Origin of the sequence: Nocardia sp. CC213A (assembly GCF_030766805.1) — a bacterium.
GTDB classification, from domain to species: Bacteria; Actinomycetota; Actinomycetes; order Mycobacteriales; family Mycobacteriaceae; genus Nocardia; species Nocardia otitidiscaviarum.
Genome location: NZ_JASFXA010000003.1, coordinates 346,029 through 558,565, shown reverse-complemented (window position 1 = coordinate 558,565; position 212,537 = coordinate 346,029). Strand labels below are relative to the sequence as shown.

At 69.7% G+C, this 212,537-nt stretch carries 189 protein-coding genes, 1 tRNA gene and 4 pseudogenes (1 of these 194 only partly in view); 90 read left to right on the top strand and 104 right to left on the bottom strand.

Annotated features, from left to right (window positions below; genetic code table 11):
• The 4 genes from QJS31_RS08445 to QJS31_RS08430 form a co-directional block, all read left to right on the top strand.
• The coding region (locus tag QJS31_RS08445) for an NAD(P)/FAD-dependent oxidoreductase (protein WP_306356358.1) at nt 1-1,012 on the top strand (1,012 nt) is incomplete at its 5' end.
• A gap of 172 nt (nt 1,013-1,184) precedes the next feature.
• Nucleotides 1,185-2,363: a carotenoid biosynthesis protein gene (locus QJS31_RS08440; protein ID WP_372341687.1), complete on the top strand. Its 1,179-nt coding sequence runs from the start codon at nt 1,185-1,187 to the stop codon at nt 2,361-2,363.
• Nucleotides 2,364-2,450: 87 nt separating this feature from the next.
• The gene (locus tag QJS31_RS08435; protein WP_052373302.1) at nt 2,451-3,146 is read left to right on the top strand and encodes a DUF3153 domain-containing protein; all 696 of its coding nucleotides are present in this window, start codon (nt 2,451-2,453) and stop codon (nt 3,144-3,146) included.
• Nucleotides 3,147-3,478: 332 nt separating this feature from the next.
• Nucleotides 3,479-4,564 (top strand): glycosyltransferase family 2 protein, encoded by a 1,086-nt coding sequence (locus QJS31_RS08430; protein WP_306356372.1) that lies wholly within the window; start codon nt 3,479-3,481, stop codon nt 4,562-4,564.
• 306 nt (nt 4,565-4,870) lie between these two features.
• On the opposite strand, the gene QJS31_RS08425 is transcribed toward QJS31_RS08430, so the two are convergent.
• Together QJS31_RS08425 and QJS31_RS08420 are read right to left on the bottom strand one after the other, a co-directional pair.
• Nucleotides 4,871-5,581, bottom strand: coding sequence for a hypothetical protein (locus QJS31_RS08425; protein ID WP_282785195.1), 711 nt, complete (start codon nt 5,579-5,581; stop codon nt 4,871-4,873).
• Between the two features lie 79 nt (nt 5,582-5,660).
• On the bottom strand, nt 5,661-6,659 hold the full coding sequence (locus tag QJS31_RS08420; protein ID WP_282785194.1) for a methylenetetrahydrofolate reductase: 999 nt from the start codon (nt 6,657-6,659) through the stop codon (nt 5,661-5,663).
• Between the two features lie 851 nt (nt 6,660-7,510).
• Between QJS31_RS08420 and QJS31_RS08415 the strand changes: the two genes are divergently transcribed.
• From QJS31_RS08415 to QJS31_RS08395, 5 genes are all read left to right on the top strand, one after another.
• Nucleotides 7,511-8,632 (top strand): polyprenyl synthetase family protein, encoded by a 1,122-nt coding sequence (locus tag QJS31_RS08415; RefSeq protein WP_306356356.1) that lies wholly within the window; start codon nt 7,511-7,513, stop codon nt 8,630-8,632.
• Between the two features lie 55 nt (nt 8,633-8,687).
• Nucleotides 8,688-10,265 (top strand): phytoene desaturase family protein, encoded by a 1,578-nt coding sequence (gene crtI / locus QJS31_RS08410; protein WP_282785192.1) that lies wholly within the window; start codon nt 8,688-8,690, stop codon nt 10,263-10,265.
• Between the two features lie 178 nt (nt 10,266-10,443).
• Nucleotides 10,444-12,189, top strand: coding sequence for an alpha-(1->6)-mannopyranosyltransferase A (locus tag QJS31_RS08405; RefSeq protein ID WP_372341693.1), 1,746 nt, complete (start codon nt 10,444-10,446; stop codon nt 12,187-12,189).
• Nucleotides 12,186-13,319, top strand: coding sequence for a phytoene/squalene synthase family protein (locus QJS31_RS08400; RefSeq protein WP_306356354.1), 1,134 nt, complete (start codon nt 12,186-12,188; stop codon nt 13,317-13,319). Before QJS31_RS08405 ends, QJS31_RS08400 begins: the two co-directional genes overlap by 4 nt.
• A 220-nt stretch (nt 13,320-13,539) precedes the next feature.
• Nucleotides 13,540-14,928, top strand: coding sequence for a class II 3-deoxy-7-phosphoheptulonate synthase (locus QJS31_RS08395; RefSeq protein WP_039812276.1), 1,389 nt, complete (start codon nt 13,540-13,542; stop codon nt 14,926-14,928).
• Nucleotides 14,929-14,998: 70 nt separating this feature from the next.
• Here the strand turns inward: QJS31_RS08395 and pknB are convergent, their stop codons facing one another.
• Complete coding sequence (pknB, locus tag QJS31_RS08390; protein ID WP_306356353.1) at nt 14,999-17,035, bottom strand: Stk1 family PASTA domain-containing Ser/Thr kinase; 2,037 nt, start codon at nt 17,033-17,035, stop codon at nt 14,999-15,001.
• Between the two features lie 109 nt (nt 17,036-17,144).
• Here pknB and QJS31_RS08385 point away from each other — a divergent pair, with 109 nt between their 5' ends.
• From QJS31_RS08385 to QJS31_RS08375, 3 genes are all read left to right on the top strand, one after another.
• Nucleotides 17,145-17,513, top strand: coding sequence for an Rv2175c family DNA-binding protein (locus tag QJS31_RS08385; RefSeq protein WP_282786358.1), 369 nt, complete (start codon nt 17,145-17,147; stop codon nt 17,511-17,513).
• Between the two features lie 437 nt (nt 17,514-17,950).
• Entirely contained in the window at nt 17,951-18,448 is a 498-nt protein-coding gene (locus tag QJS31_RS08380) for a polyadenylate-specific 3'-exoribonuclease AS (RefSeq protein ID WP_282786360.1), read from the top strand.
• Nucleotides 18,449-18,475: 27 nt separating this feature from the next.
• A complete protein-coding gene (locus QJS31_RS08375) occupies nt 18,476-18,850 on the top strand; it encodes a DUF5655 domain-containing protein (RefSeq protein WP_306356352.1) in 375 nt (124 codons plus the stop codon).
• A gap of 64 nt (nt 18,851-18,914) precedes the next feature.
• Here the strand turns inward: QJS31_RS08375 and QJS31_RS08370 are convergent, their stop codons facing one another.
• The 3 genes from QJS31_RS08370 to QJS31_RS08360 form a co-directional block, all read right to left on the bottom strand.
• A complete protein-coding gene (locus QJS31_RS08370; protein ID WP_029929345.1) occupies nt 18,915-19,640 on the bottom strand; it encodes a 1-acyl-sn-glycerol-3-phosphate acyltransferase in 726 nt (241 codons plus the stop codon).
• 602 nt (nt 19,641-20,242) lie between these two features.
• Nucleotides 20,243-21,247, bottom strand: a complete 1,005-nt coding sequence (locus QJS31_RS08365) for an ROK family glucokinase (RefSeq protein ID WP_039812271.1) — start codon at nt 21,245-21,247, stop codon at nt 20,243-20,245.
• Between the two features lie 19 nt (nt 21,248-21,266).
• Nucleotides 21,267-21,677 (bottom strand): hypothetical protein, encoded by a 411-nt coding sequence (locus QJS31_RS08360; RefSeq protein ID WP_306356351.1) that lies wholly within the window; start codon nt 21,675-21,677, stop codon nt 21,267-21,269.
• A 1,279-nt stretch (nt 21,678-22,956) separates the two neighbouring features.
• Between QJS31_RS08360 and QJS31_RS08355 the strand changes: the two genes are divergently transcribed.
• The gene (locus QJS31_RS08355) at nt 22,957-23,208 is read left to right on the top strand and encodes a hypothetical protein (RefSeq protein WP_306356350.1); all 252 of its coding nucleotides are present in this window, start codon (nt 22,957-22,959) and stop codon (nt 23,206-23,208) included.
• Here QJS31_RS08355 and QJS31_RS08350 read toward each other — a convergent pair.
• The 4 genes from QJS31_RS08350 to QJS31_RS08335 form a co-directional block, all read right to left on the bottom strand.
• A complete protein-coding gene (locus QJS31_RS08350; protein WP_282784705.1) occupies nt 23,190-24,473 on the bottom strand; it encodes an ArsA family ATPase in 1,284 nt (427 codons plus the stop codon). The genes QJS31_RS08355 and QJS31_RS08350 overlap by 19 nt on opposite strands.
• A gap of 44 nt (nt 24,474-24,517) precedes the next feature.
• Nucleotides 24,518-24,955 carry an SRPBCC family protein gene (locus QJS31_RS08345; protein WP_282784698.1) on the bottom strand — a complete coding sequence of 146 codons (438 nt, stop codon included), beginning with the start codon at nt 24,953-24,955 and terminating at the stop codon, nt 24,518-24,520.
• A gap of 47 nt (nt 24,956-25,002) precedes the next feature.
• Nucleotides 25,003-25,389: a hypothetical protein gene (locus QJS31_RS08340; protein ID WP_029929354.1), complete on the bottom strand. Its 387-nt coding sequence runs from the start codon at nt 25,387-25,389 to the stop codon at nt 25,003-25,005.
• A 285-nt stretch (nt 25,390-25,674) separates the two neighbouring features.
• Nucleotides 25,675-26,841: a glycosyltransferase family 4 protein gene (locus tag QJS31_RS08335; protein ID WP_282784701.1), complete on the bottom strand. Its 1,167-nt coding sequence runs from the start codon at nt 26,839-26,841 to the stop codon at nt 25,675-25,677.
• Nucleotides 26,842-27,063: 222 nt separating this feature from the next.
• On the opposite strand from QJS31_RS08335, the gene QJS31_RS08330 reads away from it, so the two are divergent.
• Entirely contained in the window at nt 27,064-27,705 is a 642-nt protein-coding gene (locus QJS31_RS08330) for a methyltransferase domain-containing protein (RefSeq protein WP_282784703.1), read from the top strand.
• A 368-nt stretch (nt 27,706-28,073) separates the two neighbouring features.
• Here QJS31_RS08330 and QJS31_RS08325 read toward each other — a convergent pair whose 3' ends face one another.
• The 3 genes from QJS31_RS08325 to QJS31_RS08315 all read right to left on the bottom strand — a co-directional run bounded on the left by QJS31_RS08325 (nt 28,074) and on the right by QJS31_RS08315 (nt 31,250).
• A complete protein-coding gene (locus tag QJS31_RS08325; protein ID WP_306356348.1) occupies nt 28,074-29,087 on the bottom strand; it encodes a hypothetical protein in 1,014 nt (337 codons plus the stop codon).
• Between the two features lie 343 nt (nt 29,088-29,430).
• Nucleotides 29,431-30,456: an NlpC/P60 family protein gene (locus QJS31_RS08320; protein ID WP_306356347.1), complete on the bottom strand. Its 1,026-nt coding sequence runs from the start codon at nt 30,454-30,456 to the stop codon at nt 29,431-29,433.
• A 161-nt stretch (nt 30,457-30,617) separates the two neighbouring features.
• Nucleotides 30,618-31,250: a C40 family peptidase gene (locus tag QJS31_RS08315; RefSeq protein ID WP_282786144.1), complete on the bottom strand. Its 633-nt coding sequence runs from the start codon at nt 31,248-31,250 to the stop codon at nt 30,618-30,620.
• A gap of 546 nt (nt 31,251-31,796) precedes the next feature.
• On the opposite strand from QJS31_RS08315, the gene QJS31_RS08310 reads away from it, so the two are divergent.
• Nucleotides 31,797-33,911 carry a DEDD exonuclease domain-containing protein gene (locus QJS31_RS08310; RefSeq protein WP_372341692.1) on the top strand — a complete coding sequence of 705 codons (2,115 nt, stop codon included), beginning with the start codon at nt 31,797-31,799 and terminating at the stop codon, nt 33,909-33,911.
• A 643-nt stretch (nt 33,912-34,554) separates the two neighbouring features.
• On the opposite strand, the gene QJS31_RS08305 is transcribed toward QJS31_RS08310, so the two are convergent.
• Nucleotides 34,555-35,076, bottom strand: a complete 522-nt coding sequence (locus tag QJS31_RS08305) for a DUF3558 domain-containing protein (protein ID WP_282785044.1) — start codon at nt 35,074-35,076, stop codon at nt 34,555-34,557.
• A gap of 294 nt (nt 35,077-35,370) precedes the next feature.
• On the opposite strand from QJS31_RS08305, the gene QJS31_RS08300 reads away from it, so the two are divergent.
• Nucleotides 35,371-35,646: an Lrp/AsnC family transcriptional regulator gene (locus tag QJS31_RS08300; protein WP_029929370.1), complete on the top strand. Its 276-nt coding sequence runs from the start codon at nt 35,371-35,373 to the stop codon at nt 35,644-35,646.
• A 342-nt stretch (nt 35,647-35,988) separates the two neighbouring features.
• Here QJS31_RS08300 and trpD read toward each other — a convergent pair whose 3' ends face one another.
• Both trpD and QJS31_RS08290 read right to left on the bottom strand, forming a co-directional pair.
• Nucleotides 35,989-37,038: an anthranilate phosphoribosyltransferase gene (gene trpD, locus QJS31_RS08295; RefSeq protein ID WP_280356747.1), complete on the bottom strand. Its 1,050-nt coding sequence runs from the start codon at nt 37,036-37,038 to the stop codon at nt 35,989-35,991.
• Nucleotides 37,039-37,136: 98 nt separating this feature from the next.
• On the bottom strand, nt 37,137-37,532 hold the full coding sequence (locus tag QJS31_RS08290) for a hypothetical protein (protein ID WP_282785043.1): 396 nt from the start codon (nt 37,530-37,532) through the stop codon (nt 37,137-37,139).
• 236 nt (nt 37,533-37,768) lie between these two features.
• On the opposite strand from QJS31_RS08290, the gene QJS31_RS08285 reads away from it, so the two are divergent.
• The 5 genes from QJS31_RS08285 (at nt 37,769) to QJS31_RS08265 (ending at nt 43,148) form a co-directional block, all read left to right on the top strand.
• Nucleotides 37,769-38,386, top strand: a complete 618-nt coding sequence (locus QJS31_RS08285) for a heme-copper oxidase subunit III (protein ID WP_029929373.1) — start codon at nt 37,769-37,771, stop codon at nt 38,384-38,386.
• Between the two features lie 53 nt (nt 38,387-38,439).
• Complete coding sequence (locus QJS31_RS08280) at nt 38,440-39,321, top strand: cytochrome c (RefSeq protein WP_282785042.1); 882 nt, start codon at nt 38,440-38,442, stop codon at nt 39,319-39,321.
• A gap of 58 nt (nt 39,322-39,379) precedes the next feature.
• On the top strand, nt 39,380-40,537 hold the full coding sequence (locus tag QJS31_RS08275; RefSeq protein ID WP_282785041.1) for a ubiquinol-cytochrome c reductase iron-sulfur subunit: 1,158 nt from the start codon (nt 39,380-39,382) through the stop codon (nt 40,535-40,537).
• The gene (locus tag QJS31_RS08270) at nt 40,534-42,159 is read left to right on the top strand and encodes a cytochrome bc complex cytochrome b subunit (protein ID WP_282785040.1); all 1,626 of its coding nucleotides are present in this window, start codon (nt 40,534-40,536) and stop codon (nt 42,157-42,159) included. The genes QJS31_RS08275 and QJS31_RS08270 overlap by 4 nt, the downstream gene beginning before the upstream one ends.
• Nucleotides 42,160-42,476: 317 nt before the next feature.
• Nucleotides 42,477-43,148 carry a YdcF family protein gene (locus tag QJS31_RS08265; protein ID WP_282782761.1) on the top strand — a complete coding sequence of 224 codons (672 nt, stop codon included), beginning with the start codon at nt 42,477-42,479 and terminating at the stop codon, nt 43,146-43,148.
• Nucleotides 43,149-43,226: 78 nt separating this feature from the next.
• Here QJS31_RS08265 and QJS31_RS08260 read toward each other — a convergent pair whose 3' ends face one another.
• The 4 genes from QJS31_RS08260 to QJS31_RS08245 form a co-directional block, all read right to left on the bottom strand.
• Nucleotides 43,227-43,679, bottom strand: a complete 453-nt coding sequence (locus tag QJS31_RS08260; RefSeq protein ID WP_306356345.1) for a MaoC family dehydratase — start codon at nt 43,677-43,679, stop codon at nt 43,227-43,229.
• 12 nt (nt 43,680-43,691) lie between these two features.
• A complete protein-coding gene (locus QJS31_RS08255; RefSeq protein WP_306356344.1) occupies nt 43,692-44,849 on the bottom strand; it encodes an acyl-CoA dehydrogenase family protein in 1,158 nt (385 codons plus the stop codon).
• 15 nt (nt 44,850-44,864) lie between these two features.
• A complete protein-coding gene (fabG, locus tag QJS31_RS08250) occupies nt 44,865-45,638 on the bottom strand; it encodes a 3-oxoacyl-ACP reductase FabG (protein WP_306356343.1) in 774 nt (257 codons plus the stop codon).
• A 353-nt stretch (nt 45,639-45,991) separates the two neighbouring features.
• Entirely contained in the window at nt 45,992-47,143 is a 1,152-nt protein-coding gene (locus QJS31_RS08245) for an acyl-CoA dehydrogenase family protein (protein WP_306356342.1), read from the bottom strand.
• 113 nt (nt 47,144-47,256) lie between these two features.
• Here QJS31_RS08245 and QJS31_RS08240 point away from each other — a divergent pair, with 113 nt between their 5' ends.
• Complete coding sequence (locus tag QJS31_RS08240) at nt 47,257-47,889, top strand: TetR/AcrR family transcriptional regulator (RefSeq protein ID WP_282782751.1); 633 nt, start codon at nt 47,257-47,259, stop codon at nt 47,887-47,889.
• Nucleotides 47,890-47,899: 10 nt separating this feature from the next.
• Here QJS31_RS08240 and QJS31_RS08235 read toward each other — a convergent pair whose 3' ends face one another.
• Genes QJS31_RS08235 through cysD form a run of 5 tightly spaced genes read right to left on the bottom strand, consistent with a single transcriptional unit; the run spans nt 47,900 to nt 53,865 of the window.
• Nucleotides 47,900-49,030: a sulfotransferase gene (locus tag QJS31_RS08235; protein WP_282782749.1), complete on the bottom strand. Its 1,131-nt coding sequence runs from the start codon at nt 49,028-49,030 to the stop codon at nt 47,900-47,902.
• Between the two features lie 20 nt (nt 49,031-49,050).
• Nucleotides 49,051-49,836: an SDR family oxidoreductase gene (locus QJS31_RS08230; RefSeq protein ID WP_282782747.1), complete on the bottom strand. Its 786-nt coding sequence runs from the start codon at nt 49,834-49,836 to the stop codon at nt 49,051-49,053.
• A gap of 38 nt (nt 49,837-49,874) precedes the next feature.
• Nucleotides 49,875-51,110 carry a hypothetical protein gene (locus QJS31_RS08225; protein ID WP_282782745.1) on the bottom strand — a complete coding sequence of 412 codons (1,236 nt, stop codon included), beginning with the start codon at nt 51,108-51,110 and terminating at the stop codon, nt 49,875-49,877.
• Nucleotides 51,107-52,960 carry an adenylyl-sulfate kinase gene (cysC, locus tag QJS31_RS08220; RefSeq protein WP_282782743.1) on the bottom strand — a complete coding sequence of 618 codons (1,854 nt, stop codon included), beginning with the start codon at nt 52,958-52,960 and terminating at the stop codon, nt 51,107-51,109. The genes QJS31_RS08225 and cysC overlap by 4 nt, the downstream gene beginning before the upstream one ends.
• Nucleotides 52,960-53,865, bottom strand: coding sequence for a sulfate adenylyltransferase subunit CysD (cysD, locus tag QJS31_RS08215; protein ID WP_282782741.1), 906 nt, complete (start codon nt 53,863-53,865; stop codon nt 52,960-52,962). The genes cysC and cysD overlap by 1 nt, the downstream gene beginning before the upstream one ends.
• 238 nt (nt 53,866-54,103) lie before the next feature.
• Here cysD and QJS31_RS08210 point away from each other — a divergent pair, with 238 nt between their 5' ends.
• Together QJS31_RS08210 and QJS31_RS08205 are read left to right on the top strand one after the other, a co-directional pair.
• Nucleotides 54,104-55,027, top strand: a complete 924-nt coding sequence (locus tag QJS31_RS08210; protein ID WP_306356341.1) for a helix-turn-helix domain-containing protein — start codon at nt 54,104-54,106, stop codon at nt 55,025-55,027.
• Between the two features lie 789 nt (nt 55,028-55,816).
• A complete protein-coding gene (locus QJS31_RS08205; protein ID WP_029929401.1) occupies nt 55,817-56,353 on the top strand; it encodes an NUDIX hydrolase in 537 nt (178 codons plus the stop codon).
• Between the two features lie 4 nt (nt 56,354-56,357).
• Here the strand turns inward: QJS31_RS08205 and QJS31_RS08200 are convergent, their stop codons facing one another.
• A complete protein-coding gene (locus tag QJS31_RS08200; protein ID WP_282786102.1) occupies nt 56,358-56,900 on the bottom strand; it encodes a YceI family protein in 543 nt (180 codons plus the stop codon).
• Between the two features lie 93 nt (nt 56,901-56,993).
• Here QJS31_RS08200 and QJS31_RS08195 point away from each other — a divergent pair, with 93 nt between their 5' ends.
• The gene (locus QJS31_RS08195; protein ID WP_282786101.1) at nt 56,994-57,821 is read left to right on the top strand and encodes a helix-turn-helix domain-containing protein; all 828 of its coding nucleotides are present in this window, start codon (nt 56,994-56,996) and stop codon (nt 57,819-57,821) included.
• A 3-nt stretch (nt 57,822-57,824) separates the two neighbouring features.
• Here the strand turns inward: QJS31_RS08195 and QJS31_RS08190 are convergent, their stop codons facing one another.
• Complete coding sequence (locus QJS31_RS08190) at nt 57,825-58,364, bottom strand: NADAR family protein (protein ID WP_306356340.1); 540 nt, start codon at nt 58,362-58,364, stop codon at nt 57,825-57,827.
• Nucleotides 58,365-58,476: 112 nt separating this feature from the next.
• Between QJS31_RS08190 and QJS31_RS08185 the strand changes: the two genes are divergently transcribed.
• Entirely contained in the window at nt 58,477-59,802 is a 1,326-nt protein-coding gene (locus QJS31_RS08185) for a hypothetical protein (RefSeq protein ID WP_306356339.1), read from the top strand.
• Between the two features lie 99 nt (nt 59,803-59,901).
• On the opposite strand, the gene QJS31_RS08180 is transcribed toward QJS31_RS08185, so the two are convergent.
• Nucleotides 59,902-60,078, bottom strand: coding sequence for a hypothetical protein (locus QJS31_RS08180; RefSeq protein ID WP_282786587.1), 177 nt, complete (start codon nt 60,076-60,078; stop codon nt 59,902-59,904).
• A gap of 666 nt (nt 60,079-60,744) precedes the next feature.
• Entirely contained in the window at nt 60,745-62,211 is a 1,467-nt protein-coding gene (locus QJS31_RS08175; protein WP_306356338.1) for an HNH endonuclease signature motif containing protein, read from the bottom strand.
• A gap of 138 nt (nt 62,212-62,349) precedes the next feature.
• Between QJS31_RS08175 and QJS31_RS08170 the strand changes: the two genes are divergently transcribed.
• The 3 genes from QJS31_RS08170 to QJS31_RS08160 all read left to right on the top strand — a co-directional run bounded on the left by QJS31_RS08170 (nt 62,350) and on the right by QJS31_RS08160 (nt 66,148).
• A complete protein-coding gene (locus QJS31_RS08170; protein ID WP_282781916.1) occupies nt 62,350-63,909 on the top strand; it encodes an alkaline phosphatase in 1,560 nt (519 codons plus the stop codon).
• A 55-nt stretch (nt 63,910-63,964) separates the two neighbouring features.
• A complete protein-coding gene (locus tag QJS31_RS08165; protein WP_282781914.1) occupies nt 63,965-65,224 on the top strand; it encodes an FAD-binding oxidoreductase in 1,260 nt (419 codons plus the stop codon).
• A gap of 120 nt (nt 65,225-65,344) precedes the next feature.
• Nucleotides 65,345-66,148 carry an SDR family NAD(P)-dependent oxidoreductase gene (locus QJS31_RS08160; RefSeq protein WP_282781913.1) on the top strand — a complete coding sequence of 268 codons (804 nt, stop codon included), beginning with the start codon at nt 65,345-65,347 and terminating at the stop codon, nt 66,146-66,148.
• Nucleotides 66,149-66,246: 98 nt separating this feature from the next.
• On the opposite strand, the gene QJS31_RS08155 is transcribed toward QJS31_RS08160, so the two are convergent.
• The gene (locus tag QJS31_RS08155; RefSeq protein WP_282781911.1) at nt 66,247-66,771 is read right to left on the bottom strand and encodes a hypothetical protein; all 525 of its coding nucleotides are present in this window, start codon (nt 66,769-66,771) and stop codon (nt 66,247-66,249) included.
• Between the two features lie 178 nt (nt 66,772-66,949).
• Here QJS31_RS08155 and QJS31_RS08150 point away from each other — a divergent pair, with 178 nt between their 5' ends.
• The 3 genes from QJS31_RS08150 (at nt 66,950) to QJS31_RS08140 (ending at nt 69,648) form a co-directional block, all read left to right on the top strand.
• On the top strand, nt 66,950-67,552 hold the full coding sequence (locus QJS31_RS08150) for a TetR/AcrR family transcriptional regulator (RefSeq protein WP_282781909.1): 603 nt from the start codon (nt 66,950-66,952) through the stop codon (nt 67,550-67,552).
• On the top strand, nt 67,540-68,700 hold the full coding sequence (locus QJS31_RS08145; protein ID WP_282781907.1) for an FAD-dependent monooxygenase: 1,161 nt from the start codon (nt 67,540-67,542) through the stop codon (nt 68,698-68,700). The genes QJS31_RS08150 and QJS31_RS08145 overlap by 13 nt, the downstream gene beginning before the upstream one ends.
• Before the next feature lie 78 nt (nt 68,701-68,778).
• Complete coding sequence (locus tag QJS31_RS08140; RefSeq protein WP_306356337.1) at nt 68,779-69,648, top strand: SDR family oxidoreductase; 870 nt, start codon at nt 68,779-68,781, stop codon at nt 69,646-69,648.
• A 74-nt stretch (nt 69,649-69,722) separates the two neighbouring features.
• Here QJS31_RS08140 and QJS31_RS08135 read toward each other — a convergent pair whose 3' ends face one another.
• Complete coding sequence (locus QJS31_RS08135; RefSeq protein ID WP_029929418.1) at nt 69,723-70,139, bottom strand: cytochrome c oxidase subunit 4; 417 nt, start codon at nt 70,137-70,139, stop codon at nt 69,723-69,725.
• A 13-nt stretch (nt 70,140-70,152) separates the two neighbouring features.
• The gene (locus QJS31_RS08130; protein WP_228807852.1) at nt 70,153-71,154 is read right to left on the bottom strand and encodes a cytochrome c oxidase subunit II; all 1,002 of its coding nucleotides are present in this window, start codon (nt 71,152-71,154) and stop codon (nt 70,153-70,155) included.
• A 732-nt stretch (nt 71,155-71,886) separates the two neighbouring features.
• On the opposite strand from QJS31_RS08130, the gene asnB reads away from it, so the two are divergent.
• The 6 genes from asnB (at nt 71,887) to QJS31_RS08100 (ending at nt 80,247) form a co-directional block, all read left to right on the top strand.
• Nucleotides 71,887-73,914, top strand: a complete 2,028-nt coding sequence (gene asnB, locus QJS31_RS08125) for an asparagine synthase (glutamine-hydrolyzing) (protein WP_282779541.1) — start codon at nt 71,887-71,889, stop codon at nt 73,912-73,914.
• A gap of 118 nt (nt 73,915-74,032) precedes the next feature.
• Nucleotides 74,033-75,589: an alpha/beta hydrolase gene (locus QJS31_RS08120; RefSeq protein WP_306356336.1), complete on the top strand. Its 1,557-nt coding sequence runs from the start codon at nt 74,033-74,035 to the stop codon at nt 75,587-75,589.
• A 52-nt stretch (nt 75,590-75,641) separates the two neighbouring features.
• Nucleotides 75,642-76,328: a response regulator transcription factor gene (locus QJS31_RS08115; protein WP_282779569.1), complete on the top strand. Its 687-nt coding sequence runs from the start codon at nt 75,642-75,644 to the stop codon at nt 76,326-76,328.
• On the top strand, nt 76,328-77,683 hold the full coding sequence (locus QJS31_RS08110; RefSeq protein ID WP_282779544.1) for a HAMP domain-containing sensor histidine kinase: 1,356 nt from the start codon (nt 76,328-76,330) through the stop codon (nt 77,681-77,683). Before QJS31_RS08115 ends, QJS31_RS08110 begins: the two co-directional genes overlap by 1 nt.
• Nucleotides 77,684-77,836: 153 nt before the next feature.
• Complete coding sequence (locus QJS31_RS08105; protein WP_228812624.1) at nt 77,837-79,012, top strand: cytochrome P450; 1,176 nt, start codon at nt 77,837-77,839, stop codon at nt 79,010-79,012.
• A gap of 11 nt (nt 79,013-79,023) precedes the next feature.
• The gene (locus QJS31_RS08100; RefSeq protein WP_282779545.1) at nt 79,024-80,247 is read left to right on the top strand and encodes a cytochrome P450; all 1,224 of its coding nucleotides are present in this window, start codon (nt 79,024-79,026) and stop codon (nt 80,245-80,247) included.
• A gap of 139 nt (nt 80,248-80,386) precedes the next feature.
• Here QJS31_RS08100 and QJS31_RS08095 read toward each other — a convergent pair.
• A pseudogene (locus tag QJS31_RS08095) lies at nt 80,387-81,037 on the bottom strand (dienelactone hydrolase family protein); the annotation flags it as partial.
• Between the two features lie 118 nt (nt 81,038-81,155).
• Here QJS31_RS08095 and QJS31_RS08090 point away from each other — a divergent pair.
• Nucleotides 81,156-81,299 carry a hypothetical protein gene (locus QJS31_RS08090; RefSeq protein ID WP_282779547.1) on the top strand — a complete coding sequence of 48 codons (144 nt, stop codon included), beginning with the start codon at nt 81,156-81,158 and terminating at the stop codon, nt 81,297-81,299.
• Nucleotides 81,300-81,348: 49 nt separating this feature from the next.
• Here QJS31_RS08090 and QJS31_RS08085 read toward each other — a convergent pair whose 3' ends face one another.
• The 4 genes from QJS31_RS08085 to QJS31_RS08070 form a co-directional block, all read right to left on the bottom strand.
• Nucleotides 81,349-81,963 (bottom strand): hypothetical protein, encoded by a 615-nt coding sequence (locus QJS31_RS08085; RefSeq protein ID WP_306356335.1) that lies wholly within the window; start codon nt 81,961-81,963, stop codon nt 81,349-81,351.
• A gap of 640 nt (nt 81,964-82,603) precedes the next feature.
• On the bottom strand, nt 82,604-83,377 hold the full coding sequence (locus QJS31_RS08080) for a DUF4239 domain-containing protein (protein WP_282779551.1): 774 nt from the start codon (nt 83,375-83,377) through the stop codon (nt 82,604-82,606).
• Between the two features lie 41 nt (nt 83,378-83,418).
• Nucleotides 83,419-84,051, bottom strand: coding sequence for a hypothetical protein (locus tag QJS31_RS08075; RefSeq protein ID WP_282779553.1), 633 nt, complete (start codon nt 84,049-84,051; stop codon nt 83,419-83,421).
• Nucleotides 84,052-84,121: 70 nt separating this feature from the next.
• Nucleotides 84,122-84,925 carry a transglutaminase family protein gene (locus tag QJS31_RS08070; protein ID WP_282779555.1) on the bottom strand — a complete coding sequence of 268 codons (804 nt, stop codon included), beginning with the start codon at nt 84,923-84,925 and terminating at the stop codon, nt 84,122-84,124.
• A 140-nt stretch (nt 84,926-85,065) separates the two neighbouring features.
• On the opposite strand from QJS31_RS08070, the gene QJS31_RS08065 reads away from it, so the two are divergent.
• The gene (locus tag QJS31_RS08065) at nt 85,066-86,199 is read left to right on the top strand and encodes a glycosyltransferase (protein WP_282779557.1); all 1,134 of its coding nucleotides are present in this window, start codon (nt 85,066-85,068) and stop codon (nt 86,197-86,199) included.
• Here the strand turns inward: QJS31_RS08065 and QJS31_RS08060 are convergent.
• Nucleotides 86,196-87,740 (bottom strand): amidohydrolase, encoded by a 1,545-nt coding sequence (locus QJS31_RS08060; RefSeq protein WP_282779558.1) that lies wholly within the window; start codon nt 87,738-87,740, stop codon nt 86,196-86,198. The genes QJS31_RS08065 and QJS31_RS08060 overlap by 4 nt on opposite strands.
• Before the next feature lie 348 nt (nt 87,741-88,088).
• On the opposite strand from QJS31_RS08060, the gene QJS31_RS08055 reads away from it, so the two are divergent.
• Complete coding sequence (locus QJS31_RS08055; RefSeq protein WP_282779560.1) at nt 88,089-89,069, top strand: hypothetical protein; 981 nt, start codon at nt 88,089-88,091, stop codon at nt 89,067-89,069.
• Between the two features lie 152 nt (nt 89,070-89,221).
• Nucleotides 89,222-90,388, top strand: coding sequence for a polyprenyl synthetase family protein (locus QJS31_RS08050; protein ID WP_282779561.1), 1,167 nt, complete (start codon nt 89,222-89,224; stop codon nt 90,386-90,388).
• A gap of 200 nt (nt 90,389-90,588) precedes the next feature.
• On the opposite strand, the gene QJS31_RS08045 is transcribed toward QJS31_RS08050, so the two are convergent.
• On the bottom strand, nt 90,589-91,026 hold the full coding sequence (locus QJS31_RS08045) for a MarR family winged helix-turn-helix transcriptional regulator (RefSeq protein ID WP_282779562.1): 438 nt from the start codon (nt 91,024-91,026) through the stop codon (nt 90,589-90,591).
• A 45-nt stretch (nt 91,027-91,071) separates the two neighbouring features.
• Here QJS31_RS08045 and QJS31_RS08040 point away from each other — a divergent pair, with 45 nt between their 5' ends.
• The 3 genes from QJS31_RS08040 to QJS31_RS08030 all read left to right on the top strand — a co-directional run bounded on the left by QJS31_RS08040 (nt 91,072) and on the right by QJS31_RS08030 (nt 93,305).
• The gene (locus tag QJS31_RS08040; RefSeq protein WP_372341686.1) at nt 91,072-91,713 is read left to right on the top strand and encodes a TIGR03086 family metal-binding protein; all 642 of its coding nucleotides are present in this window, start codon (nt 91,072-91,074) and stop codon (nt 91,711-91,713) included.
• 10 nt (nt 91,714-91,723) lie between these two features.
• A complete protein-coding gene (locus QJS31_RS08035; protein WP_282779565.1) occupies nt 91,724-92,155 on the top strand; it encodes a nitroreductase family deazaflavin-dependent oxidoreductase in 432 nt (143 codons plus the stop codon).
• A gap of 202 nt (nt 92,156-92,357) precedes the next feature.
• Nucleotides 92,358-93,305, top strand: coding sequence for a DMT family transporter (locus tag QJS31_RS08030; RefSeq protein WP_306356334.1), 948 nt, complete (start codon nt 92,358-92,360; stop codon nt 93,303-93,305).
• 4 nt (nt 93,306-93,309) lie between these two features.
• Here the strand turns inward: QJS31_RS08030 and QJS31_RS08025 are convergent, their stop codons facing one another.
• From QJS31_RS08025 to QJS31_RS08015, 3 genes are read right to left on the bottom strand one after another with little or no spacing between them, the layout of a single operon-like run.
• Nucleotides 93,310-94,299 (bottom strand): TAXI family TRAP transporter solute-binding subunit, encoded by a 990-nt coding sequence (locus tag QJS31_RS08025; protein WP_306356333.1) that lies wholly within the window; start codon nt 94,297-94,299, stop codon nt 93,310-93,312.
• Complete coding sequence (locus QJS31_RS08020) at nt 94,296-96,416, bottom strand: TRAP transporter fused permease subunit (protein ID WP_306356332.1); 2,121 nt, start codon at nt 96,414-96,416, stop codon at nt 94,296-94,298. Before QJS31_RS08020 ends, QJS31_RS08025 begins: the two co-directional genes overlap by 4 nt.
• A gap of 56 nt (nt 96,417-96,472) precedes the next feature.
• Nucleotides 96,473-97,204 (bottom strand): phosphatase PAP2 family protein, encoded by a 732-nt coding sequence (locus QJS31_RS08015; protein ID WP_282786047.1) that lies wholly within the window; start codon nt 97,202-97,204, stop codon nt 96,473-96,475.
• Nucleotides 97,205-97,311: 107 nt separating this feature from the next.
• On the opposite strand from QJS31_RS08015, the gene QJS31_RS08010 reads away from it, so the two are divergent.
• Nucleotides 97,312-98,658 carry a DUF2254 domain-containing protein gene (locus QJS31_RS08010; RefSeq protein ID WP_282786048.1) on the top strand — a complete coding sequence of 449 codons (1,347 nt, stop codon included), beginning with the start codon at nt 97,312-97,314 and terminating at the stop codon, nt 98,656-98,658.
• Nucleotides 98,659-98,795: 137 nt separating this feature from the next.
• On the opposite strand, the gene QJS31_RS08005 is transcribed toward QJS31_RS08010, so the two are convergent.
• From QJS31_RS08005 to QJS31_RS07990, 4 genes are all read right to left on the bottom strand, one after another.
• Nucleotides 98,796-98,981, bottom strand: a complete 186-nt coding sequence (locus QJS31_RS08005; RefSeq protein WP_306356331.1) for a hypothetical protein — start codon at nt 98,979-98,981, stop codon at nt 98,796-98,798.
• 91 nt (nt 98,982-99,072) lie between these two features.
• A complete protein-coding gene (locus QJS31_RS08000; protein ID WP_306356330.1) occupies nt 99,073-100,473 on the bottom strand; it encodes a S1 family peptidase in 1,401 nt (466 codons plus the stop codon).
• A gap of 370 nt (nt 100,474-100,843) precedes the next feature.
• Nucleotides 100,844-101,005 carry a hypothetical protein gene (locus QJS31_RS07995; RefSeq protein ID WP_306356329.1) on the bottom strand — a complete coding sequence of 54 codons (162 nt, stop codon included), beginning with the start codon at nt 101,003-101,005 and terminating at the stop codon, nt 100,844-100,846.
• 131 nt (nt 101,006-101,136) lie between these two features.
• The gene (locus QJS31_RS07990; protein ID WP_306356328.1) at nt 101,137-101,937 is read right to left on the bottom strand and encodes a DUF1460 domain-containing protein; all 801 of its coding nucleotides are present in this window, start codon (nt 101,935-101,937) and stop codon (nt 101,137-101,139) included.
• 86 nt (nt 101,938-102,023) lie between these two features.
• Between QJS31_RS07990 and QJS31_RS07985 the strand changes: the two genes are divergently transcribed.
• The 3 genes and pseudogenes from QJS31_RS07985 to QJS31_RS07975 form a co-directional block, all read left to right on the top strand.
• Nucleotides 102,024-102,779, top strand: a complete 756-nt coding sequence (locus QJS31_RS07985; RefSeq protein WP_306356327.1) for a glutamine amidotransferase — start codon at nt 102,024-102,026, stop codon at nt 102,777-102,779.
• Between the two features lie 57 nt (nt 102,780-102,836).
• Complete coding sequence (locus QJS31_RS07980; RefSeq protein ID WP_306356326.1) at nt 102,837-103,727, top strand: ketopantoate reductase family protein; 891 nt, start codon at nt 102,837-102,839, stop codon at nt 103,725-103,727.
• A 130-nt stretch (nt 103,728-103,857) separates the two neighbouring features.
• Nucleotides 103,858-104,058, top strand: a pseudogene (locus QJS31_RS07975) (hypothetical protein); the annotation flags it as partial.
• Here QJS31_RS07975 and QJS31_RS07970 read toward each other — a convergent pair.
• The 4 genes and pseudogenes from QJS31_RS07970 to QJS31_RS07955 form a co-directional block, all read right to left on the bottom strand.
• Nucleotides 104,029-104,475, bottom strand: a pseudogene (locus QJS31_RS07970) (response regulator transcription factor); the annotation flags it as partial. The pseudogenes QJS31_RS07975 and QJS31_RS07970 sit on opposite strands and share 30 nt — an antisense overlap.
• A gap of 174 nt (nt 104,476-104,649) precedes the next feature.
• The gene (locus QJS31_RS07965; RefSeq protein ID WP_282785231.1) at nt 104,650-105,309 is read right to left on the bottom strand and encodes a UdgX family uracil-DNA binding protein; all 660 of its coding nucleotides are present in this window, start codon (nt 105,307-105,309) and stop codon (nt 104,650-104,652) included.
• The gene (locus QJS31_RS07960) at nt 105,284-105,802 is read right to left on the bottom strand and encodes an NUDIX domain-containing protein (protein ID WP_282785228.1); all 519 of its coding nucleotides are present in this window, start codon (nt 105,800-105,802) and stop codon (nt 105,284-105,286) included. Before QJS31_RS07960 ends, QJS31_RS07965 begins: the two co-directional genes overlap by 26 nt.
• A 126-nt stretch (nt 105,803-105,928) precedes the next feature.
• Entirely contained in the window at nt 105,929-106,303 is a 375-nt protein-coding gene (locus QJS31_RS07955) for a hypothetical protein (RefSeq protein WP_306356325.1), read from the bottom strand.
• 152 nt (nt 106,304-106,455) lie between these two features.
• Between QJS31_RS07955 and QJS31_RS07950 the strand changes: the two genes are divergently transcribed.
• The 4 genes from QJS31_RS07950 to QJS31_RS07935 all read left to right on the top strand — a co-directional run bounded on the left by QJS31_RS07950 (nt 106,456) and on the right by QJS31_RS07935 (nt 110,932).
• Entirely contained in the window at nt 106,456-107,832 is a 1,377-nt protein-coding gene (locus QJS31_RS07950; protein WP_306356324.1) for a glutamine synthetase family protein, read from the top strand.
• 199 nt (nt 107,833-108,031) lie between these two features.
• Nucleotides 108,032-108,781, top strand: coding sequence for a gamma-glutamyl-gamma-aminobutyrate hydrolase family protein (locus tag QJS31_RS07945; protein WP_306356323.1), 750 nt, complete (start codon nt 108,032-108,034; stop codon nt 108,779-108,781).
• Nucleotides 108,778-110,136, top strand: coding sequence for an aldehyde dehydrogenase (locus tag QJS31_RS07940; protein WP_306356322.1), 1,359 nt, complete (start codon nt 108,778-108,780; stop codon nt 110,134-110,136). Before QJS31_RS07945 ends, QJS31_RS07940 begins: the two co-directional genes overlap by 4 nt.
• Before the next feature lies 1 nt (nt 110,137).
• Nucleotides 110,138-110,932 (top strand): 3-oxoacyl-ACP reductase, encoded by a 795-nt coding sequence (locus QJS31_RS07935; protein ID WP_372341785.1) that lies wholly within the window; start codon nt 110,138-110,140, stop codon nt 110,930-110,932.
• Here QJS31_RS07935 and QJS31_RS07930 read toward each other — a convergent pair whose 3' ends face one another.
• Nucleotides 110,933-111,781: a phytanoyl-CoA dioxygenase family protein gene (locus tag QJS31_RS07930; RefSeq protein ID WP_306356321.1), complete on the bottom strand. Its 849-nt coding sequence runs from the start codon at nt 111,779-111,781 to the stop codon at nt 110,933-110,935.
• 49 nt (nt 111,782-111,830) lie between these two features.
• Between QJS31_RS07930 and QJS31_RS07925 the strand changes: the two genes are divergently transcribed.
• The 6 genes from QJS31_RS07925 to QJS31_RS07900 all read left to right on the top strand — a co-directional run bounded on the left by QJS31_RS07925 (nt 111,831) and on the right by QJS31_RS07900 (nt 117,828).
• Complete coding sequence (locus tag QJS31_RS07925) at nt 111,831-112,409, top strand: TetR/AcrR family transcriptional regulator (protein ID WP_280356595.1); 579 nt, start codon at nt 111,831-111,833, stop codon at nt 112,407-112,409.
• A 20-nt stretch (nt 112,410-112,429) separates the two neighbouring features.
• Entirely contained in the window at nt 112,430-113,173 is a 744-nt protein-coding gene (locus QJS31_RS07920) for a class I SAM-dependent methyltransferase (protein ID WP_306356320.1), read from the top strand.
• Between the two features lie 55 nt (nt 113,174-113,228).
• Nucleotides 113,229-114,608: an FAD-dependent oxidoreductase gene (locus QJS31_RS07915; protein ID WP_306356319.1), complete on the top strand. Its 1,380-nt coding sequence runs from the start codon at nt 113,229-113,231 to the stop codon at nt 114,606-114,608.
• Between the two features lie 102 nt (nt 114,609-114,710).
• Nucleotides 114,711-114,950, top strand: a complete 240-nt coding sequence (locus tag QJS31_RS07910; protein WP_143980227.1) for a hypothetical protein — start codon at nt 114,711-114,713, stop codon at nt 114,948-114,950.
• 224 nt (nt 114,951-115,174) lie between these two features.
• Nucleotides 115,175-116,713 (top strand): substrate-binding domain-containing protein, encoded by a 1,539-nt coding sequence (locus QJS31_RS07905; RefSeq protein WP_306356318.1) that lies wholly within the window; start codon nt 115,175-115,177, stop codon nt 116,711-116,713.
• Nucleotides 116,714-117,087: 374 nt separating this feature from the next.
• Nucleotides 117,088-117,828 carry a helix-turn-helix domain-containing protein gene (locus tag QJS31_RS07900; protein ID WP_282778876.1) on the top strand — a complete coding sequence of 247 codons (741 nt, stop codon included), beginning with the start codon at nt 117,088-117,090 and terminating at the stop codon, nt 117,826-117,828.
• 27 nt (nt 117,829-117,855) lie between these two features.
• On the opposite strand, the gene soxR is transcribed toward QJS31_RS07900, so the two are convergent.
• Nucleotides 117,856-118,338, bottom strand: a complete 483-nt coding sequence (gene soxR / locus QJS31_RS07895; protein WP_282778874.1) for a redox-sensitive transcriptional activator SoxR — start codon at nt 118,336-118,338, stop codon at nt 117,856-117,858.
• Between the two features lie 76 nt (nt 118,339-118,414).
• On the opposite strand from soxR, the gene QJS31_RS07890 reads away from it, so the two are divergent.
• Entirely contained in the window at nt 118,415-119,818 is a 1,404-nt protein-coding gene (locus QJS31_RS07890) for an MFS transporter (RefSeq protein ID WP_282778872.1), read from the top strand.
• 1 nt (nt 119,819) lies between these two features.
• On the opposite strand, the gene QJS31_RS07885 is transcribed toward QJS31_RS07890, so the two are convergent.
• On the bottom strand, nt 119,820-120,320 hold the full coding sequence (locus tag QJS31_RS07885; protein ID WP_282778871.1) for a CGNR zinc finger domain-containing protein: 501 nt from the start codon (nt 120,318-120,320) through the stop codon (nt 119,820-119,822).
• A 25-nt stretch (nt 120,321-120,345) separates the two neighbouring features.
• On the opposite strand from QJS31_RS07885, the gene QJS31_RS07880 reads away from it, so the two are divergent.
• On the top strand, nt 120,346-120,507 hold the full coding sequence (locus QJS31_RS07880; RefSeq protein WP_162836489.1) for a hypothetical protein: 162 nt from the start codon (nt 120,346-120,348) through the stop codon (nt 120,505-120,507).
• Nucleotides 120,508-120,548: 41 nt separating this feature from the next.
• Here the strand turns inward: QJS31_RS07880 and QJS31_RS07875 are convergent, their stop codons facing one another.
• Nucleotides 120,549-121,010, bottom strand: a complete 462-nt coding sequence (locus tag QJS31_RS07875; RefSeq protein WP_282778869.1) for a L,D-transpeptidase — start codon at nt 121,008-121,010, stop codon at nt 120,549-120,551.
• Between the two features lie 213 nt (nt 121,011-121,223).
• The gene (locus tag QJS31_RS07870) at nt 121,224-121,907 is read right to left on the bottom strand and encodes a TetR/AcrR family transcriptional regulator (RefSeq protein WP_282778868.1); all 684 of its coding nucleotides are present in this window, start codon (nt 121,905-121,907) and stop codon (nt 121,224-121,226) included.
• A 103-nt stretch (nt 121,908-122,010) separates the two neighbouring features.
• Between QJS31_RS07870 and QJS31_RS07865 the strand changes: the two genes are divergently transcribed.
• Together QJS31_RS07865 and QJS31_RS07860 are read left to right on the top strand one after the other, a co-directional pair.
• Entirely contained in the window at nt 122,011-123,798 is a 1,788-nt protein-coding gene (locus QJS31_RS07865; protein WP_282778866.1) for an ABC transporter ATP-binding protein, read from the top strand.
• Nucleotides 123,795-125,531 carry an ABC transporter ATP-binding protein gene (locus QJS31_RS07860; RefSeq protein WP_282778865.1) on the top strand — a complete coding sequence of 579 codons (1,737 nt, stop codon included), beginning with the start codon at nt 123,795-123,797 and terminating at the stop codon, nt 125,529-125,531. Before QJS31_RS07865 ends, QJS31_RS07860 begins: the two co-directional genes overlap by 4 nt.
• A 10-nt stretch (nt 125,532-125,541) precedes the next feature.
• Here the strand turns inward: QJS31_RS07860 and QJS31_RS07855 are convergent, their stop codons facing one another.
• A complete protein-coding gene (locus tag QJS31_RS07855; protein ID WP_282778864.1) occupies nt 125,542-126,030 on the bottom strand; it encodes a GbsR/MarR family transcriptional regulator in 489 nt (162 codons plus the stop codon).
• A gap of 16 nt (nt 126,031-126,046) precedes the next feature.
• Nucleotides 126,047-126,568: a GbsR/MarR family transcriptional regulator gene (locus QJS31_RS07850; RefSeq protein ID WP_282778863.1), complete on the bottom strand. Its 522-nt coding sequence runs from the start codon at nt 126,566-126,568 to the stop codon at nt 126,047-126,049.
• Between the two features lie 93 nt (nt 126,569-126,661).
• Here QJS31_RS07850 and QJS31_RS07845 point away from each other — a divergent pair, with 93 nt between their 5' ends.
• The 6 genes from QJS31_RS07845 (at nt 126,662) to QJS31_RS07820 (ending at nt 134,087) form a co-directional block, all read left to right on the top strand.
• The gene (locus QJS31_RS07845) at nt 126,662-127,585 is read left to right on the top strand and encodes an ABC transporter ATP-binding protein (RefSeq protein ID WP_282778862.1); all 924 of its coding nucleotides are present in this window, start codon (nt 126,662-126,664) and stop codon (nt 127,583-127,585) included.
• On the top strand, nt 127,582-129,234 hold the full coding sequence (locus QJS31_RS07840) for an ABC transporter permease (protein ID WP_282778861.1): 1,653 nt from the start codon (nt 127,582-127,584) through the stop codon (nt 129,232-129,234). The genes QJS31_RS07845 and QJS31_RS07840 overlap by 4 nt, the downstream gene beginning before the upstream one ends.
• Before the next feature lie 62 nt (nt 129,235-129,296).
• Nucleotides 129,297-130,628 (top strand): nodulation protein NfeD, encoded by a 1,332-nt coding sequence (locus QJS31_RS07835; protein WP_282778860.1) that lies wholly within the window; start codon nt 129,297-129,299, stop codon nt 130,626-130,628.
• The gene (locus QJS31_RS07830) at nt 130,625-131,425 is read left to right on the top strand and encodes a slipin family protein (RefSeq protein WP_282778858.1); all 801 of its coding nucleotides are present in this window, start codon (nt 130,625-130,627) and stop codon (nt 131,423-131,425) included. Before QJS31_RS07835 ends, QJS31_RS07830 begins: the two co-directional genes overlap by 4 nt.
• A 28-nt stretch (nt 131,426-131,453) precedes the next feature.
• Nucleotides 131,454-132,428 (top strand): hypothetical protein, encoded by a 975-nt coding sequence (locus QJS31_RS07825; protein WP_282778856.1) that lies wholly within the window; start codon nt 131,454-131,456, stop codon nt 132,426-132,428.
• 114 nt (nt 132,429-132,542) lie between these two features.
• Nucleotides 132,543-134,087: a sodium:alanine symporter family protein gene (locus QJS31_RS07820; protein ID WP_282778854.1), complete on the top strand. Its 1,545-nt coding sequence runs from the start codon at nt 132,543-132,545 to the stop codon at nt 134,085-134,087.
• Nucleotides 134,088-134,352: 265 nt separating this feature from the next.
• Here QJS31_RS07820 and nhaA read toward each other — a convergent pair whose 3' ends face one another.
• Nucleotides 134,353-135,639 carry a Na+/H+ antiporter NhaA gene (nhaA, locus tag QJS31_RS07815; protein WP_282780974.1) on the bottom strand — a complete coding sequence of 429 codons (1,287 nt, stop codon included), beginning with the start codon at nt 135,637-135,639 and terminating at the stop codon, nt 134,353-134,355.
• A gap of 403 nt (nt 135,640-136,042) precedes the next feature.
• Between nhaA and QJS31_RS07810 the strand changes: the two genes are divergently transcribed.
• The 5 genes from QJS31_RS07810 (at nt 136,043) to QJS31_RS07790 (ending at nt 146,957) form a co-directional block, all read left to right on the top strand.
• Nucleotides 136,043-136,663 carry a hypothetical protein gene (locus tag QJS31_RS07810; protein WP_282780972.1) on the top strand — a complete coding sequence of 207 codons (621 nt, stop codon included), beginning with the start codon at nt 136,043-136,045 and terminating at the stop codon, nt 136,661-136,663.
• On the top strand, nt 136,663-138,516 hold the full coding sequence (locus QJS31_RS07805) for an SPFH domain-containing protein (protein WP_282780970.1): 1,854 nt from the start codon (nt 136,663-136,665) through the stop codon (nt 138,514-138,516). Before QJS31_RS07810 ends, QJS31_RS07805 begins: the two co-directional genes overlap by 1 nt.
• The gene (locus QJS31_RS07800) at nt 138,513-144,053 is read left to right on the top strand and encodes a DNA repair ATPase (RefSeq protein WP_282780968.1); all 5,541 of its coding nucleotides are present in this window, start codon (nt 138,513-138,515) and stop codon (nt 144,051-144,053) included. Before QJS31_RS07805 ends, QJS31_RS07800 begins: the two co-directional genes overlap by 4 nt.
• On the top strand, nt 144,050-144,583 hold the full coding sequence (locus tag QJS31_RS07795) for a hypothetical protein (RefSeq protein WP_282780966.1): 534 nt from the start codon (nt 144,050-144,052) through the stop codon (nt 144,581-144,583). Before QJS31_RS07800 ends, QJS31_RS07795 begins: the two co-directional genes overlap by 4 nt.
• Before the next feature lie 271 nt (nt 144,584-144,854).
• Complete coding sequence (locus QJS31_RS07790; protein ID WP_282780964.1) at nt 144,855-146,957, top strand: acyltransferase family protein; 2,103 nt, start codon at nt 144,855-144,857, stop codon at nt 146,955-146,957.
• Nucleotides 146,958-147,172: 215 nt separating this feature from the next.
• Here QJS31_RS07790 and QJS31_RS07785 read toward each other — a convergent pair whose 3' ends face one another.
• Both QJS31_RS07785 and QJS31_RS07780 read right to left on the bottom strand, forming a co-directional pair.
• Nucleotides 147,173-148,585, bottom strand: coding sequence for a HAMP domain-containing sensor histidine kinase (locus tag QJS31_RS07785; protein WP_282780963.1), 1,413 nt, complete (start codon nt 148,583-148,585; stop codon nt 147,173-147,175).
• Nucleotides 148,582-149,310: a response regulator transcription factor gene (locus tag QJS31_RS07780; RefSeq protein WP_029929566.1), complete on the bottom strand. Its 729-nt coding sequence runs from the start codon at nt 149,308-149,310 to the stop codon at nt 148,582-148,584. The genes QJS31_RS07785 and QJS31_RS07780 overlap by 4 nt, the downstream gene beginning before the upstream one ends.
• Before the next feature lie 468 nt (nt 149,311-149,778).
• Here QJS31_RS07780 and QJS31_RS07775 point away from each other — a divergent pair, with 468 nt between their 5' ends.
• Nucleotides 149,779-149,976 (top strand): hypothetical protein, encoded by a 198-nt coding sequence (locus QJS31_RS07775; RefSeq protein ID WP_282780958.1) that lies wholly within the window; start codon nt 149,779-149,781, stop codon nt 149,974-149,976.
• Between the two features lie 6 nt (nt 149,977-149,982).
• Here QJS31_RS07775 and QJS31_RS07770 read toward each other — a convergent pair whose 3' ends face one another.
• The 6 genes from QJS31_RS07770 to QJS31_RS07745 all read right to left on the bottom strand — a co-directional run bounded on the left by QJS31_RS07770 (nt 149,983) and on the right by QJS31_RS07745 (nt 154,774).
• On the bottom strand, nt 149,983-150,636 hold the full coding sequence (locus QJS31_RS07770) for a response regulator transcription factor (protein WP_282780956.1): 654 nt from the start codon (nt 150,634-150,636) through the stop codon (nt 149,983-149,985).
• The gene (locus QJS31_RS07765) at nt 150,633-151,778 is read right to left on the bottom strand and encodes a sensor histidine kinase (protein WP_306356317.1); all 1,146 of its coding nucleotides are present in this window, start codon (nt 151,776-151,778) and stop codon (nt 150,633-150,635) included. The genes QJS31_RS07770 and QJS31_RS07765 overlap by 4 nt, the downstream gene beginning before the upstream one ends.
• 12 nt (nt 151,779-151,790) lie before the next feature.
• A complete protein-coding gene (locus QJS31_RS07760; protein WP_282785542.1) occupies nt 151,791-152,564 on the bottom strand; it encodes a hypothetical protein in 774 nt (257 codons plus the stop codon).
• Nucleotides 152,561-152,800, bottom strand: a complete 240-nt coding sequence (locus QJS31_RS07755; RefSeq protein ID WP_282785541.1) for a hypothetical protein — start codon at nt 152,798-152,800, stop codon at nt 152,561-152,563. The genes QJS31_RS07760 and QJS31_RS07755 overlap by 4 nt, the downstream gene beginning before the upstream one ends.
• Nucleotides 152,797-153,705, bottom strand: coding sequence for an ATP-binding cassette domain-containing protein (locus QJS31_RS07750; RefSeq protein ID WP_282785540.1), 909 nt, complete (start codon nt 153,703-153,705; stop codon nt 152,797-152,799). Before QJS31_RS07750 ends, QJS31_RS07755 begins: the two co-directional genes overlap by 4 nt.
• A gap of 88 nt (nt 153,706-153,793) precedes the next feature.
• Complete coding sequence (locus tag QJS31_RS07745; protein WP_372341717.1) at nt 153,794-154,774, bottom strand: phosphatase PAP2 family protein; 981 nt, start codon at nt 154,772-154,774, stop codon at nt 153,794-153,796.
• A 607-nt stretch (nt 154,775-155,381) separates the two neighbouring features.
• On the opposite strand from QJS31_RS07745, the gene QJS31_RS07740 reads away from it, so the two are divergent.
• Nucleotides 155,382-155,666 carry a hypothetical protein gene (locus QJS31_RS07740; RefSeq protein WP_282785539.1) on the top strand — a complete coding sequence of 95 codons (285 nt, stop codon included), beginning with the start codon at nt 155,382-155,384 and terminating at the stop codon, nt 155,664-155,666.
• 27 nt (nt 155,667-155,693) lie between these two features.
• Here QJS31_RS07740 and QJS31_RS07735 read toward each other — a convergent pair whose 3' ends face one another.
• From QJS31_RS07735 to QJS31_RS07680, 12 genes are all read right to left on the bottom strand, one after another.
• Nucleotides 155,694-156,065 (bottom strand): hypothetical protein, encoded by a 372-nt coding sequence (locus QJS31_RS07735; protein WP_282785538.1) that lies wholly within the window; start codon nt 156,063-156,065, stop codon nt 155,694-155,696.
• 102 nt (nt 156,066-156,167) lie between these two features.
• Complete coding sequence (locus QJS31_RS07730) at nt 156,168-156,938, bottom strand: GAF and ANTAR domain-containing protein (RefSeq protein ID WP_282785537.1); 771 nt, start codon at nt 156,936-156,938, stop codon at nt 156,168-156,170.
• A gap of 116 nt (nt 156,939-157,054) precedes the next feature.
• Nucleotides 157,055-157,234, bottom strand: a complete 180-nt coding sequence (locus QJS31_RS07725; RefSeq protein WP_282785536.1) for a hypothetical protein — start codon at nt 157,232-157,234, stop codon at nt 157,055-157,057.
• 98 nt (nt 157,235-157,332) lie between these two features.
• On the bottom strand, nt 157,333-158,163 hold the full coding sequence (gene xdhC, locus QJS31_RS07720) for a xanthine dehydrogenase accessory protein XdhC (RefSeq protein WP_306356316.1): 831 nt from the start codon (nt 158,161-158,163) through the stop codon (nt 157,333-157,335).
• A gap of 1 nt (nt 158,164) precedes the next feature.
• Nucleotides 158,165-160,849 (bottom strand): xanthine dehydrogenase molybdopterin binding subunit, encoded by a 2,685-nt coding sequence (gene xdhB, locus QJS31_RS07715; protein ID WP_282784140.1) that lies wholly within the window; start codon nt 160,847-160,849, stop codon nt 158,165-158,167.
• The gene (locus QJS31_RS07710; RefSeq protein WP_282784139.1) at nt 160,846-162,369 is read right to left on the bottom strand and encodes a xanthine dehydrogenase small subunit; all 1,524 of its coding nucleotides are present in this window, start codon (nt 162,367-162,369) and stop codon (nt 160,846-160,848) included. The genes xdhB and QJS31_RS07710 overlap by 4 nt, the downstream gene beginning before the upstream one ends.
• A gap of 467 nt (nt 162,370-162,836) precedes the next feature.
• Complete coding sequence (locus QJS31_RS07705) at nt 162,837-163,472, bottom strand: histidine phosphatase family protein (RefSeq protein ID WP_282784137.1); 636 nt, start codon at nt 163,470-163,472, stop codon at nt 162,837-162,839.
• Nucleotides 163,469-165,253, bottom strand: a complete 1,785-nt coding sequence (locus tag QJS31_RS07700) for a carbamoyltransferase C-terminal domain-containing protein (RefSeq protein WP_306356315.1) — start codon at nt 165,251-165,253, stop codon at nt 163,469-163,471. Before QJS31_RS07700 ends, QJS31_RS07705 begins: the two co-directional genes overlap by 4 nt.
• 84 nt (nt 165,254-165,337) lie before the next feature.
• Nucleotides 165,338-166,438 (bottom strand): FAD-binding oxidoreductase, encoded by a 1,101-nt coding sequence (locus QJS31_RS07695; protein WP_306356314.1) that lies wholly within the window; start codon nt 166,436-166,438, stop codon nt 165,338-165,340.
• Nucleotides 166,435-167,403: a hypothetical protein gene (locus tag QJS31_RS07690; protein ID WP_195143723.1), complete on the bottom strand. Its 969-nt coding sequence runs from the start codon at nt 167,401-167,403 to the stop codon at nt 166,435-166,437. The genes QJS31_RS07695 and QJS31_RS07690 overlap by 4 nt, the downstream gene beginning before the upstream one ends.
• Nucleotides 167,404-167,447: 44 nt before the next feature.
• The gene (locus QJS31_RS07685; RefSeq protein ID WP_306356313.1) at nt 167,448-167,912 is read right to left on the bottom strand and encodes an SRPBCC family protein; all 465 of its coding nucleotides are present in this window, start codon (nt 167,910-167,912) and stop codon (nt 167,448-167,450) included.
• Nucleotides 167,913-168,210: 298 nt separating this feature from the next.
• On the bottom strand, nt 168,211-168,714 hold the full coding sequence (locus tag QJS31_RS07680; RefSeq protein ID WP_244961755.1) for a nucleoside deaminase: 504 nt from the start codon (nt 168,712-168,714) through the stop codon (nt 168,211-168,213).
• A 472-nt stretch (nt 168,715-169,186) separates the two neighbouring features.
• Between QJS31_RS07680 and QJS31_RS07675 the strand changes: the two genes are divergently transcribed.
• The 3 genes from QJS31_RS07675 (at nt 169,187) to QJS31_RS07665 (ending at nt 172,528) form a co-directional block, all read left to right on the top strand.
• On the top strand, nt 169,187-170,347 hold the full coding sequence (locus QJS31_RS07675) for an AbrB family transcriptional regulator (RefSeq protein WP_306356312.1): 1,161 nt from the start codon (nt 169,187-169,189) through the stop codon (nt 170,345-170,347).
• Nucleotides 170,348-170,575: 228 nt separating this feature from the next.
• A complete protein-coding gene (locus QJS31_RS07670) occupies nt 170,576-171,979 on the top strand; it encodes a hypothetical protein (RefSeq protein WP_306356311.1) in 1,404 nt (467 codons plus the stop codon).
• A gap of 69 nt (nt 171,980-172,048) precedes the next feature.
• Nucleotides 172,049-172,528, top strand: coding sequence for a VOC family protein (locus tag QJS31_RS07665; protein ID WP_282780377.1), 480 nt, complete (start codon nt 172,049-172,051; stop codon nt 172,526-172,528).
• Nucleotides 172,529-172,695: 167 nt separating this feature from the next.
• Here QJS31_RS07665 and QJS31_RS07660 read toward each other — a convergent pair whose 3' ends face one another.
• Nucleotides 172,696-173,673, bottom strand: a complete 978-nt coding sequence (locus QJS31_RS07660; protein WP_029929622.1) for a LysR family transcriptional regulator — start codon at nt 173,671-173,673, stop codon at nt 172,696-172,698.
• 241 nt (nt 173,674-173,914) lie between these two features.
• Between QJS31_RS07660 and QJS31_RS07655 the strand changes: the two genes are divergently transcribed.
• Entirely contained in the window at nt 173,915-175,129 is a 1,215-nt protein-coding gene (locus QJS31_RS07655; protein WP_306356371.1) for a Glu/Leu/Phe/Val dehydrogenase dimerization domain-containing protein, read from the top strand.
• Between the two features lie 49 nt (nt 175,130-175,178).
• Here QJS31_RS07655 and QJS31_RS07650 read toward each other — a convergent pair whose 3' ends face one another.
• The 9 genes from QJS31_RS07650 to QJS31_RS07610 all read right to left on the bottom strand — a co-directional run bounded on the left by QJS31_RS07650 (nt 175,179) and on the right by QJS31_RS07610 (nt 184,919).
• A complete protein-coding gene (locus QJS31_RS07650) occupies nt 175,179-175,961 on the bottom strand; it encodes a carboxylesterase (RefSeq protein ID WP_306356310.1) in 783 nt (260 codons plus the stop codon).
• Between the two features lie 147 nt (nt 175,962-176,108).
• Nucleotides 176,109-177,203 carry an acyl-CoA dehydrogenase family protein gene (locus tag QJS31_RS07645; protein WP_306356309.1) on the bottom strand — a complete coding sequence of 365 codons (1,095 nt, stop codon included), beginning with the start codon at nt 177,201-177,203 and terminating at the stop codon, nt 176,109-176,111.
• Nucleotides 177,203-178,132, bottom strand: coding sequence for a VOC family protein (locus QJS31_RS07640; protein ID WP_306356308.1), 930 nt, complete (start codon nt 178,130-178,132; stop codon nt 177,203-177,205). The genes QJS31_RS07645 and QJS31_RS07640 overlap by 1 nt, the downstream gene beginning before the upstream one ends.
• A gap of 9 nt (nt 178,133-178,141) precedes the next feature.
• On the bottom strand, nt 178,142-178,888 hold the full coding sequence (locus QJS31_RS07635; RefSeq protein ID WP_306356307.1) for an enoyl-CoA hydratase/isomerase family protein: 747 nt from the start codon (nt 178,886-178,888) through the stop codon (nt 178,142-178,144).
• Nucleotides 178,889-178,908: 20 nt separating this feature from the next.
• Nucleotides 178,909-180,123 (bottom strand): acyl-CoA dehydrogenase family protein, encoded by a 1,215-nt coding sequence (locus QJS31_RS07630; RefSeq protein ID WP_282780391.1) that lies wholly within the window; start codon nt 180,121-180,123, stop codon nt 178,909-178,911.
• Nucleotides 180,110-181,756, bottom strand: coding sequence for an AMP-binding protein (locus QJS31_RS07625; RefSeq protein ID WP_306356306.1), 1,647 nt, complete (start codon nt 181,754-181,756; stop codon nt 180,110-180,112). Before QJS31_RS07625 ends, QJS31_RS07630 begins: the two co-directional genes overlap by 14 nt.
• Nucleotides 181,757-181,990: 234 nt before the next feature.
• On the bottom strand, nt 181,991-183,013 hold the full coding sequence (locus QJS31_RS07620; RefSeq protein WP_282780395.1) for a hypothetical protein: 1,023 nt from the start codon (nt 183,011-183,013) through the stop codon (nt 181,991-181,993).
• A gap of 311 nt (nt 183,014-183,324) precedes the next feature.
• Nucleotides 183,325-184,770 (bottom strand): carotenoid oxygenase family protein, encoded by a 1,446-nt coding sequence (locus QJS31_RS07615; protein WP_306356305.1) that lies wholly within the window; start codon nt 184,768-184,770, stop codon nt 183,325-183,327.
• Nucleotides 184,767-184,919 (bottom strand): hypothetical protein, encoded by a 153-nt coding sequence (locus QJS31_RS07610; RefSeq protein ID WP_282780399.1) that lies wholly within the window; start codon nt 184,917-184,919, stop codon nt 184,767-184,769. The genes QJS31_RS07615 and QJS31_RS07610 overlap by 4 nt, the downstream gene beginning before the upstream one ends.
• Before the next feature lie 17 nt (nt 184,920-184,936).
• On the opposite strand from QJS31_RS07610, the gene QJS31_RS07605 reads away from it, so the two are divergent.
• Entirely contained in the window at nt 184,937-185,896 is a 960-nt protein-coding gene (locus QJS31_RS07605) for an Lrp/AsnC family transcriptional regulator (RefSeq protein WP_282780401.1), read from the top strand.
• Between the two features lie 554 nt (nt 185,897-186,450).
• Here QJS31_RS07605 and QJS31_RS07600 read toward each other — a convergent pair.
• The 6 genes from QJS31_RS07600 to QJS31_RS07575 form a co-directional block, all read right to left on the bottom strand.
• A tRNA-Leu gene (locus QJS31_RS07600) sits at nt 186,451-186,535 on the bottom strand.
• Nucleotides 186,536-186,750: 215 nt separating this feature from the next.
• A complete protein-coding gene (erm, locus tag QJS31_RS07595; protein ID WP_306356304.1) occupies nt 186,751-187,575 on the bottom strand; it encodes an ErmE/ErmH/ErmO/ErmR family 23S rRNA (adenine(2058)-N(6))-methyltransferase in 825 nt (274 codons plus the stop codon).
• A gap of 254 nt (nt 187,576-187,829) precedes the next feature.
• Nucleotides 187,830-188,576, bottom strand: coding sequence for an adenosylcobinamide-GDP ribazoletransferase (locus tag QJS31_RS07590; RefSeq protein WP_282785479.1), 747 nt, complete (start codon nt 188,574-188,576; stop codon nt 187,830-187,832).
• Nucleotides 188,577-188,939: 363 nt separating this feature from the next.
• Nucleotides 188,940-191,051 (bottom strand): nicotinate-nucleotide--dimethylbenzimidazole phosphoribosyltransferase, encoded by a 2,112-nt coding sequence (gene cobT, locus QJS31_RS07585; protein WP_306356303.1) that lies wholly within the window; start codon nt 191,049-191,051, stop codon nt 188,940-188,942.
• 423 nt (nt 191,052-191,474) lie between these two features.
• Nucleotides 191,475-192,089: a LysE family translocator gene (locus QJS31_RS07580; protein ID WP_282785476.1), complete on the bottom strand. Its 615-nt coding sequence runs from the start codon at nt 192,087-192,089 to the stop codon at nt 191,475-191,477.
• 70 nt (nt 192,090-192,159) lie between these two features.
• Nucleotides 192,160-193,137 carry a helix-turn-helix domain-containing protein gene (locus QJS31_RS07575; RefSeq protein ID WP_282785477.1) on the bottom strand — a complete coding sequence of 326 codons (978 nt, stop codon included), beginning with the start codon at nt 193,135-193,137 and terminating at the stop codon, nt 192,160-192,162.
• Nucleotides 193,138-193,340: 203 nt separating this feature from the next.
• Between QJS31_RS07575 and QJS31_RS07570 the strand changes: the two genes are divergently transcribed.
• Nucleotides 193,341-193,577: a hypothetical protein gene (locus QJS31_RS07570; protein ID WP_306356302.1), complete on the top strand. Its 237-nt coding sequence runs from the start codon at nt 193,341-193,343 to the stop codon at nt 193,575-193,577.
• 65 nt (nt 193,578-193,642) lie between these two features.
• On the opposite strand, the gene QJS31_RS07565 is transcribed toward QJS31_RS07570, so the two are convergent.
• Nucleotides 193,643-194,299, bottom strand: coding sequence for a DUF3043 domain-containing protein (locus QJS31_RS07565; protein ID WP_306356301.1), 657 nt, complete (start codon nt 194,297-194,299; stop codon nt 193,643-193,645).
• A gap of 326 nt (nt 194,300-194,625) precedes the next feature.
• On the opposite strand from QJS31_RS07565, the gene erpA reads away from it, so the two are divergent.
• From erpA to QJS31_RS07540, 5 genes are all read left to right on the top strand, one after another.
• Nucleotides 194,626-194,976, top strand: coding sequence for an iron-sulfur cluster insertion protein ErpA (gene erpA, locus QJS31_RS07560; protein WP_029929660.1), 351 nt, complete (start codon nt 194,626-194,628; stop codon nt 194,974-194,976).
• Between the two features lie 261 nt (nt 194,977-195,237).
• A complete protein-coding gene (locus tag QJS31_RS07555) occupies nt 195,238-196,209 on the top strand; it encodes a carbohydrate kinase family protein (protein ID WP_282782572.1) in 972 nt (323 codons plus the stop codon).
• 571 nt (nt 196,210-196,780) lie between these two features.
• A complete protein-coding gene (locus QJS31_RS07550) occupies nt 196,781-197,635 on the top strand; it encodes a homoserine O-succinyltransferase (protein ID WP_306356300.1) in 855 nt (284 codons plus the stop codon).
• A gap of 72 nt (nt 197,636-197,707) precedes the next feature.
• On the top strand, nt 197,708-198,574 hold the full coding sequence (locus QJS31_RS07545) for an alpha/beta fold hydrolase (RefSeq protein ID WP_282782576.1): 867 nt from the start codon (nt 197,708-197,710) through the stop codon (nt 198,572-198,574).
• Between the two features lie 266 nt (nt 198,575-198,840).
• Nucleotides 198,841-199,554, top strand: a complete 714-nt coding sequence (locus QJS31_RS07540; RefSeq protein WP_039814172.1) for an MBL fold metallo-hydrolase — start codon at nt 198,841-198,843, stop codon at nt 199,552-199,554.
• A gap of 45 nt (nt 199,555-199,599) precedes the next feature.
• On the opposite strand, the gene QJS31_RS07535 is transcribed toward QJS31_RS07540, so the two are convergent.
• The 4 genes from QJS31_RS07535 to gcvT all read right to left on the bottom strand — a co-directional run bounded on the left by QJS31_RS07535 (nt 199,600) and on the right by gcvT (nt 202,811).
• Nucleotides 199,600-199,770 (bottom strand): hypothetical protein, encoded by a 171-nt coding sequence (locus tag QJS31_RS07535; RefSeq protein WP_282782580.1) that lies wholly within the window; start codon nt 199,768-199,770, stop codon nt 199,600-199,602.
• A 4-nt stretch (nt 199,771-199,774) separates the two neighbouring features.
• Nucleotides 199,775-200,875 (bottom strand): branched-chain amino acid aminotransferase, encoded by a 1,101-nt coding sequence (locus QJS31_RS07530; protein ID WP_282782582.1) that lies wholly within the window; start codon nt 200,873-200,875, stop codon nt 199,775-199,777.
• Between the two features lie 10 nt (nt 200,876-200,885).
• Nucleotides 200,886-201,473 carry a hypothetical protein gene (locus QJS31_RS07525; protein WP_306356299.1) on the bottom strand — a complete coding sequence of 196 codons (588 nt, stop codon included), beginning with the start codon at nt 201,471-201,473 and terminating at the stop codon, nt 200,886-200,888.
• 237 nt (nt 201,474-201,710) lie between these two features.
• Nucleotides 201,711-202,811: a glycine cleavage system aminomethyltransferase GcvT gene (gene gcvT, locus QJS31_RS07520; RefSeq protein WP_306356298.1), complete on the bottom strand. Its 1,101-nt coding sequence runs from the start codon at nt 202,809-202,811 to the stop codon at nt 201,711-201,713.
• 148 nt (nt 202,812-202,959) lie between these two features.
• Between gcvT and QJS31_RS07515 the strand changes: the two genes are divergently transcribed.
• The 3 genes from QJS31_RS07515 to QJS31_RS07505 are packed head-to-tail and all read left to right on the top strand — an operon-like array spanning nt 202,960 to nt 205,546.
• Nucleotides 202,960-203,247 (top strand): hypothetical protein, encoded by a 288-nt coding sequence (locus tag QJS31_RS07515; protein ID WP_306356297.1) that lies wholly within the window; start codon nt 202,960-202,962, stop codon nt 203,245-203,247.
• On the top strand, nt 203,244-204,887 hold the full coding sequence (locus QJS31_RS07510; RefSeq protein ID WP_306356296.1) for a WXG100 family type VII secretion target: 1,644 nt from the start codon (nt 203,244-203,246) through the stop codon (nt 204,885-204,887). Before QJS31_RS07515 ends, QJS31_RS07510 begins: the two co-directional genes overlap by 4 nt.
• Nucleotides 204,884-205,546: a hypothetical protein gene (locus tag QJS31_RS07505; protein WP_306356295.1), complete on the top strand. Its 663-nt coding sequence runs from the start codon at nt 204,884-204,886 to the stop codon at nt 205,544-205,546. Before QJS31_RS07510 ends, QJS31_RS07505 begins: the two co-directional genes overlap by 4 nt.
• 14 nt (nt 205,547-205,560) lie before the next feature.
• Here QJS31_RS07505 and QJS31_RS07500 read toward each other — a convergent pair whose 3' ends face one another.
• The 5 genes and pseudogenes from QJS31_RS07500 to QJS31_RS07480 form a co-directional block, all read right to left on the bottom strand.
• On the bottom strand, nt 205,561-206,313 hold the full coding sequence (locus QJS31_RS07500) for a nucleotidyltransferase domain-containing protein (RefSeq protein ID WP_306356294.1): 753 nt from the start codon (nt 206,311-206,313) through the stop codon (nt 205,561-205,563).
• 15 nt (nt 206,314-206,328) lie between these two features.
• Complete coding sequence (locus QJS31_RS07495; protein ID WP_372341797.1) at nt 206,329-207,162, bottom strand: exonuclease domain-containing protein; 834 nt, start codon at nt 207,160-207,162, stop codon at nt 206,329-206,331.
• A gap of 660 nt (nt 207,163-207,822) precedes the next feature.
• Nucleotides 207,823-208,986, bottom strand: coding sequence for a Wadjet anti-phage system protein JetD domain-containing protein (locus QJS31_RS07490; RefSeq protein ID WP_306356292.1), 1,164 nt, complete (start codon nt 208,984-208,986; stop codon nt 207,823-207,825).
• Nucleotides 208,983-212,342 (bottom strand): ATP-binding protein, encoded by a 3,360-nt coding sequence (locus tag QJS31_RS07485; protein WP_306356291.1) that lies wholly within the window; start codon nt 212,340-212,342, stop codon nt 208,983-208,985. The genes QJS31_RS07490 and QJS31_RS07485 overlap by 4 nt, the downstream gene beginning before the upstream one ends.
• A pseudogene (locus QJS31_RS07480) lies at nt 212,339-212,537 on the bottom strand (DUF4194 domain-containing protein); it runs 351 nt beyond the window's last position. Before QJS31_RS07480 ends, QJS31_RS07485 begins: the two are co-directional and overlap by 4 nt.

The following is a 212,537-nucleotide window of genomic DNA, read 5'->3' as shown; positions in this document are numbered from 1 at the left end:
ACGGCTGAAGGCCGCACTGGCCTGGTTCGGCGCACAGTCCGGGCCACCCATGTCCGAACCCGGCACCGCGCCCATGGTGGGCTTCGCGGCGCTCATGCACACCCTGCCGCCCGGGCGGGCCGTCGGCGGCAGCGGCGCGCTCACCCGGGCCCTGGCCGATCGGCTGCGTGCCGACGGCGGCGTGGTGCGCACCGGCGACGCGGTCACCGCCCTCACCCGCGACGGCAGCGGCTGGTCGGTGCGCACGGCGGGCGGACGCGAACTGCGCGCCGACACGGTGGTCGCGGGTGCGCACATCCTCACCACCCTGGACCTGTTGGAGCAGGGCGGTTTCGACGCCGCCCGGCTGGCCGACTGGCGGCGCCGCATTCGGGTCGGCCCCGGCATCGGCATGGTGGTGCGTGCCGCCACCAGCGACCTGCCCCGCTATCCGGGCGCGGACACCGCCGAATCCGCGACCGGCCTGCAACTGCTGACCACCGACCGCCGCCACCTGCGCCGCGCCCACGGGGCCGCGCTCGCGGGCGACCTACCGCCGCGCCCGGTGGTGCTGGCCATGAGTTTCAGCGCCCTCGATCCGAGCATCGCGGCCGCCGGGGAACACCAGCTCTCGCTGTGGGCGCAGTGGCATCCCTACGCGCTCGCCGACGGCAGCGACTGGAGCGCGCACGCCGACCGTGAGGCCGACCGCATCATCGCCGAGGTCGAGGCGCACGCACCGGGTTTCGCGGACACCGTGCTGCGTCGCCACGTACAGACCCCCGCCGACCTGGAACGGGAGCTGGGCCTGCGCGGCGGCAACGTCATGCACGTGGAGATGTCCCTGGACCAGATGTTCGCCTGGCGCCCGCTCCCCGAACTCGCCGCCCACCGCGTCCCCGGCGCCCCCGGCCTCTACCTCACCGGCGCGTCCACCCACCCCGGCGGCGGCGTCTCCGGAGCCAGCGGCCGCACCGTGGCCCACCTCATCCACCGCACCACCCGCCGCCGCTTCCACCGACCCCGCCCATGACCATCGCAACCCCACCCCTCGCCGCCGTACCCCACGCCGTCGACCGTGCGAGGGGGAACTCGTGGCGGGGCGCTCTCGGGCGATGCCGCCACCAGTTCCCCGTGATCGATCGTCCAGCCGCGTGCGGAGGCGGGACGGCGGCGGGGGCGCTATGCGAGCGGCGGGTAGGTCGGTGAGGGCAGCGCGGTGGCCGGTGGCGGTGGTTCCGGCGGTGTTGCTGGTGGCGGTGCAGATTCTGTATCCGCTGACGGCCGGGGTGGCGCGGGATCGGGTGACCGTGGCGGTGGTGTCGCTCTCCGCGGCAACGGCTTTGACGCATGCCGGGCGGACGCGGGGTGTCCGGTGGGCCGTCGGTGTGCTGGTGATCGTGTCCGGGGTCGGGTTGCTGGCCGAGATGGTGGGCACGGCAACGGGATTCCCGTTCGGCTGCTACGACTACGCGAGCGGGCGGATCGGGCCGTCGGTGGCGGGGGTGCCGCTGGTGGTGGCGCTGGCCTGGACCGGTGGCCTGTACCCGGTGTGGATCGTCGCGGGGCAGCTGTACTCGCGCACGGTGACGCGGGTGACGATGACGGCCGTGGGGGCGGTCGGCTGGGATCTGTTCCTGGATCCGCAGATGGTGGCGGACGGGCAGTGGATCTGGTGCTCGCCCTCGCCCGGCCTGCCCGGACTCCCGGAGATCCCGCTGACGAACTACCTCGGCTGGTTCGCCGTCGGCCTGGTGATGGCCGGACTGCTGGCGCTCTGGGATCGGACCGCACCGAACCTCGAGCGCACACCCACCACCGCACGGCCAGCCACCGCACCACCCACCAGCGCCGCCACTGCCACTGAACCGTCGGCCACCGAACCAGCTACCACCACCAAGCAACCGGCCACCGCAACCACGCAACCAGCCACCGCAGAATCGGCAGCCACCGACGCGGCCGCCACCGATCGGCCGGACGCCGCCCCCGTCTCACCCGGCGTCGCCGCCGGTCGAAACACCCCGGCCGCTTCGCCACCCGCAGGAGCGAGTACGACCGGGCCATCAGCCGTATCGGACGCGGCACCGGACCCGACGAACGCGCCAGCCGCCGGACACGACCCGGCCAAGCCACCGATCGCCCCTGCCCCTGTTCGCAGGGCGGACACTGCCGCGGTCGCGGTCCGTTCCGGCGATGTGGCGGTGCCGGTGGCCGTATTCCTGTGGACCTGGCTGGGTTCGGCGCTGGCGCATGCGGTGTTTCTCGGGTTGCCGGTGTCGGCGGGCTACGGGTTGGTGGGGCTGGGGGTGTTGGGGATTCCGCTGGTGCGGGCGTTGTCCGCCCGTCGAATCACGCTGCGGCCGGTGCGTCATGGCACGATGTGAGCCGTGCAGCCGAGTCCGAAGACCGCCATCGCAGCCGACCAGCTCGAACCCGCGCTCACCGCGCGGCGACCGCGCCGTGCGGTTCGAGTGACCGCCGCCTTACTGTTCGCGGCGTTGCTGCTGCCGCTGCTCTCCGGCTGCCTGCGGGTGCAGGCGTCCATGGGCGTGTCGTCCAACGACCGCGTCTCGGGGCGAATCGTCGCCGCCGCCGTCCCGCAGAGCGAGGACGACAAGGGCCCGCAGCTGAAGGCGCCGGACGCGCTCACCGGCAAGGTGCGCGTCGAGTCCTATTCGCAGGACGGCTATGTCGGCAGCCAGGTGTACTTCGAGGACCTGACATTCGGTGAGGTGCAGCAGCTCAGCGCGCTGTCCGATCAGACCCAGGGCATGTTCACCCTCGCCTTCAACCGCCTCGGTGACCTGGTCACCCTCACCGGCCGGGTCGATCTGGGGAGCCTGCCGCCGCATGGTTCGGATGTGCAGTTCACCGTGGCCTTCCCGGCCCGCGTCGGCACCACCAATGGCACCCGCGAGGGCGATTCGGTGGTCACCTGGAAGCTGCCCGCCGGTGATGTGTCCACCCTGCGCGCCGAGGTCGGCTACGCCGATCCCAATACCCGTTCCTTCGCGGGCTGGGCGGGCATCGTCGGCGGCATCACGCTGGCCGTGGCCGCCATCGTGGCGGTGCTGGCCTACATGAACCGCAACCCCGACGCCCCCGAATACGTCCGCGCCGCCCGCTGGATCCGCCCCGGCCGCGGGCCGCGAACACCAGCCGAGTAGAGGCGACCGGCCTTGCGCCGCAGCATGTTTCCCGCACGCGACCGGGCTGTGCCTCCCGCACGCGGTCTGGGCTTCCCACACGGGAGCGGGCTGTGCGCGGCATTCCCAAGAAGGAGCGGCTTGTACGCGGCACCCCCTCACGCGAGCCGTTCGTGGGCGGCTTCCCCACGCGCGAGCCGTTCATGAGCGGCTTCCCCACGCGCGAGACGTTCGTAGGCAGCTCTCCCACGCGGCAGCGGCTTGTGCGCGGCTTCCCCACACGACAGCGGGCTGTACGCGTCGGTGAGCGGTTCGTGCGGGCCGGGGCCGCCATCGCGGTGGCCGGGGCCGCCATGGCGCTGGTCAATCGGCTCACCGTGCCGAGGCTGCGGGTGGGGCAGAGTGTGATCGAACCGGTCACGGTGTGCGTTCCGGCCCGTGACGAGGTTGATCGGGTGCCCGCGCTCATCGCGGATCTGCGTGCGCAGCAAGGAGTTCCGCGGCTGCGGGTAATCGTCCTGGACGACGCCTCCGCCGACGGCACGTACGAGGCGGTCGCCGAGGCCATCGCCGATGACGAGCGATTCACGCTGGCGCGCAATCACTCCGAGCCGCGCGCGGGCTGGACCGGCAAGACGGCGGCGTGTGCCGCACTGGCCGAATTGGCCACGGCAACGGAGCCCACCGCGCTCGTCTTCCTGGATGCCGACGTCCGGCTGGCCCCCGGAGCGCTGGCCGCCGCGGTCACCGAATTGCGCCGCCGCCGTGCCGCACTGCTGTGCCCCTGGCCCGAGCAGCGCGCCGAATCCCCCGCCGAACTGCTGGTACAGCCGCTGCTGGCCTGGTCGTGGGCCGGTACGCTGCCCGTCGCGGTGGCCAACCGCACCCGCCGCCCGTCCGTGGCGGTGGCCTGCGGCCAGTTCCTGGTCTTCGACACCGCCGCGTATCGGGAGATCGGCGGACATGCGGCGGTTGCGGCCGAGATCACCGAGGATTTGGCCATCGCCCGCGCTCTGCGCCGGGCGGGCCGCCGCACCGTACTGGCGGCCGCCGGACGCCTCGCCAGCACCCGAATGTACCGCGACGCTGCCGAACTCGAATCCGGCTACACCCGCTGGCTGTGGTCGGCCTACGGCGGCCCCACCGGCAGCGCCGCCGTCGCGGGCCTCGCCGCCCTCGCCTACTGGGTGCCCCCGCTGGCCGCCGTCGTGGGCCGGGATCGACTGCGCCACACCGGACTGCTGGGCTATGCCGCCGCCGTCACCGCCCGGCTGCTGGCCCGCGGCACCGAGCGCCGCCGTGCCCTGTCGGTCGCCGATATCCTTGCGGCCCTGGCCCATCCGCTCTCCATCGCCGCCTACCTGCGCCTGTCCTACCGTTCCCACCGCGCCCACCGTGCGGGCACACTGACCTGGAAGAGCCGCGACATCCACGGTTGACCGGCCGGACCGCGAGCACTCCCCCGCACGCTGTGCACACCAGCACTCACGCGCCGTACGGCGCGTGGACCGCCGAGCGGATTCCGGAGACCGGGAGCGCCGGGCAGAGTGCGCGGCGGGCGAAGACCGCGCATTTCGCCGTGTCATGTGATGGCGCAGTGGAACTGTCGAGGCTCACGCTGGCCGTGGCATCGGCGTGGCGGGCATCGGCAGATCGCTGCGGCAGGGCTTCGGTGCCGCGAGGCCCCCGCGTCGACAACTGGCAGGCGCTCGCCCGTTGACCCGCCCGGCGACCCCGTGCGGAGGTCAGGGCACCTCGGTTATGCCCACCGTGGGCAGGAAGAAGCAGGAGGCCGCGCCGTTGCGGACCACGCCGAAGATGGCCGCGAGCACGGTGCCGGAACCGGTTTCGACCGGGACGGCGCGGACGCCGCCGCGTGGCAGGGTGGCGAGGAAGAAGTCGGCGACCGCCCGTTCGACCATCGGGCGGAGTTCGGCCGGGACCTGCGGCGGGATCATGGAGCGCACCATCTGGGACATCGAACCCATGGGCGCGAAACCGGATCGGCCGGTATCGGCATTGAGCCACACCACCTGCATGCCGGAGGTGTCCGCACCGTCGGCGGCCAGGCCGTAGGGCACGAAAGCGAACATGGTCTGGCCTGTCTTCACGGCCGAGAGGTCGAGCCCGGGAATATCTCTGGCGAATCTGGGCCACGGGCCGGGGATCGCTCCGGCCATCGCGGGAGCCAGGCCGAGGGTGGTGGAGTTCAGGCAGAACGGGGCGGCCGTCGGGTACAGGAACGGCTGCACGCCCAGCTCTTCCAGGCGCTCGACGGATTGGCCGTAGGCGCTGAGCCAGTCGCCGGGCGCCGCCGCGTCCATGGCGCGGGCGATGACCGCGCTCGCGTCCGACTCCGGCCCGCCCGTACTCGGGGCGGCGGTCGCGGGGCCCGCGAGGACCGCGCAGGCGCTCAGGGCGCCCACCACTCGGACGAGGTTGTGAAACATCAGCATGTCTGTCTCCTCGGAGTCGCGGTCGAGGAGGGACATTACTCCCGTGACCAGTGCATTCCGGGCATTTCGCCCGGCGCGGTCAGGCGCGAACCGGTGCGGGAGTGACCGTGTAGCCGAGGTTGGACAGCACCTCACCGGTGGCCTTGGCGAAGTTCAGCGTGATGAAGTGCAGGCAGGGCGCGCCCTCGTCGATGAGCCGCTGCGCCATCTCGGTGGCGATCTCGATCCCGGCGGCGCGCACGGCCTCGCGGTTCTCCTCGGGACCGTCCCCCGCGGCCTTGCGCAGGCGTTCCAGCACCGCGGTTGGCAGCGGGCGGCCGGACAGCTCCTCGGCCCGCTGCACGGTGCGCAGCGAGGTGATCGGCATGAGCTCCGGAATGATCGGCTTGGCCCCCTGCTCCGGATCGGCCGCCACCGCCCGATCACGCAGCCGCAGATAGTGCTCGACGTCGAAGAACATCTGAGTGATCGAATACTCCGCGCCCGCACGCAGTTTCGCCAACAGGAAGCGGGTGTCGGAGTCGAGGTCGACCGAACGCGGATGTCCCTGCGGGAAGGAAGCGACGCCCACGTGGAAGTCGCCGAGCTCGCGCACCATGCGCACCAGCTCCTCGGCGTACTCGACGCCGTCGGGATGCTTCACCCACTCCCCGAGCGGATCGCCCGGTGGATCGCCGCGCAGCACCAGCAGATTACGAATGCCGCAGTCCGCGTACGCGCCGACGATGGAGCGCAATTCGGCGACACTGTGGTCGACGGCGGTCAGATGCGCCACGGTGAGCAGCGTCGTCTCCCGCGCCAGCTGCCCCGTCACCCGAATGGTGCGATCGCGGGTGGACCCGCCCGCACCGTAGGTCATGGATACGAAGGCCGGATGCAGCCGCTCGAACTCCCGCGCCGCCCGCCACAGCCGTGCCTCCCCGGCGGCGTCACGTGGCGGATTGAACTCCACCGAGAACGGAATCGACCCGTCCGGCCGGGGGCCGAGGTGCTGCACAACCGATGGAGTTCCGGAAACCTGCGGCGTGCGGGAAACTCGGCCAGGGGTCGAAGCTCCCCGTACATCGTCGAAACTCACGGCCCCAGTGTAGGGGGCGCGACACCCGCGCCCGACCGCCACCCGCACCGCCTCGATCGTCGCGACCCGCACAGACACCCCGGCCTGCCCGAGAAACGAGACGGCTGTCTCACCTACCGGACACACCTGCCATACGAACCAGTCGGCATTCAGACCGGTACCGGGCACCGGGCAGACCGCACCCGCGACCCGTATGTGGCCCGGACACACAGGCGACAGCCCCTGCTGCGGTCCGACACATCCCGGTCACGCGGACAGCAGTCCGTCCCTCCGGCCCCGCACACCCCCGGCCACGCAGACAACAGCCCCCTACGGCCCGTGCACCCCGGGCACACGGACAACAGCCCATACGGCCCACGCATACCCGGCCACGCAGACGACTCGCCCGTGCCACGTCGGGGCGGCTGCGCCCACACGCGAGACGAAGCCGCCGTTCCCGGCCGTGCACACGAGATCACCTGACACTCGGTCGGATGCCCCAGCTATTCGACGCCGCGGTGTGACCCGCGCGAGCCTCCGGCGAGTCCCACCGACGACCCCCACGCATCCCCGGGCACGCGAACAACCCGCCCCGCGCCCCGTGGCCGCGCCGGGGCGGCTGCGCCCACACGCGAGACGAAGCCGCCGTTCCCGGCCGTGCACACGAGATCACCTGGCACTCGGTCGGATGCCCCAGGTATCCGACGGCGCGGTGTCACCCGCGCGGGTCGACGGCTGTCCCACCACGGACGGGCGCTCTTCCGCTGGGTACAGTCGAGCCCGAACTTCCCTCGCGGACGAACCGCGGTCGCGGCGGCGGCGAACCACTGTTGCCAGCGCGGCATCCGAGCACGAATCTCAGGAGGTCCCCCGTGTCCGCCGGACCCGGTACGCCGACCCGTCACCCGGCCCTTCCGGCAACGGGCTCGGGGTCGCTGGTCGCAGCCGTCGAGGAGCGACTCACCGACTTCTTCGCCAGCCGCGCGCCACTCGTGGAACCTCTCGGCCCGGTTTTCGTGGACGCGGCGCGTGCCCTGGCGGATTTCGTGCTGCGCGGCGGCAAGCGCACCCGGCCCGCGTTCGCCTGGACCGGCTGGCTCGGGGCGGGCGGACGCGCCGACGATCCGGCCGCGGCGGCGGTGCTCACCGCCTGCTCGGCGCTGGAACTGGTGCAGGCGTGCGCCCTCATCCACGACGACATCATCGACTCCTCCCGTACCCGGCGCGGCTTCCCGACCGTGCACGTCGACTACGAGCAGCGGCACCGCGACGCCGAGTGGGCCGGGGACGCCGACCACTACGGCACCAGCGTCGCCATCCTGATCGGTGACCTCGCGCTGGCCTGGGCCGACGATATGACCCACGAGGCCGGGCTGGACGCCGCCGCCCGCGCCCGATTCGCGCCGGTGTGGGCGGCCATGCGCACCGAGGTGCTCGGCGGGCAGCTGCTCGATATCCACGGCGAGTCCGCGGGAGACGAATCCGTGGCGGCGGCGCTGCGGATCAACCGCTACAAGACGGCCGCCTACACCATCGAACGGCCGCTGCACATGGGCGCCGCACTCGCCGACGCCGACCCGGCACTCATCGCGGCCTACCGCGAATTCGGCACCGATATCGGCATCGCCTTCCAGCTGCGCGACGACCTGCTGGGGGTTTTCGGCGATCCGGCGATCACCGGTAAACCCTCCGGCGACGACCTACGCGAGGGCAAACGCACCGTCCTGATCGCCGAGGCCCTCACCCGCGCCGACGCTACCGATCCGGCGGCGGCCCGGCTGCTGCGCGAGAGCCTGGGCGCGGATCTCGACGCCGACACGGTCGCGCGGCTGCGCACCGTCATCACCGACCTCGGCGCGGTGGACGCGGTGGAGCGGCGCATCACCGACCTCACCGAACGCGGCCTCGCCGCCCTCGACGGCAGCACCGCCACCGCCGAGGCCAAGGCGCACCTGCGGACAATGGCGCAGGCCGCGACCGCGCGCGCCTACTGACCCCGAACCAGCACCGACACCGAACCAGCACCCGAACGAGTACGAAAGCCGTCGAATGAGAACTGTTGCGGGACCGACCGATCGGGTCGTGGTGGTGGGCGCGGGACTGGCGGGACTGGCCGCCGCCCTGCACCTGACCGGGTCCGGACGACAGGTGACGCTGCTGGAGCGGGCCGATCACCCGGGCGGGCGGGTCGGCCGCTATCGCGGCCCGGACTACGAGGTCGATTCCGGGGCAACCATTCTCACCCTGCCCGAACTCGTCGACCAGGCGCTCGCGGCGGTCGGGCACACCCGGGAGTCGGTCGGGCTGCGCATTCTCGACGTGACCCCCGCCTACCGCGCGCGCTTCGCCGACGACGCCGTCATCGCCGTCCACGCCGATCCGGACGCCATGGCCGCCGAGATCACCCGTGTGCGCGGCACCGCCGCCGCCCGGCGCTACCGGCGACTACGCGACTGGCTGCACCGGGTCTACCGGGCCGAGTTCGGACCCTTCATGGACACCAATTTCGACTCCCCGCTCGATATGGTCCGCATCCCCGAGAAGCGCACGGCGCTGGCCGAACTGGTGCGCATCGGCGCGTTCGGCCGCCTCGGCCCCCGGGTGCGGCGCATGCTGGGCGATGAGCAGCTCAGTCGCCTGTTCAGCTTCCAGGCCCTGTTCGCGGGGATGGCCCCCGCCCGGGCCCTCGCCGTCTACGGCGCGATCCCGTACATGGACACCTGCCTGGGCGTGTACTACCCGGAGGGTGGGATGCGCGCCATCGCCGACGCCCTGGCCCGCGCCTTCACCGCGGCGGGCGGCACCCTCGCGGTGAACACCGAGGTCACCGGCATCGACTATCACGGCCGCCGGGCCCGGGCCGTCCGGCTCGCCGACGGCAGCACCCTGCCCTGTGACGCCGTGGTGCTCACCGCCGACCTCGGCGGTCTGGACCGTTTCGGCGTGCGCCGCCGCCGCTGGCTGCGCGCCTCCCCCTCGGCGGTCGTCGCGCACGGCACCATTCCGGCGCGGGAGACCGAATCCTGGCCGGTGCGGGCGCATCACACCATCGACTTCGGCCGGGCCTGGGACGACACCTTCACCGAGATCGCCGCCCGACCGGGCCGCGGCGCGCTCATGAGCGATCCGTCGCTGCTGCTCACCCGGCCCGCGCTCACCGACCCGACGCTGTACATCGACCGCGCGGGCACTCGGCACGAACCGCTGTCGCTGCTGGCACCCTGCCCCAATCTCGATGCGGCGGCGCTGGACTGGGACCGATTGGGCCCGGCCTATCTGCGCGAACTCCTGCTCACCCTGGAAGCACGCGGCTACCAAGGGATTTCCGAACACTTCCGCATCGACCACGTCGACACTCCGCGCACCTGGCTGGAGCGGGGCATGGTGGCGGGCACGCCGTTCTCCGCGGCGCACCTGTTCCGCCAGACCGGCCCCTTCCGCACCCGCAACCTGGTGCGCGGCCGCGACAATGTCGTTCTCGCAGGCTGCGGCACCACCCCGGGCGTCGGCGTGCCGACCGTTCTGCTCTCCGGACGACTCGCCGCGGCGCGCATCACGGGTGATGTGCGACATGCCCGGACCGGAACCGGCCGCACCGACGCGGTGGCCCCGTCGCCGACGCACTAGACTGGCCCGCGTCCAGAATCCGATGCGGTCACCAGACCGCCGACCTTTCCGGGGGGAACGACCGCCAATGCCGACCCCCGACACGGACGCCGCCACCGCACCGGACGCCTCCGGCGACAGTGTGGCGACCCCAGGGCCGACGACAGCGGCCACCGGCACAGCGATTTCGGGACAGAGCATGGTGAGCATCGGACACGATATCGGCACGGGGACCGACGGCGAGGCCGCCGCGCGCCGCCGCTGGGCCTACGTCGCGGAGTTCATCCGCAGCCCGGAGGGCCGGGCGGCGCTGCTCGGCTTCTTCGGCGCGGTCATGATCACCTTCGGCGGGTTCGGGGCGGGCAGTGTGCGCCGCCGCGACCCGCTGCTGGAGGCCGCGCACCTGTCCTGGCTGCGTTTCGGGCACGGCTACTACCTGTCCACGCTGTTCGTGTGGATCGGCGTGCTCGCCATGATCACCGCCTGGGTGCGGCTCGGGCGGATCACCATCGGCACCGTGCGCGGTCCGGCGGTGACCCTGAACGAACTGCGCGCCATCGTCGGCATCTGGATCTTCCCGCTGCTGTTCGCGGTGCCGATGTTCAGCCGCGACGCCTACTCGTATCTGGCGCAGGGCGCGCTGCTGCGCGACGGCTTCGACCCCTACCAGGTCGGTCCGGTGGTCAATCCCGGTGTGCTGCTGGACAACGTCTCCAATGTGTGGACGCTGACCACCGCGCCCTACGGCCCGATCTTCCTGCTGCTCGGTGACGGCATCACCTCCATCACCGGTGACAATGTGGTGGCCGGGACCATCGCGCTGCGGCTGGTCATGCTGCCCGGACTGGCGCTCATGCTGTGGGCGGTACCGCATCTGACCAAGCATCTGGGCGGCAAGCCCACCACGGCGCTGTGGCTGGCGGTGCTCAACCCGCTGGTGCTCATCCATCTCATCGGCGGTGTGCACAACGAGATGCTGATGGTCGGGCTGATGGCCGCGGCCATCGCGCTGGTGCTGGAGAAACACCATGTCGCCGGATTCGTGGTGCTGGCCATCGGTGTGGCCATCAAGGCCACCGCGGGGGTGGCGCTGCCGTTCCTGGTGTGGATCTGGATGATCCACGAGCGCGACCGGCGGGCCGAGTTGGCGCGTGCGCAGGGCTCGGACGACGAGGGGCAACTGCCGCATCCGGTGCTCATGTTCGCCAAGATCGCCGGACTCGGCGTCTCGGTGTTCGCGGCGGTCTTCGTGGCCGCCTCGGCGCTGGCCGGGGTCGGTATCGGCTGGCTGACGGCGCTGTCCGGTTCGAAGAAGATCATCAACTGGCTGTCCGCGCCGACCATCATGGCGCACATGGTCACCTGGGTGTCGCCGCTGCGGCTGGAATCGGTGCTGTCGGTGACGCGCATGCTGTGCGCGGTCGCGCTGGTGGTGGGGCTGGTGTGGACGTGGTGGCGGTTCCGGCACAGCGAGCGCGAGGCCGTCTTCGGCATCTGCATCGCGTTCGTGGCCATCGTGATCCTCTCGCCCGCGGCGCTGCCCTGGTACTACTCGTGGCCGCTCGCCCTGGCCGCCGGATTCGCGCTGTCCACCCGGACGCTGCAGTGGCTGGTGGGGCTGTGCACCTGGCTGATGCTGGTGTTCAACCCCGACGGGTCGATCGGACTCTACAACTGGCTGCACGTCGCGGCGGCCACCTTCGCCGCCGTGGTGGCCGCACTGGCGCTGCGCACCGTGGATCCGCTGCGGCTGAGCACCGAGCACACGCGCTCACGGACCGAGCCGCCCGGCGCGGCGACGGGCACGGGCGCGAGGACTGGGCAGGGCGCGACGGCGGGCACGGCCATGGCGGCCGCCGGCCCGGCGGCATCGCCGTCCGCGGCGGGATCGGCAGCGGGTTCGGCGGGATCGTCGGCCGCCGCTTCGTCGGCACGCACGCCATGACCCCATCCGCCGAACTGACGCGCGCCTACCGGGACTGCCGTCGGATCGCCGCCGCCCACGGGCGCACCTACTTCCTGGCCACGCGGCTGCTGTCGCCGGAGCAGCGACCGGCCGTACACGCCCTGTACGCCTTCGCCCGGGTGGTCGACGATATCGTCGACCACACCGCTACCGCCCCGTCGACCGGCGGCCCCGACCGCACGGAATCCGGTGCGGCACAACTGGATCGCATCGAGCACGATCTCCGCCGCCGACTGCACCGACTATCCGCCGACGGTACCGATACCACCGCACCCGACCGAAACGGAACCGTCACCGTCGCCAATGGCGAGCGCACGGTCGGCTGCGAAACCACGACCCGCGGCCGCGAAACCAACACCGCCGGGGGCGAAGCCGGTGCCGCCTCGGCGGTCCGGACCGTAGCGTTCCTCGGCGATACCGCATCGCGAGACGCGCAGAGCAGTGTCCTGGCCGCCGTGGCCGACACCATTCACCGTTACGCCATCGCCCCCGCACACTTCTGGGTCTTCCTCGATTCCATGCGCATGGACGTTCCCGACAGCCCGCTCTTCCGCGACCGGTACCCGTCCATGACCGCCCTGCGCGAGTACATGCGCGGTTCGGCCGCCGCCATCGGCCTGCAGATGCTCCCGGTCCTCGGCACCGTGGTGCCCACCGCCGACGCCGAACCGGCCGCCGCCGCCCTCGGCGAAGCCTTCCAGCTCACCAATTTCCTCCGCGATGTCGGCGAGGACCTCGACCGCGGCCGCGTCTACCTGCCCGCCGACGAACTCACCGCCTTCGGAGTGAACGACGACCTGCTGCGCCACTGCCGGACCACCGGCCGCACCGACCCCCGTGTGCGCCGCGCCCTGGCCCACCTCATCGCCACCAACCGCGCCGTCTACCGCACCGCCACCCCCGGCATAGATCTGCTGCGGCCCCGGGTGCGCCCCGCCATCCGCACCGCCGCCGCCCTCTACGCGGGCATCCTCGACGAGATCGAACGCCACGACTACGAGATCTTCACCCGCCGCGCCGCGGTCCCCCGCCACCGCCGCCTCCGGGTCGCCGCCCGCGAGTTCGCCCGCTGTTCCCGCTGCCCCGAACCCGAGTCTTCGACACCGTAGACCACCTGCCTCGGCCAAATACGCTGCGGCAGGGATTCTCCCGCATACTGGCCACTTCATCAGCGATGCCAGTACCCGTCATGAGGGAAGCCCGACCGGAGCAGTCGATCGTCAGGGTCCGCGCACATGGTCGTCTCCGTCGACGCTGGGTCCGGAGGGGGAAGGTTCTCACCCCTGGGTGTGGTCCCCAACGTCGATTGCGGGTCCGTATTCTGAACGGGTGAACTGGACCGTCGACGTACCGATCGATCGCTTGCCGGAGTTGCCTCCGTTGCCCGCCGAGCTGCGTCGGCGGCTCGATGACGCGCTCGCCCGGCCCGCGCTACAGCAGCCGTCCTGGGATCCGGAGCTGGCCGCCAAGATGCGCACCGTGTTGGAGAGCGTGCCGCCCATCTGCGTGCCCGCCGAGGTGGAGGAGCTGAAGCTACGCCTGGCCGAGGTGGCCCGGGGTGAGGCGTTCCTCATGCAGGGCGGCGATTGCGCGGAGACCTTCGCCGACAACACCGAACCGCATATCCGCGGCAATATCCGCACCCTGCTCCAGATGGCGGTGGTGCTCACCTACGGCGCCAGCCTGCCCGTGGTCAAGGTGGCCCGCATCGCCGGACAGTACGCCAAGCCGCGCTCGGCCGACCTGGACGCGCTGGGGCTGAAGTCCTACCGCGGCGATATGGTGAACTCCCTGGTCGCCGATCCCGCGGTGCGCGAGCACGATCCGTCGCGACTGGTCCGCGCCTACGCCAACGCCTCCGCCGCCATGAACCTGGTGCGCGCGCTCACCTCCGCCGGCATGGCCGATCTGCACAAGGTGCACGACTGGAACCGCGAATTCGTGGCCCAGTCCCCGGCCGGCGCCCGCTACGAGGCCATGGCCACCGAGATCGACCGCGCCCTGGCGTTCATGAACGCCTGCCGGGTCAACGACCCGAACCTGTCCAGCGCCCGGCTCTACGCCTCGCACGAGGCCCTGGTGCTGGACTACGAGCGGGCCATGCTGCGGCTCAGCGAGCACCCCACCACCGGTGAACCGGTGCTCTACGACCTGTCCGCGCACTTCCTGTGGATCGGGGAGCGCACCCGCCAGCTCGACGGCGCGCACATCGCCTTTGCGGAGCTGCTCGGCAACCCGATCGGCCTCAAGATCGGCCCGAGCACCACCCCCGAGATGGCGGTGGAGTACGTGGAGCGGCTGGACCCCAACAACGAGCCCGGTCGGCTCACCCTGGTCGCGCGCATGGGCAATGGCAAGGTGCGCGACGTGCTGCCCGCCATCATCGAGAAGGTGCAGGCCACCGGCCACCAGGTGATCTGGCAGTGCGACCCCATGCACGGCAACACCCACGAGGCGTCCAACGGCTACAAGACGCGCCACTTCGACCGCATCGTCGACGAAGTGCAGGGCTTCTTCGAGGTGCATCACGCGCTGGGCACCCATCCGGGCGGCCTGCACATCGAGCTCACCGGCGAACACGTCACCGAATGCCTCGGTGGCGCGCAGGACATCTCCGATCTGGATCTGGAGAACCGCTACGAGACCGCCTGTGATCCGCGCCTGAACACCCAGCAGTCCCTGGAGCTGGCCTTCCTGGTCGCGGAAATGCTGCGCTGAGAACCGGATTCACGCGTGTGGCCCGTGCCGATCGGCACGGGCCACACGCGTCCGCACCGCGATCGAATTATCAGGGCAAGGCGACAAGGGTGATGGTGGATCCCGGTTCGACCTTCGCGCCGGGCACGCTGCTCTGCGAGATGACGATCGAGGAATCGCTCGGGGCGAGCTGCCGCACCGACACGCCCAGGCCGAGGGCTTCGAGCTTCGCGCGGGCGTCGCCGACGCTGGAACCGAGCAGACCCGGCACCTCCACGGCATTGGAGATGAGCAGGACCACGCCCTGACTGGAGTCGATGGTGGTGCCGGCGGCCGGATCGGTCCCGGCTACTTCACCGGCCTTGACCTTGGAGTCGAATTCGACCCTGGTGCCGGTGACCTCGATGCCGGCCGCGTCCAGCGCGGCTCTCGCCTCCTCCTCGGTCTTACCCCGCACATTCGGGAGCTCGACCGGGGCGGAACCCTTGCTCGTGTACACCTTCACGTCCGCGCCCATCGGCAGAATCGTGCCGGGGTCCGGATCCACCTTGGCGACCGTGCCCTCCGCCGCCGTACTGGAGACCTCCCCGGCATCCACCGGGGTCAGTCCGGCATCTCTGATCGCCTGCTTGACGCTCTGCACGTCCTGGCCCGGTCGGATATCGGGCACCTTGGGTTTGCCGCTGGAGATGAGCACCGCGACCGTGGAACCCTTGACCACCTTGGTTCCGGCGGACGGATCGGTGCCGACCACATTGCCCATCGGAATCGTGTCGGACGCCTTGTCTCTCACCTCGGTGTCGAAACCGGCGGCCTGGAGGGTGGCGACGGCGCGTTCGCGGTCCATTCCCGCGATGGCCGGAACCGCTTCGTAGCGGCCCACGCCCAGCCACCAGCCGCCGATGCCGAGCAGCAGGGCCAGCGCCACCACCGCGCCGAGCCACAACACGGCGGTGCGGCGGGATCTGCCGCGATCGGCCAGGTAGCCATTGCGCGGCGGTCGATCGCCGTGTGGAGGCAGGGTGGGCGGTGGGGCGTGCGCGGCCGACTGCGCGTAGTCCGGAGGTAGCTCCCGGGCCGCCGTCATCACCCGGGTGTGCTGGTGGGCGGGCGGTGCGGCCGCCTGCGGAACCCGCGTGGTCGGCGGCTCGGCCGGGAGCCGCGTCGTCATATCGGCGGCGCCGACGGGGGCCGGGCGCGAACGGGATTCGGCCGGTGCGGCCGGCGCCGGGGTGGGGCCGACGCGATAGCGGGCGCTGAGGTGTTCCGCGGATTCCTGCGGTGCGGGCACCCGGTAGGCGGGCAGTTGCAGCACCTGGGCGATGCGGCGGATCTCGGCGGCCATCTCGTTGCCGTCGGCGAAGCGGTGCGCGGGTTCGCGGGCGGTGGCGTGCGCCACCAGCTCGTCGAATTCCGGTGGGACGCCGGAGATGTGGTGGCTCGGGCTCGGGACGTCGTTCTCCACCCGCTGCAGGGCGATGGACAGCGAATTGTCGCCGGTGAACGGAGTGCGCCCGGTGAGCATTTCGAAGATGAGCACGCCCGCGGCGTAGACGTCGCTGCGCGCGTCGGCGTGGCCGCTGGTGACCTGTTCCGGGGAGAGGTAGGCGGCGGTGCCGAGAATGACGCTGGCCGAGGTGATGTTGGCGGCGGCCACCGCCCGCACCAGACCGAAATCGGCGATCTTGACCTCGCCGGAGTCGGAGATGAGCACGTTCTCCGGTTTGATGTCGCGGTGCACCAGCCCGGAGGAGTGCGCCACACCGATGGCCTGCATGACCGGTTCGATCACGGCGCGCACCGCGTGCGGGGGCATGGGGCCGCGTTCGCGCAGCAGTTCGCGCAGGGTGCCGCCCTCGACCAATTCCATGATGAGGAACGGATGGTCGCCGTCCACGCCCTGGTCGTAGACGGCCACCAGGGCCGGATGCTTGAGCTTGGCGACCGCGCGCGCCTCGAGCTCGAAGCGGGTCAGGAACTGCGGGTCCGCGGCGAACTTGGGATCCATCACCTTGATGGCGACCGGGCGGTCCAGCCGGGTGTCCTCACCTCGGAACACCATTGACATACCGCCACGCGCGATCGGCGCATCGATGCGGTAGCGCCCTTCCAGGATCTGGCCGATCAAGTGTTGCCCTTCCCGATATTTCCCTACGGGGACCCGTACGACTCACCCGATCGTAGTCCGGACGGGGTGTGATGCGACGTTGCCGCCGCGACGGACTACCGTTGTGCGGGTGAGTGCCTTCCCTTGCAGCGACGACGTCCTCCCGGATTCGGTCACCCTGATCCCGCTGCCCGATGTGGCGGACCAGCTCGGCATGGTCGTCACCCGGGTGCATCAGATGCTGCGCGACCACCAGCTCATCGCGGTGCGCCGCGACGGGGTCGCCGGTATTCCGAAGGACTTCTTCGACTCCACCGGCGCCATCGCCAAACACCTGACCGGTCTGATCACCGTCATGCGTGACGCCAAATACACCGACGAGGAAATCCTCGAGTGGATCTACACCGAGGACGACTCCCTGCCCGGCCGTCCCATCGACGCCCTGCACGGCCCGCTGGCCCGCGAAGTGATCCGGCGCGCGGCCGCCGATCCGTTCTGAGCCGAGACGACCGGGCCGAGGTACAACCCCGCCTCCGGAACAACATGCCGGAGGCGGAGTGGATGTTTGCTACCCGGACACAATCAATACCTGCCGTCCGAATCGCATCGTGCGATGATTTCACGCGCCCAGTCCACGAGGTCCTCCACACTCTGGCCTATCGGCTGACGCGTCAGCGACGATTCCAGATTCTCGGGCCGGTTGTCGAGTTTGGCGCCATTGAGGTGGCGTACGTTCTCACCGCGCAGCAGCTTTCTGCCAAGTATCTACTCCATCCCTGGTCGCCCGCGACCTGGAGTCGCCTCGACGGATCCCCACCGGCTGATCTTCGTCTGATGCGGCCGACGTACACCGAGTTGCGGCGGCCCTTTTCTGTCACATCCCCAAGCATCACCGACCATCGAATTACTTCGTTGTAGCCGAAAGGAAACCACCAGTTGAGGTATTTTTACGATTGCGAGTTCATTGAGGATGGAATCGTGATCGATCTCGTTTCAATTGCGGTGGTATGCGAGGACGGTCGGGAGTACTACGCGGTATCAACCGAATTCGACGAATCCAAGGCCGGTCCGTTCGTGCGCCGCTACGTGCTCCCGCAGCTGCCGCCGCTTTCCTCCCCGCTGTGGCGCAGCCGCGAACGCATCCGCGACGACCTGTACAAGTTCCTGGTCCCCCGCCCCGGCGTCGAACCCGAGCTGTGGGCCTGGGTCGGCGCGTACGACCACGTCGCGCTCTGCCAGCTCTGGGGCTCCATGGTCGACCTGCCCAACGCCCTCCCCCGATACACCAATGAACTGCGCCAGCACTGGGATCAGCACGGCCGCCCCGCGCTGCCGCCGGTCCCCAAGGACGCGCACGACGCCCTCGCCGACGCCCGGCACAATCTCGCCAAGTTCGAGGCCATCGAGGCGCACCGGCGGCGACAGGCTTCCTGAGTGCTGCCCGCGGCTAGGCTGAGCCCCATGGGGAACGGCGAACAGCGGGTCCGGGAGTACTTCGCCGGCAAGCCGCATTCCCAGGAGATCTTCGCGGCACTCCGTGCGCTCATCGAGCAGCAGGGCGAGTGCGAGATGACGGTCGGCTCGCAGATCTCCTTCGGCGTGGCCCGCAAGTTCGCCTGGATCTGGCTGTACAACGTCACAGGCGCGAATCCCGAAGGGACCGTGCAGATCATGCTTGCGCTCCGGGAGGAGCACGACATCCCGCCGGTGTACCGGGTGACGCGGATCGGGAACGCACGATGGAATCACCTGATCGTGGTGCACTCCCTGGAGGAAGCGCACGACCCCGTCCTGGCCTCGCTGATCCGGGCGGCGTACGCGTACGCGACCGCATAGCCCCGCGACGTACGAAACGGGTCGGGGCGGCCGACGCCGCCCGGACCCGTTCGCACTACGGAAGTCAGCCCGCCATGGTCTGCGGGATGCGGTCGGCGTCCGGCCGCGAACCGGTGGGCACACCCTTCTTCAGGCTGGCCGCGTACACGTCCACGTATTCCTGCCCCGACATCCGCATGAGCTCGTACATGATCTCGTCGGTGACGGCGCGCTCCACGAAGCGGTTGCCGCCCATGCCCTCGTAGCGGGAGAAGTCGATGGGCGCACCGAACTTCACGATGACCTTCTTCTTGCGCCAGCGGAACGGACCGGGTGGGCACACCTCGTCGGTGCCGATCAGGGCCACCGGGATCACCGGGACACCGGTCTCCAGGGCGAGGCGTGCCACCCCGGTCTTGCCTTTGTAGAGGCGGCCGTCCGGGGAGCGGGTGCCCTCCGGGTACAGGCCGACCAGGCGGCCCTCCGCCAGCAGCTTGCGCGCGGTGTTGAGGGCCGATTCGGCGGCGTCGGCACCGCTGCGGTCGATGGGGTACTGGCCGGTGCCGGAGAAGAAGAACTTCTGCAAACGGCCCTTGATGCCGGGAGTGGTGAAGTACTCGGCCTTGGCCAGATAGGTGATGCGTCGGGGGCTCATGAGCGGGGTGAACAGCCAGTCGGTGAACGACAGGTGGTTACCGGCCAGAATCGCCGCGCCCTTGGTCGGGATGTGCTCCACTCCCTCGACCTCGGGTCGGTTGACGAGATGCATGAGCGGTCCCACCAACACGAACTTCAGCAGCCAGTAGAACATCGCGTCCTTTCCCCTGATTTTCCTGATCGGGACCGGCCTCATTGCGGGCACCACCGTCAGCTGCCGACTCTACCGCCGGGACCTCGGCGTAACCAACCCCGGCGGCAGTTTTCACACGGTTGGCACACACCGAACCTGCTGGCAGCGGCCCGCGATTCGAAGCCACCGTCGCGGCCTGGGCGAGACGCCGCGGCCCGCAACGCCTTCGGCATACCCCGTCGCGTCGGCGGTATGCGTCCGACGGCAACCGTATGCGTCCGACACAGGCACCGGCCCACGAGCGCACCCTGTCCGAGAAGCCTCGTCCGAGAACAACGAACAACCAGCCGGACACGACCCCACACCACGGACACAACCGGCCGACGGAAACAGCCGGTTCCGGCGGACACGCCCACTCCCGCGAGCACAGCCTGGTCCACGAGAACACAGCTCAGTCTCGCGAACGCAGCGTGGTCTCGCGAACGCAGCGTGGTCTCGCGAGCACGGCTCGGTCTCGCGAACACAGCTCGGTCTCGCGAACGCAGCGTGGTCTCGCGAGCACGGCTCGGTCTCGCGAACACAGCGTGGTCCGGCGGGCACCGATCCGTCCGGGACGCGGTGGGTCAGCAGGGCGGGTTGCCCGCCGACACCGCGTCCGGGTTCGCCACCAGGGCCGCGCGGGCGAGTTCGGCCGCGCCGATCATGCCCGCCGCCTCCCCGAGCTGCGCGGTGCGGATGCGGGCCAGCCGCCGGTGCTTCGCGCCGGTGATGGACTGGGCGTAGTGGTCGCGGGCATCGTCGAGGAACAGCGGGGCCGAGGTGCTCACGCCGCCCGCGATGACGATGAGGTCCGGGTCGAATATATCGCTGACGGCGGCCAGTCCGAGGCCGAGCCAGCGCGCGAAGTCCGCCATCACGTCGAGGGCCACCGGATCGCCGTCCTGCGCCGCGCCCGCCACCCGGCGGCCGGTCAGCGAATCGGGATCGCGGTGCACCTCGCGGGCCAGCAGGGTGGAACGCTGCGGATCGGTGGCCAGCAGCTCCAGCGCCGTGTCCACCAGTGCGGTGCCGCTGCAATACCGTTCCCAGCAGCCGCGTTTGCCGCAGGCGCAGGCGCGGCCGTTGGGCACCACCTGGATGTGGCCGAGTTCCGGTGCGACACCGTAGCTTCCGCGATACAGCTGGCCGCCGACCAGCAGCGCGGCTCCTATCCCGGTTCCGATCGCCACCAGCACCACATTGTGGCCGCCCGCGGCCGCGCCGAACCGGTACTCGGCCCACATGGCGGAGTTGGCGTCGTGTTCCAGGATCACGGGCAGGCCGAGCCGTTCGGTGAGCCGGGTGGCGACGGGCGCGTCCTCCCACGGCAGATGGGGGGCGAACCGCACCGTGGCCCGGTCCTCGTCCACGAATCCGGCCACCGCGAGCCCGACCGCGCCGATTCGATGGCGCGCGCACAGTTCCCGGACCGCCCGCGCCAGCCCGTCCTCCAGCGCCCGCGCCGACTGCGGCGTCGGCGCGGTCACGGTATCCAGCACCTCGCCCGCGCCGTCCACCACGGACGCGCGAATATTCGTTCCGCCGACATCTACGCCGACGGTCAGCGGCTGCCCCATGGCGGCCGTCATGTTGTAGGGGGCTTGATGGTCACGGAGATAGGAACATAGCCGGACCGCGCCGTCCCTTCACGTCCGGTGCCCCGTACCCCGCGCCCCGCGCCCGCTCCACCACGGCCTGCCGACGGCACACCGCTCCCCGACACCTGCCCGCGGCCCCCCGACTCCTGCCCGCGGCCCCCCGACTCCTGCCCGCGGCCCCCCGACTCCTGCCCGCGGCCCCCCGACTCCTGCCCGCGCCCCACGCCTTCGCGCCCGGATTCACCGGCGGATCGCCGTGCGTCCCGGCCGGTCTCACCACGCGGGCCACCGGCCACCGCGGTATCACCACCGCGCCCGCGCACAGCGCCACGACCACCGTCACCGGCCGCACTCCCGCGCACAGCGCCACGGCCATCGTCTCCGGCCGCACTCCCGCGCACAGCGCCACGACCACCGTCACCGGCCGCACTCCCGCGCACAACGTCCGGCCCGCCGGTATTGCCGCCGGCCTGCCCAGTGATCTGGGGACCGCCGGTCCGCCCCGTCCCGCGATGACCGCCGGCCTGCCCGAAGACCGGGCCTGCCGCGCTTGCCGCCTGCTCCGCGCCGGTAGGCGAATGGCCCGGTCCGGGAGCCGCACTCGGATCACCCGGCTGCCACTGGACGCGCGGTGCGCCGGGGGCGGCGCTCCGGCCGCCGCCGTTGTCGTTCGGAGGACGTGGTGCCGACCTGTCGTCCCCGGCGGAACCGGATATCCCGACGGTGCCTGGCATCTCGAATCCGGCGGAAGAGACCGGCGGCGCAGCGTATCCCGTGCGTTGCGCCCCGAGGTCGGCACCGCGCGAGCCGTCGGTGGCGGGTTCCGGACGCGTCGGCTCGGCGAACGGGCGTGCGGGTTCGGTCGACGAGCCCACACCGCCCGGCGATGCGGTCGGACCGCCGCCGCTCGGACCCGCGGCCGCCGTGAACCAGTCTGTGCGACTGGAGGTTGGGATCCGTTGCGCGGTCTCGTCGTAGGAATGCTGCCGATCGGTGGCCGACGGATCGGCGCCCGCGGCACCCCCGAATCCGGGCGCGTTGCCATACCCGCCCGAACCGGCGCTGGCGGTGGGACCGACCGGGTTCCCGCCGGTGCGCTCACCACCCGACGCGGCGTCACCACCCGAGGCAGCACCGCCAGCCGACGCAGCATCACCACCGGACGCAGCACCGCCAGCCGACGCAGCATCACCACCGGACGCAGCACCGCGACCCGACACAGCATCACCACCGGACGCGGCGTCGCCGCCCGTCGAACCTCGGCCCGGCGAGCGGAGATTCGCGGCGACCGTGCTCCAGAAGCCGCCGCGCGCTGGACCGGTCGCCGACCCAGCGCCGGTCACCGCCCCAGAGTCGGTCGCGCCGTCAGAGCTCGTCGCGGCATCAGCGCCGGCCGCCGCATCACGACCGGCCGCCGCATCACGACCGGCCGCCGCATCGGAGCGGCTCGCGGAATCCGGTTCCGGCGCACCAGGATCCGCGCCGGGAGCGCCGGCCATGCCCTCGGTCCAGGCCCCGGGGGCCGCGCCCGGATGACCCGTGTACTCCGCGCCACCCTCCGGCCCGGCACCGCGCTCACTCCACGAATGTCGATGCGCCCCAGCATATTCGGGCGAATCCGGATCCACCTCGGGCGGAATGATCGGCTCCACCGGCACTCCCGCGAGGGCTTCGCGCAGCACCGTCACCAGGGCGGTGCCGTGGTCGGCGATGGCGGCCACCACATCGTGGTGTTCGCCGCGCAGCAGGGCCGCGGCGGCGCAGACGGGGCACCAGGCGCAACTGGACCATTCGGCGCGGCCGTCGGCGGCGGTCTTACGGAGTACGGGTTCGACGCGCTCCAGGACGGCCTCGGCCAGCAGGCGGAGTTCGGCGGCGAATTCGGCGAGGTTCTCCTCGCTCGCGCCGTGGTGGTCACGGGTGTGCTGGTCGCTCATATCGGCCATACCTGAGGGTCGGGTCGGAATCGGACGATGAGGTGTTCGCCATCGAGTTCGGCATTCTCGACCGTGCACCGCCGCAACACCGGGGCAAGGCGCAGGCGGCGCCGGACCCCGTCCGCTCCCACGATCAAATCGTCCTCCACTCGTCCCAGGCGCAGGGTCGACGGATCGACCACGGGTAGGTGCATGCGCATCGCGTACACCGACCGCACGCCGGCCCCCGATTCCAGCCGCACCGTGGGCTCGCCGGTGACAGCGGGCACACCGTCAACTTCCGATCCCAGCATAGGGACCGGTTCGGATCCGACCCAGCCGCCACTCGCATCGACATCGAAGGACATCGCCGACAGCGCCGAGAGGCCCACCGGTTCGGCACCGGTATGCCCCACCACCACGACCGGCGTCGGGGCCACGCGCCGCCGCAACTCCGCGACCACCTCCAACTGCTCGGCACGGCGGTTGAAATACCACTGCACCGCGGGGTGTGCCGGACCGGCGGGCGAACCCGCATCGGGCAGCTCGCGGGTTTCGACGGGCGGCATGGGCGGCAGCACCTTGTTCACCAGGATCGCGTCCAGCCGCAGGCCGAGCAGCACCGCGGCCGAGCGCACCCGCGTCGATTCCGCGACCGCCACCCGCTCGGCGGCGGTCACCAGGCGCGTCCCGGTGCGGGTGCGATCGGCGAGCAGATCACGCACACCCGACACCGCGGCGGCGATCCGCTCCACCGTGGTGGCCAGCACCGCGCGTCGCAGATCCGCGCCGATGGCGCTCAACGTCCGGGTGTGCGCGGGCCAGACCCGTTCCAGATAGCCGAGGAGCGTGTCGGGTGCGGTGACGATGCGCAACATATCGGCCGACGGCGGGCAATCCACCACGACCACATCCCAGTCCTCGTCCGCCACGAACTGCGCGATCTCCAGCAGCGCCAGCAGTTCCTGCACGCCGGGCAGTCCGGTCAGCTCGGCGGGGTCCAGCGCACCGATGTCGATACCGTGATCGTGTCCCGCGCCGGACAGCATCCGCAGCACCTCACGGAACCGATCCTCCAGCAGCGCAAGGGAATCCACCTCGATCACATCGAGGCCCGGTCGCACCGCCTGCACACCCGGCACCGTGCCGGGATCGTGCGCGATGCGCACCCCCAACGCGTCAGCGAGCGAATGCGCCTGGTCCAGGGAGGCGAGCAGCACGCGCTGCCCGGCCCGCGCGTACGCCATGGCGGTCGCGCAGGCCAGCGTCGTCTTGCCCACCCCGCCCTTGCCGACGAACAGTTCCACCCGGGTGGTTGATGGTTGCGGCTTGGTCCTGCTCGCGGTCAGCCTTCGACCCGTTTCTTGAGTTCCTTCAATGCCGTATCGGTGATGACCTTCTCGGCCTTGCGTTTGAACATGCCGATCATCGGGATGTTCAGGTCCACCGTCAGCTCGTACACCACCTGGGTACCGCCGTCGGGCAGATCTATCAGCTCGTAGCTGCCGTCCTGCGCTTTCTGCAGGTCACCGCGCACCAGCGTCCAGCTCACCGCCTTGCCGTCCGGCCGCCAGCGGTAGGCGAGGGTGTAGGTGTCCTTCACGACGCCCGCGTCCAGCACGAAGCGGGCGGTGCGGGCACGGCCGTCGGAGCCCTTCTCCAGGATGTCGACCGCATGCGCCGCAGCCACCCATTCCGGATAGGACTCCAGGTCGGCGATGACGGCCATCACCCGATCCGACGGGGCGTCGATGACGATCGACCTCTGCGTCCGGTCGGCCATATCGGGCAACGCTTCCTTTCCAGCGACAACGGTGGTGGCGACGGTGCTCAGCGGGGCGCGGGAGCGACGCCGGCCGGTCGTCCGGCCTCCAGTCGCGCCTTGATCTCGAAGGCCATCCGTTTCCCGGCGACCCGGCGCGCCCGATTGCGGGCCATCAGTTCACGCGCCGACAAGCCGTCCGCGCCCGGCGGTTCGGCGTGCAGGAAGTAGTGCAGGATGACGCCGTCGAGCATCTCCTCCAACCACACCTCCATGGTGCCGGTCAGCGGTCCCTTGACGGTCCAGCGAATCCCCTTCTCGCCCCGATCTTCTCGCACGTCGAGTGTGAGGTCGGGCCACCAGTGGCGCCAGCGGGCGCGATCGGCCAGCAGTTCGCCCACCGCCGCCCCGGGCGCGGCGACGAACGTCTGGTCGGCAACCTGGATACTGCTCACCCGGCTGAGCCTAGCGGACCGGGCTCGACGGCCGCCGTTCCGCTCCGGCTGTCGGGGCCCTGCGAACTGTCGGGCTGCCAGAACCGGGCCACGCCGCGAGTTCGGGTACGTCCGAACAGGTCGCGACCCTCGCGGTATCCGGCGGGGGGATGCGAGCCTCGCGGTAACCGACCGGCGGACGCGAGCCTCGCGACATCAGGCCGGGGGGGACGCAGCTCTCGGCTACCTGCCGGGGTTGGCTACCTGCCGGGGTTCTGCCCGCCTTCGTTCGGCTCAGATCCGGGATCAGTCGAGCGTGGGGCCGGGGCGGACGGGGTGCGGTGCGGGATCGAGGAGGCGGCGCAGGCGGGCGCCCATGGCGTCCCAGCGCCACTGGCGTTGCACCCAGGCGCGGCCGGCGGCGCCCATGGCGGCGGCGGCATCGCGGTCGGAGAGGATCTCGACGATGGCATCGGCGACGGCGATCGGGTCGCCGCCCTTGACGACCTTGCCGGTCTCGCCCTCCCGCACCGTTTCCGGCGCACCGCCCGAATCGCCCGCCACCACCGGCACCCCGGACGCGGACGCCTCCAGGAAGACGATGCCCAGCCCTTCCACGTCCAGACCGAAACCGCGGGTGCGGCAGGGCATGGCGAAGACATCGCCGATGGTGTGGTGGGCGGCCAGTTCGGCCGCGGGCACGCGACCGGTGAAGACCACGTCGTCGGCCACGCCCATGGCCTGCGCGAGCCCTCGCAGTTTCTGCTCGTACGGCCCGCTGCCCGCGATGACCAGCACCGCACCGTCGATCCGCTCCTTGATCCAGCGCATGGCCAGGATGAGCACGTCCTGACCCTTGCGCGGGACCAACCGGGACAGGCACAGAATGGTCGGCCGGTCGCCCAGGCCGTAGCGGGCGCGCAGTTCGGCCCGTGCCGCCGGATCGGGTGCGAAGGTCTCCGAATCCACGGCGGGGGGCAGATACTCCAGCGCCGACTGCGCCCCGAAGGCCGCAGCGAACCGACGCCGCGTGTATTTGCTGACGTAGGTGACCACATCGGTGTGATCGCCGATCACCCGCAGCGCCTGCCGTGAACCGGGCAGCATCGACCAGCCCACCTCGTGCCCGTGCGTCGAGGCCACGATGCGTTCGGCTCCCGACCGGCGCAGCAGGGGCGAGAGCAGCGCCAGCGGCGCGGCCGCACCGAACCACACGCTGTCGCACTGCTCGTCGCGCAGCAGTTTGCGGGTGCGCCGCAGCACCAGCGGGGTGGGCAGCATGAGTGTGGTCGGATGCCGCACCACCTGGAACGGCTGCTGCGCGTCGAATTTCCAGTGGCTGTCGCCCCGCCAGCGCGGCGCGTACACCACCAGTTCGTCCGCGGGCAGCTGTAGGGCGAGTGCGTGCAGGTACGACTGGATGCCGCCCGGCCGCGGCGGGAAATCATTGGTAACCAGGAGAGTTCGCCCCATGCCCTCAAACTACTGCACCGGCCTCCGCCGCCCGGTCCGCGGCCGACTTCGTGCACCCGCTGTAGGACGCCACGCCGCGTTCCCGCGCCGACATGCCGTTAATCGTCCCGTGCGCGGCCCCGGCCGCCCTGCCCACAGCACGCGCACCGGCTGCGGTCGTATGCGCATATGCGCGCGCACCGCCGATGACGGGACCGGCCGCGCCGCATAGGCTGCCTGAGCATGAATTCACTTGCCGGACGACTGATGTCGATCGTGGCCGGACAGCTCGGCCATCCCAGCGGCCCCCTCGGAAGAGTCGTGGCTCTCATGCTGAACCGCGGTAACCGGGCCGCGATCGCCGCGGCGGTCGATGCCGCCGAGGTGGCGGCGGGCGAGGTCGCGGCCGATATCGGCTTCGGCGGCGGCGTCGGACTGCCGCTGCTGCTCGAGCGCGCCGGGGCCGACGGGGTGGTGTACGGCGTCGAGATCTCCACCGACATGCTGACACGCGCCACATCCCGCCATACCGCCGAGATCGGAGCCGGTCGGCTGCGCCTGCTCGCGGGCTCCCTGGACGACCTGCCCTTCGACGCCGACAGCCTCGACGCCGCCATCACCGTGAACACCCTCTACTTCGTCGCGGACCTGGACCGCGCCTGCGCCGAACTGGCCCGGGTGCTGCGCCCGAAGGGCCGCCTGGTCATCGGCGTCGGCGACCCGGACGCCATGGCGAAGATGCCCTTCACGCCGTATGGGTTCCGACTGCGCCCCGTGGCGGATATCCAGGCCGCGCTGGGACGAGCGGGATTCGACGTCGAGGACAAGCCACTCCCGGGCGGCCCGGTGCCGTTCCATCTCCTGGTGGCACGGCAGCGGGCGTGAGCACGCGGCTGCCCAGCGCATGCGCTCGCACCGCGGCAGCGGGTAGCACGCGAAACCGAAGACACGGTCGTTGGAGCCCGCCGGGCGGCAGTGAGCCACCGCTGTGCGCGATCTGCCGCCACACGGTGGGGGCATCCGTGCACGCCACCACGGCGCGGCTACACCTCCATCGCCACCCGATCGAGGCATCCGTATCCGCCGGTGCCGCGGCTACGCCCCGCCGCCGTCCGCGCGGAGCGACCGTGCGCGCCACCATCCGCGCGGCTGCACCCGCCGCCGTCCGCGCGGAGCGACCGCGCACGCCACCATCCGCGCGGCTACACCCGCCGCCATACGCTCGGGACGTCCGTGCGCGGCGCTCCCGCGCGCTACGCCCCCGCCGCCGTCCGCGCGACGATCCACGATCGCCAGCGGGCGAGGAAACCCTCGCGAGGGGTCCCCAGAGTGTCGCGCAGGATGTCGTCCACGGCCGCGACGTTCTTGGGACCCGTCGCGAGGGAGCGATACAGGTTCACCAGTGTGGGATCGCCGAATTCGTCGGCGATGAAAGCGCAGGCGGACCACGCCTGTTCATAGGCCGACGCGGCCTGTCCGCTGCCCGGCGCGAAGACCGCGTCCGCGGGCAGGTCGCGCGGCAGCTCCCCGGCACGGGCCCGCGCGGCCAGGGTGGGCGCGATCTCGGCGGCGGTCCGGTCTCCGCCGCGATGTGCCGCGTATTCGGCGAAACCCTCGAGCATCCACTGCGGTGACCCGTCCACGGTCACCGCGCGCGTGGCGATATGGGTGAGTTCGTGCCGGAGCACCGAGCGCAGCCCGTCGGGGCCGAGGCGATCCCCGGACTGCGGTCCGAACACCACCCGCTGCCCGGTGGGTCGGCTCCCGGGCCGGAACGGATCGGCGACGGTCACCGCGGCCACCTCGGCGGGCACCTCGCCCACGGTGTTCGTGAGTCCGGCGAATTCCGATGGGCTGGTGGCGATCACCACCACCGGAGCGCGTGACCAGTCGGTTCCCCAGAGCGCGGTCACGGCCGCGGTGGCGTCGTCGAGTTCGGCCGCCAGGATGTCGATGGCATCCCGCTGCGCCGGATGTCCGAGCACGATCCCGGCCTGCCCGTCCCGGAGCGCGACGGTCTCGCTGACCACCTCCCCGTAGGACGCCATCGTCCGCCGCACCCGCTCCAGTTGCGGATCGACGACCACACTCGACTGCGGCGTCGCGGCGGGCGGCGTACCCGCCCGCAGTTTCGGCACCACCGTCGTAGGCAGCAGCAGCAACACACCGCAGGTCCCGGTCAGCGCCATCACCATGACGAGCGTGACGACGAACTGGAACCGCCGCCGCGTACCCAGCCACCCCCGCAACCCCCGCAGCGCGCTCATGCTGCGTTCTTTCCCGCAGGAGCGGGGCGCTGCGTCGTGACACCCCCACTGCCGCCTCCACACCCGACCGCTCATGCCGTGCCCTTTCCCGCATGAGCGGAGTGCCGCGTGGTGAGGCCCCACTGCCGCCTCCGCGCCGGGGCGCTCATGCCGCGTCCTTTCGGGCATGAGCGGGGGTGGCGTGGCATCGCCCGATTGCCGCCTCCGCGCACGTCCCCCGTGCCGCGTGTGCCCCGGCGGCCCGCCTGACCTCTCGCGCCGACTCTCTCCTCCGGACACGAGCGAGGCCCTGCGTGATCACCCGCCGCTGCCTCCACACCTGAACGCCCATGCCCGCCTCGTATCAGTAGCGTCGCGCCGAATGGAAGGGTGTGGAGCCCATCGGGGCGACCGCTACCGGCACGCCGAAGGTGGAGGCGTGCAGCATCAGACCGTTGCCCGCGTAGATGCCCACATGTGACACCTCAGGGTAGAAGAACACCACGTCCCCGGGCTGCAGATCGGCCTGCGCCACCGGCGTGCCGAACTGCGACTGCTGCTGGCTGGTGCGCGGCACGTTCTTGCCGACCTGTTTGAACGCCCACTGCACCAGGCCGGAGCAGTCGAACTGGTCGGGACCGACCGCACCCCAGACATAGGGCGCGCCGACTCGGGTGAGTCCGGCGGCCAGCGCACTGGTGCCGCTGCCGGGTACCAGTCCGCGCAGCAGGGTGTCGCGGTCGAAGCCGGGCGGGAACATGGATCCGGCGAGGGCGGACTTGTCGCTGGCCGACAGCTGCCCCCAGGCGGCGATGACCTGCGCGATGGATCCCTGGAGTTCGGAACGCTTGTGCTCGAGGTCGGCGCGCACGGCGTCGGCCTGGGCGCGCGCGGCATTGGCGGCGTCGGCGGCGGCGCGGGCGGCGGATTCGGCGGCGGCGGCCGCGTCGCTGACCTTCTTGTACTCGCTCAGCCGTGCGTCGGTGCGGCTGCCGACCAGCGCCAGCGTGGACATCTGGTCGAGGAGCTGCTGCGGTGAACTACTGGCCAGCAGCGCGGTGAGCTGGTTGTTGCGGCCGCCGGTATAGGCGGCGGCCGCCGCGCGGTCGATGACCGGCCGGTACTTCTCGATTTCGGCGCGGGCGTCACCGAGGGCCCGGGCGGCTTCGGCGGCCGTGGCATCGGCGGCCTCGGCGGCGGCGACCTTGGCATCGAGATCGGCCTGGGCGTTGAGCGCGGCCTGATTGAGCTGTTCGGACTGCCGGGACAGATCCACCAGGGTGGTGACGGCCTCACCGGCGGTGGCGGGGGTGGTGACCGGGTCGGCGGTGGCCGGGCCGCCTCCGTAACCGGCGACGACCAGGACGCCGACCGTCAGAGCCCCGCCCACGAGTCGTTTGGTTCGCTGTATCCGCTGCTGCGCTGCCACCGTCGGCGTGTCCCCGTCTCTTACCCCGAGTTGGAAAGAAAGGTCTCGATAAGGTTACGAAACGGCGGCCGTGCGTGTCCAGTAGGACACGAAAGGGTCACGGCCGCCGGGGATTTCGCAGGTCAGACGCGACGGGCTCCGGTGAACGGCATCGAGGAGATGGGGGCCACCTTCACCGGCTGGCCGGAGGTGGAGGCGTGCACGACCTCACCGTTGCCGACGTAGATGCCGGAGTGGCCGCCGCCGTAGAACGACACGATGTCGCCGGGCCGCAGCGCGTCGTAGGAGACCGGGGTGCCGGCATTGAGCTGTTCGTAGCTGGTGCGCGGCAGCTGCACACCGGCCTGGGCGTAGGACCACTTCACCAGCCCCGAGCAGTCGAAGGCGTTCGGGCCCGCGGCGCCGTACACGTACGGCGCGCCAACCTTGCTCAGCGCGGCGTCGACGGCGAGTTCGCCCGCGGTCTTCTGCGGGGCGACGAACGGGGCGGGCGCGGGCGGCACCTCGACACCCGGAATCGGCGGGATCACTACCGGCACGGACTCCGGCACACCCGGAATGCCCGCGGGCAGCTGAACCTGATCGGGGACGTCGAAGGTGCCGACGCCGGGGATGGTCACCGGCTGCGCCGATGCGGGGGCGGCGGGCAGCAGCAGCGCGCTCAGCGTGGCAGCGCCGACGGCGCCGGCCGCGACGGCTCGCTGCGCACTGCGCTGCACGCCCCGGGCCTGTCGCTTGACGGTGTTGGTCGCCATGGTGAGGTACTTCCAATCTGCCCCGCGACGCCGCACCGGTTTGGTGGGTCGGACTCCGCGAGGTCTCAGGAAGATTACGAGCCGATAACGGTGGTTTGTAAACCCGAAGTCGTACCCGGACTACGCTAAATTGTTGACCACCCCTATTTCGGTGCGACAAAAGTCACAGCAATCACGAAACAATAACGACGGCCGTTTCGCCGGGAGCGTCGCGACGGCTACCGAGTGGTAGCGCGCGCCCATCCATAGCGCGCTCTATCTCGGCTATTACCGAGTATCCCCCGGTCAGGCACATAGTCATTGATCAGGACACGCCCGACCCCGCGACCCGCCGCGCCGACATGCCCGGCAACCCGGCCGTGCGCACCGGGCGACCCACCGGACCGCCCGGTCACCCCGTTCGCATTGATAGACAATGCAAATAACTGTGACCCTGGCCACAAAGAGGCATACTTTCGCAATTCGGGTCATTCATCTCGAGAATCTCGGTCAGATAAACGGACATTTCCGTCGTGGAAAACATGTCGGACCCCCGGCCTACGCTTGCTGGCCGTGCCCGAGCAGCTCGCCTTCGACGACCTCGACACTCCGCTCTACGCCACGACTTTCGTGGTCGTGGACCTGGAGACCACCGGAACCAGCCCCGAGGGCGACGCCATCACCGAGATCGGCGCGGTGAAGGTGCGCGGTGGCGAGGTACTGGGCGAGTTCGCCACCCTGGTGAACCCGGGGCGGTCGATTCCGCCGCAGATCGTGCAGGTCACCGGCATCACCACCGCCATGGTCTATGACGCCCCCCGGATCGACGCGGTCCTGCCCGGCTTCCTGGAGTTCGCCGCGGGTGCGGTGCTGGTGGCCCACAACGCACGCTTCGACCTCGGTTTCCTGAAGGCGGCGGCGTTGCGCTGTGAGCTGGCCTGGCCCGCGTTCCAGGTGGTGTGCACGGTGCAGCTGGCACGGCGCATCCTGGGCCGCGACGAGGCCCCCTCGGTGAAGTTGTCGGTGCTGGCGCAGTTGCTGGGCGCGGAGACGACGCCCACGCACCGCGCGCTCGACGATGCCCGCGCCACCGTGGACGTACTGCACGCGCTCATCGGTCGGGTCGGGAATCTGGGCGTGCACAGCCTCACCGAACTCGTCGACTATCTGCCGGAGGTCACGCGGCAGCAGCGCGCCAAACGCGTACTGGCGGTGGATCTTCCGACCGCGCCCGGGGTGTATCTGTTCCGCGGCCCCTCCGATGAGGTCCTCTATGTAGGGACAGCGGTCAATCTGCGCCGCCGGGTGCGCGGCTACTTCACCGATTCGGAGACCCGACCGCGAATGCGGGAGATGGTGCGGCTGGCCACCCGGGTCGACCACGTGGTGTGCGCGCACGGGCTCGAGGCCGGGGTGCGGGAGCTGCGGTTGCTCATGGCGCACGCGCCGCCGTACAACCGCCGGTCGAAGTTCCCGCAGCGGGCGTGGTGGCTCACGCTCACCGAGGAGCCGTTCCCCCGTTTCGCGGTCTCGCGGACGCCGACGCGATACAGCCTGGGGCCCTTCAGATCTCGGGCGGACGCGGCCGAAGTGGGGGTGACGATCGCCGAGTACACCGGCCTGCGCACCTGCACCGTCCGCATCCCGCGCGAGGGCCGCCATGAGTGCCCGCCCGCCGTGGTCGGCGGTTGCCCGGCGAGCGCCCGAAACGCACCCCTATATATAAAGGAGTACAACCGCGCTCCCGAAGCGGTCCGCGCACTGTTCACCGGCCGCTCCGACGAACCCCTGCATGACATTCGCGCACGCATCGAAACCTATTCCAACGCAGAGACTTTCGAATCCGCCGCCCGACTCCGCGACCGCCTGGCCACCGTCCTGCGCGCACTGCGCCGCACCCAGCGCCTGGCCGCCCTGGCCCGCATCCCCGAACTGATCGCCGCCCGCCCCGACGGCGCGGGCGGCTGGGAGTTCGCCGTCATCCGCCACGCCCGCCTGGCCGCCGCCGGAACCGCAGCCCGCGGCGTACCCCCCATGCCGGTCGTCGACCACCTGGTCGCCGCCGCCGAAACCGTCATCCCCACCCACCTCCACGACAGCACTCCCCCCGACGCGACCGCACCCGATCCGACACCACCGCCCGGCACGCCCGGCCGAACGCCGAAACCCGCACTCGGCACACCCGACCACACCGCGAGACCCGCACCCAGGCGACCTGACGAAACCCCGCAAGCACTCAGCGCGCCCGACCGGACCCCGGGCCACACACCCGGCACACCCGACCAGACCCCGGGCCACACACCCGGCACCCCCGACCCAACCCCAGGCCACACACCCGGCACACCCGACCAGACCCCAGGCCACACACCCGGCACACCCGACCCAACCCCGGGCTACACACTCCCCGCGCCGGGCCACACCTCGGGATACACACCACCCAGCACACCCGACCGCATGCCCGCTGGCGACATCCTCGACGACGGCCCGTATCCCCCACTGCGCGGCGCACTTCCGGAGGAGGCCGCCCTCCTCGCCCGCTGGCTGGAGCAACCCGGCACCCGCATCGTCCGCACCTCCGACGGCTACGGCGAACCCCGCCTCGGTGCGGGCGCATGGACGACCTGGCTCGACCGCGCCGACGCGGCGACCCGCGGTGAACAGCCCATCGACGACCACGGCTGACATGCGCCTCGCGGCTCCTCCGCCCCCGGCACATCGCCGCCCCGCACCAGCCGCCGTGCCGGACCCGCCGAGGCGAAGCGCACGCGGGCAGGCCGTGACGGCAGCACCCCACCCCGCCACAGTCCGCCGACAAGCGCCTCCTCCCCACCACAGCGACGCTCCAGGCGATCATGAACCCGCCCCGCCTACGCCCACTCCGCCCCACACCGACCACCCGCCCCCGCAGCCATCGCGAGGGGGAACCGGTGGCGGCGTCCTCTCGGCCGTTGCCGCCACCGGTTCCCCTCGCGACGCGCGTTGAACGCGAGCCTCCAGGGCCGCGGCGATGACCTCGTCTGCGGCGATCAACTGGAGGCCCGCGACGGGTAGCGCATCCAGCCCAGCCGTAGGGCGCTGCTGCGAGCTTCGCTGCGTCGATGAGCTCCAACCGGTGGTGCACCGCCACCTGGCTGTTGCGGCGGTATCGAGGGAAACCGCCTGCACACTCTCGCGGGTGGGGGCCTCGGTCGCGGCCGTCCCGTGCGCGTGGGTGAACGCCTCGGCCACCTGTCGACGACGCGCGTGACAGCGTGCGAGCCGCACTCGAGACCGCACCGGTGACTGTGCCGCTGCCCACTGCGAATCTCGGCTCGTCCCGCCGCGCTCACCCCATCCGTCGCACGGTCAGGTCGGCGAGGTGCTGGACCATGTCGCAGCTGGCGCGGGGGCGGGCGACCACGCCGCGGTAGGACCATTCGAAGAAGTCGTCGCCGAGTTGGACGGCGAGCACGCAGACCTCTCGGGTCGGGCCGTCGGGGCTGTGGGAGAGGAAGCCTGGGTGGTCTGCCAGGGTGAGGGAGCGGATGTCGCGGCCCCACAGGGCTTCCCAGGCGCGTTCGCGGTCGATGGGGCTGCCGCGATAGGACGTGAAGGTCACATCGGTGTGCTGCGCGGTATGGAACCAGCGGCAGGTGACGGAGTTGCGGAAGATATCGGAGGGCTCGGAAAGACCGGTGGTGGAACGTATCTCGGCATCCGTCACGTGACCGCACTCGCCGGTGAACGGCCCCGGCGCCGCCACCCGCACCGGCGGCCGGTCACCCGCCTCCTCCCGCGCGTCCTCCGACCCACAGGCACCGGCCAGCAGCGCGCACGCTCCGACCAGGAATACGGCAACCCCCCGCATACCCTTCGATGCTACCGACACCCCGGCCGCCTCGCGGGCAACGGATCGCGACCACCCCGCGAACGACCGGCCCCTGCCCACGCCACACGCAATGGCCGCTGACCGCCCCGCGAACAACCGACCAGCTCGACGGCCCGCGACACCGCCCCGCGATCGACCGCCCCTCACCGCTCCGTCGGCTACCGACACACCGACCACCCACGACGACGTGCGGTTCGGTGCCCCGCGCCGCGAGGTCCGCCCGCCCGCGCCCGGCCGCAGCGGTGGGCGGGCGCGATCCAATACAGTGGCGTCATGATTACCGCGATCGTGCTCATCCACGCCGAGGCCGCCCGCATTCCCGAGACCGCGCAGGCGCTGGCCGATATCGACGGCGTGACCGAGGTGTATTCGTGCGCGGGCGATGTGGACCTGATCGCGATCGTGCGGGTGCGCGATCATGAGCAGATCGCCGAGGTGGTGACCGGCAGGATCAACAAGACGGCGGGTGTGCTGCGCACCGTCACCAATATCGCCTTCAAGTCCTATGCGCGCGCCGATGTGGAGGCGGGATTCTCCATCGGCGAGTAGGTGCCGCGCGAGCTCAGCCGCGTAGCCGGGTCCCCACCGTGGTGAGCGCGGCGAGCGCCATCGGGGCGGCCACGATCAGGACGGCCGCGAACAGCCCGGATTTGGCCAGAGCGTCGCGCATGCTGAACTCCTCACTCGAACCGCGGGTGCATCCACATCGGGTGCGTCGGCTCGGCTGGCAATCCGTGCACCCTAACGTGGCGACCAGGTTCCGCCCATCAGCAACACACCGGCTACGCGATAAACGAGATCTCCCCGCCGCGTGAACTCGACGGGGAGCATCGGCCGCGTCCGGCCGGTAGCGCCGGACGGCAGCCGCCCGTTCGACCGATCCGGTCCGACTCAGTCGGTACCGAGTTCATTGCTGAGTGCCGCCCACCGGTCGAGCAGCCCGGCCGCCGCCCCGGAGTCGACCGCGGTCGCGACCCGCTTCAACGCTCCGGCCAGCTTGTCGTGCAGATCGGTCTCGACACTGTCGAGTTCGAAGGCCACGATGGCCGCGGCCGAGTTCAACAGCACCGCGTCCCGCACCGGACCGGGCTCGCCCGCCAGCATATTGCGGGCGATGACCGCGTTCATGGCGGCGTCCCCGCCCTGTAGCGCGGCGGGTTCCACCCGCGGAATCCCGAGTTCGACCGGGTCGATGGTGACGTGGCGGCGCTGTCCGCCCGCGACCACCCACACGTCGGTGGTGTCCACCGTGGTGATCTCGTCGAGTCCGTCGTTGCCGCGCACCACCAGCGCCGAGGCGCCGCGCTCGGTGAACACGCCCGCATAGGTCGGCAGCAGGTCCTCGAAGGCGCACCCGATGAGCCCCGCCCGCGGCTGCGCCGGATTGGTCAGCGGCCCCAGCACATTGAATACGGTGGGGATGCCGATCTCACTGCGCGCCGGTCCGGCGAACCGCAGTGATGGATGGAACATGGGCGCGAAGCAGAAGCCCACCCCGACCTCGCGCACACAGCGTTCCACCGCCTCCGGCCCGAGCGCGATCTTCACGCCGAGCGCCTCCAGCACATCGGCCCCGCCGCTCTTGGAGGACGCCGCCCGGTTCCCGTGTTTGACCACCGGCACCCCGCTGGCGGCCACCACGATCGAGGACATGGTGGAGATATTGACGCTGCCGGAGCGGTCACCACCGGTGCCGACGATGTCGACGGCACCGAAGTCGAGTTCCACCCGCCGCGCGTGGGCGAGCATGCCCGAGGCCAGTCCGCTCAGTTCGGACAGCGAGGGGCCCTTCATCTTCATGGCCACGCCGAAGGCCGCGATCTGGGCGGAGGTGGCGTTGTCGGTGAAGATCTCGTTCATCGCCCACGCCGCCTCCTCCGTGGACAGGTCACGTCCTTCGGTCAGGATGGTGAGGATTTCCCTCCAGCTGCGCGCGCTCATGCTTCTCTCTCCCATTGCTGGTGGTTCCGGCACACCAGTGCTCCCTCAGCAGCCTAGTGCGCCGGGCGAGGGTTTTTCCCCCGGGCGGGTACCGGCTTTCACTGCCAGGCGGTCCATCCGAGCGCCGTTCCGTCGTGGCGCTGCGCCAATCCGGCCATGCGGGCGCGTTCCTGTGAGCAGTGCAGGGCGTCGAGCGGTTGCACGCGCTGCAACACCACCTCGCACGGGTCGCCGTCGCCGCGCTCGTGCACCGCGTACCCGTCCTGCGCGGCGATAGCGGCGGCGGTCTCCACCTGCGCGGCGGGCAGCCGCAGCAGGTGCCGCAGCACCGCGGGTCGTTCCGGTGCCCAGCCGGTGGCGCGCTCCAGCGCGGTCGAACAGGCTTCGGTGTCATCGAAACTCGACACCACCTCCACCAGATCGGCGCCGGAGGGATCGAGTTCGGGCGCGGTCGCCCGCCCGAACAGCCGCCGCCACCAGGTCTTAGAGGTCATTTCGTTCCTTCCGCGGGTCCGGATCACAGGTTTCACTCTTGCCTTTTTCTCAGCCACATGCTTTAGCTTGGGTGCCGTCACCGCCGCGAAGCGCGCCCCGGCAGCAGGAAAGCCCTGCTCAAGAGACACGCCGAGCGCTAGTCGGGAGATCCTCTCGCGCTGCGGTTTCCGACACGCGCCCCGAACTTTCGTACCCGGCTACACCTGTCGTACTACAAGGGGTCATACTTACCGGCGTGACGACCGCAGTAGGGACCCCAGGATCGGCCATTACTCAGCGTGTGCATTCGCTGAACCGGCCCAACATGGTCAGTGTCGGTACCATCATCTGGCTGTCGAGCGAGCTGATGTTCTTCGCCGGCCTGTTCGCCATGTACTTCGTTGCTCGCGCGCAGGCCAACCCGGAGCTCGGCTGGCCGACGGAGCCGACCGAGCTGAACATGGCACTCGCCGTGCCTGTCACCGCGGTGCTGGTCGCGTCGTCCTTCACCTGCCAGATGGGTGTTTTCGCGGCGGAGAAGGGCGATGTGTTCGGCCTGCGGCGCTGGTACTTCATCACCTTGCTCATGGGCACGTTCTTCGTGGCGGGCCAGGGCTACGAGTACTACCACCTCGTGCACGAGGGCACCTCGATCTCCAGCAGCGTGTACGGCTCGGTGTTCTACATCACCACCGGCTTCCACGGCCTGCACGTCATCGGCGGTCTGATCGCCTTCGTGTTCCTGCTGGTGCGCACGACGCTCAGCAAGTTCACCCCGGCGCAGGCCACGGCGGCGATCGTCGTCTCCTACTACTGGCACTTCGTCGACATCGTCTGGATCGGGCTGTTCGCCACGATCTACTTCGTCCGCTAGTTCCGGACAAGAGCTTCTGCACAGTCGGTTCCGTCTACTCCAAAGGGACACAGATGAGTTCATCTCCCCCGTCAGCGCCAGATCCCAGCGGCCCCGGGATCGGCAGCGCGCAAGAGAATCAGGCCACCAAGGTCCGCAGGCAGCGACGCGGCAAGCGGCGCTTCGCGGGCGGTCTGGTTCTGCTGATGGGCCTCGTCGGAGCCGGCTTCACGGCCTCGGCGCTGACCCCGGACGCCCAGGTCGCGACCGCGAACGAGGATCAGTCCGCGCTGCTGCGCGAGGGTAAGCAGATCTACGACACCTCGTGTGTCACCTGCCACGGCGTCAACCTGCAGGGTGTGGAGGATCGCGGCCCCAGCCTGATCGGCGTCGGTGAGGCCGCGGTCTACTTCCAGGTCTCCACCGGCCGCATGCCCGCGGTCCGCAACGAGGCGCAGATCATGCGCAAGCCCCCCAAGTTCGACGCCCGCCAGACCGATGCGCTGGGCGCGTACATCGCCGCCAACGGCGGCGGCCCGACCGTGGTGCGCGACGCCAATGGCGAGATCGCGCAGGAGTCGCTGATCGGCGGCGCCGATCTGGGTCGCGGTGGCGAGCTGTTCCGCATGAACTGCGCGTCCTGCCACAACTTCACCGGCAAGGGTGGCGCGCTGTCGTCGGGCAAGTTCGCGCCGCCGCTGGAACCGGCCAATGAGCAGCAGATCTACACCGCCATGCTCACCGGCCCGCAGAACATGCCCAAGTTCTCCGACCGGCAGCTGACGCCGGAGGAGAAGCGCGACATCGTCGCCTACGTCAAGGACCGCACCGAGACCCAGTCCGAGGGCGGTTACGGCCTCGGCGGCTTCGGTCCCGCCACCGAGGGTCTGGCCGCCTGGATCGTCGGCATCACCCTCCTGGTCGGTTCCGCCATGTGGATCGGATCCCGGACATGAGCCCGGCAGCGCGACGTCACCGCGGTGGAGCCGTGCGCATGACCCAAAGGACGCAGTCATGAGCGAAGAGGAGCGAAACAGCATGGGGGACCACCCCACGCCGCAGACGGATCTGACCGAGGAGCAGCTCGACGCGCTGTCGCGGGACGAACTGGTCGAACTCGGCACGAAGATGGACGGTGTCGACGTCGCCTATCGCGCGCCGCGCTGGCCGGTGCCCGGCACCCGGGCCGAGAAGCGGGCCGAGCGTCAGGTGGCGATGTGGTTCGGCATCTCGGCGCTGTCGGCCGTCGCGCTGATCGGCGTCTTCCTGTTCTGGCCGTGGAGCTACAAGTCCCGCAATGACGAGGGCAACGCCGCCTACAGCCTCTACACCCCGCTGGTCGGTCTGTCGCTGGGTATCGCGGTGCTGGCCATCGGTATCGCGGTGGTGCTGATCCGCAAGAAGTTCATTCCGGCCGAGATCTCCATCCAGGACCGCCACGACGGCAAGTCCTCGGAGACCAACCGCCGCACGCTGGCCGCCGAACTGCAGGACGCGCTGGACACCTCCACGCTGGCCCGCCGCAAGATGATCACCCGCACCGCGGGTCTGGGCGCGGGCCTGCTGGGCATCGGCGCGCTGTTCGTCTTCGTCGGCGGCATGGTGAAGAACCCGTGGGCCAAGGGCGACAAGTCGCCGCTGTGGGTGTCGGGCTGGACGCCGGACTACCCGGGTCAGACCGTCTACCTGCGTCGTGACACCGGCCGCCCGGAGGACATCGTGCTGGTACGTCCGGAGGATCTGGACGCGGGCGCGATGGAGACCGTCTTCCCCTGGAAGGAAGAGTGGCGGGGCGACTCGCACGAGACCTTGCAGTCGCTGCGCGGCATCCGCAACTCCGTCATGCTGATCCGCCTGCGCACCGCGGACGCGGAGAAGGCGATCAAGCGCAAGGGCCAGGAGAGCTTCAACTACGGCGACTACTTCGCCTACTCGAAGATCTGCACCCACCTGGGCTGCCCGACCTCGCTGTTCGAGCAGCAGACCAACCGGATCCTGTGCCCCTGCCACCAGTCGCAGTTCTCCGCGACCGAATGGGGTAAGCCGGTCTTCGGTCCCGCCGCCCGCGCGCTGCCGCAGCTGCCGATCACCGTCAACTCCGAGGGCTACCTGGTCGCCAACGGCGACTTCATCGAGCCGCTCGGACCGGCCTTCTGGGAGCGTCGTTCATGAGCCCAAGCAAAGCGGCCGCACAGGCCAACGAGATCGACGAGCGGTATCACGCCGCGGCCTTCATGAAGCGTTCGATCAACAAGGTCTTCCCGACCCACTGGTCGTTCCTGCTCGGTGAGATCGCGCTCTACTGCTTCATCATCCTGCTGCTGTCGGGTATCTACCTGACGCTGTACTTCGACCCGTCGATGGCGCACGTCACCTATGACGGCGCGTACCAGCCGCTGCGCGGCGTCGGCATGTCGCGGGCGTACGAGACGGCGCTGAACATCTCCTTCGAGGTGCGCGGCGGTCTGTTCGTCCGGCAGGTGCACCACTGGGCGGCGCTGCTGTTCGCGGCGTCGATCATCATCCACCTGTTCCGCATCTTCTTCACCGGCGCGTTCCGCAAGCCGCGTGAGGCGAACTGGGTGATCGGCTCGTTGCTGCTGATCCTGGCCATGTTCGAGGGCTTCTTCGGCTACTCGCTGCCGGACGACCTGCTGTCGGGTACCGGCCTGCGCGCGGCCTTCTCGGGCATCACCATCGGTGTTCCGGTGGTGGGCACCTGGCTGCACTGGCTGATGTTCGGCGGCGACTTCCCCGGCGACATCATCATTCCGCGTCTGTACATCGCGCACGTGCTACTGCTGCCGGGCATCATGCTGGCGCTGATCGCGGCGCACGTGGCGATCGTCTGGTACCAGAAGCACACCCAGTTCCCCGGCCCGGGCCGCAAGGAAACCAATGTGGTGGGCGCGCGCATCGTCCCGGTGTTCGCCGCGGATCAGGGCGCGTTCTTCTGCTTCACCCTCGGCATCATCGCGCTCATGGGTGGTCTGCTGCAGATCAACCCGATCTGGAACCTGGGTCCGTACAACCCGTCTCAGGTCTCGGCGGGTTCGCAGCCGGACTTCTACATGATGTGGACCGACGGCATGGCGCGTCTGATGCCGCCGTGGGAGATCTACATCGGCAACTACACGGTGCCCGCGGTGTTCTGGGTGGCGCTGATCATGGGTCTGGTGTTCACCGTGCTGATCGCCTACCCGTGGATCGAGAAGCGCCTGACCGGTGACGACGCCCGGCACAACCTGCTGCAGCGGCCGCGCGACGTGCCGGTGCGCACCGCCATCGGCGCCATGGCCATCACCTTCTACCTGGTGCTGACCATCTCCTGCGTGAACGACATCATCGCGTTCAAGTTCGACATCTCGCTCAACGCCACCACCTGGGGCGGTCGCATCCTGCTGCTGGTCGGCCCGCCGCTGGCGTACTTCATCGCCTACCGGTTCTGCATCGGCCTGCAGCGCAGCGACCGCGCGGTGCTGGAGCACGGTGTCGAGACCGGCGTGATCAAGCGGCTGCCGCACGGTGAGTACATCGAGATCCACCAGCCGCTGGGCCCGGTGGATTCGCACGGCCACCCGATCCCCCTGGAGTACCAGGGCGCTCCGGTGCCGAAGAAGATGTCCAAGCTGGGTTCGGCCGGCAAGCCGGGTTCGGGCTCCTTCCTGCGGGCCGACCCGCCCGCGGAGATCGAGGCCAACGCGCAGGCGGCGCACCAGGAGGAGCACGACATGCTGGCGGCCCTGGAGGCCGCGCAGGATGAGGGTTCCAGCGGAAAGCACAGCGAGCACTGACTTCTCACTGAGCGCAGTTCTCACTGATCGTCACAGGGCAGGGCCCCGAGTCGAACTCGACTCGGGGCCCTGCTCCATCCTCGGACTCTGCTCCGTCGTCGGAGCTTGCTGACTGGTCGGCCCAACGCGATTGTCGGCCCAGCGTTGTCGCGGCCATGCTCGCCCGCCTCGGGTGTGGCGATGGGTGCCCGGTTGTCGGTTCGCGCCAATGCGTGCCGATTTCGCGGATTCGCCTACCGGCCGGTACGGCACGGGTGATCATTGATGAAAATGTGAACCGACTACTTGTCACATCTTGTGGTCAGGAGGTCACCCCGATGTTCGATCAGTTCCTTCCCCCCGTTCCCACCCTGCGGCACGCGGCCCGCACGGTCGCGCGGCTCGTGGTCACGGGTGCGGCCGTGACCGCCCTGGCCCTCACCGCGGCCCCGGTGTTCGCCGAACCCGCTGCCGCCCCGGCACATCCGTCCACCGGAATCACCGACGAGGTGCTCGCTGCCATCGATTCGGTGACGACCGTGCGCCTGCCGGGCCTGGAACTGCCCGCGCTGTTCACCCCGAACACCGCCATCGTGGTGCTCGGCTACGGGCTGCTGCCGGACGGGTCCATGCGTCCGGAACTGATCAATCGGCTGCACGCCGGATACGTCTCGGCGGTGCTCTCCCCCGCCGCGCCGGTCATCGTCACCGGCGGCAATCCGCGCAATGGCGTGCCCGAGGCGGCAGCCATGGCGGAGTGGCTGATCGCGCGCGGCATTCCCCCGCAGCGCATCCATGTCGAGACCCAGGCGAATTCGACGGTGCAGAACGCGGCCTTCTCGGCGAAGGTGATGGCGGCCATCGGCGCGACGACCGCCATCCTGATCACCTCCGCAGATCACATCGGGCGCGCGCTCAGCAACTTCCAGGCCGCCGGAATCCCGGTGGTGGCGACCATGACCCCTGATGAGACGCCCCTGTCGGCACAGCCGTTCGGCCCCGGGCAGTGACGGCCCCCCACTCCCAACCCGACAACCCGCCGCGCGACACCGCGGCGGTACGGGGCAGCGACGCCACCCGACCCGGAGTCACATCAGATAGCGGGTGATGCTCTCGGCCACACAGGCCGGACGGTCGGCACCGTCGAGTTCGACGGTGACGGTGCGTTCGGCCTGCACCCCGCCGGGGACGTCGGTGACGGAGTTCAGCGTCAACCGCACCCGAATCGCCCCACCGGCCGGAACCGGCGTGATGAAGCGAACCTTGTTCAGCCCGTAGTTGATTCCGGCGCTGGCGCGGCGCACGGTCATGATCTGCTGGGTGAGCGGCACGATGAGCGACAGGGTCAGAAAGCCGTGCGCGATGGTGCCGCCGTATGGTCCGGCGGCGGCGCGGTCGGCGTCCACATGGATCCACTGGTGGTCCCCGGTGGCCTCGGCGAACAGGTCGATGCGCCGCTGATCGACGGTGAGCCAGTCGCTCACCCCGACCTCGGTGCCGACGGCATCGCGCAGGGCGTCGAAGTCCGCGAACTCGGTCATGCGTCGCGCTCCTTACAGTCCCATATCCTTGGCGATGATCATCTTCATCACCTCACTGGTGCCACCGTAGATCCGGTTGACGCGATTGTCGGCGTACAGCCGGGCGATCGGATACTCGTTGATGAATCCGTAGCCGCCGTGCAGTTGCAGGCACCGGTCGATGACGCGGGCGGCGACCTCGGTGCAGAACAGCTTGGCCGAGGCGGCGTCGGCGGGGGTCAGTTCCCCGGCGTCGAGGGCGTCGAGCGCGCGGTCCACCACGGCCTCGGCGGCGTCGACCTCGGCGCGACAGGCGGCGAGCTCGAACTTGGTGTTCTGGAAGCTGGCCACCGGTTGCCCGAAAACACTGCGCTGCCGGGTGTATTCCTTCGCGAACCGCACCGCGGCCGTGGCCTGCGCGTACGCGCCGACGGCAATGGACAGTCGCTCCTGCGGCAGATTGCGCCCGAGGTAGGAGAACCCCTGATGTTCCGCGCCGAGCAGATCCGCCACCGGCACCCGCACGTCGGTGAAGGTGAGTTCGGCGGTGTCGGAGACCTTCAGCCCCAGCTTGTCGAGCTTGCGGCCGACGGTGTAGCCGGGCGCGGTGGTGTCCACGACGAACAGCGAGATCCCGTGGCGGCGATCCTGTTCGGTGGGCGGCGCGGTGCGGGCGCAGACGATCACCCGGTCGGCATGCACGCCGCCGGTGATGAAGGTCTTGGCGCCGTTGAGCACATAGTGGGTACCGTCCTCGGACAGCGTGGCGGTGGTGCGCATGCCGGCCAGGTCGGAGCCGGTGCCGGGTTCGGTCATGGCGATGGCGAACATGAGTTCGCCGGTGACGAAGCCCGGTAGCCAGCGCTGTTTCTGCTCGGCGGTGGCGAGGGATTTCAGATAGGGCAGGCAGAGTCCGACATGGACGCCCGAACCGCCGAAGGACACTCCGGCGCGCGCGGTCTCCTCCATGAGAATGGCCTGGAACTTGAAGGATTCGATACCCGCTCCGCCGTACTCCTCGGGCACCTCGATGCCGAAGACGCCGAGTTCGGCCAGCCTGTAGTAGAACTCGCGGGGCACGATGCCCTCGGCGTACCACTTCTCGTAGACGGGCACCACCTCGGCCTCGATGAAGGCGCGCACCGTCTCCCGGAAGGCGTCGTGGTCGGCGGTGAAAACCGTTCTGCGCATGATGTTCTCGACCCCCTAGAGACGGCGTCCGCCGTCGACGTACACGGTCTGCCCGGTGACGAAGGCAGCATTCTCGGAGGCCAGGAAGGCCACCACATCGGCGATATCGGCGGGCTGGCCGACCCGCCGCAGCGGGGTGATCTCGGCCGTCTTGGCCTGCAACTCTTCGGAACTCACGCCGAGGCGGGCGGCGGTGGCGGCGGTCATCTCGGTGACGATGAAGCCCGGTGCGACGGCGTTGACGTTGATGCCGTAGGGCCCGAGTTCCATGGCGAGGGTGCGGGTGAAGCCCTGGATGCCCATCTTGGCGGCGCTGTAGTTGGCCTGCCCGCGATTGCCGAGCGCGGAGACGCTGGAGGTGTTGACGATCTTGCCGGAGCGCTGCGCGACCATATGCCGCTGGGCGGCCCGGCTGCACAGGAACGCACCACGCAGGTGGACCGACATGACGGTGTCCCACTCCGCCACGGACATCTTGAACAGCAGGTTGTCGCGCAGCACCCCGGCATTGTTGACCAGGATGTCCAGCGAGCCGAGTTCGGCCGCCACCCGGTCGACGGCGGCGTCCACCTGGTCCTCGGCGGTCACGTCGCAGGCCACGGCGATGGCCTTGCCGCCCGCGGCGGCGATGGCGTCCACGGTAGCGGCGCAGCTGCTCTCATCCAGATCGACCACCGCCACGGTGGCGCCGTCGGCGGCGAGCCGCTGCGCGATGGCCGCGCCGATCCCCCGTGCCGCACCGGTCACGAAGGCGATCGGCTGTGCTGGATTCCCGGGCCCGGGGGTCACGAGCGCGGGACCCGGGGACGACGCGTTCGGAGGCGCGGGACTCGGGGACGCAGCACTCGTGGACGCGGGTGCCACAGCCGCGAGATTCAGCGGCGCGGAGTCGGCAGGTGCGCGGTCAGCGGGTGTGGGCTCGGCAGCCGCGGACTCGGCGGGTGTGGGCTCGGCAGCCGCGGACTCGGCGGGTGTGGGCTCGGCAGCCGCGGGCTCAGCGGGTGTGGGCTCGGCAGCCGCGGACTCGGCGGGTGTGGGCTCGGCAGCCGCGGGCTCAGCGGGTGCGAGATTGGCCGGTGCTGGATTCTCGGGCACGGAATTCTCCTGTCGGGCAGTATCTTTCGGGTTATGCCGGGCGCGGTTCACGCGAAGGCGTTCACGCCGGTGAGGGCGCGGCCGATGAGCAGTTTCTGGATCTGGCTGGTGCCCTCGTAGAGGGTGAGCACGCGGGCGTCGCGCAGGTACTTCGACACCGGGTACTCGTCGATGTAGCCGTAGCCGCCGAAGACCTGGATGGCATTGTTCGCGGCCTTGACCGCCGCCTCGCTGGCGAACAGCTTGGCCATGGACGCGGCGGTGCCGAAGGGCTGGCCGCGCTCGATCAGGTCGGCGACGCGCCAGGTCAGCAGGCGCGCGGCGTCGACCTCGACGGCGATATCGGCGAGCAGTTCCTGGACGAGCTGGAAGGACGCGATGGGTTTGCCGAACTGCTCGCGCTCCCCGGCGTAGCGCACCGACGCCTCCAGGCAGGCCCGCGCCACGCCGACACAGCCCGCCGCGACGCCCATGCGGCCTTTGTCCAAGGCCCCCATGGCGATCCGGAAACCCTGGCCTTCCGCGCCGAGCCGCGCGGTATCCGGCACCCGGACGTCGTCGAGCACCAGTTCCGCGGTGGCCTGACCGCGCAGGCCGAGTTTGCCCTTGATCTCGGTGCGGCCGAATCCCGGTGTGTCCGTGGGCACCAGGAAGGCGGTCACCCCCTTCGGCCCCGGCCCGCCGGTGCGTGCGAAGACGAGCGCGATATCGGCGTGAGTGCCGTTGGTGATGAAGATCTTGGTGCCCGACAGCACCCACTCGTCACCGTCGCGGGCGGCGCGGGTGGTCAGCGCGGCGGCGTCGGAGCCGGTGCCCGGTTCGGTGAGGCCGAAGCAGCCCAGTGACTGCCCGGCGCACAGCCGCGGCAGCCAGTGCGCGCGCTGCTCGGCACTGCCGTAGGTTCTGATCGATTTGGCGACCAGGCCCAGCGATACCGAGACGATGCCGCGCACGGCGCTGTCCCCGCGACCCAGCTCCTCGAGCAGCAGGCAGTAGGCCAGGGCATCGCCGCCGGAGCCGCCGTATTCCTCGGGTATCTCGATGCCGAGGAAGCCCATCGCGCCGAGTTTGCCAACGATCGCCGGATCGACCGCTTCGGCGCGGTCCCACTCGGTGGCGAACGGCACGACCTCCTTGTCGACCCACGCCCGGGCGACCTCCCGCAGTTCGCGGTGCGCGTCGCCGAGTTCGAAGTCCATCTCCACTCCTAACCGAACAGTGTTAGGTTTAACGCCGCAGACGGTATCCTAACGCCGTTCGGTTAATCAAGAGCCAGGTGATAGATTCGGCTCCGACGAGAGAGGTGAGGGCGATGGCCAGGCCGAAGGTGCCGCTGCTCAGCCGCGACCGCATTCGCGAGGCGGCGCTGACCCTCGTCGACCGCGACGGTCTCGGTGAGCTGTCCATGCGCAAGCTGGCGGCCGAACTGGGCGTTCAGGCCGCGTCACTGTACGGCCACTACCCCACCAAGGACGATCTGCTCGACGATATCGCCCGCGGCCTCATGAGCCGGGTCGATACCTCGGCCTTCGACACCGGCGACTGGCGGCACGGACTCATGGAGTGGGCGCGCTCCTATCGCGCCGCCCTGGTGGCGCATCCGAATTTCGTGCCGTACCTGGCCTCCGGGCCGGGGCAGCGGGAGGAGAACCTGCGCGCGGCCGATGCGGTGCACGGCGGCCTGGTAGGTGCGGGCTGGCCGCCGCGCGAGGCCACCATGATCGGCGCGGCCACCCGCTATCTGGTGATGGGTTCCACCGTCGGCTCGTTCTCGCGCGGCTTCGTCGACGATGTGCGGGTCTACCGTGACCGCTATCCGCACCTGGAGCAGGCGCACCTGCTGCGCGCCCGGGCCGACGAAATCGACTCCGAGAGTTTCGAATTGGCGCTGCGTGCCTTCGTGGACGGGCTGGGGCTGCGCGCCGACAGCCCCGGCCCGTCCTGAATGAACCCGGCTAGGCGAATTCCGCGCGCACCTGATCCTCGGTCAGCCCGTAGTCGGCCAGCGAGTACCGGTGTGACGGCTTGCGGTCACCGGATCTGCTCTCCGCGTCGAGGGCGAGCATGGCCGTGCGCGCCGCATCGGTGAGCTCCATGCCGAAGGCCTTGTAGATGGTCTCGATGGTGCCCATCGGATCGGCCCGCAGATCCTCGAACTGGATGTCGAGGAACTGATCGGCGCGGTAGCGCGACCGCGCCGCGGTGAACTCCCGCCAGCCGCGCGACCACAGCTCCAGTTGCGCCGCACCCAGTTTCGCCCCGCCGAAGGAGTTGGACCACCCCTTGGTGGCCTGCTCGGACAGGCTGCACGAGGAACCGATGATGGTGACCGGATCGCGGTGGGTCTGGATGATGAGCGCATCCGGGTACACCCGCATGAGCGCGTCCAGGGCGAACAGGTGGCTGGGGTTCTTGAGCACCCAGCGGCGCTGGTCGCCGAGTCCGATGAGTTGCAGGTTCTTCCGGTGCCGCACATAGGCATTGGTCCAGTCCTGCTCCCGCAGCCACCGCGAGTAGGTGGGCAGGTAGGCGAGGCTCTCGTAGGCGATGGACTTCACCGTCTGCCGCAGCAGCTGCCAGCATTCCTCCACATCGGCGGCGCTCATGTAGTGCACGCCCATGAATTCCGGGTTCTCGATGCGGTGCTGGGCGAATCCGGCGTCGATGCGCTGGTAGACCGGATTGTCGGCCCAGGTGTCGCGCGGCGGCCGGGGTTGCGGGAATTCGGTGAGCCACATCTCCAGCGCTTGATGGGCCGGATCGGCGGCGAGCAGTCGGTGCAGGGCCGTGGTGCCGGTGCGCGGCAGGCCGGTCACGAAGATGGGTCGGGTGACCGGGGTGTCGGCATAGCCGGGATGGGCCTGCCAGGACGCCTCGCTCAGCGCCCGCGCCACCAGTGCGCCGCGCAGGAAGTAGCGGCTCATCTTGCTGCCGAGTTCGGTCAGGTCGGCGTCGCGCTGGTAGGAATCCAGCAGCACGGCGAGCGCCTCGGTGTAGTCGTCGGCCCCGAAATCGGTGAGACCGCAGACCTTGGTGGCGGAGGCGTGCAGGTCCTCGACCGTTCCGACGCCGGTACGTCTGCTCATGATTGTCTGTTCCTCCACTCTCAGACGTGGTATTCGCCGCAGTTGACGTCGAGGGTCTGCCCGGTGATGGCGCTGGCCCACGGGGAGGCCAGGAACACCACGGCGCGGGCGATCTCATCGGGTTCGGGCAGCCGCTTCAGATCGGATTTGGCCGCGGTCTGCTCGTACACCTGTTCCGGGGTGATGCCGTACTTCTTGGCGATCTCGCCGAAGTACCACTTCAGCTGGTCGTTCCAGATGTAGCCCGGGGCGACGGTATTGACGCGAATACCCTTCGGGCCGAGTTCGGTGGCGAGGGTGTGCGACATGGCGTGCAGTGCGGATTTGGCGAGTTTGTAACTGCCGTAGCGGGGTTCGGAGTGCCGCAGCACCGCGGAGTTGATCATGACCACGGCACCCTCGGACTCCGCCAGCGCGGGGGTGAACGCCTGGGTCATCCGCAGATTACCCAGCACGGTCAGATCCAGGCTGTCGCTGATCTGCTGGAAGTCGGTGCGCTCCAACGGTTTCATGGACGGTACCGCGAAGGCGTTGTTCACCAGGACGTCGACGCGGCCGAAGGTGTCCATGGTGCGCGCCACCAGCGTGCGCACCGCCTCGTCGTCGGTGATGTCGGTGGGCACGCAGAGGGTTTCGGCACCCGCCGCCTCCAGTTCGGCCGCCACCTCCTTCAGCCGGGATTCGGTGCGCGCGGCCAGCACGACGGTGGCTCCGGCGGCGGCGGATTCGGTGCAGATGGAGCGGCCGAGGCCGGGGCCGACGCCGCTGACGACGACGACCTTGTCGGCCAGCATGGGGTTGTTCATGAGGGTTCCTGTGCGTTGTAGGGATCAGCCGAGCGGGATCAGCCGAGTTGCCGGTCGGCGAAGGCGCGCTGGCGGGCGGCGATGCGCTCGCGCCAGCCCGCCGCATCGATGCGGTTGTGGTCGTGGTGCGGCAGGTGGGCGGCGACCTTGTCGAAGGGCACCACCTCGGCGACCGGACCTTCCTCGGGGGTGATGGGCCGATCGGTGCGCTGCCAGCGGAACTGGAGAATGCCCTGACCGCGGCCGGTGGTCTCGATCCAGTTGGCGATGCCCGGATCGCGCGCCGACACCACCATGCGGACCATGTCATCCGGATCCACCTGTGCCTGCGCGTGATTGAGGCTGGTCTGGTGGTTCACGTAGTCCAGCGAGATGTACCACATGCTGCCCAGCTGGAAGCCCAGGTACGGGGCGCGCGAGCGCGGGATGGTGATGACGAGCGCCTGGTCGTCGGTGAGGTCGTAGTGGCCCACCGAGGAGTACTGGGTGCTCAGTCCGCCGGGGGTGAGCCGGGGTGCGGTGAGGGTGTTGACCGGCAGGTCCAGGTAGAACCATTTCGGGAAGTTGAACCAGGTGTGGATGCGCGAGAGCAGCATCTTCCCGGCGGCCCGGTAGCGTTTGCGCAGTTGCGCGGTATCGGGCTCGGTCGGGGCGGTGCCGACGGTGTCCACGCGTTCGATGCGGATGCGGCCCTTGGTCTCGTTCGCCCAGTCGCCGTACACCTCCCGCACGGCCAGCATGGACGCGCCCTCGCCGAGTACGACGTAGTTCGGCTCCGGATTCGCCCTGGGTGGGCCGAAGCGCAGCTGGTAGCGGCCGTCGGCGTCGATCTCGAGCCGACGGTCGTCGAAGGCGTCGTCACCGCCCGGCACGTCGGTGGCCGTGTAATCGCCTTTGAGCACTTGGAAACTCAGGTCGACGGTACTGCCGCGCACTCCGGTCACCAGGTATTCGGCCGTCGGTTCGATATTCGCGTGGTAGTAGAGGGTGTCCGGGTTGTCCAGGCCCATCTTGGCGTGCGGTCCGGTGGAGCTGACGAAGTACGGATGCGAGGTGCCGTGCACGCCGGACAGGCGCAGGCAGGCCGAGATGCTCGCCGCCAGATAGTCGTAGCCCTCGGCGTGGTCGGCGTCGGTGCGGATGAACGGCGCGGCGGCGATGAGCTTCTCGGCCTCGGCCACGGCCGCCAGGAAGGGATCGGTCAGCGGCAGCGCCGCCTGGTCCGGTCCGGCGGCGGGGGTTCCGGGGGCGTCTGCGGTGTCGGATGCGGTCATCGGTGTTCAGCGATTCCTAGCTCTCGGCGGATGAGTTCGGCAATGGCGGTCGGGGTGCCGTCGGCGGGGGTGATCACCAGATCGGCGTGCTCGGGGCGCTCGTACGGGGAGTCGATCCCCGTGAATCGGGTGATCTCACCGGCGCGGGCTTTGGCGTAGAGCCCCTTGGGGTCCCGGTCCTCACAGGTGGCCAGCGGGGTGTCGACGAAGATCTCGTGGAATTCCAACCCCTTGTCGGCGTGGATCTTTCGCGCGTTCTCCCGCTCGGCGGCGAAGGGACTGATCAGCGAGACGATGGCGATGGTGCCGGAATCGGCGAACAGCGCCGCGATCTCGGCGACCCGGCGGATGTTCTCCCGCCGCTCGTCGTCGCCGAATCCCAGATCGCCATTGATGCCGTGCCGCAGGTTGTCCCCGTCGAGCAGATAGGCGGGGCGTCCCGCGGCGATGAGCTGCCGCTCCAATTCCACGGCGATGGTGGACTTTCCGGAGCCGGACAGCCCGGTCAGCCACAGCGTCCTGCCCTGGGACAGCCGCTGGGTGCGCTCCACCGCCGAGCGGTGCCAGGTGACCGGTCCGCGGGCCTGCGGTTGTACCGGCGTGCGGCCGGTGATCATGCCCGCGGCGACGGTCTGATCGGTGCGCTCGTCGATGAGGATGAAGCTGCCCGTGGCGCGGTTGGCGCGGTAGGGGTCGAACAGGATGGGCTGGGTGCTGTGCAGGGTGACGCGGCCGATGTCGTTGAGCGCCAGGAGCGGCGCGTCCTCCACCCGATGCAGGGTGTTCACGTCCAGCCGGTAGTCGAGCGCCCGCACCCGCACCCGCGCGGTCTGGGCGGCGGTGCGGATGGCGTAGCGGTCGCCGGGGCGCAGTTGGGTGTCGTCGGAGAACCAGCACACCATGGCGTCGAGTTCCCGGTCCTGATGCGGCTGATTGCCGGGGCGGGCGAGCATATCGCCGCGGCCGATGTCGATCTCGTCGTCCAGGGTGAGGGAGACGGCCATGCCCGCGCAGGCTTCCTCCACCTTGCTGCCGCCCGGCCCCCAGATCTGGCCGACGCGGGTGGCGCGTCCCGAGGGCAGCACGGTGATCTCGTCGCCGGGTTTGAACACGCCGCCCGCGATGGTGCCCGCGTAGCTGCGCCGCGTCTCCCCGCTGGGGCGGATGACGTACTGCACCGGCAGCCGGGCGTCGATGAGATTGCGGTCCGAGGCGATGTGCACATCCTCGAGGTGGCGCAGCAGCGGCGGGCCCGGGAACCAGGGGGTGCGCGGGGAGGGCTCCACCACATTGTCGCCGTGCAGGGCCGACAGCGGCAGGAAGCTGAGGTCGCGGACCTCGAGTTTGGTGGCGAAATCGGCGAATTCCTCGCGGATCTCGTCGAAGCGGTGGCGGGAGAAGTCCACCAGGTCCATCTTGTTGACGCACAGCACCAGGTGACCGACGCCCAGCAGCGAGGACAGGAAGGCGTGGCGGCGGGTCTGCTCGGAGACCCCCTGGCGGGCGTCCACCAGTATGAGCGCCAGGTCCGCGGTGGAGGCTCCGGTCACCATGTTCCGGGTGTACTGCACATGGCCCGGGGTGTCGGCGATGACGAATTTCCGTCGGGGCGTGGCGAAATAGCGGTAGGCGACGTCGATGGTGATGCCTTGTTCGCGTTCGGCGCGCAGGCCGTCGGTGACCAGTGACAGGTCGGGGGCTTGGTCGCCGCGCGCGGTGCTGAATTTCTCGATGGCCGAGAGCTGGTCGCTGAACAGGGCTTTGGAGTCGTAGAGCAGGCGGCCGATGAGGGTGGACTTGCCGTCGTCCACACTGCCCGCGGTGGCCAGGCGTAAGAGATTGCGGCGCATCAGAAGTAGCCCTCTCGCTTGCGATCCTCCATGCCGGAGTCGGAGATGCGGTCGTCGGCGCGGGTCGCGCCGCGTTCGGTGAGGCGGGTGACGGCGGTTTCGGCGATCACCTCGGCGGGAGTGGCGGCGCTGGATTCGACGCAGCCGGTGCAGGTGGCGTCGCCGACGGTGCGGAAGCGCACGGTGGTCTCGTAGGGCCGCTCCCCCGAGCCGAGCCGCAGGAAACGGTTGGTGGCCAACAGCATTCCGTCGCGCTCCACCACCTCGCGACGGTGCGCGTAGTACAGCGACGGCAGTTCCACGGCGGCGGAGTCGATGTACTCCCAGATATCCAGCTCGGTCCAGTTCGACAGCGGGAACACCCGGATGTGCTCACCCCTGCGGTGCCGTCCGTTGTACAGGTTCCACACCTCGGGGCGCTGGGCGCGCGGATCCCAGGCCCCGTACTCGTCGCGGAAGCTGAACACCCGTTCCTTGGCGCGGGCCTTCTCCTCGTCGCGGCGCGCGCCGCCGAAGACCGCGTCGAAGCGGTGTTCGCCGATGGCGCGCAGCAGGGTGGTGGTCTGCAGGCGGTTGCGGGTCTCGCCCGGTCGCTCCGCCACCCGCCCGGCGTCGATATCGTCCTGCACCCGCGCCACCAGCAGGCGCGCGCCCAGCCGTTCGGCGGTGCGGTCCCGGAAGTCGATCACCTCGTCGAAGTTGTGCCCGGTGTCGATGTGCAGCAGCGGGAAGGGCAGCGGTGCGGGCCAGAACGCCCGTCGCGCCAGTTCCAGCATGACCGCCGAATCCTTGCCGCCCGAGAACAGCAGTACCGGCCGCTCGAAGGTGGCCGCGACCTCTCGGATGATGTGCACCGATTCGGCCTCGAGCGCTGTCAGGTGCGACAGCTCGTATCCCGTGGGCATCACTCACTCACCTATCGCGCCGAACGCCACCCGAGCCGTTTCCCTCCGAGGAGCCCTCCGGGTTGCGGTGTCGAATATTCGACGCTATTGTTCGATAATGTGACACCGACGATAGGCGGCGAGCCTGACGGCGGTCAATAGCCCATGGTGAATTCCCCTGCCCCGGGGCCGCTTCCACACCTCCACATGCCCTCCACACCTGCGCACGCCCTTCGCGCACCGACGAGCAGGACGAACGATGACCGCAGCCGCCCAGCCCGAGCCGTCCGCCTCTCCGCCCACCCAGCGGGTGGTGCGGGTGATCGACCTGCTGTCGCGCCGCCCGGCCGATCATCTCTCGCTGGCGGCCATCGTCCGCGCCACGGGCATGTCCCGGGCGACCGCGCACGCGGTGCTGACCCAGCTCACCGCCGACGGCTGGACGCTGCGCGACGACAGCGGCAACTACAGCCTGGGATTGGAACTGGTGACGGTCGCGCGGCGCGCCGAAGCCGCCTTCCCGCTGCGCCGCCTGGCCGCCGATCCCATGCGAAAGCTGGCCGCCCAGCACGATATTCCGGTCTTCCTCGCCGAACGCGAAGCCGACGCCATCCTCGTCACGGAGGTCATCGGCATCCCCTCGGTGCCCTGGATCCGGGTGGGCCGCCGCCTCCCCCTGGCCCCGCCGGTCTGCCGCGAATTCGTCGCCTGGGCCCCCGCGCCCGAACGCGACGCCTGGATCGCCATCGCCGACCCGTCCCACCGACCCCGCCTGAGCGCCGTACTGGACGCCATCCGCACCCGCGGCTACGCGGTCGAGCGCCTCGCCGACGACTCCACCCCCATGCTCGAGGCCCTCTCCACCCTCCGCCACTCCCCCGTCACCGATCCCCTGCGCCACCGCCTCAACGCGATGATCACCGACCTCATCACCATCGACTACCTGCCCGACGAACTCACCGACCACAACGCGGTGGTCTCGGTCGCCGCGCCGATCTTCGGCACGAACCGCGCCACCACCGGCAGTGCTGGTACCGCCGGCGTCGATACGGGCCGCACCACCGACCGCGTCGCCGCCGCCGTAGTCGCCTGCCCCGACACCAATCTCACCGCGGCCGCATTGGAAGCCCTGGCCACCGACACCATGGCCGCCGCTGCCGCGATAGCCGGGGGACAGCGATAAGCAGAGCCGCGCAACGACCAGCGCGCACTCGCATGAACGGCTGTAACCCACGCAACCAACCCAACCCGCGCCACCAACCCCAACCGGGCGTGACTACGGGCAGTCTGTGCAAGGGGCATGCGCGCGCGAAGATATCCGCATCGCGCCAGGACGGGCACGCAGCACACGCAGAACGGGCTCGCACCGCCACCGAACCGGCGGCGTAGCCACGACACCCACCACTGTCCAGGGAACGGGGCAACCTCCCCAGCCGCTACGCACTTCCCGTCCGGGAAACAGGCAACTCAGCAGGCCATACACCGCCTTTGGGTGGGCGCACATCACGCGCGGCGAGCACATACGACACCCGTAGCAGTGCCCTCACCCGCAGCAGTGCCCTCACCCGTGGCAGTGCCCTCACCCGTGGCAGTACCCTCACCTGCGGCAGTGCACCTCACCTGCGGCAGCACACACCACGCCAGACTGCACATATGACGCCCAGACAGCGCACATCACGCGAAGCAGGCACGTGCCGGCATGACGCAGGCCAGCCCAGCGCGTTGGGCAGGCGCGCCGAACCGGAGCGCTCGGGCGGCCTGGGCGGGCGCTTTCCGGATTCGGCGCTCTACCGCTCGTTCGGGACCGAAAAGCACACGCCCAGGCCATATCCCGGCCACCGGGCAGTGCGGCCGGACCTCGCGGGGCCGTGACCCCACGCGGGCGACGGTAATGGGCGGGCGGGCGAGTCGGGAGCCCCCGAATACCGGGGCAGCGGCGGGGGTCGCCGTTCGTCCGGCAGGATCGTCGGGTATGGAGACGATCGATTCGCGCGAGGTCTATTCGAATGCCTGGATGACGGTTCGGGAGGACGCCATTCGGCGCGCCGACGGCAGCACCAGCATCTACGGCGTGGTGGATCGTTCGGACTTCGCGATCGTGGTGCCGCGCGACGGGGAACGGTTCCACCTGGTCGAGCAGTACCGGTATCCGCTCGGGCGGCGGAGTTGGGAGTTTCCGGCCGGATCGCTGCCCGATCGCGCCACCGCCGCCGAACCGATCGAGATCGCGCATCGGGAACTGCGGGAGGAGACGGGGCTACGGGCCGCCACCATGACGTATCTGGGCGAGTTGGCCCCCGCCCCGGCCGTGTGCAGCAATCGCGGACACTATTTCCTGGCCACCGATCTGACCGAGGGCCCGCACGAGCGGGAGGTGGAGGAGCAGGATATGCGGTCGGCCTGGTTCACCCGGGCCGAACTCGAATCCATGATCAGCTCCGGGGTGATCATCGACGCCGACACCGTCGCCGCCTACACCCTGCTCCTCTTCCACGAGCGCACGCGCTGAGCGTTTACGCCTTCGGCTCGATGAGCTGGATGTCCAACTCGATCGCCACCTTGTCGCTGATCATGGCCGACGGGATGGCGGTGGCCACGCCGAAATCGGTGCGCTTCAGCGTGCCGGTGGCGGTGAAGCCGATGTGGTTGTCGCCGGTCTGCGGGAACGGCTGCAGGCCGCCCCATTCGACGTCGAGGGTGACCGGGGCGGTCACACCACCGAGGGTGACCTCGCCGGTGACCTGGAAGTCCTCGGTGACGCGCAGTGGTTCGAGGGCCTTGAAGGTGAGGGTGGGCCGGGACTGCACATCGAGCAGGTCGGCCGCGCGAGCGTGGGCGTCGCGGTCGGCATTGCCGGTGTCGAAGGAATCGAGGTGAATGGTCGCGGAGACGGCGGCGGCACCGGTCTCGTCCACCACGAACTGGGTCTCGAAGCGGTTGAACCGGCCGCGAACCTTGGAGATGCCCAGGTGGCGGACGGTGAAATTGACCGAGGAGTGCGCGGTGTCGAGCGTCCAGGCACCGGTGGCGAGGGTGGGCTGCGTCGAAGTCGTCATACCGGAAACGCTAAGTGGACTCCGGTCCGGTAACCACACCGCGCTGGTCCTGGGACTGACAGGGCGGGGATAACAACCATCGGACCGGGCATCATGGTTGTCGTGGCACAGTCCGAGTTCGCCGAATTCCTGGTGGCCCGCCGGGCCCAGTTGCAGCCCGAGCAGGTCGGCCTACCACCCGGCCGACGCCGCCGCACCCCCGGTCTGCGCCGGGAGGAGGTGGCCGCGCTCGCCGGGGTGAGCGTCGACTACCTCGCCCGGCTGGAGCAGGGGCGCGACACCAATCCCTCCGCGAGCGTGCTCGCGGCGCTCGCGGACGCGCTTCGGCTCACCGCCGCCGAACGACAGCATTTCCTGCGCATCACCTTCGGCATGGAACCGGCCGCCTGCCCCACCGCCGGGAAGGCACACGAGCGGGTGAGCGAGACCTTGCAGGCGGTCCTGGACACCCTGCATCCGACACCGGCGCTGCTGGTGGGACGGCGATTGAACATTCTCGCCTGCAATCCGGCCTGGCGGGATTTCGCGACCCCGTTGGGACTGCTTGACGAGTCCAACCATGGCAATCTGGCGCGCTACATTTTCGGTAATTCCGCTGCGGCACAGCATATTCGCAATTGGCCGGAGGTCGCGGACATGTACATCTCGGCGCTGCGCTCGGCCTGTGCGCATTGGACCGACGATTCCGAGTTGCACGCCGTGGTGGCCGCCCTGCGGTCGTATCCGGAATTCGCCCACCGCTGGCATTCGCACCGCGTCATCGAACACCGCACGGGCATCATGCGATTGAACCATCCCGAACGCGGCGATACCGAGGTGGAGATCGAAACCATGAGCCCCACCCTGGACCAGGGCCTGATGGTGTGGCTGGTGGACCGGAAGCGGGCGCACACACCCAGCCTGCGCCTGGTCAACGAGTAGGTGTCAGCGCAGTGCGGCCCGCGCCTCCATGAGCGCGAAGCCGAGCAGGTTCTCCCCTCGCCACGACGCCGGATCGGCCGCCTCCGGACGGTCGGCGCCGAGCCCGATCCCCCAGATGGTGTCGCGGGGCGCGGCTTCCACCAGCACCTTGTCGCCGGTACCCACCAAGAAGTCCCGAAGAGGCTCGTGCGCACCGAATTTCGCGATACTGCCGCGCACCACGATGTCGTAGCGACGAGCCAGCCAGGTGGCGTCGTCGAATCCGCGCACCGCGCGCCCGAGCCGCTTGGCGTCCGCGGGCGTCGCGCTGGCCAGCACCCGCGCCCGCATCTCCGCGTCGCCGAACAGCCGGGCCTTCTCGGCCATCATGAAATGTTCGGCGCTACGGTAGCTCACGCCGTCCACCGGGAATTCGACCGGCCACCACTGGCTGAGCACCCAGCGGCCCACCTCGCGCCCGGGCGTCCGCGTATGGCCCCAGAAGTAGAGGAATTCCGGCGTCGCCCCGGCCGACATCTCCGCGATCAACCGTGCCCTGTTCATATCGCGCAACGGTATCCGACCGGGCCGACACCTTGCCCACCATTATTCGCCCGCCCCTTACCGCGAGGCAGCCACCTCGCGGTATTTATCACGAAACGGTAACGTACGATCCATGACGCAAGAGACCGGAGTGATGTTGAGCTCGTGGCTGCTCCGGCTCTTGGCCACGGCCAGAACGGATCCCAATGTCGCGCGCACCGCCATGGTGATGCCGCTCGCGGATACCGTCGAACTGGCCAAGACCTCCTTCGCCGCCGGCGATCCCGAACTGCGGTCGGTGGGTGTCGCGCTCACCTCGGAGATCCTGATGCAGTGGCGGACTTCGCAACCCGAGTTGCTCGCCGAATTGGCCCGCTGTGTCGCCGATCCGGACTATCACAGCGATGATGCGGCGGGGGTGCTGGCGGCCGTCGCGGGCACGGAACCAAGCCAGGATTTCGCACCGCTGGTACCGGTCATGGTCGCCGCGCTCGGACATGAGAGCTCTTTCGGCTCGGTCACTCTCGCACTGTCGCGCCTGCGCCACCGGGCCGCCATCGACACCGTGCGCGACTGGCTGACCAGCGGCCGCATCGGCATGCTCCGCGACCCCTTCGATATCGACCACGTCCTGACTCCCCTGGTCGACTTCGCCGACGCGCTGCTGCCGGGCATCCGCACCTGCCTCGCCACCGAGGGCTACCACAGCGCCCTGCGCCCGCTCCTGCGCGCCTTGACGGCGTGGGGTCCGGCGGCCGCACCGGCCGTGCCGGAACTGTTGCCGTACTTGCGCACCGGCCATGCGCGCTGGGCCTGCGAGGTGATCGGCGCGATCGGCCCGGCCGCGCACCCGGCGGCGGATCTCCTCGAACGCTTCGCCCTGGGCGCGGAGCAGCCGCCCCGGCACGACACAGATCTCCCGCCCGACACCTCCTTGCGCTGGCACGGCACCCAGACCGCCGCCTGGGCGCACTGGCGGGTCACCGGCGAACCGGAGGTGACCCTGCGTATCTTCGGCGAAGCCGTGGAAACCGGTATCGCCGTCGACTTCGACCGCCTCGCCGAACTCGGTCCCCTCGCCGCGCCTTTCGCCGACGACGTCCGCAAACGCCTGGGATCCCCGGGCGGCTGGGAACGCGTCCACGCCGCCTCGGCCTGGTGGCGCATCACCGGCGACCCGGACCCGGCACTACCGGTACTCCTAGCCGCCCTGACCCCCTTGAACTCGGGCTACGCCGACGCCGACTGCCGCGCCGCCGCCCGCCTCATCAGCGAGATCGGCTCCCCCGCCACCGCCGCCGCTCCCCTCCTCGAAACCGTCCTCTCGACCGAACGCCGCTTCGCTTCTCTCCCACCCCACCGCACCCGGCAGTCCCAGACGGAACTACTGGCCGCCGACTGGGATTCCGAACTCCAGACTTCGGCGCGTATCGGGCTGACCGCCATGGAATCCGTCTGAGTTGTCTTCCTCGCGCCAGTCGGAATGGTCGGGAGTGAGAGTTCGGTGACGGGGCTGCGATCCGGTGGTGCTCGCGCATGCACTGTCGGCGCGGTGGCGTTACGGTTCCGATCGAGCATCGCCCGCCAGTACAGCTACGGCTGTTCCGACGATGCCGGGCAGTCCCAGGCTCGCGCCCAGTATCGGTATGAATCCGAATCCGATATTCGCAGCGTCCACGCGTGGCCGCATCACCAGGAATACCGCGTAGGCCACGATGCCGATTCCGCCGATCACCGAGTACCACACGCGGAAGCGGCGCTGAGGGTTTCGACCATGGCGTTCGCCTCTCAGTGCGTGGATTCGTGCGCTCGGCACCGCTCCGAATTGCCGAACTCGATCGGTTGCGTGACATAGGAATTCGGAAAACGGTGCAGAGAGAGCGCTCCTGGCGATCCTGCTTCGGCGAGGATCTGCGAGATACGGTGTTCGAGGAACGCGCCGTAGACACACATAGCAGGGGCATCGGCCAAAGAATCCGCTCCCGATCGTCAACGGGAAGGCTACATTTGTCGCCTCACTGTAACGACGGGAAGATGCCAGTCAGCGACCCCGACATCAACTGAAGCGTGTCGCGAAATCCATCACCGGTAAGCCTTCTGGTGCCGAGGAAACGGCCGGTTTCGACCGTCTCCGTTGGGGGTTGGAAGATATGAAGTGTGGTGACGTTGGGTGCCTTTCCTGACTTTCGCTGACGCCGGGTTGGGTGCCGTTGGGTGGCTATTCCAGCCCACGGACTGGCTGTGGGGGCGTTCTAGAGATTCAAACCCATGGGAAGTCTCGTCAGGGGTGAGCCTGTGGGCCTGGGAATGACCCGCACGGAATGGGTTCCGTGCGGGTGGTCCTGTATACCGGTGCCACGATGGAGGTTGGTGGCCCGTCCGCAAGGTGTGGTGGTGGGGCTTATTGCCGTAACGGTGGTGGCGGTAGCCCGGCGTCTTGTTTCACGCGCAGGCGGTGGATGGCCGAGCCGAGGAGTTCGTCGCCGTGATGGCGGTGATTGACCCGGTGTCTGCGTGTCGGGTCGTGGTGGGTCGGGGGCCGCCACCCGGTACGACCCGGATACGTAGTGTGCGCACCCAGACGTTCGGTGGCCCACCCGGTCGGGTCGTCGGCGTCCTCGGCGACCTGGGCATGATGCCGATCGCACACCAGGGTCAGGTTGTCGATATCGGTGCCACCCCCGTGTGCCCACGGGATCAGATGGTGCACCGCGCACATCGTCGCGGGCACGTCACAACCAGGGAAGGTACAGCCACGGTCACGGGCCACACACGCCAACCGCTGCCAGCGCGACGCGAGGCGTTGCCCACGCCCGAGGTAGAGCGGGACGCCGTCACGGCCGAAGAGCAACAGCCACGGGTAGCGGCCTTCGGCCAGCCGCAACGCGGCCGGGATCGACATCGTCGTGCCCGCCGCAGTGACCGCGTGCCCGGTGCCGCGTTCGAGGTCCTCGAGGCGCATGGTGAGCACGACCGAGACGGGCATGCCGCGGTGGCTGCCGAGGGTTTTCGCGCCCCCGGTCGCGGTCAGGAACGCGGTGAGGGCGTCATGGTTGCGTTGGGCGATGGTGCGGGTGTCGCGTTCGGCGGCGGCCTCGAGGGTCTTGGGGTCGATCGCGCGGGCACCGAGGGTGGGGCTGTCGGGGTCGGCGGAGTTGCACATGCCCGGTCGCGCGCCCTTGGCCAGCACCGCGTCCAGCAGCGCCCGCAACTGGGGGGTGAGCAGCCCGCTGATCTCGGTCATGCCGTCGATGCGTTGACGTCCCACCGTGATCCCCCGGACGCGGGCACGGTCACGGTCGTCGGTCAGGGTGCCGTCGGGGTCGAGGTGGGCCAGGATCGATTCCCCGACCGTCACGATCGCGTCCGGGGTCAGCTCGCACGCGTGCTCGGCCAACAACCGTTCGGCCTCTACCCGTATCTCGGTCGGTACGGCGGCGGGGATGCGGTCCATGACCGTCATGATGCGGCGGGCGTGTTCGACCGACAGCAGCCCGGCCGCTTGCTGGGCGGCGGTGTGCGGGTATTCCGGTTCCCGGTCCTCACCGTGCACGAAATGGAACACGCCGAGTTTCTGTGCTGCGCGTCGTCGTGCTCCGGCCTCGGCCATCGAGATCCGCAGGGTTTCACTCAAATACTTCGCCAGGCTCTTGCACCCGGCGCGTTCGGGCAGGTGCCGGTCACCGGTCTCGATGACCAGGCGATGCGACACCGCACCCAGTCGGGCACGGACGGCTTCGACGCGTCGCATCAGTTCCACGAAGTCGGTGTCGGTGTAGCGGGTCAGGTCCTCGTCGAGCAGGGCGGTGGCCGCGGTCGTCAATTCCTCCACGACCGCGAATACCTCACCCGCCCGGCTCGTATTCATGCCGTAATTCTATCGGGAAAAGGGTTGCGGCAGAATGAGAAAACCAATTCACGCACCCCTTCCAGCAAGCCGGATTTGTCCTTTTCTCGTCATCTGCCGTTCAAAGTCCGTTGAGAAACCTCGGCAAAGGTCACCCCCATGGCCCTACACACCGGCTTCACTCGACGCACCCTTTTGCGCACCTCCGCCTTCGGCTTGGTGGCCGCTCCCGCGCTGATCTCCTGCTCCACTGACGGCCCGGCCGTCGTCCGCCAGCGCCCCACGCTCACGCACGGGGTCGCGGTCGGCGATCCGCGCCCGGACGGTGCCCTCATCTGGGCACGCTCCGATGCCCCGGCCAAGCTCATCGTCGAAACCGCCGGTACCGAATCCTTCAACGACCCACGGCGTTTCGAGGGCCCGCTGCTGACACCGGAGACGGACGGCACCGGGCGGCTCCGGATCGCCGGGTTGCAGCCGGGTCAGCAGGTGCACTACCGGGTCACCCTGGAGGCCGCGGACGGTGCGACGTCCGAGCCGATCACGGGCGTCTTCCGCACCGTTCCCAGCGCGCCGTCGGATATCAAGATCCTCTGGTCCGGCGATGTGGCAGGTCAGGGGTACGGCAGCAATCCGGATCTCGGTGGCATGCAGGTCTTCTCCACCATGGCCGCTCGCGACCCGCACCTGTTCCTGCACTCCGGTGACTCCATCTACGCCGACGGTCCGCTCCAGGAGTCGGTCACCCTGCCGGACGGCCGAGTCTGGCGCAACACCGTCACCGAGGCGAAATCGGCTGTGGCGCAGACTCTCGAACAATTCCGGGGCAACTACGCCTACAACCTGTCCGACGAGAACTACCGGCGGTTCAACGGCTCGGTCGCGCAGCTGGTGCAGTGGGACGACCACGAGACCGTGAACAACTGGTCGCCGGGTGGGACGGTCGCCGCCGCCAAGGGCTACTCGGAACGGAATATGGACACCCTCGCCACCCGCTCGTGGCAGGCGTTCCACGAATGGATGCCGGTGGATCCCCGGGAGGCCGTGGACGGTCGACTGTTCCGCAAGGTTTCCTACGGGCCGCTGCTGGACGTGTTCGTGCTCGATATGCGCACCTACAAGGATCCCAATACCGAGAACACCGGGGCCGACGGCCGGATTCTCGGACCGGCCCAAACCCGGTGGCTCATGGACGGTCTGCGTGATTCCACGGCCACCTGGAAGATCGTCGCCAACGATTTGCCGCTGGGGCTGGTGGTCAAGGACGGTGAGCAGAAGGACCGGACCGCTTTCGAAGGGGTGGCCAACAACGATCCGGGCGCGCCCTCGGGACGGGAGGCCGAGATCGCGCGAGTGCTGTCCTCGATCAAGACGAACCGGGTGACCGGGGTGGTCTGGTTGACGGCCGACGTGCACTACACCGCCGCCCACCACTACTCTCCGAGCCGGGCCGCCTTCACCGATTTCGACGAGTTCTGGGAGTTCGTGTCCGGCCCGCTCAATGCCGGTGCGTTCGGACCCAACGACCTGGATGGCACCTTCGGGCCGGAGGCGGTATTCGTGCACGCCCCGGCCACGCCGAACACCTCTCCGCTGGACGGTGAGTTCCAGCATTTCGGCGAGGTGCTCATCGACGGGCGCAGCCGGGAGTTGACGGTGAATCTGTGCGACGCGAGCGGGAAGATCCTGTTCACTCAGCGCTTGTCTCCCGCTGGCTGATCGGCCATCGGGACAGGGGCGCGCAACCTCCGGTTTTGTGGTTAGCTGTAGCGCCATGAGCACGTCCGCACCCACCATCGGAGATGAGTTCCTGCCCCGTGACACCGCGGATGTGGTTCGCACGGTTCGGGATTCGCGCCTGTCGACGAAACCGCTGATCATCCGGGGTGGCGAGCGGGCCGAGGACGAGCTGGCGGTGCCGGAGCAGGGTGCGGTGCTGTCCATGCGGAAGATGAACCGGGTGCAGGTGGTCGACGCCGATGCCCGCACGGTGCGGGTGCAGGCGGGGGCGCGGCTGGCCGAGATCGACCGCACGCTGGGTGCGCACGGGCTGGGCCTGCCGATCGTGGGCGACCACCGCGAGATCACCGCGGGCGGATTCGCGGCGGTCGGCGGGCTCAGTTCCGCCTCCCACCGGTTCGGCATGTTCAGCGACAATGTGGTGGAACTCGAATACGTCGATCAGGACGGACGATTCGGCACCTGCGGGCGCAGCCACAATACCGAGCGGTTCCGGCGCATCCTCGGCGGCGGCGGACGCACCGGCATCATCACCGCGCTCACCCTCGACGTGCGCACGGTGGACAAGGACCGCACCTGGCTCACCACCGACGCACACCGCTTCCTGGATTTCGACACCTTCGTCGACCAGTCGGTGCAGGAGATCACCCGACCCGGTGACGCGGTACTCCAGGTGGGCCGGTGGGTCGACACCGCGCCGCTGCGGGTGTCGCGACCGGTCGGCACCGGACAGGTCAAACTGGGCACCATGCGGTTCGGGCAGTGGTCGAGCCTGCACCCGACCACGCCGACCGGTTCGCTGCGCGCCCGGCGCGAGGTCGGCGCGCGGGCCCGAAAGTCGCTGGGCGCCATCGCCTCCTCGGCGGGCGGCCGCGCGGGTATGCCGGTGCGCTATGCCGCGGCCGGTGCGCTCATGTTCGCTCCGAAGGTGCTGACGCTGCGGGACGCGGAGTTTCTGGCCGATACCGTCATCAGTTCCTCCGAACGCGGTCCGGCGTACCGCATCTCGCTGTTCGCCCCCATGTCCACCTACGCACGGGTCTTCCACGGCCTGCACGACCTGTTCTCCGACCTGCGCGAACGCACCGGCTGCTTCACCGTCATCTCGGCCATGACCTACGGTGTGCGATCCCCCTACCTGCGCGAACTCGACGGCGAGGACCACGGTTTCATCACCTTCACCTGTCGGCTGCGGCCTGCCGCGCTGCCCTCGGAGATGCTGCGCGACATCGTGTCCGGAATCGACGAGATCTGTGTCGCCGAACGCGCCCGGCGGTATGACCCGACCGACTAGACTGTGTTCCGCCGCACACTCCTGGCAATCAGTCAGCGGCGATGTGCGGCCGGTATCGGCACTGTCGGCGGGGTGCTGATGCATGGTTCGGCTCGTTCCCACACGAAGGTTGCCTGTTCCATGATCGAATTCCGCCATGATCGCCGTCGGCCCGCCGCCGAATCCATCGCGGGCAAACGAATCGTCATCACCGATGCCTGTTCCGATATCGGCCGCGCCACCGCCCGGCTGCTAGCCCTCCAGGGCGCGGAGGTGCTGCTGGTGGCACGCCGCGGCGATCTCCTGATCTCCGATACCAATACCATTGTCCAAGCGGGCGGTTCGGCCCGCTGGCACCGCTGCGACATCTCCGCCCTCGGCGATGTGGATCAACTCGTCGAATGGGCGATCGCCGAATTCGAGCGCATCGACGTGCTGGTCAACAATGCGGGCCGCCCGCTGCGCCGCCCGGTGCTGCAATCGCTGGACAAGTTCCGCGACTATCAGCGCATGATGGCCGCCAACTACTTCGGCCCGCTCCGGCTCACCCTCGGCCTGATCCCGGCCATGCTGGCCAGCGGATCCGGGCATGTGGTCAATGTGGGGCCGTGGAGCCTGTCCACCGGAGCCGCACCGAACTTCGCCTCCTACGCCAGCGCTCAGGCCGCCTGGACCACCTTCGGCGACTGTGCGGACGCGGAACTGTCGCCGCGCGGCATCCACGTCACCTCGGTGCAGTATCCGGCCTTCAAGGCCGACGCCGAATCGCCGGACTACTACGCCGAGCATCCGGTCTCGGTGCCCGCCGAGGCGGCCCGCTGGATCGAGCACGCCATCCGCACGCGGCCCAGCCGGGTGGAGCCCCGCTTCTCCCGCACCCTGCGCGGGCTCGCGGGCGTCGCGCCCCGCTCCACCAGCCGCCTCATGCACGCCTTCGGCATGTAGCGCCTCGACAGGTAGCAGCGCGGCATACAGCGCTTTCGGCAATTGCGCGGATGAGGGGAAGGCGGGGTGCCCGCCGCCGAGCACCCCGCCTCTCACACTCACGCGAATTGCGCTCCGGTGACCGGCATTCCGACATTCCGGATGGGTCCGTCGATACAGGTGGTCACCGAGCCACCCGCCTTCTCGATCGGGCCGGTCGTGATCACCACCGTGCCCCCGGCGCCCGGCCCCTCCACGATCTGGAGCGTATTGGTCGCGGGCGCACCGTAGCCGTTCAGCGCGAACGGCCCGACAATGCGACTGACCTCACCATTGGCCCAGTTGAAGGTGGCGTCGAGCTTCCCGTTGACGCCCAGGCAGCTGGCCTCGCCGACGAAATCGGTGGACCAGCCACCCTCCTCGGTCGGGGTGCCGACGCAGGTGTGCAGATCGCCGTCCAGCCGCGCCGTCACCTGCGTGGGCTCCAGACCGATGGGAGTGTCGGACATGAACTGCACATGCCCGCCCGCACAGCCCCCGGAGATCGCGGTCGCCGCGGCCGGACCCGCCGTGACGGCGGCACCCGCGGTCGTGAACAGCACACAAAGGGCTGGCACCGCCAGCGTGGAAATACGAAGCTTCATCCCGCCCTTTCCTCGTGATCGTTCGAAATGACAGCCGACCGTAGCGCAACCATGCGCGGCGACGAGCCGAAATGCGATGAACCCGCGCGGCCGCCGAGCGACGCACCCGAGTGGACCCCGGCGGCGACTCGGACCGCGATGGTTGCCAGTGCTCACGACTCCGAGTTACATTAGTCGAGTGCCTAAGTTAGTCGAACGAGCAAATTCTAATCGGGGTCGGCAACGACGCGAGGAACTCATCGAAGCGGGGGTGGCGCTGCTCATCGAGGGCGGCTGGGCGGCCGTCACGACGCGAGCACTGGCCGCGCGCAGTGGAGCCAATGCCGGGCTCATCCACTATCACTTCGGCGGCCTGCCCGGCCTGCACCTGGCCATCGCCGAACGCGCGGGTGAGCGAGCCCTCGCCCCCGTTGTCGACGCGCTGCTGGGCGCATCGGACGCACACTCGGCGATAGCCGCGATGCGGTCGACGATCTCGCGGGTGGCCACCGACGACCAGATGGTCCGGCTGGCAGTCGAATTGGTGTCGGGGACACGGCAGGACCCCGCACTCGGCGTGGCCTTGCGGGAGAGTCTGCGTGAGGCACGCGAGCGGATCGCGGAGTGGCTCGGCGACCTGAATCCGGAGTGGACACCCGCGCAGCGGAGCGGAGCCGCCGTCCTCGTCGCGGCCCTCCTGGACGGCCTGCTCCTGCATCGCGAACTCGACGACGAGCTGCCGATCGATCCCGCGCTGGCCGTCCTCGGCACCCTCCTGGGCGACGAGTCATGCGGATCCTGATCCCCGGCGGCGGAATCGCCGGACTTACCCTCGCGTACTGGTTGCATCATTACGGCCATGAACCGGTCGTGGTCGAGCGCGCACCGCGTGGCCGGTACGGCGGCTATGGCATCGACTTCTTCGGCACCGGATACGACATCGCCGCCCGGATGGGCCTGACCGACCGGCTCGCCGCGCGGCAGCTGCCCACCGAAGACATCCGCACCGTCGACACCCGGGGTAGGCCACACGCACGGCTGGAACGACGCGTGCTGGAGAAGGTGATCGGCGGCCCCTATCTCGCCCTGATGCACGCCAGGCTGGAGGAGGCGCTCGCCGATGCCGTACGGAATAGGGTCGAGGTCCGCCACGAGCAGCGGGTCACGACCGTGCGGCAACGACCGGACGGTGTCGACGTCGCCTTCGCCGACGGCACCGAGGACAGCTTCGATCTGCTCATCGGTGCGGACGGCGTGCACTCGGCGACCCGCGAGCTCGTCTTCGGCCCCGAGCCCGGCTTCGCCCGGCACCTCGGCTACACCATGGCCTGCTACCCCGTGGCCGACACCTACGATCTCGGGCCGCGGCGCGTCCACTACAGCGAGCCCGGGCGACAGACGGTGCTCTATCCCACCGACACTCCCGGCGAACTGATCGCGCTCTTCCTTTATCGCACACAACGATTCGTTCCACCGCGGGCCGAGCGACCCGCGGCACTGCGCGCGGCGTTCGACGGGATGGGTTGGATCACCCCGCGCCTGCTCGCGGCGGCCCCGGCCGACGACCTCTTCATGGACAGCTTGACCCAGATCCGGATGCCGAGCTGGCACCGCGGCCGCGTCGCCCTGATCGGCGACGCCGCCGCGGCGATGACGCTGACCTCCGCGCAGGGGGCGTCCATGGCCATGGCCGGTGGCTATCTCCTCGCCGAGGCGCTGCACCGGCATTCGGAGCACGTGGCCGCCTTCCACGCCTACGAGGCGCGACTGCGCGCCGCCGTAGATCAGCGCCAGGACCGCGCCCGCGCCATCGCGCGCTCCCTCGTCCCCGCGACACGCACCGGCATCGCCGTTCAGACACTGGTCTCCAGCGTCGTCATGCGGGACGCCTTCGTCGGCCTGCTGCGCCGCGGATACGGCGACACCACCAGCGTGCTGGCCGAGACCTGAGTCCCATCCGCACGTATCGACATCGCCCGACACCAGACCGACCTACACCAGATCGACCTACACCGGAAAGGCAATCTCTTGACAGACGACCGGAAACTGGTCCTCGTCGCCGGAGCGACCGGCTATTTGGGCCGCCACATCGTCGCGCGACTGCACGACCAGGGGTATCGGGTCCGCGCGGTGGTCCGCGACAAGCAGCGGGCGCTGGCCCCCGGCGCGCACGGTGCGCCCGCCCTCACCGACGGCGTCGACGAATGGGTCGTCACCGACCGCGCATCCCATCTCGACGCGTCGATCATGAAGGACGTGGACCATGTCGTGTCGGCGCTCGGCGTCACCCGGCAGCGGGCGGACCCGTGGGACGTCGACTTCCTGCTGAACCTGCGCTATCTGGAATTGGCGGAACAGCACGGCGCCGCCTCGTTCCTCTACGTCGGAGTCATGAACGTCGACACCGGCACCTCGGCGCTCACCCGCGCGAAGCACGCGTTCACGGCGGCGCTGAGCCGATCTCGGGTGAGTCCGCAGATCGTCAATCCGTCGGGCTACTTCTCCGACCTCACGGAAATCTACGATCTCGCCCGGCGCGGCGTGGTGTTCGGACTGGGTGACGGGAGTGTGCGACTGTCCCCCATCCACGGCGCCGACCTCGCGGACTTCTGCGTCTCCGTGCTCCCGGAGGGCGCGGGCACGTGGGAGATCGGCGGACCCGAGGTGCTGAGCTACCGGGAGATCGTACGCCTGGCATTCGACGCGGCCGGGCGGCGCGAGCGGCATCTCCGGGTGCCCGGCGCGTTGACATCGACCGCGGTATGGCTCGCCGACCGCACCAGCCCACGCGCCGCCACCCTCATGCGGTTCTTCCTGGACGGCATGCGAACCGACTCCGTCGGAACGACTTACGGAACGCGCACCCTCGGCGACTACTACGCGTCACTGGCTCGATAGCCCGAACCGCGGCACGTCACCGGACAGCAGAACGCCCCGCCCGGAATCCGGGCGGGGCGCTTGGTGTGCTCGGGTCAGTGCTTCTCGGGGCCGAGGTGGTACTCGAACACCAGACCGCCCGCGGCGATCAGGATCAGCACCACGCCGACGCCGATCAGCCAGAACTGGAAGAACGCGAAGCCCAGCGCGGCGACCGAGCCGGCCGCGGCCAGCAGGATGGGCCAGAACGAACCGGGCGAGAAGAAGCCCAGATCGCCCGCGCCGTCCGCGATCTCGGCGTCCTCGAAGTCCTCGGGGCGCAGGTCGAGACGTCGCGCCACGAAGCGGAAGTAGGTGCCGACGATCAGCGACAGGCCCGCCGACAGCACGATGGCGGTGGTGCCGGCCCATTCGACGCCGGTGCGCGACTGGGCGGTGAAGTAGCCGTACACGATCGCCACGAGCACGAAGAAGATCGTGATCAGTTCGAAGATGCGAGCTTCGACCTTCATGTCAGTTCAGTCCTCACTTGGCGGCTTCCGTAAGGCCCTCACCACGGGCCGTACGTTCGGTGTCGAAGGGCTTGGTGGTCACGGCGACCGGCGACTCACCGATGGCGGCCAATGCCTCGGCATTGGTCTTACCGGACTCGCGCTCCTTCAGGTACTGCTCGAACTTCTCCGGCGTCACCGCGCGGACCTCGAAGTTCATCATGGAGTGGAAGGTGCCGCACATTTCCGCGCAGCGGCCGACGAACGCGCCTTCCTTTTCGATCTTGGTGATCTGGAAGGTGTTGTCCGAGTGGTTTTCCTTCGGGTTCGGCATGACGTCGCGCTTGAACAGGAACTCCGGCACCCAGAAGGCGTGGATGACGTCCGCGGCCGCCAGCTCGAACTCGATGACCTTGCCGGTCGGCAGGACCAGCACCGGGATCTCCTCCGAGGTGCCGATGGTCTCGATCTTGTCGTAGTTCAGGTAGGAGATGTCATTGGCCGGCAGACCGTTGTTCGGGCACGGCTGCGGGTGGCCCTCGTCGTTCTTGCGCTCCAGGCACTCTTCCCGGATCTGGGTGTTCATCTCCTCGCGCTCGGCGTCGACGCCGTCGTACTGGAGGCCACCGTCCTTGAAGTCGACCTTCTGGTAGCCGAACTTCCAGTTCCACTGGAAGGCGGTCACGTCGACCACCACATCCGGGTTGTCGACCTTCTCGTGCACGTAGTTCTGCACGACCACGGTGAAGTAGAACAGCACCGCGATGATCACGAACGGGATCGCCGTGTAGGTCAGCTCCAGCGGCACGTTGTAGCCGGTCTGGCGCGGGAACTCCGGCGAGTTCTTCTTCTTGCGGTGGAAGATGACGGTCCAGAAGGTCAGACCCCAGACCAGCACGCCCATCGCCAGCGCGGCGAGCACGGACCAGGTCCACAGCTCCCGCATCTTGGTGGCCTGCGGCGTGACACCCGAGGGCCAGCCGAACCGAAGCCACGGGTTATCGATCGAGCAGCCGGAGACGAGCATCGCGGTCATCCCCATGGACACCGCCAGCCCGGCCCGCCGAAGGATACGGCCCCGCCGACCCTGGGCGGGTCGTGCCCCTATCGCCTCGCTCGCCTTGTGCGCCACGCTCAACGCCTTCCTGGTCGTCTATTCGACACGGCGCCGCCCGGACTCCCTTCCGCCGGACGGCACATATTCAGCACGTTTGGGAAATTCTCAGGGTCGGGCGCACAACGCGCCACCGACTCCGGGAGTTCCCGAGTACTACGCAGCGTAGACCAAACCACCGCCCTGGATGTGATCGGGTCGCCCACGACACGCCCCGCCACACCCCCTGCGCCCCAACTCCCCTGGTCCCCGCAGCACGACAACCCTGCTCCCGACCGATAACCCCACCCCGAACCACCACGCCCCCAGACCCGACCGATAACCCCAGCCCAAGACACACCACCCCTGCCCGAGCCGCAAGCACCCCACCCCGAGCTGAGACACCCCCAGCCACCCCACCCCAAGGCACAACACGCCCGCCCCAAGGCACAACACCCCTGGTTCGCGGCGCGTCCCGGTTCTGGACTGAGTGGAGTGGAGGAGCGAAGCGGGGGAGCGGAGGGAGGGAAGAACCGGGACCTCCAGCGCCGCGAACCCGCCCGGAGCGAAGCGGAGGGCCAAAGATACGGCATACTCGGGCATTGAGTTTCGTCGTACCCGCCCCGTCCGGGGGCACGGTGTTCCCTTGACTCCCGAAGCGAGGTTTTCGTCGCAGTGTGTGGACTGCTCGGCTATCTGACCGTTGACACTTCCGGCGCTCCGGAGGGGACCACTGCCGAAGCCATCGCGGCGCAGCTGCACGAGGCGCTGGTCTGCCAGCGCCATCGCGGCCCGGACGAGCGGGGCACCTGGCACGACGAGCACATGGTGTTCGGTTTCAACCGTCTTTCGATCATCGATATCGAGCATTCGCACCAGCCGCTGCGCTGGGGGCCGCCGGAGAACCGGCAGCGCTACGCCATGACCTTCAACGGCGAGATCTACAACTATCTCGAACTGCGCGAGCAGCTGACCGCCGAGCACGGCGCCGAGTTCGGCGCCGAGCCCATGTTCGCCACCGAGGGCGATACCGAGACCATCGCGGCGGCCTTCCACTACTGGGGTCCGGAGGCGGCGGCTCGTCTGCGCGGCATGTTCGCCTTCGCGATCTGGGATACCGAGACCCGCAGGCTGTTCATCGCCCGCGATCCGTTCGGCATCAAGCCGCTGTTCCTGGCCACCGGTCCGGGCGGTACGGCCTTCTCCAGCGAGAAGAAGAGCCTGCTGGACCTGCTCCCCCAGCTCGGGCTGAGCGATGCGCTCGATCCGCGCGCGCTCGAGCACTACACGGTGTTGCAGTACGTCCCCGAGCCGGAGACCCTGCACCGGGATGTGCGGCGGCTGGAGTCGGGCTGCTACGCGTGGGTGGAGCCCGGGCAGGCCCCGAGGATCACGCGCTACTTCGATCCGCGTTTCCGGGTGGTGCCCTTCGCGAAGCCCGGCGAGGTGACCGCGCAGCCGCCCACCACGCGTCCGCGTCCGGCGGCGCAGCGCCCGAATACCGCCGAGTACCGCTATCGCGAGATCGCCGAGGCCCTGGAGGATTCGGTGGCCAAGCATATGCGCGCGGACGTCACGGTCGGCGCGTTCCTCTCCGGCGGTATCGATTCCACCGCCATCGCGGCGCTGGCCATCCGGCACAATCCGAATCTGCTCACCTTCACCTCGGCGTTCGAGCGCGAGGGCTACTCGGAGGCCGACGTGGCCGCCGAGACCGCCGCCGCCATCGGCGCGAAGCACTACATCCGCACCGTGAGCCCCGAGGAGTTCGCCGCCTCCATTCCCGAGATCGTCTGGTACCTGGACGAACCCGTGGCCGATCCGGCGCTGGTGCCGCTGTATTTCGTGGCGAAGGAGGCCCGTAAGCACGTCAAGGTGGTGCTGTCCGGCGAGGGTTCCGACGAACTGTTCGGTGGTTACACCATCTACCGGGAACCGCTGTCGCTGAAGCCGTTCGAGTATCTGCCCAAGCCGCTGCGCCGCCTGGCGGGCCGACTGTCGGAGCGCATTCCCGACGGCACCCGCGGCAAGAGTCTGCTGCACCGTGGTTCGCTGACCCTCGAGGACCGCTACTACGGCAATGCCCGCAGCTTCAACGACGCCCAATTGCGTTCGGTGCTGCGCGATTTCCGCCCCGAGTGGACGCATCGCGATGTGACCGATCCCATCTGGGCCATGCAGGGCCGTGACTGGGATCCGGTGGCGCGCATGCAGCATCTGGACCTGTTCACCTGGCTGCGCGGCGACATCCTGGTCAAGGCCGACAAGATGACCATGGCCAATTCGCTGGAGCTGCGGGTGCCGTTCCTGGATCCGGAGGTCTTCGCGGTCGCCGAGAAGATCCCGGTGGATCAGAAGATCACCAAGGACACCACCAAGTACGCCCTGCGCCGCGCGCTGGAGGACATCGTGCCCCCGCACGTCCTGCACCGCGCCAAGCTCGGATTCCCCGTCCCGCTGCGGCATTGGCTGCGCGGCCCAGAGCTCTACGACTGGGCGCGCCAGCAGATCACCGACTCCGCCACCGACCACCTGCTCGACAAGACCGCCGTGCTGGGCATGCTGGACGCCCACCGCGCGGGCACCTCCGACCACAGCCGCCGCCTGTGGACCCTGCTGGTCTTCATGATCTGGCACGGCATCTTCGTCGAACAGCGCATCAAGCCGGAGATCCAGGAACCCACTTACCCGGTCACGCTGTAATCCCGGGGCGCGGACACCCGCCAGCGCCGCAACCTTCTTACACACCTTTGCCGTTCCTTTCGCACCGGTCTGACCTTCCCCCACCACCATCGCTGTCGTGCCTCAACCGGGAGGCACCATGGCGAAAGACCCGACCGACATGCGCAGAACGGCACGAACAGCCCTGACCACCGTCGCCGCCGCACTGGTGGCGATCAGCACCCTCACCGCGTGCGGCGGCGCACAGCCCTCGGGAAGCACCGCGCCCTCCGGGGGCTCGCAGACCTCCGCGAGCCCGTACGCCTCCGCTACCCCACCGTGGTGCCCCACCCTCGACACCCACCGCGTCGACTGCGGCACGGTGGAGCGCGACCTGGTGCCCGGCGACCCCGACCTGGGCACCATCCGGGTCGCCTATGCCCGGATCCAACGCACCGACCTGGATTCCCCCGCCGCGGGCACCATCCTGCCGAATCCGGGTGGTCCCGGCGTCCCGCTCATCGAGCACGCCGATATGGCCCTGGCCGCCGTGGACGGCGATCTCCTCACCGACCACGACCTGCTGCTCATCGACCCGCGCGGCACCGGCCTGTCCACTCCGCTGGATTGCGGTGTCCCCGACCGGGATTTCCTCACGTTGCCGCGAGATGAGCAGCGCCGGAAGGCAACTCGCTGCGGCGAGCTGCTCGGCCCCCGCGCGGCGGGCTACACCTCCGCCGCCACCGTGGACGACTTCGATGCCGTCCGAACCGAACTCGGCATTCCGAAGGTGGTGCTGTACGGCATCTCCTACGGCACCTACCTGCTGCCGGTTTACGCCCAGCGCCACCCGGACCACGTCCAGTCCATGGTGCTGTCGGGTGCGTACCCGCACGATTTCGACACGCTCAACCGCCCGAACGCCGAAGCGGTGTCGCTGGCGCTACAGCGCATCTGCGACCGCGGCGGCGTCTGTGACGGCGCGGCCGCCGTCGCGGACCTCCGTGCGGTGAACGCCCGCCTGCGCACCGACCCGCTGCCCGTCCCCGCCGAGCGCCCGTTCACGCTGACCGAGGACAAGTTCGCCAGCCTGCTCTTCGAGGCCGCCACCTCCGGGGTCGGCAGCGATCCCGACCCCGTCCTGGGCACCGTCCCCGCCGCGCTGCGTGCGGCGGTGCGCGGCGACGACGCTCCCCTGCGCGCCTTCGCGGTCCGCGCCGCGACCTCGCCGGTCATGGAGAACATCGACCTCTACCTCGCCGTGGCCTGCAACGACTACCCGACGATCTGGTCCCCGGACGCCCCGGTGGCCGAGCGTGAACAGCGGTACCGCCGGGCCGTGGCGGCGGCCGGGGAGGCCGGGGCCTTCAGCGCCGCCGGGTTCTCGGCGGCCCAGCGCGACGGCGGCGACATCTGCCTGGGCTGGCCCGCCACCACCCGTATCGACCATGCCGCCCAACCGCTTCCGGACGTGCCCGTGCTGGTGCTCTCCGGTGACCTGGACGCCATCACCCCGGATGCCAATGGCGTGCGGGTGGCGGCGAAATTCCCCCGCGCCACCTTCGTCTCGGTGCCGAATGTGGGCCATGTGCCGGATCTGGTGCCGGGCGGCTGCGTCTCCGGTCTGGTGACGACGTTCCTGCGCACCGGCACGCCCGGCGCCACCGACTGCGTGCGATCCATCGCGCCGATCCCGGTGACGCCGGTCACCGACTGAGTCCGCGACCGTCATGTTCGACGCCCGTGACCGGCAGAATGAGCCAGTGAACATACCGACCGCCCCCACCGTTCTCATTGTCGAGGACGACCCGAACGTCCGCAGCACCCTGGACCAGCTGCTGCGCTTCGAGGGCTACCGGGTACTCCAGGCCGCCGACGGCAGCGCGGCGCTCACCGTGCTGGCGGCCCAGCGGCCGGATCTGGCGGTGGTGGATGTGGTCATGCCGGAACTGGACGGACTCTCGCTGTGCCGGGTGCTGCGCCGCCGCGGCGACCGACTGCCGATCCTGGTGCTCACCGCCCGGCACCAGGTCGGCGACCGGGTCGCCGGACTCGACGCCGGGGCCGACGACTACCTGGCCAAACCCTTCGACACCGAGGAACTGCTGGCCCGGCTGCGGGCGCTGCTGCGGCGCAGCGCACCCGATCCGGAACAGCGCGCCCTCACCGTCGCCGACCTCACCCTGGATCCGGCCACCCGCGAGGTGCGCCGGGGCGGCCGGGATCTGGAACTCACCCGCACCGAATTCGACGTACTGGAACTGCTCATGCGCAATGAGCGCCTGGTGCTGCCGCGCAGCCGCATCTACGAGGACATCTGGGGATTCGACTTCGACACCGAATCCCGGTCCCTGGACGTGTATATCGGCTACCTGCGGCGCAAAACCGAAGCGGGCGGGGCGGTTCGGCTCATCCACACCGTCCGCAATGTCGGCTACACCATCCGGCCCGCGTAATGCTGCGCACCCGAATCACTCTCGTCGCGGTGTTCGCGGTCACGGTCGCCATCGTGGTCACCATCGTGATGGCGTACCGCAATGTCAGCCCGCTGGTGGCCGACCAGGTCGACCGCGGCCTGGCCGATCGCGCCGACACCGTCGCGGCCCTGCTGGCGGCGGACGCACCGCTGCCGGTCCGCCCGGATATGACCGAACAGCTGCTGCTGCCGGACGGCACGGTGCTCCCTCTGGTCCCGGGACGAGCGCCACTGCCGGTCACCGCGGCCGACCGCGCCGTCGCCGCCGCCGGGAGCGGACGCAACGAGACCGAGATCGAGGTCGACGGCATCGGCTACGGCGTGCTCACCAAGGGCCGTCCGGGTGGCGGCGCGGTCATGGTGAGCCAGAACTACGCGGATGTGGAACGCATCGACCGCGAATTCCTGTGGCGCACGGCCGCCATCACCGCGGTGGCACTGCTGGCGGCGGCGCTGCTGTGCTGGCTGGCCATCGGCCGCATCCTGCGGCCGATCCGCCGCTTGGCCGCCGCCACCGACCGCATCGCCAGCACCCAGGACCTCACCGTCACCCTGCCGCGGGCCGAGTCCGGCGAGGTCGGCGAACTGACCCGCAGCTTCAACACCATGCTCGCCGCGCTGCGGTTCGCGCGGGCGCAGCAGCAGCGCCTGGCCGAGGACGCCGGGCACGAACTGCGCACCCCGCTCACCTCGGTGCGCGGCAGCGCCGAACTCCTCCAGCGCGCCCGGGGACGGCTGGCCCCCGAGGACGAGGCCCAGGTGCTGGCCACCCTGGTCCAGGAGGCGAAGGCACTGGACGAACTGGTCCGGGAGCTGGTCGATCTGGCCACCGATCAGTACGCCGCCGAGGAGCCCGAAACCCTGTCGCTGGCGGAGGTGGCGCGGGAGTGCGCGCACCGCGTCCGCCGCCGCAGCGGACGCGCCGTCATCCTCACCGTCACCGACCCGGTGCCGGTCTCCGGCCGTCCGCGCGCCCTGGCCCGCTGCGTCGACAATCTCATTGCCAACGCACTCAAATTCGGTCCGCCCGACACCCCGGTCGAGATCGCCGTGTGCGCGGCCGATCTCACCGTTCGGGACCACGGCCCCGGGATCGCCGACTCCGACCGGGAGGCCGTTTTCGGCCGGTTCTATCGCGCCGACGCCACCCGCTCCGCCCCCGGATCCGGCCTGGGCCTGGCCATTGTCCGCGATATCGTCACCGCGCACGGCGGCGTGACGCACGCCGACAACCACCCCGAAGGCGGTGCGCGCGTGGGCTTCCGACTACCGGCCGCCGCGCACGAGAAGCCGGTTCGCTGTCCGGGTGCTAGCGTGGACAGGCGAAATCGGTAGGGCAGCAAGGAATGTGAGATGGTCTCGGGTGATAGATCGGCTGTCCCACTATTTGGAGCTACCCCTTTGACCACTTCCTCACCGCGCTTCGGTGCCACCACGGATGCCCTACCCGTCCAGTACGGATCGCCCGTCGACTCCGCCGGCCCGCATATGGTGCTGCACTCGGAGGAGTTCGCGGCCGATCCGCACCGGGCCTACCGGGAGATGCGCGACAAGTACGGTTCGCTCGTCCCCATCGAACTGGCCCCGGGCGTGCCCGCCACGCTGGTGATCGGCTATCAGACGGCGCTGCGCATCCTCAACGACCCGGAACACTTCCCCGCCGATCCGCGCACCTGGCAGCAGTCGGTGCCCGACGAGTGCCCGGTCAAGCCGATGATGCAGTGGTACCCGAATGCCCTGCGCAATGCCGGGCCCACGCACGCCCGCTACCGGCAGAGCTACGTCGCCGGTATCGACGGCATCGACCTGCACACCCTGCACATCACCGTCGAGCAGGTCGCGGCCCCGCTGATCAACTCCTTCTGTGAGACCGGATCGGCGGATCTGGTGAGCCAGTACGCCTTTCCGCTGGTCTTCGAGGTGCTCAACCAAATGGTGGGCTGCTCGGCGGAATTGGGGCAGCGGGTGGCCACCGGGATGGCGGCGCTGTTCGACACCGTCAACGCCGCCTGGGGTATGCAGCATCTGAGCGAGGCGCTCATGGAGCTCATCGCGCTGCGCCGGGCCGAGCCCGCCGACGACGTCACCTCGCGCATGGCGAGCCATCCGGCCAACCTCACCGACGAGGAAATGCTCTACCAGCTCATCAGCTTCTACGGCGCGGGCATCGAACCGCAGCAGAACCTGATCACCAACACGCTGCTGCTCATGCTCACCGACGACCGGTTCGCGGGCGGGTTCCTCACCGGCAGCCTGTCCACCCGCGACGCGCTCGACGAGGTGCTGTTCAACGACCCGCCGATGGCGAACTTCAGCATCAGCTACCCGCGCCAGCCGATCCTCATCGACAACACCTGGCTGCCCGCACACCAGCCCGTGGTGATCAGCCTGGCGGGCTGCAACAACGATCCCCGGATTCGCGGCGGCGACCGCACCGGCAACCGCTCCCATCTGGCATGGAGCGCCGGACCGCACGCGTGCCCCGCCAAATCGGTTGCCTACCTGGTGGTTCAGGATGCCATCGACCAGCTGCTCGATGTGCTGCCGGAACTGCGGCTGGCGGTCACCCCCGACGAGATCGTCTGGCGGCCGGGGCCTTTCCACCGCGCCATGGCGTCGCTGCCGGTCGTCTTCCCACCGTCCCCTCCGCTGAATTCGGTTTAAGGAGTTGTCCGATGGAGTATGACCCGATCGTCCTGGACCCGACGGGCACGGATATCCAAGGTGAGAACGCGCGGATCCGCGAGCGCGGCCCGATCGCGCTGATCGAACTGCCCGGCGGCGTACCCGCCTGGTCGGTGACCGACCAGGCGATCCTCAAGGGACTGCTGGCCGATCCGCGCGTCTCCAAGGATCCGCGCCAGCATTGGTCGGCCTTCATCAACGGCGAGATCACCGAATCGTGGCCGCTGCTGCCGTGGGTGGCGGTGGACAATATGTTCACCGCCTACGGCGCCGACCACCGCCGACTGCGCAAACTGGTCTCCCCCGCCTTCACCCACCGCCGCACCACGGCGATGCGCGAGCGCATCGAGGAGATCACCGCGGCCCTGCTCGACGAACTGGCCGCCGAACCGGCCGACGCGGTGGTGGATCTGCGGGCGCGCTACGCCTACCCGGTGCCGATCCGGGTGATCAGCGAGCTCATCGGCATTCCGGACCATCTCGGCCCGGCCATGCACAAGTGCGTGGACGGCTTCTTCGACGGCACCTTCACCGCCGAGCAGGCGCAGGCCAACTATCTCGAAATGTTCCGGCTCGTCGGCGAACTCGTCGCCTTCCGGCGGGAGACTCCGGGCGAGGACATCACCAGCGTCCTCATCAACACCCGCGACGACGACGGTTCGCAGCTGACCGACAAGGAACTCTGCGACACCCTCATGCTGGTCATCAATGCCGGGCACGAGACCACGGTGAACCTGCTCGACCAGGCCATCTTCGCACTGCTGAACCACCCCGAGCAGCTCGCCGACGTCCGCGCGGGCCGGGTGCCGTGGTCGGATGTGATCGAGGAGGCACTGCGCTATCAGTCGCCGGTCGCGCATCTGCCGCTGCGCTATGCCGTGGAGGACATCGACATCGACGGCTTCCGCATCCCCAAGGGCGAGGCGATCCTCGCCTCCTACGCCGCCGCCAGCCGCGATCCGAAGATCCACGGCGCCGACGCCGACGCGTTCGACGTGCACCGCGCCACCAAGGATCAGCATGTCGCCTTCGGCCACGGCGCGCACCACTGCATCGGCGCTCCCCTGGCCCGGCTGGAGGCGGCCATCGCCCTGCCCGCGCTGTTCGAGCGCTTCCCGGACATGCGCCTGGCCGCCGAACCATCCGGGTACGAGCCCGTGGTCAGCTTCGTGTCCAATGGTCACCAGCGCCTGCCGGTGCGGTTGCACGCCTGACGGGACGCGTCGCCCGCCCGGAGGCCGCGGCCGGTGCCCGGCCTCCATCCGGCGACAGCGTGTCCGTCGTGGGCGGCAGGCTGTTTCGCGCGGTGGCGGGGGGTGGTGCACCCCGCCCTCGATCCGCCATCCGCGGCGATCAGCTGGCGGCGGTCGCCGGGGCGAGACGGGTGGTGAACCAGTCGCGGGCGAGCATCGCGACCTGGTCGAGGGTGCCCTCCTCCACGAACAGGTGACTGGCCCCGGGGATCACCCGCATCTCGGTCTCGCAGGTCATGGCCGCCTGCGCACCGTGGTTCAGCTCCAGTACCAGCGGGTCGTCACCGCCGACGATTAGCAGGGTGGGCGCCTGCACCCGGGACAGCGCGGCACCGGCCAGATCGGGCCGTCCGCCGCGCGACACCACGGTGCGCACGCCCAGCTCGGGATCGGCGGCCGCGCACAGGGCCGCGGCCGCGCCGGTGCTGGCCCCGAAGTACCCCAGCGCCAGGCCCTCGGTGCGGCTCTCCTTGGCGAGCGCGCGGGTCACATCGGCCAGTCGCCGCGCCAGCAGTTCGATATCGAAGACGTTGGCGCGCGCGGCTTCCTCGTTCGGCGTGAGCAGATCGACCAGCAGCGTGCCGATTCCGGCCCGGTCCAGCACGGCCGCCACGTGCCGGTTGCGCGGACTGTACCGCCCGCTGCCGCTGCCGTGCGCGAAGACGACCAAACCCATCGGCCGCTCCGGAATGGTGAGATGCCCTGTCAGCGTGGTCTTTCCGGAGGTGACGCGAATATCGTCGTCGCGTAGTCGCCGCCCGCTGTCGCGGGGGTCGTCGAATGTCATATCAGGCTCCCGATGAATGGGGTTCGGCTCCAGTACTTCTCGATAGGTTGTCGGCCGTGTACCGGCGGTGGATCCGATAGCGGTGGCTGATCCGCGGATCCGGGCGATACGACTCGCGGCCGACGGCAGCCTCGTGGTCGTCGACGAGGTCGCCACCACGGTACAGCCCGAAGCGGGTTCGGCAGCAGATCGCCGCCGCGGGCGTCGATACGAGGAGCCGCGCTGATCACAGCTGGCGGATACCCGCTCCACCGCCGAGTACACGGTGGACGAAGTCAGGCGCGCGGAATCCGCAGCGCACGCACCCGTGCCGCCGCGATGAGCGTGATGATCAGGACGGTCATCATCTGGAGCGCCGTCCACCCGGTGTCCGGGGCGGCCGCGGGCGGTGCGGGCGGGCGCGGGGCCGGTGCCGCCACCACCGGAATCGCCGGTTCGAGCGGTGTCCGGGCGGGTGTTTCCGGCGTCCGCACCGGAACCTGCGGCTCCGGCGGCATGGCGACCGGCGGTACGGCAGCGGGCCCGAGCTCGAGCGGAATCCCGGGCGATTCGGGCACGGGCAAGAGCAGTAGACAGGTCAGCAGCGCACTCCCGGCAGCCGCACTGCCCACCACCACGCTGCCCGCACCCGACCCGCTCGACCCACCGCCGACGAGCAGCCCGGGCACCAGCGACCCGGACCCGCCCGACCCCGCCACCGACCCCGCCGCCAGTGCGGCACTTCCAAGCACAGCGCTACCCGCACACGCGGTGGCCACACTCCCGGACTCGAACCCCATCAGCTCCCCGGCCGTCCCCGCCCCGCCACCGGTGGCGTAGGGAGCGTCGGCCGCGCCGACCGCGATATCGCCGCCACCCCCGTACCCGACATCCGCCCCATCGGCAACCATGGCGCTTCCCCCACTACGATCCGCCACACCACCATGTGATTCGGGATCCCCGTCCGTTGCGGGACCGCCCGACGCCCCTGCGCTAGCCGGTGCCCCTGCGCTATCCGGTGCCCCTACGCTATCCGGTGCCTCAGCGCTACCCGGTGCCCCACCATGACCGAAAGGCCCGACGCTGCTGTATGGCTCGGCCCCGCCCGGCAGCACCGGGCGGTCGGCGGGTTCGAGGCCGATCGAAGTGTCGGGTCCGCCGCGGGGCTCGGTCGCGGTCGAAAGCGCTGGGATACCGGCGGTTTCGGGCGCACCGATACCGCCGGTCGCGCCGCCGTCCGCCCAGGTGGCAGTGCTGCCGGGGCCGAGTTGCAGTGGGCTGCCGGTGGTGGCGTCGCCAGTGTCGGGCGGGCCGAGACCGTCAGCGCTGCCGGGCATGGCGCCGCTGCTCGATGCGCTGCCGGTGATCAGCTCGCCCAGTGCGGGCAGTTCGCTCGAGAAGGGCGTCGCGCTCGGGCCGGGGTCGGCGGGCAGTGGAGCCGGGTGCAGCGCGAGCAATACTGCTGCGAGTGGCAGTGCCAAGGCGAATCGCCGTGCCACGGCGCGGGTTCGGCCGCCTGTCGAGTCGGTTGTCATATGCGGTCCCGTTCCGCTAGTCGCCGGATTCGAAGCGCGTGCGCGCCAGTTCGAAGGCGTCCGTCGGCACCACGTTCGCGCCCGAGAACGGCTGGTCGAGCTGGTAAACCGCGAGGATCACGCCGCCCACCACCAACCCGAAGAGCGCGGTCATGATCACGCTGCGCCGGGTGACCACCACCCCGGAGAGCACGGTCCCGCACAACAGCATGGCGGTGGCCAACCACAGTGCGAGATAAAGGAATCGGGGCATGCGGTACTCGGCGGTGAGGGCGCGTTCGAAGCGGGCCTCGCCCACGGTGTCGAGCGCGTCGAGCGCGTCGGCGCGGGCCGCGACCACCAACGGATCGGTCGAGCGCACCGCCTCCACGGCCGCTTCCACCTCGTCGAGCAGCTCCTGCGCGGCGGCGCTCAGCCGCCCCTCGGCGGCCATGACCGCCCACTCCCCCGACATCACCTCGTCGGTGTAGTCGCGCACCAGTTCCCGCACCCGGGTGCCCTCGGCCTCGGGCAGATCGCCGGCCGCCGCATGGACTTCGATGAGCGCCTTGGCCTCCTCGACGGTGTGCGCGTGCGCGTTGTCGTACTCCTGCCAGGCGATCACCACCACGAAGGCCACCACCGCGGCGAAGAACATGTTCACCAGGTCCAGGACGAACGAATGCCCGGACTCCTCGTCCTCGTGCCGCCACGACTCGGGCCGCAGCCGGTCACCGACCAGGAATACCGCCACCGCCACGCCCGCGAACAGGATCGGCACGACGACGGGCACGATCAAATCCAGCGCCATACAACGGTATTCGCGACACCGGACCGCACGGATCGAACCGCTTACCGACCAGGGTCGTCACCTCCGCGGAAACAGACCGTCAGCATCCTTTTGTCCCAGGTGATCGCCACCGCGCCGTGCTGGTCGGTCGGGCACCGCGTTCCGTCGAGGCTGTTCTCGAAGACCGCCGTCACCCGCACCACATGCGGTCCCGGCGTGGCACAGTCCACTTTGACCGGATCGTTCATATCCGTGGTCTCGTAACACATTCCGGCACGCCAGTCGTAGGCCAGGCACAGGTGGTAGTTGTAGTTCCCGGCGCGGTCGCGGCTGCTGGCCTCGACCTTGTACAGCGGACCGGTGCACGGCTCCGGCCCGGTCTGCAACACCCGGTAGTTCGCGGCCAGCGAGGTGCACTCCGCGGGCTCCGGCGGATCGGTCTCGTCGGGCGGCAGCGCGACGCAGTCCCCGGGCCGCAGCAGGGTGAGCGGATCGGGTTCGATCACGGTGGTGGTGCCCGGTGTGGTCGGCACCGGCGCGGTCGCTGGGACCAGCCCCGGTGCGGCCGGGAGCGCCGTTCCCGCGATCGTCGCACCGGGCAGCGACCGGCCCACCAGCGCGGCCGTCATCGCGATCACCATCAGCCCCACCACCGCCAGCGCGGTCCACAGTCGCCGTGCGTTCTTCGCATCCATCCGTCGCATCCCATCCAGCCCGCCGCACCCCGGATGACGCCAGAACCAGCCCCCCGGTATCCCCAAGCTATCAGCCGAGGATGACAGTCCGACCACGGTCGTCCCACGGCAGGGCACCGTCCACGCTCGCGTCCACCCGCAGCCCGTCGACGGTGATATCACCGCCGTGATTGTCCAGAAAGGCGATATCGGAGGCATCGCGCCCGGTGGCGATGCGGACCATGGTCGAGCGCGGGGCCAGCCCGGTCGGATCCAGGGCCAGCCATCGGCCGTCCACGTAGGCCTCGGCGATGGAGTGGAAGTCCATCGGCACACAGCCCGGCGCGTACACCGCCGCGACCCGGGCGGGCACACCCACCGCCCGCAACAGCGCCACCACCAGATGGGAGAAATCGCGGCACACCCCGGCCCCGCCCAACAGCGTCTCCACCGCGCCGTCGCTGGGGCCGCTGCTGCCGGTGACATAGCGAATGCGGGTGCCGACCCACTCCGCCACCCGGTCGGCGGTTCCGGAATCGCCTATGCCCAATCCGAATTCGGCCGCCGCGAAGCCGAGCAGCTTGTCGGATTCGGCGAACCGGCTGGGCCGCAGGTACAGCGCGAGGTCGTAGTCGGTGATCGGCTCCGGCGTCGCCGTCCCGCTCACCACGGCGTGATAGCGCACCCGCAGCTCGCCGGCGCGGGCGCCCAGCACGTGGATGCGGGTGCCGTGCGATCCGCTGATCTCGCGGGCCAGCACGCCGCGTCCATCCAGTTCGAACCGCAGCGTCTCGGCGAGAGAGATACCGGGCCGGCGGGCGACGGCGATCTGGAATTCCAGGGCGGTGTCCGCGTGCACACGGACGTCGATATGGGCGGAAACCACGCGCCTCACCCCGCTATCGTCGCATGTCGGACCACACCGTCGCCGCCGGTTCGGCCGCCCCTCGGGGTCGAACGGTATTCCGCTGCTGTTCACGTCCCGTTGGGCGTGGAGGTGCCATCGGGAACACCGCGCCCTGCACGATCGGCGGCGTGCGCATTGTGCAGCTGGCGAACTTCTACGGTCCGCGCTCCGGTGGCCTGCGGACCGCGCTGCACCATCTGGGGGATGGCTACGCGGCGGCGGGGCACGAGGTCGTGCTCATCGTGCCGGGGCCGCGACGCGCCGAGGAGGTGCTGCCGTCGGGGACGCTGCGGATCACCGTGCCCGCCGCGCGGATTCCGTTCACCGGCGGCTACCGGGCCGCCGATCCGCGGCGCGTCGCCGATGTGCTGGCGGGCCTGCGGCCCGACGCGCTGGAGGTCTCCGACCGGCTGACCCTGCGCGGTTTCGGGCGCTGGGCCCGCACCCGCGACGTGGCCTCGATCATGATCTCGCATGAACGCCTGGACCGGCTGCTGGGGCAGGTGCTGCCCGGGCCGGCGGCACGCCGCGCCGCCGATATCGCCAATCGGCGCACCGCGCGCGAGTACGACATGGTGGTCTGCACGACGGCGTTCGCCCGCGCCGAGTTCGAGCGCATCGACGCGCCCAATGTCGAGATGGTGCCGCTCGGAGTGGATCTCGACCTGTTCAGCCCCCTGCGACACGATCGGCGGCTGCGCACCGATCTGGCCGCCGACCATCTGCCGCTGCTGGTGCACTGCGGGCGGCTGTCGGTGGAGAAGCGGGTGGACCGCAGTATCGAGGCGGTGGGCGCGCTGCGCCGCGAGGGCCTGGACGCCCGGTTGATCGTGGCCGGGGACGGTCCGCGACGCGACGCCCTGCAACGGCGCGCCCGCGGCATTCCCGCGCTGGCGGACGGCCGTCCCGCGGTGCACTTCGCCGGATTCATCGACGACCGTGCGGCTTTGGCGACACTGCTGGCCACCGCCGACGTGTCCCTGGCCCCCGGTCCGCACGAGACCTTCGGGCTGGCGGCGCTGGAGGCGCTCGCCGCCGGGACGCCGGTGGTGGCGAGCCGGTCCTCGGCGCTGGCCGATATCGTGACCGCCGATTGCGGCGCGGTCGCCGCCGACCATCCGGACGCCTTCGCGCGGGCCGTCACCGATGTGCTGGCGCGGCCACCGGCCCTGCGCCGCTGCGCCGCGCGCACCCGGGCCGAGCAGTTCACCTGGCCCGCGGCGGTGTCCGGCATGCTGGAGCTGCTGAGCGGGGTGCGCTAGCACCGCCGATGGGTGGCCACGCCCGCCAGGTAGGTCGCCCGCACGCCGATCTCGGGCAGTTCGTCCGGGGCCACCGTGTACGGATCCACGTCCAGCACAACGAGATCGGCGTACTTGCCGGGTGTGATCGAACCGGTGATGTCGTCGGCGAACAGCTGATACGCGGCGTCCAGGGTCTGGGCGCGAATGGCCTGCTCCAGATTGACGCCCTCGTCCGGGGCGAGGACGCGGCCCCGGCGGGAGGCCCGGGTGATGGCGCAGGCCATATTGTGCAGCGGCGCTTCGGGGGTGACCGGACAGTCGTTGTGGAAGGAGATCCGCACATCCGCCTCGAGCGCGGATCTGGCGCGCACCCAGTGGGATTCGGGCTGGGGCGGAACGGCGTCCGCGTCGTCTCCGGTCGCGGTGTCGCCCCAGTAGTAGAGGTGGTCCATGAACAGCGAGCAGGTGACGCCGAGCTGGTTGGCGCGCCGGAACTGTTCGGGTGTCATGGCCCCGCAGTGTTCGAGCCGCAGCCGGTGGTCCGGTCGCGGATACTCCCGCAGCGCCTGCTCGTACGCGTCGAGCACCAGGGTGGCTTCGTCGCCGTCCTGGGCGCGGCAGGCCAGCTGCCATCCGTGCGGGTGGTAGGCGCGCACCAGCTCGCGTAGTCGGTCGGCGGTGTGCCGCGCGGTGTCGGACGCCCGCAGCAGTTTGATGCCGATCTGGCGGAACATGTCGTCACCGTTGTCGGGCGGGCAGATGGTCTCCAAACCCGGTGCGGCGGTTTCGTACGCGCGTGTGCGCACCTTGGCGCGGCCGCGCTGATACAGCCGGGCGGTGGGGACGCGGATCTCGTCGGTGAAACCCATATCGCCGCACAGCGTCACACCGCGCGTGGCGAAGTGCTCGTGTTCACGCGCCAGCAGCCCGATGGCCGGATCCGGATGGTCGGCGACGATGCGAGCGGTCACGGCCGCGATGGCGGGCTCCTCGAATGCCTTGCCGGTGAGCATCCCGTACCGGTCGCGTTCGAAGTGGCCGCCGAACGGATCGGCCGTATCCTCGCCCAGGTCCGCCAGCCGCAGCGCCGCGCTGTTGGCCCAGGCGATCCGGCCCGCGTTCTGCCGGATGACGATCGGCCGGTCGGGGGCGAGTTCGTCCAGCCATTCCCGGGTGGGCTCCGGAAAGCCCGGCTGGAGTTCGGGATCGAGGCCGTGGAACAGCAGCGCGCGTCCAGGCCGCGCGTCGCCCATGGCCTTGTCGATGGCGGTGCGCACCTCCTCGGCGGTGGCGCAGGCCGTCGGCCGGATGTCGATGACCGATTCGCTGAACAGGATCTGGTCCCGGGTCGGATGGGTGTGCGGCTCGACGAATCCCGGCAGCAGACAGCGGTCGTCGAGTTCGATCACGTCGGTGCCGGGTCCGCGCAGGGTCAGCACCTCCCGGCCGCCGACGGCGAGTATGCGCCCGGCGCAGACCGCGACGGCGGTCGCGCCCTCGGTCTCCGGATCGACGGTGATGATCGAGCCACCGGTGAAGATGAGATCGGCCGTGTCCATCGGGACGCTCCTCGTGCGCACTCGACCCGCGCCGCTTCATTGCCGCGCGGTAGCTGGCCATCCAAGGATGCGCCGACACGGTGTCGTTCGCGGTGGAATCGCCGAATGAACCGGTGGCAGTCGCGACATTTCGTCCGGTTCGCCGGTATGTCGCTCGGTGGTGCGACATGCCTTCGCTACCATCGTCCCTTCTGGGGGATTCGTCACGCTCGCACCGATTTCGATACGATTTCCACACGAGAAGGGCCGTCTCGCGGCCCGACCGTCATCCGACGGTGGCCGCGCCGTGCCCGAATCGTCTGTATTGTCGAATTCACGGTAAAAACGGTTCGGGGATAGGCAGTTTCGATGAATGAACCCGAATTCTTCATGCCTTTCGCGTCGGGGGGACACAACCCCGCCGAGGCCGAGGCGGAGAAGGCGATGTGGCAGTGGCTCGAGCACTACGACCTGGTGCCGACCGAGCCGACGCGGCGGCGGATGGAACGCACCCGCCCCGCCCGAATGTACGCACTCTGGTGTCCGAAGGCCGGAACGGACGATCTGGCGCTGCTCAGCCAGTACACCGCCTGGGCCTTCATCGTGGACGACCAGTTCGATATCGAAATCCCGGACCCCGGGCGAACTTTGCACACCATCACCGCCCTGAACGCGGTCTACGACGGTGACGACCCGCCCTCGGGCGTGCTGGCCGTCGCCTTCGCGGATCTGTGGCGGCGGCTGTGCGCGGGGCGCTCCACCGCCTGGCGGGAGGCGGTGCGTGCGGAGATCCGCGCCTGGCTGTGGACCTACTACACCGAGAGCATCGGCCGGCTCACCGACCACCTGCCCGAGATGGACGTCTATCGGGCGCATCGACGAGATTCAGTGGCGCTGTTCGTCTTCCTGGACATCAGCGAGATCGCCGAGGGCGTCGACCTGTGCGCCGCCGCCCGCCAGCTGCCCGCCGTGCGACTGCTGCGCGAAGCCGCGGTCGAACATATGGGACTGCTCAACGACGTGCTGTCGGTCGGTTCCGACGAGGCATCGAGCTATCTCTACAACTCGGTGCTGTTGGCCGAACATCACTACGGGCATACGCGATCTCAGGCGCTCACCCTGGTGAACAGCATGCTCACCCAGCTCATCGACCGCATGACCGCCGCCATCGACCGGCTACCGGCCGAACTCGACGCGGCGGGCATCACCGGGCGAGATCGGGCCGACACGCTGGCCACCGCGCAGAACTACACGGTGTACGTCCGAGCCAATCTCGACTATCACTACCAGGCGGCGCGCTACACCAGCGCTCCGGCGGAGGCTCTCGAACACGGATCGCCGCTGCGCTGAGCCGCGGTATCCGGGTGGGAGTTGCCGAACTGAAACCTGGTGACGTACCACGCCACCGGGCTCCGATGGGACGATGGGCTTCTTCTACGCATGGCCGCCGCGTGCAGCCGAATGCGCCCGAGGAGGCCGTGTCCGAGCGAGTGGGACCGATTATGCGAGCCTCGAATTCGATCAAACATCTGGTGGGACAGCGCCTGCAGGGCACCCGCGCGGCGACCCCCGCTCGTGCGGCGGTCACCGTCCCCGACACCGATCACCTACGCCCGGTGGAGATCTCGCCGCACGGGCCGAGTGTGCGCGAACCGGCTAGCGGTGAGCGAGCGGCCCGCAGACAGCTGGCCGACGCCCGCCACGCCATCGAACCGGTGCTGCGGGCCGCCGTGGCATCGCTGACCGATCCGCTGGATCGCATGGCGGGCTATCACTTCGGCTGGTGCGACACCACCGGTGCGCCCGCTCCGGGCGTACAGGGCAAGGCATTTCGCCCCGCCCTCACCTTCGCCGCCGCGGCGGCCTGCGGCGGTGGCGTCGACCAGACCGTCCACGCCGCCGCGGCCGTCGAACTACTGCACAACTTCTCCCTGGTCCACGACGACGTCATGGACGCCGACGACACCCGCCACGGCCGCCCGACCGTCTGGCGCGTCTGGGGCGAGACCAATGCCACCCTGCTCGGCGACGCCTTGCAGGCCCTCGCCCTCGGGGTGCTCTCCGACGGTGTGCCCGAAGCGGTGACCGCCGAGGCCGTCATCCGCCTGGCGCGCACCACCGTCGCCCTCTGCCAGGGCCAGTACGAGGACTGCGCCTTCGAAACCCGCTCCAGCGTGAGCGTCTCCGAGTACCTCGCCATGGCGGCGGGCAAAACCGGTGCGCTGCTGGGCTGTTCCTGCGCGCTGGGCGCGCTGTGCGCCGGAGCCGACCATCGCACGGTCTCGGCCATGCACACCTTCGGGCGGGAACTGGGGCTGGTCTTCCAACTGGTCGACGACGCCATGGACATCTGGGGCGATCCAGCCATCACCGGCAAGCCCGCGCACAGCGATCTGCTGCACCGAAAACAGTCCTACCCGGTCGTCTGCGCGCTCAACTCCGACACCGCCCCCGGCCGCGAACTGGCGCGGATCTACCGGAGCGCGCACCCCATGACCCCGGAGAAGGCCGCGCGCGCCGCCGAACTCGTCGAAGCGGCGGGCGGACGGCAACGCACCCTGCACCGCGCGGCCACGGCCATGCGATCCGCGCTCGCGGCGCTGCCCCCGGATCTCGCCACCGGAGACCTCATCGCCCTGGCCCAACTCGTCGCCCACCGCAACCGCTGACCGATATCCGCGGTGCCGCTCACCGCACTCGCCGCGCGATGAGCGTAGCGATCTCGCGGGCGGCACCGCACACAACTTGGCCACCGCCGCTCCCGCGGCGCGTACTCGAGGTGGATGGCCCCGCCCGACGGCACCGCGCCCCGCCGCGCGCATCTCCCGATCCGACCGGACGCGCGTTTCCCGGGGGCGATCACCCGCGCTCAGTCCGGCTGCTCGCGCACCGCGTCGCTGAGGCGCTGGAGGGCGCGCAGGAATGCCTTGCGGTCGGCGGGGGTCAGGAGGGACAGCAGGTGCTCCTCCTGCGCCTGGATCTCCCGCTGGGTGCGATCGCGGAGGGTGCGCCCCTCCGGGGTCAGGGACAGCAGCCGGGCGCGGCGGTCGGCCGGGTCGGGGGTGCGGGTGATGAGACCGCGCCGCTGGAGTTCGTCGAGCACGGCGATGATGCGGGTCTTGTCGGCGTTGATGCGTTTGGCCAGGGCGGACTGGGTGTACACGGGGTCCTCACCGAGGCCGAGCAGGACGGCGTAGCCCCACATGCTGATGCCGTTGCGCTCGAGGATGGGCAGCTCCGCCTGTACGAGGGCGCGACCGAGGGGTCCCAGCATGGCGGCGAGGTCGGGGCGCTTCACTTCCGGCATACGAAGAAAATACCGCTCGACAGATAATACGCTGTCGCATATTATATGCACATGCCTACCAATATAGTCGCCCCCGCCGATCTCGTCGCCCTGAATGCCCGCGCCGTCCGCGCCAGCAGCGCCGCCGTATCGCACTGCATCCCGGCGGATCTGAGCAAGCCCACCCCCTGCGCGGACTGGACCCTGCGTGACCTGCTCAGCCATATGATCGCCCAGCACCGCGGCTTCGCCGCCGCCGCCCGCGGCGACGACGATCCGGACCACTGGCAGCCCCGCCCGCTCGGCCTGGACCCGGTCGCCGACTACCGGGCCGCCGCCGATCATGTGCTGGCCGCCTTCGCCGCCGACGACATCCTGGAGCGCGCGTTCCCGCTGCCCGAATTCACCACGGAGTTCCGCTTCCCGGGCATCCAGGCCCTCACCTTCCACTTCATCGACTATGTGGTGCACACCTGGGATGTCGACCGAACCCTCGGCCGGACGACGACTTTCGACGACGACCTGCTCGCCGCCGCGCTGCCGATCGCCGAATTCGTCCCCGACGACGCCTCCCGCACCACCCCCGGCGCCGCCTTCGCACCCCGACTGCCCTGGACGGGCGAGGCCACCCTCGACCGCATCGTCGCCCTCCTCGGCCGCTCCCCCCACTGGCCCGCACAGCCTGCCCGGTCGGTCGACGGCGAGTAGATTCGGCCCCATGCCCAGCGACGCTCAGTTGAAGGTCCAGAACGCCCTGCATCGCGCACTGCTGAAGGTGAGCGGGGGGAGGTTGGGCAGAACCATCGTGGGCATGCCCGCGCTCGAACTCACCACCGTCGGCCGCAAGTCGGGCGAGCCGCGTCGAGTCATGCTGACCGCGCCGGTCGTGGACGGCGACACCATCGTCGTCGTGGCCTCGCGCGGCGGTGATCCCACCCATCCCGCCTGGTTCCTGAATCTGCGCGACAACCCCGACGTGGAGGTGTCGATGCAGTCCGGCCCCCGACGGCCGATGACGGCCCGGGTCGCCGACGCGGCGGAACGCGCCGCCCTGTGGCCGCGCGTGGTCGCGAGCTTCCAGGGGTATGCCGACTATCAGCGCAAGACCAGCCGGGAGATCCCCCTGGTCCTACTCACCCCGCGCGGGTGAACGTCCGGCCCGCGGGCAGCGCGCCCCGCGGCCGTTATGATCGGTGCCATGGGCACATACTGGCGCACCGTCACCCCGCCCCCGGTCGCGTGACCGGGCGCACCTGACGGCCTCCTTCCCGTAGTACCGCCGTGCGCGGCGGTATTGTCGTGCGCCCGTTCGGAATCCAGCTCCTATCGGAATTCGACGGAAGTTCACGACTGTGCCGAATCATTCCGCCGCGACGGCCGCGCGCCGTACGGCTACCAATCCACGTTCATCCCGGGTCGGCGGAGCGCTGGCCATCCTGACCGCGGCGATGCTGTGGGGAACCACGGGAACCGTTGCCACCCAAGCCCCTTCGGGCACCCCGGCCGCCGCGACCGGATCGACCGGCCTGCTGCTGGGTGGCCTGCTGCTCTGCGCGACCGCGCGCGGGGTTCCGGCGCGCACCCGCCGCGAATGGCGGCAGCTCGCCCTGGGCGCGGTGGCGGTGGCCGGATATCCGCTGACGTTCTATCCGGCCGTGCAGCGCACCGGGGTCGCGGTGGCCACGGTCATCGCCTTGGGCTGCGCTCCCGTCTGCGCGGGAGTGCTCGCCTGGACCCTCACCCGCACCCGACCCGATCGGCGCTGGATGCTGGCGACACCGGCGGCGGTGGCGGGATGCGGTGCGCTCGTGCTGGGTTCGACCACCGGCGGCGGGGTGGTCGATCCGCTCGGTGTGCTGCTGGCGGTGGGCGGCGGTATCGCCTACGCCTGCTACGCCCTGATCGGCGGGCGGCTCATCGCCGCCGGACGCCCCGCCGGCGCGGTCATGGGCGCGATGTTCGGCGGCGGCGCGCTGCTGGTGCTGCCGGTGGTGCTGGCCGCCGGCCCGGCCTGGATGCTGGCTCCGCGCGGCGCGGCGGTCGCCCTGTACCTGGCGCTGTGCACCACCGTGCTGGCCTACCGGCTGTTCGGTTACGGGTTGCGCCACAACACCTCTCAGCACGCCACCACCCTGACCCTGGCCGAACCGGCGGTGGCGGCCGTGCTGGGCGTCGTAGTGCTGCGCGAACGACTGGCCGTGCTGTCCTGGTGCGGGATGGCCGTTCTCGTCCTCGCCCTGGTCGTGCTGGCCGCGCCGACCCGCGGGTCGAGACGGGCGGTGACGCCGCGCAGGCTGTGAGCGCCTACCGCAGCGCCTGCTCCGCGCCCCGGTGCAGCGGCACCGGGGCGGTCTCGGCGGCGACCGCGCGGTCGATCCCCTTGGCGGCCGGATTCACCTGCTCCAGTTGGGTTTTGCGGTCGAAGAGCACCGTGGTCAGCACGCAGGCCAGGTTGGCGTCGATATCGTCGCGCACCAGCAGCAGGTTGGGGACCACGATGGTCTCGACGTCGGCGGGCAGACCGTAGGCGGCGGCGGGGATGACGCCCTGCTCGTAGACCGGGTTCACCGCGCGCATCTCGTCCAGCAGGTCGGTGATGTCGAGGAAGCGCACCTCGTCGCGGGCGGTGGTGAACAGGTCGGTGATCCCGGGTGTGGGCAGTCCGCCGGACCAGAACATGGCGTCGATGGAGCCGTCCTTCATACCGTCCACGGTCTTGGTCAGGTCGAGCCGCTGCGCGGCGACGTCGGCGTCCGGATCGAGTCCGGCCGCGGTGAGCAGCCGCTGCGCGATCACCTCGGTCCCCGATTTCGGCGACCCCGTGGAGACCCGCTTGCCCCGCAGATCGGCCACGGAACCGATATTCGCATCGGCCCGCACGATCACCTGCGTGTAGTTGGTGTAGATCCGCGACAGCGCCCGCACCGGCTGCGCCCCCTCGAAGCTGCCCGTCCCGCGCACGGCGTCGGCGGCGGTGTCGGCGAGGGAGAAGGCGACCTGGTAGGTGCCCGCCACCAGCTGCTGGATGTTCTGCACCGAGGCGCCGGTCTCGGCGGCGGTGGCCTTGACGGTGCCGTCGGTGGCGGCGGAAATCTGTTCCGCGTAGGCGTTTCCGAGGGCGAAGTACACGCCGGTGGCATTGCCGGTGGCGATGCCGATGCGGGTGTCCCGGTTCACCTCGCAGGTGATCTCGCCGCCGGTGTCGGCCCGCGGCGTGTCCTGCCGCCCACCGCATCCGGTCAGCAGGGCCGCCGACATCGCCGCCACCGCGGCGATCGTCACGACTGTTCTCATGGTGTGCCTCCTGTCGGATCGGCGCCGCGCGCCGGGGGAATGTCGTTGACGGACGGTGGATTCCGGCGCAGCACCCGGGTGAGCAGCGCCGCCGCGGCGAGCAGGGCCGCGCCGACGGCAAGGGTGACCGGACTCGGATACAGCAGGGCCAGCCCCGCCAGCCCGGCCAGCACGCGTGCCGCCCGCCCGGCCGCGCCGACACCGAACACCCAGCCGCCGGTGGCCATGGCGAGGGCGGCCACCCCCAGCGCCACCATCAGCGCGGTGGCCGCGATCTCCGGCAGCGGTCCGCGCCCGAGCAGCCGCTCCCCCGTGCCGGTGAGCACGAAGACCATCGGCACCAGGAAGGCGGGCAGGGCGTAGCGCAGTGTCTGCCACATGGTGGGGATCGGTTTGGCCCCGGTCACCGCCGCCGCGCCGACGGCGGCCAGCGCGGTCGGCGGCGTCACCTCCGACAGCACCGAGTAGTAGAAGACGAACATGGCGGTGGCGGGGCCGGAGACGCCGAGCGACAGCAGGGCGGGCGCGATGATCACCCAGCCGATGACGAAGGAGGCCGTCACCGGAATGGCCAGCCCGAGCAGTGCCAGCGCCACGGCGGCCAGAACGACGGTGCAGGCCAGCACGACCGTCGCATTGTCGGAGATCGCCTCCGCCGTCCGCACCAGCACACCGGCCAGCTGTGCGCCGAGCCCGGTCTTGGTGGTCATGGCGGTGATGATCCCGGCGGCGGCGCACACCGCCACCACGGGCAGGGCGGCGCGAATACCACCGGACAGGGCGGTGAAGCAGGATCCGAACTCGCGCAGCATTTCTCGTCGAGTGGCCGCCGTCGGCCCCTGCCGCACCGCGCGGTCGACGACGGCGAGCAGGAAGGCGAGCGCGGTGGCGTACACCACCGCCTTGGTCGCCGCGAACCCCAGCAGCATCAGCACCACGATGGCGATGAGCGACAGGAAGTGATAGCCGAAGCGCGCCAGCAGTTTCCACGCCGAGGGTCCGGTGTCGGCGACGGGTGCGCCGTCGCCGGAGCCCTGGCGGTGGAACCGCCGCGCGTCGATTTCGACCGCCAGCAGAATGCCCAGGTAGTAGAGCAGGGTCGGGATCGTGGCCCACAGCAGTACGGTGAGGTACGAGACCTCCAGGTACTCGGCCACGATGAAGGCCGCGACGCCCAGCGTCGGCGGGGAGAGAATCGCGCCCACACCGGCCGCCGCCAGCATGCCACCGGCCTGTTCGGGTCGGTAGCCCGCCTTGCGCAGGATCGGCCAGGTGACAGCGCCATTGGTCACCGCGGTCGCGGTCCCCGAGCCGGAGACCGTGCCGAGCAGGAATCCGGAGGTCACCGCGGTGCGACCCGCCGCCGTGCGCGACCGCCGGAACGCCGCCACCGAGAGTTCCACGAAAAATCGTGCCGCACCGGAGAATTCGAGCACCGCACCGTAGATGGTGAACAGCGCGATATAGCTGGCCGCCACATCCAGCGGGGTGCCGTAGAACCCGCTGCCGGAGTTGTAGAGCGCGTCCACGATCTGGTCGAAGTCGAGTCCGGCGTGCGCCACCGACCAGTGCTGCGGCAGCAGTCCGCCGTAGTAGCCGTAGGCCAGGAACAGCGCGCACACCAGCGGCAGCACCCAACCCGTGGTGCGGCGGCACGCCTCCGCCACGAGCAGCAGCACCAGCGCGCCCATGGCGATATCGACGGGATCGAGCAGCCCTTGCCGGTCGAGGAAGGCGTCGTATCCGCCGCCACCGGATCCGATGGTCAGCGGCAGGACCGGATACAGGCACACCAGCAGGGCCAGCGCGGCCAGCAGCCAGTCCCAGGGTGCGGGCCCGTACGCCCGATCGACCCAACCGGTGCCCCCGTCCAGGTGTCGCCACCCGGAGCGGTAGCTCAGGAAGACCAGCGGCAGGGTGACCGCGAGGAAGACCACCAGATAGTACTGGCTGCCCTGCGGCAGCGGCCGAAACACCTGCCACAGCACCAGAATCGCGACGGCGAATCCGCTGAGGGCCACGAGGCGCTCCGGCCACCCGGACAGGGTCCGGGCGGGCCGCTCCTCATCGTCGACACCCAATTCGGCCGGTGTCGCAAGATCTTTCGTGGCCGACATGGCGAGAAGATATCAGCGCCAACCATGCCGCGCGGCCGGTTTCGAGGACGGCGGAACTAGCGGGGGTCGGGCGGTGGACGCCGATCCAGCCGCGCCAGCCGCGCGCCCACCCCGCGTCCGACACCGGCGGTGCGGCACAGGACGAGCCAGAGCGCGCCGAGGATCCAGCCCGCGAGCACGTCGGTGGGCCAGTGCACACCGAGGTACACCCGGGACAGCCCGATGGCCGGTACCAGTACCAGCGCCAGCGCGACCAGTGCCGGGCGGGCCCGGCCGCGCAGATGCGGCAGCAGGGCCACCACCACCACGCCGATCACCACGAACGAACCGAGGCTGTGCCCCGAGGGATACGACAGGCTGTGCTCGGTGGCCAGCCGCCCGTCCAGCGGCGGGCGCTCGCGGCCGACGAGCCGTTTGCCGACCGCCACCAGCACCGCCGCGCCCAGGGCGGCGATGCCGACCAGCGCCGCGGACTCCCACCGCCGCCGCCACGCGAATCCCAGGCATACGGCCGTGGCCAACAGCGCCATGGTGAGGGTGTCACCGCAGGTCGTGACAACCCGGGCGGCCAGCGTCATACCGTCGGACCGAAAGCCGACCGCCCAGTCACGCAGGGCGATATCGACATCCGTCGGCCCGGCCGCCCGCATCACCACCGCGGTGAGCCCACTGAACACCGCACCCAGCAACAGCATCACGGCGATGCCCAGGTAAGTCCGGCGCTGGCCGGCGGGCCGGGGCCGGATGGACGGGGTGGACACCTGCTGCGACGGCGATGAGGACGGCACGCCATCGACAATGCCACGAATTAGCTGAGAGCGGCTGAGAGGTTCGAACACCGGTAGGGTCGAGCCATCCGAGCAGCCCAGGCGTGGAGTGAACGGCGGTGATGTGAGTGTTTTCCTGGTTCAACGAGGTTCGCTGGGTGTATCGGCAGCGCCGGGTGTGGCTGCTCCCGGCCCTCATCGTCGGCGCGGCGGTGCTGCTGTCCTGGCTGGTGCCGTATCTGGACCGGGTGCTGGCCGACGTACTGGCCGAGCTGCCCCCGGGTGAGTTCGCGTGGAAGTTCGACGCGGCCGTCATGGCGACCGTGCTCGCGGCCGTGGCGTCGGGCACCATCGCCTTCACCGGCTTCGTGTTCTCGGTCCTGTTGCTGGTCATCCAGTTCGGCACCGGGACCATGTCGGCGCGCTTCGCACCCCGGCTCACCCAGGACTGGGTGCTCGGCGCAGCCCTGGGCACCTTCATGGCCACCTTCGTGTACACCCTGCTGGTCTCGGTGCGGCTGGCCGCGCGCCTGGAGGACTACGAGCCGGTGCTCTCCTCGGTGGTGGCCGTCGGGCTCGCCCTCACCAGCGTGGCCCTGTTCTTCGCGCTGCTCACCCGGGTGGTCAATTTCCTGCGCCTGGTCAAGGCGCTGGGCTGGGTGGCACGCGCCGGAGCCCGGACGGCCGCGGCCGTGCACCCGAATCCGTATGGGAGCGAGACCGATACCGACGACGCCGCGGACGGGCCGCCGGATCGGGTACTCCGGCACACCGGCCGGGCGGGCGTCCTGCTCGGCTTCGACGACGACGACATCGCCGAACTCGCGCGGCGCGCCGACTGCCGCATCGTGGTGGTGCCCGCCGTCGGGGACTTCGTACTGCCCGGTGCGGCGCTGTTCGAGATCCACGGTGCGACCGCGGTGCCCGAGCGCACGCTGCGACGGCATGTGGTGGTCGGCGTCGAACGGGTGGTGGACGCCGACCCGGCCTTCGCACTGCGAGTCATGGTCGATATCGCGATCAAGGCGCTGTCCCCGGCCGTCAACGACCCGACCACGGCGGTGCAGGCGCTCGATCACATCGGCGCCCTGCTGCTCGACCTGTCCGGCCGCGAACTCGGCGTCACCCGCATCCGGGATCGCGACGGCCGGGTCCGACTGACCCACCGCACCTCCGAGTGGTCGGACTACCTGTCCCTCGCCGTCGATGAGATCCGCTACTACGGCCGCGACTCCCTCCAGGTGGTCCGCCGCCTGCGCGCCCTGTACGCGGATCTGCTGCGCGCCTGCCCACTCGAACGCACCCCGCCCGTCCTCGAACGCCTGGCCGCCGTCGACGCGGACACCGCGGCCTTCGGCACCGCCCTGGACCGCGCGGTCGCCGCCCAGGCCGACTGGCAGGGCCTCGGCGGTCCCGCCCCCTTCGCCACCGCCGCGTCCGGCCCCGGGGAACCGGCATCAGACTCGACGACGTGAGGCAGCGTGGCCTGCCGGGGCGCGACACCATACGACACGAGGCGCGCAAACGGCTCGCGTCTCGCCGCAGTGTGGCCCACCCGCGAGCACGGTGTTCGGCGAGGCACGGGGTTCCCGCGCCACCGCGTCGGCCGGACTCAGCCGGAGGTGTCGTCCGCGGCGGCGGAGGGCTCGTCCGCGGCGGCCCGCGTGCCGGGTGACACGCGGATCACCCCGGCGTCCAGGTCGAGGTCCACGCGCGGCCGGTGGGTCTGGCCGCCGCTGTCCTCGGTGCTCTCATCGGTCAGCTTCTTGCCGGGGAAGAGTTCGCCCATGACACCCATGGCTCGACCATAGCCGCCCGGAGCGCGGCGGCCAGGCCACGGCCGCCCGGAAGCCGGGCGGCCGCACCGGGTCACAGCGGATCACCGCGGCTCACCCCGTACGCAGGGTCAGGCCCGGGTGCTCCGCCAAGACGGCGGTGACGGGTTGGGCGATCAGGCCGGGGCCGAAGTCGATGGAACCGGCGGAGATCGGCTCGCGCACCGGGCACAGCGCCAGATTCACCGACGGCACATTGCTGGAGATGCCGAGCGCCTTGGTACCGGTGAGCACCGGGCCACCGCTGTCCCCGGGCAGGGCACAGGCATTGGTGCGGAACAGTCCGGTCAACTCCACCGCGGGCGTGCGCCGGTACTGATCGCTCACCCGGCTGGTGACATCGACCTCGCGCACCACACCGCAGGTGAAGCCGGTGGTCGCCCCCGACTTGCAGACGGGCGCGCCCACCACCGGCGTGGCGACACCGTCGATGCGCAGCGACTCATCGCCGGGCACGCGGACCTCGTTGCTGGCGAAGCGATCCCGCGCGGCGTCGGCGACGGCCACCACCGCGTAGTCGCTGCCCCCGAAGACCGAACGGTGGAAGCGGCCCAGCGGTTCACCGTAGGGACGGTCGGGAATCCACTCGTACACCACCGCCGCGGCATCGGTTCCGGCGGCGGCGGGTGCCGGATCGCAGTGTCCGGCGGTGATGTTCACCGGATCGCCACCACCGTCGCTGCCGTGGAATCCGAACGAGCAGTGCGCCCCCGTCGAACCCGCCACGGCCACATAGGGATCGGCCGCGGCGACGGTGCCGCTCGGGGTGCGCGGGGTGTTGCGCCAGTAGTTCTCGGCCCCGGGCGCGGGTCCAGTCTCGGGCAGCGGGCCGGTGGAACCGAGCCCCGCACTGCCGGTCGGCGCCAACGGTGCGGCCACCGGCCGCGCCTGCACCACCACACTGTCCGGTGCGACGAACGGCGGCATCGCCACCCCGGCCCGCTCCACCCGCACCACGATCCGATTGCCGATCACGTCGATACCCACCCCGTGCACCGCCTCGGTGACCGCATCCGGCTGTTCGGCCAGCCAACCGTCGAAGGCCGACCTGTCCCGCGCCAGCGCCACCTCGCTGCGCTCGGCCGCCCGCACCTCGAACCCCGCGGCCCGCGCCGCCCGCCGGGCTTCGCCCGCCCCCGCGTCGGCGGTCAGCGCCGCGACCGGGGTCGCGCCGTCCAGCCAGGCTCCGGCGAACGCCCGCGGATAGCGCTGCCGCGCGTCGGCCGCGAAGCGCGCCACCCGCTGGCCGAGTTCGGCGCGCCGCAGGTACTCTCCCGCCGTCAGGCCCAGATCCCGTCCGACCGCGTCGGCCAGTCCCGCGGGCAGCGCGGGTTCCGCCCGCGCCACACCCCCCGGAACGGTCAGCGCCAGCCCGGCGGCAACGGCAATCGCCGTGCGGCGCAGCGGAATCGAGCAGACGGTCGATCGAGTGCACTGCGAGCGCGATAGACCCATGAGACAAACAGTAGAGTCCGTTTGTGATGTGGGACACAACCGCGAGCCCGCGTGTCACCGCCGCGGCGCACGGTTCCCGGTGGCCGACGATGCCCGCGCGCTGTTCCGTACACCGCGCTCCAACGCGTACGCGCCCGCGACAGCGGTACCGACGGCGAGCAGCGACACCGCCGAGCACCACGAACGCGTCGGCATAACTGCCCGTCCACGCCGCCAGGGCGATACCCGCCCACGGCGCCGACGCCATGGCCGCCAGCGCCCCCGCCCCGGAAACCAGCCCGAGCAGGCCGGTGACGGCCGCGGTGAGCGGGGCGAACACGGTACTCGCCAGGCCCGCGGCGAGCGTGACGGTCAGCAGCGCTCCGACCCGTCACTCACCCCACCACCGGTTCAGGGCCGCGAACGCCGGTGAATACGACACCACGCCCATCACGACTCCGGCGGCGATCCAGCCGATGAAGAACAACGGCGGCTCCGGTGCCAGCGCGATCACGCACAACGCACCGACGCCGAGAACTGACCCGCCGGTCATGACCAGGCGCGGGCCGACGCGATCGAGAGTGCCCCGCCGCGAGGGGATTCGGTGTCCGACCTCAAGGCTCGGTGTCGCCGCCCACGATGCGTGGATAACCGGGCACGCCGTGCGGACGGAACCGCCTCGCGTCACACCGGACGCAGCACCACGATCCCCGGGGTGGTGCGGACGTAGTCGAGGAAGGGCGAGTCGATCACCTCGTCGTGCTCCGGCAGCGAGGAGGCGTTGCGGAAGACCGGGCCGGACGGCGTCATGACGAAGAAGCCGACATGGGTGACGTCGAGTCCCGCCGCGTCGGCGTACGCGCCGATGTAGTCGCCGGTGCGCAGCCCGGCGATCACGGTGTCGTCCACCGCGTCGCGGGGAATGTAGGTGATGGCGCGGGCGACCACCGGCAGGCCCGGAAGATAGGTCCCGCCATCGGCTTTGGCGTTCAAGTGCTTGTCCACCGTGACCGCCGCCGGGCTCACCGAGGCGGTGATGTCCGTGGCGGCGATGCGCTCGGTGTGCGCCCAGTCGGTGAAGAAGTGTTTGCGGTGCGCGAAATCCACCTGTCCGTCGGTGTAGCGGGTCCGGATCAGATTGTCCACGAACTGATTCCGGTCGACGGAGCGGCTCAGCGCCGTCACGTAGTCGAGGTAGGTGAAGCAGTCCAGCGCCCGGAAGTCGATCACCAACTCTTCGGGCCGGTCCGCGGACCCGATGAGCATATTCGCCCGGTACGGGGTGCCCAGGAACTCGCGGGACAGCAGTTCCAGCATATCGCCGGTGCTCCGCTCGCCCGCGTCCGCCCGCACCCGCAGCAGGTCGTCTAGCTTTCCGGAGGTGGTGTCGTCGAGGGCCGGAGCGGCCGTCGCCACCGTCGGGACGAATGCGGCACCGCACACCAGGGTCAGCAGCAGGAGCAGGACACGAGCGATGTTGCGCAAGACGCCTCCAGCGGATTCGGTACACAAGCGACATCCACCGTAGTCCTGGCCCGGCGAACCCGGTACTGCCGTCACAATCTGAAGTCATGCCCAAGCCCTGCCTGCTGTTGCAGCTACGGCCCGAGCGATCGGCCGCCGACGACGAATACCAGGCCATCCTGCGCGCCGCCCGGCTGGACGCGGATCGGATGGTGCGCATCCAGATGGACCAGCACTTCCCCGAACTCGATCTCGACGACTTCTCCGCGGTCATCGTGGGCGGCGGCCCCAGCAATGTGAGCAAGCCCTGGGATCTGAAGTACGACTACCAGCGTCTCTTCGAACCCCCGCTGCGGCTGCTCGTCGCCGAGATCGCCCGCCGCGACTTCCCGTACCTGGGCGCCTGCTACGGGCTGAGCATGCTGGCCGACGTGCTCGGCGGCAAGGTGAGCGAGGAACGGTACGGCGAACCGCCCGGGGCGCAGACCATCGTGCTCACCGCCGCCGCCCGCGAGGATCCGCTGCTGAGCACCATCGCGCCGGAATTCCGGGCCTTCGTGGGTCACAAGGAAGCCTGCCAGGAGGTACCCCCGGGCGCGGTGCTGCTGGCCGGTTCGGCCGGCTGCCCGGTGCAGATGGTCCGGGTGGGCAGCAATGTGTACGCCACCCAGTTCCATCCCGAACTCGACGGCAACGGACTCGCGGTGCGCATCGAGACCTACCGTCACGCAGGGTATTTCGATCCGACGGAGGCCGACTACCTGACCGAGCTCGGGCATCGGGAGACGGTGACCGAGCCGATGGAGATCCTGCACCGGTTCATCACCCGCTACTGCGGCGACGACCGCCCCGCGATGCGATGATCGGTGCGAGGCGGCCACCGGAAGCGGGGCCGACCGACGAAAGGATCGCATCGCATCATGACCGAGCACGCATCGACCGTGGCCGTCCTGGGTCCCGGCGGGGTGGGTGGACTGCTGGCCGCACTGCTCGCGCGGGCCGGACACCGGGTGGTCTGCCTGGCCTCCGAGGACACCACGAAGACCCTGCGCACCGACGGAATCCAGGTTCGCAGTGGGCAATTCGGTGATTTCACGGCCGCGGTCGAGGCGGATACCGAGCTTCGGGAACCGGTGGACGCCTGCCTGGTGACCGTCAAGCACACCGCCCTCGACACCGCCCTGGACCGCATCGCGCCGTCGGCGCTCGGCGACGGCCTGCTGATCCCGCTGCTCAACGGCGTGGAGCATCCGGCGCTGCTGCGCGCCCGCTACGGCGCCGACCGGGTCGCCCCCGCCGTCATCCGCGTCGAATCCACCCGCACCGCACCGGGAGTCGTCCAGCACGGCAGCCCGTTCACCGAGATCGACCTGACCGGTGCGTCGGCACCGCGCGATCGGCTCGACGCCCTGGCCCGGGCGCTCACCGCCGCCGGGGTGAGCACCCGGGTACTGGCCGACGAGGCGGCGGCGCTGTGGGCGAAACTGCTGTTCCTGGCACCGCTGGCGCTCATGACCACCCACTACGCGGAGCCGATCGGCGAGATCCGCACTCGGCATCGCGACGAACTGGCCGCCCTGGTGGCGGAGACGGCGGCGGTCAGCGCGGCCTGCGGCGGGCCGTCCGACCCCGCCGCGGCACTGGCCCGCTACGAAACCTTCCCCGCACAGGCGAAATCCTCCATGCAGCGGGACGCCGAGGCCGGGCGGCCGCTCGAACTCGACGCCATCGGCGGTGCGCTGCTGCGCGCCGCCGCCCGCCACGACATTCCGGTGCCCATCGCGACCCGCCTGGTCCGAGCCCTGAGCTGAGCATCCGCCGCCCGGCCCGAGCCGCAGGTCCCGGATGCTCGGGATCTTCGGCTCGGTGTCGAACCGCGCCCCGACGAACACACTCGGGTTCGACACCATACGACGCGGACGGAAGGGCGGAAACCGATAGATGCTGGCTGAACGGCCGAATCCGGACACGGTGGCAGCCGCACTGGATCTGGCGGTGCGCGCACCGTCGGTACACAATTCGCAGCCGTGGCGATGGCGGTTCGACGGCGGGACCCTCGAACTGTTCGCCGACCGGAGCAGACAGCTGCGCGCCACCGACCCGCAGGGCCGGGGGCTGGTGTTGAGCTGCGGGGCGGCGCTGTTCGCGCAGCTTCCCCATGAGCACGGCGGTGGCGCGGTCGTCCAGCAGCGACCGTCCCGCGGCGACCGCGCGCACGGCCGCGACCAGCTCCGGCCCGCGAATGTCCTTGACCAGGAACCCACTGGCCCCGGCGAGCACGGCCCCCACCATGGACTCCTCGTCCACGAACGAGGTCAGCATGAGGCAGCGGATATGCGGCGCGGCGGCCAGCAGATCGCGGCACAGCCGCACCCCGCTGCCGTCGGGCAGGCGCACATCCAGCACGGCCACATCCGGCCGCAGCGGCGGCACCCGGCGCCGGGCCTCGGCACAGGTCGCGGCCTCGCCGACCACGGTGAGATCGTCGGTGTCCTCGATGAGTTCGCGAATTCCGAGGCGTACGACCTCGTGATCGTCGACCAGGAACACCGTCACCATCGCCGCACCTCACTCCCCTACCGCGCATCCCGCCCCACGCAGCTGCGGATACCCGCGAGCCGCCGATGGAAACGCCGCACACCTGCGACACCGCACGCGCGGCGCCGCGACCGTCGGCCGACCTCCGGGTCCGGGCCGCGGTTCTCAGGGCCGCAGTTCTCAGGACCGCAGTTCTCAGGGCCGCAGTTCCCGGGCGACCACCCGCAGGTCCGCGAGGAATCCCCGGTACGCCCGCTCCCGATCCGGATCGCGCAGCACCGCGGAGGGGTGCACCGTGGCGACGGCCCGGTAGTCGTCCGCCGCCACCACGTGCCCGCGCATCCGGGTGACCCGGAAGTCCGAGCCCAGCACCGCCTGGGCCGCCACCGCCCCGAGCCAGACCACCAGCTCGGGGCGGATATCGTCGAGTTCGGCGGTGAGCCAGGGTGCGCAGGCCATGATCTCGGTGCGGCCGGGGCGCTGATGGATGCGCCGCTTGCCGCGTTCGGTGAACTTGAAGTGTTTGACGGCATTGGTGAGGTACACCGTCTCGCGGTCCAGACCGGCTTCCTCGAGCGCCCGGTCCAGCAGCCGCCCGGACGGGCCGACGAACGGATGCCCGTCCAGATCCTCGCGGTCGCCCGGCTGCTCGCCGATCATGACCACCCGCGCGTCCGGCGGGCCCTCGCCGAACACCGTCTGGGTGGCGTCGTGGTACAGCTCGCAGCCCCGGCAGTCGCGGGCGGCACGGCGCAGGGTCGCGAGGTCGGCATGTTCGGGTACGAATTCCGCCGCGGTCACGGTCGAGGTATAGCCGCGGCGGGCCGTCTCACGCTTCCGAGTGGGATCGGTAATTCGCGAGGATGCGGCGAATCGACGGGGTGACGGGCAGGTCGCCGTCCAGCCGGACCCAGTGGTGGTCGACGTAGTTGGTCAACCGGACGGGCCCGATATTCGCCACCTCGACCGCGAAGTGCTCCCGGCGCACCGGTGTCCCGGCATTGGACAGGTAGTCGAAGCTGCCCAGGTGGCGGACCACATCGACAACCGTCAGACCGGTCTCCTCGAATACCGCGCGGGCCACGGCGAGCGCGAGCGGCTCCCCCGGTCGCACGGTGGTCCCGGGTAGGTTCAGCGGGCTGCGGCCCGCGACATGCTCGTCGTGCTCCAGTAGCAGCACCGCTCCGTTGTGCTCGATGACGACGCCGAGCCGCAGCGCCACACCGTCGGACACGGCCCGGTCCAGCAGTTCGCTCATAACCGACGCACCGATGGACAACTTGGGCGACACCTCGAAACTCCACACAGCACACCACATCTCGTCTCGCCGGACATCCTCGACCGACATCACCTGCAACGCTACCGGTACGACGGCTCCCCCGGGTGGGGTCCGCGTCGAATCCGGCGCATCTCCGCCGATCCGGCGGACCACCGAAAAACTTTCGCACTGTCGCATTCACCGAGGGCCCGCGTATCACCAAGCGCCGATGAAGAGTTCGAGGCTCGCCAGCGCGATGGCACCGAACAGCGCGATCGTACCCGCGAGGAGCAGGGTGAGGCGGCGCGCCCGCCGGATATCGGGTCCGGCGAGCCGGGCGGCGGCGACGCCGCCCACCGCGCCCGACAGGCCCAGCACCGGCGCGCCGCCCAGCACCAGGTAGAACAGGCTGCCCAGCGCCGCGGGAATCGCACCGCCGAACCCATCGGCATAGCCGGTCAGCGGAATCGGGAAGCGGTACAGGACCGCCACGATCGCCGCGGCCACGGGTGCGGCCGCCACGGCGGCGAGGGCCCCGACGAGCGCCTCCTTCCCGACGGGCGCGGTTCCTGGGGGCGGTGCGGTGGGCATGCGTCGCAGCGTAGGCCGCACCGCACCGCGCCCGGCTCGGCGGAACTACCTCGGCGCGTTGCGTAGAACTACTCCGACCCGCGGCGTGAATCGACGCACGGACGGCCCACCGGTCGCCTAGCGTGAGCAGGTCGGTGCCGAAAGGGGTCTTGATGCGAACCGGGATGCTCACCGTCGCGGATCTGGTGCAGCGGGTCGAGGCGGGCATGGTGGACACGGTGTTGGTCGCCATGACCGATATGCAGGGCAGATTGCAGGGCAAGCGGTGTTCGGCACGCTACTTCGTGGAGGAGGTGCTCCAGCACGCCACCGAGGCGTGCGACTACCTGCTGGCCGTGGACGTGGAGATGACGACCGTGGACGGCTACGCACTCTCGTCCTGGGACACCGGCTACGGGGATTTCGTGCTGCGGCCCGATCTCGACACCCTGCGCCTGGTGCCCTGGTGGCCGGGCACCGCGCTGGTGCTGTGCGATGTGGAACGGCTCGGCGACCGGGGGGAGCCCGCGGGCGAGCCGGTGACGGCCTCGCCTCGGCAGGTGCTGCGGGCACAGCTGGATCGGTTGGCGCAGCACGGTTTACGCGCCTACGTCGGCACCGAACTGGAATTCCTGGTGTTCGACGACAGCTACGAGGCGGCGCAGCGCGGCGGCTACCGCGAACTCACGCCCGCCAACCAGTACAATGTCGACTACTCCATGCTCGGCACCGCCCGCGTCGAACCGCTGCTGCGGCGCATCCGCAACGAGATGGCCGGGGCGGGCATGTATCCGGAATCGGCCAAGGGCGAATGCAATCCGGGCCAGCACGAGATCGCCTTCCGCTACGACGAGGCGCTGGTGACCTGCGACAACCACAGCATCTACAAGACCGGGGCCAAGGAGATCGCCGCCCAGGAGGGGCGCAGCGTCACCTTCATGGCGAAATACAATGAGCGCGAAGGCAGTTCGTGCCACATCCACATCAGCCTGCGCACCGAGTCGGGCGAGCCGGTGTTCGCCGGTGACGGCAAGGGCGGCGAAGCCGCGCTCATGCGGCACTTCCTGGCCGGACAGCTGGACTGCCTGCGCGAACTCACCTACCTGCTCGCCCCGAATATCAACTCCTACAAGCGCTTCCAGACCGGCAGCTTCGCACCCACCGCGGTGGCCTGGGGCCGGGACAACCGCACCTGCGCGCTGCGCGTGGTGGGACACGGATCGTCGCTGCGGGTGGAGAACCGCGTCCCCGGCGCCGACGTGAACCCCTACCTCGCGGTGGCGGCCACCATCGCCGCCGGTCTGCACGGCATCGAACGCCGCCTCCCCCTGGAACCGGAGTTCCACGGCAACGCCTACCGCTCGCAGCGCCCCCGGGTGCCGCGCACCCTGCGCGAGGCCGCCCAGCTCTTCGGCGACAGCAAGGTCGCCACCGCCGCCTTCGGCGCGGACGTGGTCCGCCACTACCGCAACGCGGCCCAGGTCGAACTCGACGCCTTCGACGCCGCCGTCACCGACTGGGAGCGAATCCGTGGCTTCGAGCGCCTCTGAGCGAGCGCGGGGCAGCGCGCCACCGGACGGCAGCGCAGCACCGCGCGGTAACGCCTCACCGGACGACATCAGGTCACCGGATGGCAGCGGGTTACCAGCCAGTAGCGGGTCACCGGGCGACAGCGGGTCACCGGGCAACAGCGCGCCACCAGGCAACAGCGCGCCACCAGGCAACAGCGCGTCAGGGGGCTGCAACCCGGTGCCCGGCAACACAGCACCCGGCGGGCGGCCGGTGATCGGGTTGTCCACCTACTCCGAGCGCGCCCGCTACGGTGTCTGGGATCACGAGGCGGTGCTGCTGCCGCGGGACTACCTCGATCTGGTGGAGCGGGCCGGGGGGATTCCGGTGTTGCTGCCGCCGGTCGGGAGCGCGACGGCGGAACTGGTGGCGCGGCTCGACGGAGTGGTGCTGACCGGCGGGGCTGATCTCGATCCGGGCCGCTACGGCGCGGCGCCACATTCGTCCGTGCGCCAGATCCGGCCGGGGCGAGACGAATTCGAGTTCACGCTGTTCGAGCGGGCGCGGGCGGCCGAGCTGCCGGTGCTGGCGATCTGTCGCGGCATGCAGCTGGTGAATGTGGCGCTGGGCGGCACCCTGCTGCAACATCTGCCCGACGTGCTCGGCCACGAGGAGCACTGCCGGGTGCCCGGGACCTTCGCACCGACGCGGGTGCGCACCGCACCGGGCAGCCGACTGGCCGCGATCGTCGGCCCGGAGGTGACGGCGCGCTGCCACCACCATCAGGCTATCGACCGGCTCGCCCCCGGTCTGATCGTCTCCGCCCGCGCCGAGGACGGCATCATCGAGGCGGTGGAGGCGGACACCGGACCGTTCCTGGTCGGCGTGCAATGGCATCCGGAGGCCGACGCCACCGAGCACCGGCTCATGCGGGCCCTGGTGAACGCGGCGGCGACATATCGGACGACGAATCGAAGGGAGCTCCGGTGACCACACAGGTGATCAACCCCGCGACCGCGGCGGTGGTGGCGACGGTCGAGGCGGCCGACCTGGCCGCCACCGACGCCGCCATCGACCGCGCCCGGCGCGCGGCGGCGGACTGGCGGGCGGTCGCCCCCGGTGACCGGGCACGCCTGCTGCGCCGGTTCGCCGAGGCGGTGGACGCCGATCTGGAGCGGCTGGCCCGGCTCGAGGTGCGCAATGCCGGGCACACCATCGGCAATGCGCGCTGGGAGGCGGGCAATGTGCGCGATGTGCTGCACTACAGCGCGGGACTGCCGGAACGCCTGCTGGGCAGTCAGATTCCGGTGGCCGGTGGCGTGGACATCACCTTCTGCGAACCGCTCGGGGTGGTCGGCATCATCGTGCCGTGGAACTTCCCCATGCCCATCGCCGCCTGGGGTTTCGCACCCGCGCTCGCGGCCGGGAACACTGTGGTGCTCAAACCGGCCGAGCTGACCCCGCTCACCGCCATCCGCCTGGGCGAACTCGCCCGCGAGGCCGGGCTTCCCGAGGGCGTCTTCCAGATCGTCACGGGTAAGGGGTCGGTGGTGGGTCAGCGGTTCGTGACCCATCCGGCGGTGCGCAAGGTGGTGTTCACCGGCTCCACCGAGGTCGGCAAGCAGATCATGGCGGGCTGCGCCGAGCAGGTGAAGCGGGTGACCCTGGAACTCGGCGGCAAGAGCGCCAATATCGTCTTCGCCGACGCCGATCTGGAGCGCGCCGCCGCCACCGCACCCTACGCGGTCTTCGACAACGCCGGTCAGGACTGCTGCGCGCGCTCGCGAATCCTGGTGCAGCGCAGTGTGTTCGACCACTTCCTGGAGCTGCTGGAACCGGCCGTGCAGGCGGTGCGGGTGGGCGATCCCGCCGACGAGTCCACCGAGATGGGTCCGCTCATCTCGGCCGCGCACCGCGAGCGGGTGGCCGGATTCCTGGAGCCCGCCACCACGGTGGCGTTCACCGGAACCTGCCCGGACGGCCCCGGTTTCTGGTTCGCACCCACCGTGGTGCTGCCCGGGAGCCCGACGGACCGGGTGGTCACCGAGGAGGTGTTCGGTCCGGTGGTGGCCGTCCTGCCCTTCGAGGACGAGGCCGACGCCATCCGCATCGCGAACGACACCGAATACGGCCTGTCCGGCTCGCTGTGGACCTCCGACGTCGGACGCGCACTGCGAGTCAGCCGGGCGGTGGAGGCCGGGAACCTGTCGGTGAATTCGCACTCCTCCGTGCGGTATTCGACACCGTTCGGCGGTTTCAAGCAGTCCGGGCTGGGCCGCGAACTCGGGCCGGACGCCGCCCGCGCCTTCACCGAGACCAAGAACGTCTTCATCGCCACCGAGTGATATCCCGTCACCCCACCCCAGAGGAGATGCGTTGCAGCGCTTACAGGATCGAGTAGCGGTCGTCACCGGCGGCGGCAGCGGCATCGGCCTCGCCACGGTCCGCCGCTTCGCGCGCGAGGGCGCGAAGGTCGTCGTCGCCGATATCGACCCCACCACCGGCGCGGCCGCGGCCGCCGCGGTGGACGGACTGTACGTGAAGGCCGACGTCACCGACGAGACCCAGGTCCGCGCCCTGTTCCAGACCGCAGTGGACACCTACGGCGGACTGGACATCGCCTTCAACAACGCGGGAATCTCACCGCCGGAGGACGATTCGATCCTCACCACGGGCATGGACGCGTGGCGGCGGGTGCAGGAGGTCAATCTGACCTCGGTCTACCTGTGCAGCAAGTACGCCATCGAACACATGCTCGAGCGCGGCAGGGGGTCGGTGATCAATACCGCCTCCTTCGTCGCGGTCATGGGCGCGGCCACCTCCCAGATCTCCTACACCGCCTCGAAGGGCGGTGTGCTGGCCATGAGCCGCGAACTCGGGGTGCAGTTCGCCCGCCAGGGCATTCGAGTCAACGCCCTGTGCCCCGGGCCGGTGAACACGCCGCTGCTCCAGGAGCTGTTCGCCAAGGATCCGGAGCGCGCCGCGCGCCGCTTGGTGCACATTCCGCTGGGCCGTTTCGCCGAACCGGAGGAGATCGCCGCCGCCGTGGCCTTCCTGGCCAGCGACGACGCCTCGTTCATCACGGCCTCGCAGTTCCTGGTGGACGGCGGCATCTCCGGGGCCTACGTGACCCCCCTGTAGCTAATCCTCCTGCTCCAGTAGGCGTTTGGGGTGCATGCCGTTCACCTGGCCGATGAAGGGCGGGTGAATGCTGTACCCCAGCATGCGCCGGATGTCCTCGCTCACGATGCGCACGATGTCGTGCGGCGTCGACAGCGTGAACGCCTCCTGCGGGCGCAGCCAGGGTTCGCAGTACTGGGCGGTGAGCGCGAGCCGCGGATCCGCCGCGGTGTTCGCGCCGCCGCCGTGCCACAGCGTGCCGAGGAAGAACACGCACGATCCGGCGGGCATGACCACCGGCACCCGGATATCGGTCTCGTCCGGCAGCCGGTCGCCCCAGCGGTGGCTGCCCGCGATGATGTCGGTCGCGCCGTTGACGGGCGTGAATGCGTCCACGGCCCAGATGGTGGCCGCGCTCAGGGCCGGGCGCGGGCGCGGCAGCGGATAGAACCCGTCGTCGGTGTGCAGCATCTGGGCCGCCTCACCGGGCAGGATATTGATCGCCTGGAGCATGGACAGCAGATAGTTCGGCATGAGCAGGCGGTCCAGCAGGGCCAGCACGCGCGGATGGGCGACCACGCGGTCGCAGCTGCGCGTCTTGTTCAGCAGGCTGTAGACCCGTTGGGTCGCATGCCCTTCGAAGTTGTTGCGGCCGGTCCGGTCGAGCAGCGGGCGCATCTCGCGCCGGATCTCGTCGAGTTCGTCCGGGGTCAGCAGGTTCTCCAGGACGACGTAGCCGTCGCGCCGCACGGCGGCCAGGTCGGCCGCGACGATCTCCGGATCGACAGCGCTGCCGCTACTTTCGGTGCGGCGGTATTTTCCGGCCAGATCCCCGGCCAGGTCGACGACCGATGTGACTTCGGCGCTCACGACGCCCTCCGATCCCTATAACATAACCGAATTCTGTTATTCTCCGACTGTGGCACGCGCACCCCTGGGACGTCAACAGCTCCTCGACGCCGCCCGCGCCGAACTCCTCGACGGCAACGGCACGGTCGACCTGCACGCCCTCAAACGCCGCTCCGGCCTCAGCACCGGTGCGCTCTACCACCACTTCGGCTCCAAGGCCGGTCTGCTGGTCGCCGTCTACGAGCGATTCCACGCCGGACTGGTCGCGGCCATCGCCGACGACACCCTCCCCGCCGGCGTGCACTGGACCGACCGGGAACACGCCCGCACTCGCAACTTCGTCGCCTACCACTTCGGCGACCCCCTCGCGGAACTGCTGCTCACCCGGATCGCGATGGAACCGGAGGTGGCCGAACTGGAGGCGGGCGCGCTCACCCGCCTCACCGCCGCCGCGGGCCGCAATATCCGCCAGGGCCAGCGGGACGGCGACATCGACCCCCGCATCGACCCCGAACTGGCCGGAGCCTGCATCATCGGCGCTCTGCGCTACGGCATCGCCGACCTGCTGCGCCGCGACCCCCGCCCCACCGTCGACGACGCCGCCGACCGACTCTGGGGTGTCATCGCGGGCGCGGTCACCATCCGCTGACCGCACGGTCCGGAAATCCCATGGCGACAACCGCACGCGCCACGCAAGATGTGGCCATGCCGAGCTTCGCGGACTTCGATCGTCGCCACTACCGCACCGTCGATGTCGCCACCGGATACGACGGCTGGGCCGACACCTACGAGAACACCGTCCTGGACGCGATGGACCTGGCGTTGCTGGCGCGCCTGCGGCGGCCGGACTGGGCCCGGGTGCGCCGGGCCGCGGATCTGGGCTGCGGCACCGGCCGCACCGGGGACTGGTTGCGTCGGCACGGCACGGCACGCGTCGACGGCATCGACCTGAGCGCGGGCATGCTGGCATGGGCGCGGGAGCGCGGCGTCCACGCCTCGCTCACCCACGGCGACGTCCGTGAGACCGGCTGGGACGGCGGTGCCTACGACCTCGTCATCGCCTCGCTCATCGACGAACACCTCCCCGCGTTGCCGCCGCTCTACCGCGAGGCCCGCCGCCTGGCCACCCCGGGCGGACTGTTCGTCCTGGTCAGCTACCACCCGCAGTTCATGATGGTGGCCGGTATGCCCACCCACTACACCTCGGACGCCGGGGAACCTCTCGCCATCAGCACCCACATGCACCGGGTCAGCGACCACGTGAGCGCGGGCACGGCGTCCGGATGGCGGCTCGTCGAACTGGCCGAGTCCACCATCGACGACACCTGGATCACCGCCAAGCCGAAGTGGGCCGAACTGCGCGGCCATCCGTTCACCATGGCGTCGGTGTGGGTCGCGGGCGATCCGGAGTGACAGCCACCCCGTGGCGGCCCGTCGGAGTGGGGCGACTTCTCGTACCGTGGGGCGTATGAGCGAGCGCGTGGTGATCATCGGCGGGGATGCGGCGGGAATGTCGGCGGCATCGCAGGCGCGCCGGTTGCGGCGCATCGAGGAACTCGAGGTCGTGGTGTTCGAACGCGGGCATTTCACCTCGTACTCGGCGTGCGGCATTCCCTACTGGGTGGGCGGCGACGTGACCGACCGCGACGAACTCATCGCGCGGACCCCAGCGGAGCATCGGGCGCGGGATATCGATCTGCGGCTGCGCACCGAGGTGGTCGAACTCGACGTGCCCGGCCGCCGGGTGCGGGCGCGCGAACTGGAGAACGGGGCCGAGAGTTGGTGGGACTACGACAAACTCGTGCTCGCCACCGGTGCGACGCCGATTCGGCCGCCGCTGCCCGGCATCGACGCGGCCGGGGTGCACGGCGTGCAGACTCTCGACGACGGGCAGGCGCTCATCGACACCCTGGAGACCGTCGCGGGCAGGCGCGCGGTGGTGGTGGGCGCGGGCTATATCGGCGTCGAGATGGCGGAGGCGCTGATCAGTCGCGGATTCGACGTCACCCTGGTGAACCGGGGCACCGAACCCATGTCCACCCTCGACCCGGATATGGGCGTGCTCATCCGGAAAGCCATGGAAGGCATGGGCATTCGCGTTGTCGGCAATGCGGAGGTGACCGGCATCCGCACCGACGACGCGGGTCGGGCGCGCGCGGTCACCACCGCCGACGCCGAATACCCCGCCGATGTGGTGGTACTCGGCATCGGCGTGCGCCCGGCCACCGAGCTCGCCCGGGCGGCGGGGCTGCCGCTGGGGCGATCCGGCGGCCTGCTCACCGACCTGGCCATGCGGGTGCGCGGTTACGAGAACATCTGGGCCGGAGGCGATTGCGTGGAAGTGCTCGATCTCGTATCCGGTTCCGAACGCCATATCCCGCTCGGCACCCACGCCAACAAACACGGGCAGATCATCGGTTCCGGCGTCGGCGGCGATTACGCCACTTTCCCCGGCGTGGTCGGCACGGCGGTCAGCAAGGTCTGCGATCTGGAGGTGGCGCGAACGGGCTTGCGCGAGAAGGACGCCCGCGCGGTCGGACTGCAATTCGTCACCGTCGTCATCGAATCCACCAGTCGCTCCGGCTATTTCCCGGGTGCCGCTCCCATGACGGTGAAGATGCTGGCCGAACGCCGCTCCGGCCGCCTGCTCGGCGTGCAGATCGTCGGACGAGAGGGTGCGGGCAAGCGCATCGATATCGCGGCGGTCGCGCTCACCGCCCGCATGACCGTGGAGCAGATGATCGCCCTCGATCTCGGCTACGCCCCGCCGTTCTCTCCGGTCTGGGATCCGGTGCTGGTCGCCGCGCGCAAGGCGGCGTCGGCGCTGCGGAAGCAAGACAGAAACTGATCGGTCTGTTGACTCGACTTTGTAACAATACCGTCAATCGAAACGCGACCGACCGGCCGGGCTCCGCCGAATTCCCTTGAGCTGGTTGTACCGTCGAAATCCATGACGGAGAAAAAGCACATCGGCCTGTTCGTCGGTGCGTCTGTTTGTGCCGCCTTGATCGCATTGAATCCCGCCGCCGCCTGGGCTTCCGGCGATGTCGGACCGGCTCCGGCCCCCGGGCCGGGCAACCATTCACCCGGCTCACCGGCCGGGGCCATACCCGAACGCCCCGTTCCAGCTCCCGAGCGCATCGTGCCCGCGAGCCCACCGGGGGTAGGCGGCTTCTGCCCGACGCTGTAGACCGCATCGAATCACCCACTCGCCCTCGGGTTGTCACGGCAGACTCCGACCTCCGCGGCAACCCGAGCCGAATTCAGTTGAAACAACACCGTTCCACCCGCCGTACCGCCCCGCCTCGGTTGCGACCGGGAGAACACCGGCCGAACATCCGGACCTGCGGGTGTCGCCGCCCTGGTGTATGAATCAGAATCGATTTCTTCCAACGATTCTCGGGAGTGGGCGGGGTGGAAGGCTTTCCTTTGGCCGAGGTGTCGGCGATTCTCGGCATCCTCGTACCGGCGCTGGCGTTCCTCTGGGAATTCGTCGTGGTCGGACGCAAACGCCTCGGCTATCGCGTGCAGATGGACACCCCCGTCACCGGCGAGGTCGAATCCGCGTTCCCGGGCCTGCTGACTCAGCTGCGCCCGCGTCCCGACGGCTCGCTGACCGACCTGTCCATCGTGCTGCTGCGGGTGGAGAACGACGGCGCCACCACCATCGACCAGCACGACTACCGGGTGCACGACGGCGTGGCCGCCGGTCTGTCGGTCATCTTCGAGCGGCGGCGCGTGGTCGGCTACGCCGTCACCGAACTCAGCGACCGCGATCTGGGCCGCAGCCTCACCGGCACCGCCGGCATCGCCGTCCGCGAGGACACCGAGCGCGACTTCGGCGTCCTCGACCTACCCCGGGTCCCGCTCAACCGAGGCGACCACTACAAACTGCTCACCATCCTGCGCCGCACCGGCGGCACCGACGACTACCCCGCGCCGCGGCTGGAGGGACGGCTCAAGAACGGCCGTGTGCACGAGAACCGCAGCCGCACCCGCCCCAGTCCCTGGGGCGTCGCCCTGATCCTGTTCCTGGTGTCGGTCATCGCCGTACAGCTCACCATCGCGGTGACCCAGCCCCGGGCCGCACCGCTGGACTGCGCGCCGGGCCGGCTCACCCTCACCGGTTCGACCGCGCTCGCCCCGGCCATCCAGGCCGCCGCCACCGCCTACGAGAAGGTCTGCCCCGACGCCGACTTCACCGCCGACTTCCGCGGCAGCGAGGTCGGGCTGCAAACCCTGAACGCCGCCGGATCGGCGGCGGCCGACAACGCCTCACCCGCCATGGTGGCCGTTTCCGACGGTGAGAAGGGGGACGGCTACCCCCGCCTGCTCCCCCGCCCGGTGGCGTTCTCGCTGTTCACCCTGGTCGTGCATCCCGACACGGGGGTCGCCGATCTGTCGCGTGCGAATATCCGTGCGCTGTACGAGGGTTCGATCACCAACTGGAGCGAGCTCGGCGGGCGCGACCTGCCGGTCCGCATCGTCGGCCGCAATCGGGGCTCGGGCACCCGTCAGACCTTCGAGAACCAACTACTCGACGGCGCGTGGCATCCCGACGCCAATTCCACCGACTGCCGCACCATCGGCAATCCGGCCGCCAGCGGACCGGTCCGCTGCGAACGGCTGAGCACCGCGGAGGTCCTCACCACCGTCGCCGCCCTGCCCGGCGCTCTGGGCTACGCGGAGCTGGGCGCGGCCGGGCCCCGCCGTGACGTCACCCTGGTCCGCATCGACGGGCACGCGGCCGAGCTGCTCAATGCCACGCACGGCGCCTATCCGTTCTGGAACACCGAATTCGCCTACACCTACGGCGACCCCGCCGCCGAATCCCTCACCGCCAGCTTCCTGCGCTACCTCACCACCCAGCTCGGCCGGGACATCCTGCGGGCGCACGGCAACATCCCCTGCGACGAACTCGACAATCCGGTGCGCTGCCGCCCCACCGGCTGAGCCCGCGTGCGCCGCGATCGGTGCGCGACTCCCCAGAGCGCACCGACCGCGGCGACATCGTCGCCCATGGCGTCCCGGTGCGGGCCGATTCGCCATGGGGGATACCCCAGCGGTACGGGCCGCGATCCTCGCCGACCGCGTCCATACCGTCCCCTCCTGGCATCCGGCAGCCATCCTGTCTCGGACGGCCCTGAGAGCATCCCGAGTCGACCCGCCGGGGGTCAAGCCGAAGTCCTGTCCCAATTTGTCCCAGTTACCGGACCGGGTGAGATGTGCGTCACTCCGACGGTTCGGGCAATCACCCCATCTGGCGGTAGGTTCATCGGGTAATCGCCAGCCGTTGGCAGTAGTCGTCTCAGGAGGTCGCACCCGCAGTGGAGCCACGGGAGGCCATCGCCGGTTACCTGCGAGAACGCCGCGCGGCCGCGGGTCTGACCCGCGCCGAGCTGGCCCGCCGGGCCGGCATCTCCGAGGGGCTCATCCAGAAACTGGAACAGGGCACCCGGCCGCCGACCTCCACCGCCCTGGGCGCGCTGTTCGACGCGCTCGACGTGCCGATCAACTACCGCGAGTACGCGGCCAACGTGCTGCAACCGGAACTCACCGCGATCTCGGCCACGACACAGGCGCCGAGCCGCGCGGAGCTGGACTTCCTGGAAAGCATCCCGTACCCGGCCTGCTACCAGACCGTCCCCGCCCTGGATCTGATCGCCGGTAACGCCGCGTACCGGCGCGCGTTCCCGGGCCTGGAGGAACCGGGCACCAACATCATGGCCTGGATGCTGCTGCATCCGGTCGCCCGCGAGGTCATCGCCGATTGGGAACGCGAGGTGCACCTCATGGTGCATTCGTTCCGGCATATGGCCCACGGCGTCACCGCCCCCGAGCGCATCGCCGAGATCACCGAACTCTGCGCCCGCTCCCCCGACTGGCAGCGCCTCTGGAACACCGATATCCCGCCCACCGACATCCCCCGCCGCCCGGTCCGCATCCGCCCCGTCGCGGGCGGCGAATGGACGCCCATGTACGTCCAATTGCTGCGCTGCGAACTCCCCCGCCGCGACTGGTGGGTCTACTCCATGGTTCCGCTGCGCGGCATCCGCCCCGCCCCCTGATCAGGGGCCGTCTACATCGGGCCCTGATCACCGGCCGTCGACATCGGGCCGATCGTCGGCCTCCGGATGCAGCAGCCGGTAGGGCCCCGACCCGCGCTCGGCCAGAGTGTCACTCGGATTGAGCAGGTAGCAGCGCCGCAGCGACAGGCAGCCGCAGCCGATACACCCGGTGAGTTCCCGCTGTAGCTGCTCGATCTCCCGCCGCCGCGCCTCGAGGTGGTCGCTCCAGCGTCTGGCGATCCGGTCCCAGTCGCGTTTGCTCGGCATCCGGTCCTCGGGCAGCGCCACGAACACCTCGGCCACCTCGGCCAGCGGAATCCCGAGCCGCTTGGCGAACAGCACCAGCGACAGCCGCCGCAGCACATGGCGGCGGTAGCGGCGCTGATTGCCGGAGGTGCGGACCGAGGAGATCAGGCCCTGCTCCTCGTAGAAGCGCACGGCCGAGGTGGCGACGCCCGCGCGCCGAGCGAGTTCGCCGATGGTCAGCAGATCGGTCGGTGCCTGTCCCATACCCGCTCTCTTGACTTCAATAGAACTTGAAGTTCTAGCGTAGCGCCCTGTGACCGCAACACCATCGAAACCCCCAGTGACTACGACGAATCCGGAGGACGGCGCATCGGGTGCCGTGACCGGCGGCTGGTCCGAACTGTTCTCCGGACGCTATCTCGCCAGTGTGCTCGTGCTCGCGGGCGGCGTCGCGCTGTATGCGATGAACCTCTACTTCACCGCCGCGCTGATGCCGTCGATCGTGGCCGATATCGGCGGCGCGCGATACTACGCGTGGGTGGCGACCGGCTTCCTCATGGCGGCGGTGATCGCCGCCATGCTGGTCAGCCGCGTGCTCGGCCGGTGGGGCGCGGCGGCCGCCTACCTCGCCGGTTTCCTGGTCTTCTCCCTCGGAGCCGCGATCAATGCGCTCAGCCCGACCATGGAGCTACTCGTCGTGGGCCGGGTGGTGCAGGGCCTCGGCGGTGGGCTGCTTGCCGGGCTCGGCTTCGCGGTCATCAGAAGTACGCTGCCGCAACACCTCTGGGCGCGCGGAGCCGGGCTGGTATCGGCCATGTGGGGAGTGGGGACGCTGATCGGGCCCGCGCTGGGCGGACTGTTCGCCGAACTCGGGGCGTGGCGGTGGGCCTACGGACTGCTGCTGGCGGTGGCGCTGCTGCTGGCCGCGCTCACCCGCCGCACACTGCCGCGCGCGGCCGAATCCACCGACCGCAGCCCCGTTCCGGTGGCCGCACTGGTGACACTGACCCTCGCGGCCAGCGCGTTCAGCCTGAGTTCGACCGTACCCGAGGGCATTTCGACCACCATCGCACTCGTCGCGGGCGTGCTGCTGATCGCCGCGTTCCTGTCGATCGACGCCAGGGGCGCGGTGAGCGTCCTCCCCCGCTCCACCTATGCGCGCGGGAATTCCCTCAAATGGGTCTATCTGACGGTGGCGGCGCTGTGCGCGGGGGTGATGACCGAGAACTTCGTGCCGCTGTTCGGCCAGCGCCTCGGCGGTCTGTCACCGCTCGTCGCCGGATTGCTCGGCGCGGCACTGTCGGTCGGCTGGGTGGTGGCGCAGCTGTTCAGCGTCGGCCTCACCGCGCCCGCCGCGCGGCGGGCGATCCGCATCGCACCGCTGCTGCTCACCGGCGGACTGCTCGCCTACGGCCTGCTCCAGGCCGACGCCGCCCCCGGCGTCGTCGTCATCGCCTGGGCGGTGGTGCTCTTCGTCGCGGGCACGGGCATCGGCCTGGCCTTTCCGCACCTGAGCGTGGCAGCCATGAGCAGCACCGACGATCCGGCGGAGGGCGCGCAGGCCGCGGCGGCGCTCAACACCACCCAGCTCATCACCTACGCCGTCACCTCGGCCATCGCGGGCACGCTGATCCGGCTCGGGGACGCGTCGGTGGTGGACTCGGCCAGGCTCATGGCGCTGGGCATCGCCGTCCTCACCGCATTCGGCGTAGCGACGGCGGTTCTCGCCACCCGCACGCGGTAGGTCAGCGGCTGGCGCGGCGGCGGTGCGCGGCGACGTGCACGGCCGTCGAGCAGCGGGTGGAGCAGAAGCGGCGGCGGCCGTTGCGGGAGGTGTCCACGAATACGATGGCGCAGCCGTCGCGGGCGCAGCGGCCGATGCGGTGCGGGTCCTCGCAGAACAGCGACGCCAGGCCGAAGGCCGTGTACGCCTTCACCCGCTCGTCCACCGGGGCCGTCTCGTCGGAGTAGTGCAGATGCGGGGCGCGGCCGTCGTGGGTGGAGATGTAGGGGCGACTGGTCGTCGCGGCCAGCAGCGCGTTGAGCAGTTCGACCGACGGCCGGTCGAAGACCGCGTCGAGTGCCTCGCTCCAGCGCCGCAATTCGGCCTGCTGGCGGGCGTCGATGGGGCCGAGCGGCTGGTAATCCGCTTCGGCCAGCAGGCGACCGAGGTCTTGTTCGGGTGAGGCGTTCACCAGGCGCGCGGCCAGTTCGGCCGCCACCCCGCCGTAAGGGTTGAAATGCACTGAACCATTACAGCAGGGTGGAGCCATGTCAGCCACCTGCCCCACCTGCGCCTGGCCCACCCCGACCACCGTGTCCACCCACGGCGACGTGCGCTACCTCCGCTGCGTCTGCGGGCGGTGGCTGATCCAGGAGCGCGGGGCCGTACTCGCCACCGCCGGGGAGAGCGTCTTCGCCGACTCGGAGTGAGTCCGGTCCAGCAGTGAGTCCGGTCCAGCAGTGAGTCCGGTCTAGACGACCACCTGCACCACGTCACCCGGTGACAGATGATGGAACGTCGTCTCCGCACCCTCCGGCGTCATCCGGATGCACCCGTGCGACTGCTCCTCGATCGGTCCGATATGGGTGGCGATGTCCCCGTTGAAGAAGACCGCCCATTTCATCGGCACGTGGTGCAGGGTGCTCCAGTGATCTTCCCGTTTGAACGCGACCCGGAAGGTCCCCGGCGGCGTCTCGTATCCGGGCCGTCCGTGCGAGATCGGCGTCGGCCCGTAGGTGACCCGGCCGTCCTCCATCAGCCACGCCTCATTGGTCGACAGCCGCATGCACATGCGCGCCGAGGCGTCACACGGCGCGACCACCGGTGCGGGCGGTGGCGGCGGGATGATCGCCGGGACACCCGGGATATCGGGTCCGCCCGGCCACAGCGGTTCGGCCTGCGCGGGCGCGGCGACGACGAGTCCGGCCGCCACCAGGCCGACCGCGGCCGCGACCCTGCCTGCCCACCAACGGCCTGTCCGTGCACGACCTGTCCGGGAACGCTTCCTATCCATGACGCTTCCAGCCTCTCGCCTCGACCGGGCGGCGGGCAGCCGAATCACCGGTCGTCTGTATGGAAGGGCCCTGTGGGTATCGCCATATTCCGGAAGACAATCAATGGTACTGTCCGGCAGCCCTTTCCGCGATCATTCCGGACGCACCGAGGGCGGCAGCAGGCCGTCCACGATGGCGGCCAGGCCCTGGCGGTGGGTATCCCGGACGGTCAACTCGGCCCAGCGGTCGGCGACCGCGGCGACCGTGGGCAGTGCGGTCACGTCGAGGTCGGCCAGCGCGTCGGCGCGGTCCAGCGCGGCGGCACGCTCCGGCGCGGCCTGTCGGCGTTCCCGGTTCGCGCGCATGACCAGATCGCCGACGATGTAGTACCAGAGGGTGCGATACACGTCGACGGCCTGCTCGGGAGTGTGTCCGCAGGCCACCGCCGCCGCCATCATGACCTCCACCATGGGCATCGCCGAGGGGACGACGAGCGGGTCGGCCGCCAACACCTCCACGATCCACGGACGTTCGGCCAGACGTTCGTACAGCACCAGCGCCGCGGCGAGCAACCGCTGCCGGGGATCATCGGGCAACTCCAGTCGCGGGATCTCCCGCGCGTGCGACTCCAGGACCAGTAGCAGCAGTTCGTCCTTGTCGCGCACGTGGTGATACAGCGCCATCGCGGTGCTGTCGAGCTCCTTGGCCAGCCGCCGCATGGACAGCGCCTCCGGCCCCTCGTCGCGCAGTACCCGGTCGGCGGCGGCGACGATCGATTCCCGGGACAGCCGCGCCGGTCGGCCCGCCCTGCCCCGTGGTGCTGTTGCTCCGGACATCCGACCATCCTCCCCTACTCCCCGATGCGGGCCGCCCGGGGCGGTGGCTCGAAGCGTGCGCTCGAGGTACCTTTATTTTACGCGTATAGAAATGGATGGAGCCATGCCTGCCACCGACCTCGCCGAGCCCGCCGACGACCTGTCCGCGCCGCACCTCGCACGCCGCTACGGACCCGGTTTCGCGGCCGTCGTCATCCTGCAGATCATCGCCGCGATCGCCGGTCTCGCCCCGCTGCTGGCGGTCGTCGAACTCGGCCGAATGCTGTTGTCGCCCAATCCTCTCGACCATGGGGACGTCCGATTCGCGGTCGTCGCCGGTGCGGTCGGCCTGTTCGTGCGCCTGCTGTGCACGGCCGCGTCCGCGGGCATCGGTCATCTGCTCGACGGCCGCATCCAGCTGTGGCTGCGGCGGCGGTTGGCCGCGCACCTGGGAACGGTGCCGATCGGCTGGGTCTCCCGGCGACGCACCGGCGAACTGGCCACCGTGGTGGGACGTGATGTGAGCGCCGTGCATCCGTTGCTCGCGCACGCCCCGGGCGAACTCGTCAACGCCTTCGTGGTGCCACTGGTCGCGCTGGCCTACCTGGTCACCGTCGACTGGCGGCTCACGCTCATCACCCTGATCCCGGTGGTGCTGGCGGTGGCCGTGGTTCCGCTCATGCTGACCCCGACCCGGCAGCGCGAACAGCAGGACCGCGATGCGGCCATGGCCCGCATCGCCGCCGCGGCGGTGGAGTTCGTCCAGGGCATCGCGGTGGTGAAGGCATTCGGCGGCGGCCAGCGGGCGCATCACGCGTTCCGCACGGCCACAGCGGAATTCGCCGACGTCTTCCGTCGCTGGGTGCTCGGCCTGTCCGGACCCGCCGCGGCCGTGTCGGTGGCGCTGTCGCCACCGTTCGTCCTGCTGGTGATCCTTGTCGGCGGTGCCGCGCTGATCACCGGCGGCTCGCTGGCCCCGGCCGATCTGCTGCCCTTCCTGCTGCTCGGACTGGGACTGACCGCACCCGTTGCCGCCCTCGGCCACGGCTTCGACGATCTGGTCGAGGCCCGTGCCGCATTCGGCCGTATCCGGAACGTGCTTGCGGTACCGCCGCTTTCGACACCAGACCACCCGAAGCGGCCGCGGGGGCACCGCGTCGAACTGCGCGGCGTCCGCTTCGGCTACGACGACGACCACGAGGTGCTGCGCGGTATCGACCTGACCCTCGAGCCCGGCACGGTCACCGCCGTCGTGGGACCTTCGGGCAGCGGAAAGTCCACGCTGGCACAGCTGTTGCCGCGCTTCTTCGACCCGACCCACGGCCGGATCCGGCTCGGTGGAGTCGATCTGCGCGATATCGACAGCCGTGATCTGCACGCATCGGTCTCGTTCGTCTTCCAGGATGTGCGGCTGCTGCGCGCGTCGATCGCCGAGAACATCGCGCTGGCGGTACCGCACGCCGACCGCGACGCGATCGTGCGCGTCGCCCGACTGGCGAACATCCACGACCGGATTCTCGAACTGCCGCGCGGCTACGACGCGGTGGTCGGCGCGGACGTGCGACTGTCGGGCGGTGAGGCGCAACGGATCTCGATCGCCCGGGCACTGCTCGCCGATGCTCCGGTGCTGGTGCTCGACGAGGCGACCGCCTTCGCCGACCCACGCACCGAACGCGCCGTGCGCGACGCCCTGGCCGCGCTGGCGGGTGACCGCACGGTACTCGTGATCGCACACCGGCTCGAGACCATCGCCGACGCCGACACCGCCGTCGTGCTCGCGGACGGGCAGATCGTCGAATCCGGCCGACCCGCAGAACTACTGGCGCGCGGTGGCCGTTTCGCCGCCCTCTGGCACGCACACCGATCCGCCCACATCGACGGCGATATCACACCGGGAGCCGACCACTCATGATTCGCATGCTGCTACGACTGCTGGGGCCCGACTACGCCGCGCCCATGCGGCGCACCGTGGCCCTCATGACCGCGGCCGCCCTGGCCGAAGGGCTGTCCTACGCGCTGCTGGTGCCCGTACTGCGAGCCCTGTTCGGGGACCATCCCGGCGACGCCCGCCCCTGGCTGATCGCCTTCGCGGGCGCGGTCGCGGGCTACGCCGTGCTGCGCTATCGCAGTGACCTGTCCGGCTTCCGCGTCGGCATCGCGTTGCTGCGCGGCGTCTATCACCGATTCGGCGATCATCTGGCCCGGCTGCCGTTGGGCTGGTTCGACTCCGGTCGCGTCGGGCAGGTGTCGACGCTGGCCGGCGAGGGCATCCTGGGTGCCATGGGCGCGGCGGCGCATCTGCTGTCCCCGTTCATCTCCGCATCCGTGACCCCGCTGACGATCCTGGCCGTGGTCCTCGTCGTCGACTGGCGGCTGGGCCTGGCCGCCCTGCTCGCGGTGCCGGTCGTGGTGGCGATTCAGCGGTGGGCGGGGCGCGCGAGCGCCGCCGCCGACGCCCAACGGCTCGAACGCGGCAGCGAGGCCGCCGGGCGTGTCATCGAATACCTGCAGGCGCAGCCGGTGCTGCGCAGCGGCGGCCGCACCGCCGCTCGCTTCGACCTGCTCGACGACGCGCTGTCCGCACTCGAGCGAACCGCACGCCGCTCCACGCTGTCGGCGCTGCCCGGCATCATCGGCCTCACGGTCACGGTGCAGGCGGTGTTCACCGCCCTGCTGGCGCTGGGCGCGTATCTGGCACTGGGCGGAGCCATCGGCGCGGCCGAACTGCTGGTGGTGCTGGTCCTCGCCGCCCGCTGCACCGACCCGCTGCTGTCGCAGGCGGAGATCGGCAGCAAGATGCGTGCCACCCGAGCGGAACTGGCCCGCCTCGACGCGGTGCTGCGCACCCCGTCGCTGCCGCAGCCGCGCCGGCCGATCGAGCCGGTGCGCGCGGATCTGGATCTCGACGCCGTCACGCTGGGTTCATCGCCGGCGAGCGCGGGCCGACAGGGACGCACGATGATCGACGGCGTGACGCTGTCGGTGCCGGAGGGCAGCCGCCTCGCCGTCGTCGGACCGTCGGGTGCGGGCAAGAGCACCCTGCTCCAGCTGCTCGCCCGGTTCCACGACGTGGACGCGGGCGCGGTGCGCCTCGGCGGCGTCGATGTGCGCGACATCGCCACGGAGACACTGATGGAGCGCATCGCCATCGTGTTCCAGGAGGTGTACCTCTTCGACGGCACCATCGAGGAGAACGTCCGCCTCGGCCGCCCCGACGCCGCGCCCGAGCAAGTCCGGGCGGCGGCCACCGCCGCCCGCCTGGACGAGGTGGTCGCACGACTGCCCCGGGGCTGGGACACTCCGGTCGGCGAGGGCGGCGCACTCCTGTCCGGCGGTGAGCGCCAACGCGTCTCGATCGCGCGAGCGTTGCTGAAGGATTCCCCCGTCATCCTGCTGGACGAGATCACCGCCGCGCTGGACCCGCTCAACGAGGCGGCCGTGCACGCCGCCCTCGACCGCCTCACCGCGGGTCGCACCGTGGTGCAGGTCGCCCACCGGCTGCGCACCGTGCGACGGGCCGACCGCATCGCCTTCCTGGACAATGGTCGGATCGTCGAGCAGGGCACCCACGACGAATTGCTGCGACTGGGTGGCCGCTACGCCGAATTCTGGCAGCTCGCACTGGTTCCCACCGCGAGCGAGTGAGCGGTCGGCGTCAGGACTCCCCGGCGCGGCGGGCGTGCCAGCGGTCGAAGAGTACGGGGAGTTCGGCGACGAAGAAGTCGAAGAAGTCGCGCATCTCGGCGAGGCGGCGTCCCACCGGGGTGTCCGCGCCGAGGAGTTCGACGCCCTCACCGGCGGTTTCGGACCACATCTTCATCATGCGGTCGCGTTTGAGGAAGCTCGCGTACCACAGATCGTCGCGCAGCCGGTACGAGTCGCGGCGTTCGCCGGGCACGCGTTCCTTGGTGATCAACCCGACCTGGTCGAGGTAGGCCACCGCGCCGGATACCGCCGCGGGGCTGATCGACAGCGCCTCGGTGAGCTCCCGGGCCGACATCCGGCCCTCCTCGGTCACCATGAGTGCCGCGAACACTCGCGCGGGCATCCGGGGCCAGCCCATATCGGTGAGCCCCAGCGCCAACTTCTCGACGAAGCGGGCCGTGGCGTCGCCACGGTCGGATGCGGCCGGATTCGCCGACACCAACACTCCTCTCGGATCAGCCGACAGGATCGGCGGACGCGGTCTCGTCCCCGAACAGCTCCTGGCGGCGCTGCTGCCATCGTCGCATCGTGTGCGGCAGTTCGGCGCGCATGAACCGGTAGTACTCGAGTGTTTCGCGCACCCGGCGGCCGCCGGGGCGAGCGTGGTCGAGCAGTTCGACGCCCTCGACGAGGAAGCCTACCGAGCGGTCCAGCGCCGCCTGCCGCTGCATGGTGATGGCGTACCAGACGTCGTCGTCGTAGACGCGGTAGGTGTCGTGACGCGCACCGGGTTCGCGCTCGCGGCCCAGCAGTCCGATCCGAACCAGATGGCGGACCGCTCCCGAGACGGCGGCCGGGCTCACCCGTAGGCCCCGGGCCAGTTCCTGGGCGGTGTAGCGCTCGGCGTCATCGGCGAGGACGAAGGCGAACACCCGCGCCGAGGTACGCGGCATGCCGGATTCGGTGAGCAACAGCGCGAACTGTTCCACGAACCGCAGGACGGCTTCCTCCTGCTGATCCTCCGGCGCTGTCGACACCCGTTCAACCTCCCATTTCCCGTGATCGCTGAGTAGCTACATCATAGCTTTTAGAACATTCACAAATTTATGAAAGATATGTACGCTGCCTTCATGGACAACGCCATCGCCATCACCGGACTGCACAAGTCCTTCGGCCCCACCCAGGCACTCGACGGCCTCGATCTGCAGGTCGCCCGGGGCGAGGTGCACGGCTTCCTGGGCCCGAACGGCGCGGGGAAGACGACCACCATCCGGGTCCTGCTCGGACTACTCCAAGCCGACCGGGGCGAGGTGAACCTGCTCGGCGGCGACCCCTGGAACGACGCGGTGGACCTGCACCGGCGACTCGCCTACGTTCCCGGCGACGTGGAGCTGTGGCCCAACCTCACTGGCGGCGAGGCCATCGACCTGTTCGGCCGCCTGCGCGGCGGACTGGACAAGCGGCTGCGCGACGAACTCATCGAACGCTTCGATCTCGACCCGACCAAGAAGGGGCGCACCTACTCCAAGGGCAACCGGCAGAAGGTCGCGCTCATCGCCGCACTGGCCGCCGACGTGGAACTGTTCCTGCTCGACGAACCCACCGCGGGCCTCGACCCGCTGATGGAGGTCGTCTTCCAGGACGTGGTGCACGAGGTGAAGAGCGCCGGTGCGACCGTCCTGCTGTCGAGTCACATTCTGGCCCAGGTGGAGAAGCTCGCCGACCGGGTGAGCATCATCCGACAGGGTCGTGTCGTGCAGTCCGGAACCCTCACCGAGATGCGGCATCTCACCCGCACCTCGGTCGAGGCCGTGACCGAGCGTCCGGTCACGGGACTGGCGGAACTGGCCGGTGTCCACCACGTCACCACCGAGGACGGCAGGCTGCGCTTCGATGTCGACGGCGCGGCGCTCGACGCGGCCATCGCCCGGGTCAGCGCCGCCGGGATCCGCTCACTGACCAGCCATCCGCCCACCCTCGAGGAACTCATGCTGCGGCACTACGGCGACGAACTCGCCGCCAGCGGCAACGGCCAGGGAGTGAGCGCGCGATGAGCACCCGCACCGGTACCGCCGCGCCCACCCGGCCCGCCGCCGGGTCCGGCACCGCCTTCACCGGGACCGGCACCCTGCTGCGCTTCATGCTGCGCCGCGACCGAATCAAGTTGCCCGCCTGGATCATCGGCATCACCTTCATGGGTTTGTACTACGCGGCCGCGCTGCCGCAGGTGTACAAGACCCAGGAGGATCTGCGCGCGGTCAGCCAATTCGCCGAGGGCACCATGGGCGCGCTCATCGCCGGTCCGGGCTACGGATTGACCGATCCCACCATCGAATCCGTGATCGTCGCCATCTACGGGCTGTACTTCCTGCTGCTGGCCGCGCTGATGAACATCCTGCTCATCTCCCGGCACACCAGGGTGGAGGAGCAGACCGGCCGAGCCGAGCTGATCCGCGCCAACGCCGTCGGCCGCCACGCCCCGCTCACCGCGGCGCTGCTGCTGGCGGTGGCCGCGAATGTGGCGCTCTCCCTGCTGATCGCGGGCAGCTTCGCCATCTCCGGTCTCGATACCAGCGGTGCGCCGCTGTTCGGCGCGAGCGTCGGCGCCGCCGGTCTGGTCTTCGCCGGGATCACCGCGGTGACCGTGCAGATCACCGAATACTCCCGCGCCGCATCGGGTATGGCCGGTGCCGCACTCGGCGTGGCGTATGTGGTTCGCGCGGCCGGGGATACGATCCGGGAGGGCGGCAGCGCGCTGTCCTGGTTCTCCCCGCTGGCCTGGTCGCAGCAGACCCGCGCCTACGTGGATCCGCGCTGGTGGCCGCTGGCACTGTCGGTCGGCTGTGCCGTCGCGACGGCGGCGATCGGCTACGCACTGTCGAGCAGCCGCGATCTGAACGCCGGCCTGGTCGCGCCGCGCCGCGGTAACCGCGAGGCCCCCGCCTGGCTCGATACCCCTGTCGCCCTTGCCTTCCGGCTCCAGCGGGCCAGCCTGATCGGCTGGTCGCTGGCGCTGGCGGCGAGCGGGCTGCTCTACGGCGCGCTCACCAGCACCCTGGTCGACGCGTTCGAGGATCTGCCCGACAATGTCGTCGACGTCATGGGCGGTGACCCGAGCCGCATGCTGGACGGCTACGTCAGCACCATGGCCGTCTTCGACGCCCTGCTGGTGGCGATTTTCGTCATCCTCGGTGTGCAGTCGCTGCGCGGCGAGGAGACCAAGGGCCACGCCGAACCCGTGCTGGCCACCGGCACCAGCCGCTGGGCGCTGTTCGGCGGCTGGATCGGGGTGCTGGCGGCCGGGGCGGCCGCCCTGCTGCTGGTGGTGGGCGCGGCACTGGGCGTGTCGGCGGCCATCTCCATCGGCGACGGCTCCTACCTGGGCAAGGTCATCGCGGCGCATCTGGTGTATCTGCCCGCGGTCCTGGTGGTGCTGGCGGTGGCGGCGCTGCTGTTCGGCGTCGTGCCGGGAGCGGTCGGCGCGGCCTGGGCGCTGTTCGGCTTCGCGATGATCCTGGCCTTCTTCGGATCAATCATGGACCTGCCGCACTGGGTGATGAACCTGTCACCGTTCGAACACACCGCCGCGCTACCGCTGGAACCGATGACCTGGTCCCCGCTGGTCGTCCTCACCGCCCTCGCCCTCGCGCTGATCGGGACGGGCGGCACGGCCTTCCGGCGGCGTGACCTGGACATGAATTAGGAACCGGCGCGAATCGCGGATCCGGAGGTTTGCGTTCGCCCGCGCGTGACACTCGAAGAACAGTGAATACCGGTCCGCACCGGAGCGCGATCGCGCCCGCACTGCTGCTACTGCTGGCGGGCGCGGTCGCTCTCGTCTCCGCACTGCTGGGCGGCGGCACCGCGCACGGTCAGCAGGCGGACAGCGGTGTGCTGGCGACCTCGGTGGACGGACCCATCACGACGGTCGTCGCCGACCATCTGCGCGACGGCGTGCAGCGCGCCGAACGGGAGCAGCGTCGCGCCTTCCTGCTCGAACTGGACACCCCCGGCGGACTGGACACCGCCATGCGGGCGATCGTGCGGGAATTCCTCGACGCGCAGGTCCCGGTCGTGGTGTACGTCGCGCCGTCGGGGGCGCGGGCGGCCTCGGCCGGATCCATCATCACCTCCGCCGCCCATATCGCCGCCATGGCGCCGGGCACGACAATCGGCGCGGCCACCCCGGTGGACGCGGCCAGTGGCGAGGAGGCCGGCGGCAAGGTCGTCGAGGACGCCGCCGCCTACGCGGTGTCGATCGCCGAACAGCGGGGCCGCGATACCGAATTCGCCGAGGACACCGTCCGGGAGGGCCGTGCGGTCACCGACCGCGAGGCGATGGAGATCGGCGCGGTGGACCTGGTGGCGGCCGACCGCGCCACCCTGCTGACCGAGATCGACGGCCGCACCGTGCGGCTCGCCGACGGCACCGAAACCACCCTGCGGACCGCCGACGCCGCCGTGGACGACTACCGCATGGGCACCTTCGCCCAGCTGCGGCAGACCCTGGCCAACCCGACGCTGGCCTTCCTGCTGCTCTCCCTCGGCAGCCTCGCCATCCTGTACGAATTGGCAAGTCCCGGAGCGGGTCTGGGCGGCGTGCTGGGTGCGGTGATGTTGGCGCTCGCCTTCGTCTCGCTCGCCGTGCTGCCGGTGAATATCGCGGGCGTGCTGCTGCTGGGTCTGGCCGTGGCGCTGTTCGTGGCCGAACTGTTCACCCCCGGCATCGGGGTCTTCGCCGCCGGTGGGGCCATCGCCCTCGCGGTGTCCGGGCTGATGCTGTTCGACGAGCCGTTCGACGTCGACCCGCGCGTGCTGTGGCCGACGGCCGTGGTCGTCGGGCTGGGTGCGGTACTGGCCGGACGGCTGGCCCTGCGCGCCCGCCGCGCCCCCACCGTCTCCGGCAGCCAGACGCTGATCGGACAGGAGACCACCATCGAGGAGGCCGAGGGCGAGCGGGGACGCGCCCGACTGGAGGGCTCGTGGTGGAACGTGCGCAGCGACGGACCGCCGCTGCGTGCCGGGCAGCGGGTGCGGGTGGTCGACCTGCGCGAGCTGACCCTCGTCGTCGAACCCCTCACACCGGAGAAGAAGTGAGTCAAGTGATACTCGGACTGATAGCCGCCGTGGTGGTCGTGCTGATGATTCTGGCCGCCGCCATCCGCATCGTGAACGAATACGAACGCGGCGTGATCTTCCGGCTCGGCCGGGTGATCGACGCCAAGGGACCGGGCCTGTTCTTCATCATCCCGATCGTGGACCGCATGGTGAAGGTGTCACTGCGCACGGTCACCATGGACATTCCGCCGCAGGACGTCATCACCAAGGACAATGTGACCGTCACCGTCAATGCCGTCACCTACTTCCGGGTGGTGGATCCGGTGCGATCGGTGGTGGCCGTGGAGGACCACGTCCTGGCCACCTCGCAATTCGCCCAGACTACCCTGCGCAGCATTCTCGGCCAGACCGATCTGGACGATCTGCTGATCAATCGCGAGCAGGTGAACGCGCAACTGCAGAAGATCATCGACGAGGTCACCAACCCGTGGGGCGTCAAGGTGGACCACGTGGAGGTCAAGGATGTGGAGCTGCCCGAGAGCATGCGCCGCGCCATGGCCCGGCAGGCCGAATCCGAACGTGAGCGCCGCGCGAAGGTGATTCACGCCAAGGGGGAACAGGAGGCCGCGGAAACCCTGGGCAAGGCCGCCGAGGTCATGGAGCGTCGCCCGGCCGCGCTGCAACTGCGGGTGCTGTCCACCATGGCCGATATCTCGGCGGACCGCAGTTCGACGCTGATCTTCCCGCTGCCCATGGAGTTCGTGAAGCTGGCCGATGCGGTGCGCCCGCTCGCCGAGGCCGCCGCCGCACGGATGGAGGAGCCCCCGCAGCGGTGAACGCCCGCTGCGTTATCGTCGTCGCAGCATGTCGATACGTCGTTTTCTCCCCCGGGCAACATCAGAGTTGCCGACCGCCGATGGTCCGGCGCGCGCCCGCGCGCGGCTCCCGGCGTCGTCCCGCCCGCTGCGCTGTGCGGCGGCGCTGGCGGCATTACTCGGACTGACGGCGTGCTCGACCCGCGACGAGACCCCGATGCACCAGGGCGCCGCGCTCGCCCATCCCACGGCCGTGCCGCCCGCGGATTACGAATTCCCGCTGGCCTGGGCCGGTGACTACACCTTCCGCTGGAGCGCCGCGGGCGATATCGACCTCGGCGCGCCGGAGGCGGCCGTGGTGCGCGCATTCGCGGAGAGCACACAGGTGGCGCTGTCGGTGGGGGCGCGACTCGCGTATCCCGGCTACGCGGAGGTCATTCCGAACGGCAAATGGCTGCGCATTCCGGATGGCGGCGCGTACCCGCCGGGTGCGGCCGAGGGGGACTGGAAGCTGCGCTGGGCGGGCACGTTTCTCGGACGGATCCTGCGCATCCAGCCCGATGCCACCGGTTTCACCGCCATGTACTGCCTGGACGACGTGGACGTGGCCGAGTCCTACGATGCCGGAGCCACCTACACCTGGCGGCAGGATCAGCCCGGGAAGCCGCCCCGCGGACTCCCGGTGTGGCTGACCGTACGCTCGACCGCCGCCCCCGCCGATTCCGACGCCCCCGCCGCCGCTACCGCCGGGGCAACCGGGGTGGACGCCCGCACCACCGAATTCGGGCATCGGCGGGCGCCGAACTACGACGTCTTCGAGGGCTGGACGATCACCGACGTCACGGCCACCGCGCCCCGCGACGCCGAGGCCGCCGCCCTCGCCGCGGCGTGCACGGCCTGGGCGCTCGACAATCCGCACATCAATCCCGCCTATCTGGCCGAGACGCCCAGCCGGGTACCGGCCGACCAGCTGCCCGAGGCGGCTCCGCCGCTGCCGGGCTGGGGTATCCGGATCGCCGAGTAGCCGAACGGTTGCGCTCAACTTCTAACATCGACGTGATGGTCAATTAACAGCCGGTTGATGCCCGTTGTGCGAGGATTGCGCTTCATATCGACACCTCGCCTGGGAGAACGCGCTTTGGCTGACTTTCTGAATACCATCAACGGCTATATCTGGAGCAATGGGCTGGTCTACCTGTGTCTGGCGGCAGGTGTGTACTTCTCCATCCGATCCAGATTCGTTCAGGTGCGCCAGGTGCCGGAGATGGTCCGGCTGATGCTCAAGGGCGAGAAGTCGCCGTCGGGCGTCTCCTCGTTCCAGGCGCTGGCCATGTCGCTGTCGGGCCGCGTGGGCACCGGCAATATCGCGGGCGTCGCCACCGCCATCGCCTTCGGCGGCCCCGGCGCACTGTTCTGGATGTGGACGGTGGCCTTCCTCGGCGCGTCCACGTCCTTCGTGGAGTGCACCCTGGGCCAGATCTACAAGACCCGCGACCAACTGACCGGTGAGTACCGCGGCGGCCCGGCCTACTACATCAGCAAGGCGATGGCGCACACCCGCGCCGCCCCGGCCTTCAAGATCTACGGCTTCGCCTTCGCCGCGGTGACCGTGCTCGCGTGCGGTCTGCTGCTGCCCAGCGTGCAGTCCAACTCCATGGCCTCGGCCATGAACCAGGCGTGGGACGTGCCGACCTGGGTGGTGGCCGTGGGTGCGGTCATCCTGCTGGCCTTCGTGATCATCGGCGGCGTCAAGCGCATCGCCGCCTTCGCCGCGGTCGTGGTGCCGTTCATGGCCATCGCCTACATCCTGGTCGCACTGATCATCGTGGCGTTCAACGCCGCGGAGATCCCGAATGTCATCAGCACCATCTTCGCCAGCGCGTTCGGCGCGGACGCGGCCTTCGGAGCGATTCTCGGCGCGGCGGTCATGTGGGGCGTCAAGCGCGGCGTCTACTCCAATGAGGCCGGCCAGGGCACCGGACCGCACGCCGCCGCGGCGGCGGAGGTCTCGCACCCGGCCAAGCAGGGCCTCGTCCAGGCGTTCGCGGTCTACATCGACACCCTGTTCATCTGCACCGCGACCGGCTTCCTGCTGATGTCGACCGGTGCGTACCGGGTGTTCGAGGGTGAGAGCTCCGACGGCACGGTACTGGCCGACGGCGGCGCGCTGCCGTCGGACACCGTGGTCGGCCCGGCCTTCGCCCAGACCGCGGTGGACACCCTGTGGAGCGGCGTCGGTGCCAGCTTCGTCGCCATCTCGCTGGCCTTCTTCTGCCTGACCACGATCATCGCCTACTACTACATGGCGGAGACCAACCTCCGTTTCCTGATGGGCAAGTACGCGCCGATCCCGGTTCCGCTGATCCGCGGCACCCTCGGCTCCAACGTGACCCTGCTGCTGCAGGCGCTGATCCTGGTCTCGGTCACCATCGGCGCGGTCGCCACCGCCACCGACGCGTGGACCCTCGGCGATATCGGCGTCGGCCTGATGGCCTGGCTCAACATCATCGGCATCCTGATCCTGCAGCAACCGGCCTACAAGGCGCTGCGTGACTTCGAGCGCCAAAAGAAAGCCGGACTGGATCCGACCTTCGACCCACTGGCCCTGGGCATCCCGGGTGCCACCTTCTGGGAGACCTACGACCCGAAGTCCCGGGACAAGTTGACCAAGACCCCGGCGTAGCCAGGGTCCGCGCGCGGTCGGATGCGGCCCGCTCGAGCCACACCGCCCCGAGGGCGGCCTCCGGACGGCTCGAGCGGGCCGTACGCGTCCGGTGCCACGGCGCTCGCGCCGGGGCAAGCAGCGCGCGGTCGCACGCGTGCGCCGGGGCGACCATCGCGCGGGCATACGCGGTGCGCCGGGGCGACCAGCGCGTGGGCGCACGCGTCGGCACCGGGCGTGCGCCCGCCGGTCCTGAGCGCACCCGCGCGCCGGCGGATGCGCCGGATCACTCCTGCTGGTTGCGCTGGTAGATGTCGGGGATGCCGTCGGCGTCCTCGTCGACGTTCTCGGCCTCGTACAGGCGGCGGTAGATACCGTTGCGGCGTTTGATCAGGACGGCGGCCCCGCCCGCGGCGATGAGGGAACCGACCAGGACCGCCGCCTTGATGTGGTCGGAATCGGCGGGGAAGGACAGTTCGCCGATGAGCAGGCTGACGGTGAACCCGATTCCGGCCAGGGCGGAGAGGGCGAAGACATCGGCCCATTGCAGGTCCGGGTTCAGTTGCGCGCGAGTGAATTTCACCGCCAACCAGGTGCCGCCGAAGATGCCGACGACCTTGCCGAGGACCAGGCCGAGCACCACGCCGAGCGACTCGGGTCGGGTGAACACCTCGCCCAGCGCTGAGGTCGACAGCGTCACCCCGGCGGCGAAGAGGGCGAACAGCGGGGCCGCGATACCGGCCGAGATGGGGCGCAGCAGGTGGGCGGCGTGCGCGGCGGGCGTCTCCGACTCCCCCTGGTCCGGGGTGGCGCGCAACAGCAGCCCCATGCACACCCCGGCCACCGTGGCGTGCACCCCGCCCACGTAGGTCAGCGCCCAGATGGTGATGCCGAGCGGCACGTACCACCACCATCCCCGCACCCGGAAACGTTGCAGCGCGGCGAATACCGCGAGGCCGACGACGGCTCCGCCGAGGGCGAGGAGTTTCAGGTCGTCGGCGAAGGCGACCGCGATGACGGCGATGGCGCCGAGATCGTCCACGACGGCCAGCGTCAGCAGGAAGGCGCGCAGCGCGGCGGGCAGATGGGTGTTCAGCACGGCGAGGACGGCCAGCGCGAAGGCGATGTCGGTGGCCATGGGCACCGCCCAGCCCGCCATGTCACCGCCGCTGCTGCCGGTCACGGCCAGATACACCGCGGCGGGCAGAACCATGCCGCACAGCGCCGCGACCACCGGTAGCGACGCGGTTGCCGGAGTCCGAAGCTCGCCGATGACGAGCTCACGTTTCAATTCGATTCCGGCGACCAGGAAGAAGATCGTCAGCAGCCCGTCCGCGGTCCAGTGGGCGACCGAGAGGTCCAGCCCGAGCGCGCCGATCCCGAAGTGGAGGTCACTGATCCGCGTATACCACTCGGCCCACGGGGAATTCGCCCAGACCAGCGCGAGCACGGCGGCCGCCAGCAGCAGCAGGCCGCCGACGGTCTCCGTGCGCAATGCCGTCGCCAGCGCCGATCGCTCGGACCAGGACGGCAATCCGAGAAACACCCTGCGCTCGCGCGGAGCGGCAGCCATGAACAACCTCCGGGGGCGTCGACGTGAGGGCACCTCGCCCCTGACCGCCGACCAGACTTCCCGGCACACCCCGCGTTCGTTGACGCGTTATTAACACCCTAACGGCCACTGTCTGGAATGTCTTCTTCGTGGTGGGAAATCCGGCCCGCCACCGGCCCGATACCGCCCTCGACATGCATTCGACGCGCATTTGCCATATGGTTGCCGAACACCGGTCGACCGCCCCGGGGCTATTCGACTTGCCCCGGGGGGATCTTTACGGCATTCTTACACCCACAAGGGGAGCCGGGAAGCCTGGTCGGCACGTGATGCACGTACGTGAATCACGGTGGAACGATCAAGGAGCTTCTCATGCAACATCTTTCGTCGACGCGCGCCCCATTCCGCCCGGCATCCGCCGGGCATGCGTGAATTCCTCACGGCGACACTGACTTTTCCCACCGTTGTCTTCAGCTTCGCGCTGATCGTCGTCGTCGCGTACTGGCTCGCCGTGCTGGCCGGTGGGGCCGATCCGGATCTGTTCGACACCGATTCCGACACCGGCGGTTCTGCCATCGGTGACCGGTGGGGTCTGAGCGGGGTGCCGGTCTCGATCATCGTATCCATCATCGTCGCGCTGGCCTGGTTCCTGTGCCTGGCCGGGGCGACCCTGACCCGGGAGTTGAATCTCACCGGCTTCCTCGCCTTCTGCGCCGGTGTCGCCGTATTCGTGGTGGCCGTTCCGGTGTCCGTGCTGGGCACCAGGGTCATCGTCGTACCGCTGCGCCGCCTGTTCGCACCCGCGGCGGAGCCCAGCAGGAATGACCTCGTCGGTCGGGTGTGCGTCATCCGCACCGGCCGCGTCGGACCGGATTTCGGTCAGGCGGAACTGATTTCGCCCGACGGCTCGTCGGCGATCATCCAGGTTCGCCAGAGCGCCCAACATGCCGCCGAAACACCACTCGCACACGGTGTTTCCGCAATCGTCTACGACTACGACTCGGCCACCGAGACCTTCTGGGTGGCCCCACTGGAGGGGATCTGATGTCTACCATCGCAATCGGCCTGGGAGTCCTGGTGGCTCTCGCACTCGTGATCGGCATTGCCGCGCTGTTCATCGTGAGCAGCCTGTTCAAGAAGGTGGAACAGGGCCGCGCTCTGATCATCTCGAAGATGCGCCGGGTGGACGTCACCTTCACCGGCGCGGTGGTGCTGCCGGTGCTGCACAAGGCCGAGTACATGGACATCTCGGTGAAGACCATCGAGATCGACCGGGTCGGCCGCGACGGGCTGATCTGCCGCGACAATATCCGCGCCGATATCCGCATCACCTTCTTCGTGCGGGTCAACAAGACCGTCGAGGATGTGGTCAAGGTCGCGCAGGCCATCGGCACCGCCCGCGCCAGCGACCAGTCCACGCTGCAGGAGCTGTTCGCCGCCAAGTTCTCCGAGGCGCTCAAGACGGTGGGCAAGCACCTCGACTTCGTCGACCTCTACACCAAGCGCGACGAGTTCCGCGACCGCATCATCGCGGTGATCGGCACCGACCTCAACGGCTACAGCCTCGAGGACGCCGCCATCGACTACCTGGAGCAGACGCCGCTCGCCCAGCTCGACGCCCAGAACATCCTGGACGCGCAGGGCATTCGCAAGATCACCGAACTCACCGCGGTGGAACACGTGCGCACCAACGAATTCCGGCGCAACGAGGAGAAGGAGATCACCCGCCAGAACGTGCAGGCGCGCGAGGCGGTGCTGGAGCTGGAGCGCCAGCAGGCCGATGCCGAGATCCGCCAGCAGCGCGAGGTGGAGACCATGCGCGCCCGGGAGGAGGCCGAGATCGCCCGCGTCCAGGCCGAGGAGCGGCTGCGTTCGCAGACCGCGCATCTGCGCACCGAGGAGTCCCTGGGCATCCAGCAGGAGAACATGGGCCGCGAGATCGCCGTCGCGGAGAAGAACCGCGAACGCGTGATCGCCGTGGAGGCCGAGCGCATCGAGAAGGATCGGCTGCTCGAGGTCACCGCCCGCGACCGCGAGGTGTCCCTCGCCCGGATCGCCGCCGACCGCGAGGTGGAGACCGAGAAGCGCACCGTCGCCGAGGTGGTGCGCGAGCGCATCGCGGTGGACAAGACCGTGGCCGAACAGCAGGAGCAGATCAACCGGCTGCGCGCGGTGGAGGCCGCCGAACGCGACCGCCAGGCCATTGTCATCCGCGCCGAGGCCGAGGCGCAGGAGCACCTGGTCAAGGACATCAAGGCGGCCGAGGCCGCGGAGGCCGCGGCCAAGTTCAAGGCCAAGGAGTCGCTGACGCTGGCCGAGGCCGAGCAGCAGGCGTCGGAACTGCAGGCGCGCGCCAAGATCCGCCTCGCCGAGGCGCAGCAGGCCGAGTCGGCCGCCTACGGGCTGGGCCAGGCGCAGGTCAAGGAGCGCGAGGCCGACGCCATCGAGAAGGTGGGCCGCGCCGAGGCGGTCGCACTGCGGGAGAAGGCCCTGGTGGAGGCCGAGGCGCTGCGCGAGAAGCTCAAGGGCGAGGCCGAGGGCCTGCAGGAGAAGGCCGCTGCCATGGCGGCGCTCGACGACGCCACCCGCGAGCACGAGGAGTACCGGCTGCGGCTGGAGATGGAGAAGGACATCGAGCTGGCCAAGGTCACCGCGCACCGCGAGGTCGCGCAGGCGCAGGCCACGGTGCTCGCCACCGGTCTGGAGCAGGCCAATATCGACATCGTCGGCGGCGACTCGATCTTCCTGGACCGCCTGGTGGGCTCCATCGGCCTCGGTAAGGGCCTCGATCAGCTGATCGGCAACTCCGAGGTCGGCAAGTCCGCCGCGACCGCGCTCATCGGCCGCCTGGCCGGGGTCAACGGCCACGGCTCCGACGACGTCCCGCAGGCCAAGTGAGCGGGGCGGCACCACTGGACACCGGTCGCCGGATCGGAGGGGAATCCGGCGACCGGGGTTCGGTCGACATCGAGACGGGCACCTACGAGATCCTGCACGCGCGGCTGCGCGAGCACGCCGCCGAGGTGGCGCGGCGTGCGGAGCTGCTCAATGAGCGCCGCATCGCGGCCTTCGGCGGCTCCGAACTGACGCTGCTGGGCACCGAGCGCATCCGCACCGGCAACAACTGCGTGCCGCGCGATGTGGTGGCGCTGCCGGACGGGCGCATGGTGTTCGGCTACAACGTGTTCGTCGGCATGCGCCCGGAGACGACGGTCGCCGACGTCTTCGCGGTGCACCGCTTCCGGACCGAGGGCGCGACACCGGACGGCGCAGGGCCGAACAACGCGACGCCGAACGACACGGGGCCGAACAACGCAGCGCCGGGGGCCGCGCCGTTCGGATTCGAATCCGCCGACGCCACTGGGCTTTTCGACGATCCGCGGTTCCTCCGCGATTTCGCCGAGCTGTACCGCTACTACAGCCAGACCCGGCTGCTGCAACTGCGCCGGGTGGAGGGCCGCCTGCTGGCGGTGTTCCAGACCGGCCAGCGCACCGACGACATCCGCGTGCTGCGCTGGCAGCTGGATACCGACGGATCGCTGCGCTACCTGGACAATCGCGGGGAGCGCGACCATGTGTTCCCGGCGTCGCACGATTTCGATTGGATCGAGACCACCCGCGACGACCAGGTGCACGGCCGGCATCCGCACCTGTCGATTCTCGGCGAGGTGTTCGTGGAGACGCTCGGTGGCACCCTCACCATCAAGGTCGAGGACAATACCGAGACCGGGGCGGGCATCTACAGCGAGCCCGTCGACGAACCACTGCAGAGCCTGGCCGACGCCGACGTGCACTACGCGCGGCTGGGTCCGCTGATCCTGCTGCGCATTCGACCGTACAACGAAACCGACTGGCGGCACCTGGTTTTCAATACCCGCACCAAGGACGTGGTGCGGCTGGACGGGATCGGGCAGTCGTGCCGTCGGCTGCCCGAGGACCAGGGCATCATCTTCCCCGGCGGCTATTACCTCGCCACCGGCGTGCACAAGCGGTTCGACACCGATACCGCGGAGCTGGAGTACGAGCGCACCGTCCGGGCGGGCAACGGCGAGGACGTGCTGTACGTCTTCCACGCCCGCGCGGCGGGCCGCACGCTGCTGCTGCCCTACAACCTGGTGCGCACCGAGGTCGCCACTCCCACTGTCTGCCACGGCTATTCGATGTTCGAGGACGGCACCATGGTGGTGCTGCGGGCCATGTCGGAGGAGCCGACGCGGGTGCATCCGCTCCAGGTGTGGCGTACCCCGTTCGTCTCCGACGTGTACGCGGCCGCGCAGCCGGTCGGCACCGGCCCTGTGCACCGGGTCGGCAATGCCGAACTGGTGCGCGGTATCTCGGAATGTCTCGCGGTGCGCCGCATGGTGGACGAGATGCGGCCCGCCGCGGCGGTTTTCGAGGCCGTGATCGCGGCGTGCACCCGCACCGTCGACCTGTACCACTGGTTGGGCGATCCGGAGCTGGACGATCCGGCCGCGGCGCTGGCCGAGGTGCGCGCCACCGCCGAACAGGTGCTGGACGAGTTCGACAAGGTCACCGCGCTCACCGCGCAGGCGACCGCCGCCGTGGACGGCGCGGCCGACGAGGCCGCCGCGCTCATGCGCCGGGCCCGCGCCGCCGCGCACCGCACCGCCGACGACTGGGTGCGGATGCTGGCGGAGCTGCGGCGCGCGCAGGGGCAGCTGGTGACGGTGCGTGAGCTGCGCTATGTCGACACCGAGCGCATCGACGCGCTGGATGGTGAGCTCGCCGCCGCGCTCACCGACACCGGCCACCGGGCCGTCGAATTCCTGTCCGGCGCGGACGCTTTCGCGGCCTACCGCACCGAGCTCGACGATCTGCTGGCCCAGGCCGAGGCCATCGCCTCCGCCGCCGCGGCCGAACCGCTGCGGGAGCGGTTGAGCGAGCAGACCGACGCGCTGCGCATCGTCACCGATGTGGTCGGCTCGCTCGACATCACCGACGCCACCGTGCGCACCACCATTCTCACGCGCATCGGCGAGGTGCTGGCCGGGGTCAACCGGGTGCGGGCCACCCTGGACACCCGGCGCGCGGAACTGGCCGCCGTGGAGGGCCGGGCTGCCTTCGCCGCCGAATACGCGCTGCTCGGGCAGTCGGTGAGTGGGGGGCTCGCGGTTTGCGACTCCCCCGAGGCATGCGACGACCAGCTGGCGAAACTGCTGCTGGCCATCGAGAATCTGGAGTCCCGCTTCGGCGAATTCGACGATTTCGCCGAGCAGCTGGGCGCCAAGCGCGAGGACGTGTACGAGGCGTTCGCGGCGCGCAAGCAGGCGCTGCTGGACGAGCGGGCCCGACGCGGCGAACGCCTCGCGGACTCGGCGCAGCGCATTCTGTCCGGAGTGGGCCGCCGCGCCGCCGCCCTGGGCTCCCTGGACGAGGTGAACACCTACTTCGCCTCCGATCCCATGGTGGCGCGGCTGCGCACGGCCGTGGCCGACCTGCGCGCCCTCGGCGATCAGGTGCGGGCCGAGGAGTTCGAGGGCAAGCTGCGCGCGGCGCGGCAGGAGGCCGGGCGCGCGCTGCGCGACCGCACCGATCTCTACGCCGACGGCGGGGAGACGCTGCGCCTGGGCCGCCACCGCTTCGCCGTCGACACCCGGCCGGTGGAGCTGACCATGGTGCCGCACGAGGATGCGCTCTGGTACGCCATCACCGGCACCGACTATCGGGCTCCGGTGCGCGACAGCGGCTTCGAGGCGACGCGGCCGTACTGGTCGCAACTGCTGGTGTCGGAGACCGCCGAGGTGTACCGAGGCGAGTACCTGGCCGTGTCGATCCTCGCCGCCGCCGAACACGACGGCGGCCTCGACGCCCTGCACGCGGCGGCCGCCGCCGGTGAACTCGCCGAACTGGTCGGCAAGATCGCCGCCGACCGCTACGACGAGGGCTACGAGCGCGGCGTGCACGATCACGACGCCGCAGCGATTCTCGATGCGGCCCTGCGCCTGTCGGCCGGAGCCGGGCTGCTGCGGTATCCGCCCGCCGAACGCGCGGCGGCCCAGCTGTGGTGGCGCTTCGCCCTGTCCCCGGAGCAGGCCGCGTACTGGCGTACCCGGGCCGGGTCGCTGGCCCGTGCCCGCGCCGTATTCGGCCGCACCACCGATGTGGACGAGGTGTGCGCCGAATTGGCCTCCGGGATAACGTGTTTCGCCGATGACATCGGACTCGACCCGGTGGACGCGCACCTCGCCGGGGAGTACCTGTTCGAGGAATTGGCAACGCCCACTCCGGGTTTCGTCACCTCCGCCGGAGCCCGGCGACTGCTGGACCGCTTCCACCGCGCCCTCGACGCTGCCTCCGCGACCGGTCGCGCCGAGTTCGAGGCGGACCTGCGCGCCCTCGCCGACACCGACCCGCGCCGGCCCGACAGCTACCCACGGTGGGCCGCCGATCACGCACCCGCACTCGACGGCCGTTGGTCTCCGGTCGCCGACGACGGCAACGCCCATGCGACCGACCACCATTCTCGCTCGGCCATCGGCCCCTCCTATGCGGTTGGCGGTCATTCGTCTTCGGTCACCGACGACGCGCGTTCGCATGACGGCCGCACACGGTCGAACGAGGAAACGAACGACCGCCACTCGCGAACGGCCGGGGGGCACTCGAACTCGACCGACGCCCGCTCGCGCGCGGTCGCCGGCAGGGCGCGCTCGACCGACGGCAGCTCCCGATCGGTGCGTGCGCGGTCGACCGCACCGAACGCGCAGGCGGCGGTGCTGGCCCCGTCCGGCGTATCCTCCGCGCCCGTCGAGTCGCTGCCCGTGACGGCCGGCACGCCCGGCAGCACGGCGCGCTACCAACTGATACGCGCCTGGCTCACCGCCTATCTCGACCGGTCCGCCGCCGATCCGGCCGAGCGCGCCGTCCTCCCCGAGGCGGTGGCGATCGAGCTGTGCGGCAGCGCGCTGCCCCGCTACGATTCCGCCGCCGCGCTCACCGCCACCGTCGGCGGTCTGCTCGGCACCCATCCGCGGATCACGGGTCGGGAGTTGCGTTTCCGGCTCGATGAGCTGCTGGCCCGCTGCGGCCGGTTCCATCGGGAGCGGGTGCCGGGGTTCCGGGCCTATCTGCGGCGCCGTACCGAACTGGTCGCCGCCGAGCGCGAGCGACTGCGGCTGGCGGAGTACCATCCGCGCGCACTGAGCGGGTTCGTGCGCAACCGCCTGATCGACGAGGTGTATCTGCCGCTGATCGGCGACAACCTGGCCAAGCAGCTCGGCGTGGCCGGGGATGCCGATCGCGTCGACCGCTCGGGTCTGCTGCTGCTGATCTCACCGCCGGGCTACGGCAAGACCACCCTCATGGAGTACGTGGCCGCCCGGCTGGGCCTGGTGCTGGTGAAGGTGAACGGTCCCGCGCTCGGCCACGAGGTGACCTCGATCGACCCCGAGCAGGCGCCGCACGCCACCGCCCGCCAGGAGCTCGAGAAGATCAACTTCGCCCTGGAACTCGGCAACAATGTGCTGCTGTACCTCGACGACATCCAGCACACCTCGCCGGAGCTGCTGCAGAAGTTCATCTCGCTGTGTGACGGCCAGCGCCGCATGGAGGGCGTATGGGAGGGCCGCACCCGCACCTACGATCTGCGCGGCAAGCGGTTCGCGGTGTGCATGGCCGGTAACCCGTACACCGAGCAGGGCAAGCGTTTCCGGATTCCGGACATGCTCGCCAACCGCGCCGACGTGTGGAATCTCGGCGATGTGCTCTCCGGCCGCGACGAGCAGTTCGCGCTCAGCTACCTGGAGAACGCGCTCACCTCGAATTCCGTTCTCGCCCCGCTGTCCTCGCGTGATCGCGGCGATCTGGAGATCCTGGTCCGGCTGGCGCGCGGCGACCGCACCGCCACCGCCGACGGCCTCGCCCACCCGTACCCGGCGGCGGAACTGGCCGAGATCACCGCGGTGCTGGGCAAACTGCTGCGCGTGCAGGAGGTGGTGCTGGCCGTCAATCGCGCCTACATCGCATCGGCCGCCACCGCGGACGCCGCCCGCACCGAACCGCCGTTCCAGCTCCAGGGCTCCTACCGCAATATGAACGCCCTCGCCGAACGCGTGGTCCCGGTCATGAACGACCGCGAACTCGAGGCCCTCATCGACGACCACTACCTCGGTGAGGCCCAAACCCTCGCCGCCGCCACCGAAGCCAACCTGCTCAAACTGGCCGAACTGCGCGGCACCCTGACCCCGGATCAGGCCCGCCGCTGGACCGAGGTCAAGTCCGCCTATCTGCGCGAACAGGCCCTCGGTGGCGCCGAGGACGATCCGCTGGTCCGCGCCATCGGCGCGCTGGGACTGCTCGGCGACCGCATCGGCGGTATCGAATCCGCCCTGCGCGCACTCGAATCGACGGATTCCGGTCGGCACCATCGGGCGGCGGCACGGACCACGCACCAGGGGGCGGAGGAGGGATACCGATGATGTACGAGGCACGACTCGGGTTCGATCCGCGGTCGACGGGCATCCTCGGCATCTGTGCGCTGTTCGTGGTCGTCGCGCTGCTCGTCCCGGATATGCCGGTAGCGCTGCAGGTGGTCACGATCGTGTTCTTCGGTGGCGGCGGCGTACTGCTGGCGGTGGGGATGGCGTCACGCAAACTCGCGCTGCGCGTCGACGAGGACGGCGTCACCCTCGGCGGCAATCCGCTGCGCCGACGCGCCACCACGGTGTTCGTATCGTGGTCGGAGATCGCCGCCATCGTCCTGTTTCGCCAGCGCCTGTCACACGGGGCGACCATGCGCTACATCGGCGTCCAGCGCCACGCGGGACTGCCACCGCTGCCGAGCGCCGCGGGCCGGACCGCACAGGCCGCATCCCGCCTCATTCCGCACGTCCCACCGGATGTGGTCGCCGCCAGCCGGGCGATCTCCGGCTGGCGGCTCGATGAGGACCGGCTCATCGCGGCGCTCCGGCACCACGCACCACACGTCCGGCTCATCGACGCGGGTTGACCTGTGCCCCTTGCTCGCCCAGCGGCGGCCGGAGTGGACGGCCGCGAGCGGCATCATCGCCGACGCCACGCGTCCGTGCGACACGCCAAGCGGTAAACATGCACCACGAAAACCGGTTGCGCAAGTCGAGAACCGATGAACCGCTCGGCGGCACCGCGCGTTTGCCAGCGGCGCGATGAGTCGGGCATCTTAAGGGGCGGTGCGCCGGGATCAGGTCGGCAACCCCCGGCTTGTCGCTCTGGTCGGGGCCGCTTCGTAGTGGGGAGTTCTCGTGTACACGCGCACCCCGGGGCCGGTCGCGCCCGTCGCACCGGTGGCCCGGAATCCGCTGCCCGGCATCGCCTCCCGCCCGAGCTACCGCGACGATCTCGACGGACTGCGCGGTATCGCGATCGCCCTGGTGGTGGCCTTCCACGTCTGGATGGGGCGGGTATCCGGCGGTGTGGACATCTTCCTGGTGCTGTCCGGCTTCTTCTTCACCGGAATGCTGTTGCGCCGCACCGACACCACGGGCGGCCCCGGCATCGGCGCGACCCTGCGGCGCACCGCCCGCCGCCTGCTGCCCGCCCTGCTGGTGGTGCTGACCGCCGTCGCCGTCGCCACCGTCGTCGCGATGCCGTACACCCGCTGGAACGACATCTCCGCACAATTGCTGGCCTCGGGTTTCTACTTCCAGAACTGGTATCTGGCCGTCGCGGAGCTGGACTACGCGGCCGCGGATCCCTCGATCAGCCCGCTACAGCACCTGTGGTCCATGGCCGTACAGGGCCAGTTCTACCTGGCGATCCTGGTCGTGGTCGCGCTGTGGGCGACGGTGCGGCCCCGCCCGGACCGGCGCCGCCCCACCCTGCTGCTGACGCTGCTGCTCGGCGCGGCGGCCTCGTTCTGCTACGCCGCCGACGCACCGCAGCAGCAGGCGTGGATCTACTACGACAGCGCTGCCCGCGCCTGGGAACTGCTGGCGGGCGCGATGCTGGCCGTGGTCGCGCCGTGGCTGACGATTCCGCGCCGGATCCGCTGGCTGGCGGGCACGGTGGGCCTGGGCATGGTGCTGTCGTGCGGCCTGCTGTTCGACGGTGCCACCGAATTCCCCGGTCCGGCAGCGTTGTTCCCGGTCGCCGCCGCCGTCCTGCTGATCCTGTCCGGACTGCACGTCCCGGCGGCCGAACGCCCGTGGGCGAACCGGATGCTGGCGAGCCGGTTGTGCACCGAACTCGGCGCCATCGCCTATCCGCTCTACCTGTGGCACTGGCCCATCTTGATCTTCTACCTGACCGAATCCGGCCGCAAACACGCGGGATTCGCCGACGGGCTGGCGGTGATCGCGGCATCGCTGGTGCTGGCGTGGGTGACGACGCGGGTGATCGAGACACCGCTGCGCCGCCCCGCTCCGACGGCTCCGGATTCGTCCGGGGCCCGGTGGATTCGACGCGGCACCGGCACCGCGGTCGCGGCCTTGGGCATCAGCGTGCTGGCCGGCGCGCTGGGCTGGCAGGTGGTGTCGGCCGCGAATCCTCCGCAGCCGCCGAAGCCGTTCGAATTCCCCACCAGGTACCCGGGTGCGGACGCCCTCGTTCGGGGCATCGACCCGCCGCCGCATCCCATGCGGCCCTCGGTCCTGCGGGGCAATGCCGATTCGCCGCCGCCCACCCGCGACGGCTGCATCACCCCCGACCGGGAGGTGCGCTCGTGCGTCTACGGTGACACCACCGCCGGTCGGGTCATCGCGGTGGTCGGCGGTTCGCATTCCGAGCACTGGATTCCCGCACTCCAAATCCTTTCCCGCGATTACGGATTCCGGATCGTCACCTATCTGAAGGAGCGCTGCCCGCTCACGCTCTCCGACCACCCCTCCTACGCGGAGGCCCCGTTCCCGGAGTGCCGGGAGTGGTCGGAGGAGGTGCTCGACCGGCTCGCCGAGGAGCGTCCGGACTGGGTGTTCACCATTTCGACGCGCAGCCGCGTGGCGGGTGCCGGGGACGAGGTGCCGCCGGAGTTCCTGGACGTGTGGTCGGCGCTGTCCGAGCGCGGCCTGCGGGTGCTCGCGCTCCGCGACACCCCGCGCCTGCGCCACGGCGACGTCTACTATCGGGCCGTCGACTGCCTGGCCCGGCGCGGCACCACACCCGATAGCTGCGGGATGGATCGTGCGGCGGCGCTGTCCGAGCGGGACCCCGCCGAGGAACCGGCGGCGAGCTATCCGAATATCTTCCCGATGGATCTCAGCGACGCCGTATGCCGTTCGGACCGTTGCCGAGTCGCCGAGGGCAACGTGCTCATCTACCGCGACGAGCACCACCTCACCGCCAGCTACGTCCGCACCCTCGCCCCGGAACTGGGGCGGCAGATCGCGGCGATCACCGAGTGGTGGTAGGCGGCCCGCACCGAAAGGCCGGGACGGACAGGAGTGTTGCGGTGGGTTGACGACGGATTTGCGATCCGGGCACAGCTTGCCGACTTTCGCTCCCGGCCACCGGGTTCGGCGCCGCCGGTGCGGTACCGTCGCAGCGGCGGCGGCGCTCCGCTGTCAGGACAGCTCCCTCGCGAAACCTACAGGGCCACCGGGTCGCCGCCGCCCCCATGAGCGCGTCAGCGTATCGACGTCGGCTCCCGCTCGGATTCCAGCACCTCGGCCTCCACCCGTGGCAGCCGCACCACGAACCGCGCTCCCCCACCCGGCCGGTCCTCGCAGTACACCCGGCCTCCGTGCGCCGCAACGGTTTCCGACACCAGGGCGAGTCCGATACCGGTACCCACCGCCGCGCCGCGTTCGACCCGGATGGTGGCGAAGCGCTCGAAGATCCGGTTGCGATCGGCGACGGGCACACCGGGACCGGCGTCGTCGACCGTGATCACCGCGTCGGCGCCGTCCCGGCGCACGGTGACCGCGACCGGACCCCCGCCGTGGCGGGTGGCGTTCTCCAGCAGGTTGGCGACGGTGCGCTCGAGTTCGAGCCGTCGGCCCTCGATGGTGGAATCGGTGACGACCGTGAGCAATTCGGGCGGATAGTGCCGCTCGGCGAGGGCGTGGGTGAGCAGTTCGCCGAGTGAGAGCAGTTCGACGTCGCCGCGGTGCACCCCGGCGTCCACGCGCGCCAATTCCAGCATGTCGTCCAGCATCCGGCGCATATGGCTGAGTTCGTCGCTGGTCAACCGCAGCGCCCGCCGCATCCGCTCCGGCAGCTGTTCCTCGTACTTGTTCATGACGCCGACGCTGGTGACCAAGGTGGTGAGCGGGGTGCGCAATTCGTGGCTGACGTCGCCGACCAGGCGGCGCTCCCGTTCGATGCGCTGCTGCAGCGAGTCGACCATGGTGTTGAAGGCGTCGACGGTATCGGACAGATCACGGTCGGCGGTGCGCGGCAGCCGGGTGTCGAGTTCGCCCGAGGCGATCCGCGAAGCGGTGACGGCCAGCTGGTGCAGCGGTTTGAGCACCCGCCGACTCGCCCACACGCCGAGCAGCGCACCGACCGAGGAGGCGACGATGGCGCAGGCGATCAGCAGATTCCGCAGCATGCGCAGGGTGGAGTCCAGCTCCGCGATGGGCGTGAACTCGTAGAACATGTCCCCGCGCGCGTTCAGCGGAAGCCCAACGCGCAGATAGGGTTTGCCCGCCACCGTCACCCGCCGCGTGCTCTCCTCCGAACCGCCGGCGATATCCGGGGACAGCAGCGCCGAGGTCGCCAGGGCGGAGTCGCTGTCGATCCAGGTGTCACCCCAGCGCACCAGCATCACCGTGCCGTCGGGCGGTTCGATGGCCACCAGATCGGCTTCGGTGGGCTGCTCGGCGGCGACATTCTGGCGCAGGATCCCGATATGGGCGTCGGTGAGACGGACGGCCGAGCGCTCGCGCTGCCCCTCCATATAACCGCGGCCGACGGTGAACACCGAGACCGCCAGCACCAGCGACACCAGACTGGCGCTCAGGGCGAAGGCGAGCACCGCACGGCTGTACACACTGCGCGCGGGCCGCCATCGGGTGGTGCCGGCGTCCGCGGTCACCGCTGCACGTCTAGTCGGTATCCGAGCCCGCGCACCGTCACCACGATCCGCGGGGCGGACGGGTCCCTCTCGATCTTGGTACGCAACCTGCGCATATGCACGTCCACAATCCTTTGGTCACCGAAAAACCCGCGGTCCCACACTCTTTCGAGCAGGACATCGCGGCTGAGCACCCGGCCCGGCGCCTCCGCCAGTTCGCAGAGCAACCGGTACTCGGTGAGTGTCAGATGCACCTCCTCGTCGCCCCGCAGCAGGCGGCCGCTGTCCTGCGACAGCACCAGCGGCGGGTTCGATTCCGCGTCCAGCACCACCTCGGGGCGGCCGTCGGGGTCCGGGGCCGCGTCACGGCCCTGCGCCAGCCGCGCCCGACGGCGCAGCGCCCGCATGCGCGCGGTGATCTCCTTGATCTCGAACGGCTTGGTCACGAAGTCGTCCGCCCCGGCCTCCAACGCGGCCACCACATCGTGGGTGTCGTCGCGAGCGCTCACCACGATGATGGGCACGTCGTGATCGCGGCGCACCTCACGGATGCAGGTGAATCCGTCCATCGCCCCCAGCATCAGATCCACGATCATGACATCGGGCACGCCGCGGCTGCGCACCTGCGCGAGCGCCACCTCGGCCCCACCGGCCTCGGAGACCTCGTACCCCTCGTCCTCCATGGCCAGCCGCAGCGCCTCCCGGACCCGGTCGTCGTCCTCTACGATCAGCAGGTTCGCGCCCATCAGTCCATCCCTCGCACCGCCGTCGGAACCAGTCACGCCCTGTCGCCTCCGAATCGCGGAGCGGACGACCCAGCAGCTTTGAGTACCCGACCACTCTGTCGGGAAAACCTTCCGTCGTTGCCGCACATGCCGCCGACGGTTCCCTACCGGAGCGACGCGTCGCAAGGCGGAGCGGTTTCGGCCCGCGAATCTTCAAACAACCGCAAACTAGTTTCCGGTGTCGCCGCAAAGTGGGCAACCCACCATCGACTAGGTGACGCAGAGTCGACTGTCCCGGCGTTCCTACCGCCGCATCGGCGATCCGACGCTGTGGGAACGCGGCATCCGCGCACACCATCGGTCACCGGGACCGCCGGAAGGTCGGCGGCACCCGTGCACCCGTGCCACTCGGCGCTGCACTGACGACAACGGCGTCGCTCACCATGCCGTCACCACGCGTACGGATTCCATCGACCACCGGCTGTTCCGGTGACCGAGCCCACCTCGCACGACGTCCACGTGCGCCTGCGCTTTCCCCAGGGTGGCGCCGTGGTCGAATACCGGGCCACCGAGCCCGTGGCCCGCAGGCTCGCCCACGACCTGGGGCGGCACGGCGTCATCGTCACCATCGACAACGATGTGCACCCCCAGCTCAGCGACCTGCCCACCACCGATCTCTGGGGCTGACCCGGCTCACTCGGGCCGCACCAGACGGGTCTCGTAGGCGTAGATCGCGGCCTGGGTGCGGTCGCGCAGGTGCAGTTTGTCCAGGATGCGGGCCACATGCGTCTTCACCGTCTGTTCCGAGATCACCAGTGCGCGCGCGATCTCGGCATTGGACGACCCGCGCGCGATGCACACCAGCACCTCGGTCTCGCGGGCGGTGAGTTCGGCGGGTGCGGGGCCCGGTCGGTGGTCGGCGGTGCGGGCGAACCGTTCCACCAGGCGGCGGGTCACGGTGGGGGCGAGCATGGCCTCGCCGCGGGCGACGGCGCGCACCGCCTCGCCCAGAATGTGGGCCGAGGCGTCCTTGAGCAGGAATCCGCTCGCCCCGGCCCGCAGCGCGGTGTAGACGTACTCGTCGAGGTCGAAGGTCGTCAGCACGATGACGCGGGTGTCGTGCTCGGCCGCGACGATGCGGCGGGTGGCCTCCAGCCCGTCGACGCCGGGCATGCGGACGTCCATCAGGACGATGTCGGGGTGCAGCAGCCGCGTCCGCGCCACCGCCGCGATGCCGTCGGCGGCGTGGCCGACGACGGCGATATCCGGCTGGGCGTCGAGCAGCACCGTCAGCCCCTCGCGCACCAGTTCCTGATCGTCGGCGACGAGCACCCGGATGGCCGTCACGGCTCCTCCCGGATCGGCAGTTCCGCGCGCACGCGGAAGCGTCCGTCGGCGGGTGCGGCCGTGAGCGTGCCGCCGTAGGCCGCGACCCGCTCCCGCATACCGGTCAGCCCGTGTCCGACCCGGCCGCCGCCGGCTCCGGCCGGTAGCGAATTGTCGACGTCGATCCGCATCCGATCGGTGTCGCAGTGCACGCGCACCCGCACCGACGCTCCGGGGGCGTGGCGGACGGCGTTGCTCAGCGCCTCCTGGACGATGCGGTATGCCGAGAGTCCGACGCCCGCCGGTACCGCGGTGAGATCGCCGTCGGTATCGAGTTCGACGCGGGTGCCGGTGCCGCGCACCGAGTCGACCAGACACGGCAGGTCGGTCACGGTGGGCTGCGGCGCCGCACCGGTGTCTCCGGAGCGCAGCAGCTCCAGAATGCGCCGCATCTCACCCAGCGCGGTGACGGCGCTGTCCCGAATGGCGGCGAAAGTCTTTGGTGCGGTGGCGGATTCGCGGAACTGCGCGGTCTCGGCCTGAATGGCGATGACCGACATATGGTGCGCCACCACATCGTGCAGCTCGCGCGCGATCCGAGTCCGCTCCTCCAACAGTGCGGTGTGTTCCGCCTGCCGCCGAGCCGCCTCCTGCTCGTCGCGCAGTCCGCGCCGGGCCGCCGCCAGTGCGCGCAGCGCCGCACCGGCCACCAGGATCAGGGCCGCCAGCACCGCCACCTCGAGCAGCTCCATCGGCCCGCGCGGGGGCCGCAGCAGCACGGCGAGCAGCGCACCGGCCGCCACCGTGCCCGCCCAGTAGGCCGCGGCCTGCCGGGCGGGCACGCTCAGCGCGAGAACGCCCAGCACCAGCAGGTGACTGTTGATCATGGCGTCCACCCACAGCCCGGCGTCCACCCACAGCGACGCCACCACGACCGCGATGACCGACGCCGCCCAGGCGGGCAGTGACAGGCGGGGTGCGAGCGCCACCGCGAGGCCCTGGATCAGGGCGAGTCCGACAGCGCGGCGGTCCGTCAGCCCGGTATCGGATTGCAGGGTGTGCAGCACGACCGCGAACACCAGCGCCGCGAGCACCAGCAGGGCGGCCGACAGCGCCTGGCCCCACCGGAAGCGGCCGAGATCTGCCGAGATCAGCTCGAGCATGAGTCCACGATCTCAGATATCGGCGCGGTTCAGGGTGCGCCTGGCCAATCCGAGCGCCGTCACCGCCCCCGCCGCCACCAGCGCCAGGCGCGGCCAACCACCCAGCGAGCCCATGAGTTCCGGTGCCCCGTCGGCACTCTGCGACAGCTTCGCCACCACCGCGCTGGGCGCGACGACGGTCACCCACCGGTGCAGCTCCCCCAGCGCCTGGGCGGCGGTGACCTGGGGCAGCACCACATGTGCGGTGATCACGGCCACCGCACCGGCCGAACTCCGCAGCGCCACCCCGACCGCCAGACCCAGCGCGGCGACGGCCGGGAAGCAGCAGTAGATGCCGAGCAGCCCCGGAAATGCTTGTCCGTCAGCGTATCTCGTGCCGTCGATGACCGCGCCGCCGATCAGCCAGGCGGCCGTCACGGCGGGTATGCCGACCGCGGTGGACACCGTGACCACCAGCAGGGCTTTCGCCGCCAGCAGCAGATCCCGCCACGGGGTGGCGGTCAATACCGGCCGGATGGTGCCCGATCCGAATTCGGTGGTCACGACCAGCGCGGCCCAGGCTCCGATCACGGCCAGCGCCAACGAGGTTCCGGTCAGCGCACCGCCGAGGACGGTGTCGTCCGGTTCCAGGCTGCCGGTCAGCCCGACCACGGCGGCCATGACCGGCGGCACGGCCAGCGCCAGCAGCGGCAGCAGCCACAGGCTGCGCGCCGAGCGCATCTTGATCACCTCGGAGCGCAGCTGATCGCGCAGCAGGGGCGCGAGCGGCGCTGCCGTGACGGTCATCGGTGGGACCTCCTTCCCAGGGATACCGACACGGCGTCTTCGGACACCACGCCCACGGGCACCATGTCGACGGACAGCACGTCGACGGACAGCACGTCGACGGACAGCATGTCGACGGGCACCATGTCGACGGACAGCATGTCCGCGGACAGCATGTCGACGGGCAGCATGTCGGGCAGGGCGTTCGCGGCCGGCGGGTACCCGGTGCGAACCAGGCGCGTGACGGCGCGTGTCATGCGCTCTCCCGGACGTCGCGCTGCCGGTATTGCCGGTGTGCGGCAACCAGCTCCGTGTACACGTCCTCCACCGAGGCGCGCACCGGGGTCAGCTCGTCGAGCACGATGCCGCGATCGGCCGCCACCCGCCCGATCTCGCGCGGCGACAGCCCGCGCACGGTCGCGACCTCGCCCCGCAGTTCGGCCGCCCCGCCCAGGGCGGCGGTGAGCGCCACCAGGTCGGCGCTGCGCACCCGGACCACGGATTCGGCTCCCCGGGCGACGAATTCGCCGATCGGCTGGTCGGCGAGCAGCCGCCCCGCCCCGATCACCAGCAGGTGGTCGGCCACCAGTTCCAGTTCGCTCATCAGGTGGCTGGACAGCAGCACGGTCCGACCCTCGTCGGCCATATCGCGTAGCAGCCCTCGAATCCACCGGATCCCCGCGGTATCGAGTCCGTTCATCGGCTCGTCCAGGATCAGCACCCCGGGATCGCCCAGCAGCGCCGCCGCGATGCCCAATCGCTGCCGCATCCCCAGGGAGAACCCGCCGACCCGGCGACCGGCCACATCGGCCAGCCCCACCAGTCCGAGCACCTCGTCCACCCGCTCCGCCCGAATCCCGGTGCAGGCGGCCAGCATCGCCAGATGCGCGGCGGCGGTGCGCCCCGCCAGCACATCGCCCGCGTCCAACAGCGCGCCCACGGTGCACAGCGGCCGCCGCAAGTCGCGATACCGCCGCCCGCACACCGTCACCTCCCCCCGGGTAGGCGCGTCGAGCCCGAGCACCAGCCGTAACGTGGTCGACTTCCCCGAGCCGTTGGGTCCCAGAAATCCGGTCACCCGCCCCGGTCGCACCACGAACGTCGCGTCCGCGACGGCTCGCGTCCGCCCGTAGTACTTCGTCAGTCCCCGCGCCTCGATCATGGGTCGACGCTATGCGCGCACCGGGTGCGTCCACATCCCTCCCGCGGGCGGTTTCGCCCGTCCCCCGTGCGAGGGATGCGGATTCGAGCTATCGGTGCACGAGTGCGGGCGTCTCGGCGACCGGTTCGCGCCGACGCAGCCGGGTGCGGCGCTCCCAGAGTCCGGCCAGCAGGGCGGTGAGGCCGACGTAGGCGAAGCCGAGCAGGACGTCGACGACATAGTGTTCGCCGCCGTAGACGAGGGTGAACGACATGGCCGCCGGGAAGAGGGCCAGGGGGACGCGCAGCCACCACGAGGTGAGCAGCGGCCACAGCGTCACGGTCACCAGCACGGCGAAGGCGGTGTGCAGCGAGGGCAGCGCGGCGACATAGTTGCCGTGCTGTTCGAGCCAGCCCGCGCTGGTGTCGGACGGCACCAGCCCGAGCCCGAATCCGGAGATGCGGCGGACCTCCTCGGTGATCGCGCCCTCGCGGCTGGCGTACCAGGGCGGGGCGGCGGGCACCAGGATGTAGGTCAGCAGCGCCAGGTAGGACAGGATGAGGATGCGCCGCATGTACCGCGCCCACAGCGGCCGCGAGTACACGTAGAAGATGGCGGCCACCGCCCACGGCACGATGAAATGCGTGGTGTAGACGACGCCGATGATCGGCGTCCACCACGGCTCCCCGTCGGACGCCAGGTGCTCCTGCAACCAGACCGTCGGCAGCGCGCCCCCGAACAACGCCCGTTCCGCCGCGACCAGTTCCGCCATCCGCAGTGGCATTCCGAGCGTATCGGCGAGATCGCGGGTGACGTCGTACACCACCAGCGCGCCGATCAGTGGGAGCCAGTCCACCAGCACCCGCAGGTGGTCACGCCACGGCCGGTCGATGGTGAACGCCACCACCCCGGTCAGAATCCAGGCCGCCTCCACCAGCCGCCCGGACGGCAGTCCCCCGGCGAGTACCGTGACGACCAGAGCCGTCAGATATGTGTATCGCACCACGGCCCGCACGGTGGGCCGCCCCGGTGGAGCGCCGGGAGCGTCGTCGGCTGTCGTCTGAGAGGATTCGGTCCACAACCCCGCCATTCACACAGTGTTCCACGCCCGTTCATCGGGCGGACGGCCGAGCCGCCCGATTACCCGCGACTCCAGGTCGGTCGCCACACTCTGCCACGGCCACCGCCGCATCGATCTCGGCGGCGAACACGCGTTTCGCGAATTCGGTGACGACTGGAGTCAGCAGGCGATGAAATCGTTCGCAACTCCTTCGCCACTGTCGAATAAATGCTATAGAAGCACGGGTAATTGATCTGGTTGTAACTCCGAAACCATTGCCCCACAAGGAAACTCAGACGTGACAAAGTGTTACCATCCGGAAATACCCCCTTGATTAGGCTGCTATCCGGCGACAGGGGATATCCCTTTCGCACAGCGGAGATCGAAGGAGAGAACAATGGGATTGCTCGCCGGTTTGATCGACATCGTTGGCAGCCTGCTGCATTTGCTGCTCGGCGGCCTGTGAGGCAGCGCGGGTCCGCACCCCGCGCTGACCGACTCCGATAGGACACGACTACCCGCCCCGCGCCGGATGCGGGGCGCGGGGCGGGTAGATCACATCTCCCCCTTGGTATTTCGGCCCCACCCGGATAGCCCGCCATTGACTCCACGGCCGGTACCCAGCAGGCTGAGCGTCATGCTGCCCCGCCTGACGATCGGTTGCCTGTCCGCCGTGCTCATGCTCGCCCTGACCGGTTGCGGCAAGGAGGAACTCGGTGATCGGAGCGGACCACCGGACGCCATCTACGACGTGGACTACGTCGAGATCTTCCGCAATACCGACAGTTTCCCGAATATCGCACGAGTGTGCGTGCGCGGCATAGCCTTCGCGGCGACCTCCACCGGTCGCGGCGAGAACGCCGGCGGCGCGGGTCCGCTCATCCGGGTCACCGAATGGGATAGCTTCTGCGCCGGAAAATGACCGCCGACAGACCTCCGGGCCGCCCGTTCAGCGAGCCGCCGCGCCGTCCGACCCCGGGGCACCGCAACCGCGGCGCGCGGTTGCGTGGGCGAGCATGGCCAGGCTCGCCTCGTGAATCAGGACGTCCAGTTCGTCGAGCACCGCGGTGACCGCCAGGCTGGCGGTACACAGCTGCGCTGGATCGGCGTCGAGCCGGTCGAATACCGCACGCAATCCATGCAATTGCAGTCCAGCCTCGAACAGGTGCTGCACCATGCGATCACTGGCCTCGACGACGACCGGATCTGCGGTGCGGCCGGGCACGAACAGCCGCGGCGGCTCCCCTTCCTCTCCGAGGCGGGGACCGGGGGCGAAACGGAAGGGCGGTGCGAGTTCGGCCATGGGGGCCTCCGATGTCACGGGCGCGTGAATACGACGGATGCGATTCGCCAGCCGCGCTTCCGGACTCGGTGAAATCTTGTGCCCGATCCTACGCGCTCATTCACGCGGTGCACCCCTTCGCTAGCCACCTCGACGCGGTCGCGGGGCGCGATCGACACCGAAACGCGGTGGGATCGGTTCGCTTCCGGTCATGACGCGCACTATCTCCGCCGCCAGCCGGGCGAGCTTGACATTGCGCTGATGGGAGGCCGTCCGCAGGACTCCGAACGCCTCCTCGGAGCCACAGCGACGCTGCATCATGATCATGCCGAGCGCTTGGTCGATCACGGCCCGCGATCCCAGCGCCTCCCGCAGCTGCGCGGTCAACTCGGCTTGGCGGGCGGTGGCCAGGACCGCATCCAGCAGGACCGCGATCTGCGTGGCGGTCAATTCGATCGCCCCACGCATCGCCTCGTCGAATCCGTGCACGCGGGGGGAGTACAGATGTAGCGCACCGATGGCCGAGCCGTCGGTACGCAGGGGCTCGAAGTGAATGGATCGCACGCCGTGCGCGAGCATTCGCGCCGGATACGCACCCCACCGCCGCTCGGCGGCCGTATCCGGCACAGAGACCGGTCTCCCGGTTTCGATCGTCTCCCGGCACGGGCCCTGCCCGTCGCCGTGCGCGGATTCGGCGATCGGCACCGCGTGGGCGATACTCGGACCAACCGTCACGGGACCGGGGTCGCGGTGCAGGGTGACTCCGGCCAGCGGATGGCCCGGCAGCATTCTCGAAGCGGTATCGGCGAATTCGCCCAGGGTCGCCACCACGTCGCGTGCCGACACCATCACGGCCGTCAATGCGGCCAATCCCCGCGCCAACTCATCCGGCGCGGACAGCTCCTGCGCCATGGGAAGCCCACTCCTCATCCGCGAGTCGCGTCGCGTAGCTTTCCGACCTGTGCCTCTCATACCCGGCACACCGAGGAACAAACCCATACGGCAACGGGGACAATGCAATCCAATGGTCAACAACCGGTATCGACCGCCGCATCGATCAGCCCGTCCAACGCCACCAGGGACGATGCCGGATCGCTGTAGGTCAGTTCCGGGCATTGTTCGGACCACGCCACGAACGCCCTCATTTCCGGCGACCAGCGCACCTGAATGGTGGGCAGCAGTATTCGCGAATTCTCCGCGTCGTGCACCGAGTCCCCCTTTCCGGATCGACTTCCCCTGCGGGTCGTCCCGGCGCCCTGAGACCATTTCTACGGTACGCGTCAAAACTGTTGTTTCGCAGAGCTTTTCACATTCCGGCAACACGACTGTCGGCGCGGCGATCATTGTCGAAGGCGCGGAGCAGATCCGCCGCCACGCTCACCGCGATGACGGCCGGCTCCTTCCCGGTGATCTCGGGCAGGCCGATGGGAGTGGTGATCCGGTCGATGGCGGCGGCGTCGTGCCCGCCCTCGGCGGCCAGGCGCTGGCGGAACCGCGCCCATTTGGCCGACGATCCGATCAATCCGATCGAACCGAGTTCGGGCAGGCGCAGGGCGGCGTCGCACAGGGCGGCGTCCTCGGCGTGATCGTGGGTCATGATCAGGACGTGCGTCCCGGGCGGCAGCTCGGCGAGCACCTCCTCGGGCAGCAGCGGCGTGTGGTGCACGTGCACCTGCGCCACCGCGTCCGCGAGCACGCCGAGCCGATCCTCGGCGAGCTGGTCCGGGCGAGTGTCGATGAGATGCAGATCGAGTTCGTGGCGGGCCAGGATGCGGGCCAACTCCCACCCGACGTGCCCGACGCCGAAGATCGCCACCGCGGGCACCACCGGCAGCGGTTCGAGCAGCACGGTGACGGTACCGCCGCAGCACTGCACCCCGTGCCGGTTGGTGACCTTGTCGTTGAGCGCGAATTCCATCAGCTCCGGCTCCGCACCGGGCGCGAGCAGTTCGCGGGCCCGATCGATGGCGACGGCCTCGATATTGCCGCCGCCGATCGAACCCCAGGTGTGCTCACGCCCCACCACGAGTTTGGCACCGGCCTTGCGGGGCGCGTGGCCGCGCACGGTCGCGACGGTCACCAGCACGCCGGGTTCCCGGCGGGCTCGCAACCGCGCGACCGCGGCGACCCAGGTCATCTCAGGCACCGCTGAGCGCGTCCGCATCGGCATCAGCGTCGGCATCGGCCGGATTCCCGTTCGCGCCGGAGCGGCCGTTGCCCGCCGCGGCGCGATCGGTGCCGGGCCGACCGTCGACGGGCAACCCGTCGCCGCGTCGACTCGGGCCACCAGTGCCGTGGCCGGCTTGTCCGTCGCCGGACGGATGCGGCTCGACCCGAGCATCGCCGGAGCCATGCCGGCCGGTAGCCGCCAGCCCATCGCCGACCGACTTCGGCTCGCCCCGGCTGCCGCCGCGGCCGTTCGGCCCGGTCACCGTCAATCCGTCAGCGGACGGACCGCCCTCGACCCGGCCGGCCGCACGAGCAGCTACCTGCCCGCTGCCCGCCCGCGCCGCCTGCACGGCCCAGTACACCGCCTCCGGCGTCGCGGGCGATGCCAAGTCCACGCTCACCCCGCCCGGCCCGAACGCCGCCGCGGCCTGCCGCAGTGCCTCTCGCACCGAGAACGCCAGCATCAGCGGCGGCTCGCCGACCGCCTTGGAGCCGTACACCGCCCCCTCTTCGGTGGCGTCGCGCAGCAGCCTGACATTGAACTCCTCGGGCATCTCCGAGAAGCTGGGCAGCTTGTAGGTGCTCGCCGCCTGGGTCAGCAGCCGTCCCCGACCGGGCCCGTCGCCGGTGTCCCAGCGCAGGTCCTCCAGGGTCAGCCAGCCCGCGCCCTGCACGAAGCCGCCCTCGACCTGGCCGATGTCGATGAGCGGGGAGAGGCTGTCGCCCACGTCGTGCACGATGTCCACGCGCCGGATGCGGTACGCGCCGGTGAACCCGTCCACCTCCACCTCGGTCGCGGCCGCGCCGTAGGCGAAGTATTTGAACGGCGAGCCGTGGAAGGTCTTGGCGTCCCAGTGCAATCCCTCGGTCCGGTAGAAGCCGGAGGCCGACAGCTGCACCCGCTGCATATAGGCGGTGCGCACCAGGGTGTCCCAGTCCAGTTCCGCGTCGCTGCCCAGGGCGCGCGCCACGCCGTCGACGATGCGCACGTCCGAGGCGTTCACGCCCAGCTGCGACCCGGCCACCTGCTCCAGCCGCGATCGCAGCTGTTCGCAGGCGTTCTTGATGGCGCCGCCGTTGAGGTCGGCTCCGGCGCTGGCGGCGGTGGCGGAGGTGTTGGGCACCTTGTCGGTGCGGGTGGGGGCCAACCGCACCTTGTGCAGCGGAATGCCGAGGGTGGTCGCGGCGACCTGCATCATCTTGGTGTGCAGGCCCTGCCCCATCTCGGTGCCGCCATGGTTGATCAGGACCGAGCCGTCCTTGTAGATCAGCACCAGCGAACCGCCCTGGTTGAAGGCGGTCAGGTTGAACGAGATGCCGAACTTGATATTGGTGAGCGCCAAGGCGCGCTTGGTGTTCGGATGCGCGGCATTGAATTCCGCGATCTCGCGCCGCCGCCGCTCCCAGTCGGCGGTGTCGCGCACCTCGTGCCAGATCTTGCCGATACGGTCGGTCTGCCCGACCGGCTGCCCGTACGGCGTGGTCTGTCCCGGCCGGTAGAAGTTGCGTTCGCGCAGGTCCGCCGGATCCAGTCCGAGCAGCGGCGCGCACCGGCCCAGGATGTCCTCCATCACCAGCATGCCCTGCGGACCGCCGAAGCCGCGGAAGGCGGTGTTGGACACCGTATTCGACTTGGCGATGCGCCCGGCCACCTGCGCGTGCGGAATCCAGTAGGTGTTGTCGATATGGCAGAGCGCGCGGGCCAGCACCGGTTCGGACAGGTCCAGGCTCCAGCCGCCGTCCGCGGTGAGGGTGGCGTCCAGGGCCTGGATGTGGCCGTCGGCGTCGAAACCGATCCGCCAGGAGGCGTGGAAGCCGTGCCGCTTACCCGACATGGTCAGGTCCTGAGTCCGACTGAGCCGCAATCGGACCGGGCGGCCGGTCAGCTTCGCGCCGAGCGCCGCCACCGCGGCGAACCCGTGCGGCTGCATCTCCTTGCCGCCGAAGCCGCCGCCCATGCGCAGGCACTGCACGGTCACCTCGTGGCTGTGCAGGCCGAGCACGTGCGCCACGATCTCCTGGGTCTCGGAGGGGTGCTGGGTGCTGCTCTGGATGAACACCTGCCCGGCCTCGTCGACCTGGGCCAGGGCGCAGTGCGTCTCCAGGTAGAAGTGCTCCTGGCCCTTGAACTCGAATTCGCCGGTGAAGACGTGCGCCGACGCGGCGAACCCCGCCTCGATATCGCCGCGGATCATGGTGGGCCGCGCCCCGTGGAAGCTCTCGGCCTCGATCGCCTCCCGCAGCGTCACGATGGCGGGCAGCTCGTCGAGTTCCACCTCGACGGCCGCCGCGCCCTCGCGGGCCGCCTCCAGGGTCTCCCCCAGCACCCAGGCCACCGCGTGGCCGTGGAACATGACCTCGTCCGGGAACAGCGGCTCGTCGTGCTTCATCCCGGCGTCGTTGACGCCGGGCACATCGGCGATGGTGAGCACGCGCACCACGCCGGGCACGGCCAGCGCGGGTTCGGTGCGCAGGGCGGTGATGCGGCCGTGCGCCTTCATCACCTGCACCGGATAGGCGTGCAGCACGTCCTTGGTGCGGTACACCAGATCGTCGGTGTACAGCGCGGTCCCGGTGACGTGCAGCGACGCGCTCTCGTGCGGCAGCGGCACGCCGACGACGGGCTTCTCCGGACGTTCGGACAGATGACTCATGACAGCACCGCCTCGGTGGTTTGCGCGTACAGCTTCCGCAGACTCTGGCCGAGCATCGCGGCGCGGTACTCGGCACTGGCGCGGTGATCGCTCATGGGTGTGCCCTCGGCCTGGAGCACTCCGGCGGCCCGCTCCACGGTGTCGGTCGACCACGGCTGCCCGACCAGGGCCGCCTCGGTGTCGCGGGCGCGGATCGGGGTGGCGGCCACGCCGCCCAGCCCGATGCGCGCCGAGCGGACCGTCCCGTCCTCGATGTCGAGCGCGAAAGCGACCGCCACACTGGAGATATCGTCGAACCGCCGCTTGGCGATCTTGTGGAATGCGGAGACCGGCGCCAGCGGCAGCGGAATGCGCACGGCCCGGATGAGCTCGTCCGGCCGCCGCACACTCTGCCGGTATCCGGTGAAGTAGTCGGCCAGATCGACCTCCCGCTCCCCGTCCATGCAGGCGAGCACCACCGCCGCGCCGAGCGCCAGCAGGGCGGGCGGGCTGTCGCCGATGGGGGAACCGGTACCCAGGTTGCCGCCGAGGGTGGCGTTGTTGCGAATGAGCCGGGAGGCGAACTGCGGGAACAACTCCGCCAGCAGCGGCACCCGGCCGTCCAGGCGGCGTTCGATCTCGGTGAGCGGCACCGCCGCGCCGATCTCGATGTGCTCGGAGGTGACGCGCAGCTCCCGCAATTCGGGCAGCCGGTCGATGGCGATGGCGTACTCCGCGCGCCGCGCCCGGATATTCACCTCCACGCCCCAGTCGGTGCTGCCCGCGACCAGGACCGCGTCGGGCCGCTCCCGCAGCAGCCCCAGCGCGTCGGCCAGGCTCGCCGGTCGCCGGAAGGTGCGGCCGTCCCGGGTGTACTCGGTGGCGACCGGGGCGGGTGCGGCCTGTTCCCGGCGGCGCGCGAACGGGTCGTCGGCATCCGGTGCGCCGAGCGCGAAGGCCGCGTCCCGAATCGGACGGTATCCGGTGCAGCGGCAGAGGTTTCCGCTCAGCGCGTGCAGATCGAAGCCGTTGGGGCCGTGCTCACCGTCGTGCGAATGCGGTTCGGCCGCAGCGGAATCCGCGACAGCGGCGGTCGAATCGGCGGCGGTTTCCGCGACGGCGGGCGCGGCGGACGGGCAGCGGCCGGGACGGTAGTACTCCGAGGCCATGCTGCAGACGAATCCGGGCGTGCAGTACCCGCACTGCGAACCACCTCGCACCGCCATCTCCCGCTGCACCGGGTGCAGTTCGGTCGGCGCTCCGGTCGCGTCGAGGGTGCCGAGCCCCTCGGCGGTGACGATCTCCTGACCGTCCAGGGCCGCGACCGGCACCAGGCAGGCATTGACGGCCACCCAGTCGGTGGGCTGTTCCACGCCCGGTCGGGCCACCATAATCGAGCACGCGCCGCATTCGCCCTCGGCGCAGCCTTCCTTGCTCCCGGTGAAGCCGCGCTCCCGCAGGAAATCCAGAACCGTCGTATGGGGTGCGGCCGGGGAAATCGGCGTGGACTTCCCGTTGACCGTGATCCGCGCCTCTACCATGGCACTACCTCATTTCGGTGCATGGTCGATATGAATATCCTAGTCGCCATTTCAGGAGCTTTCTGTTTCGGTGACGCCGCTCGCGAACCCGGAGCGCGTATCCACACGCGGCGACCTGCCGCGGGCGATGACAGAAGATCGAAAAGAAACCGGGGCCGCCTACGGGCGCGCCGGAAAGTGGGCTGTTCAGCAGCCGTGTGCGACGCGACCCGGGACCCAGACGGTCCGGTGAGCGAGGCGGCGCAGATCGGAGATGGCAGACATCCGACATCGCCTCCTTTCAGCCGCTCACGAGTCGGTGCGCTTGAAACTACGTTGCGGCGGGCCCCCGGGTCAAGCCGATCGAGTAAGGCCCGTCACAGTCTGTAGGAATCTCCGAGGGACGTGCCGCCGATGTCCGTCCGCGTCGATGGATCGCACAAATGGATATGGCGGCAATGTTTCTCACGGTAAACGCGTCGTTGCGTTCATCGGAGGTGGGATGTGTCGTTCAGCAATTGCACCGACGCATTCCCGTTCCCGTAATAGGCCACCGCCGACAGCGACGCGGCCGCGAGTTCCATCCGGAACAGCGACGCGGGCGGCGCGCCGAGCGCCAACCGGATCAGGGTGCGCAGCGGTGCGACGTGTGAGACGACCAGGACGGTCTGCCCCGGATACCGGGCCAGCAGCGCGTCCCGTACCGTGCGGACCCGCTCGGCCACCGCCGCCAGGGTTTCACCCGTACGGCCCGGCACCGCCGTCGGCGAGCGCAGCCATACCGCCAGCTCATCCGGATGGTCCGCGCGCACCTCGGCGAAGGTCATCCCCTCCCAGTCCCCGAAATCCGCCTCCCGCAGCCGCGGCTCGACCTGCACCCGCAGGTCCAGCCGGCGCGCCAGCACCTCGGCGGTTTCCAGGCAGCGCCGCAGCGGTGAGGACACCACCGCGTGCACGGGCTCGCGCGCCGCGAGCGACCGGGCGGCGGCCTCGGCCTGTCGCCGCCCGGCATCCGACAGGGCCGGATCGCCACCGCTGCCCGAGAAGCGCCGCCGCGGGGTCAGCGCGGTCTCACCGTGCCGGAGCAGCAGCAGGGTGGTGGCCGCCCCGGATTCGACGCTCATAGCTTCGTGACGAGGTGGTTGCCCAGCACCAGATAGTCGATCTCCGTACCCAGGAAGCAGTTCAACGCGTCGGCCGGGGAGCAGACGATCGGCTCACCGGCCACATTGAACGAGGTGTTGATCAGGCACGGCACATCGGTCAGGGCGGTGAATCGGCGCAGCAGCGCCGCCAGCCGCGGGGTGTCGCGATCGGTGATCGTCTGCACCCGCGAGGTGCCGTCCACATGGGTCGCGCCCGGAATCAGGTCCCGGAACTCCGGCCGCACGTCGAAGACGAAAGTCATATAGGGAGAACGGGTTTTGCGCCCCATGTCGAAGATCGCGGGCGCATCCGACTCCAGCACGATCGGCGCGAACGGGCGGAACGGTTCGCGGTGTTTGACCCGGGTGTTGATGACGTCCTTGATATCCGGGAACCGCGGGTTGGCGAGGATGCTGCGATGCCCGAGGGCGCGCGGACCGTGTTCGAGCCTGCCCTCGTACCAGCCGATGACGACCTTCTCGGTGAGCAGCTTCGCCACCTGATCGACGATCTCGCCGTCGTCGAGGCGGGTCCAGGCCACTCGGTCACCGCGCTGCCGCAGTGCCGACTCGATCGCCGCATCGCCGAATTCCGGTCCCAGATAAGGGGTTACGGATGGCGTGCTGCGCCCGGCGCCCGGCGCACCGTGCCGGAGCCAGGTGTGCACGGCGGCCCCGATGACGACGCCGGTATCGCTGGCGCCGAAGCTCACGGCCATATCGTCGAATCGGGAGCCCTCGAACAGCGGCGTGTTGTTGAGGCAGTTCAGCGCCACGCCACCCTCGAACAGCAGATGATTCAGGTCGGTCTTGGCCTCCAGCGCGCGCACCTGATGGGCGGTGACGACGCCCAGCATCTCCTGTGCGGCGGCGGCCACCCGGGCCTGGTACTCGAGCGTGTCCTCGAATGGACCGAAATACCGCTCGAACAGCGGATCGAGGCCGCGCGGATCATCCGTCTCCAGCGGCCGGGCGAAGCTGTAGCGCCCGTCGGGGTGCAATGCGACGAATTCCTCGAGAAACGGATTCGGCACGGGTGGCCGGGCATAGCCGGACAGACCCATGACCTTGTATTCGTCATTGTTGGGCACGAATCCGAGAAAACGCGTGATCGCGCTGAACAGCAGACCCATCGAATACTCCGCGCCGATCGCCGTCTCGTCGAAGAGATGGATGCGGCCGCCGCGGATCTCCCCCATCAGCGTCGAGAGCACTTCGGCGCGACCGTCGCTGATGAGGAACGCGGTATCGCGCATACCCGCCACGTAATACCCGGTCATGGCGTGGGCGAGGTGGTGCGGCACGAAAACCAACTGATCCGGCGCCGGGGTGTGGCCGGTGCGGGCGGCGAAATCCGCCGCGATCGCCTCATGGCCGACGACCTCGGTGTACAGCGCGCCGATAGCGGCCAGCAGGTCCAGTTTCGCCGTCGGCGTCAGCGGCGCGGCCACGATGCCCGACAGCATCTCGTCGAGGACCCGCGGCGAGAAGTCGAACGGGATCGCGATCCGGTCGATATCGGCGAACCGCACGCCCGCCTGTTCCAGGCACCAGGTCACCGCGTTGATCGGGAAGTCGCTGGTCTTCTTCTCCCGGTTGAACCGTTCCTCCTCCACGGCCGCGACCACCTCGCCGTCCACCAGCAGGGCGGCCCCGGCATCGTGGCCGAGCAGATAGTGCTTATCGGTGCCGACCGCACCGAACCGCTCGGCGAAGACTTCCGAGACGCGGGTGAATCCATTGCACCCCAGGACAATCATGGCGGCTTCTTTCTGTACTACCCGGTCGCGGCGGGCGGTGGCTGTCCGGCACGGGCATCGGACCCGTGCCGCGGTGTGCGATGGCTAGCCGACGCTCTGAGCGCGGCAGCGGTCGGTGGTGAACGGGGCGAGGTCGGTCCAGGGCCGTTCACCGCGGACGAGAGCGCGGACCAGCTCCGCGGCGGCGGGCGCCTGGCACAGGCCCTGACCGGAGAAGCCGGCCGCGTAGACGACGGGGCGAGCGGGATCGCGGCCGAGAAAGGCCATGCCGTCCGGGCTGACATCGAGATCGCCACTCCACCCCGGCTCCAGCGGATTCCCGGCGAGCGCGGGGAAGGTCGAGCCGAGCAGGCGGGCCACGCGATCCAGCCACGTTTCCCTGGTCTCGCCCGGCCCGGGGCGGCCCATGCCGACCAGGATGCGGTCATCCCACCCGCGTATCCGCAGGCCGGACGGGTGCAGAGTCATGGGCAGCGTGGCGATTCCGGCGGGTGCGGCGGTGAGCAGCAGTTCTACGGGATAGGTGGTCACCGGCAGCGACACCTCCGCCATGGCGGCGACGGCCCCCGCCCAGGGGCCCGCCGCGCACACGATGGTGTCGGCCCGGATGCTGCCCGCGGGCGTGTGCACCCGGCCGTCAGGATCGATGCCGGTGACCGGTGTATCCGTGCGCAGCAGTGCGCCCGCCCGCTCGGCGGCCCCGGCATACCCGCGCACGATGGCCGCCGGATCGCAGGCGTAGGCATCGGGCGACCAGGCGGCCGCCAGCACGGTGCGCGGATCGACGAGCGGGTTGAGTCGCGCCGCTTCGGCCGCGGTCACGAGTTCGACCCGCACCCCGGCGGCCCGCTGCGCGGCGTGCGTGCGCCGGAAGTCCGCCACCTGGTGTTCCTCGGTGAACAACACCAGAAAGCCGGTCTGCCGCAGGCCGATATCGGTTCCGGTGCGGGCGCCGAACTCGTGGTAGGCCAGCAGGCTGCGCACGGCCATAGCGCTGGTCAGGTCGTTGCCGGGGAAGTAGGTCCGCAAGACGCCCGCCGTGGTCCCGGACGCACCCGATCCGAGCGCGCCGCGGTCGAGCAGTACGGTTCCGACACCGGCCGCGGCGAGTTGGCTGGCCGCCGCGGCGCCGATGACGCCGCCGCCGATGATGAGCGCATCGGTGCGCTCGGGCAGCCCGCTCACGACTGCTGACCGGCCTGGGCGGGACGCAACTGCCGCAGATGATCTCCCGTGTCCCAGGGGTACAGGTGCAGATTCCAGCCGCCCAGGCAGTTGACGTAGAGGGCCAGCTGACTCGCCACCGCCAGGAAGTCGTCGCGGTCGAGCCGGTCCAGGCAGGCCAGGAAACGCTGGGTGAAGTCCCACAGCCGCTCCAGCCCGCAGTAGCCGAGGAATTCGGCCGGAACGCCGACCAGCAGCCGCGCCATCTGCCGCAGCGACTCCATGGGCATACCCTGCACCGCACCCCGAACCAGCCCGCCGTAGCTGGCGTACCCCAGCGGCCGCGTCTCACCATTGACGAAAAGTACTGTGGGCAGCACGGTTTCGAAGCTTCCTGCTCCGGACGGAATCAAGCCCCGGTGCAGATCCGCCAGTTCCGGCGGCACGGTCAGCCAGGCCCGCTCGGTGGCGGCGTGCACATCGTGGATGAGGCGATTCGCCTCGGGCTCGACGGCGGTCAGATGCGGAATACGGTGGCCGCCCGCCGTTCCCGCCCGGCGGACCTCCACCAGGATGGTCCGCTTGGTCGCGTAGACCGCCTCCCAGACGGCCTGCCCGGCCGCGGCCAGCGCGGGCATGTCCGCCTCCCGCACCCGGCCCACCGGGGTGGCGGGCATGGGTTCGGTGAGCGTTCCGTACTTGATGCCCAGATGCTGTAGCGCGGAACAGAATACGGTGCCGTCGGGAGCCTCGCGCCGATCCGCGATCCGGGTGGACGCGGGCAGATGCAGCAGCGAGGGAATCGGCGCCACGTGGTACAGGTGCTCGCCCGCCACCAGCGCGTGTCCCTGCAGGCTCCGATAGGGCAGCGCCTCCCACAGCGCGTCGGCCAGTTCCGGATTGCGGCCGTCGAGTTCCGCGGTGACGGTGATACCCAGCTCGGGCCAGGCGATATCGATGTGCCGACCGGACGACGTCTCAGTCACGGTTGTTCCCTTCGTTCTTCGCGTTGTCGCCGCTGCTGGTTCCGTCAGGTCCGCGCGAAATGGTCACGGATGGCATCGGTCTGCTTCGCCATCATGGCGATGATCGTCTCGACGACCTCGGTGTCGGCGTCCTCGGCGATGGTCAGCTCGCGGGTCCAGTCGAAGAAGCAGCGGTTCGGGTCGTTGGTGATCGGGCGGACGCGGATGGTCGCGAGATAGCGCTGCACGCCCATGGTCGGTTCGATGGAGCGGTAGGTCTGCGACCGCCGGACCTCGTCGCGTCCGGCGACCTCCTGCTGCACCAGGCCACCGCTGAAGGTCAGCGTGAAGTTGTACTGCGACGGAACCCGCTCGGGCCCGCCGTCTCCGACCCAGTGCACGTTCTCGGCGGCGGCGCCGGACACGATCGACACCATCCGCAGCGCATCGCGCACCACGGCCCAGACGGTATCGGGATCGGCATCGACGACCGTCGAGTGGTACATCGTGTGCCTGCGCTGGACCGCCATGAAAACTCCTTGTCCCGCAAGGGGATTCCCTTGCTTCAAGCTTCAACCTGCGTGAGCCAGTACACCGGGGGACGGGTGACGGCGGACAGAGACGGAAGGCACGAAGAAGATCACCGGCCGGGACGGGCATTTCGTAGAGTTCTACAACCGGGACGACATTCGTATTCTCCTGCGCCAGAACCACTTTTGACAGCGATGTGAACTTTCGCGTGATACAGCGAAGGCGGCGGACGACCCTGTGGTCGTCCGCCGCCTCGGCATTCGCGATATTCCGGTGACCGATACCCCGGAACCGGGATCAGTAATCGATCCGGTCGGCCTTGGCCAGCCACGCGTCGAAGGGAGCCGTCCGATTCGGCAGATCCAACTGCTCGATCCGGGTCGGCCACATCGACTCCGGCTTCTTCTCGAACAGATCGTAGAACTTGCGATCGTCGAATCCGGCCAGCGCCGCATCGTGCCGATCGGCGGAGTAGACGATCCGGTCGACCCTGGCCCACAGCGCCGACGACAGACACATCGGGCACGGCTCACACGAGGTGACCAGTACGCAGCCCTCCAGCGAGAAGGTTCCCAGCTCCCGGCACGCCGCCCGCATGGCGGTCACCTCGCCGTGTGCCGTCGGATCCAGCGTCGAGGTGACCTGGTTGTGCCCGATGGCGACCACCTCGCCATCCTTGGCGATCAGCGCACCGAACGGACCGCCACCGTTCGCCACGCTACTGGTGGCCAACCGGATCGCCTCGTCCATCCAGGCGCGTTCCAGCTCCTGGATGTTCTGCTCTCGGATCTGTGCGGTCACGGTTACTCCTCGCTGTTGCAAACTCTTCCGTGGAGTACACAGCACACCGCCTGCGATCAGCTAGAGATGGAAGACCGAAGACCACGGCGGTCACGGACCGGCAGTTCGTAGAGTTCTACAAGAGGCGATTCACGGGTGTCATCCGTCGGAAACATCCGCACGGGACCGGATCGGACCCGCCGCGCAGCCGACGAGCTTCCCCATCGGCTAATATTCAGCTACTTTTATTGGGTCGATTTCGATTCATTCACCCAATTCGACAATTCGGGCGTTTAATTCGTTCGCAACGAGATTAAATGCGAACAACTCGGGTTCAAGCCATTCCACTTGGACAGAAACTACTGTTCGGTAGTACCGTTTCCGCGTACTCGGCGAAATAAGCCGACCTCCGAACAAACAGCGGGTGAACGGTTTCCAACGACGCGAACAGTATCACCGCTATTACCTGGGAACAGGTTGGGCGGATTCCGCTATGAAATTCACCGGTAAATTCGACGCGGTCCGCCGCGTACACGGTCACGCCATCGTCTGGGCGGCACTGCTGGCGGTGCTGCTCGCCCTCGCCGAACTACTGGAGCGGGTGAGCTTCCCGGCCGCCCAGATGGTCCTCGGACTGACCGCGGGCGCGGGACTGGCGCTCACCGGGCGACTGCCCCGACCGCTGCCCCGGCAGGTGTTCGTCGGCGTGCAGGCACTGATGGGCGTGCTCATGGGCAGCTATCTGGAACTGCCGCTGCTGTCGGCCATCGGCACCGCCATGCTGCCGGTGCTGGGCGTCACCGCGGCCACCCTGCTGGTGAGCGTGCTGGTCGCGCTGCTCTTCGCGCGCTGCACCAGGGTCGCGCTGCCCACCGCCGTCCTGGGCCTGCTCGCGGGCGGGTCGGCCGCGGTGGTGTCCTGCGCCGACGAACTCGACGCCGATCCCCGACAGGTGGCGTTCATGCAGTACCTGCGCGTCATGCTGGTCGCGGTCAGCGCACCGCTGGTGACCGCGCTGCTCAGTGATGACGACACCGGCGGCCAGACCGTCCGGCTCGCCAGCCGGGTCACCAATGCCGAACTGCCGCACTGGATGATCGTCGGCCGCGGGGACCAGATCGCCGGACTCTGCACCGCCGTGCTGCTCAGCGTCATCGGCATCCGCCTGGGCCGGCGACTGCGCATCCCGAGCCCCAGCCTGATCGGCCCCATGCTGCTCACGGCCGCGCTCACCGCACTGGGCCACAGCCACGGCTACGCCCCCACCAACCTGCTGCGCGAACTGCTGTTCATCCTCATCGGCCTCGAGGTCGGATCCCGCTTCACCCGCGCGGTCATCACCGAGATGGCCCGCATGATCCCCGGCATCCTGCTGGCCGTCACCACCCTCTCCGCCGCCGTCACCGCCCTGGCCTCCCTGCTGTCGCGCTGCGTCGACCTGAAACTCTCCGACCTCTACCTCGCCACCACCCCGGGCGGCATCAACGCCGTCCTCGCCACCGGCGAGGGCATGGGCGCCAACATGCCCCTGATCACCAGCGTGCAAACCATCCGCCTGCTGATCATGGTCGCCACCGTCCCCCTCATCGCCCGCCTTCTCCGCCGCGCAGCCCCCGACGCGCGAGGCGAAGCCCACCGCGAACCACCGAGGTGAGCGGTGCCGCCGCCGGACCAGCACCGACATCGCTTATGCGCCACCGCGTGTAGCCACCACCGGCCGAGGCGCGGTCCGCCAGACCTCAGGATTCGGGGGTGGGATCCGACGCGGACCGCGCGATACCCTTCGCCCGTATCGATGGGGGAGATCCATGCGCGAGCTGCCACGGCGGATGTCACCACGCGGCGGGTGTGCGATCGGCTCCCGTACCGCACGCGGTAGCCGGTGACGATCGCCCTCGTGCCCGCGGTGGACCGCGGCGACCGCGGCCCCGCCCGCATCCCGGCTCGACCGTCTCGCACGCTGACCATCATCGGAATTGCCGTCACCACCGCGCTTTTCGTGATCGGCGGCTGGCAGCGGCGCTGGATCGCCGACGACGGACTGACGGTGCCGCGCACGGTCCGCAATCTGCTGGCCGGCAACGGGCCGGTCTTCAACGCCGGCGAGCGCGTCGAGGTCAACACCAGTACCGCCTGGACCTTCCTCGTCTGGTTCTTCGGTTGGATGACGCAGGTGCGGCTGGAGTATGTGGTGCTCGGCCTCGCGCTGATCCTGTCGGCGACGGCCATGATGTTCGCGATGCTGGGCGCGGCGCGGTTGTGGGGCAGCGGATCCCGGCTGCTGCTGCCCGCCGGTGCCGTCGTCTACATCGCGGTGCCACCAGCTCGTGATTACGCCACCTCCGGCCTGGAGTCCAGCCTCGTCATCTGCTGGCTGGCCGTGCTGTGGTGGTGGATGATTCGCTGGTCGCAGGCCGACAAGCCGTCTCCGGCAACACTGTTCGCGCTGTCCTTCCTTGCGGGGCTGGCTCCCCTGGTGCGCCCGGAGCTGGCGGTGGTGGGCGCGCTGGCCCTGCTCATGATCTGCTGCGCTCCACTGCCGGAAATCCGATTGCGGCCGTGGGCATCCCGCGCGCTGATCGGTGTGGCGGCGGGCCCGGTGCCACTGTCCTACCAGATCTGGCGCATGGGCTATTACGGTCTGCCGTACCCGAACACGGCCGTCGCCAAAGACGCGGGCGGGGAGAAGTGGCGGCAGGGCCTGGACTACCTCTGGAATCTGATCGGGCCGTACTGGTTGTGGCTACCACTGGTGGTGCTGGGCATGGCTACGATCCTGGTGGCGCGGGCAGGGCGCTCCGAGCCGGGTGCCGCCGCGAGACCCACACCACGCGAACGCGTGCACCGATACCGGGCACGGCTGCGCACCCCGGCCGCCGTGGTCACCCTCCTGCTCGGCAGCGGAATGCTGTTGCTCGCCTATCAGATCCGCGTCGGCGGCGACTTCATGCACGGCCGCACGCTGCTGCCGCCACTGTTCTGCCTGCTGCTGCCCGTCATGATGCTGCCGCTCGAATCCGCCACCGCGCGAACCGAACCACGTCGCGTCTCCCCCGTGCTGTCGGCGGCCCTCGCCGTCACCGTCGGCTGGGTGTCCCGCATCGCCACCGCCCTGACCTGCCCCGAGACCCGCGACCTGCTGGCCGCCACTCGCGCCCCGCTCACCGTGGACCGATTCCTGCGCAATATCCACCGGTCGCCGCACTACGCCGCCTACCGCATCGACCGGGTTCCGGAGCACGAGATAGCGCGGTGCGGTCTCGTCGACCGGGCCGCCCACCGATGAGTTTCGGACTCCCCACCCGTCCGAACTCATAACAGCACCTACCCGAGCACCGAGTAAGGAACGGTCACGATGAGTGGAATCGGTATCTGCCTCTGGTTCGACGACGAGGGCGAGGAGGCCGCACGCTACTACACCGCCATCTTCAAGAATTCGAAGATCACCTCGGTCGTCCCGTACGGTGACGCCTTCCCCGGCAAGGCGGGCGACACCATGCTGGTCGAATTCGAACTCAACGGCCAGCGGATCACCGCCCTCAACGGCGGCAAGATGGACTGGTCGTTCAACGAGGCGATCTCCCTGATGATCGACTGCGAAGACCAGGCCGAAGTAGACCACTACTGGAACGCCCTCACCGCCGACGGCGGCCAGGAAGGCCCCTGCGGCTGGCTCAAGGACAAATACGGCGTCAGCTGGCAGATCACCCCCAAGCGCTACTACGAACTCGCCGACCCCACCGACCCCGCCCGCGCCGACCGCGTCAACAAGGCCCTCGAGTCCATGAAGAAGATCGACCTCGCCACCCTGGAGCAAGCCGCCGTCGCAGGCTGACCCGCGTGGCGGCGCGGCCGGGGCGGAGTTCGTGCGCGCCGTACGGTGGTACGGCGACCGGCTGCAACTGAAGATGGGCGACCGTGACGCTCTCGAACCCGAGACCGTCATGGCACGCGTCGACAACGGATACCTACGCCCGAATCCGTGACCGGGCGAGTGGCCGATCAGCCGAGGCGGAGGCCCTTGCCGTTGGATACGGGCGGGGGTGCGGGTTCCGTGTCGGGTGGGGCGCTGTCGGCGCCCAGGCCCTTCTCGGCCGCGGCGGTTCGGATCGCGTCCACGACGAGCAGGAGGGCGGCGCGGCGGGCGGTGTTGGTGCGGTAGGCCAGTGAGACCGTGCGGGTGAGGGCGTCGCCGAGGGCGACGATGTCCACGCCCGGCGGGCGCAGGGCCAAGCCCAGGTCGGAGACGAGGGTGACGCCGAGACCGGCCGCGACCATGGCCAGGGCCGTCGCCTGTTCCTCCACCTCGTGGTCGATGCGCGGTGCCACCCCGGCGGCCTGGAACGCCAGCCGGGCCGCATGCCCGAAATTGGATCGCGCGGGCGCGAGAATCCACGGGTGCTCGGCCAGTTCGGCCAATGTGACGCTGGCCGACGGCACCGCCCCCGCGGGCACGGCCGCATACAGCCGTTCGACCGCGATGACCGTGCGCTGCAACCCGCTGTCCCACGTCGTCGGGTAATTCGAGTAGTCGATGACGAACGACAGGTCGAGCGCGCCGTCGCGCACCGCCGCGGCGGTTGCCTCGGGGGCGAGTTCCCGCGTCCGCACCAGAATGCCCGGGTGGGTGCGGGCCAACGCGGTCAGCGCGTCGGGCAGCAGTCCTGCCGCCACCGACGCCCACACCCCGGCGGTGAGCTTGGCCGTCACCGATTCACCGGCCTCCTCGAGCGCCTGGGTCGCGCGTTCCACCGAGGTGAGGATCTCCTCGGCATGCTCGGCGAGCACCACGCCGAGGTCGGTGAGCTGCACGCGCCGCCCCCGCCGTTCGAACAGCCGGGTGCCCACATCGCGTTCCAACTGCGCGAGCTGCTGCGAGACCGCCGACGCGGTGTAGTGCAGGGCGGCCGCTGCCGCGGTGATCGTGCCGCGGCGGTGCAATTCGCGCAGCATCCGCAGCCGGGGCAGAGACAGGTCCATGGGACCGAGCCTAAATGCTGTGCAGGAACGCTGAATACTCCCGTGAACGAACCGTAAATGGACGCGCGGGCAGGTGGGACCGCACTCTGGTGGCACGCGAGTGATCAGGAGAGCGATCACGAAGCCCCGGACTCGCGACTACGCAACGTGGCGTTCCCTGTAGGCGGTGATGACCGACACGAGCACGACGAGGAGGTGGTTCGTCATGACGACAATGCAGAACCCGGGCGGAAGCGTCCCGATGACGACACAGCCGGTTCCGACCATCTCCCCGGTGCCGGTCGCACCGACACCGCACCGGCCCGAACCGTATCTGCGCATGCAGTGGACGGATTCGCTGACCGGCGCGGTCGGCTACCTCGTCGTCCACACCCTGCGTTCGGGCCTGGCCACCGGCGGCACCCGGATGCGGGCGGGCTGCACACTGAGCGAGGTCGAGGATCTGGCGCGCGGCATGGCCAACAAGACCGCCACCTTCGACCTGCCGATCGGCGGCGCCAAGGGCGGCATCGACTTCGACCCCAAGGACCCGCGCGCCCCGCGCGTACTGGAGCGCTTCTGCGCGGCCATGCGGCCGTGGATCGACGCGCACTGGGTGACCGCGGAGGATCTGGGCGTACCGCAGCACCTGATCGACGAGGTGTTCGCCGGACTCGGCCTTGGTCAGAGCTATCACGCCGCCATCCGGCGCGCCGCCGACCCGGCCGCCACCCTGGAACGGGTCCGCAACGGCCTGAACGCACGGGTGGAAGGCGGATTCGCACTCGGTGACGTGATCGGCGGCTACGGTGTCGCGCACGCCTGCCTCGCCGCCGCCGTCTCCTGGGGCCGGGCCCCCGCCGATACCACCGTCGCCATCCAGGGCGTCGGCACCATGGGCGGTGCGGCGGCCTACTACCTGCACGAGGCCGGCATGCGGGTCACCACGGTGGCGGACGCCGCCGAGACCCTGCACCACCCCGGCGGCCTGGACATCCCGGCGCTGCTGGAGTTGCGCGACGGTTTCGGCGAGATCGACCGCTCCCGGCTGCCCGCGGATGTGGAGCGGCTGCCGCGCACCGCGATCGTGTCCGCCGATGTCGATATCCTTGTCCCGGCGGCGATCTCGTACGCGATCACCCCCGACAACTCCTTCGACGTCAAGGCCCGCGTCATCGTCGAGGCCGCCAACGCCGCCACCACACCGGAGGCAGAGGCCATGCTCGCCGCCCGCGGCATCCCGGTGCTCCCCGACTTCGTCGCCAACGCCGGAGCCGTCGCCTGGGCGTGGTGGCTGCTGCTCGGCCAGGTCGACGACATCCCGGAGACGTCCTTCGACCGCCTGCGCACCACCATGCACAGCAAGGTCGCGCAACTGCTCACCGCGTGGACCGATGCGGGCATCACCCCGCGCGAGGCCGGTCACCGCTGGGCCGACGACCCGGCAGCCGACCCCGAACCGGTCGTCATCCCCTGATCACAGGCCGAACGGCCCGGGGTCCCATCGCGCTGTCCGGCTGCTCGCGCTACATCGCGCTGCCCGGCTGCTCCGGCAGTTCGAGGGTGTCGCGCAACCACCGCAGGACCGGCGGCGCGACCCGCGGCACCGCGGATTCGGCGATGATCCAGTGCGGCAGACCGGGATGCCGCTGATGCTCGGCTCGATAGCGGGCCGCGATGCGCGCCGATATCCACGGCGCGACATTGCGGTCCGCGCCCGCGCTGACGCACAGCACCGGGCAGGTGACGGCCGCGGCGTCGACCCGGACCGACGGCAGCCCGAGGGTCATGGCGCGGAAGATTCGCCCGGAGTCCGGAACCAGTTGCGGCACAATCCGTTCCTGCTCCGCACGGGTGAGCGTGCTGAGCGGCACCTCGCGCATGGTGCGCTCGCTCGGCAGGAACGATCGACCGGCCAGCACGGCGGGCAGCACCGGGAACAGATGCGGTAGCGGCCGGAGCTGCGGCCACAGCACGCCGGGCGGGATGGACGCCAGCAGCACCAGAGCGCGGCAGGCCCGCGCGGCCGCCACCCGCTGCCCGATCAGGCCGCCCATACTGTGTCCGATCACGATGGCGTCCTCGCCGAGGTCGTCGTAGGCGGCCAGCGCCACCTCCACGCAGTCGCGAATACCGGTGCGGCGCAGTACCGCGTGATCGACCGGATCGCGTCCGGGCAGCGCCGGTGCCACACAGTCGAAACCGGCCCGCTCGAAGTGGTCGAGCCACGGGCGCAGCAGCGCCGGACGCCCGAAAACGCCGTGCAGGAACAGGATCGGCGGCTGCTCGCCGCCGTGCCGAGCAATCATGGGAGACCGCATTTCTGTCGTTCGGGCGCTGCCCACCGACGGTACTGCAACCACCCGCTCGCCACTCCCCCTTCGACACCTGTTCCGGCTGGAGGCGAAACACCTGGCAGGCCCCGGAGACCGACGGGTGTCGCGGCCCCGGCCGGGTCAGTCGCCCATACCGAGGTGCCGCACGATCGTGCCGATATGGTGGTCGGTGTCGCCGAAGGCGAGTGCGCACGCCATCGCATGCCGCGTGTAGTGGTGCAATCCGTGTTCGGCGGTGAACCCGATGGCGCCGTGCACCTGGTGGGCGGTGGCGCACACCCGCTGGTACACCTCGGACACCCACGATTTCGCCAGCGCCACCTCGGTCGACGCGTCCAGCCCGGCCGCCAGCCGCCAGATCGCCTCGTAGGCCAGCAGCCGCGCACCGAGCACCTCGACGGCCATATCGGCGCAATGATGCTGCACGGCTTGGAAAGCGCCGATCGGCCGGCCGAACTGTTCGCGCTGGGTGGCGTAGTCGACCGTCATATCCAGCACCGCCTGCGCACCACCCACCATCTCCGCGCAGGTCGCCGCCGCACCGTAGGCGGCGGTGGCGGCGGCGATCTCGGATCCGGCCGCGAGCACGGCCCCCTCCGGGATCGGCACGTGGTCGAAACTCACCCGATACGATTCGTCGCCCACGACCGCCAGCGGCTCGCGGCTGATTCCCGGTGTCGCGCCATCGATCAGCACCGCCAGCGGCCGGTCGGCGTGCGCGACGACCAGCAGGGTGTCGGCGATGTCGGCGTGCGACACGAACATCGCCGTGCCGTGCAGCGTTCCCGCTTGCGCCGCAATGCCTTCGACATGGGTGAGCAGCCGTCCGCCGGTGATCGCGGGCAGCCAGGCGGCGCGTTCGGCCGCGGTGCCGTACCGCATCACCGGCATCCCGCAGCAGGCCACCGTCGCCGCGAGTGGGCTGGGCACCCGCGCGCGGCCGATCTCCTCGAGCACCAGGCACAGTTCCAGGAATCCGGCCCCGAGCCCGCCGTACTCCTCCGGAAACGGCAGCCCGGCCCAACCGAGTTCGACCATCCGGGTCCAGAGTTTGCCCGACGGCTCGGCCGTCCAGAGTTTGCCCGACGGCTCGGCCGTCCAGAGTTTGCCCGACGGCTCGGCCGTCCAGACCTTCCCCGACAGCTCGGCCGCGCTCAGGAATTCCCGGGCGGTGGACCGGATCAGCTCCTGCTCCTCGGTCAGGGTGAGGTCCATCAGCTGTTCGCCGGAATCTTGTCCGACCGCACCCAGACGCCCGGCCGCTCCTCCCAGAACAGCTGCACGAGTACGCCACCGGCGTGCTTGGGGTGGATGAAGGTGTGCCGCCACGCCGCACCGTCGGTGACGCCCGCATCGTGGTCGAAGGTCGGCGTGTGATGGTGTTCGCAGGCGGCCAGCGCCGCGTCCCACTCGGCCACCTGGAAGGTCACATGGTGTACGCCCGGACCGTCCTTCGCCAGGAACCGGTCGATGAACGAATCCTCGCCGCGCGGCTGGATGATCTCCCAGCAGATCGCCGAACCGGGGATAGTGAGCACCAGGTCGGCCATATCCGGCCATTCGTCGATGGGCGTCTTCCACACCGGCACGAACCCGGCCAGCTCGGCGTACCAGGTCGCCAGCACCTCGCGGTCCCGGAACGCCTGGCAGATATGGTCGATCGCCACGATGCCGAGCGTCGGTCCGGTCGCGGCGGCGGGGGTGGCGGCGGTGGCGTGCTCGTCACCGACCAGGGCGAGGGTGCCCGGCCCGCGCAGCCGGAAACGCACGCCCGGCCCGTCCTCGGGTGGAGTCAGCGACGACTCGATCCAGCCCGGCCCGTCGGCCGGTTCGAGCCCCAGCTTGTGCAGTTCGGCGCGCGCCGCCTCGAGGTCGGGCACCTCGACGCCGATGTGGTGGACGGCCGGTCGGCCGCCCTGCCGCTCGAGTGCGGCGTGCAGCGGTGAGTCGTCACCGGAGGGAGCGATGACCACCCAGTCCTGCCCCCAACTGCCGGGCACCGTCAGCCGCACCCCGGTGACGCCCTGCTCGGGGTTGTCCCAGCTGCTGGTGCGGCGAAAGCCGAACAGCCCCTCCAATTTCCGCGTCGCGGCGGCGAGATCGGGCACCAGCTGGGCGATGTGGTCGATTCGGTAGATGCGCACGGCGCCTCCTCAGCTCGGGTGCGGTTCGATCCAGTCGTAGCCGCTGGACACCAACTCCTTGACCAGCCGCAGGTTGTAGCGGTTCATGGCGGCGATCCGCTCGGCCAGTTCGCCCACGTGCTTGTCGAATTCCGCGGCCGGGAAGACGTTGTTCACCAGCCCCAGTTGCAGTGCCCGCTGCGCGTCCACCTGGATGCCGGTGAACAGCAGTTCCTTGGCGCGGGCCTTGCCGATGCGTTCCGGCAGCCGTTTCACCCCACCCCAGCCGGGCGCGGAGCCGCCGACGGCAGGCTGGTCGGGGTCCGCGCTGCCGTTCATGTATTTCGGCTGGTAGGGCGGGCGAGCCGAGAGCGTGATCTCCACCAGTCCCAGCTTCGCGTCATCCGAGCAGACGATGAAGTCGGCGGCCAGCGCCAGTTCGAGCCCACCGCCGACCGCGTAACCGTGCACGGCGGCGACGACCGGAATCGACAGCCGCTCCATCATGGCGAAGGTCTTCTCACCGAGACGGCCCTGTTCGACCCGCTCTTTGGGCGTCAGGCCCTCCGACCAGCCCAGGTCCATACCGGCGCAGAACGCGCGATCGCCCGCACCGCGCAGCACCACGACGCATACGTCCTCGTCGTCGTCCACCCTGGTGAACACCTCGCGCAGTTCGGCCATGGAGGTGGGAGTCAGGGCGTTGAGTTTCTGCGGGCGGTTGAGCGTCAGCCAGGCCACGCGTTCTTCGATTGTCACGTCGAGGGTTTCGTACATCGGCACCTTCTCCCGGGGGACTATTTTCTCGGTAGGTTCAGACCTCTGGTCGCGATGACATTGCGTTGGATCTCGGTGGTGCCGCCGAGGAAGGTCGCGGCCACCGCGTCGAATCGCAGGCGGGTGAATTCGGCGGCGAGCGGATGCCGCTCGCCCGGCGCGGTCAGCTGGGCGAGTTCGCCGAACGCCTTCGTGCCGGTGCGGGCCAGCCGCTGCGCCAGTTCCGCTCCGAACAGCTGATTCACCGATGCTTCGTAACCCGGCACGCCGCCGTGCGCCTGACGCGAAACCGTATACCTGGCAAGGTTGTACAGGACCCGCAGCTCGATATAGCGACGCGCGATCTCGTGCCGCAGCACCGCGGAGCCGCCGTCGGCGCGCACCTGCTCGACCAGTCGCGTCAGCGCCCGCTCGAGTTTCACCGTCGCGCCGATTCCGGCCCGTTCGAAGCTCAACGCGTCCATCGCCACGTACCAGCCGCGGTTCTCGGCCCCGACCCGGTTGCGCACCGGCACTCGCGCGCCGTCGAAGAACACCTCGGCGAACGGGGTGTCGCCGCGGATATCGGTGATCGGCCGGATGGTCACACCGGGTGTGGCCGTATCCACCAGCAGGAAGGTGATGCCCGCGTGCTTCGGCGCGTCCGGGTCGGTGCGCACCAGCACGAACAGCCAGTCGGCGCAGTGGGCCAGCGAGGTCCACACCTTCTGCCCGTCGAGGATGTAGTCGTCGCCGTCGCGCACCGCCCGGGTGCGCAGCGACGCCAGGTCCGATCCCGCGCCGGGCTCGGAAAAGCCTTGTGCCCAGGTTCTTTCACCGCTGGCGATGGGCGGTAGGTGTCGCGCCCGCTGTTCCGGCGTGCCGTGCGCGATGAGCGTCGGACCGAGCAGGAACGCGCCGATCCCGTTCACCGTCGGCACCCCGGCCCGCATCATCTCCTCGTGCAGGATGAACTCCGCCACCGCGGTCAGCCCCGCGCCGCCGTACTCCTCGGGCCAGTGCGGAACGATCCACCCCCGGGCGGCGAGTGCGGCCGCCCACCGCCGCGCCCCGGCCGCCCGGTCGGGATCGGCGCTCACCCGGTCGACCGGCCAGTTGTAGCCCCAGACGTCCTCGGGTTCCAGACTGTGCTGCGCATCCGGGTCGGGCCGGTACTCGGCGGGGAATTCGGCCGCGATGAACGCCCGCACCTCGGCGCGGAATGCGGCTTGCTCCGGTGTATCACCCCAGTGCACAGCGGTCACCGGGAGTGGTCGGCCGGGCGGCGGGCGGTTGTGCCTGCCGGTCCCAGGTGGTGGCGGTGACGCCGTGGTCACCCTGTTCGCGCAGCCGGTATTTGGCGACCTTGTCGGTCGGCGTACGCGGCAGCGCGTCGACGAATTCGATATAGCGGGGCACCATATAACCGGGCAGCTGCCGCTGACAGAACTCGACGAGTTCCTCCACGTCGAGTCGCGCGCCGGGACGCACCACCACGGCCAGTTTGACGTCCTCTTCCTCGAGTTCGGACGGCACGCCGATGGCCGCGGATTCCAGAACCGCGGGGTGCATATTCACCTCGCATTCGAGGTCGAATGCCGAAATCGATTCGCCGCGACGCCGAATGGAGTCGGTCATGCGGTCGAGGAAGAAGAAATACCCGTCCTCGTCACGCCAGACCCGATCACCGGTGTGGAACCACAGATTTCGGAAACACCGCGCGGTCGCTTCCGGTGCCTTGTGATAACCGGTGGTGATCACATAGGGCTGTTTCGGCCGCAGCACCAGTTCCCCCGGCTCGCCGGGCCCCACCTCACGGTCGTACTCGTCCACCACCGCGGCATGGAACCGCCGATCGTGCACCGTGCCGCAGGAACCCACCCGCCACTGGCCGTACGGGCTGCCGGTGGCGATCCCGGCCTCGGTGCTGGTGTAGGTCTCCACCGAGCGCACCCCGAATCGCTTGTGCAGCGGCTCATCCAGACTCGACTTGCCCATATAGAACATCTCGAGCGGATGATCCTTGTCGCGCGGGGACGGCGGCTGTTTGAGCAGGATCGGGATCATCGAGAACACGCTCATCACCACGGCGGCGTCGAAGCGGCGCACATCGTCCCAGAACGTCGACGCGTGAAAGCGGTCCACGATCGCGATCGACCCACCGCACAGCAGCGCGGCGAGCACCCCGTCCCACAGCCCCGCCGCGTGGAAGAGCGGCAGCGGGCAATAGATCGACTTTCCCCACCGGTCCAGATAATTCAGCGAATCGTACGCGCAGGTCAAGGCCAGCGCGTGCGAACACATCGCCCCCTTGGACGGTCCGGTGGTGCCGGAGGTGAACATGATGGCCTGGAGATCATGGAAGCCGACCTCCACGCGCGGCGGCTCCGCACCGTGATCGAGCAGGGTCGACCACGGCAGCACCGGTATCCCGATATCGTCGGCCCGCTCCGGCATTCCGGCGGCTCCCGGCCCGAGGACCACCGTGCGCAGTCCGGGCACCCGGCGCGCCAACGGAACCAACCGCTCGACGTAATCGCTGTCGGCGATCAACAGCGCGGCATCCGAGCCGACCAGCACATGCCGCAGCATCTCCCCTCGATGCGCGGTATTGACCGGCACCGCCACCGCCCGCAACCGCGCCAACGCGAAGATCACGTACACGAACTCGGCACAGTTCCCCAGCATGACCGCGATATGGTCCCCCGGCCGCACACCCGACGAAATCAACCCCCGCGCAACCCGATTGGCCATCTCATCGACCTCGCCATAGCCGATGTGCCCGCCGTGGAACCGGAGAAACGGCTCGGTCCGGTGCGTAACGGCCCGATTCGCGAGCACGTCACCGAGAACAAAACTCTCCACGTTCCCCGATGACGCTTCGCGCATGACCACAACCTCCGACAGCGCTGATGTTCGCCTTCCATCATGACTCGCGCACCGCCACAACATGACCGATCTCGCGATTCCGCCTTGGGCGCGGCAGGGAGCGCTACCCGTAAGAGGTCGATGATCATTCGCGCCGACATCTCTGTCGTCGCGCGCCGACCGGTACTGAACTCGCCTATCGCGGCGATATCGGATCCGGCTGAGGACCAGATATCCTCGCGTCTGCCGAAATCCTCACGGTTCCACCATTTCATCGATGCGTGAGAGCGGGCGATCGGCCGCCCGCAGCACGGTCAGCGCGGCGCAGGTCACCCACGGATTGAACCGATGCCGACCCGTCGGCCCCCAGTCGACGAGCGAACGGTATCTACCGCCGGGCGCGGCACGAACCTGGTAGTAGCGCGCTTCGGCGGGGAAGCCACCGTCGGGCAGCCGCTTGGACTCCAGCAGGTCGAGGGCGGCGGCGCAGCGCGGGTCGGTGATCAGCCCCGCCTCCGCGAACACGGTGAGCGCGAACAGGAAGTCGTAATGCCAGTAGCATGGAAAATGCAGCTGTACAAACGATTTCGCCATCACGGTGCCGTCACTGATGCGCCGGAACAGCTGGCGGCTCAGGAAAGGCTCACCGGCCCGGACCACCGCGTCTCGGCTGTCCTCCCGGCCGGTCCGCTGAGCGTGCAGCGCGAGTGCGCGCAGCGGAATGAGACTTTCGACGAACGAGGAGACGCGCCCACTCGCGTGCCGGTCGCAGTTCCAGCCGCCGTCGGGCCATTGGGTGGCGAGCAGACGGGTCACCAGCTCCTCGGCGCGTTCGTCGGCGAGCCCGAGACTCAGCAACGCCCACAGCAGATTCCCGTCGATGGAGGCATGCAGCGTGGGCAGCCCCCGCACCTGTCCGATATGGCGTGTGCGGTACTCCGCGGACAGTACCCACCCCAACGCCTGCTCCCGCAACGGGATCAGCGACTCGTCACCGCCGGGATAACCGAGCTCGGCCAGTGCGACCAACACCCAATGTGCGCCGTACCACGTGGCGCCGTACGGATGGAACGGCAGCGTCCCGTCGTCCCTACGTTCCGACAGCAGCGTTCGCACCCGCGCGCTGACAGCGATATCCGCCCGCACCGACCGCACCGCGGGATCGTCCGCGGGCGTTCCGAGCAGCCGGGTGAGCACGCGCCACCGGATCGACGGCTCCGGCGAATCCAGCAGCCGAGCCACGATCTCATCGGCCTCCAGGCCGTCGTACCCGGTCATGCCGACCATCGTGGTCGCCGCGACCTCGTGCCGCTACGGCCTTCGGTCGAGCACATCGAGGACCATGGTCCCTCCACCCGGTACCGCGCGTCGTCGCGGGAATCGCTGTCACACCGAATATCTCACCTGTCAGCAAGCGCCGTGCCCCCAGAAGGCCTCGTCGCCGCGGCGGCCACCGCGGCCGTGGTCGGCTCGACCGGCCCGCCACCGCCCCGCCCAGCATTTTCACTCCTTCCGAGTAGGGATGGGGATCGAGTGTCGACGGCGTGAACGCTCCGCATTCGCTGCCGTCCGGTGATATGCGGTGGTCTTCACCCGTCGCCCGGAATCCAGTTGCCGTGGAATCCGGCCGGGATCCGGTGGGGTAGCTCGATCGAGGCGACGTCTTCCAGCGTTTCCGCGTCCAACATGACCAGTGCGCTGCGACCGGAGCCGATGTCGTGGACGAATCCCATCAGCACCCCCTGGTCCTCGCGCGCGTCAGGCGCCGCTGGTTCGAAGACGAATTCGCCCACCCGTGCGTGTCTTCCGAAGAAGCGGGCAGTGGTGGTGCCATGAAGCCGATCGTGTTTGAGCAGGGTGGATCCGGGTGTGGCGCCCGGACCAACCGCTGGTGCGTAGCCGAACCGGTGACGACGGCCCACCCGGCGTTCGTCCACGCGCGGGAACTCCTGTGCCCGGTCATCGACGCGGTCCTGGCGGACGGTGCCCGCGACGAGGTCGAGTACCCATCGGTCCAGGGTCGGCGATGCCTCCTCGGGACCGGTCCGGTCCCGGTCGAACATCACCGGGTACCGCACGACGTCGAGAACCACGGTGTCGCCGTCGTCGTAGGCGTTCATCGGGTGGAACACCCAGCAGGGCTCGATCTCGAACCAGCGCACATCGTCATTGCCGCCCGCGCGCGGCATGACGCCGATCCGCGCCGGATAGCGGGAATTCCAGCCGTAGGGCAGCCGAAGGTCACGTGTCCGGCGCGCGGCCAGCGGGTCGGGCACTCGGATCCGGCCGAGCATCGCCGACAGCACCAGCCGTGCTGGTTCCGGCATCGGCGCTCCGACGAGCGCACCAGCCTGATCGGACAGTCCCCCCATTTCTTGCGGGTCGAGCGTGACCGGAAGGTCGTACAGCACGATGTGGTTTTCGGTCAGGGAGAAGTCGTGCATCAACGGCATGCCGGCGACCTCGATGTCAACGGCCCGGCGTACTCGTCCGTCGGTGCCGATGACGGTGTACTGCACCCGATTTCCGCGATCGAACGAATACGACACCGCGTGCAGCTCACCGGTGTCCGGATCACGCTTGGGATGGGCGGTGTAGCCGCCCCGGACCTGCTCGCCGAAATCGCAGATCCCGACGGTCTCCAACTCATAGCTCAGCTCGACCGGTGTACCACCGCCCTCGATGAGTGCGAGGGTGCGCCCAGCGTGCGCGATCACGTTCGTGTTGGCGCCGATCCCGACCGCGCCGTCGCCGAGTACGTGTGCCTCCCCCAGCGCCATCGAGGTCTCCGGTCCCCTGACCCAGCGATTGCGGTACCACTCGGCCCGGCCGTCGCGGATGCGGATACCGTGCACCATCCCGTCCCCGACGAACCAGTGATAGAACGCCGGATCGAGTTCTCCGACCGGGTTGGCGCCATTGCGTAGATAGCGGCCATCCAGATATTCCGGAATGTCGCCGATCACCTGCAGCTCGGTCAGGGTGTGCTCCTGTTCGAGGGGAGCGAAAACACCCTCCAGGTATCGGTTTCTCATCGGCGGATCTCCTTCGTCGAATCGTCGAGATCTCGGGTGAGGATGCCGCCTTGGTGAATGCCGTTGATGTCGTTCGTCATGACACCGATGCTGGCGCCGCCGACCGCCTTCCGACCACAACGGACCGGCAGCACGCCGGATTCCGACACCGTTCTAGTCTGTCTGGGTGGATTCGGACATGCTGGACGTCCTCGACCGGCAACTACTGCATGCGCTCCAGCTCGACGCGCGAGCCCCGTTCAGCAAGATCGCCGACATCCTCGATGTCTCCGATCGCACCCTCGCCCGCCGTTACGGGCGGTTGCGTTCGACCCGCGCCGCACGGATAACCACCGCCCTCAACAGCCGACGGACCGGCCACGCCGAATGGCTGGTGCGGCTCCGGTTACCCCCTGACGCGACGGCGGGCGTCGCGCGCGTGCTCGCGGCCCGGCCCGATACCGCCTGGGTGACTCCGCTCTCCAGCGGAACCGAACTGGTCCTGCTGCTGCGCACCGCGAACGGCGGTCCCGCGCCGCTGGAGCCCCTGGCCCGCCATCCTCAGATCCTCCACGTGGACGCACAGCGCCTGCTGCGACACCTGAAGGATCGCCCGTGGCTCGGCCGCACCTCCGCACTGACCCCCGACCAGATCGCCGCATTGACCCCGCACTACCCCCTGATCTCGACCTCCGAGCCGGCCCAGCTCACCGACTTCGACCGCAGACTGCTGGCGGCGCTGGCGGCCGACGCCCGCGTCGGCTATCCCACCCTGGCTCGCACGGTCGGCTGGTCGGAGTCGGCTGTGCGACGTCGGCTGGAAGAGCTGCGACGTTCACTCATCCTGAGATTCGACGTCGAAATCGATCCGATCCGGTTGGGATTCACCGAACAATGTCTGCTGTGGCTGAGCGTCGCCCCGACGAATCTGGTCGATGTGTCCCGCACACTGATCGGCGACCCTGAAACAGCATTCGTGGGAGCGACGACCGGAACCCACAATCTGTTCGTGATCATCGTGTGCCGCAACGCAGACGAATTGTTCGACTACGTCTCGTACCGAATCGGCGCACTGGACGGTGTCGACCGCATGGAATCCGCCCCCGTCGTCCGATACGCCAAACGGTTCGCCCCACCACCCGCATAGCTCTACGGCACAGCGGATACCGACCGTACCGGGCAGCATCTCCCAGTACACGAAATCGCCCAGATACGCGAGATGTGTGTAGGCGTCACAGTTTCGCCACGACCGTCTGGACGAGTTCGCAAACGATCACCGACCGGGGAAGCGCCGGCACCGTAGGCGCACACCAGGCTATCGCGATTGCCAACAGTTTGCCAGCCTGCCCGTCGCGACCACCACTACACGTCGACACGAGGCTGGGCACCTGACGAGGCTCGCCCCCGGTCCGACGCTCGCCCCGGGTCGTGACAATCGCCGGCGCTGGCTGAAAATCCACTCGTCGAGTCAACCCGACCGGTCCACCCCCGCCGTACTGCGCGTTCCGAGATCGTTCAGCCGCCTTTGAGTCGAGAAGTCCAGGGTTCTCTCGACGCTCGCCCCGGGAGCAGCGAGTGCTTGCTACTCGTCCGCCAAAGCGATATGGGATTAGCGGCGTAGGTCCCATCATGCGTGGAACCTCCGCCGATGCGCCTTAGCGAAGAGGCTGGGCATCGGCACGGCATGCTACAAATGCGCGGTGTCCGGAGGGGGACTTGAACCCCCACGCCCTAATACGGGCACTAGCACCTCAAGCTAGCGCGTCTGCCATTCCGCCACCCGGACCGGTGTTGCTCGAAAACTTTAACGGATGAACCGTCGGTTTGTGAAAACGGCTGGATGCGATCCATTTTCCGGGAGGGTTGCGGTGAATGGCAAGGGTTCGCGGCGGAGGTGGGGTGCCGTGGGAGTTGCCGGTATCACGGCGGCTCAACCTGGTGTATGGCTGGATGACCCCGATCGGTCCGGTGTCGCCGCGAATGCGGCGACACCGGACCGAGTTAGGCGGTGAGCTGCTGGTGCAGCGTCACCCATTGGTCGGGGTGGACGTAGGCCACCACGGTGTCGCGGTCGATGCCCGCGACGGCCAGCGCTTCGTCCACGCCCTGATAGCGGGTGCGCAGGGAAGCGCGGACGGAGCCGCCGAGGCCGGTGAAGCCGGTCCGGACCAGCTCCAGGTAGGAGTTCCGTTCCCGCACCAGCGGTTCCGGGCGGCGGACGATCCGCAGGATGGCCGAGTCGACCGAGGGGACGGGCCGGAAGCTGGTCCGGTCGACCCGGCCGTGCAGTTCCCAGGTGAACCACGGCCAGGTTTCGGCCGTCACCAGGCTCCAGCGGCCGTAGTCGCCGGTACGCTTGCGCGCGTACTCCCGCTGGGTGAGCAGGGTCGCCGAGGTCAAAGCGGGTGCGGTCAGGCACCAGTCGACGATCTTGGCGGTCACCGAGTACGGGATGTTGCCGACCACGGCGAACGGTTCGCGCGGAGCCCTCGCCTTGGTGAAATCACCTCGGACGACGCGTATTCCGCTCTCGCGTCGGGTTCGCGCGGAGAGCTTCATCGCCAGCAGCGGATCTATCTCGTATGCGGTCACCCGGGCGCCGCGACGAGCCAGTTCCGTGGTGAGTACGCCCTCGCCCGCGCCGGGTTCGAGCACCAGCCCGGTCGGTTCGGCCACCGCCACCATGAGCTGGACGGCGTCGCGGTTCACCAGGAAGTTCTGCGAGAGGGTGCGCCTGGCATGGTCACGCGGCGTGCGAGCGCCGCTGCCGCTGGTGACCTTGCGCTGGGTATGCGAGTAGTTTCGGTGTGCAAAATCTTGCGCCACAGCGTGTGCCCTTTCGGGTCCTCGAGTCGAATGAGTCTCGAAGGGCCCTGGGCGCGCCTGCGGACGCCGAGAGAAGAATCCGCGTCCGCTAGCGGGCCAGAGCCCGGCCGTAGCGCATACGGATGAAGTAGGGGGCGCAGTGACATGTCATGCGAGAAACCGTAGGGAGCACATGACTCCCGCCGCAACCGAATTATTCGGCGGCGACTCCCCCGTCACCGCGATGCCGATGAGGGTCGAATCTCCCCGTCCGATTACAGCGCGAGACTCGATACCGCGGCCGCGACCGTCGTGGCCACCTCCACCGCCGCGCCGAGCACATCCCCGTTGAGCCCGCCGAACCGGCGAACAGCGTGGCGGACCAGCGCGGTGGCCGCCGCCAGCGCGGCTCCCACGGCGATCGGCCCCAGCCACCACGCATCGGTGACGAATCCCGCTGCCACCAGAGCGACTGCGGCCCAGGCGAATCCGATCGCGCGCCCCTGCGTTCCCGCGACCAAAGCCCCGAACCCGGCCCCCGGGGCGGCGTCGATCCCGCTGCGGCACGCGAGAACCACCGCGACCCGCCCCACCGCCACCGCGACCACCACGGCCGGCCACCGCTGCGCATCCACCAGCGCCGCGAACGAAACCGCCTGTATCCCTATGACGAACACCATCGCCGCCACCCCGAACGGCCCCGCCCCACCGCTCTTCATGATCTCCCGCGCCCGCTCGGGTGGGCCGTAACTCCCGAGCCCGTCCATGGTGTCGGCGAGCCCGTCGAGATGCATCCCCCGCGTCCCCAACGCCAGCGCGGCCACGCCCACCAAACCAGCCAGCAGCGACGAGGCCCCCGCGACCGCGAGCACCCACATCACCGCGACGGCCCCCGCGCCCAGCAGCACCCCCACCACGGGCGCCCACGCGATAGCGCCCGCCGCCGCGCGCCTATCCACCTGCTCCGGCCCTCGCACCGGCAGCACGGTCAGCCACGACACGGCCAGCGCGAGCCCCTTCACCGACTCCTCCGGCATGCAGGTTCCCGCATTACGCCGCACGCCGAGCCGACGGCACCGCGAACCCGTGCCCCGACCCGGCCGCTCCTCACCGTCCGCGCATCACCGCCGGTGGACGAACGATCAGGGGGAACTGGTGGCGGCGTCGTGCGAGTGGCCACCGCCACCAGTCCCCCCTCGCGATGAGGATGACCGTGGGGGCGACGGCGGATGGGCTCCATTGCGTGCGCAGGGCGGTACCGCCGCGCGCTGGCGGCAGGACCGCGGCACGTCCGGATATCAGCCGCCGTAGCCTGGTCCGCATCGCACGGGTCGGCGGGTCCGGGGCACCGGCGCAGTGGGCGGCACCCGCGTGAGAGCCGTCCCTTACGCACTGGCTTCCGGCGAGTCGGCTGCACCCACCCCGGCTTCGGACGACGTAGTTCCGCCCCCACCGGATTCTGTCGAATTGCCAGCGCGCACACCCGCTCCCGACGAACCACCCACGCTCGCACCCGTTTCCGATGCGCCAGGCGCGTTCGCACCCGCTTCCGAAGAACCACCCACGGTCGCACCACCGTCCGATGAATCAGCCGTGCTCACACCGGCTTCGGCGAAGGTGGCCATCTCGCCGAGGGTTGCCACGGCCGCGCGCAGGATCGGGAGTGCGGTGAGCGCGCCGGAGCCCTCGCCCAGTCGCATGGTCAGGTCGACGAGGGGTTCCAGGCGCAGTCGGTCGAGCGCGATCTGGTGGGCGGGTTCGCTGGAGCGGTGACCCGCCACCCACCAGGCGCTGGCCCCGGGCGCGAGCTGTTCGGCGATCAGGGCGGCGGCGGTGACCACGACACCGTCGAGGATCACCGGGGTGCGGCGGGCGGCGGCGCGCGCGAGGAATCCGGCCATGGCGGCGAAATCCGCGCCGCCCGCGACCCGCAGCAGGGCTTGCGGGTCCTTGACCACGGGGCGCGCCCGCCACATGGCGTCGCGCACGGCGGCGGTCTTGCGCATCCAGCCCGCGTCGTCGATGCCGGTGCCGCGGCCGACCGCCACCACCGGTTCGGTGTCGGTGACGGCGGCGATGAGCACGGTGGCCGGGGTGGTGTTGCCGATGCCCATATCTCCGGCGATGAGAAGATCCGCGCCGGAATCGATTTCCTCGTCGGCGAGGGCCGCTCCGGCGTGCAGCGCGGTGCGGGTCTCGTCTTCGGTGAGGGCGTCCTCGCGGTCGATGGACCCGCTGGAGCGGCGCACCTTGAAGGTGGAGATCTCCGCCGCGGTATCGCCCTCCACGGCCAAATCCACCACCCGCACGGTGGCATCGGCCAACCGCGCCAACACATTCACGGCCGCGCCGCCGTGCAGGAAGTTGGCGACCATCTGCGCGGTCACCTCGCTCGGATACGCCGACACCCCGTGCCGCGCCACCCCGTGATCCCCCGCGAACACCACCACCCGCGCCCGCTCGAACTGCTTGGGCGGACACACCCCCTGACATGCCGCCACCCAGTTCCCCAGCGCCTCCAGCCGCCCCAGCGCCCCCGCCGGTTTGGTCAACTGCCCCTGCCGCTCCCCCGCGGCCGCCCGCATCGCCGCATCCGGTCCCGCCACCGGCCCGAACTCCACCGCCACCGCACCCCCCTTCGACAATCCGACCCGCCGCTGCGCACCCTCGCCGTCAAAGGAAGCAATTGCGCCCCCGGCAGCCCCGTCCACCTGCCCGGCACCACCATCGGTTGGCTCGTCATCGACGCCCGCCGCCGCGGAATGAGCTCCCCCCACTGCGGCAGGCACCGAGAGGGCGACCGAATCATCTTGCGCGGCTTCAGCTTTCATCACCTCACGGACAGAGGCTCCCGCACCGGCGCTGTGCGACACGGGTACCAGCACCGCATGGGCCCCGGCATCCCTCGCCGCCCGCCGCTCACCGGCGGCACCACTGTCCGCGCCATCCACGCCCGGCTTGACCCGCACCGCCTGCCCGGCGACGAGCAGATACACCTCATCGCACACCGCGGCGAGCCGCTGGTTGAGCGTGCCGATCTCATCCCGGAACAGCCGTCCGGAACGGGTGGCGGGAATGATGCCCAACCCGACTTCGGGGCTCACGATCACGAGCCGCTCCGCATAGCCGGCGACGGCGGCGACGAGGGCGTCCAGATCCGGCCCCACGGTGCCGCGCGGCAGCTCCCACGCCTTGCGGGCGTCCAGGCGGGCGGTGAGCCAGGTGCCGAGGTCGTCGATCAGGGTCGCGGGGGTGGGCTGGCCCAGGCCCGCGATCGGGTCGCCCTCCACCACCGTCCAGTCCGCGGGGCGGCGCGCCTGATGCGCCGCGATCCGCTCGGCGAAGTCGGTATCCGCCGGATCGACCACGGCGGTGGCGATGTACCGCACCGGCCCCGCGGCCACCAGTTGTTCCGCGAACGCCGATTTTCCGGACCGCGCCCCGCCGAGCACCAGTGTGCGGAGCGGCCGATCGGTTGAGTGAGCAGTGTGCGACACGGTCAGCACGGTATCAATCACCGCGCCACACGGCGCTCCCCAACCCACGCCGACACCAGCCCGAGCCGGTGAACATGAGTGACCGGGTCCCTCCCCGCGCACCCAGGGTCCGTAGTCCTGCCCCGCACATGGTGGCGGCATGCGTTCTCGCACCGGCGCGACCTCGTCGCCAAGGCCCCACCCGAATGCCGCCCTCGACCCCGGCACCCCACGCACCGACCGGGCGCACGATCAGCCATCCCGCCTGGCCGCGGTCAGCCATCCCGCCTGGCCGCGGTCACCTGTCTCAGCACGGATGACGTGCCTCCGACTCTCCGAACGCCGCACCCGGCCCCATCCCGAATGCCGCCCGGCACAACGCAGCCACCGGTGAACCCGCCCGGACCCAAGCCCCCGGAGGGCGCATCTACCCGGCCCGTCCGCTCACTGGTTCTGCACGGCCAGCCGCCCCGCGAGTGCCACGAACGACGCCCCGAACACCCGCCGCATCCAGATCACCACGGCGGGCCGCGTGATGATGTGGTCCCGCACCGCCGCCGCGGCCACCCCGTACACCGCGAACACCACGAAAGTCGCGAGCATGAACACGCCGCTCAGCTCGAGCATGCGCGGCACGGCATTCGCGGACCCGGCGGGCACGAACTGCGGCAGGAACGCGAAGAAGAAGATGGTCAGCTTGGGGTTCAGCACATTGGCCAGTACGGCCGCGCCGATCACCCGCCCAGCGCCCGGGGCGGCGCCCGATTGCTCGGGCACGGTCAGCGCCCCCTTGTCGCGGAAGGTCATCCACGCCATGTACAGCAGATACGCGACGCCGAGATACTTCAGCGTCTGAAAGGCCACGGCACTGGTGTTCAGCACCGCGGCCACACCGGTCACGGCGGCGATCATGTGCGGAACGATGCCCAGGGTGCAGCCGAACGCGGCGATCACGCTCGCCCGCGTGCCCCTGGCGAGCCCGGCCGCGAGGGTGAACAGCACACCGGTTCCGGGCGTTGCGACGATGACGAGCGTCGTCAGCAGGAATTCGATGCTCATCTCCCGCACAGTAACCGGCGACCGCTTCCGGCAACACCCCCGGCGCGGGCGGTGCGCGGGCCGAGCCCCCCTAGACTCCCACTTCGTCCGGATGCGCCCCGAAGCGCCGGCGATACTCGGTGGGCGCGATGCCGACGAGCCGCTGGAAGTGGTGGCGCAGCAACGCCCCCGATCCGAATCCGCACCGATGCGCGACCGACTCCAGATCCAGTTCGGTGTCCTCCAGCAGCTGTTTGGCCAGCAGAATCCGCTGTCCCGTCAGCCATTTCACCGGCGTGGTCCCGGTTTCGGCGGCGAAGCGGCGCGCGAAGGTGCGGGTGGACATGGCGGCGCGGGCGGCCAGGGCCTCCACGGTATGCGGCAACTCCAGGTGCTCGTTCATCCAGTTCAGGGTGTCGCTGAGGCTGTCTGAAGTGCATTCGGGGACCGGGCGTTCGATGAACTGACGCTGTCCGCCGTCGCGCTGCGGCGGCACCACCATGCGCCGTGCGATGGCATTGGCCGCCGCGCTGCCCAGTTCGCGCCGCACCAGATGCAGGCAGGCGTCGATCCCGGCGGCGGTGCCCGCACTGGTGATCAGATCCCCCTCGTCCACGAACAGCACATCCGGGTCGACGGTCGCCTTCGGATACCGTTGCGCGAGATCGTCCACGTATTTCCAGTGGGTGGTGCATTTGCGGTCGTCGAGCAGTCCGGCTTCTCCGGCGAGAAACGCCCCGGAGCAGACGGTGAGGACGGTGGCCCCGTTCTCGGCGGCTTCCCGCACCGCGGTGATCACCCGTGGATCGGTCTGTTCCAGCACACCGAACGGAAACGCCGGTATGGCAACGAGATCCGCGTTCCGCAGCTCGTCGAGCCCGTATTCGGGCGTGACCGTGATGCCGGGTGTGCTGCTGCCCAGCGGCTTGCCGGGTTCGAGCCCGCAGACGCGGAAGTCGAAGTAGGGCAGCCCGTCCATTCGCCGGTCCAGCCCGAATACCTCGCAGACGACGCCGAATTCGAACATGGCGAGGCGCTCGTTGAGCACCACGGCGACCTTGGACAACATAGCCCCAGCCTATCTGGCCGAATCTTTGCGAACAATGTCAGTACTGCCACTGTTGGCAGAAAGCTCGCGAGAGAAAACTTACTGCCATGCACGCAGTCACCGCAATACTCGCAGCCGCAACCGTTATGACCGCCATGGCAATGGTCACCGGCGCGGCGATGGCCGGCGGCACCGAGACTTCCGACGAGCAGGAGGCATAAGCCATGACCGCCATCACCACCCCCGCCAGCACCGTCTCCCGCGGCGAGCGTCGCAGCATCGCCACGGCGATCACCCTGTTCCGCCGCGCGTTCACCCTGTTCGCCGCCGCCGGGCGGGCCGTACCCTTCCACCGCGAGGAAGGCTCGCGGCGGGCCGGTTCCTACGACGTCGTCGACCGCGACACCCAGCGGGCACTGGCCGAACTCAATGCGATCAGCACCATCCGCGAGCACGGATAGGCCCCGAAAGCACGCGGCCCCGCTCCGAGTCGATACTCGGAGCGGGGCCGCCCGCGTCGATCCCCCTAGACGCTCGCGCCCGGCTGCACCCGCGGCTTGGGAGCGCGCATCTTGCGCAACTGCGAGGCGCGCACGAACGCGTACCAGCCCAGCGAGAAGCTGGAATCCTCGGCGTCCGGGAAGCGTTCCCGCACCCGCTTGTTCACGATCCGCCCCAGCACGAAGCCCTCGGCGATCATGAACACCATCATGACCAGCATGGCCAGCGTGACGTACGCCTGCAGTACCGGCGACAGGAACATGGTCAGAATCAGCACCAGCGCCAGCGGCATGAACAGTCCGAGCAGATTGCGCCGCGCGTCGACCACATCACGCACGTACCCCTTCACCGGGCCGCGGTCGCGCGGCAGCAGGAACTGCTCCTCACCCGCGAGCATGCGCGCGCGCCGGTCCGCATTCTCGGCGCGCCGCTGGGCGGCCGCGACCTTGCGCTGCTCCCTGTTGCCACGATTGGCCTTGCGCCGGGCGCGCGCCTCCTTGGCGGTCATGGGCGCGGGCGCCACGGGACCGCGCCGACGCCCTTCGGCGTCCCGCCGCTTGGGGGTGGGACGGCCCTTGCCGAGCGTGACGTTCGGCTCGGCAACCGTCGCCGAATCGCCGTTCGACGAAGCGGAGGTGGTGTCGTCGGTGGTGCTGGACTCGCCGCGGCGCAGGAACTTCACGCCGACCAGGCTATTCGATCCCACGTTCGTCCGGAAAACGTGGTCCGTTTCCGGTGTCGTCGACCACACGAAACCTAGCCCCGACCGGGCTGAAACGGCGGCGCCGGTAGCCGGATAGACGGACATCCCGCCCGGTCACGACCATGGTCGCGGCTTACCGCCCAGCTCGAGGGCTCGCGCCGCCCGCACCGCCGGATCTCCGGGTGGGTAGGGCGGATGAGTCGCCGGGTCCCGCGTAGGATGAGGAATAGCCGCCCGGGAAGCGGCGTTGACAGCCTTTGAGCCGTGCACAGTTCACGGTTGAACACGGTGCCCTAGGAGAGTTCATGACTGTGCAGAACGAGACCACCACCCACGGGGTGACGCTGACCGACGCCGCCGCCTCGAAGGCGAAGGCGCTGCTGGATCAGGAAGGTCGCGACGACCTCGCGCTGCGGATCGCCGTGCAGCCCGGTGGCTGCGCGGGCCTGCGCTACCAGCTCTTCTTCGACGACCGCAGCCTCGACGGCGACCTGACCGTCGAGTTCGGCGGCGTGAACCTGGTGGTCGACCGCATGAGCGCCCCCTACGTGCAGGGCGCGGCGATCGATTTCGTCGACACCATCGAGAAGCAGGGTTTCACCATCGACAACCCGAACGCCACCGGCTCCTGCGCCTGCGGCGACAGCTTCAACTGAGTCCCGCCGTCAGCGCGGAACCCCAGCCACGGGGTTCCGCGCTGACGCATGTCCAGCCGCGACCGAGCCCGTAGCTCCCGGCCCCGGATCGGCACGCCGATCCCCCGCTCGGGGGTGGAGTCGTCCGTCTCGGACAGTGTAGTTTTGGAGGGCGTCCGAGCATCGGCCGCCGATCCCACCGCCCCCGCGTCTGTCGTCCCGCATACAGGTGTGCCCTCGCCTGGCCTTGAACACAGCGCACGACACCGAAGGATTCCGCACGTGACCATCGCCGTGTCCGCCTCCATCGCGACCGATCACCTCATGCGATTCCCGGGCAAGTTCTCCGATGTGCTGCTGGCCGATCAGCTGCAACATGTTTCGCTGAGCTTCCTGGTCGACGATCTGGTCATTCGCCGCGGCGGTGTCGCGGGCAATATCGCCTACGCGATGGGTCTGCTGGGCCGCAATCCGCTGCTGGTCGGCGCGGTCGGCCCCGACTTCGCCGATTACCGGCAGTGGCTGGAATCCCATGGCGTGGACTGTTCGGCGGTGAAGGTGTCCACCGAGGCGCACACGGCGCGCTTCGTCTGCACCACCGATGAGGCCATGGCGCAGATCGCCTCCTTCTACCCGGGCGCGATGAGCGAGGCCCGCGAGATCTCCATCGGCGAACTGACCCGGACCCGCGCCATCGATCTGGTGCTGGTCGGCGCGAACGATCCCGATGCCATGCTGCTGCACACCGAGCAGGCCCGCACCGCCGGGATCCCGTTCGCCGCCGACCCCTCCCAGCAGCTGGCCCGCCTGGACGGCGAACAGGCGCTGCGCCTGATCGACGGCGCCGCATACCTTTTCACCAACGAGTACGAGTGGGGCCTGCTGCTGCAGAAGACCGGCCTGTCCGCCGCGGAGATCGGCGAGCGGGTCGGCATCCGGGTCACCACCCTGGGTGTGAAGGGCGCGCTGGTGGTCGACAAGGACGGCACCGAACTGCATGTCGATGTGGTGCCGGACAATTCGAAGGTCGACCCCACCGGCGTCGGTGACGGCTTCCGCGCGGGCTTCCTCACCGGCCACACGGCCGGTCTGAGCCTGGAGCGCTCCGCGCAGCTGGGATCCCTTATCGCCGTGCACATTCTGGAAACCGTGGGCACCCAGGAATGGACCTTGGACCACGATGTGGCCGTGAAGCGCCTGCGCGCGGCCTACGGCCCGGAGGCCGCGGCGGAAATCGAAACAATTCTTCGCTGACACCCGCCGGTTTCCTGCCGGACGCCTGAGCCCCGCACACTGATCGCGTGATCGGTGTGCGGGGCACCTGTCTGCGCGGACATTTCGCCTGTCCGATCACTGCTCTGTACTGATCTACGCGGTCGGCCGATCGCGCCCGTTCCGAAGGATTGAACAAGTGTTTGCGTCATCGGACGCACCGCGGTCGGGCGGTGCAGCCGTGCGAATCGGAATCGTGGATCTGATGTCGCTGCGGCCGGAGAGTATGACTCGCAGAGTCTTTGCCGCCGCAGTGGCCGCGGGCGCGGCGCGGCTGGGCTGGCGGACAACGGGTTTCGGTGCCGCGACCGGTGGCCCGTCGGCGAGCGTCGCGTCCGGACGATCGGCGACCGGATGCTCGTCGGACGGGTCCTCGGCGACCTGTCGCCCGGACGGCCGCCCCTCGGGAATCCGGTCCGAGGCGACTGGCCGAGTGGCTGCTGAACGCCCAGCAGCCGGTCCCTACGGCGCGGAGTCGTTCGCGACCGAGCCCTTACCGGCCCCCGAACCCTCCGCGACTGGGGCATCCTCAGAGGAGTCGACCGAATCCGAAGTGGCGGTCGCGTTTTTCGGCATCGACCCACTCCGCGCGAGCACCGACGTCGATTGGCCCGCACTGGCCGCCATGGACGCCCTCATCATCAGCGGCAGCGAACCCAAGGCCGCGGATATCGCCGCCGAGCCCAGCCTCGCGGTGGTCGACCGCATCCTGCGCGGCTGCTCGGGCGCTACCTCACTGCTGTTCTCCTGCCAATCCGCCCACGCCGCACTGCATCTGCTGCACGGACTGGAGCGTCACCGTCTGCCGTACCGCGCACACGGTGCGTTCGACCACTGGGTACACGGTGCCGCCCTGGACCGCATGGGCGGCGTGCAGCCGGGCGCGCATCCCGGCACCGCACTGGTCGAAGGTCTGGCGACGCCCGTGCGGGTGCCCCATTCCCGCTGGAACGCAATGACTTCCGCCGATCTCCGGGAGGCGGGCGTCGACATTCTGCTCGACTCCGAGGAAGCCGAATGGCACCTCGCCACCGGCCCCGACGGCCTGCGCCACGTCTTCCTCCAGGGCCACCCCGAATACCTCCCCGACACCATGGCCCGCGAACACCGCCGCGACCTGCGCCGCTGGCTGTCCGACCCGATGCGCCCCTTCCCCGCCATCCCGTCGCGCTATTTCCCGCACGACACCGAACAAACCCTCCTCGACCTCGCCGTCCGCCTCCGCACCACCTTCGACCCGACCCTGCTCGACGGCTTCCCGCTGCCGACCCACCACTCCGAGGTGATGGCCGACTGGACCGCCGACGCGGAAGTGTTCTTCGCCAACTGGATTCGAGCCGTCGCACAAGCCCGCTCGACCGCCGCAGCCCCGGCAGATCCCGCACCTCAGCCGATCCCCTCGATCTGACCCGCCAGCGCGCCGATGATTTCCGCGCCGCCGGTTCGTCTACACAGCACACCCCTGCGGAAGAAGCGAATCATGGCCGAGCCGAAAACACACACCCTCGAGGTTCCGGGCGCCATCCTCACCTACGACATCCGCGAGTCCGAGACCGGTGCCGGTCCCGTCCTGCTGATGATCGGATCCCCCATGGGCGCGGCCGGTTTCGGCACCCTGGCCGGATACTTCACCGATCGCACGGTGGTCACCTACGATCCGCGCGGCGTGGAGCGCAGCACCCGCACCGACGGCGCCCGCGAGTCCACCCCCGACCAGCACGCCGACGATCTGCATCGACTCATCACCGCCCTGGATCGCGGCCCGGTGGACCTGTTCGCCAGCAGCGGCGGCGCCGTGAACGCGCTCGCCCTGGTGGCGCAGCATCCCGAACAGGTGCGCACCCTGGTGGCGCACGAACCGCCCGCCGCGCAGGCGCTCCCGGACCGTGAGCACGCGCTGGCGGCCACCACCGATGTGTGCCGCACCTACACCGAACACGGTTTCGGCCCGGCCATGGCCAAATTCCTCATCCTGTCCAGCCATCGGGGCGAGGTGCCGGCCGATTTCGCCGAGTGGCCCACCCCCGACCCCGCCGAGTTGGGCATGCCGACCGAGGACGACGGCAGCCGCGACGACGTGATGTTCGCGCAGAACCTCGCCAGCCTGGCCTACTACGAGCACGACTTCGACGCCCTGCGCGCGGCCCCGACCCGCATCGTGCTGGTGGGCGGCATCGAATCCGAGGGCCAGCTCGCGCGCCGCGGCAGCGAGGCCGTAGCCCAGCGCCTCGGCACCGAGATGGTCGTCTTCCCGAGCGACCACGGCGGCTTCCTGGGCGGCGAATACGGCCAGACCGGCGAACCCGAAGCTTTCGCGGCCGCCCTCCGCGAGGCGCTCGAGGACTAGCGCACAGCAGATCCGGCCCTCCGGGCAACCGCACCGCAATCGAGTGCCGGCTTCCTCGGTCGGATCGCCGCGCGCCACCGAGCACATCCACCAGGCCGCGCATGGGCACAGCGCTATCCGTTGCGGGGCACCACCCTGCCTCGCGTCCGGAACCTGCTCCCGGCGGCGCGAGCCGTGTGCGCCGCTCCAACCTCATACGGTGGGCGTGGCCGCGGGCGCCGGGAGTCCCCGCCCGTCGATCCCGCCCGCCCCATAGGGTGTCCGGTATGGGATCCGACCGTGTGTACTTCCGCCAACTGCTCTCCGGCCGCGACTGGGCCGTGGGCGATCCGATCGCCACCCAGATGCGCAACTTCGCGTATCTCATCGGCGACCGCGACAGCGGCGAGTGCGTGGTGGTCGATCCGGCATACGCGGCGAACGAGCTGGTCGAGATCGCCGAGGGTGACGGCATGCGCCTGAGCGGCGTGCTGGCCACCCACCACCACCCCGACCATGTCGGCGGCACCATGCTCGGTTTCACCCTGCGCGGCGTGAAGGAACTCCTGGAGAACGTGGACGTGCCGGTGCACGTCAACAAGGAGGAGCTGCCCTGGGTCGCGCAGGTCACCGATATCGCGCCCAGTGAGCTGACCGGCCACGAGCACGGCGACAAGGTCGCGATCGGCGGCCTGGAGATCGAACTGCTGCACACTCCCGGCCACACCCCGGGCAGCCAGTGTTTCCTGTTCGACGACCGCCTCATCGCGGGCGACACGCTGTTCGTCGACGGCTGCGGCCGCACCGATTTCCCCGGCGGCGACTCCGACGCCATGTTCCACAGCCTCCGCTACCTGGCCGGCCTGAAGGGCGACCCGGTGGTGTATCCCGGCCACTGGTACTCCCAGGAGCCGAGCGCCGCCCTCTCCGCCGTGCGCGATAGCAATTACGTGATGCGCCCGCAGACGCTGGAGCAGTGGCACATGTTCATGCCCGGCTGATCGGCTTTCCACGAAACCTGCACCGCGCGGTCCTGACGTAGCCTTCTAGACCGTCGGCTGCGGCACCTGGAAGCTGAAAACCACCGCCCAGTTCCCCTTCCCCACCGGCTCCGCCGCCAACTCCAGCGGCTCCGCCAGCTCCTCCGACCAGGGCTGATGCGAGGGGAACCGGTGGCGGCTACTCGGCCGATACCGCCAGCATTTCCCCCTGATCACACGTTCAGGCGAGTTTGCGCATCCAGCCGTGGCGATCGGCGAAGGTGCCGCGCTGGATTCCGGTGAGGGTGTCGCGCAGGGCCATGGTGACCTCGCCGGGCTCACCGTCGCCGATGGTGAATTCGCCCTCGGCGGAGACGACCGATCCGACCGGGATGACCACGGCGGCGGTGCCGCAGCCGAAAACCTCGGTAATCTCCCCGGATTCGACCCCGCTGCGCCATTCGTCGACGGAGATCTTTCGCTCCTCCACCCGGTAGCCCGCGTCGGCGGCCAGGGTGATGAGGGAATCGCGGGTGATGCCCGGTAGCAGCGAACCGGACAGTTCCGGGGTGACCAGGCGGGCGTCGGAGCCGGTGCCGAAGACGAAGAACAGGTTGTTGGTGCCCATCTCCTCGACGTAGTTGCGCTCGCACGCGTCCAGCCACACCACCTGATCGCAGCCCTTGGCGGCGGCTTCCTGCTGGGCCAGCAGCGAGGCGGCGTAGTTGCCCGCCACCTTGGCCTCACCGGTGCCGCCGGGAGCGGCGCGCACGAATTCGGTCGACAGCCACACCCGCACCGGCTTCAGCCCACCCGCGAAGTACGCACCCGCGGGCGACCCGAGTAGCAGGTACTTGTACCCCGCCGCGGGCTTCACACCGAGGCCGACCTCGGTCGCGAACATGAACGGCCGCAGATACAGCGACTCCTCACCCCCCGCGGGCGGCACCCATTCGCCGTCCACCTCGAGCAGCTGCCGAATCGACTCGATGAACAGCTCCTCCGGCAGCTCGGCCATGGCCATCCGGCGTGCCGAACGCTGGAACCGCTGCGCGTTGGCGTCCACCCGGAAGGTCGCGATACTCCCATCGGACTGCCGGTACGCCTTCAGCCCCTCGAAGATGGCCTGCCCGTAGTGGAACACCATGGTGGAGGGGTCCATGGACAGCGGCGCGTACGGCTGCACCCGCCCGTTCACCCACTCCCCGTCGACATAGTCCAGCGACACCATGTGATCGGTGAAGTACCGCCCGAACCCGGGCGCCGCGAGAATCTCCTGTCGCCGCTCCACCGGGGTGGGAGCCGGATGCGAGGTGCGAGAGAAGTGCGCGGCAACAGTCATGACCGGGAGTTTAATTCGCCCGTCCGGAGCCGCCGGTGTCGCCTCGGAAAAACTCCCACATGGCCAGCTCCCCATCGTGCGCCCGCAGCTTGGCGACGGCCGCGTCGAGCGGGCGTTCCTGGGTGAGTTCGTAGAACAGGTACAGCGCCGCGAACAGGCTGGCGTGCCCGTACGGCGCGTCGGTCGGGGCGATATAGGCCGCGGCACCGCTGTCCAGGAACGCCCGCGCCAGCTTTTCGTCGCCGGTCTCGCAGCCGAGCGAGAGCACGGTGCTGCCCGCCAATCGGAGGTGTCCGCGCACCTCCTCCGGCCCGAGCCGATCGAACGGCTGCGCGGCGGCGATCTCACCCCCGAGTTCCGGCAGCAGAATCGCCCCGTCGATCCCGTGGCAGCACAGCACCACATAGGGCGCGACCGGGCGCTCACCCCCGAGCGCGGCCACCAGATGCCGGGCCTGCCCGATGGTCAGGTAGTTGACCTGAATCCCGCACTCCTCGAGCGCGATTCGCAATGGCTGCGCACACGAGTCCTCGATGACGACGAGATCCACCGTCGTCCACGCCAACCGCCCGTCACAGACCTCGTCCACTCGCGACATGACCATGAGTTTCGCGGCGAAGGGTGCGGCGCGACAACCAAATTATCACCGACGAGGCGCGCTCTCGACCGGCCTGTCGTCCCGGCGGACGGCGCCGTTTCTCGCGCGGTCGCCCCGGCGATGAGGCAGGCCGCCTTCGACTCGAGGGAGCCGACTACTCCCTCACCCTCACCAGACCCCGCGAGGTGGCGGCCGCGATCACCGACTTCGCCCGCCGCCCTCCGGTCCGGCGACCGTTCAGGCAGTCTTCGCCTGCACGAACGGCGGCCGCACCACCTCGCACCGCAGCCGACGCCCACGGACGTCGACCTCCACCTCGTCCCCCTCCGCGAGCCCCGCCGCGGTGTCGAGCAGTGCGAGCGCGATGCCGATCTTGAGCGTCGGCGAGAACGTGCCGGAGGTGGTCTCCCCCACCTGCTCGTCACCGCGCATGACGGCCTGCCCCTGCCGCGGCACACCCCGATCGAGTGCCTTCAGCCCCAACAGCATTCGCTTCGGCCCGGCCGCCTTCTCCTGTTCCAGCGCGGCCTTGCCCCAGAACTCCGGCTTCTTCCACCCGACCGCCCACCCGGCGCGGGCCTGCACCGGCGAGATCTCGAGGGACAGTTCGTGCCCGTGCAGCGGATACCCCATCTCGGTGCGCAACGTATCGCGCGCACCGAGCCCCGCCGGCTGCCCGCCGGCGGCCCGCACCTGCGCGACGAGCGCCCGGAACAGGGCCTCGGCATCCGCCCAGCGCGGCAGCAATTCGTACCCGTGCTCCCCGGTGTAGCCGGTGCGGCACACCCGAACCGGCCGCCCCTCCCACTCGGCGTCGGCGTACGCCATGTACTCCATCTCGGTCGGCAATCCGAGCTCCGTCAACACCTCCGCCGACTTCGGCCCCTGCACCGCGAACACCGCGTACTCCCGATGCTCGTCGGTAACCGTCACCCCGTCCGGCGCGGCCTTCGCCAACTCGGCCACCACCGCCGCCGTATTCGCCGCATTCGGCACCAGGAAGATCTCGTCATCCGACACGTAGTAGGCGATCAGATCATCGATCACCCCGCCCTCGGCCGTACAGCACAGCGTGTACTGCGCCTTCCCCGGCCGAATCCGCCCGAGATCATTGCTCAGCGCCGAGTTCACGAACGCCGCCGCACCTTCTCCCGTGACGGTCGCCTTCCCCAGATGACTCACATCGAAAAGCCCCACCGCGGTCCGCACCGCCGTGTGCTCCCCCACGGTCCCCGCATAAGAAACCGGCATCTCCCACCCCCCGAACGGTGCGAAGGTAGCGCCGAGCTCGACATGAACGGCGTGGATGGGTCCCTGCAGCAGCTTCTCGTCGGTCACGGGTAGGAGCTTATCGGCCACCCCCGCGAATCACGGCCCGGCGGGAACCGAAACCGCCTCACCAGCGTCGATAGTGATGACACTCGGCTATCGCCCCATGACACTGCGCTAGAGTCTGCCGAGGATTTGCTACCTGGGAGATACCGCCGTGTACGTCGACATCGAACTGCTGCACCGCCTGGAAAAGGCGTGGCTGGAGACGTCACGCGCTGTCAAGACAGTCCCCCGCGAAGGAATAGCCGACCTCGAAGCCGAACTGCCGCAGTCCCTCGCCGAGAAAGCCGTGGCCGACATGGGCACCGACGTATACGAGGCGTACCTGGAACTGGCGTACCACTTCGACGATCTGGCGAAGCTGACCCGAGGCGCGAACGACACCTACCAGGTGACCGACCGGTTCTGGGCCGAACAACTGGCGAGAATGGGCCGCCGATGACCTACACGGTGAGCGCGGTCCGCAGCTGGCGGCCGGAATCACTGACGGAACGGGCGACGATCCTCGCCACGGGTGCGGACCACATGATGCAGACGCTGGATGCGACGTGGCGGGAGGCCGATCAGATCGCCTCGGGCGGGTGGACCGGGGAGGCGGGTTCCGCGGCGTACGAGCGGATCCAGCGCGAGTACCGGATGGGCATGCGGATCGTGACCGCCGTCCGCGATGTAGTGGACGCCCTGCGCAGCGCGGCCGCCAGCCTGCGATCGGTGCGCGATCATGCGATCGGAACCGTGGACGCGGCCATCGCCGACGGTTTCACGGTGGGAGACGACTGGCAGGTCGGACCGACACCGCAGGACAAGAGCGAAGACCTGCGGGCAAACCACATCGCCTGGATCTCGGGCGCTCTCCGCCAGTTGACGGATGTCGACCGGTCCGTCGCGATGGCACTCGACGCGAAGATGGACGAAGTCAGAGCGCTCCGAGAGGACGCCGCGACGGGGCGCGAATACGTCCCGCCCGCCTCGACGGCCCAGATGTCGGCGGCGGAAGTCCAAGCGCTGATCGACGATCCACAGTTCCGCGAGTGGGTCGACCACCATCCCGATGCGGCCAAGGCGCTACTCGACGCGGCCGTCGATTCCGGAAAACTCGATCCGGCCACGAAGTTCTACAGCTCGTTCCTGCGAGGCTACTGGCAACGAGAAGCATTGGAGCAAGCCGGGATCGACCCTGCCGACTGGCGCCCCGAACTCGGCGCGGAGGCGAACAAGGACACCATCGTCAAGGTCTACGAGTACTACGGCCGCCTGTTCCTGGACCGGCCCGAACTCCAGTGGGCGGGAATGGCGAACATGATCGGACCGTCGTTCGCGGGCGGGTTCTTCGACCTGGACATGATGCAGGAACTGACCAGCCTCGAGGGGCGGTCACCGCTGCCGGTCTTGATCGGTGGTTTGCCGCCGATGCTGGGAACGGACAGCGGCCCCGGACTGCCCGCCGAAGAGATCCGGTTCTACGAGTCCACGTTGCTCGGCATGCAGAAGGAGATCTTCACCGACCAGGCCGCTATGCACGAGGCATATCTAACGGGCGGCACGGCCGAGATCGACCGCATGTCCCGGGCTGGTCTGCTCGATCCCAATGCCACCGGTGCATGGCATCAGATCCACGACGGGTATGTGCGGAACGACCAGAGCCTGATCGCTGAGGGCAACCACAAGCTGCTCTGGCGTGAGCAGTGGCAGATCATCGCCGACGACTACGATCGCATGCGTGAACGTCCGGCCACCGGTGAGCTCGTCACCTGGGGTATGACCGCTGTCGGCGCGCCGTCGATCCCGGGAGCGCAATCGTTCCCTGAAGTATTCCCCAAGTCCGTCGACGCGCCCGGCCCGTTACCGGGCACGATCGTCACACCACTTCCCGACGGCAACATCTCCTACCGTGATCAGCGGTGGGAGCTGATCACGCAGGACACGCTGCCCGCATATCAGCGTCTGCTGGCAGACGATCCGGCCCGCGCACGCCAGCTGATCGCCTCTGACTTCGAAACCCGCATGGACGAGCAGCGGCTCGCCAATCGGTGGGACGACATCATGAAACAGTTCGCGACACAGTGGGGATACGAGCGATGAATTCACCGTCACGCCGTGCCTTGGCGACCGCAGCACTGCTGCTCTCGACCGCCGCCTGCTCCACCCCGTCGAGCCAGGAGGAGCCCGTGCCCAGCACCACAGAGTTCTCACATCTGACCCCGGCCGGGATCGAACAAATCAAGCAGACCGGCCACGCCCGATTCGACCTCCGCAACCGCGAACTCACCAAAGCCGCAGCGGGTATGGAAGGCCAAACCATGGGCCCGATCATCGGCGGTCCCGATCAGCCCATGATCACACTCGAATTCCTCGGACCCGATAGGACCGAAACGGTGGAGACGAACACCATCGGTTTCGTCTCCACCGGTCCCGCCGAGGCACCGTACGACGAGATCGTCTTCTTCCGGCCACTCGACACAGCTCAGCAGGCGAACGATGAACTCCGCGAGGGTATAACTCGCTGGGGCTTCAACGCGGGAAAGGTTGATCTGTGGGAAGAGAACTCACGTGAAGAGTCTGACTATCAGCAGGTCGTGTCTTCGGGCATCGGCCCCAGCGGCTTGGTAGTGACGGTCGAGGCATATCTGAAGCATGGCAAACCGCTACTCCGCTATATGGTTCACCTTGAGCCGTATCTCTACACACCACAAGCCCTCGAGGACATTCGCAAGACGGGTGTCACCACATACACAGGCTGACCTCCAGCCGGAGACTACGTCTCGGCGAAGAGCTGTTCTGCCGAAGCGACCCCACGAGCCAGGGAACCCGAATCCGGACCTAGTTCCGCGATAATGTGATCGATGTCCCGCAGACCCGCATCGGTGAGCATCCGCTTCTCGTTGAGCACCCATTCGCCACGGGCGGCGAGTACGGCGTGCGCGGTGTACATCGCGGCCGTCGCCAGTGCGCCCGCGACCTCGGTCACCCGGCCGCGCGTCACGTAGGCGTTCTTGGCGTACATCATCGTGAGATTCGCTCGTTCTCGCCATTGCTTCGGTGCCGACTCCCGCAGTGCCGCAGGAAACTCCGGCCGGGGCAGGCTTCCGCGAAGGACTTCGTTCACCGCCAGTTCCGCCACGACGAGATAGCTCGGGATCCCCGCGAGGTGGAACATCAGCGGTTCCCAATGGAATCGCCCCGCCCGGGACTCCTCCAGTTCGCGTTCGACGACGTCGAGGTCGCGGTAGAGCACGTCGACGTGTCGGCCGTCGACGATCAGCCACGCACCGCCGTTGAAAACACCAGCACCCCATGCGCCGACATCGAATACCTCGCCTTCCCAGCCGATCGCCCGCAGATCGTCAGGATCGAACGCGCCGCGATAGTAGACGCCGAAGTCCCAGTCGCTGTCCGGCGAGTGCGTGCCCTGCGCACGCGATCCGCCGAGCGTCACCGCCCGCGCCTGGGGAAGTGCGGCAAGCCGCTCGGCCACGTACTCGCGAAATGCATCGTCGTCGTATTCCATGATCACCCCATCCTGCTACGAGATCACCGCGATCCGTTTCGCGCCCGGCTCGACCGTGTGTCGCTCCAGATCGAGACAGGCGAGGAGGCCACGCTCATCCATCACCTCGACCTGAAATCCCTTCGCCCGCAACTCCGCGACCCGCCGTGCCTTGACCGTGCTGAATGCCGCGGGCTCCACCCCTTCGAACCCGTCCCCGATCACCAGGCAGGTGGTCCGCCGGGTGACATTCCGCGCCGGGGTGGCCCCGCAGGCGGCGATCGCATCCCACGCCTCCTGCCGACTCATGGCCGCCAACTCCCCGGTGAACACCACCACCTGTCCGAACAGCGGGTGCCCCGGATCCCCACCACGAACCTCCGGCATCACCAATTCCGCACGCGGGTACCCGGAGCGCCGCCGACGCCGCCCCGTACCCTTGCTCGCCCGCCGGTACGGCCGCACCTCCCCCAACCGCTCGAGCTCCGCGAGACTGTCCACCCCCGCCCGCGCCGCCAACGCCACCACGATATCCGCCGCCGCCGCGGCATCCGCCCCCGCATCGTGATGCGCGATCAACTCGACCCCCAGCGCTCCCGCGACATCCGGCAGCCGATAGCTCTCCAAATCCAGATGCCGCCGCGCGATCGCCAAGCTACAGCGGAAGTCCCACCCCGGCTCGCCGATCCCACTGTGCCCACACGCTTCTCGCACCGCTCCGCTGTCGAACCCGGCATTGTGCGCCACCACCGGCAGCCCACCAACCACCCGTACCACCTCGGGCCACACCTCTCCGAACGCCGGTTCCCCGGCCACCATAGAAGCCGAAATCCCGTGCACACGAACGTTGTGCCGCGCAAAGAAGTCCACGGCCCCCGGCGGCCGACACAACCACGAATGACTACCAACCCGACGCCCCTCCCATACGACGGAAACCCCGATAGCACAGACACTCCCCCGCGCCGAGTTCGCGGTCTCCACGTCGAGCGCCGCGAACGACAGGCCGGGCACCCTCACCGCACCACACACGGCGGCAGGATGCGATCTCCCACCCCACCACGTTCGACCGTCACCGGCCACGCCAACCCACAAGACTCGAACACGCTCCAAGTCTCAGCCAATTCCGCGGTACCCTCTCGCCAAAATCAGTTCCGGACAGACGGTTTCATAGAACTCAGCAACGGCTGCGAACACTCCGAACAGATCCTCGTTCTCAGGACCACAGCGCATACCAGCTTGCCCGACGACCGCATCTGATGTGCGGAGAATCGCCCATTCGCACCGGCTTTCGGCGCTCACACTGTCGCCGGGACGCATGGACGGCATGGACGGCATGGACGGCATGGACGGCATGGACGGCATGGACGGCATGGACGGCGAACATAGTCCGGCCGCACAGACGTGCTACCCGGCCGCCGACCCCGAACCACTGCTCGCTCGACCGAGATCAGCCGGCACCACTGGCGAGGCGACGACGGCTTCGCGCAACACCCACCCGCGCTCCACCGACTCGACGAGATACGTACGCCATCACCGATCCCGCACCGTCGATTCCACCACCGAGTACCGCACCCGCTCCTGTTCGAGGCGCACGGCGTGCCCGAAGGTGTCGTCCACCAGATCCCGATACAGATCGAGTTCGGCGGGCCGCAGGTGGTCGAGCACCGTGACCGTCGGCGAATCCTCGCGCACCCATTGACCTTCGTGCGACAGCAAGGTGTCGCGGTCCATGAGCAGGGATTCGGCATGTGGGAACCGCTGCCGGAGGCGGTCGAGGATGGCGAAGCCGTGGGTATCGATATCACCCCAGTAGCGGACCCTGCGGTCGGCGAGCCACGACAGAGCGTTCAGCCTGGTCAGCGCGTAGCCGCCGCCGAATATGGCGATGGCATCCGGCACCGGCGGCAGCGCCAGGTAGGTCGTTTCGTTCTCGACGATGACGATCGTCGTGGCCTCCGGTGGCGCCGCCGCCAGTTCATCGACACGAACATTCAGTTCGGTGAAGCCCGCGGTGGCGCGCAGCGGGTCGAGCCAACGGTAGCGCACGTACTGCGGCTTGCGCCGAAATCGGTACCGTCCGATGAAATCGGCGGGCGGGCAGTCGGTGTCGATGCGGTGTTCGGCGAGTTGACGGTCGAGCAGGCGGGAGAGCACGGTCCGGTGGCGTTCGATGAACTTGGTGTCGACACCGGGGACGTCGACCTGACGCAGATAGCTTCCGGAGGCGGCGCGGGCGTCGATCCACCGCACCGTGTCCACGATCTTCACCCAGTCGTCGGCCAGGGTGAGCACGTCGTGTGGCTTGCCGAGCATCCAGTCGGTCAGTGCGGGCGCGGCGGCGCGGGTGTGGTCGAGGAGGTCGAGGAATCGGCGTACCGCGCCACCGACGCCGAGCAATGCCCACAGCTGGGGCCACTCGTCGATCCAGACCCGTCGCGGCAGTTCGTTGGACCCGACGATCCTGCCGCCCACCGCCTGGTACTCCACCCGCAGTCCGTTGCCGACACGCCACGGGTTCGCCCATTCCCGCACGGCGGCCAGGTCGGTGGCGATATCTCGCGGGCCGGGTCTGCGCAGGGATACCTCGATCGGCAGCAGCGCCTCCCCCGTGGCGTACGCCGCCAGGAGTTCACCGGAGTCCCAGCGCCGCCGCAGCTTTCGCGTCACATCGGCGCGGGTGGTCCAGCCGGTCACCGTCCCTCCACAGCGTCCCCGGAGGCCAGCACGTGGGCGAGTTGCCGCTGCCGGTACTCCTCGATCGTCAAGGTCTGCATGCGCGAGTAGGCGCCGGTCTTGTTGTCGACGAATCCCACCGACGAGACGAAGGGCTCGATGACGTGGATCTTCTGCAACGGCGTGACGATCAGCAGTTGCAGCCCGAGGCGACGGAACAGGCCCAGCGCGAACCGCGTGGACTCGTCCGAACCACGGCCGAAGGCCTCGTCGATCACGACGAACCGGAAGGTCGTGGACTGCACCGCATCCCAGTCGAGTTTGAACTGATACGCCAGGGACGCCGCGAGGATGGTGTAGGCGAGTTTCTCCTTCTGTCCGCCCGATTTGCCGCCGGAGTCGGTGTAGTTCTCGTGTTCGGTGTCGTCCTTGAGCCAGCGCTCGGATGCGGAGAAGACGAACCAGTTGCGCACATCGGTGACGCGCCGGGTCCAGGACTTGTCCGCCTCGGTCTGTCCCTCCCGGCCCCGGAAACGTTCGATGATCGACTTCACCTGGAGGAACTTCTGTTCCGAGTACTGGTCGCCACCGTCGTCGACCGCGCCGCTGGTGCATTCGCGCAGCTGGGTGCGGAAATCCCGGATCTCCACATTCGACGTCGGCTGCAATTCCAGCCGAATGTAGCGACCCGGGTTGTAGGGGATGCCGGACAGGGACTTGTTGATGGTTTCGACGCGTTCCCGGATGAGTTCCACCTGATTGCCGAGCTGTGCGTGAAAGCCCGCGATATCGCGAATCGTATTGGTGTTCAGATAGGTCTTGAAGTCGGCCTCGAAGCGCGGCAGATCGTCGTCCGCCAAGCGGCGGTGCAGCTGCCGGTAGCCGTCCGCCGATTCGAGACTGTCGTCGAGTTCCTCGGTTTCGAGTGGGTACTTCGCGCGGAATCCGGCCATTTTCGTGATCGCCCGGTTGCCCGCGGCCCGCTGCTCCTTCGACAGGTTCTCGGCGCGCGTGGTGAACTCGGCGGTGAGCCGGGCCTGTGCGTGATCGCATGCCGGCACGGTGTCGGTCGCGTGCCGTTTCGCCGCCCGTTCCAGCTCGGGGAACTGCATCCGGGCCACCTCGTAGTCCGGGTGGGTGAGCAGCTGGCCGAGATCGGTGCTGGTTGTCTCGGCAACCGATATGTCACGGTCGATCGCCCCCAACCCGGTGCTGATCCGCGTGACATCGCCATCGGCGATCTTCAGTCGTTTCCCGACGTCCTCGAGCTGTGTCGCGATCTCCCGCAGGGCATCCGAGGAACTCTCGATGCGATGGCGCTCGGCGTCGAGATCGGCGATCCGCCCCACCATCGCCCGCCAATCGATGTCGGAGTAGCCACGAAACTCGACCAGCTTGGACGCGGTGCCCGCGAACCTGTCCAGTTCGGTGAGTGCGCCTTTCGCGGTGCTCTGCGTCGCGTTCAGCTCCGCGAGCACCCGGGTGAGCCGTTCGGCTTCGGCCAGCAGTGTCTCGATCTTGCTGGCATTGCTCCAGCCGAGCACGTAGTGCCGTCGATCGTCGATACGATGGCGATCGTCCTTCTCGTGCCGTCCACGCCCGCCTTTGATCTGGCCCGCCCGGGTGATGGCGGTGCGGGCGCGGCGGAACTCCGCCATGGTGTCGACGCACTCGTAGTCGGCGCGATGGCGCAGCTCGCGATCCAGCCATTCCGCGAACGGCGAATCCTTGATCTCCAGCTTGGAATACAGCGCGCGGTTGCCGATCTCGGGCAGGCGGTCCACGGTGGCTCCGGGCACCCTGAAGTAGACGAGCCGCCCGCCCAGATGGTGGCCGTCGATCCAATCCGACACCGCCGCATAGTGTTCGCCCGACACCAGCAGGGCGAGACCGAATCCGTGCAGCAGCCGCTCCGCGGCTCCCTCCCAGTCGCGTTCGTCGTCGCGCACCTTGATGAGTTCGCCCGCGTAGGGCAGGTCGGCCTCGTCGATGCGCAGTTCGGTGCACAGGCGTCGCCGCAGCTCCAGCTGCCGCGCGGGAATATTGCTCGGCCGCTCTCGCAGGCTGCGCAGTTCGGTGTTGATATCGCGGGCATCGTTGTCGGCGTCGCGCAGCCGCACCGCCACCTCGGTGAGAATGTTCTGCTGCACTGTCTTCTCGTCGTCCAGCGTCGCCGCTCGTCGGCGCACCTCGCGCAGTCGCTCGCCGAACTGTTCGGCCGTTTCCGCCGGCCGCAGACCGATGTCCCCGAGCAGCTCCGCGAATCGCTGTGCACGGTACTGTCTTTCGTCGCGGACTCGGGCGCACTCGTCGATCTCACGACCGATCTCGGCAATCCGGTCGCCACCGTGCCCGGCCCGCTTCAGCTCGAGCCGCCTCTGTTCCTTGCGCAGGCGTTCGACCTTGTCTTTCGCGCTGTCCAGGTCCGCACCGAGCGCATCGGCTTCCTCCCGCCATGCGTCGATCTGCACCGTGAGCAGGCCGTGCTTGCGATCGGCGAAGTAGTAGGGCAGGGCGTCGCGCCGCGAGCGCACCGCATCGATCTCGGCACCTCTGCGACCGTATTCGTCGCAGTCGGTCAGCAGCGGATCGAGCAGCGCCAATTGGTCGCGGGCCCGCACCACGGCGTCGTGCGCCCTGGTCAGATCCTCGAAATGATCCACGAGACCCTTGATCGCGGCGTCGGCCGCGAAGGGTTCCAGCATGTGGTTGCGCACGAAATCGTTCAGGTTGCCCACCGATTTCATGGACACCGTCTGATGGAACAGCTCCATCGCCTGCTCGGACTCGATGCCGAGCAGCCGTCGAAAGTCCTTGCCGTAGTCCGGGAATGCGTCGCGGATCGTGGCACCGGCCTTGCGTAGCCGCCGCTTCAACGCCGCGATGTCGCCGCCGAAGTCGCCGAAGTCACCAGCGATGCTCAGCGCGCGGTCGGCGGTGACGAAGAACCGGTCCGGCTGCCCCGCACCGGCTTGGTCCTTGAACCAGAACACCTGCGCCAGGCTGACCGTCGCATCGAATCCGTGGTTGGCGAGGACGCCGAGGATCACCGAGAAGGAGGTGCGGTCCCGCAACCCCACCGGTCGGCTGGTCCCGAGGGCTTCATTGCGCTCGGACTTGTAATGCCCGAGTACATAGGAGCGCAGATCACGCTCCCGGGTCTCCGCGCCCGCCGCTTTGTTGTACGAGATCCGGTGCGCGGGCAACAGCAGCGTGGTGATGGCATCCACCACCGTGGACTTGCCCGATCCGATATCGCCGGTGAGCAGGCCATTGCGACCGTGCTGCTCGTAGCGCCACACTCGCTGGTCGAAGGTGCCCCAGTTGTACAGCTCGAGGCGGTCGAGCCGATATCCGGGCCGGTCCTCGTCGGTCACCTGTCCTCCCCACCCAGTGTGGCCGCGTACTCGGCCAGTCTGCGATCGAAGTCGGCCAGCCATTGCGCGTCGACGAACGCCTTCAGCACGCGCCGCACCTCGAAGGTATCGGCAGCGGCGGAGGATTTGAGCCGACGCAGGAAACCGAGCTCGATCACCTTGTTGATCTGTGTGTCGATCTGTTCCACGAGCCGG

What these genes read in the sequence shown, in the direction of transcription:
- QJS31_RS08430 (WP_306356372.1), top strand. Translation starts at nt 3,479, where the DNA reads ATGGCGCTGGTCAATCGGCTCACCGTGCCGAGGCTGCGGGTGGGGCAG.
- QJS31_RS08425 (WP_282785195.1), bottom strand. Translation starts at nt 5,581, where the DNA reads ATGCTGATGTTTCACAACCTCGTCCGAGTGGTGGGCGCCCTGAGCGCC.
- crtI (WP_282785192.1), top strand. Translation starts at nt 8,688, where the DNA reads ATGAGAACTGTTGCGGGACCGACCGATCGGGTCGTGGTGGTGGGCGCG.
- QJS31_RS08405 (WP_372341693.1), top strand. Translation starts at nt 10,444, where the DNA reads ATGGTGAGCATCGGACACGATATCGGCACGGGGACCGACGGCGAGGCC.
- QJS31_RS08400 (WP_306356354.1), top strand. Translation starts at nt 12,186, where the DNA reads ATGACCCCATCCGCCGAACTGACGCGCGCCTACCGGGACTGCCGTCGG.
- QJS31_RS08375 (WP_306356352.1), top strand. Translation starts at nt 18,476, where the DNA reads ATGGGGAACGGCGAACAGCGGGTCCGGGAGTACTTCGCCGGCAAGCCG.
- QJS31_RS08370 (WP_029929345.1), bottom strand. Translation starts at nt 19,640, where the DNA reads ATGTTCTACTGGCTGCTGAAGTTCGTGTTGGTGGGACCGCTCATGCAT.
- QJS31_RS08365 (WP_039812271.1), bottom strand. Translation starts at nt 21,247, where the DNA reads ATGACGGCCGCCATGGGGCAGCCGCTGACCGTCGGCGTAGATGTCGGC.
- QJS31_RS08345 (WP_282784698.1), bottom strand. Translation starts at nt 24,955, where the DNA reads ATGGCCGACCGGACGCAGAGGTCGATCGTCATCGACGCCCCGTCGGAT.
- QJS31_RS08335 (WP_282784701.1), bottom strand. Translation starts at nt 26,841, where the DNA reads ATGGGGCGAACTCTCCTGGTTACCAATGATTTCCCGCCGCGGCCGGGC.
- QJS31_RS08330 (WP_282784703.1), top strand. Translation starts at nt 27,064, where the DNA reads ATGAATTCACTTGCCGGACGACTGATGTCGATCGTGGCCGGACAGCTC.
- QJS31_RS08325 (WP_306356348.1), bottom strand. Translation starts at nt 29,087, where the DNA reads ATGAGCGCGCTGCGGGGGTTGCGGGGGTGGCTGGGTACGCGGCGGCGG.
- QJS31_RS08315 (WP_282786144.1), bottom strand. Translation starts at nt 31,250, where the DNA reads ATGGCGACCAACACCGTCAAGCGACAGGCCCGGGGCGTGCAGCGCAGT.
- QJS31_RS08305 (WP_282785044.1), bottom strand. Translation starts at nt 35,076, where the DNA reads ATGCGGGGGGTTGCCGTATTCCTGGTCGGAGCGTGCGCGCTGCTGGCC.
- QJS31_RS08300 (WP_029929370.1), top strand. Translation starts at nt 35,371, where the DNA reads ATGATTACCGCGATCGTGCTCATCCACGCCGAGGCCGCCCGCATTCCC.
- trpD (WP_280356747.1), bottom strand. Translation starts at nt 37,038, where the DNA reads ATGAGCGCGCGCAGCTGGAGGGAAATCCTCACCATCCTGACCGAAGGA.
- QJS31_RS08290 (WP_282785043.1), bottom strand. Translation starts at nt 37,532, where the DNA reads ATGACCTCTAAGACCTGGTGGCGGCGGCTGTTCGGGCGGGCGACCGCG.
- QJS31_RS08280 (WP_282785042.1), top strand. Translation starts at nt 38,440, where the DNA reads ATGAGTTCATCTCCCCCGTCAGCGCCAGATCCCAGCGGCCCCGGGATC.
- QJS31_RS08275 (WP_282785041.1), top strand. Translation starts at nt 39,380, where the DNA reads ATGAGCGAAGAGGAGCGAAACAGCATGGGGGACCACCCCACGCCGCAG.
- QJS31_RS08270 (WP_282785040.1), top strand. Translation starts at nt 40,534, where the DNA reads ATGAGCCCAAGCAAAGCGGCCGCACAGGCCAACGAGATCGACGAGCGG.
- QJS31_RS08265 (WP_282782761.1), top strand. Translation starts at nt 42,477, where the DNA reads ATGTTCGATCAGTTCCTTCCCCCCGTTCCCACCCTGCGGCACGCGGCC.
- QJS31_RS08260 (WP_306356345.1), bottom strand. Translation starts at nt 43,679, where the DNA reads ATGACCGAGTTCGCGGACTTCGACGCCCTGCGCGATGCCGTCGGCACC.
- QJS31_RS08255 (WP_306356344.1), bottom strand. Translation starts at nt 44,849, where the DNA reads ATGCGCAGAACGGTTTTCACCGCCGACCACGACGCCTTCCGGGAGACG.
- QJS31_RS08245 (WP_306356342.1), bottom strand. Translation starts at nt 47,143, where the DNA reads ATGGACTTCGAACTCGGCGACGCGCACCGCGAACTGCGGGAGGTCGCC.
- QJS31_RS08240 (WP_282782751.1), top strand. Translation starts at nt 47,257, where the DNA reads ATGGCCAGGCCGAAGGTGCCGCTGCTCAGCCGCGACCGCATTCGCGAG.
- QJS31_RS08235 (WP_282782749.1), bottom strand. Translation starts at nt 49,030, where the DNA reads ATGAGCAGACGTACCGGCGTCGGAACGGTCGAGGACCTGCACGCCTCC.
- QJS31_RS08230 (WP_282782747.1), bottom strand. Translation starts at nt 49,836, where the DNA reads ATGAACAACCCCATGCTGGCCGACAAGGTCGTCGTCGTCAGCGGCGTC.
- QJS31_RS08225 (WP_282782745.1), bottom strand. Translation starts at nt 51,110, where the DNA reads ATGACCGCATCCGACACCGCAGACGCCCCCGGAACCCCCGCCGCCGGA.
- cysC (WP_282782743.1), bottom strand. Translation starts at nt 52,960, where the DNA reads ATGCGCCGCAATCTCTTACGCCTGGCCACCGCGGGCAGTGTGGACGAC.
- cysD (WP_282782741.1), bottom strand. Translation starts at nt 53,865, where the DNA reads ATGCCCACGGGATACGAGCTGTCGCACCTGACAGCGCTCGAGGCCGAA.
- QJS31_RS08210 (WP_306356341.1), top strand. Translation starts at nt 54,104, where the DNA reads ATGACCGCAGCCGCCCAGCCCGAGCCGTCCGCCTCTCCGCCCACCCAG.
- QJS31_RS08205 (WP_029929401.1), top strand. Translation starts at nt 55,817, where the DNA reads ATGGAGACGATCGATTCGCGCGAGGTCTATTCGAATGCCTGGATGACG.
- QJS31_RS08200 (WP_282786102.1), bottom strand. Translation starts at nt 56,900, where the DNA reads ATGACGACTTCGACGCAGCCCACCCTCGCCACCGGTGCCTGGACGCTC.
- QJS31_RS08195 (WP_282786101.1), top strand. Translation starts at nt 56,994, where the DNA reads ATGGTTGTCGTGGCACAGTCCGAGTTCGCCGAATTCCTGGTGGCCCGC.
- QJS31_RS08190 (WP_306356340.1), bottom strand. Translation starts at nt 58,364, where the DNA reads ATGAACAGGGCACGGTTGATCGCGGAGATGTCGGCCGGGGCGACGCCG.
- QJS31_RS08185 (WP_306356339.1), top strand. Translation starts at nt 58,477, where the DNA reads ATGACGCAAGAGACCGGAGTGATGTTGAGCTCGTGGCTGCTCCGGCTC.
- QJS31_RS08175 (WP_306356338.1), bottom strand. Translation starts at nt 62,211, where the DNA reads ATGAATACGAGCCGGGCGGGTGAGGTATTCGCGGTCGTGGAGGAATTG.
- QJS31_RS08170 (WP_282781916.1), top strand. Translation starts at nt 62,350, where the DNA reads ATGGCCCTACACACCGGCTTCACTCGACGCACCCTTTTGCGCACCTCC.
- QJS31_RS08165 (WP_282781914.1), top strand. Translation starts at nt 63,965, where the DNA reads ATGAGCACGTCCGCACCCACCATCGGAGATGAGTTCCTGCCCCGTGAC.
- QJS31_RS08160 (WP_282781913.1), top strand. Translation starts at nt 65,345, where the DNA reads ATGATCGAATTCCGCCATGATCGCCGTCGGCCCGCCGCCGAATCCATC.
- QJS31_RS08155 (WP_282781911.1), bottom strand. Translation starts at nt 66,771, where the DNA reads ATGAAGCTTCGTATTTCCACGCTGGCGGTGCCAGCCCTTTGTGTGCTG.
- QJS31_RS08145 (WP_282781907.1), top strand. Translation starts at nt 67,540, where the DNA reads ATGCGGATCCTGATCCCCGGCGGCGGAATCGCCGGACTTACCCTCGCG.
- QJS31_RS08135 (WP_029929418.1), bottom strand. Translation starts at nt 70,139, where the DNA reads ATGAAGGTCGAAGCTCGCATCTTCGAACTGATCACGATCTTCTTCGTG.
- QJS31_RS08130 (WP_228807852.1), bottom strand. Translation starts at nt 71,154, where the DNA reads ATGACCGCGATGCTCGTCTCCGGCTGCTCGATCGATAACCCGTGGCTT.
- QJS31_RS08120 (WP_306356336.1), top strand. Translation starts at nt 74,033, where the DNA reads ATGGCGAAAGACCCGACCGACATGCGCAGAACGGCACGAACAGCCCTG.
- QJS31_RS08110 (WP_282779544.1), top strand. Translation starts at nt 76,328, where the DNA reads ATGCTGCGCACCCGAATCACTCTCGTCGCGGTGTTCGCGGTCACGGTC.
- QJS31_RS08105 (WP_228812624.1), top strand. Translation starts at nt 77,837, where the DNA reads ATGGTGCTGCACTCGGAGGAGTTCGCGGCCGATCCGCACCGGGCCTAC.
- QJS31_RS08100 (WP_282779545.1), top strand. Translation starts at nt 79,024, where the DNA reads ATGGAGTATGACCCGATCGTCCTGGACCCGACGGGCACGGATATCCAA.
- QJS31_RS08085 (WP_306356335.1), bottom strand. Translation starts at nt 81,963, where the DNA reads ATGGTTGCCGATGGGGCGGATGTCGGGTACGGGGGTGGCGGCGATATC.
- QJS31_RS08080 (WP_282779551.1), bottom strand. Translation starts at nt 83,377, where the DNA reads ATGGCGCTGGATTTGATCGTGCCCGTCGTCGTGCCGATCCTGTTCGCG.
- QJS31_RS08075 (WP_282779553.1), bottom strand. Translation starts at nt 84,051, where the DNA reads ATGGATGCGAAGAACGCACGGCGACTGTGGACCGCGCTGGCGGTGGTG.
- QJS31_RS08060 (WP_282779558.1), bottom strand. Translation starts at nt 87,740, where the DNA reads ATGGACACGGCCGATCTCATCTTCACCGGTGGCTCGATCATCACCGTC.
- QJS31_RS08055 (WP_282779560.1), top strand. Translation starts at nt 88,089, where the DNA reads ATGAATGAACCCGAATTCTTCATGCCTTTCGCGTCGGGGGGACACAAC.
- QJS31_RS08050 (WP_282779561.1), top strand. Translation starts at nt 89,222, where the DNA reads ATGCGAGCCTCGAATTCGATCAAACATCTGGTGGGACAGCGCCTGCAG.
- QJS31_RS08045 (WP_282779562.1), bottom strand. Translation starts at nt 91,026, where the DNA reads ATGCCGGAAGTGAAGCGCCCCGACCTCGCCGCCATGCTGGGACCCCTC.
- QJS31_RS08040 (WP_372341686.1), top strand. Translation starts at nt 91,072, where the DNA reads ATGCACATGCCTACCAATATAGTCGCCCCCGCCGATCTCGTCGCCCTG.
- QJS31_RS08035 (WP_282779565.1), top strand. Translation starts at nt 91,724, where the DNA reads ATGCCCAGCGACGCTCAGTTGAAGGTCCAGAACGCCCTGCATCGCGCA.
- QJS31_RS08025 (WP_306356333.1), bottom strand. Translation starts at nt 94,299, where the DNA reads ATGAGAACAGTCGTGACGATCGCCGCGGTGGCGGCGATGTCGGCGGCC.
- QJS31_RS08020 (WP_306356332.1), bottom strand. Translation starts at nt 96,416, where the DNA reads ATGTCGGCCACGAAAGATCTTGCGACACCGGCCGAATTGGGTGTCGAC.
- QJS31_RS08005 (WP_306356331.1), bottom strand. Translation starts at nt 98,981, where the DNA reads ATGGGTGTCATGGGCGAACTCTTCCCCGGCAAGAAGCTGACCGATGAG.
- QJS31_RS08000 (WP_306356330.1), bottom strand. Translation starts at nt 100,473, where the DNA reads ATGGGTCTATCGCGCTCGCAGTGCACTCGATCGACCGTCTGCTCGATT.
- QJS31_RS07995 (WP_306356329.1), bottom strand. Translation starts at nt 101,005, where the DNA reads ATGACCGGCGGGTCAGTTCTCGGCGTCGGTGCGTTGTGCGTGATCGCG.
- QJS31_RS07985 (WP_306356327.1), top strand. Translation starts at nt 102,024, where the DNA reads ATGCCCAAGCCCTGCCTGCTGTTGCAGCTACGGCCCGAGCGATCGGCC.
- QJS31_RS07980 (WP_306356326.1), top strand. Translation starts at nt 102,837, where the DNA reads ATGACCGAGCACGCATCGACCGTGGCCGTCCTGGGTCCCGGCGGGGTG.
- QJS31_RS07960 (WP_282785228.1), bottom strand. Translation starts at nt 105,802, where the DNA reads ATGTCGGTCGAGGATGTCCGGCGAGACGAGATGTGGTGTGCTGTGTGG.
- QJS31_RS07955 (WP_306356325.1), bottom strand. Translation starts at nt 106,303, where the DNA reads ATGCCCACCGCACCGCCCCCAGGAACCGCGCCCGTCGGGAAGGAGGCG.
- QJS31_RS07950 (WP_306356324.1), top strand. Translation starts at nt 106,456, where the DNA reads ATGCGAACCGGGATGCTCACCGTCGCGGATCTGGTGCAGCGGGTCGAG.
- QJS31_RS07920 (WP_306356320.1), top strand. Translation starts at nt 112,430, where the DNA reads ATGGCGACAACCGCACGCGCCACGCAAGATGTGGCCATGCCGAGCTTC.
- QJS31_RS07915 (WP_306356319.1), top strand. Translation starts at nt 113,229, where the DNA reads ATGAGCGAGCGCGTGGTGATCATCGGCGGGGATGCGGCGGGAATGTCG.
- QJS31_RS07910 (WP_143980227.1), top strand. Translation starts at nt 114,711, where the DNA reads ATGACGGAGAAAAAGCACATCGGCCTGTTCGTCGGTGCGTCTGTTTGT.
- soxR (WP_282778874.1), bottom strand. Translation starts at nt 118,338, where the DNA reads ATGGGACAGGCACCGACCGATCTGCTGACCATCGGCGAACTCGCTCGG.
- QJS31_RS07880 (WP_162836489.1), top strand. Translation starts at nt 120,346, where the DNA reads ATGTCAGCCACCTGCCCCACCTGCGCCTGGCCCACCCCGACCACCGTG.
- QJS31_RS07870 (WP_282778868.1), bottom strand. Translation starts at nt 121,907, where the DNA reads ATGTCCGGAGCAACAGCACCACGGGGCAGGGCGGGCCGACCGGCGCGG.
- QJS31_RS07865 (WP_282778866.1), top strand. Translation starts at nt 122,011, where the DNA reads ATGCCTGCCACCGACCTCGCCGAGCCCGCCGACGACCTGTCCGCGCCG.
- QJS31_RS07860 (WP_282778865.1), top strand. Translation starts at nt 123,795, where the DNA reads ATGATTCGCATGCTGCTACGACTGCTGGGGCCCGACTACGCCGCGCCC.
- QJS31_RS07845 (WP_282778862.1), top strand. Translation starts at nt 126,662, where the DNA reads ATGGACAACGCCATCGCCATCACCGGACTGCACAAGTCCTTCGGCCCC.
- QJS31_RS07840 (WP_282778861.1), top strand. Translation starts at nt 127,582, where the DNA reads ATGAGCACCCGCACCGGTACCGCCGCGCCCACCCGGCCCGCCGCCGGG.
- QJS31_RS07825 (WP_282778856.1), top strand. Translation starts at nt 131,454, where the DNA reads ATGTCGATACGTCGTTTTCTCCCCCGGGCAACATCAGAGTTGCCGACC.
- nhaA (WP_282780974.1), bottom strand. Translation starts at nt 135,639, where the DNA reads ATGGCTGCCGCTCCGCGCGAGCGCAGGGTGTTTCTCGGATTGCCGTCC.
- QJS31_RS07810 (WP_282780972.1), top strand. Translation starts at nt 136,043, where the DNA reads ATGCGTGAATTCCTCACGGCGACACTGACTTTTCCCACCGTTGTCTTC.
- QJS31_RS07805 (WP_282780970.1), top strand. Translation starts at nt 136,663, where the DNA reads ATGTCTACCATCGCAATCGGCCTGGGAGTCCTGGTGGCTCTCGCACTC.
- QJS31_RS07795 (WP_282780966.1), top strand. Translation starts at nt 144,050, where the DNA reads ATGATGTACGAGGCACGACTCGGGTTCGATCCGCGGTCGACGGGCATC.
- QJS31_RS07780 (WP_029929566.1), bottom strand. Translation starts at nt 149,310, where the DNA reads ATGGGCGCGAACCTGCTGATCGTAGAGGACGACGACCGGGTCCGGGAG.
- QJS31_RS07765 (WP_306356317.1), bottom strand. Translation starts at nt 151,778, where the DNA reads ATGCTCGAGCTGATCTCGGCAGATCTCGGCCGCTTCCGGTGGGGCCAG.
- QJS31_RS07760 (WP_282785542.1), bottom strand. Translation starts at nt 152,564, where the DNA reads ATGACCGTCACGGCAGCGCCGCTCGCGCCCCTGCTGCGCGATCAGCTG.
- QJS31_RS07755 (WP_282785541.1), bottom strand. Translation starts at nt 152,800, where the DNA reads ATGACACGCGCCGTCACGCGCCTGGTTCGCACCGGGTACCCGCCGGCC.
- QJS31_RS07750 (WP_282785540.1), bottom strand. Translation starts at nt 153,705, where the DNA reads ATGATCGAGGCGCGGGGACTGACGAAGTACTACGGGCGGACGCGAGCC.
- QJS31_RS07745 (WP_372341717.1), bottom strand. Translation starts at nt 154,774, where the DNA reads ATGGCGGGGTTGTGGACCGAATCCTCTCAGACGACAGCCGACGACGCT.
- QJS31_RS07740 (WP_282785539.1), top strand. Translation starts at nt 155,382, where the DNA reads ATGCTGCCCCGCCTGACGATCGGTTGCCTGTCCGCCGTGCTCATGCTC.
- QJS31_RS07730 (WP_282785537.1), bottom strand. Translation starts at nt 156,938, where the DNA reads ATGGCGCAGGAGCTGTCCGCGCCGGATGAGTTGGCGCGGGGATTGGCC.
- xdhC (WP_306356316.1), bottom strand. Translation starts at nt 158,163, where the DNA reads ATGACCTGGGTCGCCGCGGTCGCGCGGTTGCGAGCCCGCCGGGAACCC.
- xdhB (WP_282784140.1), bottom strand. Translation starts at nt 160,849, where the DNA reads ATGAGTCATCTGTCCGAACGTCCGGAGAAGCCCGTCGTCGGCGTGCCG.
- QJS31_RS07710 (WP_282784139.1), bottom strand. Translation starts at nt 162,369, where the DNA reads ATGGTAGAGGCGCGGATCACGGTCAACGGGAAGTCCACGCCGATTTCC.
- QJS31_RS07705 (WP_282784137.1), bottom strand. Translation starts at nt 163,472, where the DNA reads ATGAGCGTCGAATCCGGGGCGGCCACCACCCTGCTGCTGCTCCGGCAC.
- QJS31_RS07700 (WP_306356315.1), bottom strand. Translation starts at nt 165,253, where the DNA reads ATGATTGTCCTGGGGTGCAATGGATTCACCCGCGTCTCGGAAGTCTTC.
- QJS31_RS07685 (WP_306356313.1), bottom strand. Translation starts at nt 167,912, where the DNA reads ATGGCGGTCCAGCGCAGGCACACGATGTACCACTCGACGGTCGTCGAT.
- QJS31_RS07675 (WP_306356312.1), top strand. Translation starts at nt 169,187, where the DNA reads ATGAAATTCACCGGTAAATTCGACGCGGTCCGCCGCGTACACGGTCAC.
- QJS31_RS07665 (WP_282780377.1), top strand. Translation starts at nt 172,049, where the DNA reads ATGAGTGGAATCGGTATCTGCCTCTGGTTCGACGACGAGGGCGAGGAG.
- QJS31_RS07660 (WP_029929622.1), bottom strand. Translation starts at nt 173,673, where the DNA reads ATGGACCTGTCTCTGCCCCGGCTGCGGATGCTGCGCGAATTGCACCGC.
- QJS31_RS07655 (WP_306356371.1), top strand. Translation starts at nt 173,915, where the DNA reads ATGACGACACAGCCGGTTCCGACCATCTCCCCGGTGCCGGTCGCACCG.
- QJS31_RS07650 (WP_306356310.1), bottom strand. Translation starts at nt 175,961, where the DNA reads ATGATTGCTCGGCACGGCGGCGAGCAGCCGCCGATCCTGTTCCTGCAC.
- QJS31_RS07645 (WP_306356309.1), bottom strand. Translation starts at nt 177,203, where the DNA reads ATGGACCTCACCCTGACCGAGGAGCAGGAGCTGATCCGGTCCACCGCC.
- QJS31_RS07635 (WP_306356307.1), bottom strand. Translation starts at nt 178,888, where the DNA reads ATGTACGAAACCCTCGACGTGACAATCGAAGAACGCGTGGCCTGGCTG.
- QJS31_RS07625 (WP_306356306.1), bottom strand. Translation starts at nt 181,756, where the DNA reads ATGCGCGAAGCGTCATCGGGGAACGTGGAGAGTTTTGTTCTCGGTGAC.
- QJS31_RS07620 (WP_282780395.1), bottom strand. Translation starts at nt 183,013, where the DNA reads ATGACCGGGTACGACGGCCTGGAGGCCGATGAGATCGTGGCTCGGCTG.
- QJS31_RS07615 (WP_306356305.1), bottom strand. Translation starts at nt 184,770, where the DNA reads ATGAGAAACCGATACCTGGAGGGTGTTTTCGCTCCCCTCGAACAGGAG.
- QJS31_RS07580 (WP_282785476.1), bottom strand. Translation starts at nt 192,089, where the DNA reads ATGAGCATCGAATTCCTGCTGACGACGCTCGTCATCGTCGCAACGCCC.
- QJS31_RS07575 (WP_282785477.1), bottom strand. Translation starts at nt 193,137, where the DNA reads ATGTTGTCCAAGGTCGCCGTGGTGCTCAACGAGCGCCTCGCCATGTTC.
- QJS31_RS07570 (WP_306356302.1), top strand. Translation starts at nt 193,341, where the DNA reads ATGACCGCCATCACCACCCCCGCCAGCACCGTCTCCCGCGGCGAGCGT.
- erpA (WP_029929660.1), top strand. Translation starts at nt 194,626, where the DNA reads ATGACTGTGCAGAACGAGACCACCACCCACGGGGTGACGCTGACCGAC.
- QJS31_RS07545 (WP_282782576.1), top strand. Translation starts at nt 197,708, where the DNA reads ATGGCCGAGCCGAAAACACACACCCTCGAGGTTCCGGGCGCCATCCTC.
- QJS31_RS07540 (WP_039814172.1), top strand. Translation starts at nt 198,841, where the DNA reads ATGGGATCCGACCGTGTGTACTTCCGCCAACTGCTCTCCGGCCGCGAC.
- QJS31_RS07530 (WP_282782582.1), bottom strand. Translation starts at nt 200,875, where the DNA reads ATGACTGTTGCCGCGCACTTCTCTCGCACCTCGCATCCGGCTCCCACC.
- QJS31_RS07525 (WP_306356299.1), bottom strand. Translation starts at nt 201,473, where the DNA reads ATGTCGCGAGTGGACGAGGTCTGTGACGGGCGGTTGGCGTGGACGACG.
- QJS31_RS07510 (WP_306356296.1), top strand. Translation starts at nt 203,244, where the DNA reads ATGACCTACACGGTGAGCGCGGTCCGCAGCTGGCGGCCGGAATCACTG.
- QJS31_RS07505 (WP_306356295.1), top strand. Translation starts at nt 204,884, where the DNA reads ATGAATTCACCGTCACGCCGTGCCTTGGCGACCGCAGCACTGCTGCTC.
- QJS31_RS07500 (WP_306356294.1), bottom strand. Translation starts at nt 206,313, where the DNA reads ATGGAATACGACGACGATGCATTTCGCGAGTACGTGGCCGAGCGGCTT.